Origin of the sequence: Citrobacter sp. CK181 (assembly GCF_030333595.1) — a bacterium.
GTDB classification, from domain to species: Bacteria; Pseudomonadota; Gammaproteobacteria; order Enterobacterales; family Enterobacteriaceae; genus Citrobacter_B; species Citrobacter_B koseri.
This window is the reverse complement of record NZ_JAOWFN010000014.1, coordinates 20,642-251,327: the sequence shown is the minus strand read 5'-3', so window position 1 is coordinate 251,327 and position 230,686 is coordinate 20,642. Positions and strand designations below refer to the sequence as shown.

The window sequence follows — 230,686 nt, the reverse complement described above, 5'->3', positions numbered from 1 at the left end:
ATCAGGTGCTGACGCTGAACTCGAAAACGCTGGAAATAAAATAATTGACGCTGATGCGGAGAAAATAATGATGAACCCTGTTCAGTCGACACGTTCGGCTTACATCAAGCTGAGTCTGTTTGTATTTCTGTTTACCTTTACCTGGGCGGCCAGTTTTGGCCTGTATGCTATCTGGCTGGGGGATAAAGCCGGGCTGGATGGCGTGGAAATCGGCACGGTGTTTGCCGTTAACGGCGTTTTTGCGGTGATTATCAAACCCGTTTACGGCTACATCATGGACAAAATGGGCATGAAAAAACACCTGCTCTATTTTGTCTGTATTGTTTCGGCACTGATGGCGCCGTTTTACATCTGGTGCTATCTGCCGCTGCTGCAAACCCATTTTGTCAGCGGAATGATCGTCGGCGCGCTGTTTTTCAGCCTCGGCTGGTATGCGGGCGTGGCGGCGGAAGAGTCATATGTTGACCGTTTCAGCCGTCTGTATGACATGGAGTTTGGCCGCATCCGTATGTGGGCGGCGCTGGGCTGGGCGACGGCGTCGTCGTTTTCCGGCTATCTCTACAATATCTCCCCCAAAATCAACTTTGTTATCAGCACCGTTTCCGCGCTGTGCATGTTCGCGGTGCTGCTGACGCTGAAGGTCGATCACTTTGGTCAGGAAGAAAACAACGTTCTGTCGAAAGAGAAGATTGTCATTGGCGATGTGTTCCAGCTGCTGCGTAATAAAAAGTTCTGGACCTTCTCCCTGTATATCGCGGGCGTGGCATGGATGATGTTTATTGCCGAGCAGCAATTCTCTCGCTATTTCGTCACCTTCTTCAGTACCAAAGAGGAAGGAAACGCCATGTTTGGCTATATGAGCACCGCGCAGTCCGCCGCCGAGTTCTTCGGCATGATGCTGGTGCCCGCCATCATTAACCGCATCGGCGCCAAGCAGGGGATGCTCCTGACAGGGCTGGTGATCAGCCTGCGTTTGATTATCTCCGGGTTAACTAACGATCCGCTGATTATCTGCCTGGTGAAACCGCTGTATGGGATTGAAATTGCGCTGATTCTGGTCTCGGTTTTCAAATATATCGCCGAACACTTCGACAAGCGCGTCAACGCCACGATGTATCTGCTGGGTTATCAGGCCATGATTTACGTCGGCTCTATCGTGGTGGCGCCGCCTGCCGGGTATGCCTATCAGAAGATCGGTTTTGAGCACACCTATCTGATTATGGGCATCATCGCGCTGATATTTACCGGGATCTCCGCCATCACGCTATCTCCCTGCTATCAGCATAAAAAAAACACCGCCATCCCTGCCCACGGGCAAGAAGCCATTCATTAAAGTAAAGAAAACGAGAGAATTATGTCTGCAACTATCCGTAAAGAAACGATTGTCCCTGTTGCGCTACAGCGCGGCGAGCGTGCTGCTATCGCGCAGAAAATTCGTCATGCGTTGCCGGTGATTTTAAAGGCTGTTGATCGTAACAGCGCTTATTTCGGCCAGCGTTTTCCCGACGCGGCATGTAAAAACGGTATCTATCCGATTATCGATAATCAGGAGTGGACGACCAGTTTCTGGACCGGGCAACTGTGGCTGGCATGGGAGTGGACAGGGAATGCCGCATATCGCGCGTTAGCCGGGCAGCATGTCCGCTCCTTTGGCGAACGTATCGCAAAGCGCGACCACACTAACCACCACGACCTCGGGTTTCTGTACAGCCTTTCCTGCGTGGCTGCCAGCAAATTGACCGATAACCGGGAGGCAATATATATCGCCCAGCAGGCGGCAGAAGTGTTGATGGAGCGCTATCACGACAAGTGCGGCATTATTCAGGCGTGGGGCGAGCTGGATAACCCGGAACAGCAGGGGAGGATGATCATTGACTGCAATATGAATCTGCCGTTGTTGTATCAGGCCAGCGCGACAACGGGCGACCCGCGCTATGCCCAGGCGGCGAAAAGCCATATTGAGCAGGCGCGACGCTATATTGTGCGCGAGGACGGCTCGACGTTTCACACGTACTATATGGATGTTCACACCGGTGAGTCACGTTTTGGCAATACCCATCAGGGGTTCTCCGACGATTCCTGCTGGTCGCGTGGGCAGGCATGGGGCGTGTATGGTTTTCTGCTGAACTACCTCTATACCGGGGATGAGAAACTGCTGGAATTGAGCCAGACGCTGGCAAACTATTTTATTAACCGTTTGCCGGAAGACCTGGTCTGTTACTGGGATCTGGCGCTGACCGATCCCAACAGCGAAAAAGACAGTTCTGCCAGCGCGATTCTCGCCTGCGCCTTGCTGGAGCTGGTAAAACAGCTTCCGGCGACTCATCCCGATCGTGAAAGTTATGAGGCGCTGGCATTGCGAATGATTGAGCGGATGCTCGACGGCTATCTCAATCTGGAGCACAAAGAAGGCGAAGGATTATTAAAACATTCTGTTTATTATTTTAAAGGTAACGTCGGCGTGAATGAATGCTGTGCCTGGGGTGATTATTTCCTGATGGAGGCCATTACCCGCGCAACGTCATGCTGGAATAGTTACTGGTAATATCCCACTCCTCCTGTTGAATAATAATGCTATTCAGTTAGCAGGGGGAGATTTTATCTCTGTTTCTGCAAGGAAAATATAATGAAAAGTAATAATATGAATACAGCCCTATTAGCGGCTGCACTGGTCATGCCTTCCGCCAGCGTTTTTGCGGACAATAACAGTCATTCAACGACGGCGCCACAGGCAAAAGAAAAACCGTTTACGACGGTTTATTTTGCGCCACGCACACAATATCGCACGGCCAGCGAGCGTTTTTTACAACGACTGATGCTGACAGGCGTGGTGCAGGACCCGAACAGTATTTTCGCCCGAATGTACTGGAGTTTTGAGACGGACTCCGATCTCGGTAAAAATATGGAGCAGTGGAAAAGCAGCTACGAAGAAGCAGAGTTTAACAAGCCGTTCCCGCTGGGCGAGAGCGACTTCTGGCTTGAACCTGGGGTTGTCTTTCATTGGGAGTCCGCCGGTTCGCGTATCGATCCTTACCTCGGCATTGGTTATCACTTTGACCCAACGCTGGGTGCCGTTTTACGCTATCGCTATAATCATCAAAATCACGACAGCCAGACGCTACAGGGTGACTGGGATGACTCTTCGGAACATCGCGTTGATATTTATCTGACCAAATATTTTACGCCAGATTTTTGGGTGCAATATAATCCGACATATTACAGTAAAACGCATGGTGATAAATTTGAATATGCGAATGGTAAAAACCATACGCTGCAACATAATTTTGTTTTTAACTTCCATGCAACGCCGCGTTTTTATCCCTTCTTTGAATTAGGTTATCTGGATGAATATAAAGATGGCGATGACACCAAAAATGAATACCAGATCAGGGTTGGGTTTAAATATAATTTAAATTAAACATTTTTATGCCTGCGGCTGTTTCGGCGCATAGGTTGAAATAAAACGGGCAACCGCAGGCCCGGTCAACAAAATGCTGAACAGCCGCAGGGTTTGCATCGCCATAATCAGCGCCATGTCGGCGTTGCTACCGGCGGCGATCACCGCCACGGTATCCAGCCCGCCGGGGCTGGTGGCAAGCCAGGCGGTGATAAAATCAATCTGCATGTAGTGGGCGAGTCCCCAGGCCATCGCCGCGCAAATCGCCATCAGGGCAAAGATGGAGGCCAGAATCTGCGGCAGCGGACGCAGCGCCATAAAAAAGACCTGCCTGTCGAACCCTAATCCGATGCGCCAGCCAATGGCCATATACGCAATCGCCAGCAGCCATTCCGGCAGTTCAATCACGATCATGCCGCCTGCATGAAGCCATGCGCCGACGATCATCGGCGCCAGCATAGTACCGGAAGGAATGCGCAATATGCGCCCGGCGAAGCCTGCAACCGCAGCCAGCAGCAGCGTGCTCCACAGATTGCCGCTCAGCGGCGGGAACCACTCAATCTGCTGGCTGACCGCTTCTGCGCTGTCGCCGAGGATCAGCCGCGTGACCAGCACGGCGGCGCCTGCGACAAACAGTACCCGCAGGTACTGCATAAACGCCACCAGGCGGATATCCGCGCCGTAGTCCTGCGCCATCGCCACCATTGCCGCCGCGCCGCCGGGGGAGGAACCCCATGCGCCGGTATTGCCTGGCAGTGAGCTGTAGCGCACCAGCAGCCAGCCGACCACCGCGCTGGAGAGCAGCGTCACCAGCAGAATGGCTAACACCACCGGCCAGTTCACCGCCAGCGTGGTGAGAATCGAACCAGTAAGGTTTTGCGCAATCATGCAGCCGAGAATGGCCTGCGCTGCGAGAAAAGTGGAGCGGGGGAGTCGCAGCGTAATGCCTTTCAGACTGAATGCGATACCGGCAATCATCGGGCCGAGCAGCAGCGCCGCCGGAAGGTGGATGCAGAGAAAAGCCAGCGAAAGAAGGAGTGATAGCAGGAACAACAAACCCCACTGCAAAACCGGCATCCTGTGCTCCCTGTGTTAACTCTCGTGAAATCTCAATAAATCATAGGGAAAGCGTGATGAGAATAACATAACGGGGGTCAAGAAAAGGTGGGGTTTGCTGTTATTTGCCTGATGGTGGCATAAATGTCTTATCCGGCCTACAAAAGTGAATCATCGTAGGCCGGATAAGATCCGGCGTTTACAGATTAACGCTTAATATCAGACTTGAAATCGCGCTTTTCGTAGCCGGTGTACAGCTGACGCGGACGGGCGATTTTCATGCCTTCGCTGTGCATTTCGTTCCAGTGTGCAATCCAGCCCACGGTACGCGCCATCGCGAAGATCACGGTGAACATGGAGGACGGAATGCCCATCGCTTTCAGAATGATGCCGGAGTAGAAGTCTACGTTCGGGTAGAGTTTCTTCTCGATAAAGTACGGGTCGTTCAGCGCGATGTGTTCCAGCTCCATCGCGACTTCCAGCAGGTCATCTTTGGTGCCCAGCTCTTTCAGAACTTCGTGGCAGGTTTCACGCATGACGGTAGCGCGCGGGTCATAGTTTTTGTAAACACGGTGACCGAAGCCCATCAGGCGGAAAGAATCATTCTTGTCTTTTGCCCGGCGAATAAATTCCGGGATGTGTTTAACAGAGCTGATTTCTACCAGCATTTTCAGCGCCGCTTCGTTCGCGCCGCCATGTGCCGGTCCCCACAGGGAGGCAATGCCCGCCGCGATGCAGGCGAACGGGTTCGCGCCGGAGGAGCCTGCGGTACGGACGGTTGACGTTGATGCGTTCTGTTCGTGATCGGCGTGAAGAATCAGAATGCGATCCATTGCGCGTTCCAGCACCGGGTTAACTTCATAGTTTTCGCACGGTGTGGAGAACATCATGTTCAGGAAGTTGCCGGAATAGGAGAGGTCGTTGCGCGGGTAGACGAACGGTTGACCGATAGAATACTTGTAACACATTGCCGCCATTGTCGGCATTTTGGACAGCAGGCGGAACGCGGCGATTTCACGATGACGCGGATTATTCACATCCATCGAGTCGTGGTAGAACGCAGCCAGCGCGCCAGTGACGCCGCACATAACGGCCATCGGATGCGAGTCGCGGCGAAAACCGTGGAACAGACGGGTAATCTGCTCATGGATCATGGTATGGCGTGTGACGGTGGTTTTGAACTCGTCGTACTCTGCTTGGGTCGGTTTCTCGCCGTACAGCAGGATGTAACATACTTCCAGATAGTTAGACTCGGTAGCCAGTTGGTCAATCGGGAAGCCGCGATGTAACAGAATGCCTTCGTCGCCGTCGATGAAGGTGATTTTGGATTCGCAGGATGCGGTAGAGGTGAAACCTGGATCAAAAGTGAACATCCCCTTTGAGCCGAGACTACGAATATCAATAACGTCTTGACCGAGTGTGCCCTTTAGCACATCCAGTTCAATAGCAGAGTCACCATTTAGGGTGAGTTTTGCTTTTGTATCAGCCATTTACGGTCTCCTTAGCGCCTTATTGCTTAAGACTACTCAGTGAGATTTGCTTCGTTACATAAATCAACCGTTACCAGTTTGTTATTTGGCTCGCCGCTCTGCGAAAGAGGAGAAAACCAGGGTACAGAGCAATGGGCGCTTGCAGGTAAAAACAGTTAACTTATGGCGAATTAGCAACAAATCAACAACTTAGCAATCCGAATTATTAAACCTGACTATCACTAATAACTGTCCTGAATAAATTGGTCAATACCGCCACACTGTTACATAACTTATTAGCAGGTGAAAGAGTGACCCCATAACTTTTGCGCATTATATGCCTTTTCTGGTGTTGTTTGTAACAACTTTGTTTAATGTTTGTCAAATCAGATGATTAAAAATTAAATAAATGTTGTTATCGTGACCTATGTCACTGTTCGGGATAAAACCCGACAAACTATATGTAGGTTAATTGTAATGATTTTGTGAACGTCCTATACTGCCGCCAGGTCTCCGGAATACCCTGCAATCCCGAGCCACCCAGCGTTGTAACGTGTCGTTTTAGCAACTGGAAGCAGTGTTTTACATGACGCGCAGTTATAGAAAGGACGCTGTCTGACCCGCAAGCAGACCGGAGGAAGGAAATCCCGTCGTCTTTCTGGCTACAGGTAGATTCACCCTCTGTACCCGAAGTCCAAAGGGAATAATAAGAACAGCATGTGGGCGTTATTCATGATAAGAAATGTGAAAAAACAAAGACCTGTCAATCTGGATCTGACAACGATCCGGTTCCCAATCACGGCGATAGCGTCCATTCTCCATCGCGTTTCTGGAGTGATCACCTTCGTGGCGGTCGGGATTCTGTTGTGGTTATTGGGCACCAGCCTCTCTTCCCCTGAAGGATTCCAGCAGGCATCCGCCATCATGGGGAGCTTCTTTGTTAAATTTATTATGTGGGGCATCCTCACCGCGCTGGCGTATCACGTCGTGGTCGGTATTCGTCACATGATGATGGATTTTGGCTATCTGGAAGAAACATTCGAAGCGGGTAAACGCTCAGCCAAAATCTCTTTTGTTATCACTGTCGTGCTTTCACTTCTCGCAGGAGTCCTCGTATGGTAAGCAACGCCTCCGCATTAGGACGCAATGGCGTACATGACTTCATCCTGGTCCGTGCTACCGCTATCGTTCTGACCCTCTACATCGTTTATATGGTGGGCTTTTTCGCAATAAGCGGCGAGCTGACCTTTGATGTCTGGAGCGGTTTCTTCTCATCGGCATTCACCAAAGTCTTCACCCTGCTGGCACTTTTCTCCATCTTGATTCATGCCTGGATCGGCATGTGGCAGGTGTTGACCGACTACGTTAAACCTCTGGCCCTGCGCCTTGTGCTACAGCTGGCAATCGTTGTTGCGCTGGTGGTTTACGTCATTTATGGATTTGTTGTGGTGTGGGGTGTGTAATGAAACTGCCAGTCAGAGAATTTGATGCTGTTGTTATTGGCGCAGGCGGCGCAGGTATGCGCGCAGCGCTGCAAATTTCCCAGAGCGGCCAGACCTGTGCGCTGCTCTCCAAAGTCTTCCCAACCCGTTCCCATACCGTATCCGCACAAGGTGGCATCACCGTGGCGCTCGGTAATACCCATGAAGATAACTGGGAATGGCACATGTACGATACCGTAAAAGGATCGGACTACATCGGCGACCAGGACGCGATTGAATATATGTGCAAAACCGGCCCGGAAGCGATTCTGGAACTGGAGCACATGGGGCTGCCTTTCTCCCGTCTTGACGATGGCCGTATCTATCAGCGTCCGTTCGGCGGCCAGTCGAAAAACTTCGGCGGCGAACAGGCGGCGCGTACCGCAGCGGCGGCTGACCGTACCGGTCACGCGCTGTTGCACACGCTGTACCAGCAGAACCTGAAAAACCACACCACCATTTTTTCTGAATGGTATGCGCTGGATCTGGTGAAAAACCAGGATGGCGCGGTAGTGGGGTGTACCGCGCTGTGTATCGAAACCGGCGAAGTGGTCTACTTCAAAGCGCGCGCAACCGTGCTGGCGACCGGCGGCGCAGGCCGTATTTACCAGTCCACCACTAACGCTCATATCAACACCGGCGACGGCGTGGGTATGGCGCTGCGTGCCGGTGTTCCGGTGCAGGATATGGAAATGTGGCAGTTCCACCCGACCGGCATTGCGGGCGCGGGCGTGCTGGTGACGGAAGGCTGCCGTGGTGAAGGCGGTTATCTGCTGAATAAACATGGCGAGCGCTTTATGGAGCGCTATGCCCCGAACGCGAAGGACCTGGCCGGTCGTGACGTGGTCGCGCGTTCTATTATGATCGAAATCCGTGAAGGTCGCGGCTGCGACGGCCCGTGGGGGCCGCACGCGAAACTGAAGCTCGACCATTTGGGTAAAGAAGTGCTCGAATCCCGTCTGCCGGGTATCCTCGAATTGTCCCGTACCTTTGCGCACGTTGACCCGGTTAAAGAGCCGATCCCGGTTATCCCAACCTGTCACTACATGATGGGCGGTATCCCGACCAAAGTGACCGGTCAGGCGCTGACTGTGAACGAGCAGGGCGAAGACGTGGTGATTCCTGGCCTGTTCGCGGTGGGTGAGATCGCCTGCGTATCCGTACACGGCGCTAACCGTCTGGGCGGCAACTCGCTGCTTGACCTGGTGGTCTTCGGACGTGCGGCCGGTCTGCATTTGCAGGAGTCCATCGCCGAGCAGGGCGCGCTGCGTGACGCCAGCGAGTCTGACATTGAGGCCTCTCTGGAACGTCTCAACCGCTGGAACAACAACCGTGACGGCGAAGATCCGGTGGTTATCCGTAAAGCGTTGCAGGAATGTATGCAGCACAACTTCTCGGTATTCCGTGAAGGCGACGCGATGGCGAAAGGGCTTGAGCAACTGAAGGTGATCCGCGAACGTCTGAAAAACGCCCGTCTGGATGACACCTCCAGCGAGTTCAACACCCAGCGCGTCGAGTGTCTGGAGCTGGACAACCTGATGGAAACGGCTTACGCAACTGCGGTATCCGCCAACTTCCGTACCGAAAGCCGTGGCGCGCATAGCCGCTTCGACTTCCCGGATCGTGATGATGAAAACTGGCTGTGCCATTCCCTGTATCTGCCAGAGACGGAATCCATGACGCGTCGTAGCGTCAATATGGAACCGAAACTGCGCCCGGCATTCCCGCCGAAGATTCGTACTTACTAATGCGGAGACAGGAAAATGAAACTCGAGTTTTCGATTTATCGCTATAACCCGGATGTTGATGACGCTCCGCGTATGCAGGATTACACCCTGGAAGGCGAAGAAGGGCGTGACATGATGCTGCTGGATGCGCTGATGCAGCTGAAAGAGAAAGATCCCAGCCTCTCTTTCCGTCGCTCATGCCGTGAAGGCGTGTGCGGTTCAGATGGCCTGAACATGAACGGCAAAAACGGCCTGGCGTGTATTACGCCGGTTTCGGCGCTACACCAGCCGGGTAAGAAGATTGTTATCCGTCCGCTGCCCGGTTTACCGGTTATCCGCGATTTGGTGGTAGACATGGGGCAATTCTACGCACAATATGAGAAGATTAAGCCTTACTTATTGAATAATGGGCAAAATCCACCCGCTCGTGAGCATTTACAGATGCCTGAGCAGCGTGAAAAACTCGATGGGCTGTATGAGTGTATTCTTTGTGCGTGCTGTTCAACGTCGTGCCCGTCGTTCTGGTGGAACCCGGATAAGTTTATCGGCCCGGCAGGCCTGTTAGCGGCGTATCGTTTCCTGATCGATAGCCGGGATACCGAGACCGACAGCCGCCTGGAAGACCTGAGCGATGCATTCAGCGTATTCCGCTGTCATAGCATCATGAACTGCGTCAGTGTATGTCCTAAGGGGCTGAACCCGACGCGCGCCATCGGCCATATTAAGTCGATGTTGTTGCAACGCAGTGCGTAAATAATAACGCCGGTAAGCGCAGTGAATGACAGTCCCGTAGGCCGGATAAGACGTTGGCGTCGTCATCCGGCATATATTGCCCGATGGCGCTACGCTTATCAGACCTACGGGGCCACCACCGGTTTGAAATGCAGGAAACCTTTAAAAACTGCCCTGATGGTTAGACAGTTTCTAAAGGTTCCTTCGCGAGCCGCTACACAGAGAAGAGCTCGCAAGTGAACCCCGGCACGCACAGCAATGTGCGTGGTAGTATCCACGGCGAAGTAAGCATACAGAATGCTTAAGGGATCACGATGCAGAACAGCGCTTTGAAAGCCTGGTTGGACTCTTCTTACCTCTCTGGCGCAAACCAGAGCTGGATAGAACAGCTCTATGAAGACTTCTTAACCGATCCTGACTCGGTAGACGCTAACTGGCGTTCGACGTTCCAGCAGTTACCTGGCACCGGAGTCAAACCGGATCAATTCCATTCAAAAACGCGTGATTATTTCCGTCGTCTGGCGAAGGATGCCTCACGTTACTCTTCTTCGATTTCCGACCCTGACACCAATACGAAGCAGGTCAAAGTCCTGCAACTTATCAACGCTTATCGTTTCCGTGGTCACCAGCATGCGAATCTCGATCCGCTGGGACTGTGGGAGCAAGAAAACGTGGCGGATCTGGACCCCTCTTTCCACGATCTGACAGAGGCCGATTTCCAGGAAAGCTTTAACGTAGGTTCTTTTGCGATTGGCAAAGAGACGATGAAGCTGGGCGAACTTATTTCCGCGCTCAAACAAACATACTGCGGCCCGATTGGCGCCGAGTATATGCACATCACCAGCACCGAAGAGAAACGCTGGATTCAGCAGCGTATCGAATCCGGCCGCGCCGCCTTCAGCGCGGAAGAGAAAAAACGCTTCCTCAACGAACTGACCGCCGCCGAAGGGCTGGAGCGTTATCTGGGGGCGAAATTCCCGGGGGCGAAACGCTTCTCGCTGGAAGGCGGTGATGCGTTAATCCCGATGCTCAAAGAGATGATCCGCCATGCGGGCAACAGCGGCACCCGCGAAGTGGTGCTGGGTATGGCGCACCGTGGCCGTCTGAACGTGCTGGTCAACGTGCTGGGTAAAAAACCGCAGGATCTGTTCGACGAATTTGCGGGCAAACATAAAGAACACCTCGGCACCGGCGACGTGAAGTACCACATGGGCTTCTCGTCTGATATCGAAACCGAAGGCGGTCTGGTTCACCTGGCGCTGGCGTTTAACCCGTCGCACCTGGAAATCGTCAGCCCGGTGGTGATCGGTTCCGTGCGCGCCCGTCTGGATCGTCTGGATGAGCCGAGCAGCAATAAAGTGCTGCCAATCACCATTCACGGCGACGCCGCAGTGACGGGCCAGGGCGTGGTTCAGGAAACCCTGAACATGTCCAAAGCGCGTGGTTACGAAGTGGGCGGCACGGTGCGTATCGTCATCAACAACCAGGTGGGCTTTACCACCTCCAACCCGCTGGATGCGCGTTCCACCCCATACTGCACCGACATCGGCAAGATGGTTCAGGCGCCGATTTTCCACGTTAACGCGGATGACCCGGAAGCGGTGGCTTTCGTTACCCGTCTGGCGCTGGACTTCCGTAACACCTTTAAACGCGATGTCTTCATCGATCTGGTGTGCTACCGCCGTCACGGCCATAACGAAGCCGACGAGCCGAGCGCAACCCAGCCGCTGATGTACCAGAAAATCAAAAAGCATCCGACGCCGCGTAAACTCTACGCCGACAAGCTGGAAGCGGACAAGGTCGCTACGCTGGAAGACGCCACTGAAATGGTCAACCTCTACCGCGATGCGCTGGATGCAGGCGAATGCGTGGTGAAAGAGTGGCGTCCGATGAACATGCACTCCTTCACCTGGTCGCCGTACCTCAACCATGAATGGGATGAGAGCTACCCGAACAAGGTGGAAATGAAGCGTTTGCAGGAACTGGCTAAACGCATCAGCACGGTGCCGGAAGCGGTAGAAATGCAGTCGCGCGTCGCCAAAATTTACGGCGATCGTCAGTCGATGGCCGCTGGCGAGAAGCTGTTCGACTGGGGCGGCGCGGAAACGCTGGCCTACGCCACGCTGGTTGATGAGGGGATTCCGGTGCGTCTGTCCGGTGAGGACTCCGGTCGCGGCACCTTCTTCCACCGTCATGCGGTGATTCATAACCAGGCAAATGGTTCCACGTATACGCCGTTGCAGCACATTCATAACGGTCAGGGCACCTTCCGCGTCTGGGACTCCGTCCTGTCTGAAGAAGCGGTGCTGGCGTTCGAATACGGTTATGCGACCGCTGAACCGCGCACCCTGACCATCTGGGAAGCGCAGTTCGGCGACTTCGCCAACGGCGCGCAGGTGGTGATCGATCAGTTCATCTCCTCCGGCGAGCAGAAATGGGGGCGGATGTGCGGCCTGGTGATGCTGCTGCCGCACGGCTACGAAGGGCAGGGGCCGGAGCACTCCTCCGCGCGTCTGGAACGTTATCTGCAACTTTGCGCTGAGCAGAACATGCAGGTTTGCGTCCCGTCCACCCCGGCGCAGGTTTACCACATGCTGCGTCGTCAGGCGCTGCGCGGTATGCGCCGTCCGCTGGTCGTTATGTCGCCGAAGTCGCTGCTGCGTCATCCGCTGGCGGTCTCCAGCCTGGACGAACTGGCCAACGGCGCCTTCCAGCCAGCGATTGGCGAGGTTGATGAGCTCGATCCGCAAGGCGTGAAGCGCGTGGTGATGTGTTCTGGTAAGGTTTATTACGACCTGCTGGAACAACGCCGTAAAAACGATCAGAAAGATGTCGCCATTGTGCGCATTGAACAGCTCTACCCGTTCCCGCACAAAGCGGTTCAGGAAGCGCTGAAACCGTACGCCCACGTACATGATTTTGTCTGGTGCCAGGAAGAGCCGCTCAACCAGGGCGCATGGTACTGTAGTCAGCATCATTTCCGTGAAGTGATTCCATTTGGGTCTGCTCTGCGTTACGCAGGTCGCCCGGCCTCCGCCTCTCCGGCGGTAGGGTATCTGTCCGTTCACCAGAAACAGCAACAAGATCTGGTTAATGACGCGCTGAACGTCGATTAATTAAAGGATAAATAATGAGTAGCGTAGATATTCTTGTTCCCGACCTGCCTGAGTCCGTAGCGGACGCAACCGTTGCGACCTGGCACAAAAAACCGGGCGATAGTGTCCAGCGTGATGAAGTGCTGGTAGAAATCGAAACTGACAAAGTGGTACTGGAAGTACCGGCATCGGCTGACGGCATTCTGGATGCGGTTCTGGAAGATGAAGGTACGACGGTAACGTCTCGCCAGATCCTGGGTCGCCTGCGTGAAGGCAACAGCTCCGGTAAAGAGACCAGCGCCAAATCCGAAGAGAAAGCGTCTACACCGGCGCAGCGCCAGCAGGCGTCGCTATCCGAGCAGAACAACGATGCCCTCAGCCCGGCGATCCGCCGTCTGTTGGGTGAACACAACCTCGACGCCAGCGCCATCAAAGGCACGGGCGTAGGCGGTCGCATCACGCGCGAAGATGTGGAAAAACATCTGGCGAAGGCACCGGCGAAAGCGGAAGCCAAAGCGCCGGAAGCCGCGCCTGCCGCACAGCCTGCGCTTGGCGCTCGCAGTGAAAAACGCGTCCCGATGACCCGTCTGCGCAAGCGCGTAGCCGAGCGTCTGCTGGAAGCGAAAAACTCCACCGCGATGCTGACCACGTTCAACGAAGTCAACATGAAGCCAATCATGGATCTGCGTAAGCAGTATGGCGACGCGTTTGAAAAACGTCACGGCATTCGTCTGGGCTTCATGTCCTTCTACGTGAAAGCGGTGGTTGAAGCGCTGAAACGCTACCCGGAAGTGAACGCCTCCATTGATGGCGACGACGTGGTGTATCACAACTACTTTGACGTCAGCATGGCGGTTTCCACGCCGCGTGGTCTGGTAACGCCGGTACTGCGTGATGTCGATACCCTCGGCATGGCGGATATCGAGAAGAAAATCAAAGAACTGGCCGTGAAAGGGCGTGACGGTAAGCTGACGGTGGACGATCTGACCGGCGGTAACTTCACCATCACCAACGGTGGCGTGTTCGGCTCGCTGATGTCTACCCCGATCATCAACCCGCCGCAGAGCGCAATCCTCGGCATGCATGCGATCAAAGATCGTCCGATGGCGGTGGATGGCAAGGTTGAGATCCTGCCGATGATGTACCTGGCGCTGTCTTACGATCACCGTCTGATCGATGGTCGTGAATCAGTGGGCTTCCTGGTCGCCATTAAAGAGCTGCTGGAAGATCCGACGCGTCTGCTGCTGGACGTGTAGTCACTTTTTAGTGTCACCTGCCCTGTAGGCCGGATAAGGCGCTGGTGAGATGCCTGATGGCGACGCAGCCGCGTCTTATCAGGCCTACAGGTTTAAAGATAACGATTACCTGAAGGATGGACAGAACACATGAACTTACATGAATATCAGGCAAAACAACTTTTTGCCCGCTATGGCTTACCGGCGCCGGTGGGTTATGCCTGTACTACTCCGCGTGAAGCAGAAGAAGCCGCTTCAAAAATCGGCGCGGGTCCGTGGGTAGTAAAATGTCAGGTTCACGCAGGCGGCCGTGGCAAAGCGGGCGGTGTGAAGGTTGTTAACAGCAAAGAAGAGATTCGCGCGTTCGCGGAACACTGGCTGGGTAAACGCCTCGTGACCTACCAGACAGACGCGAACGGTCAACCGGTCAACCAGATTCTGGTTGAAGCGGCGACTGATATCGATAAAGAGCTGTATCTTGGCGCGGTTGTTGACCGTAGTTCTCGCCGCGTGGTCTTTATGGCCTCCACCGAAGGCGGCGTGGAAATCGAAAAAGTGGCGGAAGAGACCCCGCACCTGATCCACAAAATCGCCCTCGATCCGCTGGCGGGTCCAATGCCGTATCAGGGCCGCGAACTGGCGTTCAAACTGGGTCTGGAAGGTAAGCAGGTTCAGCAATTCACGAAGATCTTCATGGGTCTGGCAACCATTTTCCTTGAGCGCGATCTGGCGCTGATCGAAATCAACCCGCTGGTGATCACTAAGCAGGGCGATCTGATCTGTCTCGACGGCAAACTGGGCGCTGACGGCAACGCGTTGTTCCGCCAGCCGGATCTGCGTGAAATGCGCGACCAGTCTCAGGAAGACCCGCGTGAAGCACAGGCGGCGCAGTGGGAACTGAACTACGTGGCGCTGGACGGCAACATCGGCTGCATGGTTAACGGCGCAGGTCTGGCGATGGGCACGATGGACATCGTTAAACTGCACGGCGGCGAACCGGCTAACTTCCTCGACGTAGGCGGCGGCGCGACCAAAGAGCGCGTAACCGAAGCGTTCAAAATCATCCTCTCTGACGACAACGTGAAAGCGGTTCTGGTTAACATCTTCGGCGGCATCGTCCGTTGCGACCTGATTGCCGACGGTATCATCGGCGCGGTAGAAGAAGTGGGTGTTAGCGTACCGGTTGTCGTTCGTCTGGAAGGCAACAACGCCGAACTCGGCGCGAAAAAACTGGCTGACAGCGGCCTGAATATTATTGCAGCGAAAAGTCTGACGGATGCAGCTCAGCAGGTTGTTGCCGCAGTGGAGGGGAAATAATGTCTGTTTTAATCGATAAAAACACCAAGGTTATCTGCCAGGGCTTTACCGGTAGCCAGGGGACTTTCCACTCTGAACAGGCGATTGCTTACGGCACGCAGATGGTGGGCGGCGTAACGCCAGGCAAAGGCGGCACCACGCATCTGGGTCTGCCGGTGTTCAATACCGTGCGTGAAGCGGTAGAAGCCACTGGCGCCACCGCAACGGTTATCTACGTTCCGGCGCCGTTCTGCAAAGACTCCATTCTGGAAGCTGTCGACGCGGGCATCAAACTGATTATCACCATCACTGAAGGTATCCCGACGCTGGATATGCTGACCGTGAAAGTCGCGCTTGACGAAGCGGGCGTGCGCATGATCGGGCCGAACTGCCCGGGCGTGATCACCCCTGGCGAGTGCAAAATCGGCATCATGCCGGGCCACATCCACAAGCCGGGCAAAGTGGGCATCGTGTCCCGCTCCGGTACGCTGACCTATGAAGCGGTTAAGCAGACCACTGACTACGGTTTCGGCCAGTCCACCTGTGTGGGCATCGGCGGCGACCCGATCCCGGGCTCTAACTTCATCGATATCCTGAAACTGTTCCAGGAAGATCCGCAGACTGAAGCGATCGTGATGATCGGTGAGATCGGCGGTAGCGCGGAAGAAGAGGCGGCGGCATACATCAAAGAACACGTAACCAAGCCGGTTGTTGGTTACATCGCGGGCGTTACCGCGCCGAAAGGCAAGCGTATGGGTCACGCGGGCGCGATTATCGCGGGTGGTAAAGGTACGGCGGATGAGAAATTCGCCGCGCTGGAAGCCGCAGGCGTGAAAACCGTTCGTAGCCTGGCGGATATCGGCGAAGCGCTGAAAGCCGTAATGAAGTAATTCTCAAAAAGCAGCAATAAGGCCCGACTCCTTCGTGCGACAGGGGAATACCTGAAGCGCGAAGGATGCAGGGCTGGTCCGTTTTCGACATGGTTGGTCACCTTCTGGTGACCTTTTTTTTGCCTGTTTTGCCGCTTAACCGTGTTGAAAATAAGCATCTTGCTGCGGTAAACGTTTACCCGCGCTTATTGTTATTAATATCATCCTGCCAGCAGGTAACGAACAGAAAATTATCAGACACATAAACAGTCGCTTTCTGTTATGCCGCGTGTTAAATCCTCCTTAAATAAACCACAAATAATATTGATTCACCTCGCAACATTTTTTCTCCATAAAACAAGTTAACATGAAAAATTATTAAGAACTTATTAGCACTATTTGCCTGTAATTAACCGCGTTTAAATTGTGTTTATTGTCGGGGTTGAGTATTATTGCTTAATATTTAAACACTGGCAGTGTGCGTAAATCATGGAGTGGATCAATGACATTAGCGGAGAAAATAAAATATAACTCTCGGGGATAATCTGGAGGGGTTGCATTAATTTTTTATAAATTAAACTATTTTTGTACGCTGCATATGGAAGACGTTATGAGAGGAAAGATACCCAAGACCGAATTACTGGTGACTTTTGAAGTGGTGGCGCGTCACGAAAGCTATACCCGGGCAGCAGAAGAGTTGGCGTTGACTCAGAGTGCCGTGTTCCGGCAGGTGAATGCGCTGGAGGATTTTTTACATACCTCGTTATTTAACCATGCCAAAAAGCGAATTTTTTTAAATGCAGCCGGTAAGCATTATCTGAGCATTGTTAAAGAAACACTTAACAAACTTGAACGCGATACCAATACGATAATGACCTGGCAACCCACCGTTCAGGTCATTGAGCTGGCGGTGAACCCAACGTTCAGTACCCACTGGCTGATTCCGAATTTACGTGAATTTAATAAAATAAATCCTGACATTATCGTTAATATTCATTCGCTGGCGAATATTGGTGATTTTCTTAACCGTGAGTATGACGCCGCCATTATGCGGGAAGATTTTTGCTCGCCCTGGTCAGAGGTGGAGTATTTATTTGAAGAGGAAATTTTACCCGTATGCAGTGGCAGCCTTTTACCTCAGCCGAATCAAAAACTGACCGTAGAAGAGTTGCTCAATGAATTTCCTCTTTTGCATCAAAGTACGCGCATCAAAGGCTGGCAGGAATGGTTCGCGCTGTCGGATATCAACAGTCCGCTGGTGAATAAAGGCCCGCGCTTTGATTTATTGTCGATGCTGATTGCCGCCGTGCGTTCTAATCTGGGCGTGGCGCTATTGCCCCGGTTTGCGATCCAGCACGATCTGGATAACGGTGAGATGGTGATTCCCTGCGATGTGCCGATGCGTACAGGGAACCGGTTTATTATGACGTGGCGCGAAGAAAAAGCGGAATCCCGGTATTTACAGATCTTCCGTGACTGGCTGCTGCAAAAATCGGTAATCTCAGCGGTGGAGCGCTGATGCCGGATGGCGGCCGGTGGCCTTATCCGGCCTACAAGCGGTGAGAACTGATGCCGGATGGTGGCCAGTGGCCTTATCCGGCCTGCAAGCGGTGAGAACTGATGCCGGATGGCGGCCGGTGGCTTTATCCGGCCTACAGGCGGTGAGGACTGTAGGCCTGATAAGCGCAGCGCCATCAGGCAAAGGCGCGGCTACCAGTCTATCCCGGCCTGCGCCTGAATGCCGCTATCGAATGCATGCTTCACCGGGCGGACTTCGCTGACCGTATCGGCGAGTTCCAGTAATTGCGTATGACACCCGCGACCGGTAACGATCACGCTCTGCTGTTCGGGACGATTCACAATCGCGGCGATCACGTCCTGGGTGTCCAGGTAGTGATAAGCCAGCATGTACGTCAGTTCATCCAGCACCACCAGATCGTAACGCGGGTCGGCGAGCATGCGCCTGCCTTCCTGCCAGACGGCTTCCGCCGCCTGTATATCCGCTTCCCGATCCTGCGTCTCCCAGGTAAAACCGGTGCCCATAATGTGAAACTCAACGCCCAGCGGTTGCAGCGTGTTGTATTCACCGTTATCCCACTGACCTTTAATAAATTGCGCGACGCCAACGGTTTTGCCGTGACCGACCGCGCGGGTCGCGGTGCCAAAGGCCGCCGTCGATTTTCCTTTACCGTTCCCGGTGAAAACAATCAGGACTCCTTTCTGTTCCGTGGCCGCCGCCACGCGGGTGTCCACCTGTTCTTTCAGTTTTTGCTGCCGCTGGCGGTGCCTGTCAGTATTGGCTCGCGCTTCCATAAATGCTCCTTAATGTCCTGCCGGACAGGTCGCGCAGCGATGTTGCTGCTCAAACTGGCTGAAGAAGTTATTGCCTTTATCATCCACCAGCACAAAGGCGGGCAGGTTTTTGACCTCCATCATCCACACGGCTTCCATCCCCAGTTCGGGATACTCAAGGCAGCGCAAGCTTTTAACGTACTGCTGCGCCAGAAGCGCGGCGGCGCCGCCAATGCTGCCAAGATTGAAGCCGCCATGCTTGTGGCAGGCCTCGGTCACTTGCTGGCTGCGGTTGCCTTTCGAAAGCATGATCAAACTGCCGCCCGCCGCCTGGAAGGCGTCAACATAGCCGTCCATGCGCCCGCCGGTGGTCGGGCCGAGCGAGCCGCAGGCCTGTTTTTCCGGCGTTTTGGCTGGCCCCGCGTAATAAACAATGTGATTTTTCATGTAGTCCGGCATCGGTTCGCCGTTATCCAGACGCTCTTTAATTTTGGCGTGCGCGATATCGCGGGCGACGACAATCGGGCCGTTCAGCGACAGTCGGGTGCCGACAGGCAGCGTGGAAAGGTTATGCAGGATCTCGCGCAGCGGACGGTTGAGATCGAGCTGTACGGTCTGGGCGCTGTTTTCCACGCGCAGGGATTCAGGAATAAATTTTCCCGGATTGTGTTCGAGTTTTTCCAGCCAGATGCCGCGCTTGTTGATTTTCGCTTTAATATTGCGGTCGGCAGAGCAGGAGAGCGCCATTGCGATGGGGCAGGAGCCGCCGTGACGCGGCAGGCGGATAACGCGGATATCATGAGCGAAATATTTGCCACCAAACTGTGCTCCGATGCCAAACTCGCGGCTGGCATTGAGCAGGGTTGTTTCCAGCGCCGTGTCGCGAAACGCCTGGCCCAGCTCGTTTCCGCTGGTCGGCAGGGTGTCGTAATATTTGGTTGAGGCCAGCTTCGCCACTTTCAGCGCCTGGTCGGCAGACAATCCGCCAACCACAAAAGCGATATGGTAGGGCGGGCAGGCTGCTGTTCCCAGCGACCGCATTTTTTCGATCAGGAAAGCGGTGAGTTTTTCGGGTTGCAGAATAGATTTGGTTTCCTGAAACAGCGCCGCTTTGTTGGCGGAACCGCCGCCTTTATTGACGAAGAGAAACCGGTATTCGTCACCCGGCGTCGCGCTGATATCAATCTGGGCGGGCAGGTTGGTTTGGGTATTCACCTCGGTGTACATGTCCAGCGGGGCGTTCTGGGAGTAGCGTAAGTTATTTTCCTGGAAAGTGATGTACACGCCTTTGCTCAGGGCTTCGGCATCGTTGCCGCCTGTCCAGACGTGCTGACCTTTGCTCGCCACAATGGTTGCCGTTCCCGTGTCCTGGCAGTTTGGCAGTACGCCTTTCGCCGAGACTTCGGCATTGCGTAACAGTTGCAGCGCGACGTACTTATCATTACTGCTGGCCTGCGGATCGTGCAGGATGCTGGCAATCTGCTTCAGATGCGCGGTGCGCAGGAAAAACGAGGCTTCATAAAATGCCTGTTGGGCCAGCAGAGTCAGCGCTTCAGGCGCGACTTTGATAACCTCTTCACCGTCTAACTCCGTTACCGTAATGTGCTTGTCGCTGAGTAATTCATATTCCGTCGTATCTTTGCTTTGAACAAACGGTTCCTGCCAGACAAATGGTTTAGACATATTAACTTCTCACCTTTAAGTTATTTTTGCCGGACGGCTGTCCGGCCTACAACAATGCGCAAACCGTAGGCCGGATAAGCGTTAGCGCCATCCGGCATCGCTGTGGTATCAGGACATCGCCACTTCTGAGTGTTCGGTTGCCGGGCGCTCCTGTTCCGGGGTTTTGACCGGTGCTTTGCCACGGCAGCCTGCGCCGAAGTGCTCGCCTTCCCAACGACCGACAATCGCCGCACCCATCGCATTACTCATCACGTTGGTGGCAGAACGGCCCATATCGAGGAACGGATCGACGCCCATCAGCAGGATCAGACCGGCTTCTGGAATGTTGAACTGGTTGAGGGTAGCGGCGATAACCACCATTGACGCACGCGGCACGCCTGCCATTCCTTTGGAGGTCAGCATCAGAATCAGCAGCATGGTGATCTGCTCGCCCATGCTCAGTTCAATGTTGCACGCCTGGGCGATAAACACGGTGGCAAACGAGCAGTAGGCCATTGAGCCGACGAGGTTAAAGGAGTAACCGATAGGCAGTACGAAGCTGGCAATCTTGGAAGAGACGCCAAACTTCTCCAGTTTGTCCAGCGTACCGGGGAAAGCCGCTTCCGAGCTGGACGTGGTAAAGGCCAGCAGCGCGGGTTCGAAGATTGCTTTGGTCAGACGACTGATGCACGGCCCGACAATCATTGTCGACAGGCCAATCAGGATCGCCCACAGCATCCCCAGCGTCAGGTAGAACTCTCCCATGAAGATCCCGGCGCTGACCATCACGCCCAGACCGCGTTCAGCAATCAAACCGGAGATGGCGGCAAAGACGGTCAGCGGCGCAAACAGCATCACGTAACCTGTCAGCTTCAGCATGACGTGCACCAGCGAGTCGAGCACTTTAACGATGGCGGCGCCTTTTTCACCAACAGCGGCCAGGCTGCAACCGAGGAAAATGGAGAACACCACAATTTGCAGGATCTCGTTGCGCGCCATCGCATCGATAATGCTGGTGGGCACGGCGTGCGAGATAAAGACTTTCAGCGTGAAGGGTTCAGACTGCACGGCGGCAACCGCGCCTGCGTCGTGTGCCACAAAGTTAATGCCTGCGCCTGGCTGGAACATATTGACGATGACCAGACCCAACGCAATAGACAACAATGAGGCGCAAATAAACAGGAAAAAGGTTTTAGAGAATATACGCCCCAGCGTTTTGGCATCGCCCATTTTGGCGATCCCCACCACTAACGTTGAAATAACCAGGGGGGCAATAATCATTTTTACCATGCGCAAAAATATGGTGGTAAAAATAGAGATGTCCTGGGCGTACGATTTTGCTGTTTCAGCCGATGCCATATTATTAATGGCCACCCCGGCAATCATGCCGAGTATCAGGCCTAATATGATCATTTTGGTTAAACTTATTTTTTTCATGTTTGCTCCATCGGATAATGGTTGGAGAATAATGTGTAGGGCAGCGCATACCCGAACGCAGACAACCGCTCAGGTACGCGCTTGTTATGACCAACCGCATGAATAATCAGGAAAACAGTGATACAGCAAAATCCTGTATCCTGATGGCTGTTGTTGTATTGTTATGACTACAAGTCGAAGGTAATACTTAATAGCGGCGCGTGTTGCTGCGCGCCATAAACATCATTGTCACCAACGTTGCCGGAAATAATATCGCGCGGCATGACAATTTTTACCGCATTTGCCGGATCAAACCAGACAATGCGATGAATAAAATCAGGCTCGACGTTATATAAACGGGCAATAAGCTGCGGCGTTAATTGTTCCGATGCTTTTACCCGCTGATAGTCTTCCCGGGTTTTAAACAAAATATCTAAAACCAGTTCGTACGGTCCGGCGTTTTTGGAACGAATCACCTGCGCCAGTGAGCAAATCGAGTGTTTCATGCCTGAACTCCTTCCGGCGTCACCTGTTCGAGGTGGAAATCAAATTGCAGCGCGTCGCTCGCTTCAATCAGGTGATAGATTGAAAACTCATACACTGGCCCGCTTTGAATGTCGGAAGGCGAGAACGGGAAGGCGAGGTTGCCCGCCGTCGCAATCCGGTTTTCATAGCCATAGTGCAGGAGGGTGGAACGCACCAGCGAACAGACGCTGTTGGCGATATCCTGCGTCGGCGCGACTACGTCGAGCAATATGCCCAGTTCGTGCCCGGCGCTCTGCATCGGTTCGTGATTGCCCATCACCCCGTTCTTACCGTACAGGTGGAACGTCATGCGGATGCTGTCATCATTCAGCGAGAGGTTACGCGCCACGCTGGTCTTCACCTCTTCGAGAATGGTGTCAATGCTGGCAATCATGATCGGGTCGCGCGTCCCGGCGATGGTCAGACAGCGGAAGCCCACCTGACGCGCGCCTTCCAGCTTCAGCGCGTACGGCGTCTCTTCGTGACGGGAACCGCTGACGTAGACCTCGCCCTCGTTGACCGCTTTGAAGCTGCACCCTTTCAGATTCAGCACGCCGCCCGGCCCCGGCAGGTAGTACGGATCGGATTTCTCATACAGGGTGTGCGCCGCCGCAGAGGTTTCGGTGAACTTGCGCTTTGGATTGAACGTTTTGAGCGTAAAGCCGTTATCGTCAATGATCCCCATCGCGCAGTCGGAACCGGAACCCGGCGTCGCGGCGATGGCCGCGCACTCAAGGATCTTGCCGCAGTGCAGCGCCAGACCTTCATCAAAGCCCTGCATGATCGGCAGCGCCGCGAAGCAGGCCGGATCGTAAGCGCGTCCGCCCAGCACCACCTGCGCACCGGCTTTCAGCGCCCGCTGGAAAGGTTCGATGCCCATTTGCGCGACGATATAGGTGCTTTGGTCGATCGCGTCGTGGGTCAGTTCCGGGACGAAATCCAGCGCGGTGATTTTGCCGTTATCCAGCGCCTGGTGAACGATCGCTTTATCAACATCTGACGGGATAAGCGCCATCGAGAACGACAGTTTCTCTTCCTGCGCAATCTCAAGGATTATCTGGCGACACCACTCCAGATGCGGCGCCGCGCCGGAGCCTCCGGCAGTGCCGATCACCACCGGGATATCGTTTTTTACGCCAGCGGTGATCATATAGCGCAGATCGCGTTTCACTCCCGCCCTGTCGGTAAAGGGTTTCCCTGCCCCCAGGTAGTGGGGGCCAGGATCGGAGGAACCGGCATCAACGGCGATCAGATCCGGCGACTCCTCCATCGCTTTGCGAAAGCTCTCTTCCGGGAAGCCATAGCCCAGAATGGCCGTCGGCGATAAGATCTTAAATGTGCGTGCCATTTCTCAATCCTTTGTCTGCAACAGCGCGATGGTACGGTTCATCTCGTTAAACACGATGTTGAGACCTTCATCGAAGCCCATACCCGGTTTCACCAGCATCCGCATCGGGCGCGCGGCCAGCGCGACATGTACGCAGGTGCGGGCGCTGATCTCGGTTTCGTTACAGGTGCCGCCCTGATAGGCTTCCATCCCGTGTTTGTTGCAATAGAGCACGGCGTCAACGATGTTATGAATGCCGCCGAGATCCGGGGTTTTGATCTGCACCATGTGGCAACTGCCCGCGTCAGTGAAATCGACGATGTCCTGATAGGTGTTACACCATTCGTCAGCGACAATTTTCACGCCGGAACCGAGGCGGGTCAGCTCTTTGGTGATCGCGGTCAGCAGACGGATCTGATCCGGTTTGTTACCGGCATCCACCGGGCCTTCAATGTACAACGGCAGACCCTGCGCTTCTTTCTCCAGGCTGGTGATGTACTCCGCGCAGCGTACCGGGTCCATATCGAAGATCAGGCCGATGGTGCCGTAGACATCAATATGCAGCGTCGGGTGATAGCGTGGGCTGGTGCGCAGGCTCAGGATGCGATCGGACAGCCAGCGTACATACTCACGCAGTTTCTCGCCCTGAAAGCCCAGTTTCTCTTCCACGTTGTTGATCAGCGCATGCGGCAGCACGTCAACGCCTTTGAGGATCATCTTATCGACGGCGATATAGCGATCGTCGCCGCTCTGACCAAATAACGGAATCGCTTCCGGGACGCACGGCAACTGCCATTCATCGCAAACCACTTCTGCTTTCAGACGACCGGACGCCAGCGCGGTGGCGTCGAGCAGCGCCTGCGACAGGCCGTAACGCACGGCGGTGTGCAGCAGATTGCCGTCAATGCGCAGCTTGTCGAAGAAGCGGGCGTTCGGCAGGAATGCATCGACATCACGACCTTCCAGCAGCGGTTTAATGTGATCGTTCAGGAACGGAATAAAGTGCTCTGCCAGGAACAGCGGGTCACGACCGCCAGCGCCGGAATACTGCACGGCGGCGCAGTCACCGACCGCTACCGCGCCATTTTCCAGAATCAGCTGTACCGAGATGCACTCGCCCGCCTGACGCACAGAGGTAAAGCCGGGCGTGACCGGCGCGCCGGTATAAATGAATCCATCATGACCCGCGCCGTTTTTAATCGCCTGCTGATCGTCGAAATAGAATGAGGAGTAGCCAGCGGTGAAAAGGGCCTGTTTAATTTTCATTATGGTCTTCCTATTAATTGACTGTGGGATACCGCGTTGATGTCATCAACAACCATCTGGAATGAGGGCTTGCGTCCTTCAAAATGGGCGCGCTCAGCGACGTAATCGTGGTGCAGGGCGAGGATATCTTTCGGCAGCGGAACCGCACCGGCTTCAAGGATGCGAATGGCGCCGGAGTTATCGCGAACCGGCAGGATTTTGCCTGCGTTACAGGAGGCCGGGGCGAAAGGGACGTCCAGCACGCCGGCTTCAAAAGCCAGCACCGTGCCGCGCGCCACATCGCCGTTACCCAGCTCAAAGACTTTTTTCAGCACCGCACGGACTTCGCACTTAATCAGTTCGACTTCCTGTTCTACGGCCGCGCACGGCGGGAATTTCTGGTCGCTGACCATATTGAGCATCTGGCGAGAGGCTTTAAGCCCCTGGGCGTTTGCGGCGGCCGTTGGGATACCGAAGGCTTCGTGCGGACTCTTGGTGATCACTTTGGTCGCGCCGGACATACCCGCCACCGCTGCGCCCCAGGAGATAATGGCGAACGCTTTGGATTCATCTTCCGGGAAGCCGCCCATCCACTGGTGGAAGACGGTGCTCAGTTCGTAATCATCAAAGCCGTAGTTCTGGAAATATTCGTGGGACAGTTCGCGCAGTGACTGAATGGCGGCGATATCCTGCGTCAGGCTGCCCACCTGGCCATAGCCGACGGTAATCGACTTCACGCCCTGTTCCAGCGCCAGCAGACCTTCGATGATGGCGACCGCGTGGGACATAAACGGCGGGATCAGCGTGCCGGTCAGCGGGCCGAACGGCTCGCGGTTAATACGGATGCCGTGCTCTTCATACATTCCCATCAGACGGTCGCAGTACTGCCAGTCGCGGATTGATTTTTCCAGCGTGACGCGCTTGGCGTAAGGAATGTTGTAGGAGATGCCGCCGCCTTCATAGCTGGTGAAGCCGCTGGCCATCGCGATTTCCGCCAGCAGTCGCGCATCCGGCGTACCGTGACGAACCTGAATGGGTTTTTCCAGCGCTTCCGTCATCCGGCGGCAGGCAGCAACGCCGTGGTTGACAACCGGCAGGCCGTTCAGCTTAGAGGTGCCTGCTTCGATGGATTTTTGAATACCGATCGCCGCTTCTTCGTAACGGTTCAGACGGGTATAGGCATCGATGGTGCTGGGAAGCAGATCGCACTCTTCCTGCAACGTTTTGAGCAGCGCGATGTGTTCATCCATCAGCGCCACGCCCGCGCGCGGCTGGCTGAGCGTTTTGCCTTCCTGATCGGCTTTTAACAGGGCGTGAGAAAAGCGTTTTTTCTCTGGAATGGTTTGCTGATACTTCACGCCATCTTCAAAATTCTCGACGTCCTTGCCGGTATGCCAGGTTTGCAATACCTGATGCCGCTCGGTCATGAATTCGTCATGGGTTAATTTTTTATTTCGGAGTTCCATTCGTAGCTGCCTTAGGTTTTATAGGGTTAAACATTGAATACTGGTGCGAGCGGCGAGCTGCGGGTACAGCCTGGCGACGTTCGCCAGCAGAGGAAGCAAGCCTTTTGAATCGCGGTAATAGTCAAACTGCCCGGGTAAGAGAATGCGTCTGCCGTCATCGTCCAGCTCGCGGTATTTCAACCAGCGATGGATGTCGAACTGACTGGCGCGGGAGAGCCATCCGCCGGAACCGACAACTTTGCGAACGGTGGTGAGGTCGCGCCCCATCTGTAAGTCGACGTTGCCCACGCAGGTGCAGACCTGCTTTTTGGTGCCCGCGTGACGTTCGCTGGCATAACCCACGCACAGCCCTGCCAGCAGGGCGTCGAAGAATTTCTCTTCGTCGCTGCGGGGAAGGTAATCGGGGTGGGAAACCAGGTGGCGCAGATAGCCGTAGAACGCCTCCTGACGCTCAGGCTGTTGGGCAAACACGACGTTTACCATCTCCTGGGTGCTTTCTCCGACCACAAGGGCAGAGACACGCATCCCGAGATCGCCTTCAACGGTGCGTTTGACGAACGGTTCCGGCACGCCATGCAGCACGGTATCGGGAGAGAGCATATTGGCGCAGGCGGAGTACACGTCGGTGGTGGCGCCGCCCATATCGATCAGCATGAACTCTTTCCATGCGCTGTCGATGTCGCTGATGGCTTTAACCAGCTCGTAGACGGTCCACGGCGTTGGCATCGGCTCTTCGCCGGTTTCGCCAACAATCACGTCCAGCCCTTTGCCTTTCACGATGCGGGACAGGAACAGATCGCAAATGGCCTGGCGGGCGGCATACGGATTCGGGTGATCGAGGTCGGGCAGAATGTTGTCTACCGTGGTCAGATCTTTGTGCCCCAGAATGGCCTGTACCTCATCCTGAATGTCACGGTTTCCGGCATAAATAATCGCGCAATCCAGATTTGAGTTCGCCAGCGCGCGTGCATTCGCCAGGCCGTAGCTTTCTTCGCCGCCATCCGTACCGCCGGTAAACAGCAGGATGTCCGGCGGCGAGTTTTCTAACGCCTGGATGTCATGGCGGTTGAGCTTATACGCGTAATATTGCGCGATCTTCGCCCCCGCTGAGTGGGCGGTAACTTTTGCGGATTCCAGCGTGATAGACGGCACCAGCCCTATAGCGGCGACGGCGAGCCCGCCTTTTGCCGATGAGGAGTATTTCAACTGCACTTCGCCGCTTTTCAGCAACGGACGGGCATCGGCGACATTCAGTACCTGATTCAGACTGGCAAAAAAACCGTCTGCCAGATGGTATGTGGTGGTTGGTGTCAGGACATGGTTCACCAGGGTTAACGCATCCCCCTCCCTGGCGAAGAGGGCGGCTTTGGTCCATGTCGAGCCGATATCGACAGAGACGATTTGCATCAGATGGCCTCTTCAAGGCAGCGCTGTTCAACACCATGACGCGGGTTAATGTCCCCGGCCATTAACCGGCACACATCTTCCAGATCATGACTTGGCGCAAAGACGCGGTTAAAGCCCATCTCTTTAAACTTCGCTTCCACGTCGGCAAAGTCATGTTTACCCACCACCAGATTGCCGCCGACATAGAGCAGAATGTCACCAATACCGCGTTCGATGCAGCGTTCACGTAAACCGAGGCAGTCGATATCGCCGTGGCCGTAAATGGATGACACGACAATCGCATCGGCGCCGGTTTCGATTGCGGCATCAATATATTCATCCTGGCTTACCATGACCCCCAGATTGATTACGCGAAAATCATGGGCAGTAAAAACGCGATCCAAAACTTTATTGCCTACTGCATGGCAGTCAGCACCAATGACGCCAATAACAAGTGTTGATTTTTTCATGAGTAATCCTCTGTAGAGCTGATGAACAAAAGGTAAGAGTCTTCGTTTAATATTGCGCACTCAGGTTTCTGCAACCTTTTAATAGTCATGGAGTGTCTGTGCAGGCGGGAAGGGATGCAATTGATCTATTTTCAAAATATCTTTCTTAAAACTAATGTTCTTAATTAATCATTAGAAGTGTGTTTGTTATCAATGAGTTATTATTGATTGCCCAGCTCTGGTTAATTTAATTGGAACAGGGAGTTAATAAATAATATGCTGTGTTTGTGATCGCGGTCTTATTTATTTTTGCAAACGGTTATTGAGAGATAAATATAATACAAAGGCAAAACTGTGAGTTAAATAACGGAACAGAAATGGATGTTTCTATAGGAACACGGTTTATTGTTAATGAAAGGATAAATATGATAATAATTTGTTCTTTCTTACCGGGCGGATTATTTGTGAGCCCGGTAGCATATTGTCACAATACCGTGAACAGAAAACATGATCAGCGCTGTTTTCTGCGCGCGATCAACGTAAATTTATAATCATCGGTATTAAACGCATTACGGCTATATTCAAATACCTGACCGTCTTTCAGAAATCCGCGAGAGACCTTTTCCAGGATCGGTTTACTTGCGCTGATCGCCAGCGTGCGGCTCATTTCTTCGGTTGGCATGATCGGGATCAGCTCCTGCTCGCTGCGATCAATGACCATCTGCTTCACCTCTTCAATAAAGTGATACTTGGAATTTTCCATCACCTGCCAGGTCAGGTCGGGAAAGAGCGCCAGCGGCATCCATGTCTCTTCGAGGGCGACGGGTTTTTGCTTAATGTAACGCACGCGTTTTACGTGCCAGGCCCGGTTGTTCTCCGCCAGTTGTAACTGGTTGCGCAGAAAGTCGTCCGCCGGGATCACTTCAAAAACCAAAACGTCACTGTGGGTGTCAACATGGCGATCGGCGAGTTTTTCGTAAAAGCTGGTTAGCTGGTAGATATCGTAATTGACCCGCTCTTCTTTCACATAGGTCCCGCTGCCCTGAATGCTTTCGATGATCTGCTGTTCGGTCAGTTGCTTGAGCGCCTGGCGTACCGTGACCCGGCTCACGCCAAACGCATGCTGCAATGCCTGCTCGGTGGGTAACGCGTCGCCTGCTTTCAGTTCGCCACGTTCAATCTGCTCGCGGATTCGATCGGCAATCTGTCGGTATAACGGTTTTTGGCTCATCTTTTTACTTTTGTATGAATGAATTAATACGACTTCGTTGATTATGCCCGATCAATAGCTCTTGTAAATAATACAAATTAAATACAAATTATTTTGCGTAAGTGAAAATGATCACATAAATGTATTGTTTCATCTGGCACAATTTCTGAAACATACAATGACAGTGTGAGGACTATGATGAACCTGACGACGTTAACCCACCGCGACGCTTTATGCCTGAACGCCCGGTTTGGCAGTCGTGAAGAGGCTATTCACGCGTTAACCCAGCGGCTCGTGCAACTGGGGAAAATTTCAGATTCCGATGCTTACCTTGAAGAAGTCTTTTTGCGTGAAAGCCAGGGGCCAACGGCGTTGGGAGAAGGGCTGGCGGTGCCGCATGGTAAAACGTCGGCGGTTAAAGAAGCGGCATTTGCCGTGGCCACCCTGCGCGAACCCATGATGTGGGAAGGGGTTGACGGGCCGGAAGCGGTGACGCTGATTTTTCTGCTCGCCATTCCGCCAGGCGAAGCGGGAAGCACCCATATGCAGTTGCTGACCGCACTCACCACGCGACTGGCGGATGATGACACCCGCGCGAGGATTCTGGCAGCGACCACGGCGGATGAGCTACTGTCGACGCTGGACGACCAATATCAGGAAAGCGCTTTTCAGCCCTTACAGGATGCGCCGACCATCGTTTGCGTAACGGCGTGCCCGGCAGGGATTGCGCACACCTATATGGCGGCGGAGTATCTGGAAAAAGCGGGACGCAAACTGGGCGTGAACGTGTATGTGGAAAAGCAGGGCGCTAACGGAATTGAAGGCCGTCTTACCGCGCAGCAGCTCAACGCGGCAAAAGCCTGCATTTTCGCCGCAGAGGTGGCGATAAAAGAGAGTGAGCGCTTTGCGGGCATTCCTGCGCTGTCGGTACCCGTCGCCGAACCTATCCGCCATGCCGAAGCATTGATCCAACAAACGCTGGCGCTGGAGCCCGTGCAGGGCGATCGCGCGGTTTACCAGGAAACGGCAGCGCCTAAGAGTCTGAAAACGGAGTTAAAACAGGCGCTGTTGAGCGGCATCTCGTTCGCCGTGCCGCTGATTGTCGCCGGGGGAACCGTACTGGCCGTGTCGGTGCTGCTGGCGCAAATGCTCGGCTTGCAGCATCTCTTCGATCAGGAGAACTCCTGGCTGTGGATGTACCGCAAGCTGGGCGGTGGGATGCTCGGCATCCTGATGGTGCCGGTGCTCGCCGCTTATACCGCCTATTCGCTGGCGGATAAACCCGCGCTGGCTCCCGGATTCGCCGCCGGTCTTGCCGCCAATATGATTGGCTCCGGCTTTCTCGGCGCGATTGCGGGGGGGTTGATCGCCGGATATCTGATGCGCTGGGTGAAAAACCATCTTCGCCTGAGCAGCAAATTCAACGGCTTCCTGACCTTCTATCTGTATCCGGTCATCGGCACCTTAGGCGCGGGCAGCCTGATGCTGTTTGTGGTGGGCGAGCCCGTTGCGTGGATCAACAACGCGCTGACCGCCTGGCTTAATGGGCTGAGCGGCGCCAATGCGCTGCTGCTTGGCGCGATTCTCGGCTTTATGTGTTCTTTCGATTTGGGCGGGCCGGTCAATAAAGCGTCTTACGCGTTCTGCCTTGGGGCGATGGCGAACGGCGTCTACGGCCCGTATGCCATTTTCGCCTCGGTCAAAATGGTGTCCGCCTTCACCGTAACGGCATCAACGATGCTGGCGCCGAGGCTGTTCAAAGAGTTTGAGATCGAAACAGGAAAGTCGACCTGGCTACTGGGGCTGGCGGGCATTACGGAAGGGGCAATCCCGATGGCGATTGAAGATCCGCTGCGGGTTATCGGTTCTTTTGTTCTGGGGTCAATGGTGACGGGCGCGATTGTCGGCGCGATGAACATTGGTCTTTCGACGCCGGGCGCAGGCATTTTTTCACTCTTTCTTTTGCATGACGCCGGATACGGCGGTTTCGCCGCCGCCGCAGGCTGGTTTGGCGCAGCGTTAGTGGGGACAGCGATATCGACCACTATCCTGCTGTTCTGGCGTCGTCATGCGGTAAAGCAGGGCAAGTATCTGACTAACAATGTGTTGCCATAAACGAACTAACAGGAAACGAAGATGAAAGCAGTATCTCGCGTTCACATTACGCCGCACATGCACTGGGATCGTGAATGGTATTTCACCACGGAAGCGTCACGTATTTTGCTGGTCAACAATATGGAGGAGATCCTGACCCGCCTGGAGCAGGATGCAGAGTATAAATACTATGTCCTTGACGGGCAGACGGCGGTGCTGGAGGACTATTTCGCCGTCAAAGCGGAAAATAAAGCGCGGGTAAGAAAACTGGTGCAGGCCGGAAAACTGATTATCGGCCCGTGGTATACCCAAACGGATACCACGCTGGTATCCGGGGAGTCGATCGTGCGTAATCTGATGTACGGTATGCGCGACTGCCAGGCGTTTGGCGAACCGATGAAAATTGGCTATCTGCCGGATTCGTTCGGCATGTCGGGGCAGCTTCCGCATATCTATAACGGTTTCGGTATTACCCGCGCCATGTTCTGGCGTGGTTGTTCGGAACGCCACGGCACCGATAAAACCGAGTTTTTATGGCAAAGCGCGGATGGCAGTGAAGTGACGGCGCAGGTGCTGCCGCTGGGCTACGCGATTGGTAAGTACTTACCGGAGGACGAGGCCGGGCTGCGTAAACGTCTCGACAGCTACTTCGATGTGCTGGAGCGCGCGTCGCTGACCAAAGAAATTTTGCTGCCGAATGGCCACGATCAGATGCCGTTGCAGCAAAATATCTTTGCGGTGATGGATAAACTGCGCGAAATCTACCCGCAGCGTAAGTTTGTGATGAGCCGCTTTGAAGAGGTGTTTGAACACATAGAAGCCCGCCGCGAGCAGCTTGCCACGCTGAAAGGCGAGTTTATTGATGGCAAATATATGCGCGTTCATCGCACCATTGGTTCGACGCGGATGGACATCAAAATCGCCCATGCGCGCATTGAGAACAAAATCGTCAACATTCTTGAGCCGCTGGCGACGCTGGCCTGGACGCTGGGGTTTGAGTATCACCACGGCCTGCTGGAGAAAATGTGGAAAGAGATTCTGAAGAATCACGCCCACGACAGCATCGGCTGCTGTTGCAGTGACAAAGTACACCGCGAAATTGCGTCCCGTTTCGAGCTGGCTGAGGATATGGCCGACAACCTGATCTGTTTTTATCAGCGCAAAATCGCCGACAACATGCCGCAGAGCGATGCCGACAAACTGGTGCTGTTTAACCTGATGCCGTGGCCGCGTGAAGAGGTGATTAACACCACGGTACGCCTGCGCGCCAGCCAGTTCTCTCTGCGGGATGATCGGGGCAACGCCATTCCTTATTGCATTCGCCAGGCCCGGGAGATCGATCCCGGTTTAATCGACCGCCAGATTGTGCATTACGGTAACTACGAGCCGTTTATGGAATTTGATATCCAGATCCAGCAGATTATCCCTTCAATGGGCTATCGCACGCTTTATATCGAACCGAACGCAGCGGGCAATGTGGTGAGCCCGACGGTTTCATCAGACGCGCTGCTGGAGAACGCGTTCTGGCAGATTACGGCGAATGATGACGGTACTCTGAACCTGCGCGATAAAGACAGCGGCGTGCGTTATCAGCGCATACTGGCGCTGGAAGAGGGATCCGACGATGGCGATGAGTACGATTACTCCCCCGCCAGAGAAGAGTGGCTGCTTACTTCGACGACGGCAAAACCGGAATATGAAGTGATTCATGACGCGTGGCAGAGCAGGGTTGTCATTCGCTATGCCCTGGCGGTTCCGGCGAATCTTGCCGAACGCAGCGCGCGGCAGCGCAACGGAACGTTAGGCGTGGAGATCGCCGTTACCCTGAGCCATAACAGCAGACGCATTGATGTTGAGGTGGCGCTGGATAATCAGGCTGACGATCACCGCGTGCGGGTGTTAATCCCCACGCCGTTCACGACGGATGTTGTGCTGGCGGACACCCAGTTTGGCGCAGTGACGCGCCCAGTACAGGACAGCGCGATGGAAAACTGGCAGGAAGAGGGGTGGAAAGAGGCGCCGGTACCGGTCTGGAATATGCTGAACTATGCGGCGCTTCAGGAAGAGAGAAATGGCCTTGCGCTTTTCACGGAGGGATTACGTGAATTTGAAGTTATCGGCGAAGGGAAGAAAACGTTCGCCTTAACGCTCCTGCGTGGGGTGGGGCTGCTGGGGAAAGAGGATCTACTGCTGCGGCCAGGGCGGCCTTCCGGCATCAAAATGGCGGTGCCGGATTCACAAATGCGCGGAATGCTACGCAGTCGGTTTAGCCTGTTCAGCTATAGCGGAACGCCTTTTAGCGCCGGTGTCGCGCAACAGGCGAAGGCGTGGCTGACGCCTGTTCAGTGCTATAACAAAATTCCCTGGGATGCGATGAAACTCAACAAGGCCGATGTTTGCGTACCGGAACATTACAGCCTGTTAACGATGTCGCCGGTGGGCTGCCTGTTAAGCGCGCTGAAAAAAGCAGAGGATCGCGATGATGTCATCCTGCGCCTGTACAATCCGTCCGAAACAACCTCATGTGATGCCACCGTTGCCTTCGGCAGAGCCGTTAGCGCATGTACAGAGACCATGATGGATGAACAGGCGTGCCCTGCGAAAGGAGAGGGCGCAAGTGGGGCTGGCCTCTTTCTGCCGGGGCAGTCCCGAACGTTTAGCTACACGCTTGCCTGAATCTCAGACAAACAGATTAAAGCCACGCTTAGCGTGGCTTTATTGTTAACGGAATAATAACAATCCGGTGTTAATTTCAATGGGCTTAAAAGTAAAATATTTGTGATTATTTTCATGGCGAATTGACCCTGTGGAAAATTACGCTGAAGCGTCTACGCTAAATAGTTGCAGACGGCAAAAGAATGTCGTCGATGATAACGTTAAATGAAATGCTGTTTTTTTATATATACCTTTCTATTAGATAACCGCCAACACCCTCAGAGATACATATGCGCAACATTGTTTTCACTGTGTTTACGCATTGTATACACCGTTAACGAATTTTGGTGTTTTTGATTTAAATCAATGTTTAATGCTTGGAAAAAGATGTCAAAACACGATAAATTGTCGCCGATCAAATTGGCCTGAAACTGGTAAATTAGCTATAAATTGATCAATGTCGAAAAATGCAAATTTGACTCAATAAAAACCTGTTTATTGTAGGGATTTTACGGCGTAATATATTTGCGGGATCAATTTAGGTTTTTTATTAACATGTTTGTAACTTTTTATCATTGCTGTTTCCTCTGATGATGAAACGGCAACGGTGAAGGGGAGCAAATAAATTTTATTGGGGCATGCGTGTGACCCTTTCTAACGGGGTTCACTCTCGGAGTCTTCATGCGATGAGCAAGGAGTCATGATGTTAGATATAGTCGAACTGTCGCGCTTACAGTTTGCCTTGACCGCGATGTACCACTTCCTGTTTGTGCCGCTGACGCTCGGTATGGCGTTCCTGCTGGCCATTATGGAAACGGTATACGTCCTTTCCGGCAAACAGATTTATAAAGATATGACCAGGTTCTGGGGCAAGTTGTTTGGTATCAACTTCGCTCTGGGTGTGGCTACCGGTCTGACCATGGAGTTCCAGTTCGGGACTAACTGGTCTTACTATTCCCACTATGTAGGGGATATCTTCGGTGCGCCGCTGGCAATCGAAGGTTTGATGGCCTTCTTCCTCGAATCCACCTTTGTAGGTCTGTTCTTCTTTGGCTGGGACCGTCTGGGTAAAGTCCAGCATATGTGTGTTACCTGGCTGGTGGCGCTGGGTTCCAACCTGTCTGCGCTGTGGATACTTGTGGCGAACGGCTGGATGCAGAACCCTATCGCATCGGATTTCAACTTCGAAACCATGCGTATGGAGATGGTGAGCTTCTCCGAACTGGTGCTTAACCCGGTTGCGCAGGTGAAATTCGTTCACACTGTGGCGTCTGGCTATGTGACCGGTGCAATGTTCATCCTCGGCATCAGTGCTTACTACCTGCTGAAAGGCCGCGACATCGCGTTCGCTAAACGCTCCTTTGCTATCGCCGCCAGCTTCGGTATGGCTGCTGTGCTGTCTGTTATCGTGCTGGGTGACGAATCCGGCTACGAAATGGGCGACGTGCAGAAAACCAAACTCGCCGCGATTGAAGCGGAATGGGAAACCCAGCCAGCGCCTGCTTCCTTCACCCTGTTCGGTATCCCGGATCAGGAGACGCAGGAAAACAAACTGGCTATCCAGATCCCTTACGCGCTGGGTATTATCGCGACTCGCTCCGTCGATACGCCGGTCATCGGTCTGAAAGACCTGATGGTGCAGCATGAAGAACGTATCCGTAGCGGGATGAAAGCCTACGCGCTGCTGGAAGAACTGCGTGCCGGTTCTACCGACCAGGCCGTTCGCGACCAGTTCAATAACGTGAAGAAAGATCTGGGCTACGGTCTGCTGCTTAAACGCTATACGCCGAACGTCACTGACGCGACCGAAGCGCAAATTGAGATGGCGACCAAAGACTCCATCCCACGCGTTGCGCCGCTGTACTTTGCGTTCCGTATCATGGTTGCGTGCGGCTTCCTGCTGCTGGCGATCATCGCGCTCTCCTTCTGGAGCGTCATTCGTAACCGCATCGGTGAGAAAAAATGGCTGCTGCGCGCGGCGCTGTACGGCATCCCGCTGCCGTGGATTGCTGTAGAAGCAGGCTGGTTCGTTGCCGAATATGGTCGTCAGCCGTGGGCGATCGGTGAGGTGCTGCCAACCGCCGTGGCGAACTCGTCACTGACGGTCGGTGACCTGCTGTTCTCCATGATCCTGATTTGCGGCCTGTATACCCTGTTCCTGGTGGCGGAGCTGTACTTAATGTTCAAGTTTGCACGCCGTGGCCCAAGCAGCCTGAAAACCGGTCGCTATCACTTTGAGCAGCCCAATGTGGCCTCTCAGCCGGCACGCTAAGACAGGAGTCGTCAAATGATCGATTATGAAGTATTGCGTTTTATCTGGTGGCTGCTGGTTGGCATTCTGCTGATCGGTTTTGCGGTTACCGATGGCTTCGACATGGGGGTGGGCATGCTCACCCGTTTCCTCGGTCGTAACGACACCGAGCGTCGAATTATGATCAACTCCATCGCCCCGCACTGGGACGGTAACCAGGTGTGGCTGATCACCGCCGGTGGCGCGCTGTTCGCCGCCTGGCCGATGGTTTACGCTGCGGCGTTTTCCGGTTTCTATGTGGCGATGATCCTCGTGCTGGCGTCCTTGTTCTTCCGTCCGGTCGGTTTTGACTACCGTTCCAAGATTGAAGACACCCGCTGGCGCAACATGTGGGACTGGGGCATCTTCGTGGGGAGCTTTGTGCCGCCGCTGGTTATCGGCGTGGCGTTTGGCAACCTGTTGCAGGGCGTACCGTTCCATATCGACGAGTATCTGCGTCTGTACTACACCGGTAACTTCTTCCAGCTGCTGAACCCGTTTGGCCTGCTGGCAGGTATCGTCAGCGTAGGGATGATCATTACCCAGGGCGCGACCTATCTGCAAATGCGTACCGTGGGTGAGCTGCACCTGCGTTCCCGCACGACGGCACAGGTAGCCGCGCTGGTTACGCTGGTGTGCTTCGCGCTGGCGGGCGTATGGGTGGTTTACGGTATTGATGGTTATGTCGTGACTTCCGCGATGGATCATCACGCCGCATCTAACCCGCTGACCAAAGAAGTCGCGCGTGAAGCCGGTGCGTGGATGGTGAACTTCAACAGTACGCCGATCCTGTGGCTGGTTCCGGCGCTGGGCGTGGTTCTGCCGCTGCTGACTATCCTGACCTCCCGTATGGAGAAAGGAGCATGGGCATTCCTGTTCTCTTCTCTGACCCTGGCCTGCATCATCCTGACTGCCGGTATCGCAATGTTCCCGTTTGTGATGCCTTCCAGCACCATGATGAATGCGAGCCTGACCATGTGGGATGCGACCTCCAGCCAGAGAACGCTGAACCTGATGACCTGGGTTGCGTTGGTGTTTGTACCGATCATTCTGATCTACACCAGCTGGTGTTACTGGAAAATGTTCGGCCGCATCACTAAAGAACATATTGAAAGCAACACCCACTCTCTGTACTAAGTAAGGAGCTAAAAATGTGGTATTTCGCATGGATTCTGGGAACGCTTCTTGCCTGTGCATTTGGGATAATCACTGCGCTGGCGCTTGAGCACGTAGAATCAGGTAAAGCCGGACAAGAAGACAGCTAATGACCAGTATTATCGCAACGTTGTATGCGGTAATGGATAAGCGCCCATTACGGGCGCTTTCCTTTATGCTGGCGTTAGTGTTAGCAGGCTGCATCTTCTGGGACCCGACGCGTTTCGCGGCGAAAACAAGCGAGCTGGAAATCTGGCATGGTTTTCTGCTGATGTGGGCCGTCTGTACGGGCGTGATTCATGGCGTAGGATTTCGTCCTCGCGCCGTTCACTGGCAGGGGATCTTTTGCCCGCTGCTCGCCGATATCGTGCTTATTGTTGGTCTGATTTTTTTCTTCTTTTGAATAAGAAGTATCCTTAAAAATTTATGGGTTTTCATAAGCCCATAAATTTTTACTCTCCCTTAACTTCCCCCCATTCCCAAGCCTCATCCGCGCGCGTATAGTAGCAACGTTTAAAAGCGTTAACTTTTTTTGCATTACCGGGATGTACAGTGAATATATTTCGATGGCCGGTTCGTGTCTATTATGAGGATACCGACGCCGGTGGTGTGGTTTACCACGCCAGTTACGTCGCTTTTTATGAAAGAGCACGCACAGAGATGCTGCGTCATCATCACTTCAGTCAGCAGGTGCTGTTGGCTGAACGGGTTGCCTTCGTGGTGCGTAAAATGACGCTGGAATATTATGCGCCTGCGCGACTCGACGATATGCTCGAAGTCCAAACTGAAATTACGTCAATGCGTGGCACCTCTTTGGTTTTCACGCAACGCATTGTCAACGCAGAGAACAACGTGCTCAACGAAGCGGAAGTTCTGATTGTTTGCGTTGATCCACTCAAAATGAAGCCTCGTGCGCTTCCCAAGTCTATTGTCGCGGAGTTTAAGCAGTGACTGACATGAATATCCTTGATTTGTTCCTGAAGGCAAGCCTTCTGGTTAAACTTATCATGTTGATTTTGATTGGTTTTTCAATCGCATCCTGGGCTATCATCATCCAGCGGACTCGTATTCTTAACGCTGCGGCGCGCGAAGCGGAAGCGTTCGAAGATAAATTCTGGTCTGGAATCGAGCTGTCTCGCCTGTATCAGGAGAGCCAGGGGCGTCGTGATAGCCTCGCGGGTTCGGAACAAATCTTCTATAGCGGGTTCAAAGAGTTTGTGCGTCTGCATCGTGCAAACAACCATGCGCCGGAAGCGGTTGTTGAGGGGGCGTCCCGTGCGATGCGTATCTCCATGAACCGTGAGCTGGAAACATTAGAGACGCACATTCCTTTCCTCGGCACCGTGGGTTCCATCAGTCCGTATATTGGTCTGTTTGGTACGGTATGGGGGATTATGCACGCGTTTATCGCCCTCGGTGCGGTGAAACAGGCGACGCTGCAAATGGTGGCGCCGGGTATCGCGGAAGCGCTGATTGCAACGGCTATCGGTCTGTTTGCGGCGATTCCAGCGGTTATGGCCTACAACCGCCTGAATCAGCGCGTGAACAAACTGGAACTGAATTACGACAACTTTATGGAAGAGTTCACCGCCATTCTGCACCGTCAGGCGTTTACCAGTAGCGAGAGCAACAAGGGGTAAGCCATGGCCAGAACGCGTGGACGAGGTCGTCGCGATCTCAAGTCCGAAATCAACATTGTACCGTTGCTCGACGTACTGTTGGTGCTGCTGCTGATCTTCATGGCGACGGCGCCGATCATTACCCAGAGTGTGGAAGTCGACCTGCCGGACGCGACCGAGTCGCAGGCCGTCAGCACCAATGACGATCCGCCGGTCATTATTGAAGTTTCCGGTATTGGGCAATACAGCGTGGTGGTTGAGAAAGACAGGATGGATCAGTTGCCGCCAGAGCAGGTTATTGCCGAAGCGAAAAGTCGCCTGGAGTCCAATCCGAAAACGGTCTTCTTAATCGGTGGCGCGAAAGACGTGCCTTACGATGAAATAATTAAAGCGCTGAACTTGTTACACAGTGCGGGCGTGAAATCGGTTGGCTTGATGACGCAGCCTATCTGATCTTCTGCGTCTCCGGGACGTAAAGATAGCAAGTAACAGGCGCACAGTTTTTGGGAACCGAGAGTGTCAAAGGCAACCGAACAAAACGACAAGCTCAAACGGGCGATAATTATTTCAGCGGTACTGCATGTTATCTTATTTGCAGTGCTGATCTGGAGTTCGTTCGATGAGCATATAGAGGCTTCAGCCGGGGGCGGCGGTGGTTCTTCCATCGACGCCGTCATGGTCGATCCCGGCGCAGTTGTTCAGCAGTACGATCGTCAGCAGCAGCAACAGGCGAGCGCGAAGCGTGCGGCGGAACAGCGTGAAAAACAGGCGCAGCAGCAAGCTGAAGAGCTTCGCGAGAAGCAGGCGGCTGAACAGGAACGACTGAAGCAACTTGAGAAAGAACGTTTAGCCGCGCAGGAACAGGCGCGCGAGCAGGCGGAACAGCAGAAACAAGCGGAAGCGGCCGCGAAGAAAGCGCAGGAGCAGCAGAAACAGGCTGAAGAAGCGGCGGCGAAAGCCGCAGCGGATGCGAAAGCGAAAGCGGACGCGCAGGCTAAAGCAGCGGCGGAAGCGCAGAAGAAAGCCGAAGCCGAAGCGGTAAAAGCGGCTGCTGATGCGAAGAAGAAAGCCGAAGCTGAAGCGGCAAAAGCCGCCGCCGACGCGAAGAAAAAAGCGGAAGCCGAGGCGGCTAAGCAGGCTCAGGCAGAGGCCGCGAAGAAAGCTGCGGCAGAAAAGGCTGCTGCTGAAAAAGCGGCCGCAGAGAAGAAAGCTGCCGCCGACAAAGCCGCCGCTGAGAAAGCGGCAGCAGCAAAAAAAGCTGCTGCTGAGAAGGCTGCTGCCGATAAGAAAGCTGCGGCAGATAAAGCGGCTGCTGCGAAGAAAGCCGCAGCCGAAAAAGCCGCTGCCGCATCTGGCGTCGACGACCTGTTGGGCGATTTAAGCTCCGGTAAGAATGCGCCGAAAACCGGCGGCGGAGCGGCAGGAAGCAATGCTTCTCCTGCGGGGAGTGGTAATACTAAAAACAATGGTGCATCAGGCGCGGATATCAGCAACTATGCCGGGCAGATTAAATCGGCCATTGAAAGTAAGTTTTACGACGCATCGTCCTATGCAGGTAAAACCTGTACGTTGCGTATAAAACTGGCTCCAGACGGCCTGTTGCTGGATATTCAGTCTGAAGGTGGCGATCCCGCGCTTTGTCAGGCAGCGCTTGCTGCGGCCCGACAGGCGAAGATTCCAAAACCACCAAGCCAGGCGGTATACGAAGTGTTTAAAAACGCACCTCTGGACTTTAAACCGTAAGCTAAACTTTCCCCGTCACGGCGGGGAAAGGCACGCAACGAGAGTCGCTGGGTTCTGGTAGTTTTGTGTATTTGAGTTTGTTAACATTCTGCTAAATTATCGTGGGCTTTCCGCCCGGATAAGGGAGATATGATGAAGCAGGCATTACGAGTAGCATTTGGTTTCTTAATGCTGTGGGCAGCGGTGCTGCACGCAGAAGTACGTATCGAGATCACCCAGGGGGTGGACTCGGCGCGCCCGATTGGCGTTGTGCCATTCCAGTGGGCAGGGCCGGGAGCTGCGCCTGAAGATATTGGCGGCATCGTTGGCGCTGACCTGCGCAACAGCGGTAAATTCAATCCGTTGGATCGTTCTCGTCTGCCGCAGCAGCCGGGTACGGCGCAAGAAGTTCAGCCGGCGGCATGGTCTGCGCTGGGTATTGATGCGGTTGTTGTCGGTCAGGTGACTCCGAATCCTGACGGTTCCTACAATGTTGCTTATCAGCTGGTTGACACTGGCGGCGCACCGGGTACTGTACTGGCGCAGAACTCTTACAAAGTGAACAAGCAGTGGCTGCGTTATGCTGGCCATACTGCAAGTGATGAAGTGTTTGAGAAGCTGACCGGCATCAAGGGCGCATTCCGCACCCGTATCGCTTACGTTGTGCAGACTAACGGCGGCCAGTTCCCGTATGAGTTGCGCGTGTCTGACTACGATGGCTACAACCAGTTCGTGGTTCACCGTTCTCCGCAGCCGCTGATGTCTCCGGCGTGGTCTCCTGACGGCTCTAAACTGGCCTACGTAACCTTCGAAAGCGGTCGTTCCGCGCTGGTTATCCAGACGCTGGCTAACGGGGCTGTGCGTCAGGTTGCGTCGTTCCCGCGTCACAACGGCGCGCCTGCGTTCTCGCCGGATGGCAGCAAACTGGCGTTTGCGTTGTCTAAAACCGGTAGCCTGAACCTGTATGTGATGGACATTGGTTCTGGTCAGATTCGTCAGGTGACGGATGGTCGCAGCAACAACACCGAACCAACATGGTTCCCGGACAGCCAGAACCTGGCCTTTACCTCTGACCAGGCCGGTCGTCCGCAGGTGTATAAAGTTAACGTGAACGGCGGTGCTCCGCAGCGTATCACCTGGGAAGGTTCGCAAAACCAGGATGCGGATGTGAGCAGCGACGGTAAATTTATGGTAATGGTAAGCTCGGCGAATGGTCAGCAGCACATTGCCAAACAAGATCTGGTAGCGGGTGGCGTACAGGTTCTGTCGTCAACGTTCCTGGATGAAACGCCAAGTCTGGCACCTAACGGCACTATGGTAATCTACAGCTCTTCTCAGGGGATGGGATCCGTGCTGAATTTGGTTTCTACAGATGGGCGTTTCAAGGCGCGTCTTCCGGCAACCGATGGTCAGGTTAAATTCCCTGCCTGGTCGCCGTATCTGTGATAATAATTAATTGATTAGTAAAGGAATCATTGAAATGCAACTGAACAAAGTGCTGAAAGGGCTGATGATCGCTCTGCCTGTTATGGCAATTGCTGCATGTTCTTCCAACAAGAACGCCAGCAATGACGGCAGCGAAGGCATGCTGGGTGCAGGCACTGGTATGGATGCGAACGGCAGCGGCAACATGTCTTCTGAAGAGCAAGCGCGTTTGCAGATGCAGCAATTGCAGCAGAACAACATCGTTTACTTCGATCTGGACAAGTACGATATTCGTTCTGACTTCGCGGCAATGCTGGATGCGCACGCTAACTTCCTGCGTAGCAACCCGTCTTACAAAGTCACCGTAGAAGGTCATGCGGACGAACGTGGTACTCCTGAGTACAACATCTCCCTGGGCGAACGCCGTGCTAACGCTGTTAAGATGTACTTGCAGGGTAAAGGCGTTTCTGCTGACCAGATCTCCATCGTTTCTTACGGTAAAGAAAAACCCGCAGTACTGGGTCACGACGAAGCGGCTTACGCTAAAAACCGTCGCGCCGTACTGGTTTACTAAGAGAATTGCATGAGCAGTAACTTCAGACATCACCTGTTGAGTCTGTCGTTACTGGTTGGCATAGCGGCCCCCTGGGCCGCTTTTGCTCAGGCGCCAATCAGTAGTGTCGGCTCAGGCTCGGTCGAAGACCGCGTCACTCAACTCGAGCGTATTTCGAATGCTCACAGCCAGCTTTTAACCCAACTCCAGCAACAACTTTCTGATAATCAGTCCGATATTGATTCCCTGCGTGGTCAAATCCAGGAAAGCCAGTATCAGCTGAATCAGGTTGTTGAACGGCAGAAGCAGATCCTGCTACAGATGGACAGTCTGAGCAGCGGTAGCGCAGCGACGCCATCGGCGGGCGGCGAGCAAAGCGGGGCGGCAACCGCAACACCTGCGCCTGGCGCGGGCGCGGCGACGTCAGGCGCGCCGGTACAAAGCGGCGACGCCAATACCGATTACAATGCGGCAATTGCTCTGGTGCAGGATAAGTCCCGCCAGGATGATGCGATTGTGGCGTTTCAGAACTTCATCAAAAAATACCCGGACTCAACTTATCAGCCGAATGCCAATTACTGGCTCGGCCAGTTGAATTACAACAAGGGTAAAAAAGATGATGCCGCATTTTATTTTGCCTCGGTAGTCAAAAACTACCCGAAGTCACCAAAAGCGGCTGACGCGATGTACAAAGTCGGCGTCATCATGCAGGACAAAGGCGACGCGGCAAAAGCCAAAGCGGTTTATCAGCAGGTTATCAGTAAATACCCTGGCACTGATGGCGCAAAACAAGCGCAAAAACGTCTTAACGCGATGTAATGCACACCACGCGACCAGAAATCGCGTTATTTCTGGTCTCGTCGTGCGATTCCTAAGCAGTTGAGTGATCTGCATCGAAATTTTTGTTGCGCTGAAATCTGAAATCAGTAATATATGCCGCCGTTGCCAGGGGATATCAAACAAACCGAAAGCAGCGCAAAAGTGGGTCGTTAGCTCAGTTGGTAGAGCAGTTGACTTTTAATCAATTGGTCGCAGGTTCGAATCCTGCACGACCCACCACTTTAAAGATGGAAACATCTTACCAGCGTAGTATCGGGTGATTAGCTCAGCTGGGAGAGCACCTCCCTTACAAGGAGGGGGTCGGCGGTTCGATCCCGTCATCACCCACCACTCGGGTCGTTAGCTCAGTTGGTAGAGCAGTTGACTTTTAATCAATTGGTCGCAGGTTCGAATCCTGCACGACCCACCAGTTTTAGCATCACACTCAGATGTTAAGCGTGAAGGATAACGTTGCATCAGCAACGGCCCGTAGGGCGAGGCGAAGCCGAGTCATCCTGCACGACCCACCAGTTTTAAATTGGTGCCGAGTAAAATCTTTCAGGTAACACCCGTATGGGTCGTTAGCTCAGTTGGTAGAGCAGTTGACTTTTAATCAATTGGTCGCAGGTTCGAATCCTGCACGACCCACCAGTTTTAAAGGTGGTTACTGGTAGAGAACGTGAAGGATAACGTTGCGTCAAGCAACGGCCCGAAGGGCGAGGCGAAGCCGAGTCATCCTGCACGACCCACCATCCTGAATGATTAAGCAGTAAAATCCCGCAAGGGGTCGTTAGCTCAGTTGGTAGAGCAGTTGACTTTTAATCAATTGGTCGCAGGTTCGAATCCTGCACGACCCACCAATTTTAACATCGCTCTCAGGTGTTAAACGTGAAGGATAACGTTGCGTCAGCAACGGCCCGAAGGGCGAGGCGAAGCCGAGTCATCCTGCACGACCCACCAATGCAAAAAGGCGCCCTAAAGGCGCCTTTTTGCTATGCGCAGAATTTGTGCCTGATGGCGCTGCGCTTATCAGGCCTACAGCGATGCACTCGTTCAGGTCGGATAAGACGTCAGTCGGCGACCCGTAGGCCGGATAAGGCGCTTGCGCCGCCATCCGGCATTATCAAGCGCAATTGTTGTGACTTTTGCCAACCAATCGGCTATCTTGTTTAGCATATAAAACAAATTTAACCGATTGTGGCGTGGGTTACGCTTTATATCGGTTATTTCGTTAAGCCAGTAAAACGAGAAAGCATGATGAGCGTAATGTTTGACCCGGAAGCCGCAATCTATCCGTTTCCGCCGAAACCGACCCCGCTAAGCGTGGATGAAAAGCAATTCTACCGCGAGAAAATCAAACGTCTGCTGAAAGCGCGCGATGCCGTCATGGTGGCGCACTATTACACCGATCCCGAAATCCAGCAACTGGCTGAAGAAACCGGAGGATGCATTTCCGACTCGCTGGAGATGGCGCGATTTGGCGCGAAACATCCTGCCTCCACGTTGCTGGTCGCTGGCGTCCGTTTTATGGGCGAGACGGCCAAAATTCTCAGCCCGGAAAAAACCATCCTGATGCCGACTCTACAGGCGGAATGCTCGCTGGATCTGGGCTGTCCGATTGACGAATTTAGCGCGTTTTGCGACGCCCACCCGGATCGCACGGTAGTGGTTTACGCCAACACGTCTGCTGCCGTCAAAGCCCGCGCTGACTGGGTTGTTACCTCCAGTATCGCTGTTGAACTGATTGAACATCTGGACAGTCTGGGTGAGAAAATTATCTGGGCGCCGGATCGCCACCTGGGACATTACGTGCAAAAGCAGACCGGCGCGGATGTGCTCTGCTGGCAGGGGGCCTGTATCGTTCATGATGAATTTAAAACCCAGGCGTTGACCCGGATGAAAGGTTTGTACCCGGATGCCGCCGTGCTGGTGCATCCTGAGTCGCCACAATCGATTGTCGATATGGCGGATGCCGTCGGGTCTACCAGCCAGCTGATTAATGCCGCCCGCACGCTACCGCATAAGCAGCTTATTGTGGCGACCGACCGGGGCATTTTCTATAAAATGCAGCAGGCGGTGCCTGATAAAGAGTTGCTTGAAGCGCCGACAGCCGGAGAAGGGGCGACCTGCCGTAGCTGCGCGCATTGTCCGTGGATGGCGATGAACGGCCTTAAGGCAATTGCTGAGGGGTTAGAGCAGGGCGGGCAGGCCCATGAGATTCACGTTGACCAGGCGTTGCGAGAAGGGGCGCTGCTGCCGCTCAACCGTATGCTGGAATTTGCGGCTACACTACGAGCGTAAAACATAAAACGCTCTGGGGGAAAGATGGATTTTTTTAGCACACAGAACATTCTGGTTCATATTCCAATTGGCGCTGGCGGTTACGACCTGTCATGGATTGAAGCTGTCGGCACCGTTGCGGGTTTGCTGTGTATCGGGCTTGCCAGCCTGGAAAAGATCAGCAACTATTTTTTCGGCCTGATTAACGTGACGCTATTCGCGATCATCTTTTTTCAGATCCAACTCTACGCCAGCCTGTTGCTTCAGGTATTTTTCTTTGCCGCCAATATTTACGGCTGGTATGCCTGGTCCCGCAAAACAAGCCAGCATGAGATTGAATTGAAAATTCGCTGGCTGCCGCTGCCAAAAGCGCTGGCCTGGCTGGCGGTATGCGTGGTGGCGATTGGCCTGATGACCGCGTATATCGATCCGGTATTTTCTTTCCTGACTCGCGTCGCCGTCAACCTGATGCAGGCGCTGGGATTGTCGGTCGCCGTGGCGGAATTGCAGCCTGATGCCTTCCCGTTCTGGGACTCCTGCATGATGGTGCTGTCGATTGTGGCGATGATCCTGATGACGCGCAAGTATGTCGAAAACTGGCTGCTGTGGGTGATTATCAACGTGATAAGCGTGGTGATCTTCGCACTGCAAGGCGTCTATGCGATGTCGCTGGAGTATCTGATCCTGACCTTCATCGCCCTGAATGGCAGCCGGATGTGGATCAACAGCGCGCGCGAACGAGGCTCACACGCGCTTTCCAGTTAGTGGTGATGGTGCGAATGGCCGGATAGCCCCTGATTCAGGTGGCAGTCCGGCCCATTGCACGGCTGATATTCCATCTGAATGGTGGCGTGCTCAATCTGGTAATGGTGAATCAGGAAATGCTGGATGCGCGCCAGCAACGCGTCATGATCGTGCGGCGGAATCACCTGTACATGCAGCGTCATCACGGGTTTTTCTCCTATCATCCAGACATGGACGTGATGTACATTGCGTACTTCGGGAATATCCCGGCTGAGATGGCGACGCAACGCCGCGATATCCAGCGAAACCGGCGCGCCTTCCAGTAATTCATTTACGCTGTCTTTTAACAGACGCCAGGCGCTGCGTAACACCAGTATGGAAACCAGGATCGAGAGAATCGGGTCCGCTGGCGTCCAGCCTGTCCAGATGATAATCAGTGCGGCAAAAATGGCGCCGACCGATCCCAGTAAATCCCCCATCACATGCAGCGCGGCGGCACGCACATTGAGGTTTTTTTCTTCATTCCCCCGGTGCAGGAGCCAGAACGCGAACACGTTGGCGAGCAAACCCGCCACTGCGATAGTCATCATCATGCCGCCTGCGACAGGGCGTGGCGTATAGAAGCGCTGAATGGCTTCCCAGACGATTAAAAGAGTAATCACCACTAATGCGATGGCGTTAACAAACGCGGCCAGCGTTGTCAGTCTCAGCCAGCCGAAAGTGTGGCGAATGGTTGGAGGACGCCGGGAAAACTGTACGGCCATCAGAGCGAACAACAGGGCTGCGGCATCGGTAAGCATATGCCCGGCGTCGGCCAGCAGCGCCAGCGATCCTGAAAGAATGCCGCCCACCACTTCAACCAGCATAAATCCGGCGGTGACACAAAATGCGAACAGCAACCGACGCGCGTTCTTATCTTCCGGCAGATGCGAAGCAGTATGAGAGTGTGAATGTGGCATCGTGTCATCCCTTTGTTATTTTCATTATTACTGTATGACATCATACAAGTTTTGGGCTGACAAAATAAAAAGGAGAGCGTCAGCTCTCCCGTTACCTGGCCTTTTTTCAGGCTTACTGCGTGGTGCCATCGGTTTTAGTATCAACGTCGTTGTTGATGCCGTCGCCGGTCTCCACTTTCTTATTCACGTCCGGGCAGCGGCCGTCCTTACACATGGTGTTTTTATGCACTTCATCGGAGGTCATGCCGTCGTGGTTCATTGATGAGCCACCCGGGTGAAGCATAGTGCCGCCGGAATTAATCTGGCTGTTGTCCACATTGTTTGGCGCGATGTTTTCGCGGGCGTCAGGGGCGACCTGTCCGGCATCCGCCGAAGAGTTTGCCTGTCCGTTGTTGGACTGCGTATTCGCGTCAGCGGCCAACGCTGCGCCACTGGCAAGGCTGAGTATGGCAGTAAGAAAAAGTGTGGCCAGTTTTGTCATTTTCATAAGATGCTCCTGTTATGGTCGATATGTCGGATAACTCTTCCAACAGTGCATGTGCCAGTAAAATCTCAGAGAGGGGTTAAAGATCCCGCACTGGCGATTTAGCCCAGCATAGAATCTTGAAAAAACTCACAAAAAGAGTGTTTACAGTTAAAAATTGTAGGTTAGATCTCGTTTTTCGCTACTTTCTGGCGTTTTTTTTCCTAATTCCAGGATTAGTCCGTTCGAAGTGTAAAAGTCAGTTTACACTTTTTAGCCAAAGAGATAGATTGAAGGGATTGCATTTAATTAGATAAGTATGGCAACACTGGAATAATCATGAATTATCAGAACGACGATTTACGTATTAAAGAGATCAACGAGTTATTACCGCCAGTCGCACTCCTTGAAAAATTTCCCGCTACAGAGAATGCAGCAAACACCGTTGCCCATGCCCGCAAAGCGATTCATAAAATCCTGAAAGGGAATGACGATCGCCTGCTGGTGGTGATTGGGCCGTGCTCAATTCATGATCCGGTTGCCGCCAAAGAGTATGCCGCTCGTTTAATGACGCTGCGTGAAGAGCTAAAAGGCGAGCTTGAAATTGTCATGCGCGTCTATTTTGAAAAACCGCGCACCACGGTGGGCTGGAAAGGGCTGATCAACGATCCGCATATGGATAACAGCTTCCAGATTAACGATGGCCTGCGTATTGCCCGCAAGCTATTGCTCGACATTAACGACAGCGGATTACCCGCTGCGGGTGAGTTCCTTGATATGATCACCCCGCAATACCTGGCGGATCTGATGAGCTGGGGCGCGATTGGTGCACGTACCACGGAGTCTCAGGTACACCGCGAGCTGGCCTCCGGTCTTTCCTGCCCGGTCGGCTTTAAAAATGGCACCGACGGCACCATCAAAGTGGCGATTGACGCCATCAATGCCGCCGGTGCGCCTCACTGCTTCCTCTCCGTCACTAAGTGGGGGCACTCCGCCATTGTGAATACCAGCGGCAACGGCGACTGCCACATTATTCTGCGTGGAGGCAAGGAGCCAAACTACAGCGCGCAACATGTGGCAGAAGTAAAAGAAGGTCTTGCTAAAGCGGGGCTTGCGCCGCAGGTTATGATCGATTTCAGCCATGCGAACTCCTCCAAACAGTTTAAAAAGCAGATGGACGTTTGTGCGGATGTTTGCCAGCAGATTGCGCGTGGCGAAAACGCGATCATTGGCGTGATGGTGGAAAGCCATCTGGTGGAAGGTAATCAGAGCCTGGAAAGCGGCGAACCGCTGACCTACGGTAAGAGCGTTACCGACGCCTGTATCGGCTGGGAAGATACGGATGCGCTGTTGCGTCAGCTGTCGAATGCGGTGAAAGCCCGTCGCGGATAATTCCTCCTGCCAACGCACGTTGCGCAATTGAAAAACCGGCAAATCAGGCCGGTTTTTTTCTACTAACTGTTTGTAATCCAAAAGAGTTAGTTCTTTGTTTAAAAGTTTTGATGTGATCGTGATCAACTTTTTACACTTATATCGGTCGTAATATAAATTTTTACATAACGATTGATAATACAAATGAATAAGCCCACTCAACTGGCAACGCTGTTGCCTCTTCTCATTTCCCTGGCGCCGCACAGCGCACATGCGGCAAACACCTCTGAAGATGAAATTATCGTCACCAGCCAGCCTTCTGCCGATACCACGCATGCCGCTTCCGGCGCTGGATTCAAAACCAATGATATCGATGTCGGGCCGCTGGGCAATAAAGCCTGGGTTGATACACCGTATTCGACCACGACCGTCACCAAAGAGATGATTGAGAACCAGCAGGCGCAAAGCGTGAGCGAACTGCTGAAATACTCGCCCAGCACACAAATGCAGGCGCGCGGCGGCATGGATGTCGGCAGACCGCAGAGCCGGGGGATGCAGGGCAGCGTGGTTGCCAACAGCCGCCTGGATGGGTTGAACATCGTCTCAACCACCGCTTTCCCCGTTGAGATGCTGGAACGCCTGGATGTGCTCAACAGCCTGACCGGCGCGCTGTACGGCCCGGCAAGTCCGGCCGGGCAGTTTAATTTTGTCGCCAAACGCCCAACGGAAGAGACGCTGCGCAAAGTCACTCTGGGTTATCAAAGCCGGAGCGCCTTTACCGGGCATGTCGATTTGGGCGGACACATTGATGATGACAACCGTTTTGGCTATCGCGTGAATGTGCTAAATCAGGAAGGTGAAGGGAATCTGGATGACAGTACGCTGCGCCGTAAGTTGCTTTCCGTGGCGCTGGACTGGAATATTCAGCCAGGCACGCAATTGCAGCTGGATGCCAGCCACTATGAGTTTATTCAAAAAGGCTATCCGGGAAGCTTCAGCTATGGCCCGAACATTAAACTACCTTCCGCACCCGATCCCAAAGATAAAAATCTGGCGCTCAGCACGGCCGGGAACGATCTGACAACCGACACGGTGAGCACGCGTCTTATTCATTATCTCAATGATGAATGGTCCGTAACGGCGGGCGTTGGCTGGCAGCAGGCGGATCGTGCGATGCGTAACGTATCCAGCAAAATTATCAATAACCAGGGCGATATCAGCCGTTCGCTGAAAGACTCTACTGCCGCAGGACGTTTTCGCGTACTGAGCAATACCGCCACGCTTAACGGTCATGTTGATACCGGTTCTGTCGGGCATGATATTGCGCTCTCGACCACCGGTTATGTCTGGTCGCTGTACAGTGCGAAAGGGACGGGGCCGTCTTATAGCTGGGACACCACCAATATGTACCACCCCTCTGAGATGTACGAAAAGGGCGATGGCAAAATCATAACCGGTGGGGATCGTTATAAATCCAGCGTCAACACGCAACAGAGCATTACCCTTGGGGATACCGTGACTTTCACGCCGAAATGGTCGGCGATGTTCTACTTGAGCCAGAGCTGGATTCAGTCGCAGAACTACAATAAAAGTGGTCATAAAACCGGCCAGATTGATGAGAACGGTTTAAGCCCGAATGCGGCGTTGATGTATAAAATCACCCCGAATGTGATGGCCTACGTCAGCTATGCGGAGTCGCTGGAACAGGGCGGGACGGCGCCAACCAATAGCGACGTGAAAAATGCCGGGCAAACCCTCGACCCGTATCGCAGCAAACAATATGAGATGGGGCTAAAAGCCGATGTCTCCGGGATGAATCTGGGGGCGGCGCTGTTCCGTCTTGAGCGTCCATTTGCCTATGTCGATCCCGGCGACAATGTCTATAAGGAACAGGGGAACCAGGTCAATAACGGTCTGGAATTGACGGCCTCCGGTAATGTCTGGCAAGGGCTGAATATCTACAGCGGCGTGACGCTCCTCGATCCGAAACTGAAAGATACGGTGAGCGATACCACCAGCGATAAACGGGTGGTAGGCGTACCGAAAGTGCAGGCGAACGTGCTGGCGGAGTACAGCTTACCGTCGATGCCGGAATGGGTATACAGCGCTAACGTTCACTATACCGGCAAGCGTGCCGCCAACGATACCAACACCGCATGGGCCAGCAGCTACACCACCTGGGACCTGGGCACCCGCTACACCACGAAAATCAGCAACGTCCCGACCACCTTCCGCGTGGTGGTTAACAACGTGTTCGATAAGCACTACTGGGCATCAATCTTCCCGTCAGGCACCGATGGCGATAACGGTTCACCCAGCGCCTTTATCGGCAGCGGGCGTGAAGTTCGCGCCTCCGTCACGTTTGATTTTTAAAGGATGGAGTCATGACGCTAACCCGCATTTTCCCCGCGCTGGCCTGGCTGGTGGCGGGGAGCCTGTTTGCCGCGCAGCCGCACAGCGATGTGCGCATCGCTTCACCGTGGCCGGCGCAAAACACCATCATCACCATGCTGGGGTATGGCGATAATATTGTTGGCACGTCGATGATTGCAAAGACGATTCCGCTTTTTCGCCAGAGTCTGCCGCGTATTGATAATGTCGCCGTTGTCAGCGTCAACAGCGGTCACGAACTGGACCCGGAGCAGATCATCTCGCTCGGTACGCAACTGCTGTTTGTGCCGAAATCAATGACGGTGCCGAGGGCGTCGCTGCTCCAGCAGGCAGGGGTGCGCGTACTGGCGTTTGAGGCGAACTCCATGCAGGCGCTGACCGCCCGGGTGCATAAAACAGCGGAGGTGCTGGGGCCGGATGCGCAGGATAAAGCGCAGCGGTATCAGCAGTATTTTGACCGCAATGTGGCGCGGGTAAAGGCACGCTTAAGCGATCTTCCTGAAGATCAGCGAATGACCCTCTATCACAGCATGGGCAATCCGCTGACCACTTCCGGCAGGCCGTCGCTTAATCAGGACTGGATGGATCTGGCCGATGCAAAAAACGTCGCCGAGCGCTGGTTTAGCCACAAGCAAAACCGGACGGGGGAAGTCGCTCTTGAGCAGATTGTCGCGGCAAATCCGGCGGTGATTGTCGCCATGAATAAGCGAGATGCGGATGCCATCCTGACTTCTCCCCAGTGGGCGCAGGTGGATGCCGTGATTCATCATCGCGTGTATGTGAACCCGAAAGGGATGTTCTGGTGGTGTCGGGAGACCAGCGAAGAGGCGTTACAATTCCTCTGGCTGGCAAAAACGCTCTACCCGCAGCGCTTTGCCGATGTGGATATGCGCAAGGAGACCCGCCGCTTTTACCAGGACTTTTTTGGCATTACACTCAGCGACGCGCAGATTAGCGATGTGCTCAATCCGCCGAAATGACTCTACAGGTAAGGAACGTTATGTCGCTATCCGCTAATGCTCCGTCGATCGACGATCGCTACCGTCTTGTGGTACGCAAGCGGTTGATGCTGGCGCTGCTGATTATTGCGGCGATAGTCGCCTCGCTGGTGCTGGACTCTACGCTTGGCCCGTCTGGTCTGTCGCTCGGCGAGCTCTGGCAAACGCTGCTGCACCCGGCAAGCGTTAATGCGGGGACGCGCGTTATTGTCTGGGATATCCGTTTACCCTATGCGCTGATGGCGTTACTGGTGGGAATGGCTTTGGGGCTGGCGGGCGCCGAAATGCAGACAATCCTGAACAACCCGCTGGCGAGTCCGTTCACGCTGGGCGTTTCTTCCGCGGCAGCCTTTGGCGCTGCGCTGGCGATCGTGTTGGGTATCGGCATTCCCGGCGTTCCTGCCGCCTGGTTTATTCCCGCGAATGCCTTTGCTTTTGCGCTGCTGTCCGCCCTGCTGCTGGACGGGATTACTCGCTGGACGCGCGTGGCGACCTCTGGCGTGGTGCTGTTCGGTATCGCGCTGGTGTTTACCTTTAATGCGCTGGTGTCGATGATGCAGTTCGTTGCCGATGAGGACACGCTACAGGGGCTGGTGTTCTGGACGATGGGCAGCCTGGCGCGCGCGTCGTGGGAAAAGCTCGGCGTGCTGGCGTTGGTGTTTGCCATTGTGCTGCCGTGGTCGATGCGTAGCGCCTGGCAATTGACGGCGCTGCGGTTGGGGGAAGATCGGGCGATGAGTTTTGGCATTGACGTGCGGCGCCTGCGCCTGTCGTCTCTGCTGCGCATCAGCCTGCTATCGGCGCTGTCGGTGGCGTTTGTCGGGCCAATCGGTTTTATCGGTCTGGTCGCGCCGCACATTGCGCGAATGCTGTTTGGTGAAGATCACCGGTTCTATCTGCCGGGCAGCGTGTTGACGGGGGGGTTGGTGCTGTCGCTGGCCTCGATCGCGTCGAAGAATATTGTTCCTGGCGTGATCATCCCGGTAGGCATCGTAACGTCGCTGGTGGGTGTGCCATTCTTCCTGAGCATTATTTTGCGCCACCGGGGGAGCATGTCATGAGCGGGTTGATCCTCAAGGGAATAAGCGCCGGTTATCCGAAACACCCAGTTATTCGCGATCTCAGCGTGCCTGAGCTGCCGCGCGGTAAAATTACCGTTCTGCTGGGGCCGAACGGCTGCGGGAAATCAACGTTATTACGCGCGCTGGCCGGGCGGAATAAAGCCCGTGGCGAGGTCATGCTGGACGGTGAGAACCTGATGTCGCTGCCGTTTGCCCGGCGTGCGGAAAAGGTGGTGTTTTTGCCTCAGTCGCTGCCGCAGGGCGTACATCTGCATGTGCTGGAGTCAATTATCGTGGCGCAGCGGGCATCCGGCGGGCGAGATGGCGCGAACAGCCACTCGCAGGTGCTGGCAATCCTGGATCAACTCGGCATTGCACATCTGGCGCTGCACTATCTTGACCAGCTTTCCGGCGGCCAGCGGCAACTGGTGGGGCTGGCGCAGTCGCTGATTCGCTACCCGGAACTTTTGTTGCTGGACGAGCCGCTTAGCGCGCTGGATCTGAACTATCAGTTTCACGTTATGGATCTGATCGCGCGGGAAACGCGGGCGCGCAATATAGTGACGGTTGTGGTGGTGCATGACATTAATATCGCGCTACGTCACAGCGAACATGTGCTGATGCTGAAGGAGGGCAAACTGGTGGCCAGCGGCGCGCCGGAAGCGGTTATTACCGCAGAAAGCCTGGCGGAAGTGTATAACGTTCGGGGTCGTGTGGAACGTTGTTCACAGGGCAGGGCGCAGGTGGTGCTCGACGGGGTTATCGGGGTTTAAGTACATGTATTGCCGGATGTCGGCTTACGCCTTATCCGGCCTACGGGACGCATATTGCCAACCCGTAGGCCCGATAAGCGAAGCGCCATCAGGCAAATCAGATTACTTCGCTTTACCCTGGTTCGCCACGGCCGCCGCTTTTGCCGCGATCTCGTCAGCGTTACCCAGATAGTAATGTTTGATCGGTTTGAAGTTTTCGTCGAACTCGTACACCAGCGGTACACCGGTCGGGATGTTCAGTTCGAGAATCTCTTCTTCGCTCATGTTATCCAGGTATTTCACCAGCGCACGCAGAGAGTTACCGTGAGCGGCGATGATGATGCGCTCACCGCTTTTCATGCGCGGCAGAATGGTTTCGTTCCAGTAAGGGATCACGCGATCGATAGTCAGCGCCAGGCTTTCAGTCAGCGGTAGCTCTTTCTCGGTCAGTTGCGCATAACGCGGATCGTGGCCCGGATAACGCTCGTCATCTTTGGTCAGCTCCGGCGGGGTTACGGCAAAACCGCGACGCCACTGTTTAACCTGCTCATCACCGTATTTTTCAGCGGTTTCCGCTTTGTTCAGACCCTGTAGTGCGCCGTAGTGACGTTCGTTCAGCTTCCAGGATTTTTCAACCGGCAGCCAGGCCTGATCCAGTTCGTCCAGGACGTTCCACAGCGTGTGGATGGCACGTTTCAGCACGGAGGTATAAGCAAAATCGAAGCTATAGCCTTCCTCTTTCAGCAGTTTACCTGCCGCTTTTGCTTCACCCACGCCTTTCTCGGACAGGTCAACATCGTACCAACCGGTGAAACGGTTTTCGTTGTTCCACTGACTTTCGCCGTGACGTACCAGAACCAGCTTAGTTACAGCCATACTCTCACTCCTCAAGCTTTATTGAATGATAATAATTCTCATTATATTGCCGTGACAGGTCAGCGGCAACGCTTACGCATAACCATAGCGAAAATAGTGACGCAGTGTAAGGTTCTTGTGAACCCGGAGTTGCGATTTTGTCTTTGAGTGGTGGGGATTTGAGCAAAGCGACGCGCCACAGGCCCGATAGCTGGCACCATCGGGCCTGTTATGGCTCATCGTCAGGCCGGAATAAACTGATATTCCGTCAGGCTGGCGTACTCGTCGCCGGGATGCAACACGCAGTCAGGTTGCGGCCATTCCGGGTGGTTCGGGCTGTCTGGCAGAAATTCGCTTTCCAGCGCCAGGCCTTGCCAGTCGGCATAAGGTTCAGGCCCGCGCGACGGCGTGCCGCCCAGATAGTTGCCGGAATAGAATTGCAGCGCCGGAGCGGAGGTATAAACCTTCATCTGCAATTTCTCATCCTGCGACCACAGATGCGCGGCTGGCTGGCTGGCATCGCCTTTGGTCTGCAATAAAAAGGCGTGATCGTAACCTTTTACCTTGCGCTGATCGTCATCGGCAAGAAACGCGCTGGCGATGGTTTTTGCGCTGCGGAAGTCGAACGAGGTTCCGGCAACGGATTTCAGCCCGTCGCGTGGAATACCGCTTTCATCAACCGGCAGGTACGTATCAGCCAGAATCTGTAGCTTGTGCTGGCGTACGTCTGACTGCTCGCCGTCCAGGTTAAAGTAGACGTGATTGGTCAGGTTCACCGGGCAGGGCTTATCTACCGTCGCTCGATAGGTAATGGAGATTCGGTTATCGTTGGTGAGACGATACTGCGCGGTAGCGCAGAGATGGCCGGGGAAGCCCTGATCGCCATCGTCAGACGTCAGTGCGAACAGCACCTGACGATCGTTCTGGTTGACTATCTGCCAGCGACGTTTGTCAAAGCCGTCCGGCCCGCCGTGCAGTTGGTTTTCACCCTGGCTCGGCAGCAGGCTGACGGTTTCACCCGCCCAGGTGTAACGGCTGTTGGCAATGCGATTGGCGTAGCGGCCAATCGATGCGCCAAGAAAGGCGGCCTGATCCTGGTAATATTCCGGGCTGGCGCACCCCAGCAACGCTTCACGGACGCTGCCATCGGTTAGCGGGATACGGGCGGAAAGTAGTGTGGCGCCCCAGTCCATCAGCGTGACCACCATCCCTGCATCGTTGCGCAGGGTGAGCAGGCGGTACGGCTGACCATCGGGCGCCAGTGCGGGCGTTTCGTTTAGCACTGTCCGGCTCCTTGTGAGGGTTTGCATACGTAAAACGTTTCTTTGATTCCGGTTTTCGCTTCATACTGCGTGGCCACGGCCTGCTGTACGGCAGGAACCAGCGCTTCCGGGATCAACGCGACGACGCAGCCGCCGAAGCCGCCGCCGGTCATGCGTACGCCGCCTTTATCGCCGATGGTCGCTTTCACAATTTCGACCAGCGTGTCGATCTGCGGGACGGTGATTTCGAAGTCATTGCGCATTGAGGCGTGAGATTCCGCCATCAATTCACCCATGCGTTTCAGGTCGCCTTTCTCCAGCGCGCTGGCGGCTTCAACGGTACGGGCGTTTTCGGTCAGTACGTGGCGAACACGTTTGGCGACAATCGGGTCCAGCTCGCTGGCCACCGCGTTGAACGCCGCAAGGCTGACATCGCGCAACGCCGGTTGCTGGAAGAAACGCGCGCCCGTTTCACACTGCTCGCGGCGGGTATTGTACTCGCTGCCCACCAGCGTACGTTTAAAGTTACTGTTGATGATCACCACCGCCACGCCTTCCGGCATGGAAACCGCTTTCGTACCCAGCGTGCGGCAGTCAATCAGCAGGGCATGATCTTTTTTACCCAGCGCGGAGATCAGCTGATCCATAATGCCGCAGTTGCAGCCGACGAACTGATTCTCCGCTTCCTGGCCGTTGAGCGCGATTTGCGCGCCATCCAGCGGCAGGTGGTACAACTGCTGGAATACGGTGCCGACCGCGACTTCCAGCGACGCAGAAGAACTGAGTCCCGCGCCCTGCGGCACATTGCCGCTGATAACCAGATCCGCGCCGCCAAATGCGTTATTTCGTTTTTGCAGATGCTTCACCACGCCGCGCACGTAGTTTGACCACTGCTGGCTGTCGTGGGTAACGATCGGCGCATCAAGGGAGAATTCATCAACCTGGTTGTCGTAGTCAGCCGCAATCACGCGCACTTTGCGATCGTCACGCGTGGCGCAGCTAATCACCGTCTGGTAGTCGATAGCGCAAGGCAGCACGAAGCCGTCGTTGTAATCGGTGTGCTCGCCGATCAGATTGACGCGACCAGGCGCCTGAATGGTGTGGGTAGCAGGGTAGCTGAAAATTTCTGCAAACAGAGATTGTGTTTTCTCTTTCAGACTCATTATTTAAACTCCTGATTCGCGAAAATGAATGTCGCTGACCGCGCGCAGACGCTCCGCCGCTTGTTCTGCCGTCAGATCGCGCTGGGTCTCCGCCAGCATTTCATAACCGACCATAAATTTACGGACGGTCGCGGAACGCAGCAGCGGTGGATAAAAGTGCGCGTGCAGCTGCCAGTGCCCGTTCTCTTCACCGTTAAACGGTGCGCCGTGCCAGCCCATGGAGTAGGGGAAGGAGCACTGGAACAGGTTGTCATAACGACTGGTCAGCTTTTTCAGCGCCAGCGCCAGGGAGTCGCGCTGATCGTCGGTCAAATCGGTAATGCGCAGCACATGCGCTTTGGGCAGCAGCAGCGTTTCAAACGGCCAGGCCGCCCAGTAAGGCACGACCGCCAGCCAGTGCTCGGTTTCAACCACCGTACGGCTGTCGTCCGCCAGTTCGCGCTGCACATAATCCACCAGCATTGGGGAGTGCTGCTCGGCGAAGTAGGCTTTTTGCAAACGATCTTCACGCTCGGCTTCGTTCGGCAGGAAGCTGTTGGCCCAAATCTGGCCGTGCGGATGCGGGTTGGAGCAGCCCATCGCCGCGCCTTTATTCTCAAAAACCTGCACCCAGGGGTAGGTTTTTCCCAGATCGGCAGTCTGTTCTTGCCAGGTTTTGATGATGTCCGTCAGCGCGGGGAGGCTCAGTTCCGGCAGCGTCTTGCTGTGATCGGGAGAAAAGCAGATCACGCGGCTGGTGCCGCGGGCGCTCTGGCAACGCATTAACGGGTCATGGCTGTCCGGCGCGTCCGGGGTGTCAGACATCAGCGCGGCAAAGTCATTTGTAAAGACATAGGTGCCGGTGTAATCCGGGTTTTTATCTCCGGTTACCCGCGTATTGCCCGCGCACAGGAAGCAGTCAGGGTCATGGGCGGGAAGCGCCTGCTGAGATGGCGTTTCCTGCGCCCCCTGCCAGGGGCGCTTTGCGCGATGCGGTGAAACCAGAATCCACTGTCCGGTTAGCGGGTTAAAACGGCGATGTGGATGATCGACAGGATTAAATTGCGTCATGACATGTCCTTAGTCTGGATATCCCTGCGGATGGCGTGACTGCCAACGCCAGGTGTCCTGTGCCATTTCGTCAAGTGTGCGGGTTACGCGCCAGTCCAGTTCGCGGTCGGCTTTGCTGGCGTCCGCCCAGTAGGCCGGAAGGTCGCCTTCACGGCGTGGGGCAAAATGATAAGCAACGGGTTTACCGCAGGCTTTGCTGAAGGCGTTAACTACATCCAGCACGCTGTTGCCAACACCGGCGCCAAGGTTGTAAATATGCACGCCTTGTTTGCCAGCCAGTTTTTCCATCGCGGTTACGTGGCCGTCGGCAAGATCCATCACATGGATGTAATCACGCACGCCGGTGCCGTCTTCGGTAGGGTAGTCGTTGCCAAAGACCGCGAGTGATTCGCGACGGCCAACGGCGACCTGGGCGATGTACGGCATCAGGTTGTTAGGAATGCCTTGCGGATCTTCGCCCATATCACCTGACGGATGCGCGCCGACCGGGTTGAAGTAGCGCAGCAGGGCGATGCTCCAGTCCGGCTGCGCTTTTTGCAGGTCGGTCAGGATCTGTTCGACCATCAGTTTACTTTTGCCATATGGGCTCTGCGGCGTGCCGGTCGGGAAACTTTCGACATAAGGAATTTTGGGCTGATCGCCGTAGACGGTGGCGGAGGAGCTGAAGATGAAGTTTTTGACATTGGCGGCGCGCATGGCGCTGATTAAACGCAGCGTACCGTTGACGTTGTTGTCATAGTATTCCAGCGGATTGGCGACAGATTCGCCCACGGCTTTCAGACCGGCAAAGTGAATGACGGCGTCAATCGCGTGGTCATGCAGAATTTCAGTCATCAGCGCTTCGTTACGAATATCGCCTTCAACGAAAGTTGGGTGCTTACCACTTAATCGCTCGATAACAGGCAGTACGCTGCGCTTACTGTTGCAGAGGTTATCAAGGATGATGACATCGTGACCGTTTTTCAGTAACTGTACACAAGTATGACTTCCAATGTAACCGCTACCACCGGTGACCAGTACTCTCATAATTCGCTCCGTTAAGCCTATGGTATGGAATAACCATAGCATAACAAAGATGCGAAAAGTGTGACATGGAATATATTAGTGGAATCGTTTACACTTCGGTTTTTTCACCCGCCGGCGACTGTTATTTAATGATAAATCATATGCTTTAAGAATGATTGCGCCTTTTATCTGAAAAAGCAGTGAAAAAAGGGGCGTGGTCGCACGCCCCCAGTGAACCGCTAACGCAGCGTCGTCTGTTGATAGCGGTAACTCTCGCCTTCCGGTACAAACTCCAGCCGATGGGTAATGCAGCCTGGGGCGTCTTCCGCGTGATGGGAGACAAACAGCAACTGCGTTTCTCCCTCGCTAATCAGTACATCGACAAAGCGGCGAACGAGTTGACGATTCAGCGGGTCCAGGCCTTGTAAGGGCTCGTCAAGAATCAGCAGCGTAGGGTGTTTGACCAGCGCACGGGCGATCAGCGCCAGCCGTTGTTGCCCCCAGGACAGGCTGTGGAAAGGCGCATCCGCAGTGCGTTTGTCCATTCCCAGAATATCCAGCCATTGCTGCGCCAGCTTGTGCTGCCTGTCGGAAACCGCCTGGTAGATGCCAATCGAGTCAAAGTAACCGGAGAGAATGACATTACGCACCGTGGTGCTGACGCGATAATCCAGATGCAGGCTGCTGCTGACATAGCCGATATGTTTTTTGATATCCCAGATTGTTTCACCACTCCCGCGACGGCGGCCAAACAGCGTCAGGTCGTTGCTGTATCCCTGCGGATGGTCACCGGTGATTAAACTTAGCAGGGTGGATTTTCCCGCGCCGTTAGGCCCGACAATCTGCCAGTGCTCACCTGGATTCACCTGCCAGCTCAGATGATTAAGAATAGGGCGGTCGTTATAGGAGACGACGCCATCGTTGAGAATAATGCGCGCCGCGCCGTCCGGCAGGGCGTGGCGGGCAGAAGGCTCATCCGGCTCGGGCAACTTTACGCCTTCCAGTCGTTCGCTATGCGCGAGTTGGGCAATCAGCGCCCGCTGGAGCAAATCCGCTTTTTCCCCCGTTTCCGTTAACGTGCAGTCGGCAAGGACTCCCGCATACTGAACGAATTCGGGGATCTCATCAAAGCGGTTTAACACCAGCACCAGCGTGTAGCCCGACTGGTGCAGCGTGGCGAGAAGATTCGCCAGTTGCTGGCGGGAGGCGACATCCAGCCCGTCAAACGGCTCATCGAGGATTAATAAATCCGGCTCTGACATCAGCGCCTGACAAAGCAGCGTTTTGCGCGTTTCGCCCGTAGAAAGGTATTTAAAACGTCTGTCGAGCAGAGAAGAAATGCCAAACTGCTGCGCCAGTTCGGCACAGCGGGCGGGATTGCTCACCTCATCCTGAATGATTTCTGCCGTAGTTCGTCCGGTGTCGTCTTCGCCAGGGCTGAGCAGGTCGGTGTTGTTGCGCTGCCATTCATCGCTGACCAGTTTTTGCAACTGTTCGAATGAGAGGCGGGTGACGCGCGCGAACTGAGACTGGCGCTCGCCTTTCAGTAGCGTCAGTTCTCCCGCCAGCGCGCGGGCCAGCGCCGATTTCCCGCTTCCATTGGTGCCGACAAAAGCCCAGCTCTCCCCCGCCTGCAACGTCAGCGCACTTAACTGAAGCGTTTTTGTGTCGCTCAGGCGAAACGTACCTTGCGAAATATGCAATGATGACATTTTGTATCCCATTTTTTGCAGCGATGAATGACAGGGATACGTGTTCAAAGAACAGATGTCAATGCACTTAGCACAACGTAGCGATAATCACTCTGTCAGCATTAAAATATGCCGTCACGTTAGCACCTTCTTCCAGCGTGGCGGTCTCTTCAACGGGCAGGGTGGCGCACAACGTCTGGCCGTCAGGTAATGTCATGAGAACTTCGCACTGCTCGGCGCCGCGTTCAATATGGCTGATGGTTCCCTGAAGCTGGTTGTCGGCAGCCCGGGCAATCGCCTCGTCCTGGGTAATGCCAACCCACGGCGCTTTCAGCAGGATCAGGACTTCTTTACCTTCATCAAGGCCAAGACGCTCGCCGCTTTGCGCAGTGATGGCGACCTTCAGTCGCGTTTCGCCGTCGGCCAGCAGCACATCGACATGCTGTTGAACCTGATCGTGATCGCGTGCGGTAATGGTGCCGAACCACTGGTTACGGGCGCTGGTTTGCAAAGAGAAACGGGAAATGGCGGCCAGCAGGCTGTCGAGCGGCAGGGCGTCGTCGTCGCTCAGCACGTCGAACGCTTTTTGCTGAATCTGGGCGAGCAAATCGTAAAGCTGGATCAGGCGCTGACCGTAGCGAGTCAGTATCGCGCCGCCGCCGCCTTTGCCGCCCGTTGCGCGCTCGACGAGCGTCTGCTCGCTGAGTTGGTTCATCTCGTTAATGGCATCCCAGGCGCTTTTGTAGCTGATGCCCGCATCTTTCGCCCCCTGGCTGATGGAGCCGGAAAGCGCGATATGCTTGAGCAGCGAAATGCGGCGGGGGTCCGCAAACAATTTTTGTTGAAGTTTGAGTGTAAGGAGGATTTCGGCCTGCATAACAAGATCCTGGCAAAAGGGTTATTGTGACGGAAAACCGCTTCCGCGCAAAGTCGACCGCACAAAAGGGGAGTGCTTTTCTCATTTATGCAGTTAGAATATCAAAAGAATCCTATCTGGAGTTGACCATGTTAGAGTTATTGAAAAGTCTGGTATTCGCCGTAGTCATGGTTCCGGTGGTCATGGCCATCATTCTGGGGCTGATTTACGGTCTGGGTGAAGTGTTCAACATTTTCTCCGGTATCGGTCAGAAAGACCAGTCCAGACAGAACCATTGATTTTTAAACGCCCGCTCAGTCGGGCGTTTTACTTTCTTCGACTTTCAGGCCGCATTTTTGTTGGCTGTGCCTGTGAGTCTCAGCGCAACCCGAAATCCATTGGGTAGCGCCCTCAAGATCCTGCTTTTCCTGCCGATATTTTCTTTGCGTAACCTCAATTGGGTATCAATAACTTCTGGGAAAAACCTTATTTTCTCGCTATATTTGCGCCTACATAACGACACTCAAAGGAGTTACAGATGGCACGTACATGGTTACGCCTGTTTGCTGGGGCAACATTATCTCTGACTGTTGCCGGACATGCGCTGGCGGATGAAGGGAAAATCACCGTATTCGCGGCGGCTTCGCTGACCAACGCAATGCAGGATATTGCGGTTGAATACAAAAAAGAGAAGAACGTTGACGTTGTCTCTTCATTTGCCTCTTCTTCTACGCTGGCTCGCCAGATTGAAGCGGGAGCGCCAGCGGATCTGTTTATCTCTGCTGACCAGAAATGGATGGACTACGCGGTAGACAAAAAAGCGATTGATACCGCAACGCGTGAAACGCTGCTTGGCAACAGCCTGGTTGTGGTCGCGCCAAAAGCCAGTGAACAGAAAGACATCACCATCGACAGCAAAACCAACTGGACGACTCTGCTGAATGGCGGTCGTCTGGCGGTGGGCGACCCGGAACACGTTCCGGCTGGCATTTATGCAAAAGAAGCGCTGCAAAAACTGGGCGCATGGGATACCCTGGCGCCGAAACTGGCTCCTGCGGAAGACGTGCGTGGCGCACTGGCGCTGGTGGAGCGTAGCGAAGCGCCGCTGGGCATCGTTTACGGTTCTGATGCCGTTGCCAGCAAAGGCGTGAAAGTGGTTGGCACGTTCCCGGAAGATTCCCATAAGAAAGTGGAATACCCGATCGCGATTGTTGATGGACACAAAAACGCAACGGTCAGCGCGTTCTATGACTACCTGAAAGGACCGCAGGCTTCCGAAATCTTTAAACGTTATGGATTTACGACGAAGTAATGATACTGACTGATCCAGAATGGCAGGCCGTTCTACTGAGCCTGAAAGTTTCTTCCCTGGCCGTGTTGTTTAGTCTGCCGTTTGGGATCTTTTTTGCCTGGTTGCTTGTGCGATGCAAGTTTCCAGGCAAAGCGTTGCTCGACAGCGTACTGCATCTGCCGCTGGTTTTACCGCCCGTGGTGGTCGGTTATCTGCTGCTTATCGCGATGGGCCGACGCGGATTTATTGGTCAGTGGCTTTATGACTGGTTCGGAATTACCTTTGCCTTTAGCTGGCGAGGCGCCGTGCTGGCGGCGGCGGTGATGTCTTTCCCGTTAATGGTTCGCGCTATTCGTCTGGCGCTTGAAGGGGTTGACATTAAGCTGGAGCAGGCCGCCAGAACGCTGGGCGCAGGACGCTGGCGTGTTTTCCTCACCATTACGCTACCGCTGACATTGCCTGGCATCATCGTCGGGACCGTGCTGGCGTTTGCCCGTTCGCTCGGCGAGTTCGGCGCTACCATCACTTTCGTGTCTAACATTCCGGGTGAAACCCGCACCATTCCTTCCGCGATGTATACCCTGATCCAGACCCCTGGCGGCGAAAGCGCGGCGGCGAGATTGTGCATTATTTCTATTGTGCTGGCGCTGATCTCATTGTTGATTTCGGAATGGCTGGCGCGTATCAGCCGTGAGCGCGCGGGGAGATAAACATGCTGGAACTCAATTTCTCCCAGACGCTGGGCACCCACTGTCTGACGCTCAACGAAACGCTACCTGCCAATGGGATCACCGCTATTTTTGGCGTTTCCGGCGCCGGGAAAACATCTCTGATCAATGCCATCAGCGGACTGACGCGCCCGCAAAAAGGGCGCATTGTGCTCAATGGTCGCGTGCTTAATGATGTTGAAAATGGCATCTGCCTGACGCCGGAAAAACGGCGCGTTGGTTATGTGTTCCAGGATGCCCGACTGTTTCCGCATTACAAAGTGCGTGGCAATCTGCGCTATGGCATGGCGAAAAGCATGGCCGGACAGTTTGACAAGCTGGTGGACCTGCTCGGTATCGAACCTTTGCTGGAGCGTTTGCCTGGCAGCCTTTCCGGCGGGGAAAAACAGCGTGTGGCGATTGGCCGCGCGTTGCTGACCGCGCCGGAGCTACTGTTGCTTGATGAGCCGCTGGCTTCGCTGGATATTCCGCGCAAACGCGAACTGCTGCCGTATCTGCAACGCCTGGCGCGCGAAATTAATATCCCCCTGCTGTACGTCAGCCACTCGCTGGACGAGATTTTACATCTGGCGGACAGAGTCATGGTGCTGGAAAACGGGCAGGTGAAAGCGTTTGGTGCGCTGGAAGAGGTCTGGGGCAGCAGTGTGATGCACCCGTGGCTGCCGAAAGAGCAGCAGAGCAGCATCCTGAAAGTGAGCGTGCTGGAGCATCATCCGCATTATGCAATGACCGCGCTGGCGCTGGGCGATCAGCACCTGTGGGTCAACAAACTGGAAGAGCCGCTGCAAACCGTGCTGCGTATTCGTATTCAGGCCTCGGACGTGTCGCTGGTATTACAACCACCGATGCAAACCAGTATCCGTAATATCCTGCGGGCAAAAGTGGCAAACTGTTATGACGATAATGGGCAGGTGGAAGTCCAGCTTGAAGTCGGCGGGAAAACGCTGTGGGCGAGAATCAGCCCGTGGGCCAGGGATGAGCTGGGCATCAAACCTGGCCTGTGGCTGTACGCGCAAATCAAGAGTGTTTCAATTACCGCCTGATTACAGCAGGTGGGTATAAATAAACTTCGCAATGCTGTCCGTGGTGTTATCGCCGATCACGATATTCGCCCGCGTTTTCACCGCGTCGTCAGCATTGCCCATCGCGACGCCGGTGCCTGCCGCTTCCAGCATACTGATATCATTGTAGTTATCGCCAAACGCCACCACATTCTCCATCGACCAGCCCTGCGCTTCAATCCACTGGGTAAGGCGCTTCCCTTTGCTGTTCCCTTTACGCGCGATATCCACCTGATCGTGCCAGGACCATTCGCACTCCAGACCCAGCTGATGCTCAACCTGCTGCACGAACTGTTGCAGTTTTGGCAGATTTTCATCGGTCAGCGCGAATTTCCAGACGGCGTTGACGTCGCGTGCCGACTGCGCCAGCGACGGCACCTGAGTAAAGGTCGGGCGCTGTTCCGGCGGCAGCGTCTGCGCCCAGTTAGCGGTACGGATCACATGGCCGGTCGGGCGTTCATAAACCATCGCGTCATCAACGTACATCAGACCGTGAATCTGATGCGCATCCAGCAGATCAATCAATTGCAATGCCTGATCGACAGGCAGCGGATCGGCCTCAAGAACATTTTTTGCTTGATAATCATACAAGTAAGTGCCATTACAGCAAATTGCAGGTGTATCCAGCGCCAGTGCCTGATAAAAAGGATGAATCGCAACGTGATGACGGCCAGTGACGATGATAAGTTGGTAGCCTGCCTCTCTGGCGCGAGAGAGCGCCTCAAGCGAGGAGGGGAGCAATGTTTTTTTCGGCGTCAGTAAGGTGCCGTCTAAATCCAGGGCAATCACACGAGCGGTCATAGGGAGTTCCAGATTAAGGTTGAGAATTTTGCCTGTGGGAATGGTACACCGAGACGGTTGGCCGGACAAAATTCTGAGCGTTAATTCAGCATTCACCGTTAAAAGCGTCTACGTTAAGCTGTATTCCGCAATTGCAGACAGTTGCCATAAGGAAGGAGTAGTCATGAAGCAAACCGTTTATACCGCCAGCCCTGAGAGTCAGCAAATTCACGTCTGGAGCCTGAATCATGACGGCTCGCTGAAGCTGGTGCAGGTGGTTGATGTGCCGGGGCAGGTTCAGCCGATGGTGGTCAGCCCTGATAAGCGCTATCTCTATGTTGGCGTCCGTCCTGAGTTCCGCGTGCTGGCTTACCGTATTGCGCCGGATGACGGCGCGCTGACCTTCGCGGCGGAGTCCGCTCTGCCGGGTAGCCCAACCCATATCTCTACCGATCATCAGGGCCGTTTTGTGTTTGTTGGCTCGTACAATGCCGGTAACGTCAGCGTGACCCGTCTGGATGATGGCCTGCCGGCTGGCGTGGTGGATGTCGTTGAAGGGCTGGAAGGGTGCCACTCAGCGAATATCTCGCCGGATAACCGGACGCTGTGGGTGCCTGCGCTGAAGCAGGATCGCATTTGCCTGTTTACGCTCAGTGACGACGGCAAACTGGTCGCCCAGGAACCGGCGGAAGTCACCACCGTTGAGGGGGCCGGGCCGCGCCATATGGCGTTCCACCCGAACCAGCAATATGCCTACTGCGTGAATGAACTGAACAGCTCTGTTGATGTCTGGGAGCTGAAAGATCCGCACGGCAATATTGAATGCGTGCAGACGCTGGATATGATGCCTGCCGATTTTTCTGACACGCGTTGGGCGGCGGATATCCACATTACGCCGGATGGCCGTCATCTGTATGCCTGTGACCGTACCGCCAGCCTGATTACCGTTTTTAGCGTTTCTGAAGACGGCAGCGTACTGACGAAAGAGGGCTTCCAGCCGACCGAAACGCAGCCGCGCGGCTTTAACGTCGATCATAGCGGTAAGTATCTGATTGCCGCCGGGCAGAAGTCACACCATATTGCGGTGTATGCCATTGCCGGTGAGCAGGGGCTGCTGACGGAGAAAGGCCGTTATGCGGTAGGCCAGGGGCCAATGTGGGTCGTGGTTAACGCGTATTAATATTCCGTGACGTTGTGCCCGGTGGCGCTCGCTTACCGGGCCGTCGGCCGGATACGGCGTTATTGTTGCCGCTGTGGTTCAGCAAAGGGCGTCCACAGCGTGTCTTTATCATCGGCCCAGACATTCAAAAGCAGAGAGAAAAAACGCTCTGCCGGAGGAGAGAGAACGGCGTCTTTGCGCCGGATAATCCCTAACGTGCGTCTGATAACGGGTTCGATCAACGGGATTCCGATAAGCGTGGGATGCACTGTCTGAGGCATTGCCAGCCCCGGCAGCGCAGAAATACCCAGCCCGGCCTCAACCAGCCCAAGCGAGGTCGATAAATGACGAACCTCGTAAAACCAGTCCAGCTTCCAGGGTTTATCCGCCAGATTGTGCTCAATAAGCAGCCTGTTACCGCTGGATGACCGCACGCCAATCAATTTGTAGCCCACCAACTCCTGCCATTCGACCAGTTGCTTACTGGCTAAGGGATGGTTTCGTCGACAGGCCAGAACAAACGGTTCATTCACCAGCGGGGTGAAGTCAATAGCAGAATTTGTGATGCTGTTCATATTTATGCCGAAATCAGCTTCGTTACCCAACACCGATTCCATGCAGTTGTTCGTACCTTTTTCAAGAATTCGTATTTTGATATTGGGGTACAACTCATTAAATTTTCCGATAGCAAGGGGTAGAAAATAGAAAACAGCGGTCGGAATACAGGACAATGTGATCGTGCCGTGGTGATAAGCATTCATTTCGCGAACATTAAAAAGAGCTTCATCCAGTTTTCTTATTAATTCTCTGGCTTCCGGTAACAGCATCCTCCCCGCTTTTGTTAATTCTACTTTACGTGTTGTTCTCTCAAAAAGCAGGGTATGTAAATCATCTTCCATCTTTTTTATTCTGCGAGTTAATGCAGGTTGCGTAATGTTAAGTAATTTAGCGGCTTTGTTAAATGATCCTGCTTCTGCCAGTGTGACAAATGCCTTCATACTTGATAATTCGTGTTTCATCATAACTCCAGAAAATAGAATCCAGGGATTCCCTGATTTGCTGCCCCAGGAGAGAAAAACGTAGTTTATATGTAAATTATCCGTCTTGATTAATGCAAATAAATTATCAATCATAAATTTAAAGTCATTAGCCTCTCTATTCTGCGCGTGCAACCATGTCCTCATTAACGCTAATGTTTTTTAATTGAGGGCAATGTTATGAAAAAAATTCCCTGCACGTTGATGCGAGGGGGAACATCCAGAGGGGCGTTTTTATTAGCAGAACACCTTCCTGAGGAGAGACAGCGGCGCGATGCCATATTGATGGCAATTATGGGATCGGGGAATGAGCTGGAAATAGATGGCATTGGCGGCGGTAATCCGTTGACCAGTAAAGTGGCCATTATCCGTCGTTCGGATGACTCAAAAGCAGATATCGACTATTTATTTGCTCAGGTTCTGGTACATGAACACCGCGTTGATACCACGCCGAACTGTGGAAATATGCTTTCCGCGGTAGGCGCATTTGCGATTGAACATGGCTTAATTGAGACTACGCCGCCCGTCACGCGCGTGCGTATACGTAATGTAAATACAAATACGTATATCGAAGCGGACGTGCAAACGCCGGACGGCGCCGTTGAGTACGAAGGCCAGGCAAAAATCGATGGCGTACCGGGAACGGCCGCGCCCGTGGCACTCACGTTTTTGAACGCTGCTGGCGCCAAAACCGGACAAATTTTTCCGACCGGTCATCGTGTCGATCATTTTAATTCCGTTGCCGTCACCTGTATTGATATGGCGATGCCGGTGGTCATTATCGCTGCCGAAGATGTCGGTAAAACGGGTTATGAATCCCCTGCGGAACTCGATGCCGATACTGAATTATTGCGCCGCATTGAATCCATCCGTTTGCAGGCGGGTAAAGCGATGGGATTAGGCGACGTCAGCAATATGGTTATTCCTAAACCGGTGCTTATTTCCCCGGCCAAACGGGGCGGGACGATCAATGTACGCTATTTTATGCCGCACTCCTGCCATAAGGCGCTGGCGATTACTGGTGCTATCGCGCTTGCCAGTAGCTGTGCGACAGAAGGGACGGTCGCCCACCGGATGACGCAATTGACGGACTATGGCGATATAAATATCGAACATCCGGGCGGATGCCTTGATATTCATTTAACAAATGAAGGTAATGAGCCTTCTTCAATACGTGCTTCTGTTATTCGCACAGCAAGAAAGATTTTTGCAGGTGAAGTTTATATTCCTGAATGATGTTGATCTCATTTCGCTGTGATTAAGGAAAATCAAACAATGCCTTTTCTGTATAACGAATACAGATAAATCAGGGTGCAAAAAATGAATAAAAAATCCATATGGAAGCTAATTATTATATTAGCGATCCCGTGTATTATTGGCTTAATTCCCGCGCCAGCCGGTCTGAGTGAACTCGCCTGGGTTCTCTTTGGCATCTATCTTGCGGCAATCGTGGGGCTGGTGATAAAACCGTTTCCCGAACCCGTTGTATTATTGATTGCCGTCGCGGCATCGATGGTCGTGGTCGGAAATTTAAGTGAAGGGGCGTTTAAAACGACCAGCGTGCTCAGCGGTTATGCCTCTGGAACGACGTGGCTGGTATTTTCTGCGTTTACGTTAAGCGCCGCGTTTGTCACTACTGGCCTTGGCAAACGCATTGCATATATTCTGATTGGTAAGATTGGGAATACCACGCTGGGGCTGGGCTACGTTACGGTTTTTCTCGATCTGGTTCTCTCTCCGGCAACGCCGTCAAACACGGCGCGCGCAGGCGGCATTGTTTTACCTATCATCAACAGTGTGGCCGTCGCGCTGGGTTCAGAGCCTGAAAAAAGCCCCCGTCGTGTCGGTCATTACTTAATGATGTCCGTGTATATGGTCACGAAAACGACCAGTTATATGTTTTTTACCGCAATGGCAGGGAACATACTGGCGCTGAAAATGATCAACGATATTTGCCATCTGCAATTAAGCTGGGGGGGATGGGCGCTGGCAGCAATGGTGCCGGGTATCATTATGTTACTGGTGACGCCGCTGGTGATTTATACCATGTACCCACCAGAAATTAAAAAGGTTGATAATAAGACGATCGCGAAAGCCGGGCTTCAGGATCTCGGGCCAATGAAAGGCCGTGAGAAATTACTGCTGGGTATTTTTGTCCTCGCGCTGTCAGGCTGGATTTTCAGTAAACAACTTGGCGTGGATGAATCAACCGTTGCGATTGTGGTGATGGGCGCGATGTTGTTACTGGGCGTGGTGAGCTGGGATGATGTCGTTAAAAATAAGGGCGGCTGGAATACATTAATCTGGTACGGCGGTATCATTGGCTTAAGCTCTTTATTATCGAAAGTGAAGTTTTTTGACTGGCTGGCTGAACTGTTTAAAAACAATCTCTCTTTTGATAATCATGGTAACGTGGCGTTCTTCGTCATTTTGTTCCTGAGTATTATTGTCCGTTATTTCTTTGCCTCCGGTAGCGCTTATATTGTGGCGATGATGCCGGTATTCGCCATGCTGGCGAATGTCTCTGGCGCGCCATTAATGCTAACCGCGCTGGCCTTATTATTCCCCAACTCTTATGGCGGAATGGTCACGCACTATGGCGGTGCCGCTGGCCCGGTTATTTTCGGGGTCGGTTACAACGATATTAAGTCCTGGTGGCTCGTCGGCGCGGTTCTGACCATCTTAACGTTCCTGGTACATATCACGGTTGGTATCTGGTGGTGGAACATGTTGATTGACTGGAACATGTTGTAATCAACCGTCAGCGTTCATTTTTATTATTAATGACATGGTCTGTTGTCCGTGCATGGAAACATGCACGGCAATGTGGAGTAATGAATGATTAAGTTATATGACAAAGGGATTTATCTCTCCGGTAACAATGAGATAATTGCAGAAGAACAATATTACGGTAATGTACAAAAAGAGGAAGCCAAAAAAGGCACCATCGCATGGTCCATTCTTGCGTCTCATAATACGTCAGGAAATATGGATAAACTTAAAATCAAGTTTGATTCGTTAACCTCCCACGATATTACCTATGTAGGCATAATTCAGACCGCGAAAGCGTCCGGGATGGCGCGTTTTCCATTACCTTATGTTCTCACAAACTGTCATAACTCATTATGCGCCGTTGGTGGAACCATTAATGGCGATGATCATCTTTTTGGACTCTCCGCCGCGCAGCGCTATGGCGGTATTTATGTGCCGCCCCATATTGCGGTCATCCACCAATATATGCGCGAGATGATGGCGGGCGGTGGAAAAATGATTTTAGGCTCAGACAGCCACACGCGCTATGGCGCGCTGGGGACGATGGCCGTAGGGGAGGGCGGAGGTGAACTCGTCAAGCAACTGTTGAATGATAGCTGGGATATCGATTATCCGGGCGTCGTGGCGGTATATCTGACGGGAAAACCGGCGCCAGGCGTTGGCCCGCAGGATGTGGCGTTAGCCATCATTGGCGCCGTATTTAAAAATGGCTATGTCAAAAATAAGGTCATGGAATTTGTGGGGCCGGGCATTAGCGCAATGTCCACGGATTTCCGTAACAGTGTTGATGTCATGACCACGGAGACGACCTGCCTGAGTTCGGTGTGGCAAACGGATGATGAAACCCGTAGCTGGCTGGCGTTACATGGCCGTGAATCGGACTATCGACAGCTGAATCCGCAGCCAATGGCCTGGTACGATGGCTGTATTTATGTTGATTTGAGCACAATTAAGCCGATGATCGCGCTACCTTTCCATCCGAGCAATGTGTATGAAATCGACACGTTAAATGAGAATTTGACGGATATTCTGCACCAGGTAGAAATTGAGTCTGCACGCATTGCCCGTGGGAAAGCCAAAATCTCGCTGCTGGATAAAGTTGAGAAGGGAAGATTAAAGGTTCAGCAGGGAATTATTGCCGGATGCTCAGGCGGTAACTATGAGAACGTCATTGCGGCGGCGAATGCGTTGCGCGGAAAATCGTGTGGTAACGAGACGTTCTCACTCGCGGTTTACCCCTCTTCACAGCCTGTATTTATGGATCTGGCGAAAAAAGGCGTGGTGGCTGATTTAACTGGCGCGGGCGCAATCATCAGAACCGCTTTCTGCGGCCCATGCTTTGGCGCTGGCGATACGCCCTTTAACAACGGGCTGAGCATTCGCCACACCACCCGTAACTTCCCGAACCGTGAAGGTTCGAAACCGGGTAATGGTCAAATGTCCGCGGTTGCGCTGATGGATGCGCGTTCTATTGCGGCGACGGCAATAAATGGGGGCTATCTGACCTCCGCCGCTGAACTGGACTGCTGGGAAAACGTTCCTGACTATGCGTTTGATCCCACTCCGTACAAAAACCGTGTCTATCAGGGTTTTGTTAAAGGGGCGACGCAGCAATCGCTCATCTATGGCCCGAATATTAAAGACTGGCCGGCGCTGGGGGCGCTGACGGAAAATATTCTGCTCAAGGTGGCGTCAAAAATTCTTGATGAAGTCACAACGACGGATGAGCTGATCCCGTCCGGGGAGACCTCGTCTTTCCGCTCAAACCCGGTTGGTCTGGCGGAGTTCACCCTGTCACGCCGCGATCCAGACTATGTTGGCCGAAGCAAAACAACCGCGACGCTGGAAAAACAGCGTCTGGCAGGCGAGGTGAGTGAGCTGGAGCCGGTCTTTGCCCGTATTCGCACAATTGCGGGCCAGGAAACCACCGATCCGTTAGCCACCGGGATTGGCAGCATGATTTATGCCGTTAAGCCGGGAGACGGTTCCGCGCGTGAACAGGCGGCAAGCTGTCAGCGCGTGATTGGCGGTCTGGCGAATATTGCCCAGGAGTATGCGACGAAACGCTACCGTTCGAATGTGATCAACTGGGGAATGTTGCCGCTGCAAATGGCGGGTGAGCCTGGGTTTGACGTCGGGGATTATATTTACATTCCTGGCGTCCGTACGGCGCTGGATCAATGCGCAACCACCTTAAAAGGCTATGTGATTCATGACGATGAAATCACGGAAATCAGTCTGTATCTGGAAAGCCTGACCGCCGAGGAACGTGAAATTATCAAAGCGGGAAGTCTGATTAATTTCAATAAAAACCGTCAGATGTAAAAAAAGGTCGTCACGCCCGGCGTGACGACCTTTTCTCTTTTATCTGGCCTGAAGAATAATCGTCAGCAGATATTATTGCTTCGGTTCGGCAACCACTTTACTGCCTAAACCCCGGTTGTTGTATTCCCACATCCGGTTAAAGTTCGTGTCGTTCAGGTTACGCTGTACCTCGTCTTTATCATCCTTCGCGCCAGTATTCCCGGCAAAAGGACGTTTGGAGATAACGGCGTCAGCCCACGGTTTCGCCATATTGAACCCTTCGTTAATCACGCTATCGCGGATAACGACCTGACCGTTGGTGTTGGCATCCACATCCAGCGAACGACCCAGTTGCGCGACGCCATCACCTGCGGCGGTAAAGCGGCTGCTGGTGGCGAGGAAACCGTAATAAATATTCGACAGCGTTGCCGGAGCGAAAACATACGCTTCCTGCTGGGTACGGGAGTTCACCACGCGGAAATCGGTGTTATCGAACACCACTGCGCCGCGACCGGAAACCATATCCACATCCCCTTCAATGTAACTGTTCGTCACCAGCGTGCGTGGTTGGCGATCGTTTTGCAGGCGGTTCTGCACGCCGCTGTTGGTCACGAAGAAGGTATTCTGGCGACCCAGAATGTTCACTTTATTAATCTGCACTTTGTCGCCGTCAGTGCGTAAGGCCACTGCCGGATGGTTGCCCGCGTCAACGCTGTCACCGAGATTGTTTTCGATGGTCAGATTTTGTAACTGCAAGCCGTCATTCTGTGACCAGACCACCGCAGAACACATCACGCCAATGCTGGCGCCGCGTTTGCTCTGGCAGTTATCAAACATATACCACGCAGGTTTGCCCGGCATGTATTTACCGCCCGGGTTCACTGAACGACGCCAGTCGGTCGTGCTCATTTCGCCGTCAATCGCCTGGCCGATTTTCACATCAATCGCGTTCTCGCCCGTGCCGTACAGCGTCAGGCTGCCAGGCGCCGCCGGGATATACACGGTTCCCTGATACTCGCCCGGCATAATGGCGATGTACAGACGCTTGCTGCTGCGCTGCGTAATTGCCGCATCCACCGCCGCCTGAATGGTGGTGTGCGTCACGCCAGGCGTGCCAGCCGGGCCGACAACGAAGTCAGGTTGCGCAGGCAGCGTAATGGCGGAAGGCGTCCACGGCGCCGTATTCGGCGTCAGTGACGAGAAATAGTGTGCAGCAACGAAATTCTGCGCTTCGTTCGCCGACAGGATCGGACGCGAGGAGGTGCCTGGCGCGGTCTGATCGGATGGGATTTGATCGGGCGGCGTAGAGCTACAGGCGGTCAGCGTCACGCCAAAAGCCAGTGCCAGCGCCAGACGGGAAACCGAAAATGTGTTCACAGGTTGCTCCGGGCTTTGAAAGTTAAATTAATTCCATTGAAGCCTGCTTTTTTATACTAAGTTGAGCGAAACGGGAAGGTGAAAAGGTAAAAAGTTCTTTTTTAGACGCCGCACACCCGACGTTCCAGGCAAGTACATCACAAATAAATAACATTCATGGCCTGTAAGATTGACAACCCCGGCAGAATAAAAAATAAATGTATAGACAACCCATGACAAGTGATGAACCCAATGGCGCAACTTTTACCTGATGACACGATCTGGCGGAATGGCCGACTGGCGACGATGGACCCTGAACGCGGTAGCCCTTATGGGATGGTGGACGATCATGCGCTTGTCGTCCGCCAGGGCCGGATACTGGATATTGTGCCTGCGTCGTCGCTCAACGCCGCGCACCGCAATACCGTGGATCTGCAAGGCCGACTGGTCACGCCCGGATTGATTGACTGTCACACCCACCTGATTTTTGGCGGCACGCGCGCCGGGGAGTGGGAGCAGCGGCTTAACGGCGTGTCGTACCAGCAGATCAGCGCGCAGGGCGGCGGTATCAACGCGACCGTCGCTGCGACCCGGACGGCCTCTGAAGATGAGCTTTTAACCGTTGCGCGTGCGCGGATGGCGCGATTGCTGCAAGAAGGCGTTACGCTGCTGGAGGTGAAATCCGGCTATGGCCTGAATTTCGCCACAGAAGAGAAAATGTTGCGCGTTGCCGCTGCGCTGGCGCATGAAAACAGGGTGGAAATCAGTCCTACCCTGCTGGCGGCACATGCGACGCCAGCAGAATACCGCGACGATCCCGACGGCTATATCACGCTGGTTTGCGAAAGTATTCTGCCCGGATTATGGGCAAAAGGGCTGTTTGAGTCGGCGGATCTTTTCTGTGAAAGCGTGGGGTTTAACCTGGCGCAGAGCGAGCGGGTATTTCAGGCCGCTCAGGCGTTGGGCATTCCGGTAAAAGGGCACGTTGAGCAACTCTCCTTGCTGGGGGGCGCACAACTGGTGAGTCGTTATCAGGGGTTATCCGCCGACCATATTGAGTATCTGGATGAGGCTGGCGTGGCGGCGATGAGTCGCAGCGGCACCGTGGGCGTTCTGCTGCCGGGGGCGTTTTATTTCCTCAAAGAGACGCAGCGCCCGCCGGTGGCGTTGCTCCGCCACTATGGCGTGCCGATGGCGGTTGCAACGGACTTTAACCCCGGCACCAGTCCGTTTATCAGTTTGCATCTGGCGATGAACATGGCCTGCGTACAGTTTGGCTTAACGCCGGAAGAGGCGTGGGCGGGCGTGACGCGGCATGCTGCGCGCGCGCTGGGGCGGCAGACGACGCATGGGCAATTGAAAGCGGGATATGTCGCTGACTTTGCTGTATGGGACGCTGAGCTTCCGGTTGAAATCCTTTATGAACCAGGGCGTAACCCGCTCTGTCACCGTGTATTCAGAGGAGAAGTAACATGACGCAATGGCAACCCGCATCCCCCACGCTCTGGCAGGGGCGTGATGACAGCGCCGAGGCGGCTAACGCGCTGCGTCTCTTTCAGACGGTGACGCGCAGCCCGACGTTTTCTCCCGAAATGTATCGTGAAAAAATCGCCTTGCTCGGCTTTGCCTGTGACGAAGGCGTGAAGCGAAACCAGGGGCGACCTGGCGCTGCTGGCGCGCCGGATGCCCTGCGCCGGGCGCTGGCGAACCTGGCCTCTCACCACGGCCACGATCGGCTGGTGGATTTAGGTAACATTATTGCGCAAGCCCCCGATCTGGAAGGCGCGCAGCAGGCGCTTCGCGATGCGGTACGGCGCTGCCAGCAGGCGGATATGCGCACGTTTGTGCTAGGCGGCGGACATGAAACGGCGTTTGGGCATGGCGCGGGACTGCTCGATGCGTTCCCGCATGCCAGAGTCGGCATTATTAATCTTGATGCGCATCTGGATCTGCGTCGGGCTGACCACGCCACCTCCGGTACGCCGTTTCGCCAGTTGGCGCAATTATGCGATGAACAACAGCGTGAGTTTCATTACGCCTGTTTTGGCGTCAGTCGGGCGGCAAATACGCAGGCGTTATGGGATGAGGCGCAACAACGCGGAGTGACCATCGTAGAAGACGTGGATTGTGATACCGCTCAGGCGCCGTTGGCGCAGGTTATCGACAGCGTGGATAAGATCTACCTGACCATCGATCTTGATGTGCTACCCGCCTGGGAGATGCCCGCAGTGTCTGCGCCCGCAGCGCTCGGTGTGCCGTTGGCGACGGTGATGCGGCTTGTTGATGCCGTTTGTCGCAGCGGTAAGCTACAGGCGGTGGATATGGTTGAATTTAATCCGCGCTTTGACGATGATGGCAACGCAGCGCGTGTTGCGGCACGCCTCGGCTGGCAAATCGCACACGGGTGGCGTTAATCGCGATGTTTGTCCGGCACAAAATCGCGTTACAGGCCGGATAATGCCATCCGGCAAATAAAATCATACGCTTAAGGAAGGCTTACGCATGCTCCCATCCCGTTCTGCCCCTGTGCCTTTCTATGAAAAGGTCAAACAGACGATCAGCGACAACATCGCCAGCGGCGTCTGGCGCCCGCATGACCGTATTCCCTCGGAAGCGGAACTGGTGGCGCAATTTGGCTTCAGCCGGATGACAATCAACCGGGCGTTGCGGGAATTAACGGATGAAGGGCTGCTGGTGCGTTTACAGGGCGTCGGCACATTTGTGGCGGAACCGAAAGGGCAGTCCGCACTGTTTGAAATTCGCAGCATTGCCGATGAAATCGCCGCCCGTCACCATCAGCACCGCTGTGAGGTGCTGACGCTGGAACAGACACAGGCGAATGCGCTTCAGGCCACGGCCCTGAATGTGCGTGAAGGCACGCTGATTTTTCATTCGGTGATGGTGCACTATGAAAACGATCTGCCGGTGCAGATTGAGGATCGCTGTGTGAATGCCGGCGTTGTACCGGATTATCTGGCGCAGGATTACAGCCAGACCACGCCTCATGCATACCTGTCGCTGATCGCCCCGCTAACGGAAGGGGAGCACATTGTGGAAGCCGTGCGCGCCACGGCGGAAGAGTGCGCGCTGCTGAACATTAAGGAGCACGATCCCTGCCTGTTAATTCATCGGCGCACCTGGTCTGCGTCGCACATTGTTTCTCACGCTCGCCTGCTTTTTCCCGGTTCTCGCTACCGGTTGCAGGGCCATTTTATGTCCTGAATGACGGCGCGATAAAAAGCGTGATTGCTGACGCAATATAACAAAAATGTATCTCAGTTGTTAAAATCAGCCTTGCGACAAGTTGTATAGACAAGTATATGTTACTTATCTGTCCGATCATCGTAAGGAGTCTGGTGTCATGCCTCAAAGCAAGTATCGTCAGCAGGATATCCGCGCCCCGAGGGGAACAACCCTGACGGCAAAAAGCTGGTTAACCGAAGCGCCGCTGCGCATGTTAATGAACAACCTCGATCCCGATGTTGCCGAGAATCCGCATGAACTGGTGGTTTATGGCGGCATTGGCCGCGCAGCGCGCGACTGGGAGTGCTATGACGCCATCATCAATGCGCTGACCAAACTGGAGGCCGATGAAACCCTGCTGGTGCAGTCCGGTAAACCGGTCGGCGTGTTTAAGACCCACGAAAACGCGCCGCGTGTCCTGATCGCTAACTCCAACCTGGTGCCGCACTGGGCGACCTGGGAACATTTCAATGAGCTGGACGCCAAAGGGCTGGCGATGTACGGCCAGATGACCGCCGGAAGCTGGATCTACATCGGCAGTCAGGGCATCGTGCAGGGTACCTATGAAACCTTCGTTGAAGCAGGACGGCAGCACTATCAGGGGAATTTGTCCGGGCGCTGGGTGCTGACCGCCGGGCTTGGCGGTATGGGCGGCGCACAGCCGCTGGCCGCGACGCTGGCGGGGGCGTGCTCGCTGAATATCGAATGCCAGCAAAGCCGTATCGATTTCCGTCTGCGTACCCGCTACGTCGATGAACAGGCCACCTCGCTGGACGACGCGCTGGCGCGAATTGAAAAATATACCCGCGAAGGTAAAGCCGTCTCCGTTGCGCTGTGCGCCAACGCGGCGGACGTCGTGCCGGAACTGGTAAAACGCGGCGTTCGCCCGGATCTGGTGACCGACCAGACCAGCGCGCACGATCCGCTGCACGGTTATCTGCCCTCTGGCTGGCGTTGGGAGGAGTATCAGGCGAAAGCGGCGTCAGATCCACAGGGCACGGTACAGGCGGCGAAACGCTCAATGGCGAAGCACGTACAGGCGATGCTGGCGTTCAGTGAAATGGGCGTCCCGACCTTCGATTACGGTAACAATATCCGCCAGATGGCGAAAGAGATGGGCGTAGAGAACGCCTTTGATTTTCCTGGGTTCGTTCCGGCCTATATCCGCCCGCTTTTTTGTCGGGGGATCGGCCCATTCCGTTGGGTGGCGCTTTCCGGCGATCCAGAAGATATTTATAAAACTGATGCCAAAGTCAAAGAGATTGTGGCGGATGACAAACATCTGCATCACTGGCTGGATATGGCGCGTGAACGTATTAACTTCCAGGGCTTACCGGCGCGTATTTGCTGGGTGGGGCTGGCGTGGCGGCAAAAGCTGGGTCTGGCGTTTAACGAAATGGTACGCCGTGGAGAGGTCTCCGCGCCGATCGTCATTGGTCGCGACCATCTGGATTCCGGCTCCGTCGCCAGTCCAAACCGGGAAACGGAAGCGATGCGCGACGGTTCTGATGCGGTATCCGACTGGCCGTTACTGAACGCGCTGCTCAATACCGCCAGCGGTGCGACCTGGGTTTCGCTGCATCATGGCGGCGGCGTCGGCATGGGGTTCTCGCAACATGCCGGAATGGTGATTGTCTGCGACGGCACCGATGAAGCGGCGGCGCGTATCGCCAGAGTGCTGCATAACGATCCGGCGACAGGCGTGATGCGTCATGCTGACGCCGGGTATGAGATTGCGGTTGAATGCGCCGCAGAACAAGGGCTGAACTTGCCGATGATCGCGGCTACTCAAGGAAAACGCTGATATGAATACGCTTACGTTAACGCCGGGTCATCTGAGTTTTGCGCAGCTTCGCGCCGTCTGGCAGCAGCCAGTGCAACTGCGTCTTGATAGCAGCGCGGTTGACGGTATTAATGCCAGCGTCGACTGCGTGAACAATATCGTCGCCGAGGGGCGCACGGCCTACGGTATCAATACCGGTTTTGGTCTGCTGGCGCAGACGCGCATCGCCACGGAGGATCTGCAAAACCTGCAACGTTCGCTGGTGCTCTCCCACGCGGCGGGTATTGGCGAGCCGCTGGACGACGCGATGGTGCGTTTGATCATGGTGCTGAAAATCAATAGCCTGGCGCGTGGTTTCTCGGGCATCCGCCTGAGCGTGATTGAAGCGCTGATTGCGCTGGTCAACGCAGAAGTCTGGCCGCTGATCCCGGCGAAAGGTTCTGTAGGGGCATCGGGCGATCTGGCGCCGTTGGCGCATATGTCGTTGACGCTGCTTGGCGAAGGGAAAGCCCGCTGGCAGGGGGAGTGGCTTCCGGCGAAAGAGGCGTTGAAAAAGGCCGGACTGGAACCGATCACGCTGGCGGCGAAAGAGGGACTGGCGCTGCTGAATGGCACCCAGGCCTCCACCGCCTTTGCGCTGCGTGGGCTGTTCGAAGCGCAGGCGCTGTTCGCCTCTGCGGTGGTCTGCGGGGCGTTAACCACCGAAGCCGTTCTGGGGTCGCGCCGACCGTTTGATGCGCGCATTCATGCCGCGCGCGGTCAGCGTGGGCAGATTGACGCCGCCGGGCTGTTCCGCCACGTTCTGACGGAGACCAGCGCGATAGCACAGTCGCACCATAACTGTGAAAAGGTGCAGGACCCGTACTCGCTGCGCTGTCAGCCGCAGGTGATGGGCGCGTGCCTCACACAACTGCGTCAGGCGATGGAGGTGCTGCTCGTTGAAGCCAACGCCGTTTCGGATAACCCGCTGGTGTTTGCCGAAGAGGGGGATGTGATTTCTGGCGGTAACTTCCATGCCGAACCGGTGGCGATGGCGGCGGATAATCTGGCGCTGGCGATTGCGGAAATCGGCGCGCTGTCGGAAAGGCGTATCGCGCTGATGATGGATAAACATATGTCGCAGTTGCCGCCTTTCCTGGTGAAAAACGGCGGCGTCAACTCCGGTTTTATGATTGCGCAGGTGACCGCTGCGGCGCTGGCCAGCGAGAACAAAGCGCTGGCGCATCCGCACAGCGTGGACAGCCTGCCGACGTCGGCCAATCAGGAAGATCATGTGTCGATGGCGCCCGCTGCGGGTCGGCGACTATGGGAAATGGCGGCAAACACGCGTGGGGTCATTGCGGTAGAGTGGCTGGCGGCCTGTCAGGGGATCGACCTCCGGGAAGGATTAACCTCAAGCCCGCTGCTGGAGCAGGCGCGAAAAGCGCTGCGCGAGCAGGTGCCGCATTATACTCAGGACCGTTTCTTCGCGCCGGATATTGAGTGCGCGACCGAACTGCTGGCGCGTGGCGACTTGTTCCGCTTATTACCTGATTTCTTGTAAAAAAATGCCGGATGGCGCTGACGCTTATCCGGCCTACGGCGCTGGGTGTCAGGTGCCGCAGGCCGGATAAGATGCTTTAGCGTCGCCATCAGGCAACAACGGCACTTAGCTGAACATTGCGGTAATCGACGCGCTGGCGAGCGAATGGAAATGGACGTTAAAGCCCACCATCGCGCCGCTGGCGCCTGCATCGACATCAATGCGTTCCACATCCAGCGCGTGAACGGTAAAGATGTAGCGGTGCGTTTCCCCTTTCGGCGGAGCTGCGCCGCCGTAGCCTGCTTTACCAAAATCGGTGCGCGTCTGGAGAGTCCCTTCCGGCATCGCCACCAGGCCGGAACCAAACCCTTGCGGCAGTACGCGGGTATCGGCTGGCAGGTTGGCGACAATCCAGTGCCACCAGCCTGAGCCGGTTGGCGCATCGGGATCGTAGCAGGTCACGACAAAGCTTTTCGTACCGGCGGGCACCTCGTCCCAGGCCAGGTGCGGGGAGATGTTGTCCCCGTCATAGCCCATGCCGTTAAACACATGGCGATGGGGCAGTTTTTCCCCGTCGCGCAGGTCGTTGCTGATAAGTTTCATACCGCCTCCATTAATCTACTGATTAGCAAGGAAGTGTAGCCAGAACCGCTACAGCTTACCGCTGATTAATGGATAAAAAATGTTTCATTGCGCACAGCGTCGTTCACCGCCTGCGTCAGACGATGCAATTGTTCCGGCTGGATGATATAGGGCGGCATCAGGTAGATCAGTTTACCGAACGGGCGCACCCAGACGCCTTGCCCGACAAAGAAACGCTGCAACGCCGCCATATTGACCGGGTGCGTGGTTTCCACGACGCCGATGGCGCCGAGTACGCGCACGTCAGCGACCCAGGACGATGCGCGCGCGGGCGCTAGTTCCTGGCGTAACTGCGTTTCAATCGCCGCCACCTGCTGCTGCCACTCGCCTGTTTCCAGCAGGGAAAGACTGGCGCAAGCCACGGCACATGCCAGCGGATTGCCCATAAAAGTCGGGCCATGCATAAAGCAACCGGCTTCGCCGTTGCTGATGGTTTCAGCGACCAGACGGGTGGTTAACGTGGCGGAAAGCGTCATCGTACCGCCGGTGATGGCCTTACCGAGACACAAGATATCCGGCGTAATGTCTGCATGTTCGCAGGCAAACAGTTTACCTGTGCGGCCAAATCCGGTGGCGATCTCATCGGCAATCAGCAGAATCCCTTCGCGATCGCACATCTTGCGGATGCGGCGAAGCCACTCCGGGTGATACATCCGCATCCCGCCTGCGCCCTGGACAATGGGTTCCAGAATCACCGCCGCAATCTCATGCCGGTGCGCCGCCATCAGGCGGGCAAAGGCCACCATATCCCGCTCGTCCCATTCGCCATCCATCCGGCTTTGCGGGGCGGGGGCAAAGAGGTTTTCCGGCAGGTAGCCCTTCCACAGGCTGTGCATTGAGTTATCTGGATCGCATACCGACATCGCGCCGAAGGTGTCTCCGTGATAGCCGTTGCGAAAGGTCAGAAAACGCTGACGAGACTCGCCTTTCGCCTGCCAGTATTGCAGCGCCATTTTCATCGCCACTTCCACCGCCACCGAACCGGAGTCCGCCAGGAACACGCACTCCAGCGCTTGCGGCGTCATCGCCACCAGCTTGCGACACAGGTTGACCGCAGGGGCATGGGTAATGCCGCCAAACATCACATGCGACATGGCGTCAATTTGCGTTTTCATCGCGGCGTTGAGCTGTGGATGGTTGTAACCGTGGATCGCCGCCCACCATGACGACATGCCGTCGATCAGACGGTCGCCGTTGGCCAAAATCAGTTCGCAACCCTCGGCGCGCGCAACCGGATAAACCGGGAGTGGGGAGGTCATGGAGGTATAGGGATGCCAGATATGGCGTTGGTCAAAGGCAAGATCGTCCGTTGTCATAATCGACTTGTAAACCAAATTAAAAACATTTAGGTTTACGAGTCTACACCGAATCAAGAATTAACAACACCCTTTGGAGAGGCCCTATGGCTCACCACCCACGCTGGACATTGTCGCAAGTTACCGAATTATTTAATAAACCGCTGCTGGATCTGCTATTTGACGCGCAGCAAATCCATCGTCAGCATTTCGATCCGCAACAGGTGCAGGTCAGCACGCTGCTGTCGATTAAAACCGGCGCCTGCCCGGAAGACTGCAAATATTGCCCGCAGAGTTCCCGCTATAAGACGGGGCTGGAAGCGGAACGTCTGATGGAAGTGGAGCAGGTGCTGGACTCCGCGCGCAAAGCGAAGAACGCCGGTTCAACCCGTTTCTGCATGGGCGCGGCATGGAAAAACCCGCACGAGCGCGATATGCCGTATCTGGAACAGATGGTGCAGGGCGTGAAGGCGATGGGGCTGGAAGCCTGTATGACCCTCGGCACGCTCAATGAATCTCAGGCGCAGCGCCTCGCCAACGCCGGGCTGGATTACTACAACCACAACCTGGATACCTCCCCGGAATTTTACGGCAACATCATCACGACCCGCTCGTATCAGGAACGTCTTGATACGCTGGACAAAGTGCGTGAAGCGGGGATTAAAGTCTGCTCTGGCGGTATCGTTGGCTTAGGCGAAACGGTTAAAGATCGCGCCGGGCTGCTGTTGCAACTGGCGAATTTGCCGACCCCGCCGGAGAGCGTGCCTATCAACATGCTGGTGAAGGTCAAAGGTACGCCGCTGGCGGATAATGAGGATGTGGATGCGTTTGATTTCATCCGCACGATCGCTGTCGCGCGGATTATGATGCCAACCTCATACGTGCGTCTTTCTGCGGGTCGCGAACAGATGAACGAACAGACGCAGGCGATGTGCTTTATGGCGGGGGCGAACTCCATCTTCTACGGCTGTAAGCTGCTGACCACGCCGAACCCGGAAGAAGACAAAGATCTCCAGCTGTTCCGCAAACTGGGGCTGAACCCGCAGCAAACGTCGGTGCTGGCTGGCGACAACGAACAGCAACAGCGTCTGGAACAGGCGCTGATGACCCCGGATACAGACGACTATTACAACGCGGCAGCAGTATGACCTGGCAGCAAAAAATCGACGATGCGCTTACGGCGCGTCGTTCTGCCGATGCGTTGCGTCGCCGCTATGCGGTGGCGCAGGGGGCAGGGCGTTGGCTGGTGGCTAACGAACGCCAGTATCTGAATTTCTCCAGCAATGACTACCTCGGTTTAAGTCACCATCCGCAGATTATTCGCGCCTGGCAACAGGGTGCGGAGCGCTTTGGCGTCGGCAGCGGCGGCTCCGGCCACGTCAGCGGCTACTCCGTGGCGCATCAGGCGCTTGAGGAGGCGCTGGCAGGCTGGCTTGGCTATTCGCGGGCGCTGCTGTTTATCTCTGGCTTTGCGGCGAATCAGGCGGTTATCGCCGCGCTGATGGCGAAAGACGATCGGATTGTCGCGGACCGTCTCAGCCACGCCTCATTGCTGGAAGCGGCAAACCTCAGCCCGGCGACGCTTCGCCGCTTTACCCACAACGATCATCAACACCTGGCGCGCCTGCTGGACGCCCCGTGCGGCGGGCAGCAACTGGTGGTGACAGAGGGCATATTCAGTATGGACGGCGACGGCGCGCCGCTGGCGGAGATCCACCGTGTCGCACGGCAGCGTAACGCCTGGCTGCTGGTGGATGATGCGCACGGTATTGGCGTTACGGGCGATGAGGGGCGCGGAAGCTGCTGGCGACAGCAGGTCAAACCTGAGCTGCTGATTGTGACGTTTGGCAAAGGCTTTGGCGTCAGCGGGGCGGCGATTCTCTGCTCTGAAAGCGTTGCGGATTATCTGTTGCAGTTTGCCCGCCATCTGATCTACAGCACCAGTATGCCACCAGCCCAGGCGCAGGCGCTGAGCGCGGCGCTGGCGGTGATCCGAAGCCCGGAAGGCGCAGATCGCCGGGAAAAACTGGCTGCGTTAATTCAGCGCTTCCGTTCGGGCGTTAAGGCCAGCGATTTTACGCTGGCAAATTCGCACAGTGCGATTCAGCCGCTGATTGTCGGAGACAATGCGCGCGCGTTACGGCTGGCGGATACTCTGCGGGAGCAGGGATGCTGGGTGAGCGCGATCCGACCGCCTACCGTTCCGGCCGGTACTGCCCGATTGCGCCTGACGCTCACTCAGGCGCACGAAACGCAGGATATTGATCGCTTACTGGAGGTGCTGGATGGCGCAGGTTGATAAGCAGGCGATTGCAGCCGCGTTTGGGCGCGCCGCGTCGCATTATGAACAGCACGCTGAACTGCAACGCCAGAGTGCGGACGCGCTGTTGGCGCTGCTGGCAGGGCGCGAATGTGCGCACGTTCTGGATGCCGGCTGCGGGCCAGGGCGGATGAGCCGCTTCTGGCGAGAGCAGGGATGCGAGGTCACGGCGCTCGATCTTTCGGCGCAAATGCTGGATGAGGCGCGTCGTCAGCAGGCTGCTCACCATTACCTTGCGGCGGATATCGAAGCCATCCCGCTGGCGGCGGCGCGGTTTGATTTGGCATGGAGCAACCTGGCGGTGCAGTGGTGCGGCGACTTGCGCGGCGCGCTAAGCGAACTGTATCGCGTGGTGCGTCCTGGCGGCGTGGTGGCGTTTACCTCGCTGGCACACGGATCGCTGCCGGAACTGCGTCAGGCCTGGCAGGCGGTAGATAACCGGGGGCATGCCAACCATTTTTTGTCGCCGGAGACGATCGGCAATGCGATGCACGGCTGGCGCGTCCGTCAGCAGATCCAGGCGATCACTCTGTGGTTTGATGATGCGCTCAGCGCGATGCGTTCGCTTAAGGGTATTGGGGCGACGCATCTGCACGAGGGGCGTGAACCGCGCGTGTTAACGCGTTCGCAGTTGCGGCAGTTGCAGTTGGCCTGGCCGCAGCAGCAGGGGAAATATCCGCTGACGTATCAGCTTTTTTTGGGAGTCATTGAACGTGATTAAACGGTATTTTGTCACCGGGACGGACACTGAAGTTGGAAAAACGGTCGCCAGTTGCGCCCTGTTGCAGGCTGCCGCGCAGAGCGGCTTTCGGACGGCAGGCTACAAGCCCGTGGCGTCGGGCAGCGAGATGACGGCGCAGGGGCTGCGCAATAGCGATGCCCTGGCGCTACAGCGCAACAGCACGCTGACGCTGGCCTATGAAGCGATCAATCCCTACACCTTTGCGGAACCGACCTCGCCGCACATTGTGAGCGCAGAGGAGGGGAGACCCGTTCAGGCCTCGGTGATGTCCGCCGGTTTACGCACGCTGGAACGGCAGGCCGACTGGGTGCTAGTGGAAGGGGCGGGCGGCTGGTTTACTCCGCTTGGCGAAACGCTGACGTTTGCCGACTGGGTCGCGGCGGAGCACCTGCCGGTGATTCTGGTGGTGGGCGTGAAGCTGGGGTGTATCAATCATGCCATGCTGACGGCGCAGGCCGTGCAGCAAGCCGGGCTGACGCTTGCCGGGTGGGTAGCCAATGACGTGACGCCGCCCGGAAAGCGCCATGCGGAATACATGGCGACGCTAACGCGGGTGATTACGGCTCCTTTGCTGGGCGAAATCCCCTGGCTTTCCGGGAAGGCGGAAAGCGCATCGACAGGACAATATCTCGACCTGACGCGCCTGAAGGCGGTGTAAAACGGGTGAAAATGCGAGCAGGATCTCGCCTGCCGCCCGCGTTTCGTTAGCTGATAAAAATCAAAAAAAAGCGATAATTTTTTTTTAGCCCCTCATCAAGGGGCGTCTGCGCGATTTTGCCAGGCGGCAGTCCATACGGGCTGGACGCAGTTATCCACCATTCCTGTGGATAACCTTGTGTATTAGAGTTAGAAAACACAACGTAAGCGAGAGAAGACGCGGCCTGCGACTAAATTGATGCGAAAGGCGTCTTAAGTAAATAGTGCTTATGAAACAATTTGTTAGATAAAAGCAATGGCTGTAAGGAAAGTGTCACGGGTTGCCACAAATCTTTCATCACACATCTTGACAAATGTTAAAAAAGTCTTTGGTTTGGGGATAACCGCATCTCACTGGTTTTTTATCTCGTCAGGGTCTACATTTTACGTCGCAATGCCGGGTGTTATCCCTTATTTGAGTAATACCTTAAGTCGCCACTGTTTTTTCATCCAGTATATTTTGCTGGCAATATTAGCGGCTCCGGGTAAAATTAGTGTCCTGCCCGCCCATTCCTTCAGGTAGCTGCCCATGAGTAAACCGTTCAAACTGAATTCCGCTTTTAAACCCTCAGGCGATCAGCCGGAGGCGATACGTCGTCTGGAGGAAGGTCTTGAAGATGGTCTGGCGCACCAGACGCTGTTGGGCGTAACGGGGTCAGGGAAAACGTTCACCATCGCCAATGTGATTGCCGATTTACAGCGCCCGACGATGGTGCTTGCGCCCAATAAAACGCTGGCGGCCCAGTTATACGGCGAAATGAAAGAGTTCTTCCCTGACAACGCGGTGGAATATTTCGTCTCTTACTATGACTACTATCAGCCAGAGGCGTATGTGCCCAGCTCCGACACCTTTATCGAAAAAGATGCGTCGGTGAACGAACACATAGAACAGATGCGACTGTCGGCGACCAAGGCGCTGCTTGAGCGGCGGGACGTTGTGGTCGTGGCTTCGGTTTCCGCTATCTACGGTCTGGGCGATCCCGATTTATATCTGAAGATGATGCTGCACCTGACGGTGGGGATGATCATCGATCAGCGCGCTATCCTGCGCCGCCTGGCGGAGTTGCAATATACCCGCAACGATCAGGCCTTCCAGCGCGGCACTTTCCGCGTACGCGGCGAGGTCATCGACATCTTCCCGGCGGAGTCTGACGATATTGCGCTGCGGGTTGAGCTGTTTGACGAAGAGGTTGAACGTCTGTCGCTGTTTGACCCGCTGACCGGGCAGGTTGAATCGACTATCCAGCGCTACACCATCTACCCGAAAACGCACTACGTTACGCCGCGCGAGCGCATCGTACAGGCGATGGAGGAGATCAAAGACGAACTGGTGGACAGACGCAGGATCATGCTGGAAAACAATAAGTTGCTGGAAGAACAGCGCTTAACCCAGCGTACGCAGTTCGATCTGGAAATGATGAACGAGCTGGGATATTGCTCGGGGATTGAAAACTACTCCCGCTACCTTTCCGGGCGCGGGCCTGGCGAGCCGCCGCCGACGCTGTTTGATTATCTGCCAGCCGATGGCCTGTTAGTCGTGGATGAATCTCACGTCACGATTCCGCAAATCGGCGGGATGTTTCGTGGGGACAGGGCGCGCAAAGAGACGCTGGTGGAGTACGGTTTCCGTCTGCCGTCAGCGCTGGATAACCGTCCGCTAAAATTTGAAGAGTTTGAAGCGCTGGCCCCGCAAACCATCTACGTTTCCGCCACGCCGGGCAACTATGAGCTGGAGAAATCCGGCGGCGAGGTGGTGGATCAGGTGGTGCGTCCCACCGGGCTGCTGGACCCGATCATTGAAGTTCGGCCGGTGGCGACGCAGGTTGATGATCTGCTCTCTGAGATCCGCCTGCGGGCGGCGATTAACGAACGTGTGCTGGTGACGACGCTGACCAAGCGAATGGCGGAAGATCTTACCGAATATCTCGAAGAACACGGCGAGCGCGTACGTTACCTGCACTCGGACATCGATACCGTTGAGCGTATGGAAATCATTCGTGATTTGCGTCTGGGCGAGTTTGACGTGCTGGTGGGGATCAACCTGTTGCGAGAAGGGCTGGACATGCCTGAGGTCTCGCTGGTGGCGATTCTGGACGCAGACAAAGAAGGGTTCCTGCGTTCAGAGCGTTCGCTGATTCAGACCATTGGCCGTGCGGCGCGTAACGTCAACGGGAAGGCGATCCTCTATGGCGATAAGATCACCCCGTCGATGGCGAAAGCGATAGGCGAAACCGAACGTCGTCGCGAGAAACAGCAGTTATACAACGAAGAGCACGGTATCGTTCCGCAGGGGCTGAATAAGAAAGTGGTCGATATTCTGGCGCTGGGTCAGAACATCGCGAAAACCAAAGCGAAGGGCAAAGGGAAGTCCCGCGCAGCGGCGAAATCGGGTGTGGTTGAGTTGGATATGACGCCGAAAGCGTTGCAGCAGAAAATTCATGAGCTGGAAGGCCAGATGATGCAGCATGCGCAAAACCTGGAGTTTGAAGAAGCCGCAGAGATCCGCGACCAGTTGCATCAGCTACGTGAGCTGTTTATCGCGGCGTCCTGACGATGCCGGATGGCGACGCAAAGCGTCTTATCCGGCCTACGGTTGTGCCGCCTGTTGTGTGTAGGCCCGGTAAGCGAAGCGCCACCGGGCAAATCTGAACGCTTACCCCAACGCCTGTATCGCTTTCTCCAGCGCGTTATGCAGCAGCTGTCGGTCATGGCGATACGGAATATCGCTGGCTTCCAGCACTTCCTGAATCACAATCCGGCCCGTCACCGCCGAGGCATCCACTTTCGGGCCAACCACAATGGCGTCGATAACCTGTTTCCCGACGTATTGCTCCATAATCGCCAGTTTGTCGACAAGCGTTAAGCTGGCGGCGGGCAGACTCAATTCGCGCCCCAGATTACCGATATAGACCATCGGCGCCGGAGTACGGCGCAGCGCCTGCGCCAGCTCATCAAGCAGCAGAATCGGCATCAAACTGGTGTAGAAACTTCCGGGGCCAATCAGAATCAAATCGGCTTCGCTAATGGCCTGCACCGCTTCCCGGGTGGTGGGGACTTTCGGTGACAGCATCAGCTCCTGCGGCGGCGTCGCCAGTTGATCGATATTCACTTCGCCGTATACTTCATGCCCCTGATCGTCGATGGCCATCAGGTCTACCGGCAGCTCCGACATAGGGATTAAATGCGCATCCACCTTCAATAAGTTGCGAATTAAATTTATCGCTTCGAGAGGCCGCACGCTCAGGTGATCCAGCGCCTTTAACATCAGATTTCCGAGGTTATGGCCGGAAAGTTCACCATTACCGCCAAAACGGTACTCAAACATCGCCGACGCGACGCTGGGTTCGGTAATTAACTGGTTCAGACAGTTGCGCATATCGCCCCAGGCGATGCCCCCTTCAGAGCGGCGAATACGGCCTGTGGAACCCCCGTTATCGGTGGTGGTGACAATACCGGTCAGGCGTGAGCCTAATGAAGAGAGTGAAGAGAGAACGCGTCCTAATCCATGCCCTCCGCCGAGAGCGACAACACGATCCAGGTCTGCCAGCGTACGATTGCGCATACAAATTCCTAATATCAGAGGTACTGCGCTACAGTAGCGCAAATAGCGCCTTTTCAGCAATTAGCCAACGAACAACGATGGAAAATAAATCCATCCCCTCTACCTCTTTCGGATAGGGTTAGCCTGATGGCTAACTGATGTATATCAATGCAAAAGTGTGATTTTTGCTTATTCTGTAGCGAAATAGCACGATCATGACGCTATATACATGATTATATAGCGTAAAGTGGGAATGGCAAAAATGCTATTTACACGCTAGTATCGGCATAACCACCTTTTTAAGCGATGCTTAAAAAGACACTCTAGCCTCTACGCCTGTGTCAAATTGATATGGTGTTTTGGCCGTGACAAGCCTCGAAAGAGTTTGCCACCAGGGCGCAGGAAGAAATGACTCCGCCTCCCGTATTTGGAAAGGTGTACATGGCCTCACAACTTACCGATGCTTTCGCACGTAAGTTTTATTACTTACGTCTGTCGATTACTGATGTGTGTAACTTTCGTTGCACATACTGCCTGCCGGATGGCTACAAGCCTGGCGGTGTCACCAATAACGGCTTTCTGACCGTCGATGAAATTCGCCGTGTGACGCGCGCGTTTGCCAGTCTGGGCACCGAAAAAGTGCGCCTTACCGGCGGTGAACCGTCGCTGCGTCGCGACTTTACCGACATCATTGCCGCCGTGCGTGAAAACGACGCGATTCGCCAGATTGCGGTGACCACTAATGGGTATCGTCTGGCGCGTGATGCGGCGAACTGGCGCGACGCGGGTCTGACGGGCATCAACGTCAGCGTCGATAGCCTCGACGCCCGTCAGTTTCACGCCATTACCGGGCAGGATAAATTCCAGCAGGTGATGGCGGGCATTGACGCCGCGTTTGACGCCGGTTTCGCAAAGGTCAAAGTGAACACCGTGTTGATGCGCGATGTGAACCATCATCAACTGGACACCTTTCTCGCCTGGATTCAGGCACGCCCCATTCAACTGCGCTTCATTGAACTGATGGAGACGGGAGAGGGGAGCGAACTCTTTCGTAAACACCATATTTCTGGACAGGTGCTGCGTGATGAACTGCTGCGTCGCGGTTGGATTCATCAGCTGCGCCAGCGCAGCGACGGCCCGGCGCAGGTTTTTTGTCATCCTGACTATGCCGGTGAAATCGGTCTCATCATGCCATATGAAAAAGATTTCTGCGCCACCTGCAACCGTCTGCGCGTTTCCTCGGTCGGTAAACTCCATCTTTGCCTGTTTGGCGAAGGCGGCGTAAGCCTGCGCGACCTGCTGGAAGACGATGCACAGCAACATGCGCTGGAAGAACGCATTTCAGCCGCGCTGCTGGAGAAAAAGCAGACCCACTTCCTGCACCAGAACAATACCGGTATTACGCAAAATCTATCGTACATAGGCGGTTAACGCCTTAACGGACAAGGAGTTTTTATGAGTCAGGTAAGCGCTGAGTTTATCCCTACCCGCATTGCTATTCTTACGGTTTCCAGTCGTCGCGGCGAAGAAGACGACACTTCCGGTCATTTTCTGCGCGACGCCGCGCTGGAAGCGGGGCATCAGGTCGTGGACAAAGCCATCGTTAAAGAGAACCGCTACGCCATTCGCGCGCAGGTTTCCGCGTGGATCGCCAGCGATGACGTTCAGGTGGTGCTCATCACCGGCGGCACCGGGCTGACCGATGGCGATCAGGCGCCGGAAGCGTTACTGCCGCTCTTTGATCGCGAAGTCGAAGGGTTTGGCGAAGTGTTCCGCATGTTGTCGTTTGAAGAGATTGGCACATCGACCCTGCAATCTCGCGCGGTGGCCGGCGTTGCCAACAAGACGCTGATTTTTGCGATGCCGGGCTCCACAAAAGCGTGCCGCACCGCCTGGGACAACATCATCGCGCCGCAGCTTGATGCTCGCACACGCCCGTGTAACTTCCACCCACATTTGAAGAAATAAGTATGTCGCAACTGACCCATATTAATGCCGCTGGCGAAGCGCACATGGTGGATGTCTCCGCCAAAGCGGAAACCGTACGTGAGGCGCGCGCCGAAGCGTTTGTGACGATGCGCAGTGAAACGCTGGCGATGATTATCGACGGTAGCCACCATAAGGGCGATGTTTTCGCGACCGCGCGTATCGCCGGTATTCAGGCGGCTAAACGTACCTGGGAGCTGATCCCGCTGTGCCATCCGCTGTTGTTGAGTAAGGTCGAAGTGCAATTGCAGGCGGAACCCGAACACAACCGGGTACGCATTGAATCGCTGTGTCGCCTGACGGGGAAAACCGGCGTGGAGATGGAAGCGCTGACTGCCGCTTCCGTGGCGGCATTGACGATCTACGACATGTGCAAAGCGGTGCAAAAAGATATGGTGATTGGCCCGGTGCGCTTGCTGGCGAAAAGCGGCGGTAAGTCTGGCGATTTTAAGGTGGATACGCATGATTAAGGTTCTGTTTTTCGCTCAGGTGCGTGAACTGGTGGGAACGGATGCGTTAGAGGTCGCCGCCGATTTCCCAACCGTAGAAGCGCTGCGTCAGCATCTGGCGGCGCAAAGCGATCGCTGGGCGCTGGCGCTGGAAGACGGCAAGCTGCTGGCCGCCGTCAATCAGACGCTGGTCAGTTTTGAACATCCGCTGACGGCGGGTGATGAAGTGGCCTTTTTCCCACCGGTGACAGGAGGCTGAGATGGCTGAAACGCGAGTGATCGTTGGCCATGCGCCGTTCAGCGTCGGGGAGGAGTACCCCTGGCTGGCGGAGCGTGATGAAGATGGCGCGGTCGTGACCTTTACCGGTAAAGTCCGCAATCATAATCTGGGCGACAGCGTTAAAGCGCTAACGCTGGAACATTACCCGGGGATGACGGAAAAAGCGCTGGCGGATATCGTGGACGAGGCGCGCTCGCGCTGGCCGCTGGGGCGCGTGACGGTGATCCATCGCATTGGTGAACTGTGGCCGGGCGATGAGATTGTCTTTGTTGGCGTAACCAGCGCGCACCGCAGCAGCGCGTTCGAGGCCGGGCAATTCATTATGGATTATCTGAAAACCCGCGCGCCGTTCTGGAAGCGTGAAGCGACGCCGGAAGGCGAGCGCTGGGTGGAAGCGCGCGATAGCGATCGGCAGGCGGCAAAACGCTGGTAGCAGAATGTGATACCCTTATTCAGGGGTATCACTTTTAATCAGGAGATCATCATGGACCGATTCCCACGATCCGATTCTATCGTACAGACCCGTTCCGGCCTGCAAACGTATATGGCGCAGGTATATGGCTGGATGACGGTTGGGCTGCTGCTGACCGCATTTATCGCCTGGTATGCGGCGAATACGCCTGCGGTGATGATGTTTGTCTTTTCCAGCAAAATCACCTTCTTTGGCTTGATTATCGCCCAGCTTGCGCTGGTTATTGCGCTGTCGGCAATGGTGCAAAAACTTAGCGCCGGGATGGCGACCACGCTGTTTATGCTCTATTCGGCGCTGACGGGCCTGACGCTGTCGAGCATTTTTATCGTTTATACCTATTCGTCTATCGCCAGCACGTTTGTCGTGACCGGCGGGATGTTTGGCGTGATGAGCCTGTATGGCTACACCACGAAACGCGATCTCAGCGGCTGGGGCAGCATGCTGTTTATGGCGCTGATTGGTATCATTCTGGCATCGTTGGTCAACTTCTGGCTCAAAAGCGAAGCGTTGATGTGGGCGGTGACCTATATCGGGGTGGTTGTCTTTGTCGGCCTGACCGCCTATGACACGCAGAAGCTGAAAAACATTGGCGAGCAGATTGATGTTCGTGACAGCTCGACGCTGCGGAAATACTCGATTCTCGGCGCGTTAACGCTGTATCTGGACTTCATCAACCTGTTCCTGATGCTGCTGCGTATTTTCGGTAATCGCCGTTAATTGGCGTGAACGCTGTATCCGGCCTACAGGTTAGGCCGGTAATACACCTGATAAGCAGCAAATAACCCGTCACTTCGCTAAGGCTTTCTCGTTTTTCGCCCGCAGCTTCTTTGCCCGACTTTCCAGCAGCAGATAGCAAATCAACGCCAGCAATAGCGGAATAAAATAATAGAGCACACGCCAGGCGAGCAGGGCGGCGATAATGGTGCCTTGCGACGTATGCTCACCCGCCAGCAGCGCCATAAACACGGCTTCCAGAACGCCGATCCCGGCCGGGATATGCACGATCACTCCGGCAATACTGCTCACCAGCAGCACGCCAAGTACAAAGAAATAATTAACGTCTTGCCCCATCAGCAGCCAGATAATGGCGCCCATCACCATCCAGTTCGCGCTGGAAATCCCCATCTGCGCGAGGGCGAATTTCCATGACGGAAGCATCAGCTTTTGGCCTTTAATCGTGATATGACGCCGTTTCGCAAAGGCGCAAAACCACAGGTAGACGGCAATCACCAGTAACAACACAATACCGAGAATGCGCAGCGTATTTTCATCGATATACCAGTGGGCCGGGAGTTGCACGACGCCGAAGGTAAAAATAATTCCGCCCAGCAGAATATAGCCCAGCCAGTTGGTGGTAATGCTCAGCGAAAAAATACGCGTGATGGTGCTCCCCGGTAAGCCGAGGCGGGAGTACAGACGGTAGCGCATACCGATTCCGCCGACCCAGGTGCTTAACGTCAGATTGAAGGCGTAACAGATAAACGACACCAGCATGACCTGCCGCTTCGCCAGCTTGTGGCCGCAGTAAAAACGTCCCAGCAGATCGTAGCAACCGTAAAGAAGGTAGCTGACAATCACCAGCCCAACCGCGCTCAACAGCGCAATCCGGTTGTAATCCCGGATCACCGTCCAGACATCTTCCCAGTTGACCTTTCCGGCATAAATGACCAGCAGGACAATCACCGCGATAAAAAACAGCCAGGTGAGGATCTTTTTCGCCAGCCGCCATCGCGGGTGTGATGTTGACATCAGGGCTTCACCCCCGTGTTTTCCGCTTCGACCCGATCCTGCGTTTCCATCGTCGGTTGGGCGGGCGGTTCAACCTGCGCCAGATGCGGCGTGTGCGCCGGCAGCCAACCGACCAGCGCCGGGAAGTGGCGCAGGAAGTGGAACGCCAGCACGCTTTTGCTCAGATTCCACCAGGTGCGCTTCGGCAGCATAGACTCGTCCACCTGCTTGCAATCATTGGCGATAATGGCGTTCAGGTTGTCGCGCAGCGTCTGGTTAAACGTGCGGTCATGAATAATGACGTTTGCTTCAAGGTTAAGCGACAGACTGAGCGGATCGAGGTTGCTGGAGCCGACGGTCGCCCAGTGATCGTCCATCAACGCCACTTTGCCGTGCAGCGGGCGACGGCGATATTCATAGACATGGACGCCGCCTTTCACCAGATAGTTGTACAGCAGACGCGCGCCGACTTTGACGATGGGCATATCGGGTTCCCCCTGGATCACCAGTTTTACCCGCACGCCGCGTCGGGCGGCTTTGCGCATGGCATGCAGCAGGCGATAGCCGGGAAAGAAATAGGCATTGGCGATAATCACTTCACGTTTCGCCTGCGTAAGCATCTTCAGATAGTGACGTTCAATATCGTTGCGATGTTCATCATTATCGCGCCAGATAAACAGCACCTGCGCTTCGCCGGGTTTCCGGTTTTCTTCGGCGCGATGATGGCGTCGCCACCAGCGGCGCGCGGCACTTTGCCCCGGCAGGTTTTCCAGCTCAAACTGCAAAATATCCTCCACGACCGGCCCTTCGACGCGAACGGCGTAATCCTGTTTGGCTTCCGGGCCGTAATCGGACATATGTTCTGCGGAGTAATTCAGCCCGCCGACAAACGCGACCCGATCGTCAATAACCACGATTTTACGGTGCATACGGCGAAAGAGGTTGGTGCGCATGCCGAACAGGGGAGGACGCGGATCGTAATAGCGGAAGATTATCCCCGCTGCGGTCAGCTCCCCGACAAACGCCTCGCTAAGGTCGGGTGAGCCGTAGCCGTCTAACAGCACTTCCGCTTTTACGCCGCGTCTGGCCGCTTTAAGCAGCGCCGCGTGTAGCTGCTTACCTACGTCATCTTCAAACCAGATGAAGGTTTCCAGGATGATCCTCTGCTGTGCCTGCGCGATAGCGTCAAACACGGCGGGATAGAACTGGTCGCCGTTTTCCAGTAGCTGAATCTGATTGCCTTCACGCCATCCACATTTCATAGATGTATCTCCGCGCTAAGAGGGGCATGGTCAGATAAATGTCGCCAGTTACGCAACGGCAACGCCGCAGGAGAGCTGGCATTGGCATTCTTGACGTATATACGATCGAGTCGCAGTATCGGCAGCCTGACCGGAAAGGTGCGCGCCGGGCGGCCATGCGCGCGGGTGAAAATCTCCTCCAGCCCCGCAGACGCTTTTAACGGATAGTTGGCTTTCTGCCGCCAGTCGTTGAAATCCCCGGCGACCACCACGGGTTCGGATTCGGGAAGGGCGTTAACCCATTCAACCAGCATATCCAACTGCGCCTGGCGGTGGCCTTCCCGTAAGCCGAGATGTACGCACATCACATGAATTGGCTGAGCCAGCATCGGCGGAACAATACGGCAATACAGCACGCCGCGTTTTTCACTGCCGCCGACGGAGACATCGCGATTTTCATAGTGTTCAATCGGATAGCGCGACAGCACCGCGTTGCCGTGATGCCCTTCCGGGTAGACGGCATTACGACCATAGGCGAAATCGCTCCACATGGTGTCGGCAAGAAATTCGTAATGGGTGGTATCAGGCCAGTTCTCGACGTGCAGCGGATGAACTTCATGCGCGCCCATCACTTCCTGGAGGCAGACAATATCCGCGCTGACGGTTCTGACGGCGTCGCGCAGCTCCGGCAGAATAAAGCGCTTATTAAAGGCGGTAAAACCCTTATGCGTGTTAATTGTGAGCACTTTGAATGAAAAATTTCGCGTTTGTTGGATCATTTTCTTCCTGTCCGCGTCACTATCCTGATTGAAATAGTGTAGTCGTCGTCACAAAAAGATGCGGTCTTACGGAATTTTCCGTAAAGTTCGGTACTCTGAATAATTAGATAAAAATCCTTCAGGAGAAAAAGCCATGAGGTGGCAACAACGTGTTCGTGTCGCAACGGGTCTTAGTTGCTGGCAGATTATGTTGCATTTACTGGTAGTGGCGCTGCTGGTAATGGGCTGGATGAGCGGCGCTTTAGTCCGCGTCGGCCTGGGATTATGCGTGCTTTATGGCGTGACGGTGCTGCTGATGCTGGCGTTACAACGCCACCACGAACAGCGCTGGCGCGACGTTGCGGATGTGCTGGAAGAGCTGACGACCACCTGGTATTTCGGCGCCGCGATGATTGCCCTGTGGCTGCTGTCCCGCGTACTGCACAACAACCTGCTGCTGGCGCTGGCTGGGCTGGCGATCCTTGCCGGGCCTGCTGTGGTTTCGCTGCTGGCGAAGGAGAAAAAGCTACATCACTTTGCGTCTAAACATCGCATACGCCGCTGACCCCGTTGTGGCCGTGATCACCAGTAGCGGCCACAAACTCCCCCAGACGATCTTCAGACTCGCATCTTTCAAATAAATCTGCTTGGTGATGTCCGTAAAATGGCGGATAGGGTTTATCCACGTCAGATTTTGTAGCCATACCGGCATGTTCTCGACCGGAGAAACGTATCCCGATAGCAGGATAGCAGGCATCATAAAGACGAATACGCCGATGAAAGCCTGCTGTTGGGTGGAGCAGAGCGACGAGATTAACAAGCCAAATCCAACCAGCGACAGCCCGTAAATCACCATTGTGAAGTAGAACAGCGCCAGCGAACCGGCAAAGGGGATGTGGTACGCCCAGATGCCAATAGCCAGTACGATCGTGGCCTGAAAAGTGGCGACAATCAGCGCGGGCACCGCTTTACCGATGAAAATTTGCCAGGTGGTGAGAGGGGAAACCAGCAGTTGATCCAGCGTACCCTGTTCACGCTCGCGGGCAACGGAGAGCGAGGTGACGATCATGACGCCTATCGTGGTGATCATGGCGATCAGGGACGGCACCACAAACCACTTATAGTCCAGATTCGGGTTGTACCAGTTGCGCACCACCAGCTCGCTGTTGTTGGGCTTGGGTTTGCCCTCTATCAGCTCCTGCTGATAATCCTTGACGATCTGCTGGAGATAATTGGCGGCGATTTGCGCGCTGTTGGAGTTACGGCCATCAAGAATGAGCTGTAGCGGCGCGGGCTGGAGGTTATCCAGCTGACGGGAAAAATCGGCCGGAAAGCGCACCAGCAACAATGCTTTTTGCGTGTCGATCGTCGGCTGGATTTCCTGCGGGCTTTTCAGCAGCAGGATATGGGTAAACGCTTTGGCGCGCGCGAACCGTTGCGTCAGCTCGACGGCATGTTTGCCATTATCTTCGTTATAAATGGCAATGGTGGCATTGGTCACTTCCAGCGTGGCGGCAAAGGGAAACAGCAGCACCTGGATCAGCACCGGTAAGATCAGGATCGCGCGGGTCTGCGGCTCGCGTAACAGCGATTGCAGCTCTTTGCGGATTAATGTCCACAGGCGATGAAACATGTTTCTCTCCCTTATGCATGCCATGCCGGATGGCGGCTGCGCCTTATCCGGCCTACACAAACTTAATGTCTTTGTCGGATGGCGGCGTAAACGCCTTATCCGGCCTACAAACTTAACGTCTTTGCCGGATGGCGGCGTAAATGCCTTATTCGGCCTACAAACTTAACGTCTTCGCCGGATGGCGGCGTAAACGTCTTATCCGGCCTACAAACTTAACGTCTTTGCCGGATGGCGACGTAAATGCCTTATCCGGCCTACAAACTTAACGTCTTTGCCGGATGGCGGCGTAAACGCCTTATCCGGCCTACAAACTTAACGTCTTTGCCGGATGGCGGCGTAAATGCCTTATCCGGCCTACAAAATATGTGGTCGTAGGCCTGATAAGCGAAGCGCCATCAGGCAGAAAACTTAATCCAACCGGCGTTTGGTCTTCATCCACGTCAGGCCGATAAACATGGCTGCCGAAGCGATTAAAAATAACGTATTAACGATCAACACAATGGGGATGTTCCCCGCCAGAAACAGGCTTTGCAGGGTGCTGACGAAATAGCGCGCCGGAATAATGTAAGTCACCGCGCGGATGACGGCAGGCATACTGTCTATCTGGAAAATAAAGCCTGACAGCATAATCGACGGTAAAAAAGCGGCGTTCAGCGCGACCTGCGCGGCGTTAAACTGGTTACGGGTAATGGTGGAAATCAGCAGTCCCATTCCCAGCGTACTGAGCAGAAACAGGCTGGTGATAAGAAACAGAATCACCAGCGAGCCGCGCCAGGGCACGCCAAGAATAAACACCGACACCAGCATACACAGCAGCATCGCCAGCATGCCGAGGAAGTAGTAGGGGATCAGTTTGCACAGCAACAACTCTGCGCGCGTCACCTCGGTCGAGAGCAGGGCCTCCATCGTTCCGCGTTCCCACTCGCGCGCAACCACCAGCGAAGTGAGAATGGCGCCAATTACCGTCATGATAATGGTGACCGCGCCGGGAATGATAAAGTGCTGGCTGATGGCCGCCGGGTTAAACCAGTAGCGGGTCTGCACGTCGATCAGCGGTTCAAATTCTTCCCCACGATCTTCAGCCCGCTGCATTTGCCAGATCTGCCAGACCCCCTCCACGTAACCCTGCACGAAGTTGGCGGTGTTCGGTTCGCTGCCGTCGGTGATGACCTGTATCGGCGCGGTGTCATTCTCTCGCGCCATCTTTTGCGCAAAATCGACCGGGATCACCACCAGCCCGCGAATGCGCCCGGCCTGCATTTTCTCAATAAGCTCATGGCGGCTATCGCTGATGGTGGCGTCAATATACGGCGAACCGGTCATGGCGTGGGTGAAATCCAGCGCCTCCTCGCTCTGTTGTTCGAGCAGAATGCCGACCCGCAGCTTGCTGGAGTCAAGGTTAATCCCGTAGCCAAAAATAAACAGCAACAGCAATGGGATCACCACGGCGATCAGCCAGCTACTGGGATCGCGGATAATCTGACGCGTCTCTTTCACGCACAGCGCGCGTACGCGCCGCCAGGAGAGCAGGGCGTTACTCATGAGTATGCTCCTTATCCCAGTCGTGAATGAGCGTGATAAAGGCCTGCTCCATCGTCGGGTCCGGCGTGTCGTCGTCTGCCGCCTGCGCTTTCAGATCGTCCGGCGTCCCGCTGGCGATCAGCTTGCCGCGATAAACCAGCCCGATACGGTCACAGTATTCCGCTTCGTCCATAAAGTGGGTGGTGACCATCACCGTGACCCCTTTTTCTACCATGCTGTTGATGTGCAGCCAGAACTCACGGCGGGTGAGGGGATCGACGCCGGAGGTGGGTTCGTCGAGAAACAGAATGTCGGGCTCATGCATCAGCGAACAGGCCAGCGCCAGACGCTGTTTAAAACCGAGCGGCAGCGCATCCGTCGCATGAGAGGCGATGCTTTTCAGGCCGAAGGCTTCGCTCATGCGGGTGATTTTTTCGTTTTGCGCCCGACCCCGCAGGCCATAAACCCCGGAGAAAAAGCGCAGGTTTTGCTCTACCGTCAGGTTGCCGTACAGGGAAAATTTTTGCGCCATATACCCTAAATGCTGGCGCGCCTTGCCGGAGCTGACTTTCAAATCCATATCCAGCACCAGCGCTTTGCCGGAAGTTGGCACCAGCAAACCGCACATCATCTTGAACGTGGTGGATTTCCCCGCGCCGTTGGGGCCGAGTAGACCGAAGATTTCTCCGCGCTCAACGGCGAAGTTAACGTGGTCGGTGGCGGCGAAGTCGCCGAATTTTTTGGTCAGTTCTTTGGCCTCAATGACCGTCTCACCCGGCGTGCCGTCAACGGTATGCAGGATCGCGCCGAGCGGAGACTCCGACGTACCCGCGCCGCCAAGCAGGTCGATAAAGGCATCTTCAAAGCGCGGCGTGGTGTCGTTAATCGTTATCTCCGGCATCCCTTCGGCCCGGCGGATATCCTCTGCGGTAGCCTCTTTTTTCAGGATCAGCCGTACCGATTTCCCCTGAATCATACCGTCGCTGACCTGCGGCAGTTTCAACGCGCGTTGCAGGAGCTTGCGGTTATTCTCCTGCGGGCTGCTCATTAAGAAACTGCGTCCTGCCATGGTCTGCGTCAGCTTAGTCGGTTCGCCCTGATACAGCAGCTCTCCTTCGTTCATCAGCAGCACGTCGCGACACTGTTCGGCTTCGTCCAGGTATGACGTACTCCACAGGATAAGCATGCCGTCACCCGCCAGTTCATGCACCATTTGCCACAGCTCGCGACGGGAGATGGGGTCAACGCCGACGCCCGGTTCGTCAAGCAGCAGCACTTTCGGCTCGCCGACCAGCGTACAGGCCAGCCCGAGTTTTTGTTTCATCCCGCCCGAGAGCTTGCCTGCCAGCCGTTTGGTGAAGGGGCCGAGGGCGGTAAATTCCAGCAGACGGGCAAACGTTTTTTGCCGTTCTTCGCCCGTTACGCTGCGTAAGTCCGCATAGAGATTGAGATTCTCCATCACGGTCAGATCTTCATACAGACCAAATTTTTGCGGCATGTAACCAAGTACCGCATGCAATTCACTGTCGTTTTTGATCGGATCGAACCCGATCACCGACGCGCTGCCGCTATCGGGCTTGAGAAGCCCTGCCAGCATCCGCATCAGCGTGGTTTTGCCTGCGCCATCCGGCCCGACCAGACCCGTGACATAACCGGCGTGGATCGTACAGTCGAGCGGGGCGACCGCCGGTTTTTCCATTCCGGCGAAGCGCTTCACCAGGCCGTTTAACGTAATGACGGCGTCATTCATGCCGCGCCTCGTCGCTGAACGTCAGCGTCACCGGCATTCCCTGGCGCAGCGCATCGTCCGCGTCAGTCACCACAATGCGCAGTCGATAGACCAGGTCTGTGCGCAGATCCGGCGTTTCAACGGTTTTCGGGGTGAATTCAGCGGTCGGCGATACGAAGCCGATTTTGCCGTGGTAAGGCTTGTCAGGGCGGCCATCGGTGTAGAGTAAAATTTCGCGGCCGGGCTGCGCCTGGCTGAGGTTGCGTTCATCCACGTAGGCGCGAACCCATACCGGACGAGTCAGCGACAGCGTCAGCACGGTGCTGCCTGCGTTGAGCATACTGCCGGGCTCTACCGCGCGGGTTAACAGCGTACCGTCAGAGGGGGCGATCAGCGTTGTATCCTGTAAATCGAGTTCTGATTGCGCCAGCTGCGCCTGCGCCTGTTCGAGGCTGGCTTTTGCCTGGGCGATATCCTGCTGGCGGTTACCGGTACGGTACTGGCTCAATTTGTCCTGTGCGGATTTCAGCTGCGCCTGCGCCTGATCGCGGGATGAGCGGGCGTTCTCCAGGTCGTTGGCGGAGATCGTGCGGCTTTTCCACAATCCCTGCTGGCGCTGATAAAAGTTCTGCGCATAGTCAAATGCGGCCTGCGCCTGTTTCACGGCGGCAGCGGCCTGGGCTATCTCTTCATCGCGATACCCCGCGAGCATCAGATCATACTGCGCCTGGGCGACGGAGACGCCTGCTTTAGCCTGCATCAACGCGTTCTCGTACGGGGCTTTATCCAGCAGGCCCAATACCTGCCCGGACGTAATGGCGTCGCCTTCGTCAACGGCCAGCGAAGCCAGCCGACCTCCGACGCGAAAACTCATATTGACGGTGCGAATATCCACATTGCCGTAGAGCGTCAGCCCGTTATCCTGCCGACTCTGATACCACCATGTACCACCGGCAAGCACGGCGGCCAGCGCCGCGACAGCCAGTGCGATAACGACAGGTTTTTTCATTGCTCCTGACTCCTTTGCGTTAAGCCTTGCAGAATGAGATCGATATGACAGGTGATCGTCTGGTAAATCTGTTCTGTTTTCTCTTCATCAAACGTTGACCAGCCGGTACGCAGCAAAATGGTTTCTTTTCCCAGGCGGAAGGCCAGCACTTCGCCCAGCAGCGCGTGCGTGTGGAGAATGGTTTGCGTATCTCCCGGATCGCGGCCGGTATACCCCGCAATCAGGCGCGTCAGATGCGTGTGAAGGGGGTTGAGAACCTGATCGTGTACCCGTTGATAAGCCGCCGTCGGGGAGAGCTGCTCGCGCGAAATAAATTTGCTCAGGTTGACCGTGTCGTCCTGGGTTAACAGCATGATCATATTTTTGCAGGCGCGCAGGATCAGCTCACGCATTGCGGCGCGATCGGGCTGCGGCTGGGCGAACAGTCGTTCCGCTTCCTCGGCATGAGGGCGAAACTGGGCGCCGATGAAATCGGCTATCCACTGGGCGCAGGCGAGGTATAAATCCTCTTTGGAGCCAAAATAGTAAGTGATGGCGGCGATATTTTGTCCGGCCTGGGCGGCAATGTCGCGCGTGGTGGCATGGAGGCCGTATTCGCCAAACTGCGCCAGCGCAGCGGCGATAAGCTGGCTTTTGGCCTGTTCGCCTTTCGTCGTCATGGTTGGGGTATTCATCGCGCAACCCAATTCTTAATCAATCGATTGATTAAGATTATGACCGATAATTGTTCTTGTCCAGTGTGGTGGTTTATTTTGTTTTTTCCAGTCACGGGGATAATTTATGCGGTATGTCACAAAAACTGCTACACTCCGCCCCTTCATGACATTGTGGTTTTTGTCATCCCTCTTGTGAGTATCTCCCTGAAAACTACACCGGTAACGGTCGGGGCGGTTCGGAGTAGTTATGTCTTTTGATTCCCTTGGGTTGAATCCTGATATTTTGCGCGCGATTGCCGAGCAGGGTTACCGTGAACCTACCCCTATTCAGCAGCAGGCGATCCCTGCGGTGCTGGAAGGCCGCGACCTGATGGCCAGCGCCCAGACGGGGACGGGTAAAACAGCCGGTTTTACGCTGCCGCTGTTACAACATCTGATCACGCAGCAGCCGCACGCGAAGGGCCGTCGCCCGGTACGCGCGTTGATTCTGACGCCGACCCGTGAGCTGGCGGCGCAAATTGGCGAAAACGTCCGGGATTACAGTAAATACCTGAACATTCGCTCTCTGGTCGTGTTTGGCGGCGTCAGCATTAACCCGCAGATGATGAAACTGCGCGGCGGCGTTGACGTGCTGGTGGCAACACCGGGGCGTTTGCTCGACCTGGAACATCAAAACGCGGTGAAGCTGGATCAGATTGAGATTCTGGTGCTGGATGAAGCTGACCGTATGCTCGACATGGGCTTTATCCACGATATTCGCCGCGTGCTGGCAAAACTGCCGCCGAAGCGCCAGAACCTGCTGTTCTCCGCCACATTCTCCGATGACATTAAAGCGCTTGCTGAAAAGCTGTTGCATAACCCGCTGGAAATTGAAGTGGCGCGCCGTAATACCGCTTCTGAGCAGGTGACCCAGCACGTTCATTTCGTGGATAAAAAACGCAAGCGCGAACTGTTGTCGCAGATGATTGGCAAAGGCAACTGGCAGCAGGTGCTGGTCTTTACCCGTACCAAACACGGCGCTAACCATCTGGCGGAACAGCTGAATAAAGACGGCATTCGCAGTGCGGCGATCCACGGTAATAAATCTCAGGGCGCGCGTACCCGCGCACTGGCTGATTTCAAATCCGGCGATATCCGTGTCCTGGTGGCGACCGACATCGCGGCGCGCGGGCTGGATATCGAAGAGCTGCCGCATGTGGTGAACTATGAGCTGCCAAACGTCCCGGAAGATTACGTGCACCGTATTGGCCGTACCGGTCGTGCCGCCGCGACTGGCGAAGCGTTATCGCTGGTCTGCGTTGATGAACACAAACTGCTGCGCGATATCGAAAAGCTGCTGAAAAAAGAGATCCCGCGCATCACCACGCCGGGTTATGAACCAGACCCGTCAATTAAAGCGGAGCCGATTCAGAACGGTCGCCAGCAGCAGCGTGGCGGCGGTGGTCGCGGCCGAGGCCAGGGTCAGGGACAGGGCGGAGCAGGCCGTGCCCAGCAACCGCGTCGCAATGATGGCGGGGCGCCGAAAGCCAAACCGCGCAGCGGAGAGGGTAAGCCTGGCGGCGATAAACCACGTCCGCCGCGCCGCCCGCGCAGACTGGCGGATTAATTGCGAGCCCGGCCGAAAGGTCGGGCTTTTCTTTTTGCGACCCGCGCCAGAAAGTGCCACAATAGTGGCTGTTTATACAGTATTTCAGGTTTTCTCATGGCATTGACCGCTGCGCTTAAAGCGCAAATCGCCGCCTGGTATAAGGCGCTTCAGGAGCAGATCCCCGACTTTATCCCCCGTGCGCCGCAGCGGCAGATGATTGCCGATGTCGCCAAAACGCTGGCGGGTGAAGAAGGGCGTCATCTGGCGATTGAGGCGCCGACCGGGGTCGGGAAAACCCTCTCTTACCTTATTCCCGGTATTGCCATTGCCCGCGAAGAACAAAAAACGCTGGTGGTGAGCACCGCCAACGTGGCGTTGCAGGATCAGATCTACAGCAAAGATCTCCCGCTGCTGCGCAAAATCATTCCTGACTTGCGGTTTACCGCCGCGTTTGGTCGTGGGCGCTACGTTTGCCCGCGTAATCTGGCGCTGCTGGCCAGCAGCGAACCGAATCAACAGGATCTGCTCGCGTTTCTGGATGACGAACTGACGCCGAATAATCAGGAAGAGCAAAAGCGCTGCGCCAGGCTAAAGGGCGATCTTGACAGCTACAAGTGGGACGGGTTGCGCGATCATACCGATATCGCCATTGACGACGCGCTCTGGAAGCGCCTGAGCACCGATAAAGCCAGTTGCCTGAACCGCAATTGCCATTACTACCGTGAATGCCCTTTTTTTGTCGCCCGACGGGAAATTCAGGAAGCTGAAGTGGTGGTGGCAAACCATGCGCTGGTGATGGCGGCGATGGAGAGTGAAGCGGTGCTGCCGGAGCCGAAAAATCTTCTGCTGGTGCTGGACGAAGGCCACCATCTGCCGGATGTCGCGCGCGACGCGCTGGAGATGAGCGCTGAGATCTCCGCCCCCTGGTATCGCCTGCAACTGGATCTGTTCACTAAGCTGGTGGCGACCTGCCTGGAACAGTTCCGCCCGAAAACCACGCCGCCGCTGGCGAATCCTGAGCGCCTGAATGCGCATTGCGAAGAGTTGTACGAGCTGATTGCCTCGCTCAACAACATCCTGAATCTGTATATGCCCGCGACGCAGGACGCTGAGCACCGCTTTGCGATGGGCGAGTTACCGGATGAGATCATGGCGATCTGCCAGCGGCTGGCGAAGCTGACGGAAATGTTGCGTGGGCTGGCGGAACTGTTCCTTAACGATCTCAGCGAGAAAACCGGCTCGCACGATATTGTGCGCCTGCACCGGGTGATTTTGCAGATGAACCGCGCGCTGGGCATGTTTGAGGCGCAAAGCAAGCTCTGGCGGCTGGCGTCGCTGGCGCAGTCTTCCGGTGCGCCGGTCTCGAAGTGGGCCACGCGGGAGGCGCGCGATGGGCAGATACACGTCTGGTTCCACTGTGTGGGCATTCGCGTCAGCGATCAGCTTGAAAGGCTGCTCTGGCGCAGCGTGCCGCATATTATTGTAACGTCGGCGACCCTGCGTTCGCTTAACAGCTTCTCGCGCTTGCAGGAGATGAGCGGCCTGAAGGAGAAAGCGGGCGATCGCTTTGTGGCGCTGGACTCCCCCTTTAATCATGTGGAGCAGGGTAAAATTGTTATTCCGCAAATGCGCTATGAACCGTTGATTGATAACGAAGAGCAGCATATTGCGGAGATGGCGGCCTATTTCCGTCAGGCGCTGGAAAGCAAAAAACACCACGGCATGCTGGTTTTGTTTGCCAGCGGACGGGCGATGCAGCGCTTTCTGGAGCATGTGACCGATTTGCGTCTTTTGCTGCTGGTTCAGGGCGATCAGCCGCGCTATCGCCTGGTGGAACTGCACCGTAAGCGGGTGGCGAACGGCGAGCGCAGCGTGCTGATTGGCCTGCAATCTTTTGCCGAGGGGTTGGATCTGAAAGGCGACCTGCTGACTCAGGTGCATATTCACAAGATTGCGTTTCCTCCCATCGACAGCCCGGTGGTGATCACCGAAGGCGAGTGGCTGAAAAGCCTGAATCGCTACCCGTTTGAAGTGCAGAGCCTGCCAAACGCGTCGTTTAACCTGATCCAGCAGGTGGGCCGTTTGATTCGTAGCCACGGCTGCTGGGGAGAGGTGGTGATTTACGACAAGCGTCTGTTAACCAAAAGCTACGGGCAGCGTTTGCTGAATGCGCTCCCGGTATTTCCGATTGAACGCCCGGAAGTGCCGGAGGTAAAAAAACGCCCGACAAAAGTGGTTGCCGGGCGTAAAAAAAGCATCCGTGCGAAGGGGCGCGCTCCTACTGATAGGTAAACGTGACCTGTATGACGCTATCGAACGAGCCCGCGCTGACGGGCATGGACGTGGCGTAATAGCGGGCGGCTAACGGGAAAGTGGCCGTGTGATCGCTTTGGTTGATCAGCACGTTAAAGCTTGCCTGCGGGGCGATGAGAATATTGTCCTGCCGATCGGCCAGCTCCAGCGCAAGCCCTTTCGCATTGCCGCTGTTGGCAAATTTGGTCGGGTGTACGCTATCGGCCTGTCCGTAAAAAAACGCGTTGGCCAGCGTGAGTGTTTTTGGGCAATGCGTTACTTCCAGGGAAAACGCTTTCCATTCGCCGGTATCGCCTACGTCTTTGAAATCACTCGATGACGCCTGCCCCAAATCGACGGTTAAATCTTTACTGGCGCTGTCCACGGAGCAGGTGTTGGCATAGATGTTACCCACCATTTGCACCTGGATATCATCTGCGCAGGCATATGCCATCAGACCTGCGGCGAGTAAGAAAACCATTTTTTTCATCGCGATCACTTATAGGCCAGCGTAATCGTGGCGACGGTATTTGCCGGGCCTGGCGTAACGTCGTCGCTGATTTGCTCATAGCGGACCTGGAACGGAATATCCAGCGTTTCGTTGGCTTTTGCCTCGCTTTGCGTGTTGACGTAGTTGTCGAAGGTGGCGATATTGCCATCAAACAGCATTCTGACGCCGACGCCGGTCGCCATCCCACTTTGCTGAGTCAGCTTCATCACGCCGGCAAAACCCGATTCGTAGCCATTCGCACTGGTGATCTTCACTTCAGGCTGTACGGTGGAATTACAGTTGACCGTAACGTTAAAATTCTGTGCTGGCATCGAGAGGGTGCCTACTCCCATAAAATCACTGATCGGAAAGTCGCCCAGATTGACGGTCAGGTTTTTCGGTAACACGGAGCAGGTTACGGTTTCGAGATCCACATTGCCGGCATAGGCAATGTGGTTAGGACTCCCGATACCTTCGTGACCAAACACGCCAATCCCAAACTCTGTTTGCGCCTGCACCAGTGTACCGGAGGTCACGTCACTGCCGGTTTTCACCAGCTCAAGCGTGACGTTGAAGTTAAATGACTGCTGCCCATCGCTGGATACATAACCGATCGGCGTGCCGCGTGAATCGCACTGTACGCCGCCTGCGCCGCTGATCCGCTGGCCTTGCTCGTTCATCAGCGCGATGCCAACGCCGGGCACCCCGGAGTCGTACACCCCTTTCAGGCCTGGTATCTCAGCGCCTGTTCCGTAATAGCAGGAGACAATTTCCAGACCGCTATCAATACTTTGATCGCACTGTCCGGCAACGTGTACGGTTTGCTCTGTTCCTGGAATGGTCTCACCAATCGCCAGCGTCGTCGGTACGGAAACAGATGCCACGTTGATCATTTTGGGCATATCCGGCGTTGTGCAGGCCGCATTTGCATGCGGCATAAACAAGGCTGCGCTGGCCAAAATCAGGAGGAAAAAACACTGTTTAATCATTTGCATAATGTTGAGTCTGCATGGTGAATCAATGACACTGCGCGGCAGCGTTAATGATGCTGGTTTTATGTCTCTCATCCGTTAGCGTGTACTCTGCGACGCAGTGCTCGCTGGCATCCTGACCCCACGACACGAAGAGCGTTCCGTGCTGAGGTAAACCGGAGAGATAAGTCTGACCGCCGTTGCCAACAATAAACTCGCTGTCTTTATCGTCGGTGGTGACGGTTGCGCCAAAGGGCAACGGCTTACCGTTTTGCGTGAGCATCATTAAAACCCTGCTGCCCACGCGGGTGTTAAAACTGGCGCGGACTACCGCGCCGCGCGTTGGAGTTACTATTCGCGCGGCATGGGTTACGTCGGCATCGTCTGGCAGTGTTTCTGTGTCCAGGGCAATCGTGTTGTGGCGGTAGGCTGATACAAATGGCACAACGGTATAGCCGCGAAAATCGGTTTTGACGCCGGTTTGATTGGTAATGTGTGTGCCATGTGTTCCCGGTGCTTTCACCAGCGCGATGGTTTCACCGAGCGGTTGCGTCAGAGTGATGCCGTTGGCGTGCGCCACAACGCCGCCTTGCAGACCCATATTAACGCTCCGTTGATGGCTGTCCTGGCTGACGCCGCCGCTCACTTCGCCATAGGTTCCTTTGTAATCGGCATTCATACTGGTTGAGTTGCCGCTTCCGGTATTGCTCACGCCTTCCTGGATATTCCAGTTCAGGTTGTCTTCGGCCAGAGCGGTACCGTTAAGGCCAATGTTTTGCGTGGCGCCGTCTTGACTGTTGTTCAGGTTGTACGTCGCCCAGGTGTTGTGCATCCAGTGGTCGAGTGGAACCGAAACGCTCAGCGCGAACTGGTTGTCATGGGTAACGGACTCACCGTTTTCATCGCTGTCGCTGGTGTTTTTGTTCATGCTGTAACTCAGGCTATAGCTCACGCCATGCCAGCTGTTGTTGTAGCTGAGGCTCATGGAGGTCATATCCTGGCGCTGGCTCCAGTAGGTCTCTTTGACCAGACTCAGCGTAAAAGACCCCCAGCTCTCGCCGAGCGTCTGATCGACAGTGGCTTCGGTACGCGCGCGGCGCTGCTGCGGGGCGGACCAGTCGCTGGCGCGGGTATAGGACTCCATTGTGTCTTCCAGGGTGTAAAAACCCTTACTGTTATAGCGATACCCGGCCAGGGAAAGGTTGGTGCCTGCTCCTGCAAAATCTTTGCTGTAACGCACGCGCCATGACTGCCCCGTGCTGGCCTGCTGCTGTTTCAGCAATGCTTTGGCCCGCGTGGCGTCGACAGAAAACGCGCCTAAATCCCCCAGGTTTTTCCCGGTGCCGATCGCCTGCGACTGGTAATGGCGGCTTTGCTGTACGCCGCCATAGGCGGTAAAACCATAAGGTAGACCGTAGATTGCGCTCCCCTGAGCAAATGGAGTTTGCTCGACGTCTTTGTCATAGGCGCGATAGCGACCGGCAGTCACGCTGTAGCGCAGATTTTTTTCACGCTGCAACACGGGTACGGAGGCGTAGGGCACCACGAAATGGCTTTCGCTGCCGTCCGTCTCTTTGACGGTGACCTGCAAGTCGCCGCTGCTGCCCGTCGGGTAGAGATCGTTAATTTCAAATGCGCCTGGCGCTACGGTGTTCTGATAAATGACGTAGCCGTTCTGACGAACCATCACCAGGGCGTTACTGTGTGCGGTGCCACGGATAATCGGCGCATAGCCTTTTTCGCTATCCGGCAGCATGTCGCTGTCGGAATTGAGTTGTACGCCGGTATAAGGCACGCTGTCGAACACGTCCGCCGGAGAGGCGCTTTGCCCTACCGTGAGATCGCTTTTCATCGCCACGATATCGCGCTGCGCGTAGGTATAAACAGACGAGAATTTCTGCTGTTCGTCATGGCCCGTGACGTTACGATTCCAGGTTGAGTAATTGCGCACGCGCCAGGTGCCGATGTTGAACCCGGGACGCAGGTTGACATACTGGCTGCTGTTATCCTGTTCACCCTGCCGGCGGGCGTCGCTCTGACTGGCGTTGGCGCTGTAGTTCAGTAGACCGGCGGTAATGCCTTCATCGAACGTTTTTGGGTCGATATAACCGCGCGGAATCTGGCCCAGCGCTGACTGGGGAATACTGAGCAATAGCTGCTGGTTGCGCACGCGAAACGTGGCGGAAGCGGCGGGGATGACGCTTAAATCTGCACATTTTCCTTGTGCCATGAGCTTCGGAAACGCCTTCGTTTTAATACCGAGACTCTTTAAATCATCCAGGCTGAAACAGGGCTGGAGTGAACGGTTGCCCTTAACATCTTTCTGTAATTTAAATGTGACATCGCGGGTGTCGACTTTATTATTATCAATAAAGATTGATACCTGGTATTTTCCTGGTGCTTGTCCTTGACCTTTTTCATATACCGATAAATCGGTTTTTTCCTGTCGGGGATTATCAATATCCAGGAGCGCCGGGTTAAAATAATCATCTGCCCGCGTTTGCTGCGCAAAACAGAACACTGCCAGGCCACATAACAGGGGCAGCAGTGTGAATAATTTGCAGGAAAACGGCTTTTTATCGCGGTACATGATTATTTTAATTGCCTGTGCGCCGTTATCTTAATGGACAGGCTTAGACCAGGTTCGGCTGATGCTGCCGTAATCAGTAATAATGGAATAGGTCACGGTGTTACCGTCAGTATTGGCGGGCAGAGCCATGTGGGTTGCCGTTTCAGGTACTGCCCAGGTCGCTTTACTGATTTTATGACCATTAATCATCACGCTCTGGAAATTCATATAAAACGGCGTCGGGTTATTGACGACCAGATCGTGACCTTCACGATGCCATTCCAGTTTGTCAGCAACCTCTTCTGGCTTACCTTTCACGGAGGATGGGCGATACAATAATTTAATACGCGTGTTGATCGCGATTTGCAGGGTATTTACCCCCTCAACGTGTTTTGAGGATGGAATAGCCTTGATATTCAGCCAGTACAGCGATTCACGATCCTCAGGCAGATTGCCACCTGTGCGAATAACCCGCAGAACGTTGTCTTCTTTCGCATTCAGGCGGAACAGCGGCGGCGTAATCAAAAAGGGGGTGTTGCCCGGATTTTTACTGCCGGAATCGACCCAGGATTGTACCAGATAGTCCGTTGAATCTGGGTTTGAAAGACCAAGCGAGGATTCCTTTTTGTCTCCCTGGTAAACAAGACGGGTGCCGTTAATAATAACGCCAGCATGCGCTGTCGCTGCTACCAGAAAAAGAGTGCTCAGTAAATAACCGTGACGCATAAATATTTCTCAGCATGAATAAAAGATATTAGCCCTGAAGAAAGGGCTAATATCTTCGGATTGATAATATCAGTTATAGATAACGGTAAAGGTAGATACGGAATTTGCCGGGCCGGCCGTAACGGCAGCCTGAGTCTGAATATAACGCGCTGCAAATTCCAGATCGTTTACCGTGCTTCCTGCCGTCAGTGGATATTGACGGGAAGGGGTATATAAGCTGACGGGTTGTTCTGACGAGTCGAGCAACTGAATTGCCACACCGGTAGCCGTCTCCGTGTCTGGCGTTAATGCCAGGGTCGTGCTGTTATCCGTATCCGGCGTACCGCCAAAATTAATGGCGGCAGAGGTCACCGTTTCCGGGCAGTCTTTTAACTGAATATCGAATTTCGTTGGTGTGCTGGTAGAGCCTGCGCCAGAAAATACGGTTTTAGACACTCTGCCCAACTCGACATTTAGCGGGTTACTTAACCCATTAACGACCTGACAAGCGGAGTCAATGATTTCACCCGTAAAGTTAATCTGACCTTCGCCATTTGTTGCCGCAAATGCGGATGCGGAACATCCTACTGTTGCAGCGATGAATAAACCTAAAGCAACCTTGTTCATCATAAATCCTGGTGTATAAGTGGTGAAAACCAGCCTGAACGTTTTCACCGTGGACCCTCAATAACTCTTCGCCGGATATTTAATCAGATTGTTTACGGATTAGAATCGTGTATAAAAATCACAAATATTTGAACTAATGCTTGCGTTTTAATAATTACTACAAAAACAGGTGATTGATGACTGAGATAAAAAACTAACGGCCGGGTCTCCAGAGGGGCTATATTGTTAAAAAAATGTCGCAGTGGAGAATGTCATGGATTATCGCAAAATCATCAAAGAGGTCGGTCGAGGTAAAAATCACGCCCGCGACCTGGATCAGGATACCGCGCGCGGCCTGTATACCCATATGTTGAATGGCGATGTGCCCGAACTGGAAATGGGCGGCGTGTTGATCGCGTTGCGTATTAAAGGGGAAGGCGAAGCGGAGATGCTGGGTTTTTATGAAGCCATGCAGAACCACACGATTACGCTTACGCCGCCGGTCGCCAAACCGATGCCGATTGTCATCCCCAGCTACAACGGAGCGCGCAAACAGGCGAACCTGACGCCGTTGCTGGCGATTCTGCTGCATAAACTGGGCTTTCCGGTGGTGGTACATGGCGTAAGCGAAGATCCGACGCGCGTACTGACGGAGACCATTTTCGAACTGATGGGGATTGCGCCGACGCTGCACGCCGGTCAGGCTCAGGCGAAGCTGGATGGACACGAGCCGGTGTTTATTCCTGTTGGTACGCTGTGCCCGCCGCTGGAAAAACAGCTGGCAATGCGCTGGCGGCTGGGCGTGCGTAACAGCGCGCACACGCTGGCGAAGTTAGCGACGCCGTTTGCGGAAGATGCCGCCTTGCGGTTGTCCAGCGTCTCGCACCCGGAGTATGTTCTGCGCGTCGCGAAATTTTTTGCCGACATCGGTGGGCGCGGTTTGCTGATGCACGGCACGGAAGGGGAGGTGTATGCCAATCCACAGCGTTGCCCGCAAATCAGCCTGATCGACCGTTCCGGCGTGCAGGTGCTTCAGGATCGCCAGAGCGAGATGCCCGACGAGCCGGTGCCGCTGCCTGCGGCAAAAGACCCGGAAACCACCGCCCGCTGGATTGAGCGCTGCCTGGCGGGAAGCGAGCCGATCCCGGCTTCCCTGAAAATTCAGATGGCGTGCTGCCTGGTGGCTACGGGAGAAGCGGCGACGTTAACGGAAGGGCTTGCGCGGGTAGCGCAGCATTTTTAAGCGTCAGGCAAAAAAAAGCCCGTCCAGTGGCGGACGGGCGAACAAGGGTAACACAGGTTCAATGAGGGTTGGAGCAGTGTGTCTGTCGGCAAACAGACGGGTATAACAGAAACACGTGAAATTATTTGTAGATAACAGCGGTGCCGCTCATTTTGTTGTTGTTGGTTGCGGAAGTGATGCTATAACCGGTTGCGCCGGCAGCTGCCGCTTTCTCAGCCAGTTTCGCTTCCAGTCCATCCAGAGTGGTGGCGCCTTCCGCAGAAACAACACCGATTTTATTCATGCTTTGTGCCTGGGAAGCCGTTACCGGCTCGGCAGCGAAAACGCCAAATGACAGGGTAGACAGAGCGATAGCAGCAACAGCATATTTGATATTTTTCATGATTAATCTCTCGCAGGTTATTCTTGTGTAGTAAGACGTTGTTCCGTCGATGTGATAAGTATCACGGTTTTTTGCGGGAGATAAAATCGAATAGAATTGACGTCATCCATCAAATAATTTGAATGACAAATAACTTATTGATTATTAATAAATTCAAAACATGGATTTACGCTTCTTGCCGTTTCACTTTACAGAAGAGAGAGTAACGGCACATTTTGCCACGCAGAAGGTGAAAAAGCATGAGAGTAAAAGAACATGCTTACGCTGTTGTTTTACGTAAAGAAAAGTTAGCGTAACTGGCTATCTTTCGATCCTCTGCGATTATATCCTGAGAATGTTGCGTTATGTAAATCTTTCTCCTGCTGGCAGGCAATGCATAGCCTTACTCCCGGAACGGCTTTACGCCGCGCTTCCGGGATAGGATCGCCGCACTCTTCACACTCATGCAGGCTTTCGCCTTGAGGAATTTCGCCGCGAGCGCGGGCGACAGCATCTTCAATAGTATTGTTGATTTGTTCATTAACGGCGTCGTCGTTCGCCCACCCGGATGCCATATACCTGTTCCTCCCCCTTTATTCCACACGGTAAGTGTAGTGAATATGGGGTCAAAAATCGTACAGTCAATAGCGCAGAAGCAGGCCGGTATATCAGTCAGCGAAAAACATCAGCGAATGAAAAAGACGGGGGGACGTTTTCCATGCTAAGGAAAACTGCATTCGGTGGGAATGCAGTTACCTGGTAGGGGGTTATTTGTAGATAGTGGCAGTGCCATACATTTGGTTATCGCCACCGGCAGAATTGACGACAAAACCTTTGGCGCCTTGTTCACGCGCTTTTTCTGCCAGTTTATTTTCAAGTTCGCTCAGCGTCGTCGCGCCCGTCGCCGAGACGGTCCCGGCGGGTCTGAGCTGGCCTGCTTCTGAGCTGCTAAGCGGCTGCGCGGCGAATGCACTAAAACTCATGCCAGTGAGCAGAGCAGCAGCCAGTACGGTGAGGCATTTTTTCATAACGGCATCCTCTTAGAAACAACAGGTGGTGCCTCATAAGTTTAGGACGTTGATGACGCAAAATTAACGCAAAAAATTGATTATGATGTGCTTGTTTTTTGAACGATATTTTTTGACGAATATTGACAAATCAATGACATACAGATTGTTGATTTTCCAGGATTTTGTCGCTAAGCGCTGCGGAGCGACCCGTGTTCGTCTGCGGTATAAGCGGGCTTTCTCCGTCAGGTTTGTTTACCGCGTTGCGTTATGCGAGTATCTTACGCCGCTGCTAAAAGGAGAATGCCATGTCTGCCCAGAAACCGGGATTGCACCCACGTAATCGCCATCATCATCGTTACGATCTCGCGACGTTATGCCAGGTCACGCCAGAACTGGCGCAATTTCTTACCCGTACGCCTGCGGGTGAGCAAAGCGTTGATTTCGCGAATCCTCTGGCAGTCAAGGCGCTCAATAAAGCGCTGCTGGCGTATTTCTATCAGGTGGCAAACTGGGATATTCCCGAAGGCTTTCTGTGCCCGCCGGTGCCAGGCCGCGCCGATTATATTCACCATCTGGCGGATCTGCTGGGCGAAACCACAGGCGCGATTCCGGCGGATGCGAGCGTGCTGGATGTGGGGACAGGAGCGAACTGCATTTACCCGCTTATCGGCGTGCATGAATACGGCTGGCGCTTTACCGGCAGCGAAGTCCATGCGCAGGCGCTGGCCAGCGCCCAGGCGATCATCAGCGGCAACCCAGGATTAACCCGATCGATTCGTCTGCGTCGGCAGAAAGATCCTGCGGCAATCTTCAACGGCATCATTCATAAGAATGAACAGTATGACGCCACGCTGTGCAATCCGCCGTTCCACGATTCGGCGGCTTCTGCCCGTGCGGGAAGTGAGCGCAAACGTCGCAATCTGGGGCAGGATAAAAACGATGCCCTGAATTTTGGCGGCCAGCAGCAGGAACTCTGGTGCGAAGGCGGGGAAGTGGCGTTTATCAAAACGATGATCGCGGAAAGCCAGGCCTTTGGCCGCCAGGTGATGTGGTTCACCACGTTAGTGTCGCGCGGCGAAAATTTGCCGCCGCTGTACCGCGCGCTGACGGACGTCGGGGCGGTAAAAGTGGTCAAAAAGGAGATGGCCCAGGGGCAAAAGCAGAGCCGCTTTATTGCCTGGACCTTTATGGATGACGATCAGCGTCGCCGCTTTATGGCGCGTAAGCGCTAAAGCGTGGGTTCGCTCGGCGGCAGGGGGTCTGTCGCTGGCGCCTGACCGATCGTCGGTGCGGGCAGTACCTGATACGTTTGCACCGGCGCGCGAACGCCTGCCAGATCAAAATGTTTTTTCACCTGGCTGTCGAGCGCGAAGCGTACCGTCCACTGTTTTAAGGGCAAGGTGGTAAAGGAGACCCGCAGCGTAAAAGCGGTATTGGTCAGCCCGACGATCCCGGAGAATGACGGTTCTCCGATAATCAACCCGCGAATATCTTCCGTCTCCATCACCGCAGCCACCGCGTCCTTCAATGCCTGATTGGCTTTATCCGCATCTTCATGGCGATCCACGTCATAGTTAGCCACGACCGAACCAATGCCGCGCACAAAGTTCGCGAAGGTGGTAATCGAAGACCACGGAATAATGTGGTACGCCCCGGTATCCTGGCGTACACCTACCGAGCGAATCGACATTCGCTCCACCGTACCGGTCAGCGGGCCGATAGTCACCAGATCGCCGGTATTCATCCCATTTTCAAACTGGATGAATACGCCGGTAATAATATCTTTCACCAGCGTTTGCGAACCGAACGAAATCGCCAGCCCCAACGCCCCGGCGCCGGCCAGTAAGGGGGCAATGTTCACGCCAATCTCTGACAGCACGATCATGATAGTGATTGTACTGATGATCACCGCCAGGGCGTTACGAAACAGCGTAAGCAGGGTTCGGGTACGCGCGCTGGGCAAGGGGCGGCCGTGAATATCTGATGCCAGGCGGTTCTCAATCAGGCTGGCGAGGATGGTCCATCCGACCGCAGAGAAAAAGAGGATCAGCGCAATGCGGATCAGAATATCGACGGTTTTCTCTCCCGCGCCGTTGTGCAGCCAGTTCCAGAAGTCGAATAACCCCCAGGCGTTGAGCAACAGCATGATCGCCACGCAAACCGTCAGGATTCGCGCGGCTTTCAGGGCGGTTGACAGCCAGCCGTTCAGCCGTTTTTGCAGCTCAGGGTAGTTGCGCTGCGTAGGGGGCGACAGCGTAATGGTTTTGGCTATCCAGCGTGAGAACATGCCGGAAACAAACGCGGCGACACCGATAATGAGCAGGCTGCGTACCGTCGCGCCCATCATAAACTTCAGGCTGTTGCCCGGGTCGAACAATGAGAAGAAAAACAGCACGATAAAATAGGCGCTGGCCAGCCAGTGCCACACCAGCGCGAAGGCGCGAATAAACAGACTGAAAAAGGCCAGCGACCGTTCCGCGAGATTCAGCAGATGTTGGGTGATCTCTTTTTTGTTTTTGAAGATCAGATACAGCGCCCACAGCGTAATGCACAGCATGATGATGACGTTCGCCATCGCGCCGACCTGGACGTTGACCTGGTTGGAGATAATCGGCACGGCGACGATCAGACCATAGCCGATCAGGCTACTGAGCGAACTCAGACGGCGATTCCAGTAGCGCGCGCTGGCGTCCTGAATTGTGAACGGACGCAACTCCGCTACGTTAGGGCAAAAGATCAGGCGCAGAATGGCTTTGAAAAACTCAATCAGGGCAAACGCGTTCAGGAACAGACTTTGTTGAAAGGCGATGGTTCGGCTGCCGGCGTTCATTCTGTCGCTCAGTATCTGCCCGACAAACAGGGTCAGCGCCAGCAGGAGCAGATCGATGATAAATGCGCCGATAATCATTGCGGGAAGCTGTAGCCAGTTGCTGCGGTCGCGATTTTTTGCGCGCGCCCACTGACCCATTTTGCGATACAGCGGCAGCGCGCAAAGCCGTATCAGCCAGTAAAAGACAAACACCGAGGCTGCCAGCATCAGGAAGTGGGTCAGGGCATTGGTAAATGCCTGCGTGTTAAACGGCTTATGCGGCGAGTCGGTGATGTTACGATAAAGCTGGGCAAAGCGCCCGGAGAGGGCTTCTCCGTAACGCCGGCTGATGTCGGTTACGTTCTCCAGCACCGTTTTTTCTTCCGTAACCGTGGGCGGCGTTATCGTGGGGACGGGCTCTGGCGGCGGCGTGGCGGCGACTTTTCGTAGCTGGTCGATGAGTTCCTTGCGAGAGGTCTCGTTCTCCAGCACATCCGCCAGCGCTGCGTAGGCGGCTTTCTTTTGTTCGACATCGGGTTCAGCCGCAGGCGCGGCCTCCTGACTGCCTGAGGCGTCCGTTGTGACGCCGGGGATCGCGACCGCATGCGCGGGGGCGCCCAGCAGTAAAAAGAGGATGAACAGGGTCCGCCGCATGACTCCTCCTGTGAGAAATATAAGCAAAAAGATAAGTATAGATGCTTAAAGGGGAGGGATTTGAAATGGGAGGATTCCGGGGAAACCCTCCCTTCCAGGCGGAAGGGAGGGGCGTGCCTCAGGAAACGTGCTGCAAGAACTCCTGCAAACGCTGGCTGGGCGGATTTTCAATCAGGGTTTGCGGATTACCGTCTTCCGCAATGCGCCCTTTGTCGATGAAGATCAGACGGGAGGCCACTTTCTCGGCAAAGCCGATTTCGTGGGTCACAATGACCATTGTCATCCCTTCTTCCGCCAGATCCTGCATGACTTTCAGCACTTCGTGACGCAGTTCCGGGTCCAGCGCGGAGGTCGGTTCATCAAACAGCATCATTTTCGGCTTCACCGCCAGCGCGCGGGCAATCGCCACACGCTGCTGCTGACCGCCGGAAAGTTCGGAAGGGTAGTGATGCGCGCGCTCTGCCAGCCCGACTTTCGCTAATAACTCTTTGGCCTGCTTTTCGGCATCTTCTTTCTTCGCGCCGCGCACGCGCAGCGGCCCGAACATGACGTTTTCCAGCGCCGTCAGATGCGGGAAGAGATAGAACTGCTGGAACACCATGCCGGCTTCCTGACGGATTAACCGCTCATCCACCTTCGGATCGTTCACTTTCAGACCATCAACAATCAACTCGCCGGACGTGATCTCTTCCAGTTTGTTGATGCAGCGCAGCAGAGTGGACTTCCCGGAGCCGGATGGCCCGATGATGACCACCACTTCACCCTGTTTGATGTTCAAATCAATATTGTGCAGCACCTGGGTTGGCCCAAAATGCTTGGAGACGTTTTTAAATTCAATCACAGGATTTTCATCCTTCTTTCCAGACGACGCAGAATGAAGCTCAGCACCAGCGTAATGATCAGATAGAACACCGCAACGGCACTCCAGATTTCCAGCGCGCGGAAGTTACCGGCGATGATTTCCTGCCCCTGACGAGTCAGTTCAGCGACGCCGATAACAATAAACAGCGAGGTATCTTTGATGCTGATAATCCACTGATTACCGAGCGGCGGCAGCATACGGCGCAGCGCGAGCGGTAAAATAACGTGGCGAATGGTTTCGCCGCGAGACAGCCCTAACGCCAGGCCCGCTTCGCGAAAACCTTTGTGGATAGACAGCACCGCACCGCGCGTGATTTCTGCAATGTACGCGCCCGAGTTAATCATGATGGTGACAACGGCAGCGCTGAAGGGATCAATTCGCAGATCGTTAAACGCCATCGGCAGCGCGAAGTAGATAAACATCACCTGCACAACGATAGGCGTACCGCGAATCACTTCGATAAAGACCAGCGCAACGTGGTTGGCGATCCAACCACCAAAGGTGCGCGCAAAACCCGCAAGCAGCCCGATGACCAGGCCGCCAGCCAGACCAAGGATTGAAATCCACAGGGTCATTTTGGCGCCTTCAATCAACAGCGGGATGGCGGGCCAGATGGCACTCCAGTCAAACTCCATAAATTGTTCCTGTTACCGTGGTGAAAATACTCAAAGGCCTGTACGCCCGGTAAGCGCAAGCACTACCGGGCGTAACGAGCTAAAATACAGCGTTATTATTTAGGTTCAGTACCGAACCATTTTTTGTAGATTTCGTTATAGGTGCCGTTTTCACGCAGCGTTTTCAGCGCGCCGTTCACTTTCTCACGCAGTTCGTCGCTGCCTTTCGGGAAGGCGATGCCGTATTGCTGCGCTTCCAGAGACTCACCTACCGCTTTGAACTGACCATTGCCCGCGGTTTTGATGAAATAGAGGATGTTTGGCGTATCGTGCAGAACAGCGTCTGCGCGGTTGGTGCCCAGTTCCATGTAGGCGTTATCGATGTTCGGGAACTGACGCAGATCTTTGGTTTTGATGTTTGCTTTCGCGTAATCGACAGAACCGGTGCCGCTCTTCACCGCAACCACTTTGCCGTCGAGGTCTTTCACGCTTTTCACATCGTTGTTATTGGCTTTCACCATGACCAACAGACCGCTTTTGTAATAGCCGTCAGAGAAGTCGATCGCTTTTTTACGTTCGTCGGTGATCGTGATGCCTGCCAGCGCCAGGTCGACGTTTTTGGTTTGCAGCGCCGGGATGATGCCGCTGAAATCCATCGGTTTCAGGGTGTAGTCCAGATTCAGCTCTTTCGCGACAGCGGCCCACAGATCCACATCAAAGCCAACGTATTTGTCGCCCTGTTTGAATTCAAACGGAACGAACGCCGTGTCGGTTGCCACGACGAGTTTCTTATCCGCGGCGTGAGAAGACACCGCAAAAGCCAGGGTAAGTGCAGCCAGTGAAACTTTTAATACAGACTTCATAGCATTTCCTTTTATATCCACGGGGCGATCCCCTGCGAGAACATATGGCGTAATGAAAGAATCGTGCCAATTATGCAACTCATTGTTTTAAAAAGAAGGCGTTTCATTTTAATGCACAATAAGCGTGGCAAAACTGACGGATTGCACCGTTTTGGGGCACTGATTTAGTGCAGACCGAATCGGGTGCAAACGGTATGACTATTTAGCGCAAAAATTGTTGCTAAAACAATCTCTCGTTAACGATTGTGTGAGGTGATTATTACAAATATTTTACTTTACGGCAGGGCGGAAGAAATTTAATGCACTATAAAAGTGCAAAACCCCCGCCGAAGCGAGGGTTCATAGGTCTTACTTATCATGCTGCTTATTCGATGTTGGCTTCGATGAACCACAGGAATTTATCGAGGTCGCGGGAAGCAGCGGTAAAGATATCAGCAGTGTCTTCGTCTTTGGCTTCGCTGATGGCTTTACGAACGTCATTGGCGACAACAGAGTAACGATCCGCCAGCTCTTTCAGGTGATCCTGAACGCTATGGATATCCAGCGGATAGCTTTTCAGCGGTGTTTTGCTGTTAATCACTTGCGTTGTCCCTAATGCCACGCCACCCAGCTGTACGGCACGTTCTGCCATGGTATCAAGGTGGTCGGTCAGCGCTGTACGGAAGCCATCCAGCATCTCATGTACGGCAATAAAGTTAGCACCGCGCATATTCCAGTGAGCCTGCTTAGTGATCAGTGACAGGTCAATGAACTGGATCACCTGACGATTCAGCAACTCAACCGTCGCTTTCTTATCGCTGTCTGATACATCGTTGCGGGTATAAAGCAGATTAGACGCTTTCGTTTTTACCAGTTTAGCGGTACTCATAATCTCATATCCTCTTGATGTTTTGTGTCCCAGGTAATTAACGAAACTAAGTATAGCACCGGTTTTTCATTTTGCTTTTCTGTCTGTGCCTATCACTTTAATAGCGCAGAAAGTGTTTAATATTGAAAATTATTAAAAATCAATATGTTATTAAATTAAGCGTCAGCATGTTAATAATTCTCATTCACTATGAGCGATAAACATAAATAGGTTTGCAGGCAGCAGAAAAATAGCGGAGATAATAATAATGAGAAGGATAAAAGCAATATTCTGCATGATTATGCAAATCATGCAGAATTGTAACGTTAATTAATGTCGACTTGCTGAATTTTCGTTTCCCGCCGGATGGTGAGCGTGGACCCCATCGAGGCGGCAATGATGGCGGCCAGGGCCAGAAGCTGCACCAGCGTCAGCGTTTCTCCCAGGAAAATCATCCCCGAAACGGCAGCCAGCGCGGGCTCCATGCTCATCAGCGTCCCAAACGTTCGCGTGGGCAGTCGCGTCAGCGCGATCATTTCCAGCGAGTAGGGCAGCGCCGTTGACAGCACGGCGACAGCCAGACCCAGCGGGAGAATCGACCAGTGCCATAATGCCTCTCCCGCCTGTAGCGCGCCAACCGGAACGAAAACGATCGCCGCAATGAGCGAGCCTACCGCCACGGTCGCGGGGCCGTGTTCTTCACCCGCCCGCTGCCCGGTCAGAATATAGATAGCCCAGCAGGCGCCTGCGCCGAGCGCCAGCGCGGCACCCGTTAAATCAACATGCGATACGCCCTGACCAAGCGGCAACAGGAACCAGAGTCCAAGCACGGCCAGCACAACCCAGATGAAATCGACAGGCCGTCTGGACGAGAACAGCGCGACCGCCAGCGGCCCGGTGAACTCCAGCGCAACGGCGATGCCGAGCGGCACCGTCTGAATCGACAGGTAAAACAGGTAGTTCATCCCGCCAAGCGACAGACCGTAAAACAGGAGCGGCAGCCGCTGTTCTCTGGCAAAGCGCAGACGCCAGGGCTTAAAGAACGCAATCAGGATTAGCGTGCCTAGTGCCAGACGCAGTGCGGTAACGCCCGGCGCCCCGACGAGAGGGAACAGCGATTTCGCCAGCGAGGCTCCGCTCTGAATAGAGGACATCGCAATGAGCAAAACCAAAATAGGCAGCCAGACTGGCTTACGTGACGACCCCGGCATCCTTTCTCCTGTCAATTAATGTCAATAGAAGTAAAAAAGGCAGTGTAATAGAAATAACCTCTGACGGTTGAGTATTCGTTGAAAAAAAATCCCGGAGAATCCGTAAAATATCGATGAATTGATGGATTAATAAACTGCGTAATTAGGAATTATCTGGATGAATGTACCATATTGTGCGCGTAATAATGGTGCGCTTCACCGGAAAAGTGATGTTATTTGAAAGAGATAGCGGGTTATGGAAATGTTCTGTTACACGAAAAGACCCGTTAGACATCGCGAATCGCAAAGAGTTTCTCATCAATTTTTGATATATTTATAACTTAGGATTTACTTGAAGCACATTTGAGGTGGTTATGAAAAAAATTGCATGTCTTTCAGCACTGGCCGCTGTTCTGGCTATTTCCGCAGGTACTGCTGTAGCTGCTACTTCTACCGTTACGGGTGGTTACGCTCAGAGCGATGCTCAGGGCGCAGCGAACAAAATGAACGGTTTTAACCTGAAGTATCGCTACGAGCAGGACAACAACCCGCTGGGCGTAATCGGTTCCTTCACCTACACAGAAAAAGATCGTACTAACGGTGCTGGCGATTACAACAAAACTCAGTACTACGGCCTCACCGCCGGTCCTGCTTACCGTCTGAACGACTGGGCAAGCATCTACGGTGTTGTTGGTGTGGGTTACGGTAAATTCCAGACTGCTGCCACTCCGGCTGACAAACACGACACCAGCGACTACGGTTTCTCCTACGGTGCCGGTTTGCAGTTCAACCCGATCGAAAACGTTGCGCTGGACTTCTCTTATGAGCAGAGCCGTATCCGTAACGTGGACGTCGGCACCTGGATCGCCGGTGTTGGTTACCGCTTCTAATCACTTCGGTGATATGAAAAATCCGCCCCTCGGGGCGGATTTTTTTTGTCTGATGTGTAGGCCGGATAAGGTATTTATGCCGCCATCCGGCAATGCCTGATGGCGACGCTGAGGCGTCTTATCAGGCCTACAGGTTTAGCGCTGTTTGGTACTAAAAATATCCGTACCCAGATGGTTGTAATCCACCTTCTGCAACTTGAAGTTGGTGATGAAGACCGGCCCGGCTTTCTGCTCAGAGATAAAACGGTATTTGGTTTTAATCTCCTTCGCGCTGATCCCCGTCCATTGTGAGAAAAAGCCTAAGAAATCATTTGCCGAGCGGCGCGCTTTAATCACGCGATGCGCTTTGTCATCGCTGGAAAGCACCATAAACGGCACCTGAAAATTCTGCTGATACCTGTCGTCATGCGCCAGATACTGCACCTCTTTCCCGCGCTCTTTAAATGCGAGGCCATGATCCGAGAAGTAGACCATAGAGAAGCTGTCGCCGCTGTTACGCAACTGCGCGTACAGTTTTCCCAGCAGCGCGTCCGTTTGGGTCATGGTGTACAGGTAGCAAGAGGTCTCTTTCGACTGCACGAAAACGTCGTATTTTCCCTGCGTGCGATCGCAGGCCTGCGGGTGCGAGCCCATCAGGTGCAGCACGATTAACTGCGGCTGCGTGCGTTCTGTCTCCAGTACCTGGGCGGTCATTTTTAACAGCGCATCGTCACGCGTATTCTTGTCGGCTTCGAAGTCTCCGCTTTTCAGGAAGTGCGCTTCATCGGCACGTTTCGCGATGCTGGCGATAGCCGTATCGTATTCGCCGATTTGCCCCTGATTCGAGAACCACCAGGTCTGGAAACCGGCACGGTTGGCCAGCGTCACAAAGTTATCCTGGAATTGCGGCTTGTTGTCGACCACGCGGTTGAGCGTTAAACCGAGCGATTTTTGCGTTGAGCCGCTGGCGGCAACGTAATCCATGAAAAAATAACCGTTGGCGGTACTGGCGAACGGGGTGTTATCCCAGTGACCGCCGAATGCGCCCATTGCGTCACGCCGCGCGCTTTCACCGATCACCACCACGTAGGTATGGTATCGGGGCTTAACCGCAGTGACCGTCCAGGTATCTTTCATCCCGGACAGCTTCGCCATCCGCTCTTGCTCCTCAATCACCTCATTGTTGTTGACGATGACATCCTTCACGAAGCGAAAAACCGGGTAACCGGTGTCTTTTAATTTAAACACGCCGCCCCACGCCAGGTTTTGCACCGGCGCGACAAAGAAGGCGATGACGCTGAACAGCAGACACACGCTGTCCACAACGCGCCAGGCTTTTTTCTCCGTCTCTTGCTTACGGCGAACGGCAATCACGCCCAGTACAAAGATAAAGAGACCTACCAGATAGTTGTACCACGGGAAGATGGTCAGGATTTCGGTGGACTCTTCCACGTTGGTCGAATGCAGCGCCAGCAGCGTATTAAAGTTTGGCGAGCCGTAGGCCTGGCCGAACGGGAAATACATGGCGGCGATCAGCGAGCATAGCCCGATCAACACCTTTTGCGCGCGCGGCGCGGTGCGCCAGAGCAACAACAATAGGCAGGTAAAGGCCGCTGTATAGAACAGGCTAAACGGGTAGCCCGACGCGAGGTTAATCAGCAGCGACTGTAAAAAGTAGAAGCCAGTCCACGGGCTAATGGCCCTGCTGCGGGCAATAAGCGAGTCTTTGAGGGTTAAATTCATATGCCACTATTGCAAAAACGCCATGTGCTCACCCTGGCGTTAAGGGTCAATACCTGCCGGAAAGTGCGTGAAGAGGGGATGGGGTCCGCATCTGCGAGCCGCAATATATGCAGGGCTGCGCAACGATAGAGCGTGTGTATAAGAAGGTCAACTACTACAAGGAAAATGTTTTGCGAAGGGGGCAGCAAAACCGACAAAAAGAAAGGGTATTGAGATAAAACACAGCGCGAGCGCGCCTTGATGGCCGCGAAGATGGCGTCAAAATGGAGCGGCGTACCGCGACGCCGCGTTATTTTGACGAGGGCTGATCCTGCTCGGGTTTGCCGTTGATCATGTCACACAGCATGGACAGCAGCATTAACCGTACTTTAAAGGGAGAGTGGCTAAACACGCGCATACACCTCTTAAATTCGTTCATAGAAACCTCCTGACTTTACGATCCCATCGATCCGTGAGGGATGCCTGCATTACATACAGATATAGCACAGGCTATATTATATAGCTATTGCTAAAACGTTAAATTTTTGAGCCTGTGCAACTCTGGTTTACAATGGGCCCACTCCAGCCAGATGCAATTAACGCGTCACAGTAACGAGGAAGCAGAATGAGTCGTCGCGCAGGTACGCCAACAACAAAAAAAGTGACGCAATTAGTGAATGTCGAAGAACACGTCGAAGGGTTCCGCCAGGTCAGGGAAGCGCATCGCCGTGAACTGATTGATGACTACGTTGAGCTGATTTCCGATTTAATTATCGAGGTCGGTGAAGCGCGTCAGGTTGATATGGCGGCGCGACTTGGCGTTTCCCAGCCGACGGTCGCCAAGATGCTCAAGCGTCTGGCGTCGGTAGGGCTTATCGAAATGATCCCCTGGCGCGGGGTATTCCTGACCGCAGAAGGCGAGAAGCTGGCGCAGGAAAGCCGTGAACGCCACCAGATCGTGGAAAACTTTTTACTGGTGCTGGGCGTCAGCCCGGAAATCGCACGCCGCGATGCGGAAGGGATGGAGCACCATGTAAGCCAGGAAACGCTTGAGGCTTTCCGCCTGTTTACGCAAAAGCACGGAACGCCTTCTGAATGAGTTTTCCTTTTCTGCGGGCATTAAGACGCGATCGTTTCCTGCTGTTATTACTCCTTGTCGGGGCCGGACTCAGTCTGTTCGTCCCGTTTACTCCCCGCACCTGGCCGGGTGCAATTGACTGGCACACCATTATTACGCTGAGCGGTTTGATGCTGCTGACCAAAGGCGTTGAGCTGAGCGGATATTTTGATGTGCTGGGCCGCAGAATGGTTCGTCGTTTTAAAACGGAACGCCGTCTGGCAATGTTTATGGTGCTGGCAGCGGCGGTGCTGTCAACGTTCCTGACCAACGATGTGGCGCTGTTTATCGTCGTTCCGCTGACCATTACCCTGAAAAGACTGTGTGCGATTCCGGTAAACCGGCTGATTATCTTTGAGGCGCTGGCGGTCAACGCCGGTTCGCTGCTCACGCCGATTGGCAATCCGCAAAATATTTTGTTGTGGGGGCGTTCCGGTCTCTCATTTGCGGCTTTTGTCTGGCAGATGGCGCCGCTTGCCGCCGTGATGATGCTGACGCTGTTGGTGCTGTGCGGCCTTTGTTTTCCGGGGAAGGCGTTGCAATACCATACCGGTACGCGCGCCCCTGAGTGGCAACCGCGCCTGGTGTGGAGCTGTTCTGGGTTGTATATCGTGTTTCTGACCGCGCTTGAACTGAAGCAGGAACTCTGGGGGCTGGCGATTGTGGCGGCAGGGTTCATCGTCCTGGCGCGCCGCGTGGTACTGAGCGTCGACTGGACGTTACTGCTGGTGTTTATGGCAATGTTTATCGACGTGCATTTATTGATACAGCTACCGGTGTTACAGGGCGTACTGCGCCATGTTGAAACGCTCTCTGCGCCGGGGCTTTGGCTGACTGCGCTCGGTCTGTCGCAGTTTATCAGCAATGTGCCCGCCACGATTTTATTGCTCAACTACGTTCCGCCGACCGCGTTGCTGGCCTGGGCGGTCAATATCGGTGGTTTTGGTTTGCTACCGGGATCGCTGGCGAATCTGATTGCATTGCGGATGGCAAATGATCGGCGTATCTGGTGGCGGTTTCATTGGTATTCGTTGCCGATGCTGCTCTGGGCGGCGCTGGTGGGATATGGATTGTTGCTGCTGAAGTGATGGCCCGATGGCGCTACGCTTATCGGGCTAACGCGGTAGGCCGGGTAAGGCGAGAGTCGCCACCCGGCACATTGCTCTGATCAGTTCAGACGAACCGGCATACCGGAACGGTTCTGAACGGCCTGCTCAACCACAGACTGATCGACATCAGGCTGGCTGGTGACGCTCTGAACGCTTTTGTTCAGGTTAATCGGTACGATCTCGCCGCCTTCGAACTGCGCTTCCGTGGTAGACAGAGGGTTATGGACTTCAATGTAACGGCTGCCATCTGGCTCAGTAGTCGCTTTCACCGGCTCGTCGATAAACTGTACGCGGGTGCCGACCGGCACATTTTCAAACAGGAACTTGATGTCGTCGTTACGCAGACGGACGCAGCCGTGGCTGACGCGCAGGCCGATACCGAAGTTGGCGTTGGTGCCATGAATCGCATACAGACGACCAATGTACAGCGCGTACAGACCCATCGGGTTATCCGGGCCAGCCGGCACGACGGCAGGCAGCGGTTCGCCCGCCGCGCGGTATTCGGCATGCATTTTCGCCGTCGGCGTCCAGGTCGGGCCTGCTTTCTTACGCTCAACTTTCGTTGTCCAGTTGATTGGCGTGTCTTTCCCTAACTGACCGATACCAATCGGCAGGACGATCACCGTGTTGGTGCCTTTCGGGTAGTAGTACAGACGCATTTCCGCACTGTTAATGACAATGCCTTCATGCACGGTGTCCGGCAGGATCAGCTGCTGAGGAATGTTCAGCACCGTACCGCCTTTTGGCAGGAAGGTATCAACACCCGGGTTCGCTTCCAGCATGTTAGACAGCCCCATCTGGTATTCAGCCGCAAAATACTCCAGCGGTTGGGTATTGCCTTCCGGGATAGTGATCACCTGGTTTTGACCAACGACGCGACTGCCATCGGTCGGTAAAGGATAAGTCACCGCTGAGGCGGTGCTGCAAAAGCCAACTACAGCGAGGGCCGCCGCGAAAAACGTTGTTAATTTCATATTCATGTTATGCGAGATTCAGTGCCTGGCAGGCTATTGGGTTGAGAATTCTGTCATGTTGGGAGCGCATTATATGTGCATTCCCGTTAAGTGGGAATTCAGATGTGTACGAAATCACATTTTTTTCCCGTGAGGACAATTTTAGCGGCTTACCGTGAGGCGCGATCTTATTTAAGACTTGTGGCATAATAAGCGGTTTGTCACATATTTTTCAGGATACGCCAGTGTTAGTTTCCAGCAACGTCACCATGCAGTTCGGCAGCAAGCCGCTGTTTGAAAATATTTCCGTCAAATTTGGCGGCGGCAACCGTTACGGCCTGATTGGCGCCAACGGTAGCGGTAAATCCACTTTTATGAAAATCCTCGGCGGCGATCTCGAACCGACGCTGGGCAACGTCTCTCTCGATCCAAACGAGCGTATCGGTAAGCTGCGCCAGGATCAGTTTGCCTTCGAAGAGTTTAGCGTACTCGACACAGTGATCATGGGGCATGTTGAACTGTGGGAAGTAAAACAGGAACGCGACCGCATCTACGCGCTGCCGGAAATGAGTGAAGAAGATGGCTATAAAGTGGCCGATCTGGAAGTGAAATACGGCGAAATGGATGGTTACTCTGCCGAAGCGCGCGCGGGCGAACTGCTGCTGGGCGTGGGTATTCCGGTTGAGCAGCACTACGGCCCGATGAGCGAAGTCGCGCCAGGCTGGAAACTGCGTGTCCTGCTGGCGCAGGCGCTGTTTTCCGACCCCGATATCCTGCTGCTTGATGAACCGACCAACAACCTCGACATCGACACGATCCGTTGGCTGGAGCAGGTACTGAACGAACGTGACAGCACCATGATCATCATTTCGCACGACCGTCACTTCCTGAATATGGTGTGTACGCATATGGCGGATCTGGATTACGGCGAACTGCGCATTTACCCGGGTAACTACGACGAGTATATGACTGCCGCCACCCAGGCGCGTGAACGCCTGCTGGCCGATAACGCCAAGAAAAAGGCGCAGATTGCAGACCTGCAATCTTTCGTCAGCCGCTTTAGCGCTAACGCGTCTAAGTCTCGCCAGGCAACGTCTCGTGCCCGTCAGATTGATAAAATTAAGCTTGATGAGGTGAAGGCCTCCAGCCGTCAGAACCCGTTCATCCGTTTTGAACAGGATAAGAAGCTGTTCCGTAACGCGCTGGAAGTGGAAGCGCTCGCGAAAGGCTTTGATAATGGCCCGCTGTTCAAGGGCGTTAATCTGCTGCTGGAAGTGGGCGAAAAGCTTGCGGTACTCGGGACTAACGGCGTGGGTAAATCCACGTTGCTGAAAACGCTGGTGGGCGATCTGGCGCCGGATAACGGCACCGTGAAATGGTCAGAGAACGCGCGCATTGGGTATTACGCGCAGGATCACGAATATGAGTTCGAAAATGACCTGACGGTGTTTGAATGGATGAGTCAGTGGAAGCAGGAAGGCGATGACGAGCAGGCTGTACGCAGCATTCTTGGCCGTCTGTTGTTCAGCCAGGACGATATCAGAAAACCGGCGAAGGTGCTCTCCGGTGGTGAAAAAGGGCGTATGTTGTTCGGTAAGCTGATGATGCAGAAACCGAATATCCTGGTGATGGACGAACCGACCAACCACCTGGATATGGAATCGATCGAATCGCTGAACATGGCGCTGGAGATGTATCAGGGCACGCTGATTTTCGTTTCTCACGACCGTGAGTTTGTTAGCTCGCTGGCGACGCGCGTGCTGGAAATTACGCCGCAGCGCGTGGTGGACTTCAGCGGCAACTACGAAGATTATCTGCGTAGTAAAGGGATCGACGGCTAAAAAAAGCCCGGTGGCGCTACGCTTACCGGGCCTACGCTACAGTTTGTAGGCCGGGTAAGGCGAAGCCGCCACCCGGCAATTTTCAGAGCACCCACTCACTCCCTTCAACGCCATTCACCCGCAGCGTGCGTTTTTCCCCCGCCGGTAACGATACCTTCAACGCGTTCCATGCCGGACGATAGTCGCCACGCGCGTTGATCCTCAGGTTGACGGTCGCCCCATCGCACACCATCTCCCATTCCACCCACAGGGCATTGCCCGTCTGATAACCCCAGCTTTCGCCATCGTCTTCAAACAGCAGACCGGACGTTGTCCCCACGCCTTTGACCGGGAACAGTTTCAGCTCGCGGGTATCGTCGCGTTCAGCGCTGACATGGGTGATCCGTTCGCTCAGCGGCAGACCTGCACCGGCGCGTACCAGCAGCGGCAGTTTTTCCAGCGGCGCGTTCAGCGTGATCCACTGGCCGCCAGAGAACCATTCGTGGCTATCGAAATCGTACCAACCGGTTTCGTTATCCGGCAGCCAGACGCGGCGTTCACGTTGACCGGGTTCCACCACGCTTGCCACCAGAATATCGCGGCCAAGCAGGAAGTCGTCGCACTCTGCGAAGGTTTGCGCGTCGTGCTCGTGGTCGAGGAAAGTGGGGCGCAACATCGGCTCGTCGTCGGCATGCGCCTGCCACAGCAGCGTGTAGAAGTAGGGCAGCAGACGGTAACGTAGCTCAATCGCGCTACGAATCGCCGGCGTCACGCCCGGGTACATCCACGGCTCATTCACCGTATGATCGTCATTCCATGAGTGGATGGTAAAGCGAGGGTGCATCACGCCGTTCTGTACCCAGCGCACGAACAGCTCCGCATCCGGTTTATCGCCAGAGAAACCGCCGACGTCGTGACCCACGTTATACAGCCCGGACAGACTCATCCCCAGCCCCATGCGGGTGTTGTAGCGCAGGGTATCCCAACTGGTGCGGTTATCGCCGCTCCAGGTTTGCACGTAACGCTGCATCCCGGCGCAGCCGGAACGGGAGATCAGGTACGGGCGTTTTTCCGGCGCAAAGCGCTGCTGCGCTTCCAGCGAGGCGCGCATCATCAACAGCGGCATGACCGGGCGAATATGTTTGATGGCGATTTCGCGGCCAAAGCCGTGGCAGCGGGCTTCGCCATCCCACACTTCGAACTCGTTGTTGTCGTTCCAGGTGGAGTCGATCCCCATCTCCAGCAACTGCGTGGTGACGCCTTCCTGCCACCAGGCGACGGTTTGCGGATTGGTGAAATCAAGGTTAGAACCTTCGTCATCCCAGAAACTTGAACGTTCCGGCGCGTCGGTTTCCGAATCACGGATAAATAACCCTCTTTCCGCGACTTCGTTGTAGCGCGGGTGATCCTGCAACAGACACGGTTTAATGTTGGCCGCCAGCTTCAACCCCGCATCGTGGAATGCCTGGGTCATCACTTTCGGCTGCGGCACCTTGTCGTAGTTCCAGTTAAAGACGTAGCGTTTGCCGTTAATGGAGGTGTAGCCAGATGAAAGCTGGAACGAATCGCACGGAATCGCGTGTTCATTGCACAGACGGATAAAGTTCATCAGCTGGTTTTGCGCGTCCGGCGCATCGGTGTAATGCATGGTTGAGCCGCTGTAACCCAGGCTCCACTTCGGCCCGAACAGGGTTTTCCCCGTCAGGCGCACAAAGGCTTTGGTGACATCCAGCACACGCTTGCCGGTAAAGATGTAGTAATCGATATCGCCCGCTTCCGCCTGCCAGCGGCGATAGGCGGTGTGATAGTTGTCGATTTCATTGCCCAGATCCAGCCAGCAGCTGCTCAGGTTGTCGTAAAACAGACCGTAGCTGACGTCATCGCGGCGGGCGATGGTGAATGGAATATGTTTGTACAGCGGATCGGTGCTGACCGCGTTATAGCCCATCGCGTCAAGGTTGCGCATCTCATAGCGTTGGCCGTTGCGTTGCAGGTCGCCCGCTTTCTCGCCCAGACCGTAAAAACGTTCATCTTTACGGCGGCTTAAATAGTGCGCTACGCCGTCGCCGTGAGCGTTCAGCAGATAGGCGCTGGTGGGGCGGTCGTTGACCAGCGGCTGCCAGTCGCCCGCCTCGTCACGGTAGTGCCACTCCAGCCACAGCGGCTGGTGGACGGTCACGCGCAGTTGCTCAGTAGCGACAATCAGCGCGCTATCCTGCTGCGTCAGTTGCCAGGCCGGGCAGCTAAAGCCGCTGACATCCTCACGGCTGCGGCCTTCCCACGGCACATCCTGCGCCGGGGCGATACTCCAGGTTCTGTCTAATGCCAGTTCGCCTTTACGTTTGATCAGCACGCGAAACAGATTTTCTTCCAGTACGTACAGGCACAGATGGTGTTGACCATCGACCAGCAGTTCCAGATGATGGGCCGACTGTTTCTCTACAATCCAGTTTTTCAGGGTTTTCATACGCAATACATCCACTATCAGGCGCGCTTGGCGCGACGTTCAGCAATAAATGCCACCAGGAAAACAGCGCCAATCAGGTCAAAGAACCCCATGGCGATAAAGAGCGGGTTAAAGCCGATTTTGTCGGCGGTAACGCCAATTAACAGAGAGAAGAGGAAGCTGGCGATCCACGCCGCAGAGCCGCGCATTCCGTTGACGGTCGCCATCTGGCCTTTATCAAACGACTCCACGACCAGCGCGCTTAGCATGCAGGAGATGATCTGATGACCGAAGCCGCCAATGGAGATCAGCACGATGGTGATATACGGATCGCGGGTAATGGCCACGATGCCGAGAGAAATCATCAGAAACGCGCCGGTCACGGAGCTTGCCACCACGGAGTTAACGCGAGAGCAGCCAAACAGACGGGTATACAGGCGGGTGAGATAGCCGCTCGCCACGCTGCCGAGATCGGCGGCGAGGAACGGCAGCCAGGCGAACATGGCGATCTGCTTCAGATCCATACCGTGTTCCTTCGCCAGATACAGCGGCACCCAGAAACTCAGTACCGCCCAGGCCGGTTCTGCCATAAAGGCCGGGATCGCGATACCGTAGAAACGTTTATTTTTCGACACGGTTTTCAGCGCGGTCAGGAAGGGCAGTTTCACGGCCGGAGGCTCGTTATCCTGCTTGATATACTCCAGCTCCTCTTCACTCAGGTTCGGGTGCTGTTCCGGGTTATGGTAGAACGCCCACCACAGGATCACCCACAGCAGTGCCAGCACGCCGGTAAACATAAATGCGCCCTGCCAGCCGAATGAGGCGTGCGCGAAGTAGATGATTGGCGGCGCCAGCATGGCGCCAATTGAGAAGCCGACGCCCGCCCAGCCCGCCGCGACCGGACGCTCTGATTTCGGGAACCATTCGCCGATGGTTTTGGCGTTGGCTGGCGTAGCGGCCGCTTCAGATGCGCCCATAAAGAAGCGCAAAATAGCCAGATGCAGCCAGCTTCCGGCGCCCGCGTGGAAGATACACATCAGCGCCCAGATCCCGGCGCAGACCATAAAGCCAATCTTCAGGCCAATCACATCGATCAGCCAGCCGCACAGGGGCTGGAAAATGGTGTAGGCAATCTGGAACGCGCCGACAATCCAGGAGTATTGCTCGGTGGTGATCCCCAGACTCTCTTTTAGCTCCGGCGCCAGGATACCCAGCGAGTTACGCGTGATGTAGTTAACGGTCACACCCAGTAAGAACAGCACCAGCACATACCAGCGCAAATTTTTGATGACGCGGCGGGTTTTACTCGCGGCGACAGTGTTATTGATGTCCTGACTCATTTCTTTTCTCCACAAGACGGACGGTAGGGGAAATAAACATTTGGGTGTCACACAAATATTGTTATCTCATTGAAAGTTATCTTTTTATTTATTCTTAGTTGCTATACAACTAGTATGTAAGTTGTGTGACAAGTTCAGGTTAAGTGAGAAAATGGGCGGGCAATAGCGGATTTTGTGCAAGTTTTCTCATTACTAACGGTATCGCTCTGGCAAGATGGACGTTAAGCCAGTTATTTCCCTGTTTGTGCGTTATGAAAATTTTTTCATTTAGCAAATGGAGCAAGATCACAAAATGGATAAAAGGCTCAAAATCAGCGAAATTGCCGCGCGGACGCAGCTTTCCGTCAGCACCGTTTCCCGCGTGCTGGCGGGGAAGGCAAATACCAGTGAAAAAGCGCGCAACAAAGTGCTGGAGTGCGCGCGGGAGCTGGGCGTCATGGACGGGATGGCGGCAGGCAGGCTGTTGCTGAATAGTCTGGTGGTCTTTGCGCCGCAGCGGGCGTTTGATGAGCGGTCCGACATCTTTTACTACCGCGTGATTCAGAACGTGAGTAAAGGGCTGACGGCGTATGAAGTACGGCTGCGTTATTGCGCGCTTGAGGAACTGGACAGTGACGCGCAGCTTTTCCTCGCGCGGATGAACGAAGCGGAAACGCAGGCGGCGATTTTGTTAGGGATTGACGATCCGCATATTCACGATTTGGCGGTGGACGTGGGGAAACCCTGCGTATTGATTAATTGCCGCGACCAGCGAATGCGTTTGCCAGCCGTTTCGCCCGATCACCGCGCCATTGGCGAACTTGCCGCTGATTATCTTTTTTCAATGGGGCATCGCGACGTGATGACGGTGCTCTGTCTGCGTCGCTACACGATGGAGCTGCGTCTGGCCGGCATTCGCGACGCCTGGCAAACCCATAATCTGAAATTTAACGATAAGCGGGATTTACTGGTATCGCCGAGTTTCAGTGCGAAAGAGGCGGAGCAGCGGGTCAGCGAATGGCTGGCGAATACGCCGGATAAGGCATTGCCGACGGCGTTTTTGGTCGGCGGTGATTTTATGGCTGCGGGCGTCATCAGCGCGTTGCAAAAGCGCGGCCTTCGCGTGCCGCAGGATGTGTCAGTGATGAGTATTGACGGCTTTAATCTGGCGGAAATTCAGGATGTGCCGTTAACGGCAGTGCATGTGCCGCGCGATGAGCTGGGGACGGAGGCGGTACATATGCTGCAACAACGTCTGGTTCGTCCGAATGCGCCAATCGGTACGCTGTTGCTGAACGGCACGTTGACGGTGCGGGAGTCGGTGCGGCGGATACGTCCAGGGAAACGACGCACCGCCGTAGAGCGGGAAGGGCTGTATGACGCTTAACTCATGCCCAGCGCGCGTTTTCCGTGAACGTTCAGATCGCTCAGCGTAAAACGGCCTTCCCAGTTTGTTTCGTAATCTTCACGCGGGAAATCGCCTGGCGATGCGCCCGTTTCCAGCGCGGCTTTGACCTTGTGCGCGTAAGCCAGGTTTTTCTCACACATCGGCGCGGCGGGGATGTACATCACGTTCCCCCAGCCTTGCTGATTTTCCACCGGCGCGACGGAGTGGATCACATCGCAATGCCACCAGACGGAGTCCCCGGCCTCCAGTTGCGGAATACTGGTCAATGCCTCAATCAGCAGCGGATGCCATTGTTGCGAAACCGGCAGCACCCGGCCTGGCGCAACGCCGCACAGTTCATCTTCAGGAACGTCATCCAGCAGGGGGCGTAACAGGATATACGCCATCGCTTCTGGAATCGGCACCACATGCAGCAAGCCCTGGCCCGGCAGCATATCTGACAGCGCCGTCCACCCCTGGAAGGTGCGGAAAACCGAGCATTTGGTGGTGTTATCGACCGTATACTCTTCGACTTCGGTACGGTGGGCGGCATGCCAGGGATCGTACTTCTCCAGTTCGCCGTTAAAGATACTGGCGAAAACCCGTTGATAGGCGGGCAGCAGCCAGCGTTCCAGCGCGCCGGAATCGGTATGCGCCCCCAGACCTTTTGAGGTGGTGCCGGGCGGGCGGCGGCGGATGCGATCCGGGTAGATCACGCTGATATCCGGGTTGAACCACTGTCTGCCGTCGCTTTCAAATGTCCACAGCCGATTAAGGAAAGACTGAACGTTCGCCATCTCTTCGCTCTGACGAGCCTGCATCTGCGCCTGCGACCAGTAAATCGGATAAATTTCAGGGCGGGAGGCGGTTAACGTGCCGAAGAAGTTATCGCCGGGACCTTTGTACACCTCATCAAAATGGTTGCGATCCAGATAATCCAGCATGGATTGATCCCATGCCAGCGCCTGTTCCCGCGGGAAATGGCCCTTAATGACCGCGCATCCGCGCCGCTTGATCTGTTCACGCTGCGCTGCCGTGATGGCGCCGGACTGGATATCCGCGTAAGACAGCGCAGGCCAGACCGCATCGCCCTGCGCTTTGAGCGTATTGATTTCCGCCACGCGTGTGGCAATCACCTCGCTGAGCCTGTCAAAAACGCCCTGCACATCACCGAGCTGCGCCCGCAACGCCTGCTTCATCTGCCGGATCGCCGCTTTATGATCGACCGGTAATGTATCGCTTGTGAAGGTTAAAGCCATAACCACCTCGCATTGACTTTCATTCGAAACTTAAATTAATTACAAATGACAATATAAGTTATAAATAAGTTAATGCAAGTTTAAAAACTTGATGCGGTGCGCAGAATGGAAAAGCAGGAGGGAACCGGAGCAGCGCTCCGGTATCTGGAATCAGACGTTAAAAGGCGGGGCGTTATCCAGTACGGCCTGAATCACGTTTAACGCCCCCTGATGGTTGTTATCCTCGGTATGATAACGGCTGAGGGCTTTGATGTTGTCTGCGGCGTTCGCCATCGCGAAAGCGTACCGCGCCATTTTCAGCATTTCCGCATCGTTGTCGCTGTCGCCAATCGCCACCACGTTTTGCGGCGAAAGATCCCAGCGTTTCAACAGACGGCTGATGCCGTTCGCTTTGTGTAATCCCGGTATGATTAAGTCGATGAAGCCGAAGCCGCTGGTCACGGGTTTCATAATGCCGTCCAGCGACGTATGCAGCGCATCAACCACGAAGGGGATCTGCTGGTCTGGCAGGTTCAGTGAAAACTTAAACAGAACATCGTCAATGTCCTGGTAATCTTTCACGGGTTGCAGGCGGTGGTAGTGCTTCGACATCAGCGCCACAAAAGATTCCGGCGCATGTTTGCTGACATAAGCGCTTTTCAGGCCGCAGGCGACAAAATTAAGCTGCTTATCTTTTAACAGCTCGCCAATCACAATACGGGATTCATGCCGGGTCAGTTCGCCATGAAACAGCTGCTTGCCATGCTCATAAACCAGCGCGCCATTTTCCGCGACGAAGGAAATTTCGTCTTTCAGCTCGGGGAAAAAGGAAATAAGTTGGTAATACTGATTGCCGCTGGCGACGACAAATTCGATGCCGCGTTTTTTTAGTTCCTGATACTGCGCCATAAATCGTGCGTGATCGTACTTTTTGGCGTCGTCGAGAAAAGTTCCGTCCATATCAGTGACGATAACTTTAACGGTCATACATTGCTCCTGGGTCACTGCGTTTTGAAACATTCTAATAACAAGGTGACGGGGAGCACAAATTTAATTTCGAATGAAAGTCAGAAAGCCGGGTGGCGGCTTCGCCTTATCCGGCCTACGGGGGAATATGTAGGCCGGGTAAGCGAAGCGCTACCGGGCATATTTTTACAACATATGTTCAGTACGGGCGATGATATCGTCCTGCGCATCCGGCGACAGCGCGGTAAAGAAGGCGGAATAACCGGCCACCCTGACCACCAGATCGCGATACTGATCCGGGTGCTTCTTCGCGTCCAGCAGCGTTTCGCGCGACACGATGTTGTACTGAATATGCCAGCCTTTATGCACTTCGAAGAAAGTGCGCAGCAGTACCATCAGTTTCTGCTTGTCGGATTCGTTCTCCAGCGTCGCCGGGTTCAGCTTCTGGTTGAGCAACACGCCGCCGAGAATTGAGCCGGTAGGCAGTTTGCCGACGGAGCCAATAACCGCCGTTGGACCGAGATGGTCGGTGCCGGAAGCCGGGCTTGCCCCTTCCGCCAGCGGGGTATGCGCTTTACGGCCATCCGGCGTCGCCATCGTTGCCGCGCCAAACGGTACGTTTGCAGAGATGGACGAGGTTCCGGCGTAATAGTTGCCGCCGGTCGGGCCGCGACCGTAACGCGGGTTGTGATACTGCTTCAGCTCGTCGATATAGGTCTGATAAGCGCGGGCCAGCAGGGTATCGACGGTGTCATCGTCGTTACCGTATTTTGGCGCGCCGTTGATCAGCCGCTGGCGTAACTGTTCATGAGTGAGGCCTTCAAAGTCATCGGCCAGTGCGGCGGCAAGCTGCTGTTGGCCGATAGCCCCCTGTTCAAAGACCAGTTTTTTCACCGCCGCCAGGCTGTTGCCGAGGTTAGCGATACCGACCTGCAAACCGGAAACCCAGTCATATTTCGCGCCGCCTTGCTTGATGCTCTTCGCGCGTTCGATGCAATCATCCACCAGCGCCGAGCAGAGAATGTCATGGACGTTCTCTTCCAGCATGGTGTCAACCACGTACTCGATTTCGATCGATTTGCGCGTGTAGTAGCGAATCTGCGTATCCCAGGCGTCCATCACTTCATCGAAGCTGGTGAAGTTACCGGCGGAGAGCGCCTTTTCCTGCGGCAGGAAGACTTTACCGCTGGTGGCGTCGCGACCGCCTTCCAGCGCTGCCAGCATCACGCGGGCAAAGTTAATGAAGCTCATGCCGGTGCAGCGGTAGCCCCATTTGCCGCCCACGGCGGTTTCGATACAGCCGATGGCCGCGTAGTCGTAAGCGTCTTGTGGGTCGATACCGAGTTTAATAAATTCCGGGATAACGATTTCGTCGTTATTGAACGCGGGCATCCCAAAGCCGCAGCGAATAACCTGCACGCAGGCATCGAGGAAGTCGTTGCTCATTCCGGCGTGATAGCGCACGCTGAGGTTCGGCTGGGTGGAACGCAGGCGGCCGCAGGACTCCAGAATGGCGTAAGAGAGCGGATTGACCGCATCCACCGGCTGACCGTTGACCAGACTCTGACCGCCAATGGTGACGTTCTGATACAGCGGGCTGCCCGCTGAGGCTTTGGAGTGAGAGCCGGAGCGGATCTTGTTCACTTCCAGCAGCTTCAGCCAGCAGCTGTGCAGCAGTTCAATCGCGTGTTCGCGATCCAGCGTCTGGTTTTGCTCCACATCACGACGGTAATACGGCCAGAGATACTGGTCCATACGTCCAAACGAGACGGAGTGACCGTTAGACTCGATTTGCAAAATCAGCTGGATGAAATAGCACAGTTGCAGCGCCTGCCAGAACGTCTGCGGCGGCTGATGGGCGATGAGATCGCAGTTCTCCGCCATCGCCAGCAGTTCGTCACGGCGGCTTTCACGGCTTTCTGTCGCCGCCATCTGACGCGCCAGGTCGGCAAAACGTTTGATGTGCAGGCTGACCGCCTCCAGCACGATATCAATCGCCTTCAGGAACTGCTCGCCGTGCAGGTCTTCCAGTATGGTCAGGTTAATGCGCGAACGGCGTTCCGCCACCTTGTCACGCAGACCATCAAGACCTTTTTCCAGCAGCAGCGGGAAGTTTACCGCCAGATGCGCGTCGCCGGAGGTCATGTTGCCCTCGGCTTTAATGATGCCGGTTTCCAGCAGGCCTTTTTGCTCATCGGTAAACATGCCGTAGCAGCGGTCCTGTACCGTCTGACCACGCCACCACGGGCACACGGCGTGTAAAACGCGTTTGTTCTCTTCGCTGACCGCAAAACCGGCGCCAGGGCGATCGGCCAGATCGTCGATCTCTTTTTCAATCCACGAGACGGTGTATTCCGGGAAGATCGGCGCGGCGCGCACTTCGCTTGCCTGGTTGCCGATAATCAGTTCGTCATGTTTGATCCAGATAGTGCGTTCCGCCAGATGGTGCGCCAGCGCCAGCGCGCGACGAACCGGAATCGGCTTATCCAGATGTTGCTGATACATCTCGGTGTAGTGCTGCGCGCGCTCCGTACATACGGGCGGCTTCACAATGTGCACCAGCGCGGTTTTATGCGCTTTGATGCGGTCGCTGAGCGTATCCAGTTTCAGTGTGGTCATGGGATTATCCTCGTAAAGTCGCGGTTAAACCTTTGCTGCTGGCGTACTGCTGCGCAAAATCAAGCAACGCGGGCGCATCAAGTGGTTTGTCCGGGGCATAGTAGGGCTGACTGAGTAAGTGGTATTTATTGATGCCCAGCGTGTGATAGGGCAGAAAATGGATCTCACCGACGTGCAGTTCGTCGGCGGCAAAATCGGTAATGGCTTTGATCGCCTCTTCATCGGCGTTAAAACCCTGAATGAGCGGCACGCGGATGATCATTTTTTTACCGGCGGCAGCGAGCTTTTTCAGGTTTTCCAGTACGCGAGAAGCGCTGCCATCGGTCCACTGCTTAAACGGCGCCTCGGCAATGTGTTTTAAATCGGCGAGGAACAGATCGACATTCGGCAGGGACGGTTCGATATATTTCCACGGTACGTGCAGACAGGTTTCGACCGCGGTATGGATACCCGCATCATGGCTGGCTTTGAACAACGCGGCGGCCAGTTCCGGCTGCATAAAGGGCTCGCCGCCGGAGAGCGTTATACCGCCGCCGCTGCGATCGTAAAACGGCTTGTCGCGCAGCACGGTGTCCATGATCTCTTCCACGCGCTTTGTTTCGCCGCAGACGGTTAACGCCTGAGTGGGGCAGCAGTGGGTGAGGGCGTCCATATGCGCATCGGTCAGTTTTTCGCGATGAATAAGCAGGCCGTTCAGCGCGCGTTCGATCACCTCTGGCGCGGCTTGCGCGCACAGCGTGCACCCGTCAAGGCACAGGCGCGCATCGTATAAGAGATCTCTGGCGCGTGCGCGGCTTTCCGGGTTCTGGCACCAGCGGCAGCCCAGCGAGCAGCCTTTCAGGAAGACAACGGTGCGAATGCCGGGGCCATCATGGGTAGAATAGCGCTGAATATTGAAAATCATAAACGGCCTCTCTTTCTTTCGTATAAAGATTAAATAACTTTCGAATGAAAGTTATGTTGACGCAGGTCAACTCTCAGAGAGGTTTTGTCGTGATAGTCTTAAACTATGCAAAATCTCACAGTTTGAGGAATGGTTATGGAACTCTATCTGGATACGTCTGACGTTGAGGCCGTGAAATCGCTGGCGCGTATATTCCCGCTGGCAGGGGTGACGACGAATCCCAGTATCGTGGCGGCAGGTAAAAAACCGTTGGAGGTGTTACTCCCGGAATTGTACGACGCGATGGGCGGGCAGGGGCGTTTATTCGCTCAGGTGATGGCGAGCACGGCGCAAGGAATGGCCAGCGATGCGCGTAAGCTGCGGGCGATTATTCCTGATATCGTGGTAAAAGTGCCGGTTACAGCCGAAGGACTGGCAGCGATTAAATTGTTGAAAGTGGAAGGTATTCCGACGCTAGGGACGGCGGTTTACGGCGCGGCGCAAGGGTTGTTATCCGCGCTGGCAGGTGCCGACTACGTTGCGCCTTACGTTAACCGCGTGGACGCACAGGGCGGGAACGGTATTCAGACGGTTAATGATTTGCAGCAGCTACTGAAAATGCACGCCCCGCACGCCAAAGTGCTGGCGGCCAGTTTTAAAACGCCGCGTCAGGCGCTGGACTGCCTGTTGGCCGGGTGTGAATCCATCACCCTGCCGCTGGATGTTGCGCAGCAGCTTATCAGTTATCCGGCTGTCGATGCCGCAGTAGCGAAGTTTGAGCAAGACTGGCAAGGCGCGTTCGGACGAACGTCACTTTGAGCGACGCGTAGGCCGGATAAGGCGTTTACGCCGCCATCCGGCAACATGCCCGGGGCGCTGCGCTTGCCGGGCCTACAAACCATCGTCAGCCGCCATTTGGCACCTGTGCTCCGCATACCTCGCAACCCGGATTGCGCATTAATTTCATTTCGCGGAACTGACAGGTCATCGCGTCGTACATCACAATTTTGCCGGGTGCGGGTTGACCGTAATGCGCCAGCAATTTGATGGCTTCCATTGCCTGCAATGAACCGATCACCCCTATCAGCGGCGCCATGACGCCCGCTTCCACGCAGGTGAGGGCGTTCTCGCCAAACAGACGGCTCAGACAGCGGTAGCAGGGTTCGCCTTCCTGCCAGGTAAAGACGGTGATCTGTCCTTCCATACGGATGGCGGCGCCGGAAACCAGCGGCACTTTGGCGGCGAAACATCCGGCATTAAGCTGATTACGGATGGCAACATTGTCAGTACAGTCCAGCACCAGATCGTGCCCGGCGATAAGCGCATTCAGCGCCGGTTCGTCCAGCAGGGCGTTGATCGGTGTAAGGGTGATATAAGGGTTAATGCGCGCCAGCGCCTCGCGCGCCGAATCCACCTTCGGCTGCCCGACGGTGGCATCGCTGTGCAGCGTCTGGCGTTGCAGGTTCGACACTGAAACGGTGTCAAAGTCGAGCAGCGTGAGCTGCCCAACGCCCGCGCCCGCGAGGTACTGCGTTGCCGCACACCCGAGTCCGCCCAGGCCAACGACCAGCACCCGCGCATCCTTTAGCGCTTCCTGTCCTTCAAAATCGAACCCTCGCAGAATGATTTGCCGGTTGTAGCGCATCATCTCCTGGTCGCTGAGTTCCGCCATTACAGGCCTCCAAACAGCGCGTTAAACGGCTCTACTTCCACCCATTCGCCCGCGTCAACGTTACCGCGATTGCGTTCCAGCACAATAAAACAGTTACCCATGCTAAAGGAGCTGAAAATATGCGAACCCTGGTGTCCCGTGGTGGTGACTTCCAGTTCGCCGTCGGCCGTGCGTTGCAGAATGCCGCGCTGAAAATCAAGACGACCCGGCGTTTTCTTCAGCCGTGAAGCGGTACGCACGCGCTGGCGCGCTGGCAGACCGCTGGCGATATTGCCGCTAAGTTTCGCCAGCAACGGCTGCACGAGCTGATAGAACGTCAGCGCCGCAGAGACCGGGTTGCCCGGCAGACCGCAGAACCAGCTGTTGCTCAGTTTACCGAAGGCGAACGGTTTGCCCGGTTTAATCGCCAGTTTCCAGAACGCGATTTCTCCCAGCTCTTCAAGGATCGTTTTGGTGTAATCCGCCTCGCCCACTGAAACGCCGCCAGAGCTGATGACCACATCGGCCTGGCTGTCGGCTTCGATAAAGGCGGCGCGTAGCTGCTGCGGGTTATCGCGAATGATCCCGAGATTGATCACCTCGCAGCCTAACTGCTCAAGCATCAAGTGTACGGTTAAGCGGTTGGTATCATAAATTTGCCCGTCGCCCAGCGGCTGACCCGGCAATTGCAGTTCATCGCCGGTGGAGAACAGCGCCACGCGCACTTTGCGCACGACCTGCGCTTCGGCGATGCCCAGCGAAGCCAGTACCGGCAGTTCTGCGGTGGTCAGGCGAGTCCCCGCCGGGAAAACCACGGCGTCATGGGTGATGTCTTCCCCACGGCGGCGGATGTTTTGTCCGTTACGAACGTCAGCGGTAAAGCGGATGCCCTCGTCGGTTTGCTCCGTCTGTTCCTGCATGACCACCGCCTCACACCCCGCAGGCACCGGCGCGCCGGTCATAATGCGGATACAGGCGCCAGCAGGCCATTCCCCCTGGAACGGTTGCCCGGCAAAGGCTTTCCCCGCCACCGGCAGCGGTTGACCAGCGGTCAGATCCGCCAAACGCACCGCGTAACCGTCCATTGCGGCGTTATCGAATCCCGGAACGTCCAGCGGGGAGACCACATCGTTTGCCAGGATGCGGCCAAAACAGTGAACCAGCGGCAGGGTTTCGAATGCCGTGAGTGGCGTAATGCGCGACAACATCTGGGTGAGCGCCGTTTCAAGCGGCATCAGTCCGGCGGTAAATTCCATGAAAACACTCCTGCGAGGCAAAATCGAATCCGTCTATTATGTCAGAAAATGCGGGCAGGCTGTATGCCACCTCAGACTTAGGGGCTGGCCCTTTACCTTTACATGCCGCCTGCATCTTTCTATATTCAAAAATCGAATCAATAACTCACAACAATTCTGATATTTATAGGGAAAGTTGTGTGCCACCGCTAACGGACGACAAATAATGGGCAAAGCAGTCATTGCTATTCACGGCGGCGCAGGCGCAATTACGCGCGCACAGATGAGCCAGGAGCAGGAACAGCGCTATATTCAGGCGCTGTCGGACATCGTCGAAACAGGACAGAAAATGCTGGAGGCGGGCGAAAGCGCGCTGGATGTGGTGACGGAAGCGGTGCGTTTGCTGGAAGAGTGCCCATTATTCAATGCCGGGATCGGCGCGGTTTACACGCGCGACGCCACCCACGAGCTGGATGCCTGCGTCATGGACGGCAATACGCTTAACGCAGGCGCTGTCGCTGGCGTTCGCCATTTACGCAACCCGGTGCTGGCCGCCAGGCTGGTGATGGAGCAAAGCCCGCATGTGCTGATGATGGGGGACGGGGCGGAAGCGTTTGCGGCTTCCAAGGGGATGGTGCGCGTTTCTGCCGATCTTTTCTCCACGCCTGAGCGCTATGCGCAACTGCTGGCGGCGCGTGACGCCGGAGAAACGGTGCTCGACCATAGCGGCGCGCCGTTGGATGAAACCACCAAAATGGGCACCGTGGGCGCGGTGGCGCGGGATCGGTTTGGTAATCTGGCGGCGGCCACGTCGACGGGCGGCATGACGAATAAACTGCCTGGTCGCGTAGGCGACAGCCCGCTGGTCGGGGCTGGGTGTTACGCCAACAACGCCAGCGCGGCGGTTTCCTGTACCGGAACGGGCGAGGTGTTTATCCGCGCATTGGCGGCCTACGATATCGCCGCGCTGATGGACTACGGCGGACTCAGCCTGGCGGAAGCCTGCGAGCGTGTGGTCATGGAGAAATTGCCTGCGCTGGGCGGCAGCGGTGGGCTGATTGCCGTCGATCACGAAGGCAACGTCGCCCTACCTTTTAACAGCGAAGGCATGTATCGCGCCTGGGGATATGCCGGAGATACGCCAACGACGGGGATCTACCGGGAGTGAGGAGCAACAGGTGCCACACAGTCACGAATTAGACGCCAGCGACGTACTGGCGGTCAAAAATTTGAACATTGCGTTCGAGCAGGAGCAGCAACGCGTCAGCGCGGTGCGCAATGTGTCGTTTCGGCTTCAGCGAGGCGAAACGCTGGCGATTGTCGGCGAATCGGGATCGGGGAAATCCGTTACGGCGTTATCGTTGATGCGCCTGATCGAGCAGGCGGGCGGCGACGTTCACTGCGATCAGATGCTGCTTCGGCGGCGTAATCGCCAGGTCATTGAACTGGGAGAGCAAAGCGATGCGCAGATGCAGCGCGTGCGCGGCGCGGATATCGCCATGATCTTTCAGGAGCCGATGACCTCGCTTAACCCGGTATTTACCGTGGGCGAGCAGATTGCCGAGTCCATTCGTCTGCATCAGGGGGCGAGCCGCGAAGAGGCAATGGCGGAAGCGAAACGGATGCTTGACCAGGTGCGCATTCCTGAGTCGCAGGCCATCTTATCGCGTTACCCGCATCAGCTTTCCGGCGGGATGCGCCAGCGGGTGATGATCGCGATGGCGTTGTCGTGCCGCCCGGCGGTGCTGATTGCCGATGAACCGACCACCGCGCTGGACGTCACGATTCAGGCGCAGATCCTGCAACTGATCAAAGTGCTGCAACAGGATATGTCGATGGGGGTGATTTTTATCACCCATGACATGGGCGTGGTGGCCGATATTGCCGATCGCGTTCTGGTGATGTATCAGGGCGAAGCGGTGGAAACCGGCAGCGTTGAGCAAATTTTCCACGCGCCGCAGCACCCTTATACCAAAGCGCTGCTGGCTGCCGTGCCGCAGTTAGGCGAGATGAGCGGACACGATCTGCCGCGCCGCTTTCCGCTGATTTCACTGAACGATCCCGATTGTGTGGAACCGCAAACTGAGCAGGACACGGTGGTGGCAGGCGATCCAATCCTGCAAGTGCGCAACCTGGTGACGCGTTTTCCGCTGCGTAGCGGCATTCTTAACCGCGTGACCCGTGAAGTGCATGCGGTGGAAAACGTCAGCTTTGATCTCTGGCCTGGCGAAACGCTCTCGCTGGTGGGGGAATCCGGCTGCGGTAAATCGACCACCGGGCGGGCGCTGCTGCGGCTGGTGGAGTCGCAGGCTGGCGAAATTACCTTCAACGGGCGGCGGATCGACACGCTTCCTGCCGGTAAGTTACAGCCGCTACGGCGAGATATTCAGTTTATTTTTCAGGACCCTTACGCTTCGCTCGACCCGCGCCAGACGGTGGGTTACTCCATAATGGAACCGTTGCGAGTGCATGGTTTGCTGGAAGGCGAGGCGGCTGCGTCGCGGGTGGCGTGGTTGCTTGAGCGTGTAGGATTGCGCCCGGAACATGCGTGGCGCTATCCGCATGAGTTTTCTGGCGGCCAGCGTCAGCGTATCTGCATCGCCCGCGCGCTGGCGCTGAATCCAAAAGTGATTATCGCCGATGAGTCAGTCTCCGCGCTGGATGTCTCGATTCGCGGGCAGATCATTAATCTGTTGCTCGATTTGCAGCGGGAAATGGGCATCGCGTATCTGTTTATTTCACACGATATGGCGGTGGTGGAGCGCATCAGTCATCGCGTGGCGGTGATGTATCTGGGGCAGATTGTGGAAATCGGCCCCCGCCGGGCGGTGTTTGAAAATCCGCAGCATCCCTATACCCGTAAATTAATGGCGGCAGTACCGGTGGCCGATCCTTCCCGGCACAGGCCGCAGCGCGTGCTGCTGTCGGACGATATCCCCAGCAACATTCGTAAACGTGGGGAGGAGATCGCGCCCGCTCCATTGCAGTTAGTCGGGCCGGGGCATTATGTCGCGCGCCCGCAGGCAGAAAATGCGTTATCGCGTTTATAACATCTCATAAAACAGGCAGGGTTCAGGAGAATAATATGACAACATTTGTAACCCGTAATTGGCTGGTTGCGCTGGGCGTCGCTTCTGCACTGGCGGCATCTCCGGCGTTTGCTGCTAAAGATGTGGTGGTAGCGGTAGGCTCTAATTTCACCACGCTCGATCCGTACGATGCGAACGACACCTTATCGCAGGCGGTGGCGAAGTCGTTTTATCAGGGGCTGTTTGGTCTTGATAAAGACATGAAGCTAAAAAATGTGCTGGCTGAAAGCTACACCGTTTCCGACGATGGCCTGATCTACACCCTGAAGCTGCGCCAGGGGGTAAAATTCCAGGACGGCACCGACTTTAACGCGGCGGCGGTGAAGGCCAACCTCGATCGCGCGAGCGATCCAGAAAACCATCTCAAACGCTACAACCTGTATAAAAACATCGATAAAACCGAAGCGGTCGATCCGACGACGGTAAAAATTACGCTGAAACAACCGTTCTCGGCGTTTATCAATATTCTGGCGCACCCGGCGACGGCGATGATCTCTCCGGCCGCGCTGGAAAAATACGGTAAGGACATTGGCTTCCATCCGGTCGGCACCGGGCCGTATCAGCTGGATACCTGGAACCAGACTGATTTCGTGAAAGTGAAGAAATTTGCCGATTACTGGCAGAAAGGTTTACCTAAACTGGATACGATCACCTGGCGTCCGGTAACGGACAACAACACCCGCGCGGCAATGTTGCAAACCGGGGAAGCGCAATTTGCGTTCCCGATCCCTTACGAGCAGGCGACAATTCTGGAGAAAAACAAAAATCTACAGTTGGTTGCCAGCCCGTCGATCATGCAGCGTTACATCAGCATGAACGTGACGCAAAAACCGTTCGATAATCCGAAGGTGCGGGAAGCGCTGAACTACGCCATCAACCGTCAGGCGCTGGTCAAAGTGGCCTTTGCCGGTTACGCGACGCCTGCCACGGGCGTGGTGCCGCCAGCCATTGCGTATGCGCAGAGCTACGCGCCGTGGCCTTACGATCCGGCGAAAGCGCGCGAACTGCTGAAAGAGGCGGGCTATCCGAATGGGTTTAGCACCACGCTGTGGTCGTCTCATAACCACAGCACCGCACAGAAAGTGCTGCAATTTACGCAACAGCAGCTGGCGCAGGTCGGTATTAAGGCGCAGGTAACGGCGATGGACGCCGGGCAGCGTGCGGCAGAAGTGGAAGGCAAGGGGCAGAAAGAGAGCGGTGTGAGGATGTTCTACACCGGCTGGTCGGCTTCCACGGGGGAGGCGGACTGGGCGTTGTCACCGCTGTTTGCCTCGCAAAACTGGCCGCCAACGCTGTTCAATACTGCGTTCTACAGCAACAAGCAGGTTGATGACGACTTAGCGGCAGCGCTGAAAACCAACGATCCGCAGGAGAAAGCGCGCCTGTATAAAGAGGCGCAGGACACCCTCTGGAAAGAGTCCCCCTGGATTCCGCTGGTGGTGGAAAAACTGGTCTCAGCCCACAGTAAAAATTTGACGGGTTTCTGGATCATGCCGGACACTGGCTTCAGTTTTGATGACGCGGATTTGCAGTAAGCAACGCGCGCCCGATGGTTTTATCCGGCTTGCAGATGCAGTTCGTTGCAGGTCGGATAAGGGATTTACGTCGCCATCCGGCAAAAGGTTTGTAAAGGGAGCCTGATGCTTAATTATGTGCTTAAGCGCCTGCTGGGGTTGATTCCGACTCTGTTTATTGTGGCGGTGCTGGTGTTTTTATTTGTTCATCTGTTGCCTGGCGATCCGGCGCGGCTGATTGCCGGGCCGGAGGCTGACGCGCAGGTGATTGAACTGGTGCGACAGCAGCTTGGTCTCGATCGGCCGTTGCATGTCCAGTTCTGGCATTACATGACTAACGTGTTGCAGGGTGATTTCGGCACGTCGATGGTGTCTCGGCGTCCGGTATCGGCAGAGATTGCCAGCCGCTTTATGCCGACGCTGTGGTTGACCATCACCAGTATGGTATGGGCGGTACTGTTCGGGATGACTGCCGGGATTATCGCCGCCGTCTGGCGTAATCGCTGGCCGGACAGGCTCAGCATGACGCTGGCGGTAACCGGGATTTCGTTCCCGGCGTTCGCGCTGGGGATGCTGCTGATGCAGATATTCTCCGTTGAGCTGGGATGGTTGCCGACCGTGGGCGCAGATAGCTGGCAGCACTATATTCTTCCCTCCATCACGCTTGGTGCCGCCGTTGCGGCCGTGATGGCGCGCTTTACCCGAGCGTCGTTTGTGGATGTCCTCAGTGAAGACTATATGCGCACCGCGCGCGCGAAAGGGGTCAGCGAAACCTGGGTGGTGCTGAAACACGGTCTGCGTAACGCCATGATCCCGGTTGTGACCATGATGGGGTTGCAGTTTGGCTTTCTGCTCGGCGGTTCGATTGTCGTCGAGAAGGTCTTTAACTGGCCCGGACTGGGGCGATTGCTGGTTGATTCAGTGGAAATGCGTGACTACCCGGTGATTCAGGCTGAAGTGCTGCTGTTTTCCCTGGAGTTTATTCTTATCAATTTAGTGGTGGATGTGCTCTATGCCGCCATTAACCCGGCTATCAGGTACAAGTAAGGATGCGATTATTTAACTGGCGCCGTCAGGCGGTTTTAGATGCCATGCCGCTGGTCAAACCCGACCGGGTGCGTACGCCGTGGCATGAATTCTGGCGGCGTTTTCGCCGTCAGCATGTGGCGATGATCGCAGGGATATTTGTGCTGTTGCTGATCCTGGTGGCGATATTTGCCCGCTGGCTAACGCCTTTCGATGCGGAAAATTACTTTGATTACGATCGCCTGAATGACGGTCCTTCGGCGGCGCACTGGTTTGGCGTGGACTCGCTGGGGCGGGATATTTTCAGCCGCGTCCTGGTCGGGGCGCAAATTTCGCTGGCGGCAGGCGTTTTCGCCGTCTTTATCGGCGCGGCGCTCGGCACGGTGCTTGGGCTGGTCGCGGGCTATTACGAAGGCTGGTGGGACCGGCTGATTATGCGTATTTGCGATGTGCTGTTTGCGTTTCCGGGCATTCTGTTAGCGATTGCGGTCGTGGCGGTGCTCGGTAGCGGTATTGCGAATGTGATTATCGCCGTCGCTATCTTTTCTATCCCCGCGTTTGCCCGTCTGGTGCGCGGAAACACATTAGTGCTGAAACAGCAGACGTTTATTGAGTCGGCGCGCAGTATTGGCGCCAGCGATGCGACGATTTTGTTCAACCATATTTTGCCCGGCACGGTCTCGTCGATCGTGGTCTTTTTCACTATGCGCATCGGGACGTCAATTATTTCTGCGGCAAGCCTGTCGTTTCTGGGGTTAGGCGCGCAGCCGCCAACGCCGGAGTGGGGGGCGATGCTCAATGAAGCGCGGGCGGATATGGTCATCGCGCCGCATGTGGCGATTTTTCCGGCGGTGGCGATTTTCCTGACGGTGCTGGCGTTTAACCTGCTGGGCGACGGGCTGCGCGACGCGCTGGACCCGAAGATTAAGGGGTGAATGTGGAACCGTAGGCCTGATAAGCATGTAGGCCTGATAAGACGCTTCAGCGTCGCCATCAGGCATTGCTCCGAATTGCGGCATAAATGCCTTATCCGCCTACGGGTTTTACGATAATTTGGGCGAATTAAACGCGGCTGCCCCACAGGTCATATTCGTCGGCGTTATCAACTTTTACGCGGATAACGTCGCCGGGTTTAACGTTGGTTTCACCGTTGAGGTAGACCGCGCCGTCGATTTCCGGTGCGTCGGCCATGCTGCGGCCAATCGCGCCTTCTTTGTCAACCTCGTCGATAATGACCAGGATTTCGCGCCCCACTTTCTCTTGCAGACGTTCTGCGGAGATCTGCTGTTGCAGCTGCATAAAGCGGTTCCAGCGCTCTTCTTTCACCTCTTCCGGCACCTGATCCGGCAGCGCGTTCGCACCAGCGCCTTCGACCGGGCTGTACTTGAAGCAGCCGACGCGATCCAGGCGCGCCTCTTTGAGGAAGTCGAGCAGCATCTGGAAATCGTCTTCCGTCTCGCCAGGGAAACCAACGATAAAGGTCGAACGCAGGGTCAGTTCCGGGCAAATCTCACGCCACTGTTTGATGCGCGCCAGTTGGCGATCGACAGCGCCCGGACGCTTCATCAGTTTGAGAATGCGCGGGCTGGCATGTTGCAGGGGGATATCCAGATACGGCAGGATTTTGCCTTCCGCCATCAGCGGGATCACGTCATCAACGTGCGGATAAGGGTAGACGTAGTGCAGGCGCGTCCAGATGCCCAGTTTTGACAACTGCTCGCAAAGGTCGACCATGCTCGTTTTTACCGGCTCGCCGTTGTGGAAACCGGTGCGGTGCTTCACATCCACGCCGTAAGCGGAGGTATCCTGGGAGATGACGAGGATCTCTTTCACGCCCGCATCGACCAGACGTTTGGCCTCGCTTAACACTTCGCCAATCGGACGGCTGACCAGATCGCCGCGCATGGACGGAATAATGCAGAAGGTGCAGCGATGGTTGCAGCCTTCAGAAATCTTCAGGTAGGCGTAGTGACGCGGGGTCAGTTTAACGCCCTGTTCCGGCACCAGGCTCAGGAACGGGTTGTGCTTCGGTTTTGGTACGTAATGGTGAACGTGTTCCAGAACCTGCTCATAGCTATGCGGCCCGGTGATTTCCAGCACTTTAGGGTGTACTTCACGGATCTGATCGACTTTCGCGCCCAGGCAGCCGGTGACGATCACCTTGCCATTTTCAGTCAGCGCTTCACCAATCGCTTCCAGAGACTCCTGTACGGCGCTGTCGATAAAGCCACAGGTATTGACGATCACCATGTCGGCGTCGTCGTAGCTCGGTACGACGTCATAGCCTTCGGTACGCAGTTCAGTCAGGATTCGCTCCGAATCAACCAGGTTTTTCGGGCAGCCCAGGGAAACGAAGCCGATTTTCGGCTGGCGGGTTACATTGCTCATAGCTTAAAAATTGTTCAGTTATTGGAATGGTCAGGGCAGGGATTCTACAGAGATCCGGGCAAAAAATGTATCGCTATCTCATCGCCTGTGCGGGTAAGCGCGCCACGGGGTTTATAGCAAATATGTAAAGTATGTTAATACCGAGTGAATTATTGATCTCAGGCAGCACTTTGTTCAAAAAATGACCATACTATTAAGTTGCAGTATGGTTGGAAAGAGGAGGAACAAGGTATGGTCGTTGACAGACTAAGAACCGAGCTACTTAACAAGCTGATAAACGCCCGAATCGATCTCGCCGCTTATTTGCAGTTAAGAAAGGCGAAAGGCTATATGTCAGTCAGCGAAAGTGATCATCTGCGTGACAACTTTTTTGAACTGAATCGTGGGCTTCACGATAAATCACTGCTGCAAGGTCTGCATCTGGATCAGGAAGAATGGAATGCTTTACATCGTGCTGAAGGCGCACTGGCAGCCGCCGCAGTATGTCTCATGAGCGGACACCATGACTGTCCGACGTTTATCGCCGTCAACGCAGAGAAACTTGAAAACTGTCTGACAACATTGACGCTGAGTATCCAGAGCCTGAAAGCGCAATCACCGCTTGAACAGGTCTAAGTCAGGGGGAGGCGACTCCCCCTTTTCGTTAAGTTTTTGTAAAAATCAATCCGCGCTGTCCCTTGCTGACTACGCTTTAACGCAGGGTCATACAGGAGGCGGTATGCGTCGGACACTTTTCTCTGTTGCCTTATTGGCACTGTTTTCTCCCTTCGTGAATGCAGAAACCCCGGCGGTGAAGGTGGAGGTTTTGCAGACCAAACTTGATCACCCCTGGGCGCTGGCTTTTCTGCCGGATAATCGCGGTATGTTGATAACTCTCAGAGGCGGCCAGCTTCGTCACTGGCAGGCGGGTAAAGGGCTTTCCGATCCGATAACGGGCGTGCCGAAGGTCTGGGCGAACGGGCAGGGGGGATTACTGGACGTGGCGCTCGCGCCTGATTTTGAGCAGTCTCGCCGCGTCTGGCTCAGTTTTTCTGAGGCCGATCGCGAGGGGAAAGCCGGAACGGCGGTAGGCTTCGGGCGACTCAGCGATGACCTGAAGCATCTGGAGGAATTCCAGACCGTTTTTCGTCAGATGCCGAAACTCTCAACCGGTAATCATTTCGGCGGACGACTGGTTTTTGATGGCAAAGGCCATCTGTTTATCGGGCTTGGCGAAAATAATCAGCGCCCTACCGCACAGGATCTGGACAAGTTGCAGGGCAAAGTGGTGCGCCTGACCGACCAGGGGAGCGTGCCGCCGGATAATCCCTTTGTGAATCAGACCGGCGCGCGCCCTGAGATCTGGTCGTACGGCATACGTAACCCGCAGGGTATGGCGATAAACCCGTGGAGCGATGCGCTGTGGTTGAATGAGCATGGCCCGCGCGGCGGCGATGAAATCAATATCCCCGAAAAAGGTAAAAATTATGGCTGGCCGCTGGCAACCTGGGGCATCAACTACAGCGGCTTTAAAATCCCGGAAGCGAAAGGTGAAATTGTCGAGGGAACGGAACAGCCGATCTTCTACTGGAAAAAATCGCCAGCGGTCAGCGGCATGGCGTTTTATAACAGCGACACGTTCCCTCAATGGAAGCAGAAACTGTTTATCGGCGCGCTGAAAGAGCAGGATGTGATTGTCCTGAGCGTTAACGGCGATAAGGTGACGGAGGACGGACGGATTCTGGGCGACAGAGGGAAACGTATTCGCGATGTGCGCGCAGGACCCGACGGTTATTTATATGTCTTAACCGACGAGTCCGACGGAGAACTGCTGAAAGTCAGCCCACGCGCTTAGCTGACCGGGATCATCACCGTTTTACGAAACGCCGGGCGTTCGGTAAGTTGCTGATACCAGCGCTCAAGGTGAGGGCGCGGCGTCCAGCTCAGGCCAACGTTAAACAGGTTGTAGACGAAGGGGGCGATCGCGATATCCGCCGTGCCGAACTCCGCGCCGGAGAACCAGGTCTGGCTGGCCAGCGCCTCATCAAGAATGCCAAACAGGCCGTCGCAGACGTTGGCGCCGGCGTCGATCGCCGCCTGGTCGCGCTGCTCCGGCGGGGTGCGGACTAAACCCATCAGGATCACGCGATGCGCCGGGCTTAACGTCTGGTTTGCCCAGTCCATCCACTTTTCCCCTTCTGCCCGTTGCGCCGGAGAGTCTACCCACAGACGCTTTTGCCCATACTGCGCCGCCAGATAGCGGACGATGGTATTGGACTCCCAGAGCAAAACGTCCGTTTCATCATCGCGCAGCAGCGGCACCAGGCCATTCGGGTTCATCGCCAGATAGTCAGCGTCATGATTCAGCCCGAACTGCCCGCCTGCCAGAATTTGCGTATAAGGCAGCTCCAGTTCGTCGAGCGTCCATCGCACTTTTTTGACGTTGGTTGAGTTATTCCGTCCCCACAGCGTAATCATAGTTACCCCTCAAATTGTTCTGCAATCGGTATCCGACTCGTCCCATGGTGGGATAAAGCTAACATTTACGCAACAGCTTGCAAAAAAATCCTCACGGAGGCAGCGCAGCGTGGCGTTATTGCATAAACTTTAAAAACTTTACCAACTTACGGTTTCTTTAAGTTCGTTAGTGCGTTATTACTCACCGCACTTATAACACGGTGGTATGGCGTGTTTTTTTGGAATGGATACTCGGGTGGCATTTATGACGCAATACTCTTCTTCCCTTCGTAGTCTTGCTGCGGGTTCAGCACTCTTATTCCTTTTTGCGCCGACGTTACAGGCGGCTGAGCAGACAACGGCGCCGCCGAGCGTTGATGCGCGCGCGTGGATTTTAATGGACTATTCCAGCGGCAAGGTGCTGGCGGAAGGCAACGCCGACGAGAAACTGGACCCTGCCAGCCTGACCAAAATTATGACCAGTTACGTCGTCGGGCAGGCGCTGAAGGCCGGAAAAATTCAGCTTACGGATATGGTGACGGTAGGAAAAGACGCCTGGGCCACGGGCAACCCGGCTCTGCGCGGTTCGTCGGTCATGTTTCTTAAGCCCGGAGATCAGGTCTCGGTATCCGATCTCAACAAGGGTGTGATTATTCAGTCGGGTAACGACGCCTGTATTGCGCTTGCGGATTATGTTGCCGGAAGCCAGGAGTCGTTCATTGGTTTGATGAATGGTTACGCGAAAAAACTGGGGCTGACCAACACAACGTTCCAGACGGTTCACGGGCTGGATGCGCCGGGGCAGTTTAGTACCGCGCGTGATATGGCGCTGCTGGGCAAAGCGCTGATCCATGATGTGCCGGAAGAGTACGCCATTCACAAAGAAAAAGAGTTCACTTTCAACAAGATTCGCCAGCCGAACCGTAACCGCCTGCTGTGGAGTTCTAATCTGAACGTTGACGGCATGAAAACCGGGACAACGGCAGGCGCCGGATACAATCTGGTGGCCTCTGCGACTCAGGGAGATATGCGTTTGATCTCCGTCGTGCTGGGGACGAAAACCGATCGCATCCGTTTTAATGAGTCAGAGAAATTGTTGACCTGGGGCTTCCGCTTCTTTGAAACGGTGACACCCATTAAACCTGACGCGACTTTCGTGACTCAGCGCGTCTGGTTTGGGGATAAGAGCGAGGTGAATCTGGGCGCGGGAGAGGCGGGTTCCGTGACGATTCCACGCGGACAGCTGAAAAACCTGAAGGCCAGCTTTACGCTGACGGAACCGCAGCTAACCGCGCCGTTGAAGAAAGGTCAGGTTGTCGGCACTATCGACTTCCAGCTCAACGGAAAGTCCATTGAACAGCGTCCGCTGATGGTGATGGAAAACGTGGAAGAGGGCGGCTTCTTTGGGCGGATATGGGACTTCGTCCTGATGAAATTCCACCAGTGGTTTGGCGGCTGGTTCTCTTAATCGCGGTGACGGTGCCGGATGGCGTTAACGCTTATCCGGCCTACGATACGTGCATATTTGTAGGCCGGATAAGGCGCGGCAGCGCCGCCATCCGGCAAACCTTACATCAATACATCAACGTAATGCGCTGCGCTTTGGCATAATCGACAAACTCATCGTCAGGGCGGCAGTCACTCACTACCGTATCAAAACGCGTTAATTCCCCCATCCGCGCGGGTCGCACCTTGCCGAATTTACTGTGATCCACCACCAGGACATGGTATTGCGCCATCGACATGGCCCAGTGTTTCACCGGCAGCTCTTCGAGGTTAAAACAGGTTGCCCCTTTGCTGATATGAACGCCTGCGGCGGAATAAAAGGCGATATCAGGGCAGATATTATTCAGGGTTTCCTGAAAATCGAGCGGTTTGAAAATGGCGTTGCTGGCGTGAAATTCCCCGCCGCACAGAATCGCCCGGCACAGGGGTTTTTCCTGGAGCGCCAGAAACGTATTCAGGGAATAACAGACGGCGGTGAAAGGCAATTCGTTATCAATGGCTTCAATGATCCACGGCGTGGTGGTGCCGCAGTCAAAAAAAATCGTCTGATGCGCCTGTACCAGACCGGCGGCCAGCTGCGCGGCGCGGCGCTTCTCTTCAACCAGGCGGGATTTTTGATCGCTCAATAAATAATGGCTGGCGCTGCGGGGTTCCAGAACAATATACCCGCCCAGTAACACGACGGGCGCGCTTTTATTATTCAGGTCGCGACGAATGGTCATCTCCGATACGCCCAGCAGAGTCGCGGCTTCTTTCAGGTGTAATTTATCGCTGCGTTTTAGCGCTTGCAGCAATTGACCAATACGCTCGTCGCGTCGTGTTTCCATAATTCCCCTGGACAGTTGAATAAGCACTCTGCACAGTACAGAGCGCTTAATACTACTCTTTTTTCACCAGGTTAGTCACGTACCCAGCCTTTACGAATGGGCAGCGCGAAGCAGACGCGGTAGCACGTTTGTAGGCCGTGGTAGAGAGCAACCCCATATTTTTGCCACAGCATTTGCGTGCTCAGGCAGCCGATCATCCCGACCAGCAAACCGCCGAGCATATCCAGCGGCCAGTGAACGCCGAGGTAAACGCGTGACCAGGCGACCGTCACGGCCAGCGCCATGAGCAGTACGCCAGACCAGACGCGGTGCCAGAATAAAAACGCCAGCGCAAAGGTAAAGACAACGGTGCCGTGGTCGCTCGGGAAGGAGTCATCGGGCGCGTGATGCAGGAAGTTATAGCCGATACGATCGACAAAAGGACGATCGTGCGGGAAAAGATGCCCCATTATCCAGGAGATCGTCAGGCTGATGAGCAGCGCGATACCCATTTTAATCACCAGCTGGCGTTGAGCGCAGACCCGATCGCGCGGCCCCCATAACCAAAGCACAACGGCCAGCAGAGGCACGATGTTAATCAAATCTCTGGCAATGAAAATGGCCAGGGCGATCATCCACTGTGCGGAGTCGGGGGTGGCATTGATTAAGTAAAACAGCGAGTTGTTAAGGTTTTCCAGCATAACATCCAGACTCAGTGCAGTGATTAAACGAAACGACCCTACGTGCTCCGGGTAAGGGCGAGAATACAAAGTGCCGCAACGGGGGGAAAGCGGTATTGTCTTATTTATCTGTAAAATGAGGAGATTTAAGACAATGGCGCGAGCTTATTCGCCATGATAGCGCCAGCAACTTAAATTAACCTTAAAGCAAAAGGTCACGAAGGATGATTATGTAAAAATGTGCGCATTTTGTTTTTAAATCACATAATTCGCTATCTCAGGTAACGTACTTTCATTACACTTTGCGCGATTTTTTATTTGCGAAGAGATTGCATGCAAAACCTTTCACAAACAGGCGTCCGGCTCGGACGTCAGGCACTGCTTTTCCCTCTCTGTCTGGTGCTTTACGAATTTTCTACGTATATCGGCAACGATATGATCCAGCCGGGGATGCTGGCGGTGGTGGAACAGTATCAGGCCGGGATCGACTGGGTTCCGACCTCGATGACCGCCTACCTGGCGGGCGGGATGTTTTTGCAGTGGCTGTTAGGGCCGCTGTCGGATCGTATTGGACGCCGCCCGGTGATGTTAGCGGGCGTGATCTGGTTTATCGTCACCTGCCTTGCCACACTGCTGGCGCAAAACATTGAGCAGTTCACCCTGCTGCGTTTTTTGCAGGGGGTAAGCCTGTGCTTTATTGGCGCCGTGGGGTACGCCGCCATTCAGGAATCCTTTGAAGAAGCGGTGTGTATCAAAATTACGGCGCTAATGGCTAACGTTGCCCTGATTGCGCCGCTACTGGGGCCGCTGGTGGGCGCCGCCTGGGTGCATGTTCTGCCGTGGGAAGGGATGTTTGTTCTGTTTGCCGTACTGGCGGCGATTGCTTTTGTCGGCTTACAGCGCGCGATGCCGGAGACCGCGACCCGCCTCGGCGAGAAGCTGTCGCTTAAAGAACTGGGGCGGGATTACAAGCTGGTGCTGAAAAACGTGCGGTTTGTTGCCGGCGCGCTGGCGCTGGGGTTCGTCAGTCTGCCGCTGCTGGCGTGGATTGCCCAGTCGCCGATCATTATCATCAGCGGTGAGCAGCTCAGCAGCTATGAATATGGCTTGTTGCAGGTTCCTGTCTTTGGCGCGCTGATTGCCGGGAATCTGGTGCTGGCGCGGTTGACCTCCCGGCGAACGGTGCGCGCATTGATTATCATGGGCGGCTGGCCGATTGTGGCGGGATTGCTGATCGCCGCAGCCGCGACGGTGGTCTCTTCCCATGCATATCTATGGATGACGGCGGGTCTGAGCGTCTACGCTTTTGGCATCGGCGTGGCGAACGCGGGGCTGGTGCGTCTGACCCTGTTTGCCAGCGATATGAGCAAAGGCACGGTTTCTGCGGCGATGGGGATGTTGCAGATGCTGATCTTTACCGTGGGTATTGAAGTGAGCAAGCATGCTTATCTGAGCGGCGGCAACGGCTTATTCAGCCTCTTCAACCTGGCGAACGGCATTCTCTGGCTGCTGCTGATGGTTATCTTCCTGAAAGACAAACGGGTAGGGGATTCACGGGAAGGGTGAGGCCGTCCGGCGCAGCGCCATCAGGCCTCAAAGAGGCATTACCCACTGAACGGGGCTTTATTTTTCAGCACGCGGTCGATAACGTCCAGCACGCCTTCCGCGTTATTCGAGCCCGCCCGATATTTCGCCGCAGAGGCCACCGCCGCTCCGGCGTTTTCCATCGCAAAACTGAAGCCGGCCTGACGCAGCATCTCAATATCATTGCCGCCGTCGCCAAACGTCACGACCTCATCATTGTTAATTCCCCAGCGTTGTTGCAGCAGACGCAAGCCGTTCGCTTTGTGTACGCCGGGAATGATCAAATCGATGCTGCCGTAACCGGTGTGAACCGGCACCATGATATCGCCAATCGCATCATGCAGCGCCGTCTGAACCTGGGGAATACGGTCATCAGTAATGTTGAGGCCGAATTTAAAGAACACGTCATTGATGTTGTCGAAGCTGTCCACGAACTCAAGGCGATGGTAGTACATCGCCGCAACCTGTTTCAGTTCATCGTTGTACTGTTTCAGGGTATAGGCGCTGTTTTTACCGCAGGCGATGATTTCAATATCCGCGCGGGTCAGCAGATGATCGACAACGGCAGCAAAATCCTCTTTCGCCAGTTCGCCGTTGAACACATCTTCGCCCTCGCTGACCACCCAGCCGCCGTTTTCAGCGACAAAGGCGATTTCATGGGCGATCTCTGGAAAGAAAGAGATTAACTGGTAATACTGATTACCGCTGGCGACCACAAAACGGATGCCTTTCTGCTTCATTAGCCGATACTGCGCCATAAACCGGTCGCGATTATAGGTTTTTTGATCGCTCAAAAAGGTGCCATCCATGTCTACCGCAATTAGCTTGATACCCATTAACTATTCTCCATAACAGATTGAGTGTTCGATGTTGGTTTGGCGACAGCCTTCGCGACAAGAGCAGCCAGGATGACCAGCGCCAGCACAACCAGCATTGCGCTGCGCAAACCATAATGTTCGCCAAGATAGCCCAGCAGCGGCGGCCCCACCAGGAAGGCCAGATAACCGGTTGTCGCCACCACGCTGACGCGGGTTGGCGCGTCCGGGCCGGTATCGCTGGCTGCTGAAATCGTTAGCGGGAAGCCAAGTGACGCCCCAAGCCCCCAGAGAATAACGGAAACGCCCGCGACCCAGGCGCTGTCGACGAAGATAATCAGACCAATACCGAGCGCTCCCATTAGCGCGCTGGCGCGGACTACCGCCACGCGGCTATAACGGTCGATAAACCAGCCGCCGGTAAAGCGCCCGACGGTCATACCGAGCGTAAAGCCCGCATAAATCAGCGAGCCGGACGTTGGGCTGAAGCCGTGACCATCCACCATCAGAAGCGGCAGCCAGTCGTTGGCGGACCCTTCAGCGAAGGCCATCGCCAGTACCACCACGCCGATCAACAGTAGCTGGATATCGCGATAAAAAGGTACGCCTTTTTCCGTTGTGTGGGCGCCGTCGGCGGCGTTTTTCCCCGTGCCGTCGGGAATGGCGCGAATAACAATAAAAATGGGGACAATCGCGACGAGAGCCGCCAGCAGGATATGAGCGTTGGCAGGGACGTTAAAGGCGGTTAGCGCCATGCCGACGCCAGCGCCAGCCAGCGTACCGAAGCTGTAAAAACCGTGCATCATCGGCAGGACGGTTTTATTCATTTCACGTTCAACCGCCGCCCCTTCGACGTTGATAGCGACTTCGGCGGCGCCAAAGCTGGCGCCGAATACGCCTAAGCCAAGTGCAAAAACCAGCGGAGAAGCGAACCACAGCGCAATGCTGAGGATAACCATCCCCGCAACGGCGCAGGACATGGTGGTCTGAATGACGTTGCGCGTGCCAAATCGCTTTACCAGCCAGGCGGAGCACAGAATACCGCTCATCGAACCGATGGAAAGCCCAAACAGCACCGCCCCCATTTCTGCCGTTGAGACCGAGAGGATATCGCGAATGGCGGGGGTGCGGGTTGCCCATGAGGCCATCAACAGCCCTGGCAAGAAGAAGAACATAAAAAGCGCCCAGGTCCGGCGTCTTAAGGCTTTACGTGATGAGATGGCGGTCATTGATTCAAACTGAAAAAAGAGAATACAGAGGACAACACTAGCAAGTTTGTGTACATTTGTACACAAACGTGATGAGAGGAAAAGCAGTGCGACGAGCTAACGATCCCCTGCGGCGAGACAAAATCGTTCAGGCCACGCAGGAAGCGATAATAACGCATGGCATTCACGGCGTTACGCACCGCAAAATCGCGGCGATAGCGCAGGTGCCGCTCGGGTCGATGACCTATTATTTTTCGGGAATCGATGAGTTGCTGATCGAGGCGTTAAGCCGGTTTACAGAAACAATGTCGCACCAGTTTCAGTCATTCTTTGCCGATGTCACGAACGTTCAGGAAGCCTGTCACGCCATTACCGACATGATCTACAGCTCGCTGGTGACCACGCCAGATAATATGGAGCTGATGTACCAGCTGTATGCCTTCGCCAGCCGAAAACCGGCGCTGAAAACGGTGATGCAGAACTGGATGCAGCGCAGTCAGCAAACGCTGGAGCAGTGGTTTGAACCGGTGACCGCCCGCGCGCTGGACGCGTTTATCGAAGGCATGACCCTCCATTTCGTCACCGACAGAGCGCCTTTAACGCGGGACGATATTCTGGTCATGGTGAAGCGTATTGCCGGGCAGGCGTGAAATTCAGGCAACAAAAAACCCATCAACCTTGAACCAAAATGGCGGGGTTGATGGGCTCCACAAATTGGGGACATCAAAGAAAAGCAGTGGCACTAGTTATGACTGACGCCTTGAAGAAAAGTTCTGCTTACCTGCAAAAATTTTTCACTTAAAGGCAAACTTCAGTTTTATCCTAAGCCCGGCCAGATGATGACAATAAGTGTCCCCGCCAGCGTTAACAGAACGTTGGCTATCGCATAGGTTCCCGCATAGCCTAATGCCGGAATGTTGCTGCGCGCCGTGTCGCTGATGATCTCCATCGCCGGAGCACAGGTGCGCGCGCCCATCATGGCGCCGAAGAGCAGGGCGCGGTTCATACGTAATACATAAGCGCCGAACAGGAAGCAGATAATGACCGGCACCAGGCTCACCACAAGACCGGCAATCAACATTTGCCCGCCGACCGCGCCAAGCCCGTTCCCGATGCCGCTGCCCGCGCTCAGGCCGACGCCGGCCATAAAGACCATCAGACCAAACTCTTTCACCATGTTCAGCGCGCCCTGCGGGATGTACCCGAAGGTGGGGTGGTTAGCTCGCAGGAAACCGAGCATGATCCCGGCGAACAGCAGTCCGGCGGCGTTGCCGATGCCAAAGCTGAAATTACTGAACTGGAAGGTGATCATCCCGATCATCAGGCCGATGATAAAGAAGGCGCAGAAGGCCAGCAGATCGGTTACCTGACTGTGAATCGAGATAAAGCCGATACGGTCCGCGACGGTTTTCACGCGACGCGCATCGCCGCTCACCTGCAAGACGTCGCCTTTATTCAGCACCACGTTGTCGTCGATCGGCATTTCAATCTGGCTGCGGATCACGCGGTTAAGGAAGCAGCCGTGGTCGGTCAGCTTCAACTGGGCGAGACGGCGGCCTACGGCATTGTGGTTTTTCACGACGATCTCTTCGGTCACGATGCGCATGTCGAGCAGGTCGCGGTCGAAGACTTCTTTGCCGTTACGGAAGCTGGGGTCCAGCCGGGCATGTGCATCCGGGTAACCGACCAGGGCAATCTCATCGCCCATCTGCAATACCGCGTCGCCATCCGGGTTTGCCAGAATACCGTTACGGCGGATGCGCTCAATGTAGCAACCGGTCTGACGATAGATGCCCAGCTCGCGCAGATTTTTCCCGTCGGCCCAGGCCACCAGTTCCGGGCCAACGCGATAAGCGCGGATGACCGGCAGATAGACCTTGCGGTTGGCATCGGTATCCAGGCCGCGCTCGCGGGCAATCTGCTGGGCGCTGGTTTGCAGATCCTGATGTTGCAGTTTCGGCAGGTAACGTGCGCCGACAATCAGGCTGACCAGGCCGATGAGGTAGGTCAGCGCGTAGCCCAGGCTCAGGTTGTCCAGCGCGACCGAGAGCTGCGAACTCTCCAGACCGGAATGGCGTAACGTGTCGCCTGCGCCGACCAGCACAGGGGTCGAGGTCATGGAGCCCGCCAGCATACCGGCGGTCAGGCCGATATCCCAGCCAAAGAGCTTACCCAGCCCTAATGCAATCAGCAGCGCGCTACCGACCATGACCAGAGCAAGCATCAGGTAATTTTTGCCGTCGCGAAAAAAAATAGAAAAAAAGTTGGGGCCAGCTTCGACGCCGACACAAAAAATAAACAGCATAAAGCCCAGATTTAGTGCATCGGTGTTAATACTAAAGTGCTGCTGCCCTAATAATAGGGAGACCACTAAAACGCCAATGGAATTACCGAGTTGGACTGAACCCAGGCGTAACTTACCCAGACATAGCCCGAGAGCCAGGACCACAAATAATAACAGGATGTAATTCCCATTTAACAAATCTGCGACGTTTATATTCACGGAGACTAACTTCTTGTTTACCAGTAAGCTGTTGAAAGAAATGACAATTTACGCTAATGTTTTTGCCAGAAATTATGAGGCGTCGGCATCGTATCGGCGCTCAAATAAAAGCAGCACAACAATTTAATTCGCTAGTTTAATCTCATTACGTATCAACGGCTATAAGAATCGTGTGGGTGTGTTTTTGGCATGGAATGCCGAACGACTTTATCTGACTGGACGCCTTCGGGCGAAAAAAGTGTTCGATAGAGATAGTGTCAGGAGGAACGATTGAAACATAAACAAGGTTGGGCGGGTGCAATCTGCTGCTTTGTACTCTTTATTGTGGTGTGCCTTTCATTAACGATGCATATGAAAGGGGCATTTCGGGTTGCCGGGCATCCTGAGATTGGGCTGTTGTTTTTTACGTTACCTGGCGCGGTGGCCAGTTTTTTTTCCCATCGCAGAGAAGTCATTAAACCTCTTATCGGCGCCATGCTGGCCGCACCATGTTGTCTGGTCCTGATGCGATTTGTTTTTATGCCTACGCGCTCCGTATGGCAAGAACTGGCGTGGTTGTTCAGTGCGGTGTTCTGGTGTGCGCTCGGCGCGCTTTGCTTTTTATTTATCAGCAGCCTGTTTAGTCAGCGGCGTAAAAAGAACCGATAACGCCCTCCGGGAGAGGGCGTAAAGCAGCGATCAGGCGAACAGGTTCAGATTCTCTTTTGCCCAAGCCTCAAAATCGGTGTAACCGCCGATGTGTTTCTGATCGACAAAAATCTGCGGTACGGTCTCTACCGGTTTACCCACGGTTTTTTCCAGATCCGCTTTGGTAATGCCTTCAGCATGAATATCAATATAGCGATAGTTAAAATCATCGCGCTCAGTGCTCAGTTTTTCTGCTAACTCTTTCGCACGCACGCAATACGGGCACCCTGGGCGACCAAAAATAACGGTAAACATTGTTTTTTCCTCGAACTCATAGCCTTGTGACGAATGGCGGCTATGATGCCGTTAAACGACGCGTCTGAAAAGCAGGTTGCGCCTGTTGCTTTGATACCTATAGGCTATATCTGTTAAACACGATAAACCTGAACGCGTTACACTGAGCATCCGTTATCCGGGAGGCCCTTATGCGCTCGATTGGCGCTTTACCCAAAAGCGTGTTGATTCTGGAAATTCTCGGTATGGTTTTGCTGGCAGCGGCGTTGCTGTCGCTCAATCAGTACCTCACATTACCCGCGCCGATGAACAGCCCGCTGGCGGTAACGGTGATGATATTTCTCGGTATCCTGCTTATGCTTCCCGCTGCGGTGGCGCTGATGTGGCGGATCGCGCAGCTTATTGCGCCGCAACTGATGACGCGCTCACCCGATTCTTCTTCCCGTTCAGCAAGAGAAAAACCGCATGACTCCAACCATTGATTTAATCCGTGGTCACCGTTCTATTCGTCATTTCACCGATGAGCCGATTTCCGATGCGCAGCGTGAGTCGATTATTGCTGCCGCGCGGGGAACCTCAAGCTCCAGTTTTTTACAGTGCAGTTCCATTATCCGCATTACCGATAAAGCCATGCGCGAAGCGCTGGTGCCCCTGACGGGCGGGCAAAAGCACGTTGCGCAGGCCGCGGAATTCTGGGTTTTCTGCGCTGATTTTAATCGTCACTTACAGATTTGCCCGGACGCGCAGCTCGGGCTGGCGGAACAACTGCTGCTGGGCACGGTCGATACGGCGATGATGGGGCAAAATGCGCTGACCGCTGCCGAATCCCTGGGGCTGGGCGGCGTCTACATCGGCGGTATCCGCAATCATATTGAAGCGGTTACGGAACAGCTGAAATTACCGAAATATGTCCTGCCGCTGTTTGGGCTGTGCCTCGGCTGGCCTGCGGATAACCCTGGCGTTAAGCCGCGCCTGCCCGCAGAACTGGTGGTGCATGAAAATCACTATCAGCCTGTGGATGCCGCGCTGCTGGCGCAATATGATGAGCAGATCGCGGAGTATTACCTGACCCGCGACAGCAATACGCGCCGCGATACCTGGAGCGATCATATCCGTCGTACCATCATCAAAGAGAATCGCCCGTTTATTCTGGACTATTTGCATAAACAGGGTTGGGCGACGCGCTAACACCCGGTGTATGATACGCAGGCTTTTACCAGGTCTTTTAGAGAGGTGCAGGGTGAAAATTGCCATATTGTCCCGGGACGGAACGCTCTATTCTTGTAAACGCCTGCGCGAAGCGGCGATGAAGCGCGGCCATCTGGTCGAAATACTCGATCCGCTTTCCTGCTATATGAACATCAGCCCGGCGGCCTCTTCTATTCACTATAAAGGCCGCCAGTTGCCGCATTTTGATGCCGTCATCCCCCGTATTGGCTCCGCCATCACGTTTTACGGTACAGCGGCGCTGCGTCAGTTCGAAATGCTGGGTAGCTATCCGCTGAACGAATCCGTGGCGATTACCCGCGCGCGCGATAAACTGCGTTCGCTACAGTTACTGGCCCGGCAGGGAATTGACTTGCCCGTTACTGGCATTGCGCATTCGCCGGATGACACCAGCGATCTGATCGACATGGTCGGCGGCGCGCCGCTGGTGGTAAAACTGGTGGAAGGTACGCAGGGCATTGGCGTGGTGCTGGCGGAAACCCGGCAAGCCGCAGAGAGCGTGATTGATGCGTTTCGTGGCCTCAATGCGCACATTCTGGTGCAGGAGTACATCAAAGAGGCCAGAGGGCGTGACATCCGTTGTCTGGTCGTGGGCGACGAAGTGGTGGCGGCCATTGAGCGGCGGGCAAAAGAGGGCGATTTTCGCTCCAACCTTCATCGCGGCGGTATGGCGAGTATCGCCAGTATCACGCCGCGTGAACGAGAGATCGCGATAAAAGCGGCGCAGACGATGGGGCTGGATGTCGCTGGCGTCGATATTCTGCGCGCGGAGCGTGGGCCGCTGGTCATGGAAGTGAACGCCTCTCCGGGTCTGGAAGGGGTAGAAAAAACGACGGGTGTGGATATCGCCGGGCGAATGATCCAGTGGATCGAGCGTCACGCCACCCCCGAATTTTGCCTTAAAACGGGCGGTTAATCGCAATATCGTTCCCGATCGTGGTATGACGCGGTCTTTTTGCGTAAGCTGTGCCGGTAATTTTTTATCGTAAGAGGTAGCACATTATTATGACATCACTGGTCGTTCCTACTCTGGATACGTTGCGTCAATGGCTCGACGACCTGGGCATGAGTTTTTTTGAATGTGATACCTGTCAGGCGCTGCATTTGCCCCATATGCAAAATTTTGACGGCATTTACGATGCGAAAATCGACCTGGTGGATAACACGGTGCTGTTTTCCGCAATGGCGGAGGTAAGACCCTCTGCGCTGCTGCCGCTGGCTGCCGATCTGTCGGCAATTAACGCCAGCTCGTTAACGGTGAAAGCGTTCCTGGATATGCAGGATGATAATCTGCCAAAACTGGTGGTTTGCCAGTCTTTATCCGTTATGCGGGGCGTGACGTATGAACAGTTCGAGTGGTTTGTTCGTCAGAGCGAAGAGCAGATTTCTATGGTGATTCTGGAAGCCGGAGCGCATCAGCTGCTGTTCAGCGCAGAAGAAGACGCGCAAAAAAGTAGCGCTGAAAATCATTTTCTTCACTGAAATCTGCGCACATGCAACCTGAAGAATGACGCGTATAACGCAGTCGCTGCCAGAGCGGCTGCTGTTTGCATTTTTTTATTCTGCCTTTAACCTTTCTTTAAAGAATAATTCACCTCCTTTCCGCCTGTTTCGCTTTATCACATAGACAAAACCTGCATAAAAAATTGATAAAAGGCGTTTTTTAATCTGAGCTATAGCCTCGAACCCTGGCTAAAGTTATTCTTGCGAAGCTTTTACACGTCATCCTTCAGACAACCTCCTGAATGATTTTGTGTATTTATGGCGAGCAATGACGGCAGGGAGAGAGCCCTCTCTTCTGTAACTGTGTCGAGTGACAAAATATGCACGTTTCTTGCATATCTTAGAATGCAACTTTTTTGGTTCGTTTGTTAACGAACTTTCAGAAGGAAAGAGATTATGACCGCCTTAAATAAAAAATGGCTATCGGGTCTGGTTGCGGGTGCTCTGATGGCCGTCTCTGCCAGCACGCTCGCCGCTGAACAAAAAACACTGCATATCTATAACTGGTCTGATTATATCGCCCCGGATACGGTCGCGAACTTTGAAAAAGAGACCGGTATCAAAGTGGTCTATGACGTCTTCGACTCCAACGAGGTACTGGAAGGGAAACTCATGGCCGGGAGCACCGGTTTTGACCTGGTTGTCCCGTCGGCCAGTTTTCTGGAACGCCAGCTCACTGCGGGCGTATTCCAGCCGCTGGATAAAAGCAAACTACCTGGCTGGAAAAACCTCGATCCAGAGCTGCTGACGCTGGTAGCGAAGCACGATCCTGACAACAAATATGCGATGCCGTATATGTGGGCGACTACCGGTATCGGTTATAACATCGATAAAGTCAAAGCGGTGCTGGGGGCTGACGCACCGGTCGATAGCTGGGATCTGGTGCTGAAACCTGAAAATCTGGAAAAACTTAAAAGCTGCGGCGTCTCCTTCCTTGATGCGCCTGAAGAGGTGTTCGCGACCGTGCTGAACTACCTGGGGAAAGATCCCAACAGCACCAAAGCGGATGACTACACGGGGCCTGCGACCGATCTGCTGCTGAAGCTGCGCCCGAATATTCGTTATTTCCACTCGTCTCAATACATAAACGATCTGGCGAACGGCGATACCTGCGTGGCGATTGGCTGGGCAGGGGACGTATGGCAGGCGGCTAACCGCGCGAAAGAAGCGAAAAACGGCGTGAATATCTCCTTCTCCATTCCGAAAGAGGGGGCGATGGCGTTCTTTGATGTGTTCGCGATGCCTGCTGATGCGAAAAACAAAGAAGAGGCTTATCAGTTCCTCAACTATCTGCTGCGCCCGGACGTGATCGCCCACATTTCCGACCATGTGTTCTACGCCAACGCCAACAAAGAAGCGACGGCGCTGGTCAGCGCTGAAGTGCGTGACAACCCGGGCATTTATCCGCCTGCGGATGTGCGAGCGAAAATGTTCACGCTGAAAGTGCAGGAACCGAAGATCGACCGTGTGCGTACGCGTGCCTGGACGAAGGTGAAAAGCGGTAAATAAGCCGCTGTATCAGAACGTTGCCCGGTGAGGTTTACCGGGCAATGCGCACTTTTATGGTGCGTTTGCACTGATTTTTGTTTATGCCGGAGAGCACCCCGTGAACGACGCGACCCCCCGCCCACAGGCGAAAACCCGTAAAGCGCTGACGCCGCTTCTTGAAATCCGCAACCTGACAAAATCATTTGATGGTCAACACGCCGTGGATGATGTCAGCCTCACCATCTATAAAGGCGAAATATTTGCGCTGCTTGGCGCATCGGGCTGCGGGAAATCCACGCTGCTGCGTATGCTGGCCGGATTTGAACAACCCTCTGCCGGGCAAATCATGCTCGATGGCGTCGATCTGGCGCATGTCCCGCCTTATCTGCGCCCTATCAATATGATGTTTCAGTCCTATGCGCTGTTCCCCCATATGACGGTGGAGCAAAACATTGCGTTTGGGCTGAAGCAGGACAAGCTGTCGAAGGCGGAAATCACCGCGCGCGTGAACGAAATGCTGGGGCTGGTGCATATGCAGGAGTTCGCTAAACGTAAGCCTCATCAGCTTTCCGGCGGCCAGCGTCAGCGTGTGGCGCTGGCGCGTAGCCTGGCGAAACGCCCGAAGCTGTTGCTGCTCGACGAGCCGATGGGCGCGCTGGATAAAAAGCTGCGCGACCGGATGCAGCTGGAAGTCGTCGATATTCTTGAGCGCGTTGGCGCGACCTGCGTGATGGTGACGCACGATCAGGAAGAGGCGATGACGATGGCCGGGCGAATTGCGATCATGAACCGTGGGAAATTCGTGCAGATTGGCGAGCCGGAAGAGATTTATGAACATCCGACCACCCGCTACAGCGCGGAATTTATCGGTTCTGTGAATGTCTTTGAAGGCTTGCTGAAGGAACGTCAGGATGATGGGCTGGTCATTGATTCGCCGGGGCTGGTGCATCCTCTGAAGGTGGATGCGGATGCGTCCGTTGTCGATAACGTTCCGGTGTATGTTGCGCTGCGCCCGGAAAAAATCATGCTGTGCGACGCGCCGCCAGAAGACGGCTACAACTTTGCCGTGGGTGAAGTGGTGCATATCGCCTACCTCGGCGATTTGTCGATTTACCATGTGCGGTTGAAAAGCGGCCAGATGTTGAGCGCTCAGTTACAGAACGCGCATCGCTATCGCAAAGGGTTGCCGACCTGGGGCGATGAAGTGCGTTTATGTTGGGATGCGGACAGTTGTGTGGTGTTGACGGTTTAAGGAGCGAAAATGAGTACACTTGAACCTCCGGCTCGCGATAAAAAGCCCGGCGGCCTGACGCTGTGGCTGGCGCGGATGCAAATGAAGCATGGGCGTAAGCTGGTCATCGCGGTGCCGTACCTTTGGCTGATCCTGCTTTTTCTGCTGCCGTTTCTGATTGTGTTTAAAATCAGCCTGGCGGAGATGGCGCGGGCGATCCCGCCCTATACCGATCTGGTGGCGTGGGCCGACGGGCAGCTATCCCTGACCCTCAATCTGGGAAACTTCCTGCAACTGACGGACGATCCGCTCTATTTTGACGCTTATTTGCAGTCTTTGCAGGTGGCGGGCGTTTCGACTCTTTGCTGTTTGCTGCTGGGGTATCCGCTGGCCTGGGCGGTGGCGCACAGCAGGCCGTCGACGCGTAATATTCTGCTGTTGCTGGTGATCCTGCCGTCCTGGACCTCGTTTTTGATCCGCGTTTACGCCTGGATGGGGATTCTGAAAAATAACGGCGTGCTGAACAACTTCCTGATGTGGCTGGGGGTTATCGATCATCCCCTGACGATTTTGCATACCAATCTGGCGGTGTATATCGGTATTGTCTACGCCTATCTGCCGTTTATGGTGCTGCCGATTTATATCGCGCTGACGCGCATTGACTATTCGCTGGTGGAGGCCTCGCTGGATCTGGGCGCGCGTCCGCTGAAAACCTTCTTTAGCGTCATTGTGCCGTTAACGAAAGGGGGCATTATCGCCGGATCGATGCTGGTGTTTATTCCGGCGGTGGGGGAATTTGTGATCCCGGAACTGCTCGGCGGGCCAGACAGCATTATGATCGGCCGCGTACTGTGGCAGGAGTTCTTCAACAACCGCGACTGGCCGGTGGCCTCTGCGGTGGCTATCATCATGTTATTACTGCTGATTGTACCGATTATCTGGTTCCATAAGCATCAGCAAAAAAGCGAGGGGGAACTCGGATGAATACTTTACCGGTGGTTCGTTCGCCCTGGCGAATTGTTATTCTGGTGCTCGGATTTACCTTCCTGTATGCGCCGATGCTGATGCTGGTCATCTATTCGTTTAACAGCTCTAAGCTGGTGACCGTCTGGGCGGGATGGTCTACGCGCTGGTATGGCGAGCTGTTCCGGGATAGCGCGATGATAAGCGCCGTCGGCCTGAGCCTCACGATTGCCGCTTGCGCCGCGACAATGGCGGCTATTCTGGGGACGATTGCCGCCGTGGTAATGGTGCGTTTTGGCCGTTTTCGTGGAGCGAATGGCTTTGCGTTTATGATCACCGCGCCGCTGGTTATGCCGGATGTGATTACCGGACTGTCGTTGTTGCTGCTGTTTGTGGCCCTGGCTCATGCTATCGGCTGGCCCGCAGATCGCGGAATGCTGACAATCTGGCTGGCGCACGTTACCTTCTGTACGGCCTATGTGGCGGTGGTTATTTCATCGCGTCTGCGCGAACTGGATCGCTCGATTGAAGAGGCGGCGATGGATCTTGGCGCGACGCCGTTAAAAGTGTTCTTTGTGATTACGCTGCCGATGATCATGCCTGCGGTGATCTCTGGATGGCTGCTGGCTTTCACGCTGTCGCTGGACGATCTGGTGATCGCCAGTTTTGTCTCTGGCCCGGGGGCGACGACATTGCCGATGCTGGTCTTCTCCAGCGTGCGTATGGGGGTTAACCCGGAGATTAACGCGCTGGCGACCCTTATCCTCGGCGTGGTAGGCATTGTCGGTTTTATCGCCTGGTATCTGATGGCGCGCGCAGAAAAGCAGCGAATGCGTGATATCCAACGTGCAAGACGCGGCTGAAGAAACTAAAATCTGCCAACCTGGCAACACGTTACCGTGGGCAAACGCGGTAACGTTTTCATGGAAGACGATTCGTTGGGATTTTTTAAGAAATCATCCTCATCACATGCCCGTTTAAATGTACCCACGCTGGTGCAGGTGGCGGCGCTCGCGATTATTTTGATCCGCTGCCTCGATTTGCTGATGATTTTTAACACGCTCGGCATGCGGGGAATGGGAGAATTTATTCATCGCAGCGTGCAAACCTGGAATCTGACGCTGGTGTTTTTAGGCAGCCTGGCGCTGGTCTTTACTGAAATATATTGCGCGTTTTCGCTGGTGAAAGGGCGCAACTGGGCACGCTGGGTGTACCTGCTCACGCAGGTTATTGCCACAGGCTATCTGTGGGCGGCGTCGCTGGGCTATGGCTACCCGGAACTGTTCAGTATTGCCGGGGAGTCGAAACGCGAAATTTTGCACACGCTGGTGATGCAGAAATTGCCGGACATGCTGGTTCTGATGCTGCTCTTTATCCCTGCGGGCAGCAGGCGGTTCTTCCGTTTGCAATAACGTGTATAATCCTCGCCCCTGGTAATATGAAGGTCTTTGTATGCAGTGCGCACTCTACGACGCCGGTCGCTGTCGATCCTGTCAGTGGATAGTCCAGCCGATCCGCGATCAACTCTCCGCCAAAACCGCCGATCTGAAGGGGCTGCTTGCCGATTTTTCGGTTGAACAGTGGTGTGCGCCGGTCAGCGGCCTGGAACAGGCCTTTCGTAATAAAGCCAAAATGGTGGTCAGCGGCAGCGTGGAAAAGCCGCTGTTAGGCATGTTGCATCGCGATGGCACCCCGGAGGATTTGAGTGACTGTCCGCTCTATCCCGACACGTTTGCTCCCGTTTTTGCCACGCTGAAGCCGTTCATCGCCCGTGCCGGGTTAACGCCTTACAACGTGGCGCGCAAACGCGGCGAGCTGAAATACATCCTGCTGACGGAAAGCCAGTTAGATGGCGGCATGATGCTGCGGTTCGTGCTGCGCTCAGAAACCAAACTGGCGCAGCTGCGCGCGGCGCTGCCGTGGCTACAGGCGCAGTTACCGCAGCTGAAGGTTATTACCGCGAATATTCAACCGGTACACATGGCGATTATGGAAGGGGAGACGGAGATCTTCCTGACGGAGCAGCAGGCGCTGGCAGAACGTTTTAACGATGTGCCGCTGTGGATCCGTCCGCAGAGCTTTTTCCAGACCAACCCGGTCGTTGCGAGCCGTCTGTATGCGACGGCGCGTGACTGGGTGCGTCAGCTGCCTGTTCATCACATGTGGGATCTGTTTTGCGGCGTCGGGGGATTTGGTTTGCACTGCGCCACCCCGGAAATGACGTTGACGGGCATTGAGATCGCACCAGAGGCAATCGCCTGCGCGAAGCAATCCGCCGCAGAGCTGGGGCTGACGAATCTTCATTTTCAGGCGCTGGACTCCACCCGATTCGCCACCGCGCAAGGAGAGGTGCCGGAACTGGTGCTGGTGAACCCGCCGCGTCGCGGCATTGGAAAAGCCCTGTGCGACTATCTTAGCCAGATGGCGCCGGAATACATCATCTACTCCAGCTGCAACGCGCAGACGATGGCAAAGGACATTGCCAACTTGCCGGGCTACCGTATTGAGCGTGTTCAACTTTTCGATATGTTCCCGCATACCGCGCATTATGAAGTGTTAACGCTGTTGACCAAAGCACGCTGACCGGTAGGCCGGGTAAAGCGAAGTCGCCGCCTGGCGCAACGGCCGCACAAAGTTCAACAAAATGTGAACTCTTCCCCCCTGTGAAATCGGGTAAGCTTAAGTCATTGGCATTGAGAGAATGAAGGCTTACCCATGAAGCAGATCCTGCTGGTGGAAGATGACCACGACATCGCGGCGCTCCTGCGCCTCAATCTAGAAGACGAAGGCTACGCCATTACTCACCAACCGGATGGGGGTAAGGCGTTACAGTGCCTTGAAACCCAGCCCTGGGATGCCGTGATCCTCGACCTGATGCTCCCCAACGTTGACGGTCTGGAAATTTGTCGTCGCATCCGTCAGATGACCCGCTACCTGCCGGTGATTATCATCAGCGCCCGCAGCAGCGAAACGGATCGCATTACCGGGCTGGAAACCGGGGCAGATGATTACCTGGCAAAACCCTTCTCGGTGCAGGAGCTGATCGCGCGCATCAAAGCGCTGTTTCGCCGTCAGCAGGCTATGGGGCAGGCACAGACTGCCGGGCATATTCAGGCTCATGGCCTGACGCTTGATCCGCTGGCGCGTACGGTGCGCCTGCACGGTCAGGACGTGGATCTCACGCCGCGTGAATTTGAGCTGCTGTACTTCTTTGCCCGTCATCCCGGCGAAGTCTTTTCGCGTCTGGCGCTGCTGGAACAGGTCTGGGGCTATCAGCACGAAGGGTATGAGCACACCGTCAACACCCACATTAATCGCCTGCGTATCAAGATTGAAAAAGATGCCGCTGAACCGGAGATTATTCGTACCGTCTGGGGCAAAGGTTATAAATTTGCGGAGCTGAACCATGATGCGGCGCTTTAGCCTGAGCCAGCGGCTGACGCTGCTGTTCATTCTGCTGCTGATGCTCTGCGCCACCGTTGCCTGCGCGGTGCAACTCTACAGCAGCATGCAGTACGGCAACGCGATGGTGCAGCGGCTGTCCGGCGGGCTGGCGCAACAGATTGTGCAGCGTGAACCCATTCTGGATGCGCAGGGCAGAGTTGATCGCAGCGTGCTGAAGCCGCTGTTTGACCGCCTGATGACCTTTAACCCGAGCGTTGAGCTGTATGTCATCTCCTCTGACGGCGAACTGCTGGCCGATGCCGCACCGCCGGGCCATATCCAGCGGCAAAAGATCGATATTAGTCCATTGCAAACGTTTCTCAGCGGCGCAGCGATGCCCGTTTATGGCGACGATCCGCGTAGTCAGAGTCAGAAGGTTTTCAGCGTTACCCCTTTACGTCAGGATGGTGAGCTTAAAGGCTATTTGTACATCATCCTGCAAGGCGAAGAGTCAAATGCGCTGGCAGAAATGGCCTGGCATAAAGCATTCTGGAGTACGGTGTTGTGGTCCCTGCTATGGGTGGCGCTGTTCGGCCTGCTGGCGGGGTTACTGATCTGGTACTGGGTGACGCGCCCGGTAAAACGCCTGACGATGGACGTTGCCGGGCTGGAGCAGGACAGCATTACCGCCATCAAACAGCTGGCGGCACAGCAGCCGGAAACCACGGTGAATGATGAAGTTGCGGTGCTGCGCAATACTTTTATCGAGCTGGCGTGCAAAATCTCCGGTCAGTGGGATCAACTGGCCGACAGCGACCGGCAGCGCCGGGAGTTTATCGCCAATATATCGCATGACTTACGCACGCCGCTGACGTCATTGCTGGGCTACCTGGAAACGCTATCGCTTAAATCCGCTACGCTGACGCCGCAGGAAACGCAGCAATATCTCGCTACTGCGCTGCGTCAGGGGCACAAGGTGCGGCACCTGTCGCAGCAGCTTTTCGAGCTGGCGCGGCTTGAGCATGGCAGCATTAAACCGCAACTGGAGCGCTTTGCTATTGGTGAGCTAATTCAAGATGTAGCGCAAAAATTCGATTTGACGATAGAGACCCGGCAGTTGCATTTGCAGGTCGATATGCCGCATTCCCTGCCGCTTATCAATGCTGACGTCTCGATGATAGAGCGGGTAGTGACGAATCTGCTGGATAACGCCGTGCGCCATTCGCCGCAGGGGAGCACTATCCGGTTGAAGGTATGGCAGGAGGAGGCGCAGCTACAGGTAGAGGTCAGCGACAGCGGGCCAGGTATCGACGAAGCGTTGCGTGAACAACTGTTCCAGCGACCATCGGTGCTGGGGCATCAGGCGTCGCGGGAAGATCGCGGAGGGTTAGGGCTGCTGATTGTAAGACGGATGCTGGAACTGCACGGCGGTGGGATCAGGCTGATGGATTCGGTGAGTGGCGCGCGCTTTAGGTTCTTTGTGCCCTTATAGAATTGCCGGATGGCGCTGCGCCATCCGGCAAGGAAGATTACTGCGGGAACCACTGATCGCTGATTTTCTGATAAGTGCCGTCAGCTTTGATTGCCGCCAGCGCGGTGTTTAGTTTTTCCAGCAGCGCTTTATTATCCGGGCGCACAGCGATGCCAAGGCCGGTGCCGAAGTATTGCGGATCGGTCACTTTTTCTGTTGCCGCGCCCAGTTGCGGATTGGTTTTCAGCCACTCATTCACCACGGCGGTATCGCCGAATACGCCATCAATACGGCCATTTTTCAGGTCGATAATCGCATTCTGGTAGCTGTCATAAGCCACGGTTTTCACTTCAGGATGCTTATCTTGCAGGTATTTCTGGTGCGTGGTGCCGTTTTCCATGCCGATACGTTTCCCTTTCAGGTCGGCAAAGGTTTTATAGCTGTCTTTTTTCGCAATCACCAGCGCAGAGTTGGCATAGTAAGGGCTGGTGAACGTCACCTGTTTGCTACGCTCAGGGGTAATATCCATACCAGAGATAACCGCGTCATATTTTTTGAATTTCAGCGCCGGGATCAGGCTGTCAAACGCATGGTTGGTAAAAGTACAGTCGGCCTGCATTTGTTTGCATAACGCAGTCGCCAGATCGATATCGAAACCGACGATTTTATTGCTCGCATCCAGTGATTCGAACGGCGGGTAAGTGGCGGAAACGCCGAAATTGATTTTATCGGCAGCTGAGGCGCCAGCGGCGAAAGTAGCGAGTAATGCGGCCAGAACTAACTTTTTCATGGTGGAACTCCCGTCTGTCAATCTTATGATTATTCACCGTGTCTGCGGCATGGGTTTACAATGCCATTTAATGAATTTATATGCAATAAAAATGATTAAGTATTTTTGTTGTTATAAAAAAAGACGGACAGCTTAGTGGCTTGTCCGTCTTTATGATTTCGTTTTATGCATTTATGTCGATGATTTTGTAGGCTGGATAAGGCGCTTGCGCCATTGCCTGATGGCGACGCTGACGCATCTTATCAGGCCTACATATGATGTTCTTAATTCCTGCGCTCAAACGCCAGCGCTTTACGCTCGATGAGGCGCATCAGCAAGGTTAGCAAACCGTTGACGATCAGATAAATCACGCCAGCCGCGCCAAATACCATCACATCGTAGGTACGACCGTACAGCAGCTGGCCGTGGCCCATCACTTCCATCAGCGTAATGGTGTACGCCAGAGACGTACTCTTGAAGACCAGCACCACCTCATTGGAGTAAGAGGAGAGGGCGCGTTTAAACGCGTACGGCAGCAGGATCGCCAGGGTATCTTTTTTGCTCATCCCCAGCGCGCCGCAGGACTGCCACTGGCCTTCCGGGATCGCGCGAATCGCGCCATAGAACAGCTGCGTGGTATAGGCCGCGCTGTTGAGCGACAGGGCAAGTAAGGCGCATAGCCACGGCTCGGACAGCAGATGCCAGAGTACCGGGTAATCCTGTAACGACGGGAATTGCCCCGGGCCGTAGTAGATCAGGAAGATTTGCACCAGCAGCGGCGTACCGGTAAACAGCGTAATGTAGCCGCGAACCAGCCATACCAGCACCGGCGTTTTCAGCGTCAGAATGATGGTGAAAATCAGCGCCAGGATCAGCGCGACGATGATAGACGCAACCGTCAGCGTCAGGCTGGTGTGCAGCCCTTTCATCAGTTCAGGTAAATACTCAAACATCAGCCTGGTCTCCGCTCAAAACGTGTCGCGCGCAGGTCAATGCGTTTGAGAATGTACTGACTCACCAGCGTAATCACCAGATAGATAGCCGCAGCCACAATGTACCAGGTGAACGGCTCCTGAGTGCGCGTGGCGATGCTTTTTGTTTGCAGCATCAGATCGTTCACGCTGATAAGGCTAACCAGCGCGGTATCTTTCAGCAATACCAGCCACTGGTTGCCCAGCCCTGGCAGCGCATGACGCCACATTTGCGGCATCACTAGGCGGAAAAAAATCGCGGTTTTCGATAAGCCCAACGCCTGACCGGATTCCCACTGTCCAGACGGAACCGCTTTCAGCGCGCCGCGCAGCGTTTGCGACGCGTATGCCGCATACAGCAGCGACAGCGCGATGACACCGCACAGGAACGGACTGACGTCGAAGTCTTCAATCTGCATCTGCAACGGGATTTGCACAAACCCCAGGTTGATGGTGAAGCCATCAGACAGCATCAACAGAAGCTGAGAGGAACCGAAATAGATAAACAGCACCACCAGAATTTCCGGCAGGCCGCGCAGAATCGTGACCAGTGCGGAACCTGTCCAGGCTATCGGGCGCCATTTTACGGACTCCCAGACGGCAAAAATCATAGCGAGGACGAGGCCGATGATCAGCGCACAAACGGCAAGGCCGACGGTCATCCCGGCGGCGCTTGCTAAAGGAAAAAATTCGTTCATCAAGTCTTACTTCTGGAACCATTTGTTGTAGATGGTTTCGTACGTGCCATCTTGCTTCACTTTTTCCAGCGCAGTGTTGAATTTCTGCTGTAGTTCCGTGTTGCCCTGGCGTACCGCGATGCCGAGGCCGGTGCCGAAGTAATCTTTGTCGGTCACTTTATCGCCAACCGGCGCCAGCTTCGGATTATCTTTCAGCCATTCAGTGACCACGGCGGTGTCGCCGAACACGCCGTCAATACGACCATTTTGCAGATCCAGCTTCGCGTTCTGGTAGCTGTCATAAGGCACGGTGGTGATTTCCGGGTGCTTATCCATGATGAACTTCTGGTGGGTAGTGCCATTCTGTACGCCCACTTTTTTGCCTTTCAGCTGGTCGATGCTGGTGTATTTACCCTGCTGACCGATGAACAGCGCGGAGTTGTCATAGTAAGGCGTGGTGAACAGAACCTGCTTTTCACGCTCAGGCGTGATGTCCATACCGGCCATTACCGCGTCGAAACGACGGAACTTCAGGCTTGGGATCAGGCTGTCAAACGCCTGGTTGGTAAAGGTGCAGGTCGCGTCAATCTCTTTACACAGCGCATTGGCCAGATCGACGTCAAAGCCGACGATTTTGTTACTGGCATCCATAGATTCGAACGGAGGGTAGGATGCTTCCGTGGCGAAACGGATGGTTTGAGCTGCTGTAGCGGAAAGGCTAAAGCCTGCAATTAGCGCGGCAATCAGAACTTTTTTCATTGTCATTGTCCCGAATCTTAGTGAGATAAATAGTTTTTAAATGCATCGGTCTGCGGGTTCGCAAAGCAGCTCGCATCCCCTTGCTCGACGATGTGACCGTTTTCCATATAGATCACCCGGCTGGCGGTTTTACGCGCCACTTCTACTTCGTGAGTGACGATCACCTGGGTAATTTTGGTTTCCGCCAGTTCACGAATAATACTGACGATTTGCGCGGTGATTTCCGGGTCCAGCGCGGCGGTTGGCTCGTCAAACAGCAGCACCTGCGGCTCCATCATTAACGCACGAGCGATAGCCACACGCTGTTGCTGACCGCCGGAAAGATGCAGAGGATAGCGATCGCTGTAAGGTTTCAGACGCAGACGTTCCAGCAGTTTCTCGGCACGCGCCAGCGCCTGGTCTTTTGACAGGCCCAGCACGCGGCAGGGCGCTTCAATCAAGTTTTGTTGTACCGTGAGATGCGGCCAGAGATTGTATTGCTGAAAAACCATGCCTACGTTCTGGCGCAATTCACGAATCGCCTTATCGGAAGGCGTTTTCGTGAAGTCGAAATGATTTCCTGCGATAGTGAGCGTGCCGGAGCGCGGCATCTCAAGCAGATTGAGTACACGCAGCAGCGAGCTTTTACCCGCTCCGCTTGGGCCAAGTAACACCAGCGTTTCGCCCTGAGGGCAATCCAGCGTGATATCGAACAGCGCCTGATGCGCGCCGTAGAAGCAATTAATGCCGTTTAATTGAATACTCATTGATTCTCGTATGCTGGCAGTCTGATAACTGTACACGTCATCCTTCATGCTGCCTCTTTGTTGGCTGCTGAGTGACTCGTTTCACCCTGAGACTCGCCCTTACGGACCGTTGCTCGCGACGTTCAAATCTGTTCCTGACAGATTTGTCACTCCAGTCACTTGCCGCCTCGACGCATCATGAATGATTTTGTGTATGTTGAGGCCGCAGATAGTACCTTTGACAGAATAGTTATGCAATATTTATGCGTTAAAAGTTAAATGCAAACCGCATTCTTCACTAAACATAGCACAAAATAGCGGGGGCGGTAGGCGGCAAGAATAATTGTCGGCATTCTATGCAGAATGCCAGACAATTTGTGGGGCTTATGATTTATCGACGTTTTGTCGGGTGATCAGCGGTTTTCGACGGACTGGCGCAGCGTACCGGCTGGCGCGTGGACGCTGCCGCCAAGATAACGCACATCATCAATAACCCAGCACTGACCTTCATGGATCATCAGCACTTCGTCGCGCCAGGTCTGGTCGCCTTGCTTCAGCTCCACGCGCAGCGGGATGTTGCGGGCGTCGCGATTAGGAATGGTGGACGCGCTGGCTACGCTGGCGCTATCCGGGAAGGTGGTGCGGCTGGAGAACGGGTCGCTGCTTATCAACTGGCGGTGTTCGCCATCACGGCTGGCGTCAGAGAGCAGTTTTGCCAGGTTGTCGCTTAAGTAAGGGCGAAGGGCGGTAATGTCGTTAGTACGGTTTTGAATGCGGTAGTCATAAAATTGTTGAGCCACGCTGTCCGGCCCGCCTTCTATGCACGACCCGCTGCGCGGGCCATTGTCTTTATAAGCAGGAGTGACGGTTGTGCAGGCACTGAGCAGCAGTGCGCAAGGGACGAGCAGAGAGAGTTTGCTGTAGCGCATAGTGATTTCCTTATAAGCGATCTGCCAAAAAGCGATCTACGATAATCAATTATATCTTTTCAATGATAGCGTATCGGTCTGATAATGCGTTTGAGATCGAGTGCTTAGGTAAACAAGGAGATCGGCTATGCAGTTTTCGACAACCCCGACGCTGGAAGGGCAGAACATCGTGGAATATTGCGGTGTGGTAACGGGTGAAGCCATTTTGGGCGCCAATATTTTCCGTGACTTCTTCGCGGGTATTCGCGATATCGTCGGCGGACGTTCGGGTTCCTATGAAAAAGAGTTGCGTAAAGCGCGTGAAATCGCTTTTCAGGAACTGGGCGAACAGGCGAAAGCGCTGGGTGCGGATGCGGTTGTGGGCATCGACATTGACTATGAGACCGTAGGCAAAGACAGCAGTATGCTGATGGTGAGCGTCAGCGGGACGGCGGTAAAAACGCGCCGATGAGACACCTGCTCTGGCTGGTCGCGTTCGCGCTTCTGTTAACCGGGTGCGCGGGCGAGAAAGGGATTATTGATAAAGACGGGTATCAGCTGGATACCCGTCATCAGGCACAGGCGGCGTACCCGCGCATCAAAATCCTGGTCATCCACTACACGGCAGATGACTTTGATACCTCTCTGGCGACGTTAACGGATAAAAACGTCAGCTCGCACTATTTAATTCCTGCTGTACCGCCGCTTCACCGTGGCAAGCCGCGTATCTGGCAACTGGTGCCAGAGCACGATCTGGCGTGGCACGCGGGCATCAGCTTCTGGCGCGGCGCAACGCGCATCAACGACACGTCCGTTGGTATCGAACTGGAAAATCGCGGCTGGCAAAAGTCGGCGGGAATGAAATACTTCGCCCCGTTTGAACCTGCGCAAATTCAGGCCCTGATCCCACTGGCGAAAGAGATCATTGCCCGCTACGACATTAAGCCGCAAAACGTGGTGGCGCATGCGGATATTGCCCCGCAGCGTAAAGACGATCCCGGCCCTCTGTTCCCCTGGCGCGATCTGGCGGCGCAGGGCATTGGCGCCTGGCCTGATGAACAGCGCGTGGCGTTTTATCTGGCGGGACGCGCGCCCAATACGCCAGTCGATCCCGCATCATTGCTCGACTTGCTTTCGCGTTATGGTTACGAGGTCAAACCGGAGATGACCGCGCGTGAACAGCAGCGGGTGATCATGGCGTTCCAGATGCATTTCCGCCCGGCGTTATGGAACGGGGTGGCGGATGCGCAAACGCAAGCGATTGCTAATGCGTTACTGGAAAAATATGGCCAGAATTAATGGCGCTGACGTCGTGATAAAAGTCAGTTAACTTGTTTATTTTCATCGAGATTCATTTTGGATAAAAATCAAATTAATCTATGGTTAATTGACTTTAAATTCCCCTCATCTATGATTGATTTTATCAGGAAGATATTTCTTATACGCTAAAAGTCGTGAAACTTAGCGCGCACAATCTTTTTTTTTGCTTAATTTTATTTTTAACCAGGTTGAATCAGTGAGTGACATTAAGCTGAGGTTATCGCTCGTCGCTTGTCATTAAATTTAAATCAATATTCTTCGAAAGGCATAATATGTTAAGCATTTACGGTAAGAAAATTCGTCCGCATCATGAAATGGAACGTATTATTTCTTTAACGTCAGGTTATAAAGAAAAAACCTTAAAAAAATGGCAGAAAATCACCACCAGTGACTCGGAATATATTCATATTATCGTGAGCGGAGACGTTGAATTTCGCCGTACCTCCGATGAGTTATGTATGTTTACCCTGCAAGGGCAGTGTATCTTTGGGCTGTCTGCCATATTTTATGGTTCTCTGCATATGTATGGGCTTGCTCGTACCAATACCGTCGTGCGCTCAATCAAAAAAGATGAGTTTATGCGCCTGTTGACTGAACACAGTTTATGGCCAGATCTCACCAGGGTGCTGTCATGGTATATTTGTCTGCTTAGCAAACGTGATGATGTTTTGGTTGCCCGTAGCGCTTACTCTGTTATTCGTGAATTTTTAATCGAAATTAATGAGCTGATTATTCACCATAACCGTGACATCAATGTATACGACTATATTCAGGAGTATACGAATTTTGCCCGCAGTACGATCATCAAAATTCTCTCTGACCTTAAAAAAGGAAACTATATCGTCATTGAGAAAAGCCGATTAATGTCGATGACGACCTTGCCAGAAAAATATTAATCACATTTCCCATTGTCTCCTCTTCAGCTAATGAAGCGGAGGCCGTTGGGGGGCGCATTAAGGCGTAATGATGTTTTCTTGCGTCATCAATCATCGGGCGGTTCCGGTATTTTTCCCTGCTGATAGTCCTCTTTTTGCTCCTGTAACGCTTGCAGGAAACGCGCTTTCAACGATGGCGTCTGTTCTTCCGCGCCGGGCAATGCCCGATCCGAGAGATCGCCTTCTGGCGCTTGCCGCCAGTCGCTGTCTTGACTTACCGGCGCTTCATCCTGCAATGGGGGTAACGCCTGGGGAGCAGGGGCCGGTTTGGGGGCTGGCTGCGGGAATGGCTTCGAAATATAAACATAGTGCATCTCAGAAAGCCGGGTATCCGGGTTTTCCACTTTTGTCGGTTTCGGCTCAGGCGTCGGATGCTGACAGTTCCAGTAAATATGGGCATACAGGCCGGCAATAATAAACGTGCAGAGGGTCAGCAGCCACATCATGGCGCGGAACAGCACTTTTTGGGGCGCCGGAAGGCGCCAGGCAAAATAGACCGCTTCTCCCGTCGTGAAACTGCGCTGTGCAGCAAGGCAAATGGTGGACATTATTTCGTGTTCCCTTGCGTTTTATGTTCCTGCTTCTGGCTTAGTGTTTGCGCCAGTACGCCCGGAACGCTGTTGGTTGCGCGCATTAACTGCATCAGCGTCTCTTCGCCGGCGATGCCGTCGACATGCAGTCCTGCCTTATCCTGAAATTCACGGGTGCGTTTTGCCAGTTCAGCCGTCCAGCTTCGCGAGTGGGTCAGCGGTTCATTCAACGTCTGGCTTAGCGTTTGATCCAGCCATGCCAGGTCTTTATCGCCGCTGGTCGCGCTAATCTCATCTTTCCCTTGCGGCGTTAAACGATGCAAAAGCGTGTAATTTCCGGTGGCGTGTTGATTAAACCAGTGTCTGCTTACCTGCCAGGTTCGGTTATTGATCAGAAGATCGAGCGACTGTTTATCAACGTGGGCCACGACGGCGTAATTCAGGTGATTACCCGTTTTGATCTCTCCTGCCCACGGATAACCTTCCTGTTCCAGCGCCTGTAAAGACGTATTCCCCTGACGACACATCAGGTTCACTCGCGCTGCGTTCTGGCATAGCGCATCGTTCGCGGAAGCATCATAACCCCACATAAGATAGAGCTGATGCATGGCGTCTGACTGATTCACCACCTCATTTTCAATGGTGGGCATAACAGGCGCAGTCGCCTCAGGCAGCATCTTTTTCCAGCTGGCCGGAACCGGCACTTGTTGCGGCAGGCGAGACGCGATCGCGCCGGAAAAGTACCAGCCGCAGCAGGCGAACAGGACGGAGGCAAACAGCCCTGCGGTTGCCAGGCGTTTACCGCGCGATGTGGGCGGCAGGAGTTCACCGGCAGCCAGGCGTAAATGGCGTGGGGAAACCTGTATCGCCCGCTCGGTCCATGCGGCAAGCAGCGCCAGATGCGCCAGTTTATTGAGTCCGGTCACGCGGCCTTTGGTCAGCGCATGCATTCTGCGCACCCGCGCGGGCGTCAGTGGCGAGGTATCGACGTTTTGTTCGTCCATCAGTGTCCCGACGTAGTCGAGATATTCACGGCAGGTCAGCGAACGTAGCGCAAGGCAGGTATGAACGCGGGGCTGTAAACCAGAATGATCCAGAAGACGGGACTTCTGATCGGGAGAGCCGGTCAGAAGAATCGTGAGCGGGAAGTTCAGCTCTTGCGCCCGCGTCAGCAACATACCCAGAACATCCCAACAATTATCTTTCATGGCTTGTGCCGTGGAGAGGATCAGCAGTTTGCCTTTTTTATTACGCGAAGGCGTTTCCTCATGCCATTGGCGCAAAATGGCATCAATGGCATAAATTTTGTTTTTACCCTCTTTAACGGCAGGGTTCAGTTTATAGAGCAGCGTACTGGCGCTCAGTTTGGGGAAGGCGTTAATGGCCAGCGCAGGTGTGCCGCCGTTACGCAGTTTTTCCACAAAGGCATTGTCTAATTCAGGTTCGTCAGAAAACAGACCGATGATGCCGGGCACGTTGGTTTTTTCCTGCAACAGGGAAAAGATGTCCTGATGATAATGAACGAAAAACTCCCCCGTTCGCCGGGTGAGTTTGCCAAACGGCTGAGCGGAAAATTTAAAATGATGCTGATACATGGTGTCTCGCTGTACTTTCTGGCTTCTGGAAACGTTGCGCTAAAAATAATTGAGCGGGTTTATTCGGGCAAATGCCGGACAGGAGAAAATTACTCTGATTATTTTCGATAACACCAGTAAGTGAAATCGTCAATGTTTTTCTGCAATAAAGTTGCCGGGAAAGCGAGTGGTCGACTTTCTTGCCGCTCATTACTATTTGCCGCACCGATTGGCGCAGCCGGTGCTGCGAAATTTAGCTTTATTAAAGGCATTTAAATAATGAGGATGCAGCTTTTCTCCCGATTGATTGCTCCCTGCGTGATGTTTGTTTTACTGATATTCAGCGGGCATCAAGGGTATGTCGTTTTTAAAAACTATAATAAGGTTACAAACAAGTTAAATAACAGAAAAATTAACGTGCGTAAAAATGACGAAAAAGAAAAGTCATTTGCGCTTTTTCAACCTGCCGTCTGGCAGCGAAATACGCCAGCAGCGGTTAAATCGCCGCTCTCTGCCGAGATTGAAGGCATTGTCAGCAGCGATGAAAAATGGCTATCGTTTGCCGTTATTAAAACGCCTGCGGGACAGCAAAGTTATCGCGAAGGCGAAAGCCTCGTGGGAGTGAGTGACGCCTGTATTGAGGAGATCAATAACGACAATGTGGTGGTTAATTATGAAGGTACTACGCAGGTACTGGCATTAAAGAAACCTGATTATTTCAGAGGCGGTGTTGAAAGCGGCCCGCTACAAAAACCGACAAACGATGCCGGTGCAGAGAGCCTGCATCTTAATGATGTCCTGGTGCTAAAACCGTTTATCGAAAAAGGTCGTCTGGAGGGGTACGAAATCAACCCGCGCAATGCTTCGTCTTTCTTTCAGAACAGTGGGCTGGAGAAGGGCGATGTGGTTGTGAAGGTGAACAGTACCGATATGACGAAAGAAGAACAGGCGAAAAGCATCATTGCTGGCTGGTCAAAAATGAAAGAAGCGGCGGTAGTCGTAAGACGTCACGCTCACCTGGAAAATATTCAGGTCAATGTTTTAAACAACTAACAAGTGAATTGCCATGAAGAAATTTCCGTGGGCGTGCGTGGCGCTGACAACTCTGGCGTTATATTCCAGTTCGCTCTTTGCGGCGAATTTTAGCGCCAGCTTTAAAAATACTGATATTCGTGAATTTATTGATACGGTTGGCCGTAATCTCAATAAAACGATTCTGGTCGATCCGTCGGTACAGGGAACCGTATCGGTTCGGACGTATAACGTCCTGACCGAAGATGAATACTATCAGTTTTTCCTCAGCGTGCTGGATTTGTACGGACTTTCTGTGATTCCGATGGATAACGGCATGGTGAAAGTGGTTCGTTCATCCGTTGCGAGAACCGCGGGAACGCCGATTGCCGACAGCAAAAATCCCGGTAAAGGGGATGAAATTATTACCCGCGTCGTGCGGATGGAAAATGTACCGGTACGCGAACTGGCACCGCTGTTGCGCCAGCTGAACGATGCGACCGGTATCGGCAACGTGGTGCACTTTGAGCCGTCAAACGTCCTGCTGCTCACCGGTAAAGCCTCGGTGGTGAACCGCCTGGTCGATCTGGTTCAGCGCGTCGATCGTTCCGGCGTACAGCGGCGCGAAATCGTTCCGCTACACTACGCCTCCGCGAAAGAACTTTCGGATATGTTGAATAACCTCAACAACGAAGAACAAAAAGGGCAGAACGCACCGCAACTGGCGACCAAAGTGGTGGCGGATGAGGAGACGAATAGCCTGGTCATTAGCGGCAGTGAAGAAGCGCGGGCGCGTACCCGCACGCTGATAGCGCAGCTTGATCGCGAGCAGAATAACGAGGGGAATACCCGCGTCTTCTACCTGAAATATGCTAATGCCGCCAAAGTGGTGCCGGTGTTAACGGGCATTGGGGAGCAGATGAAGGACAAGCCGGGCACGGCGAAAAGTAAATCGCCGGTTGCCGCGACCGATCTGAATATTACTGCCGACGAGTCGACAAACTCGCTGGTGATCACCGCGCAGCCGAACGTGATGAACTCGCTTGAGAAGGTGATCGACAAGCTGGACATTCGCCGTCCCCAGGTACTGGTGGAAGCCATTATCGCTGAAGTGCAGGATGGTGCCGGAACCGATCTCGGCGTGCAGTGGACGAGTAAACACGGCGGCGTACAGTTTGGCGCAACCGGTCTGCCGATCGGCCAGGTTAAGAACGGGACGATAAAAGGCGTGAATTTTACCGGTATGGCGACAGGTTTCTTTAACGGCGATTTCGGCGCGCTGATGACGGCGCTGTCGACCAACGGCAAAAACGACATTCTCTCCACGCCGAGCGTGGTGACGCTGGATAACAAAGAAGCGTCGTTTAACGTTGGTCAGGATGTGCCGGTGCTTTCTGGTTCGCAGACGACGACGGGCGACAACGTCTTTAACACCGTTGAGCGTAAGACGGTGGGGACGAAGTTGAAGATCCTGCCGCAGATTAATGACGGCGACATGATCCACATGAAGATCGAGCAGGAAGTTTCCAGTGTGGACGCCAGTTCGACGGAGGATTCGTCTTTAGGCCCCACCTTTAACACTCGCACGATCAATAACGAAGTGATGGTTCACAGCGGGCAGACGGTAGTGCTGGGAGGGCTTATCGAAAATGTCACCAAACAGAATGTGTCGAAAGTACCGCTGCTTGGCGATATTCCTCTGGTGGGGCAACTGTTCCGCTACACCTCGCAGGATACCACCAAACGAAACCTGATGGTCTTTATCCATACCACCGTTCTGCGCGATGACGACAACTACAGCGCCGCGTCGAAAGAGAAATACGACCAGGTGCGCGCGCGCCAGCAGCAGCGTATGGAGGAGAAAAAAATGGGCATCCTGGAGCCGGGCGATAACGCCATTCTGCCCGCGTTCCCGTCGCCCGTAAAAACCAGCACTGCTGCGCCAGCCACGGCGTCGCGCAATCCGTTTAAAGAGTAAGCCGGGGGTGTCGCGTGGATGAATTAAGCAAAAATTTGTGCAGCAGCAGCTTCGCAAAAGACAACGGTGTGCTGCTTTATCACAACGACGTATATATCCGTGAGGATGCGCCCGCGTTTGCCCTGCTGGAGATGCGTCGCGTGCTGGGGCGTGCCTTTACGCCGGTAACATTAACGCCAGAAGCGTTTGAAGAGATGCTGGCTAAAATCTGGCAGCAGAATAGCGGTGTTTCGCAGCAGCTGGTTGATGATATGGATGCCAATATCGATCTGATGGCGTTAACCGAGGAGATCCCCGATAACGAGGATTTGCTGGATAACGATGAAAACTCGCCGGTTATCCGTCTGATTAACGCCATTCTTGGCGAGGCGGTGAAGGATGGCGCGTCGGATATCCATATCGAAACCTTTGAGCGCACGCTGAGTATCCGTTTTCGCGTTGACGGCGTGCTGCGTCCTGTATTGCAGCCCGCGCGTAAGCTGGCGCCGCTGCTGGTATCGAGGATTAAGGTGATGTCTAAACTGGATATCGCCGAAAAACGCCTGCCGCAGGACGGTCGCATCTCCCTGCGCATTGGGCGTAAAGCGGTGGATGTGCGTGTCTCAACCATCCCGTCGCAGTATGGCGAGCGGGTGGTCATGCGTCTGCTGGATAAAAGCAACCTGAAACCGGATATCAATAAACTAGGGCTGATCGACGAAGAACTGGAACAGCTCAAAGGACTGATTGGCCGCCCGCACGGGATTATCCTGGTGACCGGGCCGACCGGGTCCGGTAAGAGCACGACGCTTTACGCCATCCTCTCGGCGCTAAACGGCCATGAACGCAATATTCTTACCGTTGAAGATCCGATCGAATATGAACTGGAAGGCGTGGGGCAGACGCAGGTTAACCCGCGAGTGGATATGACGTTCGCCCGAGGCCTGCGCGCGATCCTCCGTCAGGACCCGGATGTGGTGATGATCGGTGAAATTCGTGACGGCGAAACCGCGCAGATTGCGGTTCAGGCGTCGCTTACCGGCCATCTGGTCATGTCTACGCTGCATACCAACAGCGCGGCGGGAGCGATTACCCGGTTGCGCGATATGGGGCTGGAGTCGTTTTTAATTGGTTCATCGCTGCTTGGCGTCATTGCCCAGCGTCTGGTTCGTCGGCTGTGTCCTCACTGCCGCGCCGTCAGTTCGCTGGATGATAATGAAAAACCGCTGTTCAGCTTTATGGAGAGCCCCCCCGACGTGATTTATCGCGCCGTGGGGTGTGAACAGTGCCGCCAGAGCGGTTACCAGGGACGCGCCGGTATTCATGAGTTTCTGCTGGTGGACAGCGCGATGCGCCGCGCTATTCATGAAGATAAAGACGAAATGTCGATTGAAACTCAGCTGTTTAAGCAGGCCTACAGCCTGCGGGAAAATGGTTTGTTGAAGGTGATCTCCGGCGTCACCTCGCTGGAGGAAGTGATGCGTGTTACCGCCGAGCGCGGAGGTGACGAATAATGGCCTGGTTCGCATGGACGGCTACGGATGCCGCCGGGAAAACCCGGCGCGGCGCCTTGCAGGCTGAAGGCCCAAAGCAGGTGCGCCAGACGCTGCGCGAACAGAAGCTGATGCCGATCAGCATTACGCTCACCAGCGAGCGCGCCGCCGGAAAGGGGGCTCAGAAAGGCGCAAAACTTTCGACACCGGTGCTCTCAATGTTTACCCGCCAGCTGTCGACGTTGGTTAATGCCGCACTGCCGCTGGAGAGTGCGCTGAAGGCGATTTCTAAGCAGACGGAAGACAAAAAGCTGGCGGTGATGGTCGGTGAGATCCGCGATAAAGTGGTGGAAGGGCACACGCTTTTCGACGCTTTCAGCCAGTTTCCACGTACTTTCGACAAGCTCTATTGCACGCTGGTGATGGCAGGGGAAAAGACCGGGCATCTCGGCGGCGTGCTGGAAAAGCTGGCTGAATACAACGAACAGCGACAGAAAATGAAAAGCAAGCTGTCGCAGGCGATGGTCTATCCCATCACCCTGACGGTGGTGGCGATTGCGGTTATCTCCATTCTGCTGGTGGCGGTGGTGCCGCAGGTCATCGAACAGTTTGTGCATATGAAGCAGCAGTTGCCCGTCACCACCCGTACCCTGATTGCGGTCAGCGATTTTTTGCAGGCTTACGGAATGGTTATCGGCGGCGGCCTTGTCGGATCGTTTATCGCTTTTAACGCCTGGCTTAAAAAAGAGCGTCATCGTTTTGCATATCACCGCTGGCTGGTGAACCGTTCGCCGCTGAAAAAACTGGTCTGTGCAATAAACAGCGCCCGTTACATCCGCACCCTGAGCATTTTACAAGCCAGTAGCGTGCCGTTGCTGGAAGGTATGTATATCGCGATGGACGGTATTGAGAATCTGTATGCGCGTCAGGTGCTGGAACAGGCGGCGGATACCGTGCGTCAGGGCGCGTCATTATATAACGCACTGGAGCAGGCCAGATTATTTCCGCCAACCATGCTTTATATGATTGCTTCTGGCGAAGAGAGTGGCGAACTCGGTTCATTAATGGATCGCGCCGCCGAAAACCAGGAGTCGGCATTACAACATCGCATTACATTAACGCTGTCGGTATTTGAACCGGCGCTGGTGGTGACGATGGCGACGGTCGTTTTATTTATCGTACTGTCAATATTACAACCGCTTCTTCAGCTCAATAATATGGTGGGTTAATTATGTCTGTGAAAAAAAATAGCCTGAAAGGTCAGGCCGGGTTTACTTTGCTCGAATTAATGGTGGTCATCGTTATTCTTGGCGTTCTGGCCAGTATGGTGGTGCCGAATCTGATGGGGAATAAAGAGAAAGCGGATGCGCAAAAAGCGACCAGCGATATTGTCGCACTGGAAGGCTCGCTGGATATGTATAAGCTCGATAACCATCGTTACCCAACCACCGAACAGGGGTTGCAGGCGTTGGTGACGAAGCCGGAGATCGCGCCGATTCCCAACGGCTATCGTGCTGACGGTTATATTCGCCGTCTGCCGCAGGACCCGTGGGGAAATGATTACATTCTGGTTAGCCCTGGCGAACATGGCGCGGTAGATGTTTTCTCCTCCGGCCCGGATGGTGAAGCGAATACCGCCGATGATATAACGAACTGGTCTTTAGATAAAAAAGATAAGTAATGAATAAGCAACGTGGATTTACATTGCTGGAAATTATTCTGGCGCTGGTTATTTTTGCCAGTTGTGCCATGATGGTGATTTCGACAATACCCTCACGCAGCGGCGCAGATATATTAGGCCAGCAATTACAATCCCTCGCTGAATATGGTTCTGATCGGGCAGTGATGGACGGAAATATAGTCGGGCTGGTGATGACGCCAACGGAATATCAGCTGGTGAAGTGGGCCGGGGAAAACGGCGGGCGTCATTGGGCGCCGCTGACAGCCGGGCGTATTTTCACCCACGGACAGTTTCCTGAAGAGATGCATGTTTCGCTCGCTCCCCAGCGTCTGGCGGCCACGCCTGATGCCGACCCGCAGGTGCTCTTTTTACCGGATGGGGAAATTAGCCGATTCACGCTGACGTTGCAGAGCTATGACAAACAGCACCATTTCCGCGTGGTGTCGCAGGGCGCTTCACCCGTTTTGGTAGAGAACAATGACTAAACCGGAAGCGAAAGAACAGGGCATGACGCTGTTGGAAGTCATGGTGGCGCTGGTGATCTTTTCTACCGCAGCGCTGGCGTTGATGAATTCCGTCTCGCTGAATGTGCGTTTTACGCACGGTCTTGCCGATACGCTACAGGCCAGTTGGATTGCGGAAAACCAGCTCGCGCAAGCGCAGCTTGCAAAAAGCGTTTTTCCCGACGTCGCTGAAGAAGGCAGTGAAACGATGGGCGGACGCAGCTGGAACTGGCGCAAACAGAGGGTGAAAACCGATGACAAGGCGTTTGCCGATGAAGTCCAGGTGTATGCCGAAGGCGAAGAGGGCCAGCCGGTCATCACGCTGCGGGTTGTCCCGCCGAAGGAGCGCAAATGAATACGCCACTCCGTCGCCAGCAAGGTTTTACGCTGCTGGAGATCATGATTGCGCTGACGATTTTTGCCGTGATCAGCACCCTTGCCTGGCAAATCCTTGACGGCGCGATGCGCACCACCACGGCAACGGATGCTGCTGCGACGACGCTTAATCAGCTTCAGCGAGCCTGTAACCTGCTGGAGCGCGATTTCTCTCAGCTCCAGCCGCGCGCGCCGCGCAATGAAACGGATGTGTTCCGTCTGGATCAACATGCCGTTGAGCTGACGACGGTAAGCGGCGTCAGTGGGCAAATTCAGCTGGAACGCGTGCGCTGGCGGCTGGAGGCGCATCGCCTGTGGCGTGATGTCTGGCCTGACATTGATAGCCCGGCTGACGTGAGTCCAGAAGAAGTCCCGATTTTAAGCAACGTTAAAGCGATGAAGTGGCGATTCTGGCGACAGGGCTGGCAGACGACATGGGTTGAAACTGCCCATCAGCCGGAAGGCGCCGAACTGACGCTGACGATGGAAAACGGGGATACCTGGCGCTGGGTGTTTATGACGCCGGGAGACATGCCGGAAATCCAGGGAGCAAAGAAAGACGAAAGCGCTGAGGCTGCACAACCCACGCCTGCTGAGGTTACGGCATCGGTTCCGCCAGCACGCGGTGGAGAACAGCAATGAACACGCAATCGGCGCAAAAACAGCGCGGCGTCGCGCTGCTGGTGGTGTTGATTTTGCTGGTGATGATGTCAGCGCTGGCGGCAAAGATCGGTCAGCAGTTTTGCCGAAATTTGCAGAAAACCCGCTATCAGGTCAGTCAGCAGCAGCTGCGCTGGGCGATGCAAGGCCAGGCTGCGGCGATAAAAGATCGTCTGCAAACCGACGCCAGCGGTGAGAGCAATGGATTATCGCCAGAAGGCGCGTGGCACGAACCGCTGGAAACTCAGGGTGAGAACTATACCGTCGTGAGCCAGATTGAGGACGCCCAGACCTGCTTTAACGTGAACAGTCTGCTGGCCATTGACCCTGCGCCTCCTGCGGATAGCGCCGCCGCGCAGCCGACAAAGCCGGTGAAAGAGCAGATCGTTGAACAGTTGCTGATCGACAGCGGCATCAGTACGGCAGCGGCGGAAGAGGTTTATCAACAACTGGTGGATTATCTGGACGCTGACAGCACAACCGCAAAAGAGGCTCTGGAAAGCGACGCCTGGGCGGGTGTGACGCCGCAGCGCCTTCCTGCGAATCAGATGATGCGCACCATCAGCGAGATAAAACGGTTGCCGGGTTTTCCGGTGGCGGCATATCCCCGCGTCAGCAAGGTGCTGTGCGCGCTGCCTGATACGGAGAGCAAAGTGGATGTGAATACCCTGAAGCCCGGGCAGGCGCCGCTGTTGTCTGCGATGTCTGCGGGGACGTTAAGTGAGGATGACGCAGCACGGCTGATTGCCTCGCGCTCGGAAGAAGGGTGGGCGTCGGTTGACGCGTTCAGTAAAACGCTCGAAACAAACTATCCGCAGAGCAAAGCGATCCTCGCGCAGATGCAGGCGTTTGTTGCGGTGAACAGTCACTATTTCCGGGTCGAGAGTACCGGTAATACTGATGATTTAACGCTGCGCGTTGTCAGCCAGATTCATGTCGATCGTGACTCTGGAGAGGTGAGAACCTGGCAACGCCGTTACCGAATGATTGAATAAGAAAAGTCATAGTCTATGAAACAGGTACTTTTTATTCGTCCCGATGCAAACGTGGACGGGAAAATCGAGTGGTGCGTCTCCGGTAGCCAGCAGGTGGCAACGCTGGAAAGCCGGGATGCGCTGAGAACGCTTGCCGTAAATCCCCTGGCGACACGCGTTTGTTTGCTGTTGCCCGCCAGTGAGATGGTGTTCCGTCATTTTACCCTGCCCAAAAAAGGGTTATCGACGGCCTCCACACCGTTCTCATGGCTGGCGGAAGAGACGCTGATCGGCGATGTGGACTCGCTGCACTGGACGGTATTGCGGAAAAAAGGGCGGGAAGTGGATGCCGTGGCCATTGACGCCACCTGCTTTGAGCGCTGGCTTGCGCTGTGCGAAGAGGCCGGACTGAAGGTGATTCAGGTATTGCCGGACGCCATTCTGCTGCCGGTAAACGAAGGCGGCAGTACGCTGGTTTCCTGTGACGAAAGCTGGTGGCTGCGCTTTCCGCCGTTCGGCGCCTGCGAAGCGGATGCTACGCTGCTGCCGCTGTTGCTGGCGCAAGGCGGCGATGGCGAAGTGCGCTGCTACGGCGAAGCGCCTGCGGGTATCGATGTCACTGAACAACTGCCGTGGCAGCATCCGCTGGTATTGATTCAGCCGCAATGGAAAGCGTGTCGCGCCAATATGCTGCATGGCGCATTTGCCGCCTGCGGCAAAGAGGTGGGGCGATTTCGTCATCTGAGGACAGCAATGGCGGTGTCTGCGCTGCTGTCGATGGGATTGCTGATTGGCCCGCGCGTGGCAATGGCATGGATGTTGGTTCAGCAGGAAAATCAGGTACAGGCCGAGATTGCCCAGGTCGCTCAACACTATTTCCCAAGTCTGCGGCAGAAAACCAATATCAAATACCATTTTGGTCAGAATATTAAAAAACAGAGCAAAGGTATTTTTCTGCAACTTGAGGCGCTGGAACAGGTTAAACAGTCTGTGCCTGCTATTGAGATAAATGAAGTGGAATATGACAACGCGCAGAATGTGTTGACGCTGAACGCGGCCTCGCCGAACGCGCAGGCGCTACAGGATTTCGTTACGCAGGCCAGCCCCCATTTTGACTTTGCGTTACAACCGGTTTCGAACCAGTCACCCTATACGGCGATCGTGACGGGGAAATATAAATGAAAGAGCGAATTGCACAATTAAAAGCGCGCTATCAAAACTACAGCGATCGCGAGCGTGGTCTTATTACGCTATGTGCGGCGGCGATATGCTGCGCGGTAATTTATTACGGCGGCATTATTCCGCTGGATCATATGATTCAAAACAGCCAGTCCACGTTAATGCGGCAAAAAGAGACGCTGCGCTGGATGCGGGACGAAATCGATAAAAATCATTTACAGGCGAAAGTCTTAAAAACGAACAACCCGCGAACGGTTATTGAAGAGAGCGCGAAAGAGATCCATCTCGCGTTGTCTGATATTCGTCAGGATGAACGCTCACTCTCTTTTGTTGTTGAACAGGTCAATATTTATGAACTGAAAAACTGGCTACGTGAAGTGAATGTTACGTCCGGCGTTCAGTTGCAAAAAATGGATTTGCAGCCGGTCGATCGTCAAAGCGACGTGAAAGCCAATATTACGCTGAGCTGGAATAAAAACGCATGAATACGATCATGTTGTTTCGGGAAAGCTGGCCGATTGGATTTTGCATAATGAGCGCCTGTCTGGGCGGAATCCTCGGCAGTTTTCTTGGCGTAGTCAGCGAGCGCGTTCCCGCAATGGTGATGGAAAAGGAAGGGGCGGGGAATTTACTTTTTCCTGCCTCACACTGCGCGGACTGCGGGCATCAACTGGCCTGGTGGGAAAATATTCCGTTACTGAGCTGGTGCTGCCTGCGCGGTCGCTGCCGCCATTGCCAGTCTGTGATTCCCCTGCGCTTGCTGTTGGTAGAGTCAGCCAGCGCGCTTTTTTTTGCGGCAACGGCGGCGGCGCTCCCTTCCTTTGTCACGCTGATCGCGCTGTGGGTTTTATGGTGCGGTCTGCTGCCGCTCACGATGATTGATGCGAAATATATGCTGTTGCCGGATTGTCTCACGCAGCCGCTGCTGTGGGCTGGGCTGCTGCTGCATTGCGTTTTCCACACGATGCCGTTGGCGAGCGCGTTATATGGCGCCGTTGCAGGGTATCTCATTCTGTGGCTGGTGTACTGGAGTTTTCGCCTGCTGACGGGGCGGGAAGGGCTTGGACAGGGCGATTTTAAGCTACTGGCGGCGCTAGGGGCGTGGTGCGGCTGGCAGGCGTTACCGTTATTAATTCTGGTTGCGGCATTAAGCGGTATTGTGCTGTATGGCCTTTTTTACTCTGGCGTAAATAAAGCGGGGCAAATTCCTTTTGGTCCCTGTCTGGCCTTTTCGGGAATGGCGATGTTTATCTTCCAGACATTGCAATTCACATTCTGACGCGGTTGGTCAAGTGTTTTTTTAAATTCTTTCGCCGAGGGAATAAAGGGAACTTATTTATTTTCCAGATTATCATTGTTGCATAAGTTAATAGAATTAATGCTTATGCCATTTTAGGGAGGAGCGTAAAGCGAAATAGATTATTTCATTTTTATAATGGGTTGGTTTCCGTTGTCTTAAATAAATTACTGTTTGCAATTCGTCCATGCTCTAAGGAATGCATGGCTGTTAAATATTCACGAATAAAATTATCAGGAATTAATAATGAAATTTATGAAGCCTAAATATCTGGCACTTTTTGTGGCAGCAGCGACAAGTCCGGTTTTTGCCGCTGCGCCGGGTACGCCGTCTATTACCAGCGGCAATGATAAATTCGCCATTGTGGAAGTGGATCAGGCTGCGCAGGATTATAACAACCTGGTGAAAGTTCATAACGATGGCGTGGACGTCAAGGTGGAATGGAACGTCTGGAGCGGCGATGCGCCGACCTCCGCGAAAGTGCTGTTGGATGGTAAGACCGTATGGTCTGGCGCAGGTAGCGCTGCCGGTTCTGCGACCTTCAAAGTCAAAAAAGGCGGTCGTTATCAGGAGCAGGTTGAATTATGTAATACCAGCGGGTGTACGAAAAGCGCCAGCAAGCTGATTATTGTGGCGGATACCGACGGTAGCCATCTGCTGCCGCTGAATACCACCATGAAGGAAAACAATAAAACGTTTGCTCAGCATACCGATAAAGTGGTGGGCGCGTACTTCCCGGAATGGGGCGTGTATGGCCGTAATTTCCCGGTGGATAAGATCCCGGCGGCTAACCTGAACCATATCCTGTACGGCTTTATTCCCATTTGTGGCGGCGACGGCATCAATGACAGCCTGAAATCCATCGAGGGCGGCAACAGTTTTGAAGCGCTGAAACGCGCCTGTAATGGCCGACAGGACTATACCGTGGCGATCCACGATCCGTGGGCGGCGCTGCAAAAACCGCAGGCTGGCGTCTCTAACTGGGATGACCCGTATAAAGGCAACTTCGGTCAATTGATGGCGCTGAAAAAAGCGCACCCGGATCTGAAAATCCTGCCATCGGTTGGGGGATGGACGCTTTCCGATCCGTTTTTCCAGATGCATGACAGCGCGATTCGCGCTCGGTTTGTTGCTTCCGTTAAGGATTTCCTGAAGACCTGGAAATTCTTCGACGGCGTAGATATTGACTGGGAATTCCCGGGCGGCGGCGGTCAGAATGAAACGCTGGGCAACCCACAGCAGGATAAAGCGACCTACACGGCACTGATGCACGATCTGCGCACCATGCTCAACGAACTGTCTGCCGAAACCGGTCGGACTTACGAGTTGACCTCCGCTATCGGTTCCGGTCAGGACAAAATTGAAGACGTGGACTACGCCCAGGCGCAGCAGTATATGGATCACATCTTCCTGATGAGCTACGACTTCTACGGCGGCTGGAGCAACACCGATCTGGGGCACCAGGCGGCGCTGCACGGCGCAGAGTGGAAACCGGACACCAAATACACCACGGAAAATGGCGTCAATGCGTTGCTGGCGCAGGGCGTGCAGCCAGGCAAGATCGTGGTGGGCGCGGGGATGTATGGCCGCGGCTGGACTGGCGTGCATGGCTATACCGGCGACAATCCGTTTACCGGTACGGCTACCGGCCCGGTGAAAGGCACCTGGGAGCCGGGCGTGGTTGATTATCGTCAGATTGTTAACGAATACAAAGGCAAACCAGGCTGGGAATACCGTTACGACGCTGCGGCGGAAGCGCCGTATATTTTCAATAAATCTACCGGCGACCTGATTACCTATGAAGACGCCCGCTCTGCGGCGGCGAAAGGTAAATACGTCCTGGCTAACAACCTCGGCGGCCTGTTCTCCTGGTCTATCGACTCTGATAACGGCGACATTCTGAACGCGATGAACGAAAGTTTGCTGGGTGGGGGTTCTACGCCGGTTGAGCCGGTTGTGACCAACCATGCGCCAGTCGCGACCGCAGTTGACCAGGTCGTAACCGGCCCGGCGACGGTCACGCTGGACGGTTCTGCCTCTACCGACCCGGATGGCGATGCGATCACCTATAAGTGGACGCAGATCTCCGGTCCGTCCGTAACGCTGAACAAGAGCACCAGCGCGAAAGCGAGCTTTAACGTCGCCGCTGTCTCCAGCAATCAGAATCTGGCGTTCCGTCTGACCGTTACCGATGCGAAAGGTCTGAGTAACGCCATTGACGTTCAGGTTGTGAACAAAGCGCCAAAAGCGAACCAGGCCCCGGTTGTGAATCCGCTGGAAACGGTGTCGCTTGAAGCAGGCGCAACCTACACGCTGAACGCGCAGGCTGCCGATCCTGATGGCGACGCGTTGACCTACGCCTGGAGCGTGCCGGGCGATATGAACGCGACGGGGACGGACACCTCCAGCGTGACCATCACCGCGCCGGAAGTGAGCTCTGCCTCGACTTACACCGTCAGCGTCGTGGTCAGCGATGGTAAAACCAGCGTGCAGTCCAACGTGCAGATTAACGTTACGCCAAAAGCGGCGCCGGTGCCGTCCGACGAAGGGACGACACCGTCTGATGAAGGCACCACGCCATCCGATGAGGGGACGACGCCGTCTGATGAAGGCGCGGCAACCGGCGGTTGCGACAGCCCGGTTGATGCCAATGCCAGCCACTACGCGGCATGGGACGCCAGCAAAATCTACAACAATGGCGATACCGTCAGTTTTGATCACCTGGTGTGGAAAGCGAAGTACTGGACGCAGGGCAATCAGCCAGGCTTCGGCGTGGACGCGTGGGAACTGGTCAGCCAGGTGAAATTCAACTGGCGTTCCGATGTGGTTTACAACGGCGGTGAGACTACCACCTATCAGGGGTCTGTATACCGCGCTAAATGGTGGACGCAGGGTGATAAACCCGGCAACAGCGATGTGTGGGTGAAAGAAGGCGCCGCCGCAGACTGTCAATAATCCTCTTACCTTAATAATGCGGATACGTTATCTATTCGCGAAGGGTAGCCGCCCCTGTCTGGGGGCGGCCATCTCTAAAAAATAATGTGCATAACGAACAAGGAGCAGATCACCCCGACAACCGGATGAAAATATGAAACGTTTAATTTTGTTGTTATTGATGTTAAGCCAAAGCGCGTTTGCCAACTGCTGGGACAGAGCCGCAAATTATTATCATGTTGACCCTTATTTATTATTTTCCATTGCGCAAGTCGAGTCTGGCATGAATCCCTATGCGGTAGGCCGAAATCACGACGGGACGAGAGATGTCGGGTTGATGCAAATAAATAGCTCGCATTTTTCAGCGCTGGAACGCCGTGGCATTGATGAGTATCGACTGATGCTGGAACCCTGTACATCTATTATGGTCGGCGCGTCGATCTTATCCGATATGATCAAAGTATATGGTTATAACTGGGAGGCGGTAGGCGCATATAACGCCGGGGTTAAAAAAGAGAATTACCCGCAGCGCATGATTTACGCGCATAAAGTCTGGGAAACATACCAGCGTATAAAAATGACCACGCAATATAAATAAATCCAGCTGCTTTTATTTTTTGAAGAATTCCTGCTGGTGTTCTTCGAAAAGTAAAACCCCAGGTTCTGATGTTTGTTTATTCGTGTTGTTAATGGACAACGCAGAATTTGAATTAATCACTATTGTACATAAAGGAAAAATTGAAATGAGCAAAAGGACATTATTGAGTGTACTCATTGCGGGTGCCTGTGCGGTGCCGTTTATGGCGCAAGCAAATACATTGCAGGCCAGCAGCAGTGAGCCTTACACCATAAAAGCCAGCGATCTGGCGAAAAAGGAGCAGGAGCTGACAAATTTCCCGTTGATGGCTTCGGTGAAAGAGACGATCCAGACGCTGGATAATGCCCAGGTAGAACTCATTGAACCCGGTCGCGCCGCCAACCCAGAAAACGTCAAACGCGTTGAGGGGATCATCAAAGCCAGCGACTGGGAATATCTTTTCCCGCTGCGTGCTAAAGAATATACCTACAGCAATTTCCTGAAAGCAGTCGGTAAATTCCCGGCGCTGTGTAAGACCTATAACGATGGTCGCGACAGTGATGCGATTTGTCGCAAAGAGCTGGCAACAATGTTCGCCCACTTTGCGCAGGAAACCGGCGGCCATGAGAGCTGGCGTCCAGAGGCCGAATGGCGTCAGGCGCTGGTATATGTGCGTGAAATGGGCTGGAGCGAAGGGCAGAAAGGCGGCTATAACGGCGAATGTAATCCGAGCGTCTGGCAGGGGCAAACCTGGCCGTGCGGCAAAGACAAAGATGGTGAATTCCTGAGTTACTTTGGCCGCGGTGCGAAACAGTTGTCCTATAACTACAACTACGGGCCGTTCTCCGAAGCGATGTATGGCGACGTGCGCACGCTGCTGGATAAACCGGAACTGGTTGCCGATACCTGGCTGAACCTGGCGAGCGCTATTTTCTTCTTCGCCTACCCGCAGCCGCCGAAACCTAGCATGTTGCAGGTCATCGATGGCACCTGGCAGCCGAACGCGCATGATAAGGCTAACGGTCTGGTGCCCGGCTTTGGCGTCACCACCCAGATTATCAACGGCGGCGTTGAATGCGGCGGCCCGACGGAAATCGCGCAGTCGCAGAATCGTATCAAATACTACAAAGAGTTCGCTAACTACCTGAAAGTACCGGTTCCGGCAGATGAAGTGCTGGGCTGCGCCAACATGAAGCAGTTCGATGAAGGCGGCGCGGGCGCATTGAAGATCTACTGGGAACAAGATTGGGGATGGAGCTCGGATACGCCGGACGGCAAAACCTATGCCTGCCAACTGGTGGGTTATCAGACGCCATTCAGCGCGTTTAAAGAGGGGGATTACACGAAATGTGTACAGCATTTCTACAATGTGAACATCATTAATGATGACGGTTCTTCGACTAAACCGGATGAAGAGCCCGTAACGCCAACACCGGCTGATGATACGCCTGCACCTGCGCCAGTGCCGGATGAAACGCCAGCAGAGCCGACCACCGTTAACCATGCGCCGGTAGCCCATATCGCAGGGCCGATTGGCGCGGTAGATGCGGGGGCGCAGGTCTCTTTGAGCGCGGAGGGGTCGACTGACGAAGACGGCAACAAACTGACCTACACCTGGCGTGCTCAGGATGGTCAGACCGTGTCTGGCGAAGACAAAGCGGTCGTAACCTTCGCCGCGCCGGAAGCGGCGACCGCTCAGCAGTACGAGGTGAGCCTGACCGTCAGTGATGGTGAGCTGAGCAGCACCACCTCTTATCTGCTCAACGTGAAAGCGAAAGCGGCAACGCCATCTCAGGACGACGGCGCTTCGGGTTCGTATCCGGCATGGAGCGCGAACAGTAAGTACAATGCGGGCGATATCGTGAATAACCACGGTAAGCTGTTCCAGTGCAAACCATTCCCGTATAGCGGCTGGTGTAATACGGCGCCGGCCTATTATGAACCCGGCGCGGGTCTGGCATGGTCTGACGCGTGGAGCGCGCTGTAATGACAATATAAAACGACAACGCCTGAAATGCCCGATGGCGCAGGCTTATCGGGCCTGCGGCGGGTGAGTCGTATCTATTGTGCCATCCGGTACAACAACGATCTGACGGCAACCTGATGGTTGCCGTTTTTTGTGTTCACTGTGCGCCGGTCAGCGCGGTAGCTTGCCGTGATCGCGCAGCCAGGCGGCGGTACGCTCAATGCCTTCATCCAGCGTGACGATGGGCTGATAGCCCAGTTCTTCTTGGGCGCGCGTGGTGTCCAGCGTAAAATCGAAATTCAGCTTGGAAACGCCGTAGTGCGTCAGCGTCGGCTCTTTCGCCGATTTATTGCCGAAACGCTCCATGCTGCGGGCGATCATATCCAGCATCGGATACGGAACCGAACGGATTCGGCAATCAATGTTTAATTCATCAATCAGCTTCTGCACAATGCTGCGCAGCGTCCGGTGTTCGCCATTTGTGATGTTATAGACCCGACCAGAAGGCAGCTTGTCACTGCTTTCCTGGCTTGCCAGCCACATCGCATGGACGGCATTTTCATAATAAGTCATATCCACCAGCGCGCTGCCGCCGTGCGGCAACAGAACGCTGCCGTAGTGGTGCATCATATGCGCCAGACGCGGAATAAAGACTTTATCGTGTGGGCCAAACAGGCTTTGCGGACGCAGGACGGTAAAACGCGTCTGCGGGTTGGCCTGCGCCAGCAGGTTAATCACCTCTTCACCGGCCGCTTTGCTGCGTGCAAATTCGTTGGCGAAGCGGTGAGGGCGAAAATCCTCTTTGATATCGCGATGGTGGTGATAATCAAAATAGAGTGACGGAGAGGAGATATGAATAAAGTTACGTACGCCCCAGGCGACGGCCCATTCGCCGAGGCGTCGGGTGGCGCGAACGTTCGCCAGATCGAAGGCTTCCTGGGTTCCCCACGGCGAGGTGAAACTGGAGCAGTGCCACAGCGTATCAATGCCTGCGAGCATCACTTTTGCCTGCGAAGAGACCAGCTCGGTCAAATCCGCATGGACAAATTCCGCTCCCATTTTTTGCAGCAGCTTGCCCATCGCTTCATTGCGACCGGTAGCTCTGACGCTGATGCCTTTATTGCGCAAAAACTCAACCGCGTTTCGACCTAAGCCGCTGGTGGCGCCGGTAACCAGTACCTTCATATCAATCCACTGTGGTTAATAGAACTTCGTGCGCATTCTTCCGTGAATTACGTCGGTATGCAATGGGAAACATGAAAGAATACAGTATGTTTTTATGATTAATCTGTGATTTGTTCTGCAAGCCGGGCGATTTGCTTTGCCATGCCCCGGAAAATAAAGAGATGCGCCGGGATCATCAGCAGCCAGTAGAAAAGGCCGGGCATCCCGTGCGGGTGCCACCAGGCGCGCACGTCAATTTGCCGGTGATCGCCTTTATCTTCAAGGGTAAAGCTCAGACGGCCAAGGCCCGGCGCTTTCATGCCAAACAGTAAGGTCAGCTGCTTTTCCGGCTCGACAATGATGACTTTCCAGCTGTCCACCGTGTCGCCGGTCTGAAGAAGCGCGTGTTCAGGCCGGCCTTTTGCCAGTCGATGCCCCGCCAGCAGATCCATTGCCGCACGCGTTTTCCAGAGAATATTGCCAAAGAAATAGCCTTCTTTGCCGCCGAGACGGTTGATCACCTGCCACAGGGCTTTCCGGCTGGCGGAGGTTTTAACCGTGAATCCGGCCTGTTTGGCAAAATAGCCATACTCTGGTCGCCAGCGGGCAAACGCCTGGGCGTCGTATCCCCAGTCGCTGGAGTTGACCAGTTTTTCTTCCTCCTTCAGCGTGCGACGCACGGCATCGTCAAAGGAGATGAGCGTCTGGGGGACCAACGCTCGCAGTTCGGTATCATCGGCCAGCAGGTCATGTTTCAGCCCCTGGATCAGCGCTTTTGCCGTGGTCGGCGGAACGGACGTAATGACATTTAAAAACCAGACTGAAATCCAGCGGGTCGGAAAAGGGATGGGGATCAGCAGGCGATGTTTGCCGCTGACTGCCATAAAGTGCTTGAACTGCTCCTGATAGCTTAAGACCTGCGGCCCGGCGGCTTCGAGAACCCGGTGCTCGCAGGCAGGGTGATCCAGCAACGCCACCAGATAGTGCAGCAAATTTTCCAGCGCGATGGGCGTGGTTCGGGAGCGCACCCAGCGAGGCGGCGTCAGCACTGGCAGGTTGTAGACCATATCGCGCATCACTTCGAAGGCGGCTGAACCTGCGCCGACGATAATGCCGGCGCGCAGTTCAGTCACCGGCACGCCGGATTCGCGCAGCGTCTCCGCAGTTAACTGCCGGGCGCGCAAATGGTCAGACTGCTCATGTTTCGGCGCCTGCAACGAGCTGAGGAATATGAGCTGTTTGACCGGTACTTCACGCAGCGCATCGCGCACGTTCATCGCAACCTGGCGCTCATGGGCAATAAAATCGCCGCCTTCGCCCATGCCATGCACCAGATAATAGACGGTGTCGACTTCGCGGAGCAGCGCGGGCAGATTATCCGGCCAGTTGAGATCGACTTTATGACAACTGACGTTAGCCAGTTGCTGTTTTTCCAGCCGTTCAATGCGACGTGCCGCCGCCAGAATCTGATGCCCTTGCGCGCTGAGCGCCCGCACCAGATGTTGACCAATGTAACCACTGGCGCCAAGAACCAAAATACGTTGCGGCACGTCCGTCTCCTTAGCGGGTTAAAAAGGCGCGCCAGTGGGCGGCGACTTCAGCAAGCTGTTCACGCGATACGTCCAGATGCGTCACCAGACGCACGATCGGCGACGCGTTAATCAGCACGTCATGCGCCTTCATGTATTCGCCCAGCGCCGCCGCGTTCTCTTCACCAACGCGGACAAACAGCATATTGGTGTCGTGACGCATAACATCCGCGCCGGCTTCACGCAGTTGCTCCGCCATCCAGGCCGCGTTGTCGTGATCGTCCTGTAAACGTGCGACGTTATTTTTCAACGCGTACAGCCCGGCGGCCGCCAGAATGCCGGCCTGACGCATACCGCCGCCGGTCATTTTGCGCCAGCGGATGGCGCGCTTAATGTAGTCCTGGTTGCCGACTAACAGTGAGCCTACCGGCGTCCCCAGGCCTTTTGACAGGCAAATGGTGAATGAATCGCAGTATTGAGTAATGTCTTTCAGTTCGCAGCCGTAGGCGACGACCGCGTTAAAAATACGTGCGCCGTCAACGTGCAACGCCAGACCGCGCTCGCGGGTAAATTCCCACGCCTGTTTTAAATATTCGCGCGGCAGCACTTTACCGTTGTGGGTGTTTTCCAGACTGAGTAAGCGAGTGCGGGCAAAATGGATATCATCCGCCTTGATCTTCGCGGCGACCTTATCCAGCGGCAACGTACCGTCTGCGGCGGCATCAATGGGCTGCGGTTGAATGCTGCCCAGCACCGCCGCGCCGCCTGCCTCGTACAGATAGTTATGCGCGCCCTGACCGGCGATATACTCTTCGCCGCGTTCACAGTGGCTGAGCAGAGCGACCAGGTTAGCCTGAGTGCCGGTGGGTAAAAAAATCGCCGCGTCTTTGCCAGAAAGCTCAGCGGCGTATTGCTGGAGGGCGTTGACAGTTGGGTCATCTCCGTACACGTCGTCCCCGACCGGGGCGGCCATCATTTCTTCGAGCATGGCACGACTTGGCCGGGTGACGGTATCACTACGTAAATCGATCATTGCACATCCCTATAGTTTAAAAGGCGATGTGCATTGTTTTACCTTAGCCAGTTGGTTTTCGCCAGTTCGATCACTTCATCACCGCGCCCGCTGATGATCGCGCGCAGCATATACAGGCTAAACCCTTTGGCCTGCTCCAGTTTTATTTGCGGCGGAATGGCCAGTTCTTCTTTCGCCACGACCACATCGACCAGTACCGGACCGTCGATAGACAGCGCGCGTTGCAGCGCCTCGTCGACGTCGGCGGCTTTTTCAACGCGGAGCCCTGTAATGCCGCAGGCTTCAGCAATGCGGGCGAAGTTCGTGTCGTGCAGCTCGGTGCCGTCGGTGAGGTAGCCGCCCGCTTTCATCTCCATTGCCACAAAGCCCAGCACGCTGTTGTTGAAAACAACAATTTTTACCGGCAGCTTCATCTGTACGACAGAGAGGAAATCGCCCATCAGCATACTGAATCCCCCGTCGCCGCACATGGCGATCACCTGACGACCCGGTTCGGTGGCCTGGGCGCCTAACGCCTGCGGCATGGCATTGGCCATTGAACCGTGGTTAAACGATCCCAGCAGACGGCGCTTACCGTTCATTTTCAGATAACGCGCCGCCCATACGGTCGGCGTGCCGACGTCGCAGGTAAAGATGGCGTCATCTGCGGCGAAATGGCTGATCTGCTGCGCCAGATATTGCGGGTGAATCGCTTTCTCGCTCGGTTTGGCTAAATCGTCCAGCCCTTTGCGCGCGTCGCGATAGTGCTCCAGCGCTTTATCAAGGAATTTACGATCGGTTTTTTCTTCCAGCATTGGTAATAACGCGGCGAGCGTGGAGCGAATATCGCCGACCAGCGCCATATCGACTTTACTGTGCGCGCCAATGCTTGCCGGGTTGATATCGATTTGAATGATTTTGGCGTCGGTCGGGTAAAAGGCGCGATAGGGAAACTGGGTGCCGAGCAGGATCAGGGTGTCAGCATTCATCATCGTATGGAAACCGGATGAGAAGCCGATCAATCCCGTCATGCCCACATCGTAAGGGTTGTCGTACTCTACATGCTCTTTGCCGCGCAGCGCATGGACAATTGGCGCTTTAATTTTGGCGGCGAATTCCACCAGCTCTTTATGCGCGCCCGCGCAGCCGCTGCCGCACATCAGGGCGATATTGCTGGAGTAACGTAATAGCTGTGCCAGTTTTTTCAGCTCTTCTTCGGCCGGGGTCACGATCGGCAACGGGGCATGATACCAGTGGGTGCTGGCGCTTTCCGGCGCCGGTTTCAGCGCAACGTCGCCCGGCAGCACCACGACGGAGACGCCACGGTTAAGCACCGCCTTACGCATGGCGATCGCCAGTACCTGCGGGATCTGCTCCGGGGTGGAAACCAGCTCGCAATAGTGGCTGCATTCGCGAAACAGCTCTTGTGGGTGGGTCTCCTGAAAGTAGCCGCTGCCGATTTCGCTGGAAGGAATGTGGGCGGCGATAGCCAGAACCGGGACGTGATTACGGTGGCAATCGAACAGACCGTTAATCAAATGCAGGTTGCCAGGCCCGCATGAACCCGCGCACACCGCCAGTTCACCGGTGAGTTGTGCTTCCGCGCCAGCGGCAAAGGCGGCGACCTCTTCATGGCGCGTCGACATCCAGTCAATCGTCCCCATCCGGTTCAGGCTGTCGCTCAGGCCGTTCAGGGAGTCGCCCGTCACGCCCCAGATACGTTTCACGCCAGCCTGTTCAAGTGTTTTTGCAATGTAAGCGGCAACGGTTTGTTTCATGGTTTTCCATCTCCTGTAATGTGATACCGGTTACAAGTTTAGATGAAGATAATCGTTACGCTTTGTCATCACCCCTTATTTTCAGCAGCTATATTTCAACCGACAGAACGCGTAATTTAATGGCAAACCAGCCGGAACCAGGAGTCAATTCAGATGGTTACAACGTTATTAAATGCAGTGAACCGTATGCTGACGCATGAAGATTTTGGCAAGTTTCTGTTACGCCTCGCAGTAGGGGGGCTGATGCTGTTTCACGGCCTGCATAAACTGTTCGACGGTATTGATGGCATTAGCAATATGCTGATTGCAAAAGGATTGCCCGGGTTTATCGCCTATGGCGTGCTGGTGGGCGAGGTGATTGCGCCTTGCCTGATTGTGCTGGGTATTCTTACACGTCCTGCCGCGCTGGTACTGGCATTGACGATGGTGGTGGCGTGGTTAATGGTCGGCACCGGAAAAACCTGGCAACTGGATGCCGTCGGCGCATGGGCGATAGAAAGTTTAGTTTATTTCTTTACTGGCGCGCTGGCGGTGGCGTTTCTGGGGGCGGGGCGGTTCTCTGTTGCGGGAAATTCGGCCTGGCGGTGAAGAATTGCCGGATGGCGGCGTAACTGCCTTACCCGGCCTGCCGAAAAATGGCAGGCCGGATAAGCGAAGCGTCATCCGGCAATGAGAGCTTATGCCAGAACTAAATCGCCCTGCGGATGGCAGGAGCAGGCCAGTACATAACCGTCGGCGATTTCCGCATCGGTCAGCGTCATGGTGCTGCTGACCGTATATTCACCGGAAACCACTTTGGTTTTGCAGCAGCCGCACACGCCAGCACGACATGCCACGGTCACCGGAACTTTATTGCTTTCCAGCGCGTCCAGCAGCGTGGTGCCGACAGGCGCGTAAAACTCCTGCGCCGGTTGCAGTTTGGTGAACTTCAGACCCTCCGTTGCCGCTTCGGCAACGGGCGTAAAGAACTTCTCTTTAAAGAAGCGCGTTACGCCGAGCGCTTTCACTTCCTGCTCAACCATGTCCATATACGGCGCCGGGCCGCAGGTCATGACGGTGCGCGATGCCAGGTCCGGCACGTTTTTCAGTAATTCAGTGGTCAGGCGACCCGCCACGAAACCGTGGGTCGCATTGTTCTCCGCCACCAGCGTGACCGGGTACTGACGCCATTCCTCAGCGAAAATCACATCCTGCGGCGAACGCACGTTGAAGATCACCTGCACATCTGCCTGCGGGCGGTATTTTGCCAGCCAGCGACGCATCGACATAATTGGTGTGACGCCGCAACCGGCCGCCAGCATCAGGAACTTGTCTTCGGCTTTGTCTTCACAGATAAAGTCGCCCATCGCATCGGACAGCCAGATATAGTCGCCGCGTTTCACCTCGCGGGTTAACCACTGTGAACCTGCGCCTTCATCAATGCGACGGATCGTCAGCGTAATGTACTCGCTCACGCCCGGCGTGGACGAAATGGTGTAGGCCCGCAGCGTATCCGCAGAGTTGCGAACGCTGACCAGCGCATACTGACCGGCACGGTACGGATAGTGATCGTGACACAGTAATGAGAGAGTCCACACATCCGGGGTTTCCTGATGGATGTGATGTACCTGCATCCGCCACGGACACTGAGTGGTTGGCATCGTCATTCTAAAACTCCTTACGCGCTCAACAGTTGCTGCATATCTTCTTCAACGGTGGTGACCTGACGCAGGCCAAATTTCTCGTTGAGGACAGCCAGCAGATCCGGGGTGAAGAAACCTGGCGCAGTCGGCCCGGTTACGATGTTTTTCACGCCCAGAGACAACAGCGTCAGCAGGATGACGATCGCTTTCTGTTCGAACCAGGAGAGCACCAGAGACAGCGGCAGGTCGTTCACGCCACAGCCCAGTTTTTCTGCCAGCGTGACGGCCAGAATGATGGCGGAGTAAGCGTCGTTACACTGACCGGCGTCAACCAGACGCGGCAGACCTTCGATGTCGCCGAATTCCAGTTTGTTGAAGCGGTATTTACCACAGGCCAGCGTCAGAATCAGGCAGTCATCCGGTACGCTGGTCGCGAAATCGGTGAAGTAGTTACGTTCGCCACGCGCGCCGTCACAGCCGCCCACCAGGAAGATGTGACGCAGTTTTTCGCGGCTGACCAGGTCGATCAGGCTGTCTGCTGCGCCCAGCAGCGTCTGGCGACCGAAACCAACGGTGATCAGATGCGGGATTTCGCTGTACGGGAAGCCTGCCATCTGCTGCGCCTGAGCGATAACCGGAGAGAAATCTTCGCCTTCCAGGTGGTTTACGCCCGGCCAACCGACGATGCTGCGCGTCCAGATACGGTCGTCATACGCGCCAACGGTCGGGTCAATGATGCAGTTAGAGGTCATCACGATAGGGCCAGGGAAGCGGGCGAATTCAACCTGCTGGTTCTGCCAGCCGCTGCCGTAGTTACCGACCAGGTGTTTGAATTTACGCAGTTCCGGGTAACCGTGCGCGGGCAGCATTTCACCGTGGGTATAGACGTTCACGCCAGTCCCTTCGGTCTGCTCCAGCAGGTTGTACAGATCTTTCAGGTCGTGACCGGAGATCAGGATGCACTTACCTTCAACCGCTTTCACGTTAACCTGAGTTGGGGTCGGGTGGCCGTATTTGGTGGTTTCACCGGCATCCAGGATGCTCATCACTTTGAAGTTCATCTGGCCGATTTCCATAGAACATTCCAGCAGAGCGTTCATATCGGAAGGCCAGGTGCCCAGCCACGCCATGATTTTGTGGTACTGCGCGTAGATGTCGTTGTCATACTGACCCAGAACGTGGGCGTGCTCCATGTACGCTGCCGCACCTTTCAGGCCATACAGGCAAAGCAGACGCAGGCCGAGGATGTTCTCGCCAATAGCGGCTTTGTCTTTGTTCGGGGTGAACTCGGCGGCCTGACGTTGCAAATCGCCCAGATCGTCGCTGACCAGTTGCAGGTCGGCCATCGGATTGTTTACCGTAGCGCTTGCATCGATGTTCTGGCACTGCGCTTTCAGCGATTCGCGCAGGGCGATCGCTTCACGGGCATAGCCGACGATACGCGGAGAATCGAAGTTAACGTTGGTCAGAGTAGAGAAAAATGCACGCGGGGCAAAGTTGTCAACGTCATGATCGATGATGCCATATTCACGGGCTTTAACAGCCCATGCAGACAGACCTTGCAGGGACGCAATCAGCAGATCCTGGAGATCGGACGTTTCCGCTGTTTTACCGCACATACCCTGCGCGTAGGAGCAGCCGTTCCCCGCCGGAGTACGGATGGTTTGTTCACATTGCACACAAAACATGGTCACACCTTTTTTAAAGTTATATTTAATATACATGTTTAAGGTTATGCCTGCGCGCAAAGGGATAAAAGTGATTTCTTACATAATTTACAGGGAGATTGATTTAGCGCAATTTTGGCGGCAGGGTTCTACCGCCAGGGAGGTATCAGGCTGAGAAAAAGGCCATCAGGATTGGCACCAGCAGGCTGAGGATAAAACCGTGAACGATGGCGGCAGGCACCATCTCCAGACCGCCTGTACGCTGAAGTACCGGCAACGTGAAGTCCATCGACGTGGCGCCGCATAACCCTAACGCGGTGGAGCGACTGCGACGAACCAGACCGGGGATCAGCATAATCGCTATCAGCTCGCGCGCCAGATCGTTAAAGAAAGCGGCGCTGCCAATTACCGGGCCGAACGATTCGGTCAATAAAATGCCGGACAGGGAATACCAGCCGAAACCCGATGCCATTGCCAGTGCGGTTTTGATCGGCAGGCCGAGAATGAGCGCATTGATGACTCCGCCGAGCATAGAGCTGGCGACCACCACCACGGCGACAATCATCCCCCGGCGATTCAGCACAATCTGTTTTAAGGTCATGCCATTGTTTCGCAACTGGATGCCGATCAGGAATAATAAGAAGATCAGCGTATATTCGCTGGCTTCCGTGGCGTGTTTGAGAAATGCCAGCCCGCTGAGGCCAAGCAGAAAACCCAGCACCACGACGCCGCATAATTTAAGTGACTCAAGTGCCATCGCGATACGTGAAGGTAATTTCTCCTGCTGGTGGTTGTGTCGCCACGGTAGCGAACGTTCCAGCCAGAATAATGCCGCGATGTTGCACAGCAAAATAACGGTAATACTGACAGCGGAATAATGAAAAATAGCGAGCAAATTACTGGCGAGATTATCCAGGAACGCCAGGCTGATCCCCATAAAAAAGAGAATGACGTAGACAATCCAGCTTAACAGCCGGTTGATCAGTTTTAATGCGGCCTGATGCTGAAGCGGAATGAGGTAGCCCACAATCAGTGGAACCAAAATGATTAAAAGTCCTGAAAACATGAACAACCGGGTCCTTTATATGCGAGACAGCGCAATGACACTACCCAATAAAGGCGGTCAGGTAAAGGAGCAAAAAAAAGCCGGGTGGCGTTAACGCTTACCCGGCCTGCTTATTGTACTGTATCGCAGGTCGGGTAAGGCGTAGTCGCCACCCGACACCACGGACTTCACTCAATTAATCGCGTTTTTCAAGCAGCGTGCGGTACAGCACGCCACCCAGAATACCGCCGATAATCGGCATCACCCAGAACAGCCACAGTTGTTGTAATGCCCAACCGCCCTGGAAGATCGCAACCGCGGTGCTGCGCGCCGGGTTCACAGAAGTGTTGGTGACCGGAATACTGATCAGGTGAATCAGGGTTAACGCCAGACCAATGGCGATTGGGGCAAAACCCGCCGGGGCATGTTTGTCCGTCGCGCCATGAATGACCAGCAGGAAACCGGCGGTCAGCACGATTTCAATGACGATGGCGGAAAGCATGGAATAACCGCCAGGGGAATGTTCGCCGTAACCGTTAGAGGCAAAACCGCTGGCAGCGGCATCAAAGCCTGCTTTACCGCTGGCAATCAGATACAGTACCGCCGCAGCAATAATACCGCCGACAACCTGAGCGATAATATAGCCAATGACCTCTTTTGCCGGAAAACGACCGCCAGCCCATAAACCTAATGTCACTGCCGGGTTAAAATGTCCGCCGGAAATATGACCTACGGCGAATGCCATTGTCAGTACGGTCAGACCAAAAGCCAGCGCGACACCCGCAAAACCAATTCCCAGTTCAGGGAATGCCGCAGCCAGAACGGCGCTTCCGCAGCCACCGAAAACGAGCCAGAATGTACCGAAACATTCGGCTGCTAATTTTCTAAACATAACCACCTCAAATAATAAAATTAACCACATTGAATATGCGGCTGTTTTTTTATCGTCATAAAAGGGTGACGACATAATGCAGGAAACTGTATTTTAAGAACGAACGTCACCCAATCACCAGTTAAAAAAATTCAGTTAGTTTGATTTAGGGCAATGTGGTGTGAATCCTTGTTCTGATTTGTCTTAATAAAGAGTGTAGTGCACGGACTTAATGCTGCAATTATCACGCCATGCAACGGATTTTGTCGTTATACTGCGGAAAGGATAAGTTGTTCATTTCTGGAGGATACATGATTCTCGAACGCGTTGAGATTGTGGGTTTTCGCGGGATCAATCGATTATCGTTGATGCTGGAGCAAAACAACGTGCTGATTGGGGAGAACGCGTGGGGGAAATCCAGCCTGCTGGATGCCTTAACTCTGCTGCTGTCGCCAGAATCGGAACTGTATCATTTCATCCGCGAGGATTTCTGGTTTCCCCCCGGAGATATTCAGGGACGTGAACATCATCTGCATATTATCCTCACTTTCCGTGAATCTCAGCCAGGCCGCCATCGGGTGCGTCGATACCGCCCGCTGGAGGCATGCTGGTCTCCCTGTCAGGATGGCTTTCACCGTATTTTCTACCGTCTGGAGGGGGAGAGCGCGGCAGATGGCAGCGTGATGACGCTGCGCAGCTTCCTTGATGGCGACGGCCACCCGCTACCGATCGATGATATTAATCGCCAGGCACACCATCTCATTCGTTTGATGCCGGTACTGCGCCTGCGCGATGCGCGCTTTATGCGACGCATCCGTAACGGTACGGTGCCCGATGTTCCCGATGTTGAAGTTACCGCCTGCCAGCTGGACTTTCTGGCGCGAGAGCTGGCGACCCGTCCGCAGAATTTAACGGACGGGCAGATCCGCCAGGGGCTTTCGGCGATGGTACAGCTGCTGGAGCACTACTTTTCCGAGCAAGGCGCGGGGCAATCCCGTCATCGGTTGATGCGTCGCCGTTCGAACAACGAGCAGCGTAGCTGGCGCTATCTGGACATTATTAACCGGATGATCGACAAACCCGGCGGCCGAACGCATCGCGTGATCCTGCTGGGGCTGTTCTCCACGCTGTTACAGGCGAAAGGGACGCTGCGGCTGGATAAAGATGCCCGACCATTATTATTGGTTGAAGACCCGGAAACGCGTCTGCATCCGATTATGCTGTCGGTGGCATGGCAGTTGTTGAATCTTTTACCGCTGCAACGTGTGGCAACGACCAATTCCGGCGAGCTGCTGTCGCTGACGCCTGTGGAGCACGTTGTCCGTCTGGTGCGTGAATCTTCACGGGTCGCGGCCTGGCGACTGGGGCCTGGCGGGCTGAGCGCGGAAGATGGTCGCCGCATCGCCTTTCATATTCGTTTTAACCGGGCCTCGTCGCTGTTTTCCCGCTGCTGGCTGCTGGTGGAGGGCGAAACGGAAACCTGGGTTATCAACGAACTGGCGCGCCAGTGTGGGCACCACTTCGATGCCGAAGGGATTAAAGTGATCGAATTCGCCCAGTCAGGCCTGAGACCGCTGGTAAAATTCGCCCGCCGGATGGGGATTGAGTGGCATGTGCTGGTGGATGGCGACGAAGCCGGGAAAAAATATGCCGCAACGGTGCGCGGTTTGCTGAATAACGACCGGGAAGAAGAGCGTGAGCACCTGACGGCATTGCCTGCTCTGGATATGGAACATTTTATGTATCGGTCAGGATTTGCTGATGTCTTTCATCGGGTGGCGCAAATACCGGAAAACGTTCCAATGAATATGCGGAAAATTATCTCGAAGGCGATCCACCGCTCGTCAAAGCCTGATTTAGCCATTGAAGTGGCGATGGAGGCCGGGCGACGCGGCGTTGACGCGGTGCCGACGCTGTTCAAAAAAATGTTCTCCCGCGTACTCTGGCTGGCGCGCGGGAGAGCGGATTAACGGCGAAACAGCCGCGACATCTGTGGCGGAATGCAGTCCAGCAATGGATAGCGACGGCGATATTCGGCGCGTTTTTCAGTGTTTGTTTATTTACCGTTAAGGTTTATCTTCCCACTCTGGTGGATATCTCGGGGAATGTTGGATCGTTATGAAGCTCAAGGGAAAAATGAAAAAGCGCTATCTTCTCATCGCCCTCATTATCATCGTGGCGATGTTTACGCTCTGGCGAACGTTAAATGCGCCGCTACCCCACTATCAAACGCTGATTGTCCGTCCGGGCGACCTCCAGCAGAGCGTGCTGGCGACGGGGAAACTGGATGCGCTGCGCAAAGTGGATGTCGGGGCGCAGGTCAGCGGCCAGCTTAAAACGCTGTCGGTCGCAATTGGCGACAAGGTGAAAAAAGATCAGCTGCTTGGCGTTATCGATCCTGAACAGGCGGAAAACCAGATCAAAGAGGTGGAAGCCACGCTAATGGAATTACGCGCTCAGCGCCGACAGGCTGAAGCCGAGTGGAAACTGGCGCGCGTCACCCTGTCACGCCAGCAACAGCTGGCGAAAACCCAGGCGATTTCGCGACAGGAACTGGATACGGCCGCGACGGAAATGGCCGTCAAACAGGCGCAAATCGGCACGATTGACGCGCAGATTAAACGTAATCAGGCTTCTCTTGATACGGCAAAAACCAACCTGGATTACACCCGCATTGTCGCCCCGATGGCAGGCGAGGTGACGCAAATCACCACCTTGCAGGGACAGACGGTGATTGCCGCTCAACAGGCGCCAAATATCCTGACGCTGGCGGATATGAGCACCATGCTGGTGAAGGCGCAGGTTTCCGAAGCGGACGTTATTCACCTGCGTCCCGGACAAAAAGCCTGGTTTACCGTTCTGGGCGACCCTCAGACCCGCTATGAAGGCGCGCTGAAAGATGTCCTGCCCACGCCTGAAAAAGTGAACGACGCTATTTTCTATTACGCGCGTTTTGAAGTTCCTAACCCGAAAGGGATTTTGCGCCTGGACATGACCGCACAGGTGCATATTCAGCTCACGGACATTAAAAACGTGTTGACGATTCCGCTGGCGGCGCTTGGCTACCCGGTCGGCAACAACCGCTACAAAGTCACGCTGTTGCGTAACGGCGAAACCCGTGAACGCGAGGTGTCGATTGGCGCGCGTAACGATACTGACGTGGAGATCGTCAAGGGGCTGGAAGAGGGCGATGAGGTGGTGATCAGCGAGAGCAAACCTGGAGCCGCGCAATGACGGCATTGCTTGAGCTGAGCAATATTCGCCGTAGCTATCCGTCAGGTGAAGAACAGGTCGAGGTGCTGAAGGGCATCTCCCTGCAAATTCATGCCGGAGAGATGGTGGCGATTGTCGGCGCGTCCGGTTCCGGTAAATCGACCCTGATGAATATCCTCGGCTGTCTGGATAAACCCACCAGCGGCACCTATCGGATTGCGGGGCGGGATGTCTCCACGCTCGACAGCGACGCGCTGGCGCAACTCCGCCGCGAACATTTTGGTTTTATCTTCCAGCGTTATCATTTGCTCTCACATCTGACGGCGGCGCAAAACGTTGAGGTGCCCGCCGTTTATGCCGGTACGGAGCGCAAACGACGGCTGGAGCGGGCCGAAGAGTTGCTGCAACGGCTGGGGCTGGGCGATCGGGTGGATTATCAGCCTTCACAGCTCTCCGGCGGGCAACAGCAGCGGGTGAGTATTGCGCGCGCGCTGATGAACGGCGGGCAGGTGATCCTCGCCGATGAACCGACGGGGGCGCTCGACAGCCATTCCGGCGATGAAGTGATGGCGATTCTGCATCAACTGCGCGATCGGGGGCATACGGTCATTATCGTGACCCACGACCCGCAGGTTGCCGCTCAGGCCGAACGGGTGATTGAAATCCACGATGGCGAGATCGTGCGTAATCCGCCGTCGCAGAAAACGCAAGCGGGGCAAGGCATCGCAGAGCCCGTCGTCAAAACGGCCTCCGGCTGGAGCCAGTTTGTCAGCGGATTTCGTGAGGCGCTCACGATGGCGTGGCTGGCGATGGCTGCCAATAAAATGCGCACCTTGCTCACCATGCTGGGGATTATTATCGGGATTGCGTCGGTGGTGTCGATCGTGGTGGTCGGCGATGCGGCAAAACAGATGGTACTGGCGGATATTCGCGCCATTGGCACCAATACTATCGATATTTACCCCGGTAAAGACTTCGGCGACGACGATCCGCAATATCAGCAGGCGCTGAAATATGACGATCTGAACGCGATTCAGAAGCAGCCGTGGGTAACGTCCGCGACGCCTGCCGTATCGCAAAATCTGCGGCTTCGCTACGGCAACATCGACGTGGCCGCCAGCGCCAATGGCGTCAGCGGCGACTATTTTAACGTCTACGGCATGACCTTTAGCGAGGGGAACACGTTCAACAGAGAGCAGTTGAATGGCCGGGCACAGGTGGTGGTGCTCGACAGCAACACGCGGCGTCAACTTTTCCCCAATAAAGCGAAAGTGGTGGGCGAAGTGATCCTGGTCGGTAATATGCCTGCAACGGTGATCGGCGTGGCCGAAGAGAAACAGTCTATGTTCGGCAGCAGTAAGATCCTCCGCGTCTGGCTGCCGTACAGCACGATGTCCGGGCGGGTGATGGGGCAGTCATGGCTGAACTCCATCACCGTTCGGGTGAAAGAGGGATTTGACAGCGCGCAGGCTGAGCAGCAGCTTACCCGCCTGCTGACGCTGCGCCACGGGAAGAAGGATTTCTTTACCTGGAATATGGACGGCGTCTTGAAAACCGCCGAAAAGACCACACGTACTCTTCAACTGTTCCTGACGCTGGTTGCGGTGATCTCACTGGTGGTTGGGGGGATCGGCGTAATGAACATTATGCTGGTTTCCGTCACTGAACGAACCCGGGAGATTGGCATCCGTATGGCGGTAGGCGCGCGCGCCAGCGATGTGCTGCAACAGTTCTTAATTGAAGCGGTGCTGGTGTGTCTGGTCGGCGGCGCGTTGGGGATCGGGCTGTCGATGCTGATCGCCTTTACGCTACAGATGTTTTTACCCGGCTGGGAAATCGGCTTCTCGCCCGTCGCGCTCCTGACGGCGTTCTTGTGCTCGACGTTTACCGGGATACTGTTTGGCTGGTTGCCCGCACGTAATGCGGCACGACTCGATCCGGTAGATGCGCTGGCGCGGGAGTGAATCTTGCCGGATGTTTGTCCGCCGGGTAAGGCGCGTCAGCGTCGCCATCCGGCAAAAAGCAATGGCGCAGAAATAAAAATGCCAGCCGATCGGACTGGCATTTTGACTGCGGGATGTACACAATGAGACAGAAGAGCTATGCAACGGCTTCTGCTTCGATGGGCACGATGACACTGGCATGATTGCCTTTTGGCCCCTGGTGGACATCAAACCGGACAGACTGCCCGGCTTTAAGCGTTCTGTAACCATCCATTTGAATGGTGGAGTAATGGGCGAAAATATCTTCGCCGCCGCCTTCAGGGCAGATGAAACCAAACCCTTTGGCATTGTTGAACCACTTTACAGTACCCGTTTCCATGCTTCGACATCCTTCGTAAATCTTATATAAGTAAGATGGAATGAACCGGTGGCGGAGTGGGGGCTGTTCAAAACCTCGCCAACTCTCGAAACTACAATTTAGAGAAATCAGGCGGGGCGTCAAGCGCCAGGCGGGGTGGATGGGGTAAAAATGAATCAAAAATTTGAAGCAGTTAACGCTATTGCCGGTAATGTGACAGATGTCGCGGATGACAGAGATAGATGATAGTTATCTATTAATTGGGGTAGATTGATTGCGTGCATAGGCTCTTGTCAGCGGCAGTACGTTCTGCCGGTAACCGTAACCGAAGATGACGACTGACAATGGGTAAGACGAACGATTGGCTGGATTTTGACCAGCTGGCGGAAGATAAGGTGCGCGACGCGCTAAAACCGCCATCTATGTATAAAGTGATATTAGTCAATGATGATTACACTCCAATGGAGTTTGTTATTGACGTGTTACAAAAATTCTTTTCTTATGATGTAGAACGTGCAACGCAACTGATGCTTGCGGTTCACTATCAAGGTAAAGCTATCTGCGGCGTATTTACCGCCGAGGTTGCGGAGACCAAAGTGGCGATGGTGAACAAGTATGCGAGGGAGAACGAGCATCCGTTGCTGTGTACGCTGGAAAAAGCCTGAATGCAGGCGTAAAAATTGGGGGAGGTGCCTATGCTCAATCAAGAACTGGAACTCAGTTTAAACATGGCTTTCGCCAGAGCGCGCGAGCACCGACATGAGTTTATGACCGTCGAGCACTTGTTACTGGCGTTGCTCAGTAACCCATCGGCCCGCGAAGCGCTGGAAGCGTGCTCCGTGGATTTGGTGGCGCTCCGTCAGGAACTTGAAGCCTTCATTGAACAAACCACACCCGTACTGCCTGCCAGCGAAGAAGAGCGCGACACACAGCCGACGTTGAGTTTTCAGCGCGTGCTGCAACGTGCGGTCTTTCACGTTCAGTCCTCCGGGCGCAGTGAGGTAACTGGCGCGAATGTGCTGGTGGCTATCTTCAGCGAACAGGAATCCCAGGCGGCTTATCTGCTGCGTAAGCATGAAGTCAGCCGCCTCGACGTGGTGAACTTTATTTCTCATGGGACGCGAAAGGACGAGCCGAGTCAGTCTTCTGACCCCGGCAATCAGCCAAATAGCGAAGAACAAGTTGGCGGGGAGGAACGTATGGAGAACTTCACGACTAACCTTAACCAGCTTGCTCGCGTGGGCGGAATAGATCCGCTGATTGGTCGTGAAAAAGAGCTGGAGCGTGCCATTCAGGTGCTGTGTCGCCGCCGGAAAAATAACCCGCTGCTGGTGGGTGAGTCCGGCGTCGGTAAGACGGCGATTGCCGAAGGTCTGGCCTGGCGTATTGTCCAGGGCGATGTGCCGGAAGTGATGGCGGATTGCACCCTCTACTCGCTGGATATCGGCTCGCTGCTGGCAGGTACCAAGTATCGCGGCGATTTCGAAAAACGTTTTAAAGCGCTGCTCAAACAGCTGGAACAGGACACCAACAGCATCCTGTTTATTGATGAGATCCACACCATTATCGGTGCGGGTGCGGCGTCGGGCGGCCAGGTGGATGCCGCAAACCTGATTAAACCGCTGCTCTCCAGCGGTAAGATCCGCGTGATTGGTTCCACGACGTATCAGGAATTCAGCAACATTTTCGAGAAGGACCGCGCGTTAGCGCGTCGCTTCCAGAAAATTGATATCACTGAGCCGTCCGTGGATGAGACTGTGCAGATCATCAACGGCCTGAAACCGAAGTACGAAGCGCACCACGATGTTCGCTACACGGCGAAAGCGGTGCGTGCGGCGGTAGAGCTGGCGGTGAAATACATCAACGACCGTCATCTGCCGGATAAGGCGATTGACGTCATCGACGAAGCCGGTGCGCGTGCTCGTCTGATGCCGGTCAGCAAGCGCAAGAAAACCGTCAACGTGGCGGATATTGAGTCCGTTGTGGCGCGCATCGCGCGTATTCCTGAGAAGAGCGTCTCGCAGAGCGATCGCGATACGCTGAAAAACCTCGGCGACCGCCTGAAAATGCTGGTCTTCGGGCAGGATAAGGCAATTGAAGCGCTGACCGAAGCGATCAAAATGAGCCGTGCGGGTCTCGGTCATGAACATAAGCCTGTCGGTTCGTTCCTGTTCGCGGGGCCTACCGGGGTAGGGAAAACCGAGGTAACGGTACAGCTCTCCAAAGCGCTGGGTATTGAGCTGCTGCGGTTTGATATGTCCGAGTATATGGAACGCCACACCGTAAGCCGCCTGATCGGCGCGCCTCCGGGATATGTCGGTTTCGACCAGGGCGGTCTGCTGACCGATGCGGTTATCAAACATCCGCATGCGGTTCTGCTGCTGGATGAAATTGAGAAGGCGCATCCAGATGTCTTTAACCTGCTGTTGCAGGTGATGGACAACGGCACGCTGACGGACAACAACGGGCGTAAAGCGGATTTCCGCAACGTGGTGCTGGTGATGACCACCAACGCCGGTGTGCGTGAAACTGAGCGTAAATCGATTGGCCTCATCCATCAGGACAACAGTACGGACGCGATGGGTGAAATCAAGAAAGTGTTTACGCCGGAGTTCCGTAACCGTCTCGACAACATTATCTGGTTCGATCACCTGTCTACTGAAGTGATCCATCAGGTTGTCGATAAGTTTATTGTCGAGTTGCAGGTTCAACTGGATCAGAAAGGCGTTTCCCTGGAAGTGAGTCAGGAAGCGCGTGACTGGCTGGCTGAGAAAGGCTATGACCGCGCGATGGGCGCACGTCCAATGACGCGCGTCGTCCAGGACAACCTGAAAAAACCGTTGGCAAACGAGCTGCTGTTCGGTTCGCTGGTTGGCGGCGGCCAGGTGACCGTTGCTCTGGATAAAGAGAAAAATGAGCTGACGTATGGCTTCCAGAGTGCGCAAAAGCACAAACCGGAAGCCGCGCATTAATCTCGTAACCGGTAAAATCTGAACGCCAGTCGCGTTCAGATAAACTCGCTAAAATCCGTAATCTCTTTTGAGGTTACGGATTTTTTTGCCGTCATGCCCCGGATACCTGGAAACCCTTTTTTTGAGTGTTTTTTTAACGCTATGATTTTTATGTGTTTATATTAGGTGGCGATAAAAGGGTATTTAATCATTTCGTTGATATTTTTCTTTATTAACACCATGATAGCGACGAACTGCTTCAGTTCACTGCCGTACAGGCAGCTTAGAAAATCCGTACCAAACGCAAAGGTGTTATTTTTAAGTTCACTGCCGTACAGGCAGCTACCACACCACAAATGTAATTATTTATTTTGAAAGCTCTTTTGTTGATTTTTATCATTTCATCTGCCGGAGCCTCATCAGTACTATCGATAACACATAAAATGACGGGGTTTAAATAGATATGTCTGCAAATTCAATTATGCCTTCGGATTTAAAAACCATTCTGCACTCTAAACGCGCCAATATATATTATCTTGAAAAATGCCGTGTGCAGGTAAATGGTGGGCGAGTTGAATACATTACGAGTGCAGGTAATGAATCATATTACTGGAATATTCCTGTCGCGAATACTACGGCGGTGATGCTGGGTATGGGCACGTCAGTGTCACAGGCGGCGATGCGGGAGTTCGCAAGGGCTGGCGTGATGGTTGGCTTCTGTGGCACTGATGGTACGCCGCTTTATTCCGCAAATGAAGTTGATATTGATGTGTCATGGCTGTCACCGCAAAGTGAATATCGGCCGACTGAATATTTACAGCATTGGGTCTCTTTCTGGTTTAAAGAAGAAATAAGACTGATCGCGGCAAAGATGTTTCAGAAAATAAGATTGCAGCAAATAGAAAAATATTGGTTAGCTCCATCATCACAGAAAATATTTCAGCCAGACCGGGAACGATTAAATGATATTATCACGCGCGCGGATGAGTCTATGGCGCAAGCAGAGGATCATACTCATTTAATGCTCAAAGAGGCGCAATTAACAAAAGCGCTGTATAAACTGGTGAGCCAGACCGTTGGATATGGCGATTTTACCCGAGCAAAACGGGGCGGTGGTCTGGATATGGCGAATCGGTTTCTGGATCAGGGTAATTATCTGGCATACGGATTAGCGGCTGTTGCGGCATGGGTTACAGGGCTCCCACACGGCCTGGCGGTTATGCACGGTAAAACGCGTCGCGGCGGCCTGGTCTTTGATTTGGCCGATCTTATCAAAGACGCGCTTGTCATGCCGCAAGCGTTTATCGCGGCAATGGAGGGGGAGGATGCACAGGCGTTCCGCCAGCGCTGTATTAATAGATTTCAGCAGTCTGATGCTTTAGATTTAATGATCACCACGCTTCAGGACACGGCGCGACAGTTGGCTGAGGATAGCGAATGAATGTGCTGATTATCTCTCGCTGCACCAAACGCGCTCGCGAGGAGAGTTGCCGTATACTCGATCAGTTTGCTGAGCGAACGGGAGTGGCAAACCATCATCACCTTAGAAGGCGTTAATACGCTGCGCCGTTTATTACGGAAAACCGCAAGGCGTAATACTGCGGTTGCCTGCCACTGGTTGAAGAAAAACGGGCAAATGGAATTGCTATGGATTGTCGGCAATATACGTCGTTTTAATGCGCAAGGGCGTGTTCCTACCAATCGAACCACACAAACGCTTATCACGAACAACGATGAACATCGGTGGCGATGTGCGGAAAGCATTGCGCTGTTAGCAGCGATTGCGGGCTTGTTTCATGATTTTGGTAAGGCAGGGTTCTGTTTTCAGGAAAGCCTGACGAAAAAAACAGCTAAAAGTTATCAACCTTATCGCCATGAATGGGTTTCGGTACGCCTGTTTCAGGCGTTTGTCGGTGAGCAACATGATGAACAGTGGCTGGCAAAACTCGGTGAGTTGTCTGCGGATGACGACGCTGAACTTCTGGCTCGATTGCGCAAGGATAACCCCTGCTATTCTGACAGCCCTTTTCGTACGCTTCCACCGCTTGCCAGCGTCGTCGCCTGGCTAATTTTGTCTCATCACCGTCTTCCTGAAAACCTGCGTGGCGACAACGAGCTGGAGGGATGTCAGAGCTGGCTTGAAAATCAGCTTAATGCAGACTGGAACGCCGTGAATCATATAAAAGAAGGGTGGCGAGACGTCGATTTTCGCAATGTCTGGGTTTTTCCATCAGGCACGCCTGTACAAAGTCGCGTCTGGCGGGAGAAAGCTCGTCAGATCTCCCGACGCGCTAAGAATGCTGCGGCATTAAAACAGTGGGGACAGATGGATCAACTGTTCACGCTGCATATGGCGCGTTTTTGTCTGATGCTGGCCGATCACTTCTACTCTTCCAGCCATCCTCACCCAACGTGGCAAGATCCTGATTATTGTGTATGGGCAAACAGCGATCGGAAAAATGGCACGCTAAAACAACGGGTTGATGAGCATCTGACCGGTGTCGCGCATCACGCATTGCTTCTGGGGAGACAACTGGTGCGTGTGCGTTCGTCGCTTCCGGCGATTGCAAGGCATAAAGGTTTTCGTGAGCGTTCAGGTAATCCGCTTTATCACTGGCAAAATAAAGCCTGGGATGTAGCTGCCGCGCTGCGTGAACGGAGTCGGGAAGAGGGTTTTTTCGGCGTCAATATGGCCTCGACGGGCTGCGGGAAGACGTTTGCCAATGCACGAATAATGTATGCGCTGGCTGATGAGCAGGAAGGCTGTCGCTTCACCGTGGCAATGGGGTTACGCACGCTGACGCTGCAAACCGGCGATGCGTTGCGTAATCGACTGAAGCTGGACGACGATGACCTGGCGGTACTGATTGGCTCGGGTGCGGTGAAGCAGTTGTGGCAGAAGGAAAAAGAACCGGAACCAGACAGGGATAGCGCCTCGGCGAAGGCATTGTCTGAAGAACAGCAATATGTTCATTATGACGGCAGTGTGCAAACGGGGGCGCTGGAAAAATGGTTGAGCGGCGACAGGAAATTGTCGGCGTTAGTCAGTGCCCCTGTTTTAGTGACAACCCTCGATCATTTGATTTCGGCGACGGAAGGCGTGCGTGGCGGGAAGCAGCTACCGGCGATGTTGCGCTTGCTGACCAGCGATCTGGTGCTGGATGAACCTGATGATTTTGATATTGCCGATCTGCATGCCGTTTGCCGCCTGATGAACTGGGCCGGGATGCTGGGAACCCGCGTGCTGCTCTCGTCGGCAACGCTGCCGCCGGATCTTATCCAGGCAATGTTTGCCGCCTGGCTTGCCGGGCGCAAAATATGGCAGGCGTCCTGCGGCGCGTCAGAGAAACCGATGAATATTTGCTGCGCATGGTTCGATGAAAAAGGCGCGAAGGTGGAGCACATCGCGGATGGACGCAGCTTTAGCATTGCGCATAAAACATTTGTTGAGCAGCGGGCGGCAATGCTGGCGGCAAAACCTCGTCTGCACTTTGGGCGTATTTCGCCCGTATCTCCAGTGTCGCCAGAGGTGAGCGATGTCATTACCTGCGTGGCTCGCACCGTGCATACGGAAATGCAGGTTTTACATCACGCGCATAAAGAGACGCATACCGGTGGTAAGACCGTGTCATTGGGTTTAGTCCGGTTCGCGAATATCGATCCGCTGGTCGCTGTCGCAAAAGCGTTAATGGCGATCCCTTCGCCGCAGGATGTCTGTATCCATTATTGTGTCTACCATGCCCGGCACCCGCTGGCGGTGCGTTCAGCCATCGAAAAATGTCTGGATAGCGCATTTACTCGCCATCAGCCCGATACGCTCTGGCAACATCCAGATATTGCAAAAGCCCTCAATCTCCGCCCGGAGAAGCATCACCTTTTTGTCGTGTTAGGGACTTCCGTTATGGAGGTTGGCAGGGACTGGGACAGCAGTTGGGGCATCATCGAACCCAGCTCTATGCGATCCATTATTCAGTTCGCCGGGCGTATACAGCGCCATCGACGCGTCGTTCCAGAGAACGAAAACCTGGTGATTCTCAGCAGTAATATTAAAGCGCTGAGAAAGCGCTCTCCCGCTTTTTGTAAGCCGGGATTTGAAAATAAGGATCATCCATTAGCCAGTCACGATCTGCGTGAATTATTACCTCCGCAGGACTATCAGACGATCACTGCATTGCCACGTATTTTGCCTGCAAATGGTGAAAATAAACTGGCGGAACTGGAGCACATGCGGCTCAGGGAAGAATTACTCAGCAGTAAGAGCCGGCAGATTATTGCCGCAAACTGGTGGCGTAAACCGCTCACCTGGAATGCCTGGCTACAGCGTAAGACACCGTTTCGTCAGTCGCAGCCGGAAGCCAGATTTTTTCTGCATATGGAAGAGGAAGAGAGTGAGCCTTATTTCGCATTTCATACCGAAAACGGCAACATCAAGGCTTCCGATAAATTTGTTCTTCAGGACGTTGAGTATGCAGAGGGAACAGACCATTGGGGATGTACGGACTACCGCCAGGTGTTGCTGGCGTTGGCCGATGCCCAACAGACTGAGATTAACCGCGTAGGTGAAATTTTCGGTGAGATCAGCGTACCTGTAAATGAAGAGGATGTGACGAGCGACTGGCGTTACCACCCGTGGTTGGGTGTTTACAGGGATATTAATTAAGAACGTCGGGAGCAGTTATGACAACTGAAGCACTGACCCATTTTATTACCGATTACATTGCCTCGCGAAGGCAGCCAAAGCTGGAAGCCTTTGAAAAAGAGGCTGCAAAGCGACTGGCGCAGGGAGAAGATGCCAGTACCATCGCCCTGGAACGTCAGACGCTTGAGGCACGCTATCAACCGCAAAATTGGTTGACGGATGCGGCAAGGCGAGCAGAGCAAATTAGCCTGGTGACGCATGCGGCTAAATTTACCCACGGGGATTCAAAAAGCAGCAGCATATATCGCGATACCGTGGGTGAAGAGGGGTATTTAAGCACTGCGTCGCTTAAGAACCTCCCGACGGATGCCGTTGGAAACGCCGCCGCGCTTGACGTCGCGAAATTGTTGCAAACCGACGTCGAGGGTGACTCGCTGCTGGCCTGCCTGAAACGGGGTGAACATCAACCGCTTCACGCTTTTGCTGAGAATGACGCTCAACTGACGCAGTGGGTGGAAGGGTTTAATCGTGCGTTAACGCCCACTCAGCCGGCATCGCATAAACTCGCTAAACAGGTCTATTTCCCCGTAGGCAATGATTACCATCTGTTGTGTCCGTTGTTTGCTACCTCGCTGGTGCAGGTGTTGCATGAAAAACTCGTCGCATCTCGCTTTGGAGAAGAGGCGAAAGCGGTACGCGATGCGCGCAAAGCGGGTAAATGGCATCCGCAGCCCGATGTTCGTTATCCAGACATGGCTGAAATGCATTTTGGCGGTACCAAGCCACAGAATATTTCTGCGTTGAACAGCGCGCGCGGTGGGCGTATCTGGCTGCTGTCGTCGCAGCCGCCTCAATGGCTGAATCTGGATAAAGCGCCGCAAAATATGCGCAATCTCTTTGCGTTGCGCGGCGCGTTTAATCGGGCCGCGTCAGGTATTGTTTCCCGTATGGTGTTTCTGCTGAAAGAAAATACTGAGAAGAATAATCACGCTATTCGCAATGCGCGAGCAGCGTATGTTGATGAGCTTATCGACCTTCTTTTCATGCATGCCGCCACTTTCCAGCAGGCGTCCTGGCAAGGCTGGACGCGAAATAATACCGATCTCCCCCTCCATCAGCAGCTTTGGCTCGATCCCTGGCGCGGCCAGACGGATGAAACTTTCCGTCTTGAACGTGACAAAGACGACTGGCAAATAAGCGTTGCGGATGATTTCGCACGCTGGCTGAACTATCGGCTGAATAAGGCGCGTCTGGATGTGGGGCTTGTTGAGCGCCGGGAATGGCGGACGCAATCGCTGTTTCGCCAGCGGATGCGGGAAATGGAAGCGATTTTGCGGGAGGCGCTGAAATGCGTTATCTGATTTTATTGCCCCATATCCGTATTGAAAATGCGAATGCCGTTGCCGGGTTAACCTGGGGGTTTTCCGGCGATAAGCCATTTCCTGGGGTACGTGCATGCGCTTTCCCGTAAAATGCGCGCCACGCATGGCGTGCATTTTGATGGCTGCGCGGTGATCAGCCATCATTCTCATGTTCAGGCATATTCCTCGGGGCGTGACTATCAGTTTGCGCTTACGCGTAACCCTTTGACTAAAGAAGGGAAAACGGCCTCGTTCAATGAAGAAGGAAGAATGCACCTTACCGTCTCCCTGGTGATTGAGTGCCAGGGTGAAATCGTGAATGGCGAATACGGCAAAGAGGCGTTTTGTTCGCAGTTGAAAATGCTGTGTCAGAGCCAAAAGCTGGCGGGCGGAAGTATTGTCAGTCTGCGCGATCCGCAGGTATTTCCTGCGCCGGATGATGAAAAACAGCTCCGTCAGATCCTCTGGCGGCTGATGCCGGGTTTTGCTCTTTGCGACCGCAGCGAATGGCTGACAACGCATTATCACCAGCGTCGACAACAACAGCCGGAAAGCACATTACTGGATACCTGGTTAGATTTTGCCGCAATCCAGTACCGCGCTATACCACCGGAAGAGGGGGACAACGCTCAATGGGAATATCAGCCTAAGCCGATGCCTGGTTATCTGGTGCCGCTGATGTGCGGCTATCAGCGTATTTCTCCGCTTTATTCCCCAGGAGAGGTTGCCAGTGCGCGCGATAATTCGACGCCGTTTGCGTTTACCGAGGCGGTGTATGGCGTAGGAGAATGGCGTGGGTTGCATCGTGTTACGGATATTCAGCCGCTTCTCTGGCGCTACCGCACAACCGACACGGGCTACTATTGCTCTGCAATGCCTGTCGCAGACGACTTTACGTTTAACGAAGACGACGATTTAGAATAAGGACATGACTATGGCAAAGGCTCCTGTATCTGTAAAAACCGCTTCCGTACTGGCATTTGAGCGCAAACTCGCTACGTCTGATGCGATGATGTATGCGGGTAACTGGCAAAGCGATCATTGGCAACCGATTGAAATTCAGGAAAAGGCGGTTCGAGGAACGATTTCCAATCGGCTGAAAAATGCGATTTCCAGCGATCCGGCGAAGCTGGATGCGGAAATTCAAAAAGCAAACCTGCAACGTGTGGATATTGCGGCCTTACCGGCAGATGCCGACACCTTGAAAGTGGTGTTTACGCTGCGCGTGTTGGGTAATTTATCTACGCCATCGGTATGTAATGATATGGCATACCAGGATGCGCTTCAGCAGGTTATTGATGGCTATATCAATGAGTATGGATTTGGTGAACTGGCGCGCAGGTACGCCACGAATCTGGCAAACGGACGTTTCCTGTGGCGCAACCGCATTGGCGCTGAGCAGATCCAGGTGAATGTCGCGGCCAGTGGGCAGGAATGGATTTTTAACAGTCACAACTATTCCCTGCGTGAGTTTGAGCAGGAAGATGCTTCGCTGAGCCAACTGGCGGCGATAATCGAAAAAGGATTAAGCGGTCAGGAATGGGTCATGCTGACTGTCGAAGCGCAGGTGCGTCTGGGCGCCGGGCTGGAGGTTTTTCCTTCGCAGGAACTGGTGCTGGACAGTAACAGCAGTAAAAGCAGGGTGTTATACCAGGTCAGTGGTGTTGCGGGCATTCACTCGCAGAAAATCGGCAACGCTTTGCGTACCGTCGATACGTGGCACCCAAAAGTAGAAGAATTGGGCGCGATTGCGGTAGAACCCTATGGCTCAGTAACCAGTCGTGGCGTAGCGTGTCGCCAGCCGAAGGATAAAATGGATTTTTATACCTTACTGGATAACTGGGTCACTAAGGGTATGAAACCGGATGCCGCTCAGCAGCATTATGTGATGGCGGTACTGGTTCGCGGCGGCGTATTTGGTGAGAAAAGCGAATAAGGAGCGATGATGGATCACTATCTTGATCTCCGTGTCCTGCCAGACCCCGAATTTAATACTGAAATGCTGATGGCGGCGTTATTTGCCAAACTGCATCGTGCGTTAGGCGCAAGGGGAAAGGGGGATATTGGCGTTAGCTTCCCCCAGTTTGGCGTGACGCCAGGATCGTGCTTGCGTCTTCATGGTTCGTTATCGGCGTTACAGGAACTTGAGGCCGGTTCATGGCGTAAGGGGCTGAATGATTATTGCCAGTGTATGGCGGTAACGCCTGTTCCGGCTGTAAAAGGCTGGTGCACGGTGAGTCGGGTGCAGGTGAAAAGCAGCCCACAACGGTTATTGCGGCGTTCCGTCAGGAAGGGATGGTTGACGGAAGAGCAGGCGCAACTGCGCCTGGTGGAGTCAACCGAACAGCATAGCGATTTGCCTTACCTGAACGTTAAGAGCTTGTCGAATCAGCAACAATTTCGGGTGTTTATTCGCCACGGTGAACTGCGTTCTGAACCTGTTAGCGGGACATTCACAAGCTATGGATTAAGTTCTACGGCGACCATTCCCTGGTTCTGAGAAGCCTGATGGCGCTTCGCTTATCAGGCCTACAGAGCTCCACTCGTAGGCCGGATAAGGCGTGTGCGCCGCTATCCGGCGATGTGCAATAGGCGAAAAAAAAGCCCGTACTTTCGTACGCGCTCTTTTCTGAATATGGCGGTGAGGAGTCACTTCGTTTATCAGGCAACGTAGGCCGGATAAGGCGCGAGCGCCGCCATCCGGC

General features: G+C 54.7%; 206 protein-coding genes, 5 tRNA genes, 2 pseudogenes and 1 riboswitch (1 of these 214 only partly in view). Of the genes and pseudogenes, 127 read left to right on the top strand and 86 right to left on the bottom strand.

Going from position 1 to position 230,686, the window contains the following annotated elements; genetic code table 11:
• The 4 genes from OGW17_RS14725 to OGW17_RS14710 form a co-directional block, all read left to right on the top strand.
• Positions 1-44: the final stretch of a DUF2264 domain-containing protein gene (locus OGW17_RS14725; protein WP_225622038.1), read on the top strand. 1,738 nt of this gene lie to the left of the window's left edge; 44 of the gene's 1,782 nt are visible here — the last part of the coding sequence; its start codon lies beyond the left edge, outside the window; it ends in the stop codon at positions 42-44.
• Positions 45-67: 23 nt separating this feature from the next.
• Positions 68-1,333 carry an oligosaccharide MFS transporter gene (locus OGW17_RS14720; RefSeq protein WP_012133289.1) on the top strand — a complete coding sequence of 422 codons (1,266 nt, stop codon included), beginning with the start codon at positions 68-70 and terminating at the stop codon, positions 1,331-1,333.
• A 21-nt stretch (positions 1,334-1,354) separates the two neighbouring features.
• Positions 1,355-2,545 carry a glycoside hydrolase family 88 protein gene (locus OGW17_RS14715; RefSeq protein ID WP_071259711.1) on the top strand — a complete coding sequence of 397 codons (1,191 nt, stop codon included), beginning with the start codon at positions 1,355-1,357 and terminating at the stop codon, positions 2,543-2,545.
• Between the two features lie 81 nt (positions 2,546-2,626).
• Entirely contained in the window at positions 2,627-3,418 is a 792-nt protein-coding gene (locus OGW17_RS14710) for an oligogalacturonate-specific porin KdgM family protein (protein WP_071259709.1), read from the top strand.
• A gap of 6 nt (positions 3,419-3,424) precedes the next feature.
• Here OGW17_RS14710 and OGW17_RS14705 read toward each other — a convergent pair whose 3' ends face one another.
• The 3 genes from OGW17_RS14705 to OGW17_RS21665 form a co-directional block, all read right to left on the bottom strand.
• Positions 3,425-4,474: an AbrB family transcriptional regulator gene (locus tag OGW17_RS14705; RefSeq protein WP_071259706.1), complete on the bottom strand. Its 1,050-nt coding sequence runs from the start codon at positions 4,472-4,474 to the stop codon at positions 3,425-3,427.
• Between the two features lie 185 nt (positions 4,475-4,659).
• A complete protein-coding gene (locus tag OGW17_RS14700; RefSeq protein WP_012133280.1) occupies positions 4,660-5,943 on the bottom strand; it encodes a citrate synthase in 1,284 nt (427 codons plus the stop codon).
• Positions 5,944-6,148: 205 nt separating this feature from the next.
• Positions 6,149-6,256 (bottom strand): hypothetical protein, encoded by a 108-nt coding sequence (locus OGW17_RS21665; protein WP_418222314.1) that lies wholly within the window; start codon positions 6,254-6,256, stop codon positions 6,149-6,151.
• Positions 6,257-6,639: 383 nt separating this feature from the next.
• On the opposite strand from OGW17_RS21665, the gene sdhC reads away from it, so the two are divergent.
• From sdhC to OGW17_RS14655, 9 genes are all read left to right on the top strand, one after another.
• Complete coding sequence (sdhC, locus tag OGW17_RS14695; RefSeq protein WP_047458089.1) at positions 6,640-7,044, top strand: succinate dehydrogenase cytochrome b556 subunit; 405 nt, start codon at positions 6,640-6,642, stop codon at positions 7,042-7,044.
• Entirely contained in the window at positions 7,038-7,385 is a 348-nt protein-coding gene (gene sdhD / locus OGW17_RS14690; protein ID WP_012133278.1) for a succinate dehydrogenase membrane anchor subunit, read from the top strand. Before sdhC ends, sdhD begins: the two co-directional genes overlap by 7 nt.
• Positions 7,385-9,151 carry a succinate dehydrogenase flavoprotein subunit gene (gene sdhA, locus OGW17_RS14685; protein ID WP_012133277.1) on the top strand — a complete coding sequence of 589 codons (1,767 nt, stop codon included), beginning with the start codon at positions 7,385-7,387 and terminating at the stop codon, positions 9,149-9,151. The genes sdhD and sdhA overlap by 1 nt, the downstream gene beginning before the upstream one ends.
• A gap of 15 nt (positions 9,152-9,166) precedes the next feature.
• Positions 9,167-9,883, top strand: a complete 717-nt coding sequence (gene sdhB / locus OGW17_RS14680) for a succinate dehydrogenase iron-sulfur subunit SdhB (RefSeq protein ID WP_012133276.1) — start codon at positions 9,167-9,169, stop codon at positions 9,881-9,883.
• 293 nt (positions 9,884-10,176) lie between these two features.
• Complete coding sequence (gene sucA, locus OGW17_RS14675) at positions 10,177-12,978, top strand: 2-oxoglutarate dehydrogenase E1 component (protein ID WP_012133275.1); 2,802 nt, start codon at positions 10,177-10,179, stop codon at positions 12,976-12,978.
• Positions 12,979-12,992: 14 nt separating this feature from the next.
• Positions 12,993-14,213: a 2-oxoglutarate dehydrogenase complex dihydrolipoyllysine-residue succinyltransferase gene (gene odhB / locus OGW17_RS14670; RefSeq protein WP_047458082.1), complete on the top strand. Its 1,221-nt coding sequence runs from the start codon at positions 12,993-12,995 to the stop codon at positions 14,211-14,213.
• A 129-nt stretch (positions 14,214-14,342) separates the two neighbouring features.
• On the top strand, positions 14,343-15,509 hold the full coding sequence (gene sucC, locus OGW17_RS14665) for an ADP-forming succinate--CoA ligase subunit beta (protein ID WP_012133271.1): 1,167 nt from the start codon (positions 14,343-14,345) through the stop codon (positions 15,507-15,509).
• On the top strand, positions 15,509-16,378 hold the full coding sequence (gene sucD / locus OGW17_RS14660; RefSeq protein WP_012133270.1) for a succinate--CoA ligase subunit alpha: 870 nt from the start codon (positions 15,509-15,511) through the stop codon (positions 16,376-16,378). The genes sucC and sucD overlap by 1 nt, the downstream gene beginning before the upstream one ends.
• A 589-nt stretch (positions 16,379-16,967) precedes the next feature.
• Positions 16,968-17,876, top strand: coding sequence for a LysR family transcriptional regulator (locus tag OGW17_RS14655; protein ID WP_024130527.1), 909 nt, complete (start codon positions 16,968-16,970; stop codon positions 17,874-17,876).
• A 191-nt stretch (positions 17,877-18,067) separates the two neighbouring features.
• Here the strand turns inward: OGW17_RS14655 and cobO are convergent, their stop codons facing one another.
• The 10 genes from cobO to OGW17_RS14605 form a co-directional block, all read right to left on the bottom strand.
• Positions 18,068-18,670 carry a cob(I)yrinic acid a,c-diamide adenosyltransferase gene (gene cobO, locus OGW17_RS14650; protein WP_012133266.1) on the bottom strand — a complete coding sequence of 201 codons (603 nt, stop codon included), beginning with the start codon at positions 18,668-18,670 and terminating at the stop codon, positions 18,068-18,070.
• A gap of 9 nt (positions 18,671-18,679) precedes the next feature.
• Positions 18,680-20,332 (bottom strand): class I fumarate hydratase, encoded by a 1,653-nt coding sequence (locus tag OGW17_RS14645; RefSeq protein ID WP_071259700.1) that lies wholly within the window; start codon positions 20,330-20,332, stop codon positions 18,680-18,682.
• A gap of 108 nt (positions 20,333-20,440) precedes the next feature.
• Positions 20,441-21,748 (bottom strand): dicarboxylate/amino acid:cation symporter, encoded by a 1,308-nt coding sequence (locus OGW17_RS14640; protein ID WP_012133264.1) that lies wholly within the window; start codon positions 21,746-21,748, stop codon positions 20,441-20,443.
• Positions 21,749-21,915: 167 nt separating this feature from the next.
• A complete protein-coding gene (locus OGW17_RS14635; RefSeq protein ID WP_012133262.1) occupies positions 21,916-22,233 on the bottom strand; it encodes a DUF4387 domain-containing protein in 318 nt (105 codons plus the stop codon).
• Positions 22,230-23,600, bottom strand: a complete 1,371-nt coding sequence (locus OGW17_RS14630; protein ID WP_047458076.1) for an acyclic terpene utilization AtuA family protein — start codon at positions 23,598-23,600, stop codon at positions 22,230-22,232. The genes OGW17_RS14635 and OGW17_RS14630 overlap by 4 nt, the downstream gene beginning before the upstream one ends.
• 3 nt (positions 23,601-23,603) lie before the next feature.
• The gene (locus tag OGW17_RS14625; protein ID WP_071259697.1) at positions 23,604-24,845 is read right to left on the bottom strand and encodes a methylaspartate ammonia-lyase; all 1,242 of its coding nucleotides are present in this window, start codon (positions 24,843-24,845) and stop codon (positions 23,604-23,606) included.
• On the bottom strand, positions 24,845-26,290 hold the full coding sequence (locus tag OGW17_RS14620) for a methylaspartate mutase subunit E (RefSeq protein ID WP_012133259.1): 1,446 nt from the start codon (positions 26,288-26,290) through the stop codon (positions 24,845-24,847). Before OGW17_RS14620 ends, OGW17_RS14625 begins: the two co-directional genes overlap by 1 nt.
• 18 nt (positions 26,291-26,308) lie before the next feature.
• Positions 26,309-27,697, bottom strand: coding sequence for a methylaspartate mutase accessory protein GlmL (glmL, locus tag OGW17_RS14615; RefSeq protein WP_071259694.1), 1,389 nt, complete (start codon positions 27,695-27,697; stop codon positions 26,309-26,311).
• Positions 27,697-28,146 (bottom strand): methylaspartate mutase subunit S, encoded by a 450-nt coding sequence (glmS, locus tag OGW17_RS14610; protein WP_012133257.1) that lies wholly within the window; start codon positions 28,144-28,146, stop codon positions 27,697-27,699. Before glmS ends, glmL begins: the two co-directional genes overlap by 1 nt.
• 490 nt (positions 28,147-28,636) lie before the next feature.
• Entirely contained in the window at positions 28,637-29,356 is a 720-nt protein-coding gene (locus OGW17_RS14605; RefSeq protein WP_071259691.1) for a GntR family transcriptional regulator, read from the bottom strand.
• A 177-nt stretch (positions 29,357-29,533) separates the two neighbouring features.
• On the opposite strand from OGW17_RS14605, the gene mngA reads away from it, so the two are divergent.
• From mngA to pnuC, 20 genes are all read left to right on the top strand, one after another.
• A complete protein-coding gene (gene mngA / locus OGW17_RS14600) occupies positions 29,534-31,450 on the top strand; it encodes a PTS 2-O-a-mannosyl-D-glycerate transporter subunit IIABC (protein ID WP_071260120.1) in 1,917 nt (638 codons plus the stop codon).
• Positions 31,451-31,471: 21 nt separating this feature from the next.
• Positions 31,472-34,105, top strand: coding sequence for a mannosylglycerate hydrolase (mngB, locus tag OGW17_RS14595; protein ID WP_071259689.1), 2,634 nt, complete (start codon positions 31,472-31,474; stop codon positions 34,103-34,105).
• 682 nt (positions 34,106-34,787) lie between these two features.
• Entirely contained in the window at positions 34,788-36,356 is a 1,569-nt protein-coding gene (gene cydA / locus OGW17_RS14590) for a cytochrome ubiquinol oxidase subunit I (protein ID WP_071259686.1), read from the top strand.
• Positions 36,357-36,371: 15 nt separating this feature from the next.
• Positions 36,372-37,511, top strand: a complete 1,140-nt coding sequence (gene cydB, locus OGW17_RS14585) for a cytochrome d ubiquinol oxidase subunit II (protein WP_012133250.1) — start codon at positions 36,372-36,374, stop codon at positions 37,509-37,511.
• Positions 37,512-37,525: 14 nt separating this feature from the next.
• On the top strand, positions 37,526-37,639 hold the full coding sequence (gene cydX, locus OGW17_RS14580) for a cytochrome bd-I oxidase subunit CydX (protein ID WP_003022970.1): 114 nt from the start codon (positions 37,526-37,528) through the stop codon (positions 37,637-37,639).
• Positions 37,639-37,932: a cyd operon protein YbgE gene (gene ybgE, locus OGW17_RS14575; RefSeq protein WP_012133248.1), complete on the top strand. Its 294-nt coding sequence runs from the start codon at positions 37,639-37,641 to the stop codon at positions 37,930-37,932. The genes cydX and ybgE overlap by 1 nt, the downstream gene beginning before the upstream one ends.
• 149 nt (positions 37,933-38,081) lie before the next feature.
• Positions 38,082-38,480: a tol-pal system-associated acyl-CoA thioesterase gene (gene ybgC, locus OGW17_RS14570; protein WP_012133247.1), complete on the top strand. Its 399-nt coding sequence runs from the start codon at positions 38,082-38,084 to the stop codon at positions 38,478-38,480.
• Complete coding sequence (tolQ, locus tag OGW17_RS14565; protein ID WP_024130524.1) at positions 38,477-39,169, top strand: Tol-Pal system protein TolQ; 693 nt, start codon at positions 38,477-38,479, stop codon at positions 39,167-39,169. Before ybgC ends, tolQ begins: the two co-directional genes overlap by 4 nt.
• 3 nt (positions 39,170-39,172) lie before the next feature.
• Positions 39,173-39,601, top strand: a complete 429-nt coding sequence (gene tolR, locus OGW17_RS14560) for a colicin uptake protein TolR (protein ID WP_012133245.1) — start codon at positions 39,173-39,175, stop codon at positions 39,599-39,601.
• Positions 39,602-39,664: 63 nt separating this feature from the next.
• Positions 39,665-40,891, top strand: coding sequence for a cell envelope integrity protein TolA (gene tolA, locus OGW17_RS14555; protein WP_047458058.1), 1,227 nt, complete (start codon positions 39,665-39,667; stop codon positions 40,889-40,891).
• A gap of 132 nt (positions 40,892-41,023) precedes the next feature.
• Entirely contained in the window at positions 41,024-42,316 is a 1,293-nt protein-coding gene (tolB, locus tag OGW17_RS14550; protein WP_024130523.1) for a Tol-Pal system beta propeller repeat protein TolB, read from the top strand.
• A 34-nt stretch (positions 42,317-42,350) separates the two neighbouring features.
• On the top strand, positions 42,351-42,869 hold the full coding sequence (pal, locus tag OGW17_RS14545) for a peptidoglycan-associated lipoprotein Pal (RefSeq protein WP_003022983.1): 519 nt from the start codon (positions 42,351-42,353) through the stop codon (positions 42,867-42,869).
• Positions 42,870-42,878: 9 nt separating this feature from the next.
• Complete coding sequence (cpoB, locus tag OGW17_RS14540) at positions 42,879-43,667, top strand: cell division protein CpoB (protein WP_012133241.1); 789 nt, start codon at positions 42,879-42,881, stop codon at positions 43,665-43,667.
• A 164-nt stretch (positions 43,668-43,831) separates the two neighbouring features.
• A tRNA-Lys gene (locus OGW17_RS14535) sits at positions 43,832-43,907 on the top strand.
• Between the two features lie 35 nt (positions 43,908-43,942).
• Positions 43,943-44,018, top strand: a tRNA-Val gene (locus OGW17_RS14530).
• Positions 44,019-44,021: 3 nt separating this feature from the next.
• Positions 44,022-44,097: transfer RNA gene (locus OGW17_RS14525), tRNA-Lys, on the top strand.
• A 145-nt stretch (positions 44,098-44,242) separates the two neighbouring features.
• Positions 44,243-44,318 (top strand) — tRNA-Lys (locus OGW17_RS14520).
• A 133-nt stretch (positions 44,319-44,451) separates the two neighbouring features.
• Positions 44,452-44,527: transfer RNA gene (locus OGW17_RS14515), tRNA-Lys, on the top strand.
• Between the two features lie 397 nt (positions 44,528-44,924).
• Positions 44,925-45,968 carry a quinolinate synthase NadA gene (gene nadA, locus OGW17_RS14510; protein WP_024130522.1) on the top strand — a complete coding sequence of 348 codons (1,044 nt, stop codon included), beginning with the start codon at positions 44,925-44,927 and terminating at the stop codon, positions 45,966-45,968.
• A 24-nt stretch (positions 45,969-45,992) separates the two neighbouring features.
• Positions 45,993-46,712, top strand: a complete 720-nt coding sequence (gene pnuC / locus OGW17_RS14505; protein WP_071259683.1) for a nicotinamide riboside transporter PnuC — start codon at positions 45,993-45,995, stop codon at positions 46,710-46,712.
• Here pnuC and zitB read toward each other — a convergent pair.
• Both zitB and OGW17_RS14495 read right to left on the bottom strand, forming a co-directional pair.
• Positions 46,709-47,650 (bottom strand): CDF family zinc transporter ZitB, encoded by a 942-nt coding sequence (gene zitB, locus OGW17_RS14500; protein ID WP_071259680.1) that lies wholly within the window; start codon positions 47,648-47,650, stop codon positions 46,709-46,711. The two genes, pnuC and zitB, sit on opposite strands and share 4 nt — an antisense overlap.
• A gap of 112 nt (positions 47,651-47,762) precedes the next feature.
• A complete protein-coding gene (locus OGW17_RS14495; protein WP_071259677.1) occupies positions 47,763-48,137 on the bottom strand; it encodes a YbgS-like family protein in 375 nt (124 codons plus the stop codon).
• A gap of 315 nt (positions 48,138-48,452) precedes the next feature.
• On the opposite strand from OGW17_RS14495, the gene aroG reads away from it, so the two are divergent.
• The 5 genes from aroG to OGW17_RS14470 all read left to right on the top strand — a co-directional run bounded on the left by aroG (position 48,453) and on the right by OGW17_RS14470 (position 54,707).
• Complete coding sequence (gene aroG, locus OGW17_RS14490; RefSeq protein WP_012133235.1) at positions 48,453-49,505, top strand: 3-deoxy-7-phosphoheptulonate synthase AroG; 1,053 nt, start codon at positions 48,453-48,455, stop codon at positions 49,503-49,505.
• A 183-nt stretch (positions 49,506-49,688) separates the two neighbouring features.
• A complete protein-coding gene (locus tag OGW17_RS14485) occupies positions 49,689-51,857 on the top strand; it encodes a TonB-dependent receptor (protein ID WP_071259675.1) in 2,169 nt (722 codons plus the stop codon).
• An 11-nt stretch (positions 51,858-51,868) separates the two neighbouring features.
• Positions 51,869-52,855, top strand: coding sequence for an ABC transporter substrate-binding protein (locus tag OGW17_RS14480; protein WP_071259673.1), 987 nt, complete (start codon positions 51,869-51,871; stop codon positions 52,853-52,855).
• Complete coding sequence (locus OGW17_RS14475) at positions 52,852-53,934, top strand: FecCD family ABC transporter permease (protein ID WP_052194398.1); 1,083 nt, start codon at positions 52,852-52,854, stop codon at positions 53,932-53,934. The genes OGW17_RS14480 and OGW17_RS14475 overlap by 4 nt, the downstream gene beginning before the upstream one ends.
• Positions 53,931-54,707, top strand: coding sequence for an ABC transporter ATP-binding protein (locus OGW17_RS14470; RefSeq protein WP_071259670.1), 777 nt, complete (start codon positions 53,931-53,933; stop codon positions 54,705-54,707). Before OGW17_RS14475 ends, OGW17_RS14470 begins: the two co-directional genes overlap by 4 nt.
• Before the next feature lie 102 nt (positions 54,708-54,809).
• Here OGW17_RS14470 and gpmA read toward each other — a convergent pair whose 3' ends face one another.
• From gpmA to modE, 7 genes are all read right to left on the bottom strand, one after another.
• Positions 54,810-55,562, bottom strand: coding sequence for a 2,3-diphosphoglycerate-dependent phosphoglycerate mutase (gpmA, locus tag OGW17_RS14465; RefSeq protein ID WP_012133230.1), 753 nt, complete (start codon positions 55,560-55,562; stop codon positions 54,810-54,812).
• Between the two features lie 221 nt (positions 55,563-55,783).
• Positions 55,784-56,824 (bottom strand): galactose-1-epimerase, encoded by a 1,041-nt coding sequence (galM, locus tag OGW17_RS14460; RefSeq protein ID WP_060815868.1) that lies wholly within the window; start codon positions 56,822-56,824, stop codon positions 55,784-55,786.
• Complete coding sequence (galK, locus tag OGW17_RS14455) at positions 56,818-57,966, bottom strand: galactokinase (RefSeq protein WP_071259667.1); 1,149 nt, start codon at positions 57,964-57,966, stop codon at positions 56,818-56,820. The genes galM and galK overlap by 7 nt, the downstream gene beginning before the upstream one ends.
• Before the next feature lie 3 nt (positions 57,967-57,969).
• Entirely contained in the window at positions 57,970-59,016 is a 1,047-nt protein-coding gene (gene galT / locus OGW17_RS14450) for a galactose-1-phosphate uridylyltransferase (RefSeq protein ID WP_071259665.1), read from the bottom strand.
• A 9-nt stretch (positions 59,017-59,025) separates the two neighbouring features.
• Positions 59,026-60,042 carry a UDP-glucose 4-epimerase GalE gene (gene galE, locus OGW17_RS14445; RefSeq protein WP_071259662.1) on the bottom strand — a complete coding sequence of 339 codons (1,017 nt, stop codon included), beginning with the start codon at positions 60,040-60,042 and terminating at the stop codon, positions 59,026-59,028.
• A 218-nt stretch (positions 60,043-60,260) separates the two neighbouring features.
• Positions 60,261-61,733 carry a molybdate ABC transporter ATP-binding protein ModF gene (gene modF / locus OGW17_RS14440; protein WP_071259660.1) on the bottom strand — a complete coding sequence of 491 codons (1,473 nt, stop codon included), beginning with the start codon at positions 61,731-61,733 and terminating at the stop codon, positions 60,261-60,263.
• A 67-nt stretch (positions 61,734-61,800) separates the two neighbouring features.
• On the bottom strand, positions 61,801-62,589 hold the full coding sequence (gene modE / locus OGW17_RS14435; protein ID WP_012133223.1) for a molybdenum-dependent transcriptional regulator: 789 nt from the start codon (positions 62,587-62,589) through the stop codon (positions 61,801-61,803).
• A gap of 128 nt (positions 62,590-62,717) precedes the next feature.
• Here modE and OGW17_RS14430 point away from each other — a divergent pair, with 128 nt between their 5' ends.
• The 4 genes from OGW17_RS14430 (at position 62,718) to modC (ending at position 65,630) form a co-directional block, all read left to right on the top strand.
• Positions 62,718-62,867, top strand: a complete 150-nt coding sequence (locus OGW17_RS14430; protein ID WP_024130518.1) for an AcrZ family multidrug efflux pump-associated protein — start codon at positions 62,718-62,720, stop codon at positions 62,865-62,867.
• 239 nt (positions 62,868-63,106) lie between these two features.
• Positions 63,107-63,880: a molybdate ABC transporter substrate-binding protein gene (gene modA / locus OGW17_RS14425; protein WP_012133221.1), complete on the top strand. Its 774-nt coding sequence runs from the start codon at positions 63,107-63,109 to the stop codon at positions 63,878-63,880.
• Complete coding sequence (gene modB, locus OGW17_RS14420) at positions 63,880-64,569, top strand: molybdate ABC transporter permease subunit (protein ID WP_012133220.1); 690 nt, start codon at positions 63,880-63,882, stop codon at positions 64,567-64,569. Before modA ends, modB begins: the two co-directional genes overlap by 1 nt.
• Before the next feature lie 2 nt (positions 64,570-64,571).
• Positions 64,572-65,630: a molybdenum ABC transporter ATP-binding protein ModC gene (gene modC, locus OGW17_RS14415; protein WP_012133219.1), complete on the top strand. Its 1,059-nt coding sequence runs from the start codon at positions 64,572-64,574 to the stop codon at positions 65,628-65,630.
• On the opposite strand, the gene OGW17_RS14410 is transcribed toward modC, so the two are convergent.
• Positions 65,631-66,449 (bottom strand): pyridoxal phosphatase, encoded by an 819-nt coding sequence (locus OGW17_RS14410; protein ID WP_012133218.1) that lies wholly within the window; start codon positions 66,447-66,449, stop codon positions 65,631-65,633.
• Between the two features lie 163 nt (positions 66,450-66,612).
• Here OGW17_RS14410 and pgl point away from each other — a divergent pair, with 163 nt between their 5' ends.
• Positions 66,613-67,608, top strand: a complete 996-nt coding sequence (gene pgl / locus OGW17_RS14405) for a 6-phosphogluconolactonase (protein WP_024130516.1) — start codon at positions 66,613-66,615, stop codon at positions 67,606-67,608.
• Between the two features lie 59 nt (positions 67,609-67,667).
• Here the strand turns inward: pgl and OGW17_RS14400 are convergent, their stop codons facing one another.
• Positions 67,668-68,606 carry a LysR family transcriptional regulator gene (locus OGW17_RS14400; RefSeq protein ID WP_047458020.1) on the bottom strand — a complete coding sequence of 313 codons (939 nt, stop codon included), beginning with the start codon at positions 68,604-68,606 and terminating at the stop codon, positions 67,668-67,670.
• A 198-nt stretch (positions 68,607-68,804) separates the two neighbouring features.
• Here OGW17_RS14400 and OGW17_RS14395 point away from each other — a divergent pair, with 198 nt between their 5' ends.
• The 3 genes from OGW17_RS14395 to OGW17_RS14385 all read left to right on the top strand — a co-directional run bounded on the left by OGW17_RS14395 (position 68,805) and on the right by OGW17_RS14385 (position 73,721).
• A complete protein-coding gene (locus OGW17_RS14395) occupies positions 68,805-69,860 on the top strand; it encodes a 4-oxalomesaconate tautomerase (RefSeq protein WP_071259657.1) in 1,056 nt (351 codons plus the stop codon).
• 84 nt (positions 69,861-69,944) lie between these two features.
• Positions 69,945-71,378, top strand: coding sequence for an anion permease (locus OGW17_RS14390; protein ID WP_286452245.1), 1,434 nt, complete (start codon positions 69,945-69,947; stop codon positions 71,376-71,378).
• An 84-nt stretch (positions 71,379-71,462) separates the two neighbouring features.
• Positions 71,463-73,721: a hydratase gene (locus OGW17_RS14385; RefSeq protein ID WP_071259652.1), complete on the top strand. Its 2,259-nt coding sequence runs from the start codon at positions 71,463-71,465 to the stop codon at positions 73,719-73,721.
• Positions 73,722-73,793: 72 nt separating this feature from the next.
• On the opposite strand, the gene OGW17_RS14380 is transcribed toward OGW17_RS14385, so the two are convergent.
• Entirely contained in the window at positions 73,794-75,077 is a 1,284-nt protein-coding gene (locus OGW17_RS14380) for a putative acyl-CoA thioester hydrolase (protein ID WP_071259650.1), read from the bottom strand.
• A 231-nt stretch (positions 75,078-75,308) separates the two neighbouring features.
• Here OGW17_RS14380 and hutI point away from each other — a divergent pair, with 231 nt between their 5' ends.
• From hutI to hutH, 5 genes are all read left to right on the top strand, one after another.
• Entirely contained in the window at positions 75,309-76,532 is a 1,224-nt protein-coding gene (hutI, locus tag OGW17_RS14375; protein WP_071260117.1) for an imidazolonepropionase, read from the top strand.
• Positions 76,529-77,470, top strand: coding sequence for a formimidoylglutamase (hutG, locus tag OGW17_RS14370; protein WP_012133208.1), 942 nt, complete (start codon positions 76,529-76,531; stop codon positions 77,468-77,470). The genes hutI and hutG overlap by 4 nt, the downstream gene beginning before the upstream one ends.
• Positions 77,471-77,558: 88 nt before the next feature.
• Positions 77,559-78,278, top strand: a complete 720-nt coding sequence (locus OGW17_RS14365) for a histidine utilization repressor (RefSeq protein ID WP_012133207.1) — start codon at positions 77,559-77,561, stop codon at positions 78,276-78,278.
• A gap of 139 nt (positions 78,279-78,417) precedes the next feature.
• Positions 78,418-80,103: a urocanate hydratase gene (gene hutU / locus OGW17_RS14360; RefSeq protein WP_012133206.1), complete on the top strand. Its 1,686-nt coding sequence runs from the start codon at positions 78,418-78,420 to the stop codon at positions 80,101-80,103.
• A gap of 1 nt (position 80,104) precedes the next feature.
• Positions 80,105-81,625, top strand: coding sequence for a histidine ammonia-lyase (gene hutH / locus OGW17_RS14355; RefSeq protein ID WP_012133205.1), 1,521 nt, complete (start codon positions 80,105-80,107; stop codon positions 81,623-81,625).
• A 105-nt stretch (positions 81,626-81,730) separates the two neighbouring features.
• On the opposite strand, the gene OGW17_RS14350 is transcribed toward hutH, so the two are convergent.
• Positions 81,731-82,207, bottom strand: coding sequence for a kinase inhibitor (locus OGW17_RS14350; protein WP_049010068.1), 477 nt, complete (start codon positions 82,205-82,207; stop codon positions 81,731-81,733).
• Positions 82,208-82,272: 65 nt separating this feature from the next.
• Positions 82,273-83,562 carry an adenosylmethionine--8-amino-7-oxononanoate transaminase gene (bioA, locus tag OGW17_RS14345; protein WP_047458002.1) on the bottom strand — a complete coding sequence of 430 codons (1,290 nt, stop codon included), beginning with the start codon at positions 83,560-83,562 and terminating at the stop codon, positions 82,273-82,275.
• A gap of 86 nt (positions 83,563-83,648) precedes the next feature.
• On the opposite strand from bioA, the gene bioB reads away from it, so the two are divergent.
• The 5 genes from bioB (at position 83,649) to uvrB (ending at position 89,850) form a co-directional block, all read left to right on the top strand.
• The gene (bioB, locus tag OGW17_RS14340) at positions 83,649-84,689 is read left to right on the top strand and encodes a biotin synthase BioB (protein WP_012133202.1); all 1,041 of its coding nucleotides are present in this window, start codon (positions 83,649-83,651) and stop codon (positions 84,687-84,689) included.
• Positions 84,686-85,840, top strand: a complete 1,155-nt coding sequence (gene bioF / locus OGW17_RS14335) for an 8-amino-7-oxononanoate synthase (protein ID WP_071259648.1) — start codon at positions 84,686-84,688, stop codon at positions 85,838-85,840. The genes bioB and bioF overlap by 4 nt, the downstream gene beginning before the upstream one ends.
• A complete protein-coding gene (bioC, locus tag OGW17_RS14330) occupies positions 85,827-86,582 on the top strand; it encodes a malonyl-ACP O-methyltransferase BioC (RefSeq protein ID WP_047457995.1) in 756 nt (251 codons plus the stop codon). Before bioF ends, bioC begins: the two co-directional genes overlap by 14 nt.
• Complete coding sequence (gene bioD, locus OGW17_RS14325) at positions 86,575-87,261, top strand: dethiobiotin synthase (RefSeq protein ID WP_049008951.1); 687 nt, start codon at positions 86,575-86,577, stop codon at positions 87,259-87,261. The genes bioC and bioD overlap by 8 nt, the downstream gene beginning before the upstream one ends.
• A gap of 567 nt (positions 87,262-87,828) precedes the next feature.
• Positions 87,829-89,850, top strand: coding sequence for an excinuclease ABC subunit UvrB (gene uvrB / locus OGW17_RS14320; RefSeq protein ID WP_049008949.1), 2,022 nt, complete (start codon positions 87,829-87,831; stop codon positions 89,848-89,850).
• 102 nt (positions 89,851-89,952) lie between these two features.
• On the opposite strand, the gene yvcK is transcribed toward uvrB, so the two are convergent.
• On the bottom strand, positions 89,953-90,861 hold the full coding sequence (gene yvcK / locus OGW17_RS14315) for a uridine diphosphate-N-acetylglucosamine-binding protein YvcK (protein WP_024130513.1): 909 nt from the start codon (positions 90,859-90,861) through the stop codon (positions 89,953-89,955).
• A 286-nt stretch (positions 90,862-91,147) separates the two neighbouring features.
• Positions 91,148-91,294: riboswitch (molybdenum cofactor riboswitch) on the top strand.
• On the opposite strand from yvcK, the gene moaA reads away from it, so the two are divergent.
• The 6 genes from moaA (at position 91,282) to OGW17_RS14285 (ending at position 94,744) form a co-directional block, all read left to right on the top strand.
• Complete coding sequence (moaA, locus tag OGW17_RS14310) at positions 91,282-92,271, top strand: GTP 3',8-cyclase MoaA (RefSeq protein ID WP_024130512.1); 990 nt, start codon at positions 91,282-91,284, stop codon at positions 92,269-92,271. (Overlaps the previous riboswitch by 13 nt.)
• A gap of 24 nt (positions 92,272-92,295) precedes the next feature.
• On the top strand, positions 92,296-92,808 hold the full coding sequence (gene moaB / locus OGW17_RS14305; protein WP_047457988.1) for a molybdenum cofactor biosynthesis protein B: 513 nt from the start codon (positions 92,296-92,298) through the stop codon (positions 92,806-92,808).
• 2 nt (positions 92,809-92,810) lie between these two features.
• The gene (gene moaC / locus OGW17_RS14300) at positions 92,811-93,296 is read left to right on the top strand and encodes a cyclic pyranopterin monophosphate synthase MoaC (RefSeq protein ID WP_049008945.1); all 486 of its coding nucleotides are present in this window, start codon (positions 92,811-92,813) and stop codon (positions 93,294-93,296) included.
• The gene (gene moaD / locus OGW17_RS14295) at positions 93,289-93,534 is read left to right on the top strand and encodes a molybdopterin synthase sulfur carrier subunit (protein ID WP_012133191.1); all 246 of its coding nucleotides are present in this window, start codon (positions 93,289-93,291) and stop codon (positions 93,532-93,534) included. Before moaC ends, moaD begins: the two co-directional genes overlap by 8 nt.
• A gap of 1 nt (position 93,535) precedes the next feature.
• The gene (moaE, locus tag OGW17_RS14290) at positions 93,536-93,988 is read left to right on the top strand and encodes a molybdopterin synthase catalytic subunit MoaE (RefSeq protein ID WP_058668823.1); all 453 of its coding nucleotides are present in this window, start codon (positions 93,536-93,538) and stop codon (positions 93,986-93,988) included.
• Between the two features lie 51 nt (positions 93,989-94,039).
• Positions 94,040-94,744 carry a Bax inhibitor-1/YccA family protein gene (locus tag OGW17_RS14285; protein ID WP_024130511.1) on the top strand — a complete coding sequence of 235 codons (705 nt, stop codon included), beginning with the start codon at positions 94,040-94,042 and terminating at the stop codon, positions 94,742-94,744.
• A gap of 69 nt (positions 94,745-94,813) precedes the next feature.
• Here OGW17_RS14285 and OGW17_RS14280 read toward each other — a convergent pair whose 3' ends face one another.
• The 3 genes from OGW17_RS14280 to OGW17_RS14270 are packed head-to-tail and all read right to left on the bottom strand — an operon-like array spanning position 94,814 to position 97,775.
• Positions 94,814-95,776 carry a lysylphosphatidylglycerol synthase domain-containing protein gene (locus OGW17_RS14280; RefSeq protein ID WP_047457979.1) on the bottom strand — a complete coding sequence of 321 codons (963 nt, stop codon included), beginning with the start codon at positions 95,774-95,776 and terminating at the stop codon, positions 94,814-94,816.
• A complete protein-coding gene (gene clsB, locus OGW17_RS14275; protein ID WP_012133187.1) occupies positions 95,776-97,017 on the bottom strand; it encodes a cardiolipin synthase ClsB in 1,242 nt (413 codons plus the stop codon). The genes OGW17_RS14280 and clsB overlap by 1 nt, the downstream gene beginning before the upstream one ends.
• Positions 97,014-97,775 carry an endonuclease/exonuclease/phosphatase family protein gene (locus OGW17_RS14270; protein WP_012133186.1) on the bottom strand — a complete coding sequence of 254 codons (762 nt, stop codon included), beginning with the start codon at positions 97,773-97,775 and terminating at the stop codon, positions 97,014-97,016. The genes clsB and OGW17_RS14270 overlap by 4 nt, the downstream gene beginning before the upstream one ends.
• Before the next feature lie 133 nt (positions 97,776-97,908).
• Between OGW17_RS14270 and OGW17_RS14265 the strand changes: the two genes are divergently transcribed.
• Positions 97,909-98,319 carry a YbhQ family protein gene (locus OGW17_RS14265; RefSeq protein WP_024130510.1) on the top strand — a complete coding sequence of 137 codons (411 nt, stop codon included), beginning with the start codon at positions 97,909-97,911 and terminating at the stop codon, positions 98,317-98,319.
• On the opposite strand, the gene OGW17_RS14260 is transcribed toward OGW17_RS14265, so the two are convergent.
• The 5 genes from OGW17_RS14260 to cecR all read right to left on the bottom strand — a co-directional run bounded on the left by OGW17_RS14260 (position 98,281) and on the right by cecR (position 104,320).
• Positions 98,281-99,387, bottom strand: coding sequence for an ABC transporter permease (locus tag OGW17_RS14260; RefSeq protein WP_071259644.1), 1,107 nt, complete (start codon positions 99,385-99,387; stop codon positions 98,281-98,283). The two genes, OGW17_RS14265 and OGW17_RS14260, sit on opposite strands and share 39 nt — an antisense overlap.
• A gap of 408 nt (positions 99,388-99,795) precedes the next feature.
• The gene (locus OGW17_RS14255; RefSeq protein ID WP_012133183.1) at positions 99,796-100,929 is read right to left on the bottom strand and encodes an ABC transporter permease; all 1,134 of its coding nucleotides are present in this window, start codon (positions 100,927-100,929) and stop codon (positions 99,796-99,798) included.
• On the bottom strand, positions 100,922-102,658 hold the full coding sequence (locus tag OGW17_RS14250; RefSeq protein WP_012133182.1) for an ATP-binding cassette domain-containing protein: 1,737 nt from the start codon (positions 102,656-102,658) through the stop codon (positions 100,922-100,924). Before OGW17_RS14250 ends, OGW17_RS14255 begins: the two co-directional genes overlap by 8 nt.
• Positions 102,651-103,646 carry a secretion protein HlyD gene (gene hlyD / locus OGW17_RS14245; RefSeq protein WP_049011132.1) on the bottom strand — a complete coding sequence of 332 codons (996 nt, stop codon included), beginning with the start codon at positions 103,644-103,646 and terminating at the stop codon, positions 102,651-102,653. Before hlyD ends, OGW17_RS14250 begins: the two co-directional genes overlap by 8 nt.
• Positions 103,643-104,320, bottom strand: a complete 678-nt coding sequence (gene cecR, locus OGW17_RS14240; RefSeq protein ID WP_071259642.1) for a transcriptional regulator CecR — start codon at positions 104,318-104,320, stop codon at positions 103,643-103,645. The genes hlyD and cecR overlap by 4 nt, the downstream gene beginning before the upstream one ends.
• 229 nt (positions 104,321-104,549) lie before the next feature.
• On the opposite strand from cecR, the gene rhlE reads away from it, so the two are divergent.
• Complete coding sequence (rhlE, locus tag OGW17_RS14235) at positions 104,550-105,908, top strand: ATP-dependent RNA helicase RhlE (protein WP_047457973.1); 1,359 nt, start codon at positions 104,550-104,552, stop codon at positions 105,906-105,908.
• 96 nt (positions 105,909-106,004) lie between these two features.
• Positions 106,005-108,182 carry an ATP-dependent DNA helicase DinG gene (gene dinG / locus OGW17_RS14230; protein WP_071259640.1) on the top strand — a complete coding sequence of 726 codons (2,178 nt, stop codon included), beginning with the start codon at positions 106,005-106,007 and terminating at the stop codon, positions 108,180-108,182.
• Here the strand turns inward: dinG and OGW17_RS14225 are convergent.
• The 5 genes from OGW17_RS14225 to OGW17_RS14205 form a co-directional block, all read right to left on the bottom strand.
• Positions 108,169-108,672 carry a fimbrial protein gene (locus tag OGW17_RS14225; RefSeq protein ID WP_071260111.1) on the bottom strand — a complete coding sequence of 168 codons (504 nt, stop codon included), beginning with the start codon at positions 108,670-108,672 and terminating at the stop codon, positions 108,169-108,171. The genes dinG and OGW17_RS14225 overlap by 14 nt on opposite strands.
• A gap of 5 nt (positions 108,673-108,677) precedes the next feature.
• Positions 108,678-109,667 carry a fimbrial protein gene (locus tag OGW17_RS14220; protein ID WP_071259638.1) on the bottom strand — a complete coding sequence of 330 codons (990 nt, stop codon included), beginning with the start codon at positions 109,665-109,667 and terminating at the stop codon, positions 108,678-108,680.
• A gap of 22 nt (positions 109,668-109,689) precedes the next feature.
• Positions 109,690-112,233: a fimbria/pilus outer membrane usher protein gene (locus OGW17_RS14215; protein ID WP_081353218.1), complete on the bottom strand. Its 2,544-nt coding sequence runs from the start codon at positions 112,231-112,233 to the stop codon at positions 109,690-109,692.
• A 30-nt stretch (positions 112,234-112,263) separates the two neighbouring features.
• Positions 112,264-112,938: a fimbrial biogenesis chaperone gene (locus tag OGW17_RS14210; RefSeq protein ID WP_012133173.1), complete on the bottom strand. Its 675-nt coding sequence runs from the start codon at positions 112,936-112,938 to the stop codon at positions 112,264-112,266.
• Between the two features lie 69 nt (positions 112,939-113,007).
• On the bottom strand, positions 113,008-113,544 hold the full coding sequence (locus OGW17_RS14205) for a fimbrial protein (protein WP_047457960.1): 537 nt from the start codon (positions 113,542-113,544) through the stop codon (positions 113,008-113,010).
• Between the two features lie 253 nt (positions 113,545-113,797).
• Between OGW17_RS14205 and ybiB the strand changes: the two genes are divergently transcribed.
• Complete coding sequence (gene ybiB / locus OGW17_RS14200) at positions 113,798-114,766, top strand: DNA-binding protein YbiB (protein ID WP_071259635.1); 969 nt, start codon at positions 113,798-113,800, stop codon at positions 114,764-114,766.
• A 121-nt stretch (positions 114,767-114,887) separates the two neighbouring features.
• Here the strand turns inward: ybiB and ybiJ are convergent, their stop codons facing one another.
• The 3 genes from ybiJ to mcbA all read right to left on the bottom strand — a co-directional run bounded on the left by ybiJ (position 114,888) and on the right by mcbA (position 116,155).
• Positions 114,888-115,148, bottom strand: coding sequence for a DUF1471 family protein YbiJ (gene ybiJ / locus OGW17_RS14195; protein WP_012133170.1), 261 nt, complete (start codon positions 115,146-115,148; stop codon positions 114,888-114,890).
• A 287-nt stretch (positions 115,149-115,435) separates the two neighbouring features.
• Positions 115,436-115,702: a DksA/TraR family C4-type zinc finger protein gene (locus tag OGW17_RS14190; RefSeq protein WP_071259633.1), complete on the bottom strand. Its 267-nt coding sequence runs from the start codon at positions 115,700-115,702 to the stop codon at positions 115,436-115,438.
• Positions 115,703-115,894: 192 nt separating this feature from the next.
• Positions 115,895-116,155, bottom strand: a complete 261-nt coding sequence (gene mcbA, locus OGW17_RS14185; RefSeq protein WP_012133167.1) for a DUF1471 family periplasmic protein McbA — start codon at positions 116,153-116,155, stop codon at positions 115,895-115,897.
• Between the two features lie 287 nt (positions 116,156-116,442).
• Here mcbA and rlmF point away from each other — a divergent pair, with 287 nt between their 5' ends.
• Positions 116,443-117,369 (top strand): 23S rRNA (adenine(1618)-N(6))-methyltransferase RlmF, encoded by a 927-nt coding sequence (rlmF, locus tag OGW17_RS14180; RefSeq protein ID WP_047457955.1) that lies wholly within the window; start codon positions 116,443-116,445, stop codon positions 117,367-117,369.
• On the opposite strand, the gene ybiO is transcribed toward rlmF, so the two are convergent.
• From ybiO to rhtA, 6 genes are all read right to left on the bottom strand, one after another.
• Positions 117,366-119,600 (bottom strand): mechanosensitive channel protein, encoded by a 2,235-nt coding sequence (gene ybiO / locus OGW17_RS14175; protein ID WP_071259631.1) that lies wholly within the window; start codon positions 119,598-119,600, stop codon positions 117,366-117,368. The two genes, rlmF and ybiO, sit on opposite strands and share 4 nt — an antisense overlap.
• A gap of 118 nt (positions 119,601-119,718) precedes the next feature.
• Positions 119,719-120,441: a glutamine ABC transporter ATP-binding protein GlnQ gene (glnQ, locus tag OGW17_RS14170; RefSeq protein WP_012133163.1), complete on the bottom strand. Its 723-nt coding sequence runs from the start codon at positions 120,439-120,441 to the stop codon at positions 119,719-119,721.
• Complete coding sequence (glnP, locus tag OGW17_RS14165; RefSeq protein WP_012133162.1) at positions 120,438-121,097, bottom strand: glutamine ABC transporter permease GlnP; 660 nt, start codon at positions 121,095-121,097, stop codon at positions 120,438-120,440. Before glnP ends, glnQ begins: the two co-directional genes overlap by 4 nt.
• A 95-nt stretch (positions 121,098-121,192) precedes the next feature.
• Positions 121,193-121,939, bottom strand: coding sequence for a glutamine ABC transporter substrate-binding protein GlnH (gene glnH / locus OGW17_RS14160; protein ID WP_012133160.1), 747 nt, complete (start codon positions 121,937-121,939; stop codon positions 121,193-121,195).
• Positions 121,940-122,303: 364 nt separating this feature from the next.
• Positions 122,304-122,807: a DNA starvation/stationary phase protection protein Dps gene (dps, locus tag OGW17_RS14155; RefSeq protein ID WP_012133159.1), complete on the bottom strand. Its 504-nt coding sequence runs from the start codon at positions 122,805-122,807 to the stop codon at positions 122,304-122,306.
• 305 nt (positions 122,808-123,112) lie between these two features.
• On the bottom strand, positions 123,113-123,997 hold the full coding sequence (gene rhtA, locus OGW17_RS14150; RefSeq protein WP_012133156.1) for a threonine/homoserine exporter RhtA: 885 nt from the start codon (positions 123,995-123,997) through the stop codon (positions 123,113-123,115).
• A gap of 353 nt (positions 123,998-124,350) precedes the next feature.
• Between rhtA and ompX the strand changes: the two genes are divergently transcribed.
• Positions 124,351-124,866, top strand: a complete 516-nt coding sequence (gene ompX, locus OGW17_RS14145; protein ID WP_012133153.1) for an outer membrane protein OmpX — start codon at positions 124,351-124,353, stop codon at positions 124,864-124,866.
• Positions 124,867-125,001: 135 nt separating this feature from the next.
• Here the strand turns inward: ompX and OGW17_RS14140 are convergent, their stop codons facing one another.
• Both OGW17_RS14140 and mntS read right to left on the bottom strand, forming a co-directional pair.
• Positions 125,002-126,588, bottom strand: a complete 1,587-nt coding sequence (locus OGW17_RS14140) for a phosphoethanolamine transferase (protein ID WP_047457951.1) — start codon at positions 126,586-126,588, stop codon at positions 125,002-125,004.
• 289 nt (positions 126,589-126,877) lie between these two features.
• Entirely contained in the window at positions 126,878-127,006 is a 129-nt protein-coding gene (gene mntS / locus OGW17_RS14135; protein ID WP_047457949.1) for a manganase accumulation protein MntS, read from the bottom strand.
• 186 nt (positions 127,007-127,192) lie between these two features.
• Between mntS and mntR the strand changes: the two genes are divergently transcribed.
• Both mntR and OGW17_RS14125 read left to right on the top strand, forming a co-directional pair.
• A complete protein-coding gene (gene mntR / locus OGW17_RS14130) occupies positions 127,193-127,666 on the top strand; it encodes a manganese-binding transcriptional regulator MntR (RefSeq protein WP_012133150.1) in 474 nt (157 codons plus the stop codon).
• The gene (locus tag OGW17_RS14125; RefSeq protein WP_071259628.1) at positions 127,663-128,772 is read left to right on the top strand and encodes an anion transporter; all 1,110 of its coding nucleotides are present in this window, start codon (positions 127,663-127,665) and stop codon (positions 128,770-128,772) included. The genes mntR and OGW17_RS14125 overlap by 4 nt, the downstream gene beginning before the upstream one ends.
• Before the next feature lie 80 nt (positions 128,773-128,852).
• Here OGW17_RS14125 and ldtB read toward each other — a convergent pair whose 3' ends face one another.
• Complete coding sequence (ldtB, locus tag OGW17_RS14120; RefSeq protein WP_012133148.1) at positions 128,853-129,773, bottom strand: L,D-transpeptidase; 921 nt, start codon at positions 129,771-129,773, stop codon at positions 128,853-128,855.
• A 218-nt stretch (positions 129,774-129,991) separates the two neighbouring features.
• Between ldtB and OGW17_RS14115 the strand changes: the two genes are divergently transcribed.
• Positions 129,992-131,587 carry an ABC-F family ATPase gene (locus OGW17_RS14115; RefSeq protein ID WP_047457942.1) on the top strand — a complete coding sequence of 532 codons (1,596 nt, stop codon included), beginning with the start codon at positions 129,992-129,994 and terminating at the stop codon, positions 131,585-131,587.
• An 82-nt stretch (positions 131,588-131,669) separates the two neighbouring features.
• On the opposite strand, the gene OGW17_RS14110 is transcribed toward OGW17_RS14115, so the two are convergent.
• On the bottom strand, positions 131,670-134,033 hold the full coding sequence (locus tag OGW17_RS14110; protein ID WP_071259624.1) for a glycoside hydrolase family 31 protein: 2,364 nt from the start codon (positions 134,031-134,033) through the stop codon (positions 131,670-131,672).
• 17 nt (positions 134,034-134,050) lie between these two features.
• Entirely contained in the window at positions 134,051-135,352 is a 1,302-nt protein-coding gene (locus OGW17_RS14105; protein WP_012133145.1) for an MFS transporter, read from the bottom strand.
• A gap of 292 nt (positions 135,353-135,644) precedes the next feature.
• On the opposite strand from OGW17_RS14105, the gene OGW17_RS14100 reads away from it, so the two are divergent.
• Positions 135,645-136,718 carry a LacI family DNA-binding transcriptional regulator gene (locus tag OGW17_RS14100; RefSeq protein WP_024130506.1) on the top strand — a complete coding sequence of 358 codons (1,074 nt, stop codon included), beginning with the start codon at positions 135,645-135,647 and terminating at the stop codon, positions 136,716-136,718.
• On the opposite strand, the gene OGW17_RS14095 is transcribed toward OGW17_RS14100, so the two are convergent.
• The 4 genes from OGW17_RS14095 to OGW17_RS14080 all read right to left on the bottom strand — a co-directional run bounded on the left by OGW17_RS14095 (position 136,715) and on the right by OGW17_RS14080 (position 142,445).
• Positions 136,715-137,977 (bottom strand): DUF1479 domain-containing protein, encoded by a 1,263-nt coding sequence (locus tag OGW17_RS14095; protein WP_071259621.1) that lies wholly within the window; start codon positions 137,975-137,977, stop codon positions 136,715-136,717. The genes OGW17_RS14100 and OGW17_RS14095 overlap by 4 nt on opposite strands.
• Before the next feature lie 150 nt (positions 137,978-138,127).
• Positions 138,128-138,943: a Cof-type HAD-IIB family hydrolase gene (locus tag OGW17_RS14090; RefSeq protein WP_071259619.1), complete on the bottom strand. Its 816-nt coding sequence runs from the start codon at positions 138,941-138,943 to the stop codon at positions 138,128-138,130.
• A gap of 165 nt (positions 138,944-139,108) precedes the next feature.
• The gene (locus OGW17_RS14085) at positions 139,109-141,541 is read right to left on the bottom strand and encodes a glycyl radical protein (RefSeq protein WP_071259616.1); all 2,433 of its coding nucleotides are present in this window, start codon (positions 141,539-141,541) and stop codon (positions 139,109-139,111) included.
• A gap of 4 nt (positions 141,542-141,545) precedes the next feature.
• The gene (locus tag OGW17_RS14080; protein ID WP_071259613.1) at positions 141,546-142,445 is read right to left on the bottom strand and encodes a glycyl-radical enzyme activating protein; all 900 of its coding nucleotides are present in this window, start codon (positions 142,443-142,445) and stop codon (positions 141,546-141,548) included.
• Between the two features lie 135 nt (positions 142,446-142,580).
• On the opposite strand from OGW17_RS14080, the gene fsa reads away from it, so the two are divergent.
• Entirely contained in the window at positions 142,581-143,243 is a 663-nt protein-coding gene (gene fsa, locus OGW17_RS14075; protein WP_071259611.1) for a fructose-6-phosphate aldolase, read from the top strand.
• Between the two features lie 85 nt (positions 143,244-143,328).
• Here fsa and moeB read toward each other — a convergent pair whose 3' ends face one another.
• Both moeB and moeA read right to left on the bottom strand, forming a co-directional pair.
• Entirely contained in the window at positions 143,329-144,096 is a 768-nt protein-coding gene (gene moeB / locus OGW17_RS14070) for a molybdopterin-synthase adenylyltransferase MoeB (RefSeq protein WP_071259609.1), read from the bottom strand.
• On the bottom strand, positions 144,096-145,331 hold the full coding sequence (gene moeA, locus OGW17_RS14065) for a molybdopterin molybdotransferase MoeA (protein ID WP_071259607.1): 1,236 nt from the start codon (positions 145,329-145,331) through the stop codon (positions 144,096-144,098). Before moeA ends, moeB begins: the two co-directional genes overlap by 1 nt.
• A gap of 205 nt (positions 145,332-145,536) precedes the next feature.
• Between moeA and iaaA the strand changes: the two genes are divergently transcribed.
• The 5 genes from iaaA (at position 145,537) to gsiD (ending at position 151,874) form a co-directional block, all read left to right on the top strand.
• Positions 145,537-146,478 (top strand): beta-aspartyl-peptidase, encoded by a 942-nt coding sequence (gene iaaA, locus OGW17_RS14060; RefSeq protein ID WP_071259605.1) that lies wholly within the window; start codon positions 145,537-145,539, stop codon positions 146,476-146,478.
• A gap of 10 nt (positions 146,479-146,488) precedes the next feature.
• Complete coding sequence (gene gsiA, locus OGW17_RS14055) at positions 146,489-148,360, top strand: glutathione ABC transporter ATP-binding protein GsiA (protein ID WP_071259603.1); 1,872 nt, start codon at positions 146,489-146,491, stop codon at positions 148,358-148,360.
• Positions 148,361-148,395: 35 nt separating this feature from the next.
• Entirely contained in the window at positions 148,396-149,934 is a 1,539-nt protein-coding gene (gene gsiB / locus OGW17_RS14050) for a glutathione ABC transporter substrate-binding protein GsiB (RefSeq protein ID WP_047457921.1), read from the top strand.
• 105 nt (positions 149,935-150,039) lie between these two features.
• Positions 150,040-150,960, top strand: a complete 921-nt coding sequence (gene gsiC, locus OGW17_RS14045) for a glutathione ABC transporter permease GsiC (RefSeq protein WP_049010826.1) — start codon at positions 150,040-150,042, stop codon at positions 150,958-150,960.
• Between the two features lie 2 nt (positions 150,961-150,962).
• Positions 150,963-151,874: a glutathione ABC transporter permease GsiD gene (gsiD, locus tag OGW17_RS14040; RefSeq protein ID WP_012133126.1), complete on the top strand. Its 912-nt coding sequence runs from the start codon at positions 150,963-150,965 to the stop codon at positions 151,872-151,874.
• Positions 151,875-152,001: 127 nt separating this feature from the next.
• Here gsiD and rimO read toward each other — a convergent pair whose 3' ends face one another.
• Complete coding sequence (gene rimO, locus OGW17_RS14035; protein WP_024130502.1) at positions 152,002-153,327, bottom strand: 30S ribosomal protein S12 methylthiotransferase RimO; 1,326 nt, start codon at positions 153,325-153,327, stop codon at positions 152,002-152,004.
• A 231-nt stretch (positions 153,328-153,558) separates the two neighbouring features.
• Here rimO and bssR point away from each other — a divergent pair, with 231 nt between their 5' ends.
• Both bssR and OGW17_RS14025 read left to right on the top strand, forming a co-directional pair.
• A complete protein-coding gene (bssR, locus tag OGW17_RS14030) occupies positions 153,559-153,942 on the top strand; it encodes a biofilm formation regulator BssR (protein WP_024130501.1) in 384 nt (127 codons plus the stop codon).
• Between the two features lie 103 nt (positions 153,943-154,045).
• Positions 154,046-155,161 carry a PQQ-dependent sugar dehydrogenase gene (locus OGW17_RS14025; protein WP_047457915.1) on the top strand — a complete coding sequence of 372 codons (1,116 nt, stop codon included), beginning with the start codon at positions 154,046-154,048 and terminating at the stop codon, positions 155,159-155,161.
• On the opposite strand, the gene OGW17_RS14020 is transcribed toward OGW17_RS14025, so the two are convergent.
• Positions 155,158-155,784 (bottom strand): glutathione S-transferase family protein, encoded by a 627-nt coding sequence (locus OGW17_RS14020; protein WP_012133120.1) that lies wholly within the window; start codon positions 155,782-155,784, stop codon positions 155,158-155,160. The genes OGW17_RS14025 and OGW17_RS14020 overlap by 4 nt on opposite strands.
• A 244-nt stretch (positions 155,785-156,028) precedes the next feature.
• Between OGW17_RS14020 and dacC the strand changes: the two genes are divergently transcribed.
• The gene (gene dacC, locus OGW17_RS14015; protein WP_024130500.1) at positions 156,029-157,231 is read left to right on the top strand and encodes a serine-type D-Ala-D-Ala carboxypeptidase; all 1,203 of its coding nucleotides are present in this window, start codon (positions 156,029-156,031) and stop codon (positions 157,229-157,231) included.
• 106 nt (positions 157,232-157,337) lie between these two features.
• Here dacC and deoR read toward each other — a convergent pair whose 3' ends face one another.
• Together deoR and ybjG are read right to left on the bottom strand one after the other, a co-directional pair.
• Positions 157,338-158,096, bottom strand: a complete 759-nt coding sequence (deoR, locus tag OGW17_RS14010) for a DNA-binding transcriptional repressor DeoR (RefSeq protein WP_071259601.1) — start codon at positions 158,094-158,096, stop codon at positions 157,338-157,340.
• 71 nt (positions 158,097-158,167) lie between these two features.
• Complete coding sequence (gene ybjG, locus OGW17_RS14005) at positions 158,168-158,776, bottom strand: undecaprenyl-diphosphate phosphatase (RefSeq protein ID WP_012133117.1); 609 nt, start codon at positions 158,774-158,776, stop codon at positions 158,168-158,170.
• 312 nt (positions 158,777-159,088) lie between these two features.
• Here ybjG and OGW17_RS14000 point away from each other — a divergent pair, with 312 nt between their 5' ends.
• The gene (locus tag OGW17_RS14000; protein WP_058668863.1) at positions 159,089-160,321 is read left to right on the top strand and encodes an MFS transporter; all 1,233 of its coding nucleotides are present in this window, start codon (positions 159,089-159,091) and stop codon (positions 160,319-160,321) included.
• Between the two features lie 38 nt (positions 160,322-160,359).
• Here OGW17_RS14000 and OGW17_RS13995 read toward each other — a convergent pair whose 3' ends face one another.
• Both OGW17_RS13995 and OGW17_RS13990 read right to left on the bottom strand, forming a co-directional pair.
• Positions 160,360-161,175 (bottom strand): Cof-type HAD-IIB family hydrolase, encoded by an 816-nt coding sequence (locus tag OGW17_RS13995; RefSeq protein ID WP_071259599.1) that lies wholly within the window; start codon positions 161,173-161,175, stop codon positions 160,360-160,362.
• Positions 161,175-162,383 (bottom strand): MFS transporter, encoded by a 1,209-nt coding sequence (locus OGW17_RS13990; protein ID WP_071259597.1) that lies wholly within the window; start codon positions 162,381-162,383, stop codon positions 161,175-161,177. The genes OGW17_RS13995 and OGW17_RS13990 overlap by 1 nt, the downstream gene beginning before the upstream one ends.
• Positions 162,384-162,469: 86 nt before the next feature.
• On the opposite strand from OGW17_RS13990, the gene OGW17_RS13985 reads away from it, so the two are divergent.
• Complete coding sequence (locus tag OGW17_RS13985; RefSeq protein WP_071259595.1) at positions 162,470-163,012, top strand: TetR/AcrR family transcriptional regulator; 543 nt, start codon at positions 162,470-162,472, stop codon at positions 163,010-163,012.
• A 167-nt stretch (positions 163,013-163,179) separates the two neighbouring features.
• Here OGW17_RS13985 and OGW17_RS13980 read toward each other — a convergent pair whose 3' ends face one another.
• On the bottom strand, positions 163,180-164,865 hold the full coding sequence (locus OGW17_RS13980) for an aspartate:alanine antiporter (RefSeq protein WP_071259593.1): 1,686 nt from the start codon (positions 164,863-164,865) through the stop codon (positions 163,180-163,182).
• Between the two features lie 270 nt (positions 164,866-165,135).
• Here OGW17_RS13980 and OGW17_RS13975 point away from each other — a divergent pair, with 270 nt between their 5' ends.
• Complete coding sequence (locus OGW17_RS13975) at positions 165,136-165,513, top strand: inner membrane protein YbjM (RefSeq protein WP_024130498.1); 378 nt, start codon at positions 165,136-165,138, stop codon at positions 165,511-165,513.
• 30 nt (positions 165,514-165,543) lie between these two features.
• Here the strand turns inward: OGW17_RS13975 and OGW17_RS13970 are convergent, their stop codons facing one another.
• The gene (locus OGW17_RS13970; protein WP_024130497.1) at positions 165,544-165,807 is read right to left on the bottom strand and encodes a GrxA family glutaredoxin; all 264 of its coding nucleotides are present in this window, start codon (positions 165,805-165,807) and stop codon (positions 165,544-165,546) included.
• 170 nt (positions 165,808-165,977) lie between these two features.
• Here OGW17_RS13970 and OGW17_RS13965 point away from each other — a divergent pair, with 170 nt between their 5' ends.
• The 12 genes from OGW17_RS13965 (at position 165,978) to OGW17_RS13910 (ending at position 177,074) form a co-directional block, all read left to right on the top strand.
• Positions 165,978-166,268 carry a YbjC family protein gene (locus tag OGW17_RS13965; RefSeq protein WP_049009778.1) on the top strand — a complete coding sequence of 97 codons (291 nt, stop codon included), beginning with the start codon at positions 165,978-165,980 and terminating at the stop codon, positions 166,266-166,268.
• Positions 166,252-166,974, top strand: coding sequence for a nitroreductase NfsA (nfsA, locus tag OGW17_RS13960; protein WP_071259591.1), 723 nt, complete (start codon positions 166,252-166,254; stop codon positions 166,972-166,974). Before OGW17_RS13965 ends, nfsA begins: the two co-directional genes overlap by 17 nt.
• Before the next feature lie 52 nt (positions 166,975-167,026).
• Positions 167,027-167,929 (top strand): 30S ribosomal protein S6--L-glutamate ligase, encoded by a 903-nt coding sequence (gene rimK, locus OGW17_RS13955; protein WP_024130496.1) that lies wholly within the window; start codon positions 167,027-167,029, stop codon positions 167,927-167,929.
• An 89-nt stretch (positions 167,930-168,018) separates the two neighbouring features.
• Positions 168,019-168,495, top strand: coding sequence for a YbjN domain-containing protein (locus OGW17_RS13950; RefSeq protein ID WP_047457888.1), 477 nt, complete (start codon positions 168,019-168,021; stop codon positions 168,493-168,495).
• Between the two features lie 417 nt (positions 168,496-168,912).
• Positions 168,913-170,025, top strand: coding sequence for a spermidine/putrescine ABC transporter substrate-binding protein PotF (potF, locus tag OGW17_RS13945; protein WP_071259588.1), 1,113 nt, complete (start codon positions 168,913-168,915; stop codon positions 170,023-170,025).
• 97 nt (positions 170,026-170,122) lie between these two features.
• Positions 170,123-171,256: a putrescine ABC transporter ATP-binding subunit PotG gene (potG, locus tag OGW17_RS13940; RefSeq protein WP_012133102.1), complete on the top strand. Its 1,134-nt coding sequence runs from the start codon at positions 170,123-170,125 to the stop codon at positions 171,254-171,256.
• 9 nt (positions 171,257-171,265) lie between these two features.
• Complete coding sequence (gene potH, locus OGW17_RS13935; RefSeq protein WP_047457887.1) at positions 171,266-172,219, top strand: putrescine ABC transporter permease PotH; 954 nt, start codon at positions 171,266-171,268, stop codon at positions 172,217-172,219.
• On the top strand, positions 172,216-173,061 hold the full coding sequence (gene potI, locus OGW17_RS13930) for a putrescine ABC transporter permease PotI (RefSeq protein ID WP_012133100.1): 846 nt from the start codon (positions 172,216-172,218) through the stop codon (positions 173,059-173,061). The genes potH and potI overlap by 4 nt, the downstream gene beginning before the upstream one ends.
• Before the next feature lie 60 nt (positions 173,062-173,121).
• Complete coding sequence (locus tag OGW17_RS13925) at positions 173,122-173,610, top strand: YbjO family protein (protein WP_071260108.1); 489 nt, start codon at positions 173,122-173,124, stop codon at positions 173,608-173,610.
• Between the two features lie 40 nt (positions 173,611-173,650).
• A complete protein-coding gene (gene rlmC, locus OGW17_RS13920; protein ID WP_071259585.1) occupies positions 173,651-174,781 on the top strand; it encodes a 23S rRNA (uracil(747)-C(5))-methyltransferase RlmC in 1,131 nt (376 codons plus the stop codon).
• 132 nt (positions 174,782-174,913) lie between these two features.
• Positions 174,914-175,621, top strand: coding sequence for a response regulator transcription factor (locus OGW17_RS13915; RefSeq protein WP_047457883.1), 708 nt, complete (start codon positions 174,914-174,916; stop codon positions 175,619-175,621).
• On the top strand, positions 175,605-177,074 hold the full coding sequence (locus OGW17_RS13910) for a sensor histidine kinase (RefSeq protein WP_071259582.1): 1,470 nt from the start codon (positions 175,605-175,607) through the stop codon (positions 177,072-177,074). Before OGW17_RS13915 ends, OGW17_RS13910 begins: the two co-directional genes overlap by 17 nt.
• A gap of 37 nt (positions 177,075-177,111) precedes the next feature.
• Here the strand turns inward: OGW17_RS13910 and artJ are convergent, their stop codons facing one another.
• The 6 genes from artJ to OGW17_RS13880 all read right to left on the bottom strand — a co-directional run bounded on the left by artJ (position 177,112) and on the right by OGW17_RS13880 (position 181,883).
• Positions 177,112-177,843 carry an arginine ABC transporter substrate-binding protein ArtJ gene (gene artJ, locus OGW17_RS13905; RefSeq protein WP_012133094.1) on the bottom strand — a complete coding sequence of 244 codons (732 nt, stop codon included), beginning with the start codon at positions 177,841-177,843 and terminating at the stop codon, positions 177,112-177,114.
• A gap of 263 nt (positions 177,844-178,106) precedes the next feature.
• Complete coding sequence (gene artM / locus OGW17_RS13900; RefSeq protein ID WP_012133092.1) at positions 178,107-178,775, bottom strand: arginine ABC transporter permease ArtM; 669 nt, start codon at positions 178,773-178,775, stop codon at positions 178,107-178,109.
• Positions 178,775-179,491, bottom strand: a complete 717-nt coding sequence (gene artQ, locus OGW17_RS13895; RefSeq protein WP_049009773.1) for an arginine ABC transporter permease ArtQ — start codon at positions 179,489-179,491, stop codon at positions 178,775-178,777. The genes artM and artQ overlap by 1 nt, the downstream gene beginning before the upstream one ends.
• 6 nt (positions 179,492-179,497) lie before the next feature.
• Complete coding sequence (gene artI / locus OGW17_RS13890) at positions 179,498-180,229, bottom strand: arginine ABC transporter substrate-binding protein ArtI (protein WP_024130494.1); 732 nt, start codon at positions 180,227-180,229, stop codon at positions 179,498-179,500.
• 17 nt (positions 180,230-180,246) lie between these two features.
• A complete protein-coding gene (artP, locus tag OGW17_RS13885) occupies positions 180,247-180,975 on the bottom strand; it encodes an arginine ABC transporter ATP-binding protein ArtP (RefSeq protein ID WP_024130493.1) in 729 nt (242 codons plus the stop codon).
• Between the two features lie 392 nt (positions 180,976-181,367).
• Positions 181,368-181,883 (bottom strand): lipoprotein, encoded by a 516-nt coding sequence (locus tag OGW17_RS13880; protein WP_071259579.1) that lies wholly within the window; start codon positions 181,881-181,883, stop codon positions 181,368-181,370.
• Positions 181,884-182,010: 127 nt separating this feature from the next.
• On the opposite strand from OGW17_RS13880, the gene OGW17_RS13875 reads away from it, so the two are divergent.
• The 3 genes from OGW17_RS13875 to OGW17_RS13865 all read left to right on the top strand — a co-directional run bounded on the left by OGW17_RS13875 (position 182,011) and on the right by OGW17_RS13865 (position 184,078).
• The gene (locus OGW17_RS13875; protein WP_012133087.1) at positions 182,011-182,334 is read left to right on the top strand and encodes a heavy metal-binding domain-containing protein; all 324 of its coding nucleotides are present in this window, start codon (positions 182,011-182,013) and stop codon (positions 182,332-182,334) included.
• Entirely contained in the window at positions 182,331-183,161 is an 831-nt protein-coding gene (locus tag OGW17_RS13870) for an N-acetylmuramoyl-L-alanine amidase (RefSeq protein ID WP_071259576.1), read from the top strand. The genes OGW17_RS13875 and OGW17_RS13870 overlap by 4 nt, the downstream gene beginning before the upstream one ends.
• 293 nt (positions 183,162-183,454) lie before the next feature.
• Positions 183,455-184,078 carry a helix-turn-helix domain-containing protein gene (locus OGW17_RS13865; RefSeq protein ID WP_012133085.1) on the top strand — a complete coding sequence of 208 codons (624 nt, stop codon included), beginning with the start codon at positions 183,455-183,457 and terminating at the stop codon, positions 184,076-184,078.
• Positions 184,079-184,164: 86 nt separating this feature from the next.
• On the opposite strand, the gene OGW17_RS13860 is transcribed toward OGW17_RS13865, so the two are convergent.
• Both OGW17_RS13860 and OGW17_RS13855 read right to left on the bottom strand, forming a co-directional pair.
• A complete protein-coding gene (locus tag OGW17_RS13860) occupies positions 184,165-184,665 on the bottom strand; it encodes a type II secretion system protein GspB, cryptic system variant (RefSeq protein WP_071259573.1) in 501 nt (166 codons plus the stop codon).
• A complete protein-coding gene (locus OGW17_RS13855; RefSeq protein WP_071259571.1) occupies positions 184,665-186,242 on the bottom strand; it encodes an ExeA family protein in 1,578 nt (525 codons plus the stop codon). Before OGW17_RS13855 ends, OGW17_RS13860 begins: the two co-directional genes overlap by 1 nt.
• A gap of 300 nt (positions 186,243-186,542) precedes the next feature.
• Here OGW17_RS13855 and gspC point away from each other — a divergent pair, with 300 nt between their 5' ends.
• The 15 genes from gspC to OGW17_RS13780 all read left to right on the top strand — a co-directional run bounded on the left by gspC (position 186,543) and on the right by OGW17_RS13780 (position 202,849).
• Positions 186,543-187,274, top strand: a complete 732-nt coding sequence (gene gspC / locus OGW17_RS13850) for a type II secretion system protein GspC (protein ID WP_024130492.1) — start codon at positions 186,543-186,545, stop codon at positions 187,272-187,274.
• 13 nt (positions 187,275-187,287) lie between these two features.
• Complete coding sequence (gene gspD / locus OGW17_RS13845; RefSeq protein ID WP_071259568.1) at positions 187,288-189,210, top strand: type II secretion system secretin GspD; 1,923 nt, start codon at positions 187,288-187,290, stop codon at positions 189,208-189,210.
• A 14-nt stretch (positions 189,211-189,224) separates the two neighbouring features.
• A complete protein-coding gene (gene gspE, locus OGW17_RS13840) occupies positions 189,225-190,703 on the top strand; it encodes a type II secretion system ATPase GspE (RefSeq protein ID WP_071259565.1) in 1,479 nt (492 codons plus the stop codon).
• Positions 190,703-191,911: a type II secretion system inner membrane protein GspF gene (gene gspF, locus OGW17_RS13835; protein WP_071259562.1), complete on the top strand. Its 1,209-nt coding sequence runs from the start codon at positions 190,703-190,705 to the stop codon at positions 191,909-191,911. Before gspE ends, gspF begins: the two co-directional genes overlap by 1 nt.
• A gap of 2 nt (positions 191,912-191,913) precedes the next feature.
• Positions 191,914-192,363 (top strand): type II secretion system major pseudopilin GspG, encoded by a 450-nt coding sequence (gene gspG, locus OGW17_RS13830; RefSeq protein ID WP_012133075.1) that lies wholly within the window; start codon positions 191,914-191,916, stop codon positions 192,361-192,363.
• Entirely contained in the window at positions 192,363-192,848 is a 486-nt protein-coding gene (gene gspH / locus OGW17_RS13825) for a type II secretion system minor pseudopilin GspH (protein WP_071259559.1), read from the top strand. The genes gspG and gspH overlap by 1 nt, the downstream gene beginning before the upstream one ends.
• Entirely contained in the window at positions 192,841-193,221 is a 381-nt protein-coding gene (gene gspI / locus OGW17_RS13820; RefSeq protein WP_071259556.1) for a type II secretion system minor pseudopilin GspI, read from the top strand. The genes gspH and gspI overlap by 8 nt, the downstream gene beginning before the upstream one ends.
• A complete protein-coding gene (gene gspJ, locus OGW17_RS13815) occupies positions 193,218-193,883 on the top strand; it encodes a type II secretion system minor pseudopilin GspJ (protein WP_071259553.1) in 666 nt (221 codons plus the stop codon). Before gspI ends, gspJ begins: the two co-directional genes overlap by 4 nt.
• A complete protein-coding gene (gspK, locus tag OGW17_RS13810; RefSeq protein WP_071259550.1) occupies positions 193,880-194,896 on the top strand; it encodes a type II secretion system minor pseudopilin GspK in 1,017 nt (338 codons plus the stop codon). Before gspJ ends, gspK begins: the two co-directional genes overlap by 4 nt.
• Before the next feature lie 15 nt (positions 194,897-194,911).
• On the top strand, positions 194,912-196,057 hold the full coding sequence (gspL, locus tag OGW17_RS13805) for a type II secretion system protein GspL (protein ID WP_071259547.1): 1,146 nt from the start codon (positions 194,912-194,914) through the stop codon (positions 196,055-196,057).
• Entirely contained in the window at positions 196,054-196,539 is a 486-nt protein-coding gene (locus tag OGW17_RS13800) for a type II secretion system protein M (protein ID WP_047457848.1), read from the top strand. The genes gspL and OGW17_RS13800 overlap by 4 nt, the downstream gene beginning before the upstream one ends.
• Entirely contained in the window at positions 196,536-197,333 is a 798-nt protein-coding gene (locus tag OGW17_RS13795) for a prepilin peptidase (protein WP_071259544.1), read from the top strand. The genes OGW17_RS13800 and OGW17_RS13795 overlap by 4 nt, the downstream gene beginning before the upstream one ends.
• Positions 197,334-197,597: 264 nt before the next feature.
• A complete protein-coding gene (locus OGW17_RS13790; RefSeq protein WP_071259541.1) occupies positions 197,598-200,306 on the top strand; it encodes a glycosyl hydrolase family 18 protein in 2,709 nt (902 codons plus the stop codon).
• Between the two features lie 133 nt (positions 200,307-200,439).
• On the top strand, positions 200,440-200,883 hold the full coding sequence (gene iagB / locus OGW17_RS13785) for a type III secretion system invasion protein IagB (protein WP_071259538.1): 444 nt from the start codon (positions 200,440-200,442) through the stop codon (positions 200,881-200,883).
• Positions 200,884-201,028: 145 nt separating this feature from the next.
• Positions 201,029-202,849 carry a glycoside hydrolase family 19 protein gene (locus OGW17_RS13780; protein ID WP_024130491.1) on the top strand — a complete coding sequence of 607 codons (1,821 nt, stop codon included), beginning with the start codon at positions 201,029-201,031 and terminating at the stop codon, positions 202,847-202,849.
• A 150-nt stretch (positions 202,850-202,999) separates the two neighbouring features.
• On the opposite strand, the gene OGW17_RS13775 is transcribed toward OGW17_RS13780, so the two are convergent.
• The 4 genes from OGW17_RS13775 to poxB form a co-directional block, all read right to left on the bottom strand.
• Entirely contained in the window at positions 203,000-204,013 is a 1,014-nt protein-coding gene (locus tag OGW17_RS13775) for a 3-beta-hydroxysteroid dehydrogenase (protein ID WP_012133064.1), read from the bottom strand.
• A 98-nt stretch (positions 204,014-204,111) separates the two neighbouring features.
• Positions 204,112-205,542, bottom strand: coding sequence for an SDR family oxidoreductase (locus OGW17_RS13770; protein ID WP_071259535.1), 1,431 nt, complete (start codon positions 205,540-205,542; stop codon positions 204,112-204,114).
• 10 nt (positions 205,543-205,552) lie between these two features.
• A complete protein-coding gene (gene ltaE, locus OGW17_RS13765) occupies positions 205,553-206,554 on the bottom strand; it encodes a low-specificity L-threonine aldolase (RefSeq protein ID WP_024130490.1) in 1,002 nt (333 codons plus the stop codon).
• Positions 206,555-206,592: 38 nt separating this feature from the next.
• Complete coding sequence (gene poxB, locus OGW17_RS13760; RefSeq protein WP_071259532.1) at positions 206,593-208,311, bottom strand: ubiquinone-dependent pyruvate dehydrogenase; 1,719 nt, start codon at positions 208,309-208,311, stop codon at positions 206,593-206,595.
• A 153-nt stretch (positions 208,312-208,464) separates the two neighbouring features.
• Here poxB and OGW17_RS13755 point away from each other — a divergent pair, with 153 nt between their 5' ends.
• Positions 208,465-208,899 carry a DoxX family protein gene (locus OGW17_RS13755; protein WP_071259530.1) on the top strand — a complete coding sequence of 145 codons (435 nt, stop codon included), beginning with the start codon at positions 208,465-208,467 and terminating at the stop codon, positions 208,897-208,899.
• 89 nt (positions 208,900-208,988) lie between these two features.
• On the opposite strand, the gene hcr is transcribed toward OGW17_RS13755, so the two are convergent.
• The 4 genes from hcr to aqpZ all read right to left on the bottom strand — a co-directional run bounded on the left by hcr (position 208,989) and on the right by aqpZ (position 213,537).
• A complete protein-coding gene (gene hcr / locus OGW17_RS13750) occupies positions 208,989-209,957 on the bottom strand; it encodes an NADH oxidoreductase (protein ID WP_024130488.1) in 969 nt (322 codons plus the stop codon).
• Between the two features lie 11 nt (positions 209,958-209,968).
• The gene (hcp, locus tag OGW17_RS13745; RefSeq protein WP_071260105.1) at positions 209,969-211,621 is read right to left on the bottom strand and encodes a hydroxylamine reductase; all 1,653 of its coding nucleotides are present in this window, start codon (positions 211,619-211,621) and stop codon (positions 209,969-209,971) included.
• A 145-nt stretch (positions 211,622-211,766) separates the two neighbouring features.
• Positions 211,767-212,666, bottom strand: a complete 900-nt coding sequence (locus OGW17_RS13740) for a LysO family transporter (protein WP_012133055.1) — start codon at positions 212,664-212,666, stop codon at positions 211,767-211,769.
• Positions 212,667-212,841: 175 nt separating this feature from the next.
• The gene (aqpZ, locus tag OGW17_RS13735; RefSeq protein ID WP_024130486.1) at positions 212,842-213,537 is read right to left on the bottom strand and encodes an aquaporin Z; all 696 of its coding nucleotides are present in this window, start codon (positions 213,535-213,537) and stop codon (positions 212,842-212,844) included.
• A 290-nt stretch (positions 213,538-213,827) separates the two neighbouring features.
• Here aqpZ and OGW17_RS13730 point away from each other — a divergent pair, with 290 nt between their 5' ends.
• The 3 genes from OGW17_RS13730 (at position 213,828) to macB (ending at position 218,693) form a co-directional block, all read left to right on the top strand.
• Positions 213,828-215,486, top strand: coding sequence for an ATP-dependent endonuclease (locus tag OGW17_RS13730; RefSeq protein WP_049009763.1), 1,659 nt, complete (start codon positions 213,828-213,830; stop codon positions 215,484-215,486).
• A 166-nt stretch (positions 215,487-215,652) separates the two neighbouring features.
• Positions 215,653-216,750, top strand: a complete 1,098-nt coding sequence (gene macA / locus OGW17_RS13725) for a macrolide transporter subunit MacA (RefSeq protein WP_373876003.1) — start codon at positions 215,653-215,655, stop codon at positions 216,748-216,750.
• Entirely contained in the window at positions 216,747-218,693 is a 1,947-nt protein-coding gene (gene macB / locus OGW17_RS13720; RefSeq protein WP_047457825.1) for a macrolide ABC transporter ATP-binding protein/permease MacB, read from the top strand. Before macA ends, macB begins: the two co-directional genes overlap by 4 nt.
• A 136-nt stretch (positions 218,694-218,829) precedes the next feature.
• Here macB and cspD read toward each other — a convergent pair whose 3' ends face one another.
• Positions 218,830-219,051: a cold shock-like protein CspD gene (gene cspD, locus OGW17_RS13715; protein ID WP_000447499.1), complete on the bottom strand. Its 222-nt coding sequence runs from the start codon at positions 219,049-219,051 to the stop codon at positions 218,830-218,832.
• 150 nt (positions 219,052-219,201) lie between these two features.
• On the opposite strand from cspD, the gene OGW17_RS13710 reads away from it, so the two are divergent.
• The 9 genes and pseudogenes from OGW17_RS13710 (at position 219,202) to cas6f (ending at position 230,481) form a co-directional block, all read left to right on the top strand.
• Positions 219,202-219,276 (top strand): hypothetical protein, encoded by a 75-nt coding sequence (locus tag OGW17_RS13710; RefSeq protein ID WP_213164981.1) that lies wholly within the window; start codon positions 219,202-219,204, stop codon positions 219,274-219,276.
• Positions 219,277-219,374: 98 nt separating this feature from the next.
• The gene (gene clpS, locus OGW17_RS13705) at positions 219,375-219,695 is read left to right on the top strand and encodes an ATP-dependent Clp protease adapter ClpS (RefSeq protein WP_012133050.1); all 321 of its coding nucleotides are present in this window, start codon (positions 219,375-219,377) and stop codon (positions 219,693-219,695) included.
• 30 nt (positions 219,696-219,725) lie between these two features.
• Positions 219,726-222,002: an ATP-dependent Clp protease ATP-binding subunit ClpA gene (gene clpA / locus OGW17_RS13700; RefSeq protein WP_012133049.1), complete on the top strand. Its 2,277-nt coding sequence runs from the start codon at positions 219,726-219,728 to the stop codon at positions 222,000-222,002.
• Positions 222,003-222,444: 442 nt separating this feature from the next.
• Positions 222,445-223,422 carry a type I-F CRISPR-associated endonuclease Cas1f gene (gene cas1f, locus OGW17_RS13695; protein ID WP_071259524.1) on the top strand — a complete coding sequence of 326 codons (978 nt, stop codon included), beginning with the start codon at positions 222,445-222,447 and terminating at the stop codon, positions 223,420-223,422.
• Positions 223,419-226,641: pseudogene (gene cas3f, locus OGW17_RS13690) on the top strand (type I-F CRISPR-associated helicase Cas3f). Before cas1f ends, cas3f begins: the two are co-directional and overlap by 4 nt.
• 17 nt (positions 226,642-226,658) lie before the next feature.
• Positions 226,659-227,981: a type I-F CRISPR-associated protein Csy1 gene (csy1, locus tag OGW17_RS13685; RefSeq protein WP_071259522.1), complete on the top strand. Its 1,323-nt coding sequence runs from the start codon at positions 226,659-226,661 to the stop codon at positions 227,979-227,981.
• Positions 227,969-228,905, top strand: a pseudogene (csy2, locus tag OGW17_RS13680) (type I-F CRISPR-associated protein Csy2). Before csy1 ends, csy2 begins: the two are co-directional and overlap by 13 nt.
• Before the next feature lie 10 nt (positions 228,906-228,915).
• Positions 228,916-229,917 carry a type I-F CRISPR-associated protein Csy3 gene (gene csy3 / locus OGW17_RS13675; protein WP_071259520.1) on the top strand — a complete coding sequence of 334 codons (1,002 nt, stop codon included), beginning with the start codon at positions 228,916-228,918 and terminating at the stop codon, positions 229,915-229,917.
• Positions 229,918-229,926: 9 nt separating this feature from the next.
• Positions 229,927-230,481 carry a type I-F CRISPR-associated endoribonuclease Cas6/Csy4 gene (cas6f, locus tag OGW17_RS13670; protein ID WP_071259518.1) on the top strand — a complete coding sequence of 185 codons (555 nt, stop codon included), beginning with the start codon at positions 229,927-229,929 and terminating at the stop codon, positions 230,479-230,481.
• The last annotated feature ends 205 nt before the right edge of the window (positions 230,482-230,686 follow it).

Coding starts and splice junctions, on each gene's coding strand:
- OGW17_RS14720 (WP_012133289.1), top strand. CDS start 68: ATGATGAACCCTGTTCAGTCGACACGTTCGGCTTACATCAAGCTGAGT.
- OGW17_RS14715 (WP_071259711.1), top strand. CDS start 1,355: ATGTCTGCAACTATCCGTAAAGAAACGATTGTCCCTGTTGCGCTACAG.
- OGW17_RS14710 (WP_071259709.1), top strand. CDS start 2,627: ATGAAAAGTAATAATATGAATACAGCCCTATTAGCGGCTGCACTGGTC.
- OGW17_RS14705 (WP_071259706.1), bottom strand. CDS start 4,474: ATGCCGGTTTTGCAGTGGGGTTTGTTGTTCCTGCTATCACTCCTTCTT.
- OGW17_RS14700 (WP_012133280.1), bottom strand. CDS start 5,943: ATGGCTGATACAAAAGCAAAACTCACCCTAAATGGTGACTCTGCTATT.
- OGW17_RS21665 (WP_418222314.1), bottom strand. CDS start 6,256: ATGCGCAAAAGTTATGGGGTCACTCTTTCACCTGCTAATAAGTTATGT.
- sdhC (WP_047458089.1), top strand. CDS start 6,640: ATGTGGGCGTTATTCATGATAAGAAATGTGAAAAAACAAAGACCTGTC.
- sdhD (WP_012133278.1), top strand. CDS start 7,038: ATGGTAAGCAACGCCTCCGCATTAGGACGCAATGGCGTACATGACTTC.
- sdhA (WP_012133277.1), top strand. CDS start 7,385: ATGAAACTGCCAGTCAGAGAATTTGATGCTGTTGTTATTGGCGCAGGC.
- sdhB (WP_012133276.1), top strand. CDS start 9,167: ATGAAACTCGAGTTTTCGATTTATCGCTATAACCCGGATGTTGATGAC.
- sucA (WP_012133275.1), top strand. CDS start 10,177: ATGCAGAACAGCGCTTTGAAAGCCTGGTTGGACTCTTCTTACCTCTCT.
- odhB (WP_047458082.1), top strand. CDS start 12,993: ATGAGTAGCGTAGATATTCTTGTTCCCGACCTGCCTGAGTCCGTAGCG.
- sucC (WP_012133271.1), top strand. CDS start 14,343: ATGAACTTACATGAATATCAGGCAAAACAACTTTTTGCCCGCTATGGC.
- sucD (WP_012133270.1), top strand. CDS start 15,509: ATGTCTGTTTTAATCGATAAAAACACCAAGGTTATCTGCCAGGGCTTT.
- OGW17_RS14655 (WP_024130527.1), top strand. CDS start 16,968: ATGAGAGGAAAGATACCCAAGACCGAATTACTGGTGACTTTTGAAGTG.
- cobO (WP_012133266.1), bottom strand. CDS start 18,670: ATGGAAGCGCGAGCCAATACTGACAGGCACCGCCAGCGGCAGCAAAAA.
- OGW17_RS14645 (WP_071259700.1), bottom strand. CDS start 20,332: ATGTCTAAACCATTTGTCTGGCAGGAACCGTTTGTTCAAAGCAAAGAT.
- OGW17_RS14640 (WP_012133264.1), bottom strand. CDS start 21,748: ATGAAAAAAATAAGTTTAACCAAAATGATCATATTAGGCCTGATACTC.
- OGW17_RS14635 (WP_012133262.1), bottom strand. CDS start 22,233: ATGAAACACTCGATTTGCTCACTGGCGCAGGTGATTCGTTCCAAAAAC.
- OGW17_RS14630 (WP_047458076.1), bottom strand. CDS start 23,600: ATGGCACGCACATTTAAGATCTTATCGCCGACGGCCATTCTGGGCTAT.
- OGW17_RS14625 (WP_071259697.1), bottom strand. CDS start 24,845: ATGAAAATTAAACAGGCCCTTTTCACCGCTGGCTACTCCTCATTCTAT.
- OGW17_RS14620 (WP_012133259.1), bottom strand. CDS start 26,290: ATGGAACTCCGAAATAAAAAATTAACCCATGACGAATTCATGACCGAG.
- glmL (WP_071259694.1), bottom strand. CDS start 27,697: ATGCAAATCGTCTCTGTCGATATCGGCTCGACATGGACCAAAGCCGCC.
- glmS (WP_012133257.1), bottom strand. CDS start 28,146: ATGAAAAAATCAACACTTGTTATTGGCGTCATTGGTGCTGACTGCCAT.
- OGW17_RS14605 (WP_071259691.1), bottom strand. CDS start 29,356: ATGAGCCAAAAACCGTTATACCGACAGATTGCCGATCGAATCCGCGAG.
- mngA (WP_071260120.1), top strand. CDS start 29,534: ATGAACCTGACGACGTTAACCCACCGCGACGCTTTATGCCTGAACGCC.
- mngB (WP_071259689.1), top strand. CDS start 31,472: ATGAAAGCAGTATCTCGCGTTCACATTACGCCGCACATGCACTGGGAT.
- cydA (WP_071259686.1), top strand. CDS start 34,788: ATGTTAGATATAGTCGAACTGTCGCGCTTACAGTTTGCCTTGACCGCG.
- cydB (WP_012133250.1), top strand. CDS start 36,372: ATGATCGATTATGAAGTATTGCGTTTTATCTGGTGGCTGCTGGTTGGC.
- cydX (WP_003022970.1), top strand. CDS start 37,526: ATGTGGTATTTCGCATGGATTCTGGGAACGCTTCTTGCCTGTGCATTT.
- ybgE (WP_012133248.1), top strand. CDS start 37,639: ATGACCAGTATTATCGCAACGTTGTATGCGGTAATGGATAAGCGCCCA.
- tolR (WP_012133245.1), top strand. CDS start 39,173: ATGGCCAGAACGCGTGGACGAGGTCGTCGCGATCTCAAGTCCGAAATC.
- tolB (WP_024130523.1), top strand. CDS start 41,024: ATGAAGCAGGCATTACGAGTAGCATTTGGTTTCTTAATGCTGTGGGCA.
- pal (WP_003022983.1), top strand. CDS start 42,351: ATGCAACTGAACAAAGTGCTGAAAGGGCTGATGATCGCTCTGCCTGTT.
- cpoB (WP_012133241.1), top strand. CDS start 42,879: ATGAGCAGTAACTTCAGACATCACCTGTTGAGTCTGTCGTTACTGGTT.
- nadA (WP_024130522.1), top strand. CDS start 44,925: ATGAGCGTAATGTTTGACCCGGAAGCCGCAATCTATCCGTTTCCGCCG.
- pnuC (WP_071259683.1), top strand. CDS start 45,993: ATGGATTTTTTTAGCACACAGAACATTCTGGTTCATATTCCAATTGGC.
- zitB (WP_071259680.1), bottom strand. CDS start 47,650: ATGCCACATTCACACTCTCATACTGCTTCGCATCTGCCGGAAGATAAG.
- OGW17_RS14495 (WP_071259677.1), bottom strand. CDS start 48,137: ATGAAAATGACAAAACTGGCCACACTTTTTCTTACTGCCATACTCAGC.
- aroG (WP_012133235.1), top strand. CDS start 48,453: ATGAATTATCAGAACGACGATTTACGTATTAAAGAGATCAACGAGTTA.
- OGW17_RS14485 (WP_071259675.1), top strand. CDS start 49,689: ATGAATAAGCCCACTCAACTGGCAACGCTGTTGCCTCTTCTCATTTCC.
- OGW17_RS14480 (WP_071259673.1), top strand. CDS start 51,869: ATGACGCTAACCCGCATTTTCCCCGCGCTGGCCTGGCTGGTGGCGGGG.
- OGW17_RS14475 (WP_052194398.1), top strand. CDS start 52,852: ATGACTCTACAGGTAAGGAACGTTATGTCGCTATCCGCTAATGCTCCG.
- OGW17_RS14470 (WP_071259670.1), top strand. CDS start 53,931: ATGAGCGGGTTGATCCTCAAGGGAATAAGCGCCGGTTATCCGAAACAC.
- gpmA (WP_012133230.1), bottom strand. CDS start 55,562: ATGGCTGTAACTAAGCTGGTTCTGGTACGTCACGGCGAAAGTCAGTGG.
- galK (WP_071259667.1), bottom strand. CDS start 57,966: ATGAGTCTGAAAGAGAAAACACAATCTCTGTTTGCAGAAATTTTCAGC.
- galT (WP_071259665.1), bottom strand. CDS start 59,016: ATGACGCAATTTAATCCTGTCGATCATCCACATCGCCGTTTTAACCCG.
- galE (WP_071259662.1), bottom strand. CDS start 60,042: ATGAGAGTACTGGTCACCGGTGGTAGCGGTTACATTGGAAGTCATACT.
- modF (WP_071259660.1), bottom strand. CDS start 61,733: ATGTCATCATTGCATATTTCGCAAGGTACGTTTCGCCTGAGCGACACA.
- modE (WP_012133223.1), bottom strand. CDS start 62,589: ATGCAGGCCGAAATCCTCCTTACACTCAAACTTCAACAAAAATTGTTT.
- OGW17_RS14430 (WP_024130518.1), top strand. CDS start 62,718: ATGTTAGAGTTATTGAAAAGTCTGGTATTCGCCGTAGTCATGGTTCCG.
- modA (WP_012133221.1), top strand. CDS start 63,107: ATGGCACGTACATGGTTACGCCTGTTTGCTGGGGCAACATTATCTCTG.
- modB (WP_012133220.1), top strand. CDS start 63,880: ATGATACTGACTGATCCAGAATGGCAGGCCGTTCTACTGAGCCTGAAA.
- modC (WP_012133219.1), top strand. CDS start 64,572: ATGCTGGAACTCAATTTCTCCCAGACGCTGGGCACCCACTGTCTGACG.
- OGW17_RS14410 (WP_012133218.1), bottom strand. CDS start 66,449: ATGACCGCTCGTGTGATTGCCCTGGATTTAGACGGCACCTTACTGACG.
- pgl (WP_024130516.1), top strand. CDS start 66,613: ATGAAGCAAACCGTTTATACCGCCAGCCCTGAGAGTCAGCAAATTCAC.
- OGW17_RS14400 (WP_047458020.1), bottom strand. CDS start 68,606: ATGAAACACGAATTATCAAGTATGAAGGCATTTGTCACACTGGCAGAA.
- OGW17_RS14395 (WP_071259657.1), top strand. CDS start 68,805: ATGAAAAAAATTCCCTGCACGTTGATGCGAGGGGGAACATCCAGAGGG.
- OGW17_RS14390 (WP_286452245.1), top strand. CDS start 69,945: ATGAATAAAAAATCCATATGGAAGCTAATTATTATATTAGCGATCCCG.
- OGW17_RS14385 (WP_071259652.1), top strand. CDS start 71,463: ATGATTAAGTTATATGACAAAGGGATTTATCTCTCCGGTAACAATGAG.
- hutI (WP_071260117.1), top strand. CDS start 75,309: ATGGCGCAACTTTTACCTGATGACACGATCTGGCGGAATGGCCGACTG.
- hutG (WP_012133208.1), top strand. CDS start 76,529: ATGACGCAATGGCAACCCGCATCCCCCACGCTCTGGCAGGGGCGTGAT.
- OGW17_RS14365 (WP_012133207.1), top strand. CDS start 77,559: ATGCTCCCATCCCGTTCTGCCCCTGTGCCTTTCTATGAAAAGGTCAAA.
- hutU (WP_012133206.1), top strand. CDS start 78,418: ATGCCTCAAAGCAAGTATCGTCAGCAGGATATCCGCGCCCCGAGGGGA.
- hutH (WP_012133205.1), top strand. CDS start 80,105: ATGAATACGCTTACGTTAACGCCGGGTCATCTGAGTTTTGCGCAGCTT.
- OGW17_RS14350 (WP_049010068.1), bottom strand. CDS start 82,207: ATGAAACTTATCAGCAACGACCTGCGCGACGGGGAAAAACTGCCCCAT.
- bioA (WP_047458002.1), bottom strand. CDS start 83,562: ATGACAACGGACGATCTTGCCTTTGACCAACGCCATATCTGGCATCCC.
- bioB (WP_012133202.1), top strand. CDS start 83,649: ATGGCTCACCACCCACGCTGGACATTGTCGCAAGTTACCGAATTATTT.
- bioF (WP_071259648.1), top strand. CDS start 84,686: ATGACCTGGCAGCAAAAAATCGACGATGCGCTTACGGCGCGTCGTTCT.
- bioC (WP_047457995.1), top strand. CDS start 85,827: ATGGCGCAGGTTGATAAGCAGGCGATTGCAGCCGCGTTTGGGCGCGCC.
- uvrB (WP_049008949.1), top strand. CDS start 87,829: ATGAGTAAACCGTTCAAACTGAATTCCGCTTTTAAACCCTCAGGCGAT.
- yvcK (WP_024130513.1), bottom strand. CDS start 90,861: ATGCGCAATCGTACGCTGGCAGACCTGGATCGTGTTGTCGCTCTCGGC.
- moaA (WP_024130512.1), top strand. CDS start 91,282: ATGGCCTCACAACTTACCGATGCTTTCGCACGTAAGTTTTATTACTTA.
- moaB (WP_047457988.1), top strand. CDS start 92,296: ATGAGTCAGGTAAGCGCTGAGTTTATCCCTACCCGCATTGCTATTCTT.
- moaC (WP_049008945.1), top strand. CDS start 92,811: ATGTCGCAACTGACCCATATTAATGCCGCTGGCGAAGCGCACATGGTG.
- moaD (WP_012133191.1), top strand. CDS start 93,289: ATGATTAAGGTTCTGTTTTTCGCTCAGGTGCGTGAACTGGTGGGAACG.
- moaE (WP_058668823.1), top strand. CDS start 93,536: ATGGCTGAAACGCGAGTGATCGTTGGCCATGCGCCGTTCAGCGTCGGG.
- OGW17_RS14285 (WP_024130511.1), top strand. CDS start 94,040: ATGGACCGATTCCCACGATCCGATTCTATCGTACAGACCCGTTCCGGC.
- OGW17_RS14280 (WP_047457979.1), bottom strand. CDS start 95,776: ATGTCAACATCACACCCGCGATGGCGGCTGGCGAAAAAGATCCTCACC.
- clsB (WP_012133187.1), bottom strand. CDS start 97,017: ATGAAATGTGGATGGCGTGAAGGCAATCAGATTCAGCTACTGGAAAAC.
- OGW17_RS14270 (WP_012133186.1), bottom strand. CDS start 97,775: ATGATCCAACAAACGCGAAATTTTTCATTCAAAGTGCTCACAATTAAC.
- OGW17_RS14265 (WP_024130510.1), top strand. CDS start 97,909: ATGAGGTGGCAACAACGTGTTCGTGTCGCAACGGGTCTTAGTTGCTGG.
- OGW17_RS14260 (WP_071259644.1), bottom strand. CDS start 99,387: ATGTTTCATCGCCTGTGGACATTAATCCGCAAAGAGCTGCAATCGCTG.
- OGW17_RS14255 (WP_012133183.1), bottom strand. CDS start 100,929: ATGAGTAACGCCCTGCTCTCCTGGCGGCGCGTACGCGCGCTGTGCGTG.
- OGW17_RS14250 (WP_012133182.1), bottom strand. CDS start 102,658: ATGAATGACGCCGTCATTACGTTAAACGGCCTGGTGAAGCGCTTCGCC.
- hlyD (WP_049011132.1), bottom strand. CDS start 103,646: ATGAAAAAACCTGTCGTTATCGCACTGGCTGTCGCGGCGCTGGCCGCC.
- cecR (WP_071259642.1), bottom strand. CDS start 104,320: ATGAATACCCCAACCATGACGACGAAAGGCGAACAGGCCAAAAGCCAG.
- rhlE (WP_047457973.1), top strand. CDS start 104,550: ATGTCTTTTGATTCCCTTGGGTTGAATCCTGATATTTTGCGCGCGATT.
- dinG (WP_071259640.1), top strand. CDS start 106,005: ATGGCATTGACCGCTGCGCTTAAAGCGCAAATCGCCGCCTGGTATAAG.
- OGW17_RS14225 (WP_071260111.1), bottom strand. CDS start 108,672: ATGAAAAAAATGGTTTTCTTACTCGCCGCAGGTCTGATGGCATATGCC.
- OGW17_RS14220 (WP_071259638.1), bottom strand. CDS start 109,667: ATGCAAATGATTAAACAGTGTTTTTTCCTCCTGATTTTGGCCAGCGCA.
- OGW17_RS14215 (WP_081353218.1), bottom strand. CDS start 112,233: ATGTACCGCGATAAAAAGCCGTTTTCCTGCAAATTATTCACACTGCTG.
- OGW17_RS14210 (WP_012133173.1), bottom strand. CDS start 112,938: ATGCGTCACGGTTATTTACTGAGCACTCTTTTTCTGGTAGCAGCGACA.
- OGW17_RS14205 (WP_047457960.1), bottom strand. CDS start 113,544: ATGAACAAGGTTGCTTTAGGTTTATTCATCGCTGCAACAGTAGGATGT.
- ybiB (WP_071259635.1), top strand. CDS start 113,798: ATGGATTATCGCAAAATCATCAAAGAGGTCGGTCGAGGTAAAAATCAC.
- ybiJ (WP_012133170.1), bottom strand. CDS start 115,148: ATGAAAAATATCAAATATGCTGTTGCTGCTATCGCTCTGTCTACCCTG.
- OGW17_RS14190 (WP_071259633.1), bottom strand. CDS start 115,702: ATGGCATCCGGGTGGGCGAACGACGACGCCGTTAATGAACAAATCAAC.
- mcbA (WP_012133167.1), bottom strand. CDS start 116,155: ATGAAAAAATGCCTCACCGTACTGGCTGCTGCTCTGCTCACTGGCATG.
- rlmF (WP_047457955.1), top strand. CDS start 116,443: ATGTCTGCCCAGAAACCGGGATTGCACCCACGTAATCGCCATCATCAT.
- ybiO (WP_071259631.1), bottom strand. CDS start 119,600: ATGCGGCGGACCCTGTTCATCCTCTTTTTACTGCTGGGCGCCCCCGCG.
- glnP (WP_012133162.1), bottom strand. CDS start 121,097: ATGGAGTTTGACTGGAGTGCCATCTGGCCCGCCATCCCGCTGTTGATT.
- glnH (WP_012133160.1), bottom strand. CDS start 121,939: ATGAAGTCTGTATTAAAAGTTTCACTGGCTGCACTTACCCTGGCTTTT.
- dps (WP_012133159.1), bottom strand. CDS start 122,807: ATGAGTACCGCTAAACTGGTAAAAACGAAAGCGTCTAATCTGCTTTAT.
- rhtA (WP_012133156.1), bottom strand. CDS start 123,997: ATGCCGGGGTCGTCACGTAAGCCAGTCTGGCTGCCTATTTTGGTTTTG.
- ompX (WP_012133153.1), top strand. CDS start 124,351: ATGAAAAAAATTGCATGTCTTTCAGCACTGGCCGCTGTTCTGGCTATT.
- OGW17_RS14140 (WP_047457951.1), bottom strand. CDS start 126,588: ATGAATTTAACCCTCAAAGACTCGCTTATTGCCCGCAGCAGGGCCATT.
- mntS (WP_047457949.1), bottom strand. CDS start 127,006: ATGAACGAATTTAAGAGGTGTATGCGCGTGTTTAGCCACTCTCCCTTT.
- mntR (WP_012133150.1), top strand. CDS start 127,193: ATGAGTCGTCGCGCAGGTACGCCAACAACAAAAAAAGTGACGCAATTA.
- OGW17_RS14125 (WP_071259628.1), top strand. CDS start 127,663: ATGAGTTTTCCTTTTCTGCGGGCATTAAGACGCGATCGTTTCCTGCTG.
- ldtB (WP_012133148.1), bottom strand. CDS start 129,773: ATGAATATGAAATTAACAACGTTTTTCGCGGCGGCCCTCGCTGTAGTT.
- OGW17_RS14110 (WP_071259624.1), bottom strand. CDS start 134,033: ATGAAAACCCTGAAAAACTGGATTGTAGAGAAACAGTCGGCCCATCAT.
- OGW17_RS14105 (WP_012133145.1), bottom strand. CDS start 135,352: ATGAGTCAGGACATCAATAACACTGTCGCCGCGAGTAAAACCCGCCGC.
- OGW17_RS14100 (WP_024130506.1), top strand. CDS start 135,645: ATGGATAAAAGGCTCAAAATCAGCGAAATTGCCGCGCGGACGCAGCTT.
- OGW17_RS14095 (WP_071259621.1), bottom strand. CDS start 137,977: ATGGCTTTAACCTTCACAAGCGATACATTACCGGTCGATCATAAAGCG.
- OGW17_RS14090 (WP_071259619.1), bottom strand. CDS start 138,943: ATGACCGTTAAAGTTATCGTCACTGATATGGACGGAACTTTTCTCGAC.
- OGW17_RS14085 (WP_071259616.1), bottom strand. CDS start 141,541: ATGACCACACTGAAACTGGATACGCTCAGCGACCGCATCAAAGCGCAT.
- OGW17_RS14080 (WP_071259613.1), bottom strand. CDS start 142,445: ATGATTTTCAATATTCAGCGCTATTCTACCCATGATGGCCCCGGCATT.
- fsa (WP_071259611.1), top strand. CDS start 142,581: ATGGAACTCTATCTGGATACGTCTGACGTTGAGGCCGTGAAATCGCTG.
- moeB (WP_071259609.1), bottom strand. CDS start 144,096: ATGGCGGAACTCAGCGACCAGGAGATGATGCGCTACAACCGGCAAATC.
- moeA (WP_071259607.1), bottom strand. CDS start 145,331: ATGGAATTTACCGCCGGACTGATGCCGCTTGAAACGGCGCTCACCCAG.
- iaaA (WP_071259605.1), top strand. CDS start 145,537: ATGGGCAAAGCAGTCATTGCTATTCACGGCGGCGCAGGCGCAATTACG.
- gsiB (WP_047457921.1), top strand. CDS start 148,396: ATGACAACATTTGTAACCCGTAATTGGCTGGTTGCGCTGGGCGTCGCT.
- gsiC (WP_049010826.1), top strand. CDS start 150,040: ATGCTTAATTATGTGCTTAAGCGCCTGCTGGGGTTGATTCCGACTCTG.
- gsiD (WP_012133126.1), top strand. CDS start 150,963: ATGCGATTATTTAACTGGCGCCGTCAGGCGGTTTTAGATGCCATGCCG.
- rimO (WP_024130502.1), bottom strand. CDS start 153,327: ATGAGCAATGTAACCCGCCAGCCGAAAATCGGCTTCGTTTCCCTGGGC.
- bssR (WP_024130501.1), top strand. CDS start 153,559: ATGGTCGTTGACAGACTAAGAACCGAGCTACTTAACAAGCTGATAAAC.
- OGW17_RS14025 (WP_047457915.1), top strand. CDS start 154,046: ATGCGTCGGACACTTTTCTCTGTTGCCTTATTGGCACTGTTTTCTCCC.
- OGW17_RS14020 (WP_012133120.1), bottom strand. CDS start 155,784: ATGATTACGCTGTGGGGACGGAATAACTCAACCAACGTCAAAAAAGTG.
- dacC (WP_024130500.1), top strand. CDS start 156,029: ATGACGCAATACTCTTCTTCCCTTCGTAGTCTTGCTGCGGGTTCAGCA.
- deoR (WP_071259601.1), bottom strand. CDS start 158,096: ATGGAAACACGACGCGACGAGCGTATTGGTCAATTGCTGCAAGCGCTA.
- ybjG (WP_012133117.1), bottom strand. CDS start 158,776: ATGCTGGAAAACCTTAACAACTCGCTGTTTTACTTAATCAATGCCACC.
- OGW17_RS14000 (WP_058668863.1), top strand. CDS start 159,089: ATGCAAAACCTTTCACAAACAGGCGTCCGGCTCGGACGTCAGGCACTG.
- OGW17_RS13995 (WP_071259599.1), bottom strand. CDS start 161,175: ATGGGTATCAAGCTAATTGCGGTAGACATGGATGGCACCTTTTTGAGC.
- OGW17_RS13990 (WP_071259597.1), bottom strand. CDS start 162,383: ATGACCGCCATCTCATCACGTAAAGCCTTAAGACGCCGGACCTGGGCG.
- OGW17_RS13970 (WP_024130497.1), bottom strand. CDS start 165,807: ATGTTTACCGTTATTTTTGGTCGCCCAGGGTGCCCGTATTGCGTGCGT.
- OGW17_RS13965 (WP_049009778.1), top strand. CDS start 165,978: ATGCGCTCGATTGGCGCTTTACCCAAAAGCGTGTTGATTCTGGAAATT.
- nfsA (WP_071259591.1), top strand. CDS start 166,252: ATGACTCCAACCATTGATTTAATCCGTGGTCACCGTTCTATTCGTCAT.
- OGW17_RS13950 (WP_047457888.1), top strand. CDS start 168,019: ATGACATCACTGGTCGTTCCTACTCTGGATACGTTGCGTCAATGGCTC.
- potF (WP_071259588.1), top strand. CDS start 168,913: ATGACCGCCTTAAATAAAAAATGGCTATCGGGTCTGGTTGCGGGTGCT.
- potH (WP_047457887.1), top strand. CDS start 171,266: ATGAGTACACTTGAACCTCCGGCTCGCGATAAAAAGCCCGGCGGCCTG.
- potI (WP_012133100.1), top strand. CDS start 172,216: ATGAATACTTTACCGGTGGTTCGTTCGCCCTGGCGAATTGTTATTCTG.
- OGW17_RS13925 (WP_071260108.1), top strand. CDS start 173,122: ATGGAAGACGATTCGTTGGGATTTTTTAAGAAATCATCCTCATCACAT.
- rlmC (WP_071259585.1), top strand. CDS start 173,651: ATGCAGTGCGCACTCTACGACGCCGGTCGCTGTCGATCCTGTCAGTGG.
- OGW17_RS13915 (WP_047457883.1), top strand. CDS start 174,914: ATGAAGCAGATCCTGCTGGTGGAAGATGACCACGACATCGCGGCGCTC.
- OGW17_RS13910 (WP_071259582.1), top strand. CDS start 175,605: ATGATGCGGCGCTTTAGCCTGAGCCAGCGGCTGACGCTGCTGTTCATT.
- artJ (WP_012133094.1), bottom strand. CDS start 177,843: ATGAAAAAGTTAGTTCTGGCCGCATTACTCGCTACTTTCGCCGCTGGC.
- artM (WP_012133092.1), bottom strand. CDS start 178,775: ATGTTTGAGTATTTACCTGAACTGATGAAAGGGCTGCACACCAGCCTG.
- artQ (WP_049009773.1), bottom strand. CDS start 179,491: ATGAACGAATTTTTTCCTTTAGCAAGCGCCGCCGGGATGACCGTCGGC.
- artI (WP_024130494.1), bottom strand. CDS start 180,229: ATGAAAAAAGTTCTGATTGCCGCGCTAATTGCAGGCTTTAGCCTTTCC.
- artP (WP_024130493.1), bottom strand. CDS start 180,975: ATGAGTATTCAATTAAACGGCATTAATTGCTTCTACGGCGCGCATCAG.
- OGW17_RS13880 (WP_071259579.1), bottom strand. CDS start 181,883: ATGCGCTACAGCAAACTCTCTCTGCTCGTCCCTTGCGCACTGCTGCTC.
- OGW17_RS13875 (WP_012133087.1), top strand. CDS start 182,011: ATGCAGTTTTCGACAACCCCGACGCTGGAAGGGCAGAACATCGTGGAA.
- OGW17_RS13870 (WP_071259576.1), top strand. CDS start 182,331: ATGAGACACCTGCTCTGGCTGGTCGCGTTCGCGCTTCTGTTAACCGGG.
- OGW17_RS13865 (WP_012133085.1), top strand. CDS start 183,455: ATGTTAAGCATTTACGGTAAGAAAATTCGTCCGCATCATGAAATGGAA.
- OGW17_RS13860 (WP_071259573.1), bottom strand. CDS start 184,665: ATGTCCACCATTTGCCTTGCTGCACAGCGCAGTTTCACGACGGGAGAA.
- OGW17_RS13855 (WP_071259571.1), bottom strand. CDS start 186,242: ATGTATCAGCATCATTTTAAATTTTCCGCTCAGCCGTTTGGCAAACTC.
- gspC (WP_024130492.1), top strand. CDS start 186,543: ATGTTTGTTTTACTGATATTCAGCGGGCATCAAGGGTATGTCGTTTTT.
- gspD (WP_071259568.1), top strand. CDS start 187,288: ATGAAGAAATTTCCGTGGGCGTGCGTGGCGCTGACAACTCTGGCGTTA.
- gspF (WP_071259562.1), top strand. CDS start 190,703: ATGGCCTGGTTCGCATGGACGGCTACGGATGCCGCCGGGAAAACCCGG.
- gspG (WP_012133075.1), top strand. CDS start 191,914: ATGTCTGTGAAAAAAAATAGCCTGAAAGGTCAGGCCGGGTTTACTTTG.
- gspH (WP_071259559.1), top strand. CDS start 192,363: ATGAATAAGCAACGTGGATTTACATTGCTGGAAATTATTCTGGCGCTG.
- gspI (WP_071259556.1), top strand. CDS start 192,841: ATGACTAAACCGGAAGCGAAAGAACAGGGCATGACGCTGTTGGAAGTC.
- gspJ (WP_071259553.1), top strand. CDS start 193,218: ATGAATACGCCACTCCGTCGCCAGCAAGGTTTTACGCTGCTGGAGATC.
- gspK (WP_071259550.1), top strand. CDS start 193,880: ATGAACACGCAATCGGCGCAAAAACAGCGCGGCGTCGCGCTGCTGGTG.
- gspL (WP_071259547.1), top strand. CDS start 194,912: ATGAAACAGGTACTTTTTATTCGTCCCGATGCAAACGTGGACGGGAAA.
- OGW17_RS13800 (WP_047457848.1), top strand. CDS start 196,054: ATGAAAGAGCGAATTGCACAATTAAAAGCGCGCTATCAAAACTACAGC.
- OGW17_RS13795 (WP_071259544.1), top strand. CDS start 196,536: ATGAATACGATCATGTTGTTTCGGGAAAGCTGGCCGATTGGATTTTGC.
- OGW17_RS13790 (WP_071259541.1), top strand. CDS start 197,598: ATGAAATTTATGAAGCCTAAATATCTGGCACTTTTTGTGGCAGCAGCG.
- iagB (WP_071259538.1), top strand. CDS start 200,440: ATGAAACGTTTAATTTTGTTGTTATTGATGTTAAGCCAAAGCGCGTTT.
- OGW17_RS13780 (WP_024130491.1), top strand. CDS start 201,029: ATGAGCAAAAGGACATTATTGAGTGTACTCATTGCGGGTGCCTGTGCG.
- OGW17_RS13775 (WP_012133064.1), bottom strand. CDS start 204,013: ATGAAGGTACTGGTTACCGGCGCCACCAGCGGCTTAGGTCGAAACGCG.
- ltaE (WP_024130490.1), bottom strand. CDS start 206,554: ATGATCGATTTACGTAGTGATACCGTCACCCGGCCAAGTCGTGCCATG.
- poxB (WP_071259532.1), bottom strand. CDS start 208,311: ATGAAACAAACCGTTGCCGCTTACATTGCAAAAACACTTGAACAGGCT.
- OGW17_RS13755 (WP_071259530.1), top strand. CDS start 208,465: ATGGTTACAACGTTATTAAATGCAGTGAACCGTATGCTGACGCATGAA.
- hcr (WP_024130488.1), bottom strand. CDS start 209,957: ATGACGATGCCAACCACTCAGTGTCCGTGGCGGATGCAGGTACATCAC.
- hcp (WP_071260105.1), bottom strand. CDS start 211,621: ATGTTTTGTGTGCAATGTGAACAAACCATCCGTACTCCGGCGGGGAAC.
- OGW17_RS13740 (WP_012133055.1), bottom strand. CDS start 212,666: ATGTTTTCAGGACTTTTAATCATTTTGGTTCCACTGATTGTGGGCTAC.
- aqpZ (WP_024130486.1), bottom strand. CDS start 213,537: ATGTTTAGAAAATTAGCAGCCGAATGTTTCGGTACATTCTGGCTCGTT.
- OGW17_RS13730 (WP_049009763.1), top strand. CDS start 213,828: ATGATTCTCGAACGCGTTGAGATTGTGGGTTTTCGCGGGATCAATCGA.
- macA (WP_373876003.1), top strand. CDS start 215,653: ATGAAAAAGCGCTATCTTCTCATCGCCCTCATTATCATCGTGGCGATG.
- macB (WP_047457825.1), top strand. CDS start 216,747: ATGACGGCATTGCTTGAGCTGAGCAATATTCGCCGTAGCTATCCGTCA.
- cspD (WP_000447499.1), bottom strand. CDS start 219,051: ATGGAAACGGGTACTGTAAAGTGGTTCAACAATGCCAAAGGGTTTGGT.
- clpS (WP_012133050.1), top strand. CDS start 219,375: ATGGGTAAGACGAACGATTGGCTGGATTTTGACCAGCTGGCGGAAGAT.
- clpA (WP_012133049.1), top strand. CDS start 219,726: ATGCTCAATCAAGAACTGGAACTCAGTTTAAACATGGCTTTCGCCAGA.
- cas1f (WP_071259524.1), top strand. CDS start 222,445: ATGTCTGCAAATTCAATTATGCCTTCGGATTTAAAAACCATTCTGCAC.
- csy1 (WP_071259522.1), top strand. CDS start 226,659: ATGACAACTGAAGCACTGACCCATTTTATTACCGATTACATTGCCTCG.
- csy3 (WP_071259520.1), top strand. CDS start 228,916: ATGGCAAAGGCTCCTGTATCTGTAAAAACCGCTTCCGTACTGGCATTT.
- cas6f (WP_071259518.1), top strand. CDS start 229,927: ATGGATCACTATCTTGATCTCCGTGTCCTGCCAGACCCCGAATTTAAT.